Source organism: Polyangium jinanense (assembly GCF_028435265.1).
GTDB lineage: Bacteria > Myxococcota_A > Polyangia > Polyangiales > Polyangiaceae > Polyangium > Polyangium jinanense.
This window is the reverse complement of sequence record NZ_JAGTJK010000008.1, coordinates 115,343-342,774: the sequence shown is the minus strand read 5'-3', so window position 1 is coordinate 342,774 and position 227,432 is coordinate 115,343. Positions and strand designations below refer to the sequence as shown.

At 69.0% G+C, this 227,432-nt stretch carries 165 protein-coding genes, 2 tRNA genes, 1 other RNA gene and 1 riboswitch (1 of these 169 cut by a window edge); of the genes, 82 read left to right on the top strand and 86 right to left on the bottom strand.

The window, feature by feature from the left end:
- Window positions 1-764: 764 nt before the first annotated feature.
- The 7 genes from KEG38_RS19170 to KEG38_RS19140 all read right to left on the bottom strand — a co-directional run bounded on the left by KEG38_RS19170 (window position 765) and on the right by KEG38_RS19140 (window position 7,118).
- On the bottom strand, window positions 765-1,427 hold the full coding sequence (locus KEG38_RS19170; RefSeq protein WP_272421156.1) for a roadblock/LC7 domain-containing protein: 663 nt from the start codon (window positions 1,425-1,427) through the stop codon (window positions 765-767).
- Window positions 1,424-2,452, bottom strand: a complete 1,029-nt coding sequence (locus tag KEG38_RS19165; protein ID WP_272421155.1) for a peptidylprolyl isomerase — start codon at window positions 2,450-2,452, stop codon at window positions 1,424-1,426. Before KEG38_RS19165 ends, KEG38_RS19170 begins: the two co-directional genes overlap by 4 nt.
- Window positions 2,449-2,628: a hypothetical protein gene (locus KEG38_RS19160; protein ID WP_272421154.1), complete on the bottom strand. Its 180-nt coding sequence runs from the start codon at window positions 2,626-2,628 to the stop codon at window positions 2,449-2,451. Before KEG38_RS19160 ends, KEG38_RS19165 begins: the two co-directional genes overlap by 4 nt.
- A 129-nt stretch (window positions 2,629-2,757) precedes the next feature.
- A complete protein-coding gene (locus KEG38_RS19155) occupies window positions 2,758-3,576 on the bottom strand; it encodes a hypothetical protein (RefSeq protein ID WP_272421153.1) in 819 nt (272 codons plus the stop codon).
- Window positions 3,577-3,582: 6 nt separating this feature from the next.
- Window positions 3,583-4,446, bottom strand: coding sequence for a tRNA 2-thiocytidine(32) synthetase TtcA (ttcA, locus tag KEG38_RS19150; RefSeq protein WP_272421152.1), 864 nt, complete (start codon window positions 4,444-4,446; stop codon window positions 3,583-3,585).
- Between the two features lie 10 nt (window positions 4,447-4,456).
- A complete protein-coding gene (locus tag KEG38_RS19145; RefSeq protein ID WP_272421151.1) occupies window positions 4,457-5,938 on the bottom strand; it encodes a leucyl aminopeptidase in 1,482 nt (493 codons plus the stop codon).
- 244 nt (window positions 5,939-6,182) lie between these two features.
- Window positions 6,183-7,118, bottom strand: coding sequence for a class I fructose-bisphosphate aldolase (locus KEG38_RS19140; protein ID WP_272421150.1), 936 nt, complete (start codon window positions 7,116-7,118; stop codon window positions 6,183-6,185).
- Between the two features lie 151 nt (window positions 7,119-7,269).
- On the opposite strand from KEG38_RS19140, the gene fbp reads away from it, so the two are divergent.
- Both fbp and KEG38_RS19130 read left to right on the top strand, forming a co-directional pair.
- Window positions 7,270-8,328 carry a class 1 fructose-bisphosphatase gene (gene fbp, locus KEG38_RS19135; RefSeq protein WP_272421149.1) on the top strand — a complete coding sequence of 353 codons (1,059 nt, stop codon included), beginning with the start codon at window positions 7,270-7,272 and terminating at the stop codon, window positions 8,326-8,328.
- A gap of 13 nt (window positions 8,329-8,341) precedes the next feature.
- The gene (locus KEG38_RS19130) at window positions 8,342-11,869 is read left to right on the top strand and encodes a caspase family protein (RefSeq protein ID WP_272421148.1); all 3,528 of its coding nucleotides are present in this window, start codon (window positions 8,342-8,344) and stop codon (window positions 11,867-11,869) included.
- Window positions 11,870-11,886: 17 nt separating this feature from the next.
- Here the strand turns inward: KEG38_RS19130 and KEG38_RS55560 are convergent, their stop codons facing one another.
- A complete protein-coding gene (locus KEG38_RS55560; protein ID WP_272421147.1) occupies window positions 11,887-16,254 on the bottom strand; it encodes a DEAD/DEAH box helicase in 4,368 nt (1,455 codons plus the stop codon).
- A 154-nt stretch (window positions 16,255-16,408) separates the two neighbouring features.
- Here KEG38_RS55560 and KEG38_RS19120 point away from each other — a divergent pair, with 154 nt between their 5' ends.
- Genes KEG38_RS19120 through KEG38_RS19105 form a run of 4 tightly spaced genes read left to right on the top strand, consistent with a single transcriptional unit; the run spans window position 16,409 to window position 20,330 of the window.
- Window positions 16,409-17,473 (top strand): DUF4349 domain-containing protein, encoded by a 1,065-nt coding sequence (locus KEG38_RS19120; RefSeq protein ID WP_272421146.1) that lies wholly within the window; start codon window positions 16,409-16,411, stop codon window positions 17,471-17,473.
- Window positions 17,474-17,491: 18 nt separating this feature from the next.
- Window positions 17,492-17,959, top strand: coding sequence for a serine/threonine protein kinase (locus KEG38_RS19115; RefSeq protein ID WP_272421145.1), 468 nt, complete (start codon window positions 17,492-17,494; stop codon window positions 17,957-17,959).
- A gap of 35 nt (window positions 17,960-17,994) precedes the next feature.
- The gene (locus KEG38_RS19110; RefSeq protein ID WP_272421144.1) at window positions 17,995-18,753 is read left to right on the top strand and encodes a CDP-alcohol phosphatidyltransferase family protein; all 759 of its coding nucleotides are present in this window, start codon (window positions 17,995-17,997) and stop codon (window positions 18,751-18,753) included.
- Window positions 18,754-18,806: 53 nt separating this feature from the next.
- Entirely contained in the window at window positions 18,807-20,330 is a 1,524-nt protein-coding gene (locus tag KEG38_RS19105; RefSeq protein ID WP_272421143.1) for a sensor histidine kinase, read from the top strand.
- 12 nt (window positions 20,331-20,342) lie between these two features.
- Here KEG38_RS19105 and KEG38_RS19100 read toward each other — a convergent pair whose 3' ends face one another.
- Window positions 20,343-22,547: an ATP-binding protein gene (locus KEG38_RS19100; RefSeq protein WP_272421142.1), complete on the bottom strand. Its 2,205-nt coding sequence runs from the start codon at window positions 22,545-22,547 to the stop codon at window positions 20,343-20,345.
- Window positions 22,548-22,694: 147 nt separating this feature from the next.
- Between KEG38_RS19100 and KEG38_RS19095 the strand changes: the two genes are divergently transcribed.
- A complete protein-coding gene (locus tag KEG38_RS19095) occupies window positions 22,695-24,332 on the top strand; it encodes a L,D-transpeptidase (RefSeq protein WP_272421141.1) in 1,638 nt (545 codons plus the stop codon).
- A 603-nt stretch (window positions 24,333-24,935) separates the two neighbouring features.
- Here the strand turns inward: KEG38_RS19095 and KEG38_RS19090 are convergent.
- The gene (locus tag KEG38_RS19090) at window positions 24,936-25,325 is read right to left on the bottom strand and encodes an OsmC family protein (RefSeq protein ID WP_272421140.1); all 390 of its coding nucleotides are present in this window, start codon (window positions 25,323-25,325) and stop codon (window positions 24,936-24,938) included.
- A 102-nt stretch (window positions 25,326-25,427) separates the two neighbouring features.
- On the opposite strand from KEG38_RS19090, the gene KEG38_RS19085 reads away from it, so the two are divergent.
- Window positions 25,428-26,165, top strand: a complete 738-nt coding sequence (locus KEG38_RS19085) for a lysophospholipid acyltransferase family protein (protein WP_272421139.1) — start codon at window positions 25,428-25,430, stop codon at window positions 26,163-26,165.
- On the opposite strand, the gene KEG38_RS19080 is transcribed toward KEG38_RS19085, so the two are convergent.
- Window positions 26,132-26,833 carry a GNAT family N-acetyltransferase gene (locus tag KEG38_RS19080; RefSeq protein WP_272421138.1) on the bottom strand — a complete coding sequence of 234 codons (702 nt, stop codon included), beginning with the start codon at window positions 26,831-26,833 and terminating at the stop codon, window positions 26,132-26,134. The two genes, KEG38_RS19085 and KEG38_RS19080, sit on opposite strands and share 34 nt — an antisense overlap.
- Window positions 26,834-26,950: 117 nt before the next feature.
- On the opposite strand from KEG38_RS19080, the gene KEG38_RS19075 reads away from it, so the two are divergent.
- On the top strand, window positions 26,951-27,403 hold the full coding sequence (locus tag KEG38_RS19075) for a DUF4362 domain-containing protein (RefSeq protein WP_272421137.1): 453 nt from the start codon (window positions 26,951-26,953) through the stop codon (window positions 27,401-27,403).
- A 58-nt stretch (window positions 27,404-27,461) separates the two neighbouring features.
- Window positions 27,462-28,763, top strand: a complete 1,302-nt coding sequence (locus KEG38_RS19070) for a UDP-glucose dehydrogenase family protein (RefSeq protein WP_272421136.1) — start codon at window positions 27,462-27,464, stop codon at window positions 28,761-28,763.
- Between the two features lie 334 nt (window positions 28,764-29,097).
- On the opposite strand, the gene KEG38_RS19065 is transcribed toward KEG38_RS19070, so the two are convergent.
- Window positions 29,098-30,570, bottom strand: coding sequence for a DUF4178 domain-containing protein (locus tag KEG38_RS19065; protein ID WP_272421135.1), 1,473 nt, complete (start codon window positions 30,568-30,570; stop codon window positions 29,098-29,100).
- A gap of 117 nt (window positions 30,571-30,687) precedes the next feature.
- On the opposite strand from KEG38_RS19065, the gene KEG38_RS19060 reads away from it, so the two are divergent.
- The 3 genes from KEG38_RS19060 (at window position 30,688) to KEG38_RS19050 (ending at window position 34,770) form a co-directional block, all read left to right on the top strand.
- The gene (locus KEG38_RS19060) at window positions 30,688-32,223 is read left to right on the top strand and encodes a polyamine aminopropyltransferase (RefSeq protein ID WP_272421134.1); all 1,536 of its coding nucleotides are present in this window, start codon (window positions 30,688-30,690) and stop codon (window positions 32,221-32,223) included.
- A complete protein-coding gene (locus KEG38_RS19055) occupies window positions 32,202-33,818 on the top strand; it encodes an NAD(P)/FAD-dependent oxidoreductase (protein ID WP_272421133.1) in 1,617 nt (538 codons plus the stop codon). The genes KEG38_RS19060 and KEG38_RS19055 overlap by 22 nt, the downstream gene beginning before the upstream one ends.
- 178 nt (window positions 33,819-33,996) lie before the next feature.
- On the top strand, window positions 33,997-34,770 hold the full coding sequence (locus KEG38_RS19050; RefSeq protein ID WP_272421132.1) for a PP2C family protein-serine/threonine phosphatase: 774 nt from the start codon (window positions 33,997-33,999) through the stop codon (window positions 34,768-34,770).
- A gap of 115 nt (window positions 34,771-34,885) precedes the next feature.
- Here the strand turns inward: KEG38_RS19050 and KEG38_RS19045 are convergent, their stop codons facing one another.
- The 4 genes from KEG38_RS19045 to groES form a co-directional block, all read right to left on the bottom strand.
- Window positions 34,886-35,653, bottom strand: a complete 768-nt coding sequence (locus KEG38_RS19045; RefSeq protein ID WP_272421131.1) for an MBL fold metallo-hydrolase — start codon at window positions 35,651-35,653, stop codon at window positions 34,886-34,888.
- Window positions 35,654-35,658: 5 nt separating this feature from the next.
- On the bottom strand, window positions 35,659-36,306 hold the full coding sequence (locus KEG38_RS19040) for a Crp/Fnr family transcriptional regulator (RefSeq protein WP_272421130.1): 648 nt from the start codon (window positions 36,304-36,306) through the stop codon (window positions 35,659-35,661).
- 137 nt (window positions 36,307-36,443) lie between these two features.
- Entirely contained in the window at window positions 36,444-38,129 is a 1,686-nt protein-coding gene (groL, locus tag KEG38_RS19035) for a chaperonin GroEL (RefSeq protein ID WP_272421129.1), read from the bottom strand.
- Between the two features lie 68 nt (window positions 38,130-38,197).
- Window positions 38,198-38,503 (bottom strand): co-chaperone GroES, encoded by a 306-nt coding sequence (groES, locus tag KEG38_RS19030; RefSeq protein ID WP_272421128.1) that lies wholly within the window; start codon window positions 38,501-38,503, stop codon window positions 38,198-38,200.
- Between the two features lie 439 nt (window positions 38,504-38,942).
- On the opposite strand from groES, the gene KEG38_RS19025 reads away from it, so the two are divergent.
- From KEG38_RS19025 to KEG38_RS19010, 4 genes are all read left to right on the top strand, one after another.
- A tRNA-Gln gene (locus KEG38_RS19025) sits at window positions 38,943-39,013 on the top strand.
- A gap of 42 nt (window positions 39,014-39,055) precedes the next feature.
- A tRNA-Glu gene (locus KEG38_RS19020) sits at window positions 39,056-39,130 on the top strand.
- Window positions 39,131-39,247: 117 nt separating this feature from the next.
- Complete coding sequence (locus tag KEG38_RS19015) at window positions 39,248-40,939, top strand: RecQ family ATP-dependent DNA helicase (RefSeq protein WP_272421127.1); 1,692 nt, start codon at window positions 39,248-39,250, stop codon at window positions 40,937-40,939.
- 55 nt (window positions 40,940-40,994) lie between these two features.
- On the top strand, window positions 40,995-41,933 hold the full coding sequence (locus KEG38_RS19010) for an alcohol dehydrogenase catalytic domain-containing protein (RefSeq protein ID WP_272421126.1): 939 nt from the start codon (window positions 40,995-40,997) through the stop codon (window positions 41,931-41,933).
- 1 nt (window position 41,934) lies between these two features.
- On the opposite strand, the gene KEG38_RS19005 is transcribed toward KEG38_RS19010, so the two are convergent.
- A complete protein-coding gene (locus tag KEG38_RS19005) occupies window positions 41,935-43,227 on the bottom strand; it encodes a metallophosphoesterase (protein WP_272421125.1) in 1,293 nt (430 codons plus the stop codon).
- A gap of 84 nt (window positions 43,228-43,311) precedes the next feature.
- Window positions 43,312-45,123, bottom strand: coding sequence for a bifunctional serine/threonine-protein kinase/formylglycine-generating enzyme family protein (locus tag KEG38_RS19000; protein ID WP_272421124.1), 1,812 nt, complete (start codon window positions 45,121-45,123; stop codon window positions 43,312-43,314).
- 81 nt (window positions 45,124-45,204) lie between these two features.
- On the opposite strand from KEG38_RS19000, the gene KEG38_RS18995 reads away from it, so the two are divergent.
- A complete protein-coding gene (locus KEG38_RS18995) occupies window positions 45,205-46,059 on the top strand; it encodes an alpha/beta fold hydrolase (RefSeq protein ID WP_272421123.1) in 855 nt (284 codons plus the stop codon).
- Entirely contained in the window at window positions 46,056-47,651 is a 1,596-nt protein-coding gene (locus tag KEG38_RS18990) for a YiiX/YebB-like N1pC/P60 family cysteine hydrolase (protein WP_272421122.1), read from the top strand. Before KEG38_RS18995 ends, KEG38_RS18990 begins: the two co-directional genes overlap by 4 nt.
- A gap of 304 nt (window positions 47,652-47,955) precedes the next feature.
- Here KEG38_RS18990 and KEG38_RS18985 read toward each other — a convergent pair whose 3' ends face one another.
- A complete protein-coding gene (locus KEG38_RS18985) occupies window positions 47,956-49,554 on the bottom strand; it encodes a hypothetical protein (protein WP_272421121.1) in 1,599 nt (532 codons plus the stop codon).
- 505 nt (window positions 49,555-50,059) lie between these two features.
- On the opposite strand from KEG38_RS18985, the gene KEG38_RS18980 reads away from it, so the two are divergent.
- Together KEG38_RS18980 and KEG38_RS18975 are read left to right on the top strand one after the other, a co-directional pair.
- A complete protein-coding gene (locus tag KEG38_RS18980; protein WP_272421120.1) occupies window positions 50,060-50,683 on the top strand; it encodes a hypothetical protein in 624 nt (207 codons plus the stop codon).
- Entirely contained in the window at window positions 50,670-51,932 is a 1,263-nt protein-coding gene (locus tag KEG38_RS18975) for a hypothetical protein (RefSeq protein WP_272421119.1), read from the top strand. Before KEG38_RS18980 ends, KEG38_RS18975 begins: the two co-directional genes overlap by 14 nt.
- A 4-nt stretch (window positions 51,933-51,936) precedes the next feature.
- Here KEG38_RS18975 and KEG38_RS18970 read toward each other — a convergent pair whose 3' ends face one another.
- Window positions 51,937-52,365, bottom strand: a complete 429-nt coding sequence (locus tag KEG38_RS18970) for a hypothetical protein (protein ID WP_272421118.1) — start codon at window positions 52,363-52,365, stop codon at window positions 51,937-51,939.
- A gap of 158 nt (window positions 52,366-52,523) precedes the next feature.
- On the opposite strand from KEG38_RS18970, the gene KEG38_RS18965 reads away from it, so the two are divergent.
- Window positions 52,524-54,185 carry a PAS domain S-box protein gene (locus tag KEG38_RS18965; RefSeq protein ID WP_272421117.1) on the top strand — a complete coding sequence of 554 codons (1,662 nt, stop codon included), beginning with the start codon at window positions 52,524-52,526 and terminating at the stop codon, window positions 54,183-54,185.
- Here the strand turns inward: KEG38_RS18965 and KEG38_RS18960 are convergent.
- A complete protein-coding gene (locus KEG38_RS18960; RefSeq protein ID WP_272421116.1) occupies window positions 54,172-54,576 on the bottom strand; it encodes a PilZ domain-containing protein in 405 nt (134 codons plus the stop codon). The two genes, KEG38_RS18965 and KEG38_RS18960, sit on opposite strands and share 14 nt — an antisense overlap.
- Before the next feature lie 90 nt (window positions 54,577-54,666).
- On the opposite strand from KEG38_RS18960, the gene KEG38_RS18955 reads away from it, so the two are divergent.
- The gene (locus KEG38_RS18955) at window positions 54,667-55,842 is read left to right on the top strand and encodes a Kelch repeat-containing protein (protein ID WP_272421115.1); all 1,176 of its coding nucleotides are present in this window, start codon (window positions 54,667-54,669) and stop codon (window positions 55,840-55,842) included.
- Window positions 55,843-56,005: 163 nt separating this feature from the next.
- On the opposite strand, the gene KEG38_RS18950 is transcribed toward KEG38_RS18955, so the two are convergent.
- Window positions 56,006-56,836 carry a J domain-containing protein gene (locus tag KEG38_RS18950; RefSeq protein WP_272421114.1) on the bottom strand — a complete coding sequence of 277 codons (831 nt, stop codon included), beginning with the start codon at window positions 56,834-56,836 and terminating at the stop codon, window positions 56,006-56,008.
- A 56-nt stretch (window positions 56,837-56,892) separates the two neighbouring features.
- Here KEG38_RS18950 and KEG38_RS18945 point away from each other — a divergent pair, with 56 nt between their 5' ends.
- The 7 genes from KEG38_RS18945 to KEG38_RS18915 all read left to right on the top strand — a co-directional run bounded on the left by KEG38_RS18945 (window position 56,893) and on the right by KEG38_RS18915 (window position 64,058).
- Window positions 56,893-57,705 carry a hypothetical protein gene (locus KEG38_RS18945; protein WP_272421113.1) on the top strand — a complete coding sequence of 271 codons (813 nt, stop codon included), beginning with the start codon at window positions 56,893-56,895 and terminating at the stop codon, window positions 57,703-57,705.
- A complete protein-coding gene (locus KEG38_RS18940) occupies window positions 57,702-58,535 on the top strand; it encodes a S8 family serine peptidase (protein WP_272421112.1) in 834 nt (277 codons plus the stop codon). Before KEG38_RS18945 ends, KEG38_RS18940 begins: the two co-directional genes overlap by 4 nt.
- The gene (locus KEG38_RS18935) at window positions 58,532-60,274 is read left to right on the top strand and encodes a tetratricopeptide repeat protein (RefSeq protein WP_272421111.1); all 1,743 of its coding nucleotides are present in this window, start codon (window positions 58,532-58,534) and stop codon (window positions 60,272-60,274) included. The genes KEG38_RS18940 and KEG38_RS18935 overlap by 4 nt, the downstream gene beginning before the upstream one ends.
- A gap of 36 nt (window positions 60,275-60,310) precedes the next feature.
- A complete protein-coding gene (locus KEG38_RS18930) occupies window positions 60,311-61,045 on the top strand; it encodes a ferredoxin--NADP reductase (protein ID WP_272421110.1) in 735 nt (244 codons plus the stop codon).
- A gap of 72 nt (window positions 61,046-61,117) precedes the next feature.
- Window positions 61,118-62,227 carry a hypothetical protein gene (locus KEG38_RS18925; RefSeq protein ID WP_272421109.1) on the top strand — a complete coding sequence of 370 codons (1,110 nt, stop codon included), beginning with the start codon at window positions 61,118-61,120 and terminating at the stop codon, window positions 62,225-62,227.
- A 153-nt stretch (window positions 62,228-62,380) separates the two neighbouring features.
- Window positions 62,381-63,040 carry a hypothetical protein gene (locus tag KEG38_RS18920; RefSeq protein ID WP_272421108.1) on the top strand — a complete coding sequence of 220 codons (660 nt, stop codon included), beginning with the start codon at window positions 62,381-62,383 and terminating at the stop codon, window positions 63,038-63,040.
- Window positions 63,041-63,197: 157 nt separating this feature from the next.
- The gene (locus KEG38_RS18915) at window positions 63,198-64,058 is read left to right on the top strand and encodes an SIR2 family NAD-dependent protein deacylase (protein WP_272421107.1); all 861 of its coding nucleotides are present in this window, start codon (window positions 63,198-63,200) and stop codon (window positions 64,056-64,058) included.
- Window positions 64,059-64,155: 97 nt separating this feature from the next.
- Here the strand turns inward: KEG38_RS18915 and KEG38_RS18910 are convergent, their stop codons facing one another.
- The 4 genes from KEG38_RS18910 to KEG38_RS18895 form a co-directional block, all read right to left on the bottom strand.
- Complete coding sequence (locus KEG38_RS18910) at window positions 64,156-69,270, bottom strand: DUF4215 domain-containing protein (protein ID WP_272421106.1); 5,115 nt, start codon at window positions 69,268-69,270, stop codon at window positions 64,156-64,158.
- Between the two features lie 238 nt (window positions 69,271-69,508).
- Window positions 69,509-73,978, bottom strand: a complete 4,470-nt coding sequence (locus KEG38_RS18905; protein WP_272421105.1) for a VWA domain-containing protein — start codon at window positions 73,976-73,978, stop codon at window positions 69,509-69,511.
- On the bottom strand, window positions 73,975-78,612 hold the full coding sequence (locus KEG38_RS18900) for a VIT domain-containing protein (RefSeq protein WP_272421104.1): 4,638 nt from the start codon (window positions 78,610-78,612) through the stop codon (window positions 73,975-73,977). The genes KEG38_RS18905 and KEG38_RS18900 overlap by 4 nt, the downstream gene beginning before the upstream one ends.
- Before the next feature lie 185 nt (window positions 78,613-78,797).
- Window positions 78,798-80,783, bottom strand: coding sequence for an OmpA family protein (locus KEG38_RS18895; protein ID WP_272421103.1), 1,986 nt, complete (start codon window positions 80,781-80,783; stop codon window positions 78,798-78,800).
- A 457-nt stretch (window positions 80,784-81,240) separates the two neighbouring features.
- Between KEG38_RS18895 and KEG38_RS18890 the strand changes: the two genes are divergently transcribed.
- From KEG38_RS18890 to KEG38_RS18880, 3 genes are all read left to right on the top strand, one after another.
- Complete coding sequence (locus tag KEG38_RS18890; RefSeq protein WP_272421102.1) at window positions 81,241-83,391, top strand: TIGR04551 family protein; 2,151 nt, start codon at window positions 81,241-81,243, stop codon at window positions 83,389-83,391.
- A 30-nt stretch (window positions 83,392-83,421) separates the two neighbouring features.
- Entirely contained in the window at window positions 83,422-86,154 is a 2,733-nt protein-coding gene (gene alaS, locus KEG38_RS18885) for an alanine--tRNA ligase (RefSeq protein WP_272421101.1), read from the top strand.
- 113 nt (window positions 86,155-86,267) lie between these two features.
- A complete protein-coding gene (locus KEG38_RS18880; RefSeq protein WP_272421100.1) occupies window positions 86,268-87,179 on the top strand; it encodes a PAS domain S-box protein in 912 nt (303 codons plus the stop codon).
- A 9-nt stretch (window positions 87,180-87,188) separates the two neighbouring features.
- Here the strand turns inward: KEG38_RS18880 and KEG38_RS18875 are convergent, their stop codons facing one another.
- The gene (locus tag KEG38_RS18875) at window positions 87,189-87,719 is read right to left on the bottom strand and encodes a dihydrofolate reductase (RefSeq protein ID WP_272421099.1); all 531 of its coding nucleotides are present in this window, start codon (window positions 87,717-87,719) and stop codon (window positions 87,189-87,191) included.
- Window positions 87,716-89,956, bottom strand: coding sequence for a S9 family peptidase (locus KEG38_RS18870; RefSeq protein WP_272421098.1), 2,241 nt, complete (start codon window positions 89,954-89,956; stop codon window positions 87,716-87,718). Before KEG38_RS18870 ends, KEG38_RS18875 begins: the two co-directional genes overlap by 4 nt.
- Before the next feature lie 299 nt (window positions 89,957-90,255).
- On the opposite strand from KEG38_RS18870, the gene KEG38_RS18865 reads away from it, so the two are divergent.
- Window positions 90,256-91,149 (top strand): serine/threonine-protein kinase, encoded by an 894-nt coding sequence (locus tag KEG38_RS18865; protein WP_272421097.1) that lies wholly within the window; start codon window positions 90,256-90,258, stop codon window positions 91,147-91,149.
- Window positions 91,150-91,180: 31 nt separating this feature from the next.
- Window positions 91,181-92,689, top strand: coding sequence for a protein kinase domain-containing protein (locus KEG38_RS18860; RefSeq protein WP_272421096.1), 1,509 nt, complete (start codon window positions 91,181-91,183; stop codon window positions 92,687-92,689).
- A 130-nt stretch (window positions 92,690-92,819) separates the two neighbouring features.
- Here KEG38_RS18860 and KEG38_RS18855 read toward each other — a convergent pair whose 3' ends face one another.
- The 3 genes from KEG38_RS18855 to KEG38_RS18845 form a co-directional block, all read right to left on the bottom strand.
- Window positions 92,820-95,030, bottom strand: coding sequence for a cyclic nucleotide-binding domain-containing protein (locus KEG38_RS18855; protein WP_272421095.1), 2,211 nt, complete (start codon window positions 95,028-95,030; stop codon window positions 92,820-92,822).
- The gene (locus tag KEG38_RS18850; protein ID WP_272421094.1) at window positions 94,982-96,526 is read right to left on the bottom strand and encodes a flavin-containing monooxygenase; all 1,545 of its coding nucleotides are present in this window, start codon (window positions 96,524-96,526) and stop codon (window positions 94,982-94,984) included. Before KEG38_RS18850 ends, KEG38_RS18855 begins: the two co-directional genes overlap by 49 nt.
- An 81-nt stretch (window positions 96,527-96,607) precedes the next feature.
- Window positions 96,608-97,810 carry a cytochrome P450 gene (locus KEG38_RS18845; RefSeq protein ID WP_272421093.1) on the bottom strand — a complete coding sequence of 401 codons (1,203 nt, stop codon included), beginning with the start codon at window positions 97,808-97,810 and terminating at the stop codon, window positions 96,608-96,610.
- A 122-nt stretch (window positions 97,811-97,932) separates the two neighbouring features.
- Here KEG38_RS18845 and KEG38_RS18840 point away from each other — a divergent pair, with 122 nt between their 5' ends.
- Window positions 97,933-98,535, top strand: a complete 603-nt coding sequence (locus KEG38_RS18840) for a TetR/AcrR family transcriptional regulator (protein ID WP_272421092.1) — start codon at window positions 97,933-97,935, stop codon at window positions 98,533-98,535.
- Window positions 98,536-98,544: 9 nt separating this feature from the next.
- Here the strand turns inward: KEG38_RS18840 and thiC are convergent, their stop codons facing one another.
- Window positions 98,545-100,425, bottom strand: coding sequence for a phosphomethylpyrimidine synthase ThiC (gene thiC / locus KEG38_RS18835; RefSeq protein ID WP_272421091.1), 1,881 nt, complete (start codon window positions 100,423-100,425; stop codon window positions 98,545-98,547).
- Window positions 100,414-100,527: riboswitch (TPP riboswitch) on the bottom strand. (Overlaps the previous gene by 12 nt.)
- 113 nt (window positions 100,528-100,640) lie before the next feature.
- On the opposite strand from thiC, the gene KEG38_RS18830 reads away from it, so the two are divergent.
- From KEG38_RS18830 to KEG38_RS18815, 4 genes are all read left to right on the top strand, one after another.
- Entirely contained in the window at window positions 100,641-101,126 is a 486-nt protein-coding gene (locus KEG38_RS18830) for a nuclear transport factor 2 family protein (protein WP_272421090.1), read from the top strand.
- Window positions 101,127-101,263: 137 nt separating this feature from the next.
- Complete coding sequence (locus KEG38_RS18825) at window positions 101,264-103,252, top strand: lysyl oxidase family protein (protein ID WP_272421089.1); 1,989 nt, start codon at window positions 101,264-101,266, stop codon at window positions 103,250-103,252.
- Between the two features lie 5 nt (window positions 103,253-103,257).
- Entirely contained in the window at window positions 103,258-104,043 is a 786-nt protein-coding gene (locus KEG38_RS18820) for a glycerophosphodiester phosphodiesterase family protein (RefSeq protein WP_272421088.1), read from the top strand.
- Between the two features lie 89 nt (window positions 104,044-104,132).
- Window positions 104,133-104,534, top strand: a complete 402-nt coding sequence (locus KEG38_RS18815; RefSeq protein WP_272421087.1) for a hypothetical protein — start codon at window positions 104,133-104,135, stop codon at window positions 104,532-104,534.
- Window positions 104,535-104,544: 10 nt separating this feature from the next.
- On the opposite strand, the gene KEG38_RS18810 is transcribed toward KEG38_RS18815, so the two are convergent.
- Both KEG38_RS18810 and KEG38_RS18805 read right to left on the bottom strand, forming a co-directional pair.
- Entirely contained in the window at window positions 104,545-105,219 is a 675-nt protein-coding gene (locus KEG38_RS18810) for a response regulator (protein WP_272421086.1), read from the bottom strand.
- A gap of 151 nt (window positions 105,220-105,370) precedes the next feature.
- Window positions 105,371-106,867: an ATP-binding protein gene (locus KEG38_RS18805; protein ID WP_272421085.1), complete on the bottom strand. Its 1,497-nt coding sequence runs from the start codon at window positions 106,865-106,867 to the stop codon at window positions 105,371-105,373.
- A 151-nt stretch (window positions 106,868-107,018) separates the two neighbouring features.
- Here KEG38_RS18805 and KEG38_RS18800 point away from each other — a divergent pair, with 151 nt between their 5' ends.
- The 6 genes from KEG38_RS18800 (at window position 107,019) to KEG38_RS18775 (ending at window position 113,119) form a co-directional block, all read left to right on the top strand.
- Window positions 107,019-108,488 (top strand): hypothetical protein, encoded by a 1,470-nt coding sequence (locus tag KEG38_RS18800; protein ID WP_272421084.1) that lies wholly within the window; start codon window positions 107,019-107,021, stop codon window positions 108,486-108,488.
- Window positions 108,489-108,509: 21 nt separating this feature from the next.
- A complete protein-coding gene (locus tag KEG38_RS18795) occupies window positions 108,510-109,208 on the top strand; it encodes a plastocyanin/azurin family copper-binding protein (RefSeq protein ID WP_272421083.1) in 699 nt (232 codons plus the stop codon).
- A 71-nt stretch (window positions 109,209-109,279) separates the two neighbouring features.
- Window positions 109,280-110,422 carry a multiheme c-type cytochrome gene (locus KEG38_RS18790; protein WP_272421082.1) on the top strand — a complete coding sequence of 381 codons (1,143 nt, stop codon included), beginning with the start codon at window positions 109,280-109,282 and terminating at the stop codon, window positions 110,420-110,422.
- A complete protein-coding gene (locus KEG38_RS18785) occupies window positions 110,419-112,218 on the top strand; it encodes a PP2C family protein-serine/threonine phosphatase (RefSeq protein WP_272421081.1) in 1,800 nt (599 codons plus the stop codon). The genes KEG38_RS18790 and KEG38_RS18785 overlap by 4 nt, the downstream gene beginning before the upstream one ends.
- Before the next feature lie 32 nt (window positions 112,219-112,250).
- Window positions 112,251-112,742, top strand: a complete 492-nt coding sequence (locus tag KEG38_RS18780) for a hypothetical protein (RefSeq protein WP_272421080.1) — start codon at window positions 112,251-112,253, stop codon at window positions 112,740-112,742.
- The gene (locus tag KEG38_RS18775; RefSeq protein ID WP_272421079.1) at window positions 112,739-113,119 is read left to right on the top strand and encodes an STAS domain-containing protein; all 381 of its coding nucleotides are present in this window, start codon (window positions 112,739-112,741) and stop codon (window positions 113,117-113,119) included. Before KEG38_RS18780 ends, KEG38_RS18775 begins: the two co-directional genes overlap by 4 nt.
- 175 nt (window positions 113,120-113,294) lie before the next feature.
- On the opposite strand, the gene KEG38_RS18770 is transcribed toward KEG38_RS18775, so the two are convergent.
- The 7 genes from KEG38_RS18770 to KEG38_RS18740 all read right to left on the bottom strand — a co-directional run bounded on the left by KEG38_RS18770 (window position 113,295) and on the right by KEG38_RS18740 (window position 122,266).
- Window positions 113,295-114,338 (bottom strand): ABC transporter permease, encoded by a 1,044-nt coding sequence (locus tag KEG38_RS18770; protein WP_272421078.1) that lies wholly within the window; start codon window positions 114,336-114,338, stop codon window positions 113,295-113,297.
- Window positions 114,335-115,858, bottom strand: coding sequence for an ABC transporter permease subunit (locus KEG38_RS18765; protein ID WP_272421077.1), 1,524 nt, complete (start codon window positions 115,856-115,858; stop codon window positions 114,335-114,337). The genes KEG38_RS18770 and KEG38_RS18765 overlap by 4 nt, the downstream gene beginning before the upstream one ends.
- A gap of 5 nt (window positions 115,859-115,863) precedes the next feature.
- Complete coding sequence (locus KEG38_RS55555; RefSeq protein WP_272421076.1) at window positions 115,864-117,336, bottom strand: FHA domain-containing protein; 1,473 nt, start codon at window positions 117,334-117,336, stop codon at window positions 115,864-115,866.
- Window positions 117,333-118,361 (bottom strand): trypsin-like serine peptidase, encoded by a 1,029-nt coding sequence (locus KEG38_RS18755; RefSeq protein WP_272421075.1) that lies wholly within the window; start codon window positions 118,359-118,361, stop codon window positions 117,333-117,335. Before KEG38_RS18755 ends, KEG38_RS55555 begins: the two co-directional genes overlap by 4 nt.
- Window positions 118,362-118,554: 193 nt before the next feature.
- Entirely contained in the window at window positions 118,555-119,832 is a 1,278-nt protein-coding gene (locus KEG38_RS18750) for a Stp1/IreP family PP2C-type Ser/Thr phosphatase (protein ID WP_272421074.1), read from the bottom strand.
- A 7-nt stretch (window positions 119,833-119,839) separates the two neighbouring features.
- Entirely contained in the window at window positions 119,840-121,531 is a 1,692-nt protein-coding gene (locus KEG38_RS18745) for an FHA domain-containing protein (RefSeq protein ID WP_272421073.1), read from the bottom strand.
- A gap of 51 nt (window positions 121,532-121,582) precedes the next feature.
- Entirely contained in the window at window positions 121,583-122,266 is a 684-nt protein-coding gene (locus tag KEG38_RS18740) for a hypothetical protein (protein WP_272421072.1), read from the bottom strand.
- A gap of 279 nt (window positions 122,267-122,545) precedes the next feature.
- Between KEG38_RS18740 and KEG38_RS18735 the strand changes: the two genes are divergently transcribed.
- Window positions 122,546-122,935: a hypothetical protein gene (locus KEG38_RS18735; RefSeq protein ID WP_272421071.1), complete on the top strand. Its 390-nt coding sequence runs from the start codon at window positions 122,546-122,548 to the stop codon at window positions 122,933-122,935.
- A gap of 9 nt (window positions 122,936-122,944) precedes the next feature.
- On the opposite strand, the gene KEG38_RS18730 is transcribed toward KEG38_RS18735, so the two are convergent.
- The 3 genes from KEG38_RS18730 to KEG38_RS18720 all read right to left on the bottom strand — a co-directional run bounded on the left by KEG38_RS18730 (window position 122,945) and on the right by KEG38_RS18720 (window position 125,851).
- Window positions 122,945-124,066, bottom strand: a complete 1,122-nt coding sequence (locus KEG38_RS18730; RefSeq protein WP_272421070.1) for a tetratricopeptide repeat protein — start codon at window positions 124,064-124,066, stop codon at window positions 122,945-122,947.
- Entirely contained in the window at window positions 124,063-125,100 is a 1,038-nt protein-coding gene (gene ltaE / locus KEG38_RS18725; RefSeq protein ID WP_272421069.1) for a low-specificity L-threonine aldolase, read from the bottom strand. The genes KEG38_RS18730 and ltaE overlap by 4 nt, the downstream gene beginning before the upstream one ends.
- A gap of 85 nt (window positions 125,101-125,185) precedes the next feature.
- Complete coding sequence (locus KEG38_RS18720; RefSeq protein WP_272421068.1) at window positions 125,186-125,851, bottom strand: hypothetical protein; 666 nt, start codon at window positions 125,849-125,851, stop codon at window positions 125,186-125,188.
- Between the two features lie 566 nt (window positions 125,852-126,417).
- Here KEG38_RS18720 and KEG38_RS18715 point away from each other — a divergent pair.
- From KEG38_RS18715 to KEG38_RS18700, 4 genes are all read left to right on the top strand, one after another.
- Complete coding sequence (locus tag KEG38_RS18715) at window positions 126,418-127,083, top strand: hypothetical protein (protein ID WP_272421067.1); 666 nt, start codon at window positions 126,418-126,420, stop codon at window positions 127,081-127,083.
- A 106-nt stretch (window positions 127,084-127,189) separates the two neighbouring features.
- Entirely contained in the window at window positions 127,190-127,693 is a 504-nt protein-coding gene (locus KEG38_RS18710) for a hypothetical protein (RefSeq protein WP_272421066.1), read from the top strand.
- Window positions 127,694-127,810: 117 nt separating this feature from the next.
- Window positions 127,811-130,681, top strand: a complete 2,871-nt coding sequence (gene fdhF / locus KEG38_RS18705; RefSeq protein ID WP_272421065.1) for a formate dehydrogenase subunit alpha — start codon at window positions 127,811-127,813, stop codon at window positions 130,679-130,681.
- Window positions 130,682-131,197: 516 nt separating this feature from the next.
- Window positions 131,198-132,709 carry an SBBP repeat-containing protein gene (locus KEG38_RS18700; protein WP_272421064.1) on the top strand — a complete coding sequence of 504 codons (1,512 nt, stop codon included), beginning with the start codon at window positions 131,198-131,200 and terminating at the stop codon, window positions 132,707-132,709.
- Between the two features lie 50 nt (window positions 132,710-132,759).
- Here the strand turns inward: KEG38_RS18700 and KEG38_RS18695 are convergent, their stop codons facing one another.
- From KEG38_RS18695 to KEG38_RS18685, 3 genes are all read right to left on the bottom strand, one after another.
- Window positions 132,760-134,409, bottom strand: coding sequence for a hybrid sensor histidine kinase/response regulator (locus KEG38_RS18695; RefSeq protein WP_272421063.1), 1,650 nt, complete (start codon window positions 134,407-134,409; stop codon window positions 132,760-132,762).
- Between the two features lie 186 nt (window positions 134,410-134,595).
- Window positions 134,596-135,003: RNase P RNA component class A (gene rnpB / locus KEG38_RS18690), an RNA gene on the bottom strand.
- Between the two features lie 45 nt (window positions 135,004-135,048).
- Complete coding sequence (locus KEG38_RS18685; protein WP_272421062.1) at window positions 135,049-136,185, bottom strand: hypothetical protein; 1,137 nt, start codon at window positions 136,183-136,185, stop codon at window positions 135,049-135,051.
- Window positions 136,186-136,239: 54 nt separating this feature from the next.
- On the opposite strand from KEG38_RS18685, the gene KEG38_RS18680 reads away from it, so the two are divergent.
- Complete coding sequence (locus KEG38_RS18680) at window positions 136,240-138,060, top strand: hypothetical protein (protein WP_272421061.1); 1,821 nt, start codon at window positions 136,240-136,242, stop codon at window positions 138,058-138,060.
- Between the two features lie 165 nt (window positions 138,061-138,225).
- On the opposite strand, the gene KEG38_RS18675 is transcribed toward KEG38_RS18680, so the two are convergent.
- A complete protein-coding gene (locus KEG38_RS18675) occupies window positions 138,226-139,005 on the bottom strand; it encodes a hypothetical protein (protein ID WP_272421060.1) in 780 nt (259 codons plus the stop codon).
- Window positions 139,006-139,836: 831 nt separating this feature from the next.
- Here KEG38_RS18675 and KEG38_RS18670 point away from each other — a divergent pair.
- The 3 genes from KEG38_RS18670 (at window position 139,837) to KEG38_RS18660 (ending at window position 142,302) form a co-directional block, all read left to right on the top strand.
- Entirely contained in the window at window positions 139,837-141,024 is a 1,188-nt protein-coding gene (locus tag KEG38_RS18670; protein WP_272421059.1) for an HNH/ENDO VII family nuclease, read from the top strand.
- A gap of 477 nt (window positions 141,025-141,501) precedes the next feature.
- Window positions 141,502-141,711, top strand: a complete 210-nt coding sequence (locus KEG38_RS18665) for a sigma factor-like helix-turn-helix DNA-binding protein (RefSeq protein WP_272421058.1) — start codon at window positions 141,502-141,504, stop codon at window positions 141,709-141,711.
- Between the two features lie 84 nt (window positions 141,712-141,795).
- The gene (locus KEG38_RS18660; RefSeq protein ID WP_272421057.1) at window positions 141,796-142,302 is read left to right on the top strand and encodes a hypothetical protein; all 507 of its coding nucleotides are present in this window, start codon (window positions 141,796-141,798) and stop codon (window positions 142,300-142,302) included.
- Window positions 142,303-142,448: 146 nt separating this feature from the next.
- On the opposite strand, the gene KEG38_RS18655 is transcribed toward KEG38_RS18660, so the two are convergent.
- The 5 genes from KEG38_RS18655 to erpA form a co-directional block, all read right to left on the bottom strand.
- On the bottom strand, window positions 142,449-142,988 hold the full coding sequence (locus KEG38_RS18655; protein ID WP_272421056.1) for an RNA polymerase sigma factor: 540 nt from the start codon (window positions 142,986-142,988) through the stop codon (window positions 142,449-142,451).
- Window positions 142,989-143,188: 200 nt separating this feature from the next.
- The gene (locus KEG38_RS18650; RefSeq protein WP_272421055.1) at window positions 143,189-143,512 is read right to left on the bottom strand and encodes a four helix bundle protein; all 324 of its coding nucleotides are present in this window, start codon (window positions 143,510-143,512) and stop codon (window positions 143,189-143,191) included.
- Window positions 143,481-143,843: a hypothetical protein gene (locus KEG38_RS18645; protein WP_272421054.1), complete on the bottom strand. Its 363-nt coding sequence runs from the start codon at window positions 143,841-143,843 to the stop codon at window positions 143,481-143,483. Before KEG38_RS18645 ends, KEG38_RS18650 begins: the two co-directional genes overlap by 32 nt.
- Before the next feature lie 39 nt (window positions 143,844-143,882).
- Window positions 143,883-144,734: a sigma-70 family RNA polymerase sigma factor gene (locus KEG38_RS18640; RefSeq protein ID WP_136931464.1), complete on the bottom strand. Its 852-nt coding sequence runs from the start codon at window positions 144,732-144,734 to the stop codon at window positions 143,883-143,885.
- A 395-nt stretch (window positions 144,735-145,129) separates the two neighbouring features.
- The gene (gene erpA, locus KEG38_RS18635; protein WP_272421053.1) at window positions 145,130-145,456 is read right to left on the bottom strand and encodes an iron-sulfur cluster insertion protein ErpA; all 327 of its coding nucleotides are present in this window, start codon (window positions 145,454-145,456) and stop codon (window positions 145,130-145,132) included.
- Between the two features lie 152 nt (window positions 145,457-145,608).
- On the opposite strand from erpA, the gene KEG38_RS18630 reads away from it, so the two are divergent.
- From KEG38_RS18630 to KEG38_RS18620, 3 genes are all read left to right on the top strand, one after another.
- The gene (locus KEG38_RS18630; RefSeq protein WP_272421052.1) at window positions 145,609-146,316 is read left to right on the top strand and encodes a hypothetical protein; all 708 of its coding nucleotides are present in this window, start codon (window positions 145,609-145,611) and stop codon (window positions 146,314-146,316) included.
- 9 nt (window positions 146,317-146,325) lie between these two features.
- On the top strand, window positions 146,326-148,884 hold the full coding sequence (locus KEG38_RS18625; RefSeq protein WP_272421051.1) for a homocysteine S-methyltransferase family protein: 2,559 nt from the start codon (window positions 146,326-146,328) through the stop codon (window positions 148,882-148,884).
- 93 nt (window positions 148,885-148,977) lie between these two features.
- On the top strand, window positions 148,978-151,572 hold the full coding sequence (locus KEG38_RS18620) for an HD domain-containing protein (RefSeq protein ID WP_272421050.1): 2,595 nt from the start codon (window positions 148,978-148,980) through the stop codon (window positions 151,570-151,572).
- Window positions 151,573-152,038: 466 nt separating this feature from the next.
- On the opposite strand, the gene KEG38_RS18615 is transcribed toward KEG38_RS18620, so the two are convergent.
- The 3 genes from KEG38_RS18615 to KEG38_RS18605 are packed head-to-tail and all read right to left on the bottom strand — an operon-like array spanning window position 152,039 to window position 155,561.
- Window positions 152,039-152,950, bottom strand: coding sequence for an ABC transporter permease (locus KEG38_RS18615; RefSeq protein WP_272421049.1), 912 nt, complete (start codon window positions 152,948-152,950; stop codon window positions 152,039-152,041).
- Window positions 152,947-154,056 carry an ABC transporter permease gene (locus KEG38_RS18610; protein WP_272421048.1) on the bottom strand — a complete coding sequence of 370 codons (1,110 nt, stop codon included), beginning with the start codon at window positions 154,054-154,056 and terminating at the stop codon, window positions 152,947-152,949. The genes KEG38_RS18615 and KEG38_RS18610 overlap by 4 nt, the downstream gene beginning before the upstream one ends.
- Entirely contained in the window at window positions 154,053-155,561 is a 1,509-nt protein-coding gene (locus tag KEG38_RS18605; protein ID WP_272421047.1) for an ABC transporter ATP-binding protein, read from the bottom strand. Before KEG38_RS18605 ends, KEG38_RS18610 begins: the two co-directional genes overlap by 4 nt.
- A gap of 97 nt (window positions 155,562-155,658) precedes the next feature.
- Between KEG38_RS18605 and KEG38_RS18600 the strand changes: the two genes are divergently transcribed.
- Window positions 155,659-158,052, top strand: coding sequence for a fused MFS/spermidine synthase (locus tag KEG38_RS18600; protein ID WP_272421046.1), 2,394 nt, complete (start codon window positions 155,659-155,661; stop codon window positions 158,050-158,052).
- A gap of 3 nt (window positions 158,053-158,055) precedes the next feature.
- Here KEG38_RS18600 and KEG38_RS18595 read toward each other — a convergent pair whose 3' ends face one another.
- Entirely contained in the window at window positions 158,056-158,805 is a 750-nt protein-coding gene (locus KEG38_RS18595; RefSeq protein ID WP_272421045.1) for an OmpA family protein, read from the bottom strand.
- Window positions 158,806-158,922: 117 nt separating this feature from the next.
- On the opposite strand from KEG38_RS18595, the gene KEG38_RS18590 reads away from it, so the two are divergent.
- From KEG38_RS18590 to KEG38_RS18580, 3 genes are read left to right on the top strand one after another with little or no spacing between them, the layout of a single operon-like run.
- On the top strand, window positions 158,923-159,318 hold the full coding sequence (locus KEG38_RS18590) for a hypothetical protein (RefSeq protein WP_272421044.1): 396 nt from the start codon (window positions 158,923-158,925) through the stop codon (window positions 159,316-159,318).
- A 22-nt stretch (window positions 159,319-159,340) separates the two neighbouring features.
- On the top strand, window positions 159,341-160,183 hold the full coding sequence (gene larE, locus KEG38_RS18585; RefSeq protein WP_272421043.1) for an ATP-dependent sacrificial sulfur transferase LarE: 843 nt from the start codon (window positions 159,341-159,343) through the stop codon (window positions 160,181-160,183).
- Window positions 160,184-160,208: 25 nt separating this feature from the next.
- Window positions 160,209-161,132, top strand: coding sequence for an MBL fold metallo-hydrolase (locus KEG38_RS18580; protein WP_272421042.1), 924 nt, complete (start codon window positions 160,209-160,211; stop codon window positions 161,130-161,132).
- A 47-nt stretch (window positions 161,133-161,179) separates the two neighbouring features.
- Here KEG38_RS18580 and KEG38_RS18575 read toward each other — a convergent pair whose 3' ends face one another.
- The 4 genes from KEG38_RS18575 to KEG38_RS18560 all read right to left on the bottom strand — a co-directional run bounded on the left by KEG38_RS18575 (window position 161,180) and on the right by KEG38_RS18560 (window position 168,013).
- Window positions 161,180-162,316, bottom strand: a complete 1,137-nt coding sequence (locus tag KEG38_RS18575; RefSeq protein WP_272421041.1) for a M23 family metallopeptidase — start codon at window positions 162,314-162,316, stop codon at window positions 161,180-161,182.
- 527 nt (window positions 162,317-162,843) lie between these two features.
- Window positions 162,844-163,368: a Spy/CpxP family protein refolding chaperone gene (locus KEG38_RS18570; RefSeq protein ID WP_272421040.1), complete on the bottom strand. Its 525-nt coding sequence runs from the start codon at window positions 163,366-163,368 to the stop codon at window positions 162,844-162,846.
- Window positions 163,369-163,535: 167 nt separating this feature from the next.
- Window positions 163,536-164,255 carry a glycoside hydrolase family 16 protein gene (locus tag KEG38_RS18565; RefSeq protein WP_272421039.1) on the bottom strand — a complete coding sequence of 240 codons (720 nt, stop codon included), beginning with the start codon at window positions 164,253-164,255 and terminating at the stop codon, window positions 163,536-163,538.
- 155 nt (window positions 164,256-164,410) lie between these two features.
- Window positions 164,411-168,013 (bottom strand): FG-GAP repeat domain-containing protein, encoded by a 3,603-nt coding sequence (locus KEG38_RS18560; RefSeq protein WP_272421038.1) that lies wholly within the window; start codon window positions 168,011-168,013, stop codon window positions 164,411-164,413.
- 128 nt (window positions 168,014-168,141) lie between these two features.
- Between KEG38_RS18560 and KEG38_RS18555 the strand changes: the two genes are divergently transcribed.
- A complete protein-coding gene (locus KEG38_RS18555) occupies window positions 168,142-169,140 on the top strand; it encodes a DNA polymerase III subunit (RefSeq protein ID WP_272421037.1) in 999 nt (332 codons plus the stop codon).
- On the opposite strand, the gene KEG38_RS18550 is transcribed toward KEG38_RS18555, so the two are convergent.
- Together KEG38_RS18550 and KEG38_RS18545 are read right to left on the bottom strand one after the other, a co-directional pair.
- Window positions 169,141-169,767 carry a hypothetical protein gene (locus KEG38_RS18550; protein ID WP_272421036.1) on the bottom strand — a complete coding sequence of 209 codons (627 nt, stop codon included), beginning with the start codon at window positions 169,765-169,767 and terminating at the stop codon, window positions 169,141-169,143.
- Complete coding sequence (locus KEG38_RS18545) at window positions 169,764-170,450, bottom strand: thiamine phosphate synthase (RefSeq protein ID WP_272421035.1); 687 nt, start codon at window positions 170,448-170,450, stop codon at window positions 169,764-169,766. The genes KEG38_RS18550 and KEG38_RS18545 overlap by 4 nt, the downstream gene beginning before the upstream one ends.
- Window positions 170,451-170,532: 82 nt before the next feature.
- On the opposite strand from KEG38_RS18545, the gene KEG38_RS18540 reads away from it, so the two are divergent.
- Window positions 170,533-171,771, top strand: a complete 1,239-nt coding sequence (locus tag KEG38_RS18540; RefSeq protein ID WP_272421034.1) for a hypothetical protein — start codon at window positions 170,533-170,535, stop codon at window positions 171,769-171,771.
- Window positions 171,772-171,802: 31 nt separating this feature from the next.
- Here the strand turns inward: KEG38_RS18540 and KEG38_RS18535 are convergent, their stop codons facing one another.
- The 4 genes from KEG38_RS18535 to KEG38_RS18520 form a co-directional block, all read right to left on the bottom strand.
- Window positions 171,803-172,390: a Tll0287-like domain-containing protein gene (locus KEG38_RS18535; protein ID WP_272421158.1), complete on the bottom strand. Its 588-nt coding sequence runs from the start codon at window positions 172,388-172,390 to the stop codon at window positions 171,803-171,805.
- A gap of 22 nt (window positions 172,391-172,412) precedes the next feature.
- A complete protein-coding gene (locus KEG38_RS18530) occupies window positions 172,413-173,717 on the bottom strand; it encodes a cytochrome c3 family protein (RefSeq protein ID WP_272421033.1) in 1,305 nt (434 codons plus the stop codon).
- Between the two features lie 15 nt (window positions 173,718-173,732).
- On the bottom strand, window positions 173,733-177,455 hold the full coding sequence (locus KEG38_RS18525) for an FAD-dependent oxidoreductase (protein ID WP_272421032.1): 3,723 nt from the start codon (window positions 177,453-177,455) through the stop codon (window positions 173,733-173,735).
- 240 nt (window positions 177,456-177,695) lie between these two features.
- A complete protein-coding gene (locus tag KEG38_RS18520) occupies window positions 177,696-178,406 on the bottom strand; it encodes a hypothetical protein (RefSeq protein WP_272421031.1) in 711 nt (236 codons plus the stop codon).
- A gap of 75 nt (window positions 178,407-178,481) precedes the next feature.
- Between KEG38_RS18520 and KEG38_RS55550 the strand changes: the two genes are divergently transcribed.
- The 5 genes from KEG38_RS55550 (at window position 178,482) to KEG38_RS18495 (ending at window position 183,377) form a co-directional block, all read left to right on the top strand.
- Window positions 178,482-180,401, top strand: a complete 1,920-nt coding sequence (locus KEG38_RS55550; protein ID WP_272421030.1) for an ATP-binding cassette domain-containing protein — start codon at window positions 178,482-178,484, stop codon at window positions 180,399-180,401.
- Window positions 180,402-180,432: 31 nt separating this feature from the next.
- Complete coding sequence (locus KEG38_RS18510; RefSeq protein ID WP_272421029.1) at window positions 180,433-181,146, top strand: hypothetical protein; 714 nt, start codon at window positions 180,433-180,435, stop codon at window positions 181,144-181,146.
- Window positions 181,143-181,727: a hypothetical protein gene (locus KEG38_RS18505; protein ID WP_272421028.1), complete on the top strand. Its 585-nt coding sequence runs from the start codon at window positions 181,143-181,145 to the stop codon at window positions 181,725-181,727. Before KEG38_RS18510 ends, KEG38_RS18505 begins: the two co-directional genes overlap by 4 nt.
- A 161-nt stretch (window positions 181,728-181,888) precedes the next feature.
- Window positions 181,889-182,545 (top strand): hypothetical protein, encoded by a 657-nt coding sequence (locus tag KEG38_RS18500; protein WP_272421027.1) that lies wholly within the window; start codon window positions 181,889-181,891, stop codon window positions 182,543-182,545.
- A 280-nt stretch (window positions 182,546-182,825) separates the two neighbouring features.
- Window positions 182,826-183,377 carry a YtfJ family protein gene (locus tag KEG38_RS18495; protein ID WP_272421026.1) on the top strand — a complete coding sequence of 184 codons (552 nt, stop codon included), beginning with the start codon at window positions 182,826-182,828 and terminating at the stop codon, window positions 183,375-183,377.
- Between the two features lie 337 nt (window positions 183,378-183,714).
- Here KEG38_RS18495 and KEG38_RS18490 read toward each other — a convergent pair whose 3' ends face one another.
- The 3 genes from KEG38_RS18490 to KEG38_RS18480 are packed head-to-tail and all read right to left on the bottom strand — an operon-like array spanning window position 183,715 to window position 186,998.
- A complete protein-coding gene (locus KEG38_RS18490; RefSeq protein WP_272421025.1) occupies window positions 183,715-184,752 on the bottom strand; it encodes a sigma-70 family RNA polymerase sigma factor in 1,038 nt (345 codons plus the stop codon).
- Between the two features lie 11 nt (window positions 184,753-184,763).
- Complete coding sequence (locus KEG38_RS18485) at window positions 184,764-185,882, bottom strand: hypothetical protein (protein WP_272421024.1); 1,119 nt, start codon at window positions 185,880-185,882, stop codon at window positions 184,764-184,766.
- A 12-nt stretch (window positions 185,883-185,894) separates the two neighbouring features.
- Window positions 185,895-186,998, bottom strand: coding sequence for a hypothetical protein (locus KEG38_RS18480; RefSeq protein WP_272421023.1), 1,104 nt, complete (start codon window positions 186,996-186,998; stop codon window positions 185,895-185,897).
- 541 nt (window positions 186,999-187,539) lie between these two features.
- Between KEG38_RS18480 and KEG38_RS18475 the strand changes: the two genes are divergently transcribed.
- The 5 genes from KEG38_RS18475 to KEG38_RS18455 all read left to right on the top strand — a co-directional run bounded on the left by KEG38_RS18475 (window position 187,540) and on the right by KEG38_RS18455 (window position 193,650).
- Entirely contained in the window at window positions 187,540-188,532 is a 993-nt protein-coding gene (locus KEG38_RS18475; protein WP_272421022.1) for an ABC transporter substrate-binding protein, read from the top strand.
- 281 nt (window positions 188,533-188,813) lie between these two features.
- Window positions 188,814-189,518: an STAS domain-containing protein gene (locus tag KEG38_RS18470; RefSeq protein WP_272421021.1), complete on the top strand. Its 705-nt coding sequence runs from the start codon at window positions 188,814-188,816 to the stop codon at window positions 189,516-189,518.
- A gap of 23 nt (window positions 189,519-189,541) precedes the next feature.
- Window positions 189,542-189,916 carry a response regulator gene (locus tag KEG38_RS18465; protein WP_272421020.1) on the top strand — a complete coding sequence of 125 codons (375 nt, stop codon included), beginning with the start codon at window positions 189,542-189,544 and terminating at the stop codon, window positions 189,914-189,916.
- Entirely contained in the window at window positions 189,913-190,890 is a 978-nt protein-coding gene (locus KEG38_RS18460; RefSeq protein WP_272421019.1) for a response regulator, read from the top strand. The genes KEG38_RS18465 and KEG38_RS18460 overlap by 4 nt, the downstream gene beginning before the upstream one ends.
- 21 nt (window positions 190,891-190,911) lie before the next feature.
- A complete protein-coding gene (locus KEG38_RS18455) occupies window positions 190,912-193,650 on the top strand; it encodes an ATP-binding protein (protein WP_272421018.1) in 2,739 nt (912 codons plus the stop codon).
- Here KEG38_RS18455 and KEG38_RS18450 read toward each other — a convergent pair.
- Window positions 193,647-194,504, bottom strand: a complete 858-nt coding sequence (locus KEG38_RS18450; protein ID WP_272421017.1) for a class I SAM-dependent methyltransferase — start codon at window positions 194,502-194,504, stop codon at window positions 193,647-193,649. The genes KEG38_RS18455 and KEG38_RS18450 overlap by 4 nt on opposite strands.
- Before the next feature lie 74 nt (window positions 194,505-194,578).
- On the opposite strand from KEG38_RS18450, the gene KEG38_RS18445 reads away from it, so the two are divergent.
- Window positions 194,579-195,031: a helix-turn-helix domain-containing protein gene (locus tag KEG38_RS18445; RefSeq protein WP_272421016.1), complete on the top strand. Its 453-nt coding sequence runs from the start codon at window positions 194,579-194,581 to the stop codon at window positions 195,029-195,031.
- Here the strand turns inward: KEG38_RS18445 and KEG38_RS18440 are convergent.
- From KEG38_RS18440 to KEG38_RS18405, 8 genes are all read right to left on the bottom strand, one after another.
- Window positions 195,018-195,755 (bottom strand): hypothetical protein, encoded by a 738-nt coding sequence (locus KEG38_RS18440; RefSeq protein WP_272421015.1) that lies wholly within the window; start codon window positions 195,753-195,755, stop codon window positions 195,018-195,020. The genes KEG38_RS18445 and KEG38_RS18440 overlap by 14 nt on opposite strands.
- 54 nt (window positions 195,756-195,809) lie before the next feature.
- On the bottom strand, window positions 195,810-198,131 hold the full coding sequence (locus tag KEG38_RS18435) for an OPT family oligopeptide transporter (protein ID WP_272421014.1): 2,322 nt from the start codon (window positions 198,129-198,131) through the stop codon (window positions 195,810-195,812).
- A gap of 49 nt (window positions 198,132-198,180) precedes the next feature.
- Entirely contained in the window at window positions 198,181-199,086 is a 906-nt protein-coding gene (locus tag KEG38_RS18430; protein WP_272421013.1) for an NAD(P)/FAD-dependent oxidoreductase, read from the bottom strand.
- A 195-nt stretch (window positions 199,087-199,281) separates the two neighbouring features.
- The gene (locus tag KEG38_RS18425) at window positions 199,282-200,457 is read right to left on the bottom strand and encodes an NlpC/P60 family protein (RefSeq protein WP_272421012.1); all 1,176 of its coding nucleotides are present in this window, start codon (window positions 200,455-200,457) and stop codon (window positions 199,282-199,284) included.
- A 120-nt stretch (window positions 200,458-200,577) separates the two neighbouring features.
- On the bottom strand, window positions 200,578-201,645 hold the full coding sequence (locus KEG38_RS18420; RefSeq protein ID WP_272421011.1) for an NlpC/P60 family protein: 1,068 nt from the start codon (window positions 201,643-201,645) through the stop codon (window positions 200,578-200,580).
- A gap of 154 nt (window positions 201,646-201,799) precedes the next feature.
- Complete coding sequence (locus KEG38_RS18415) at window positions 201,800-202,897, bottom strand: NlpC/P60 family protein (protein WP_272421010.1); 1,098 nt, start codon at window positions 202,895-202,897, stop codon at window positions 201,800-201,802.
- 411 nt (window positions 202,898-203,308) lie between these two features.
- Window positions 203,309-204,331: a PA0069 family radical SAM protein gene (locus KEG38_RS18410; protein ID WP_272421009.1), complete on the bottom strand. Its 1,023-nt coding sequence runs from the start codon at window positions 204,329-204,331 to the stop codon at window positions 203,309-203,311.
- A 59-nt stretch (window positions 204,332-204,390) separates the two neighbouring features.
- Window positions 204,391-205,176: an alpha/beta fold hydrolase gene (locus KEG38_RS18405; protein WP_272421008.1), complete on the bottom strand. Its 786-nt coding sequence runs from the start codon at window positions 205,174-205,176 to the stop codon at window positions 204,391-204,393.
- Between the two features lie 71 nt (window positions 205,177-205,247).
- On the opposite strand from KEG38_RS18405, the gene KEG38_RS18400 reads away from it, so the two are divergent.
- Window positions 205,248-206,222 carry an NAD-dependent epimerase/dehydratase family protein gene (locus KEG38_RS18400; protein WP_272421007.1) on the top strand — a complete coding sequence of 325 codons (975 nt, stop codon included), beginning with the start codon at window positions 205,248-205,250 and terminating at the stop codon, window positions 206,220-206,222.
- A gap of 9 nt (window positions 206,223-206,231) precedes the next feature.
- Here the strand turns inward: KEG38_RS18400 and KEG38_RS18395 are convergent, their stop codons facing one another.
- Window positions 206,232-207,557, bottom strand: coding sequence for an NTP/NDP exchange transporter (locus tag KEG38_RS18395; RefSeq protein WP_272421006.1), 1,326 nt, complete (start codon window positions 207,555-207,557; stop codon window positions 206,232-206,234).
- Between the two features lie 78 nt (window positions 207,558-207,635).
- On the bottom strand, window positions 207,636-208,838 hold the full coding sequence (locus KEG38_RS18390) for a Mur ligase family protein (RefSeq protein ID WP_272421005.1): 1,203 nt from the start codon (window positions 208,836-208,838) through the stop codon (window positions 207,636-207,638).
- A gap of 139 nt (window positions 208,839-208,977) precedes the next feature.
- Here KEG38_RS18390 and KEG38_RS18385 point away from each other — a divergent pair, with 139 nt between their 5' ends.
- Together KEG38_RS18385 and KEG38_RS18380 are read left to right on the top strand one after the other, a co-directional pair.
- Window positions 208,978-214,947 carry an AAA family ATPase gene (locus KEG38_RS18385; RefSeq protein WP_272421004.1) on the top strand — a complete coding sequence of 1,990 codons (5,970 nt, stop codon included), beginning with the start codon at window positions 208,978-208,980 and terminating at the stop codon, window positions 214,945-214,947.
- Between the two features lie 96 nt (window positions 214,948-215,043).
- A complete protein-coding gene (locus KEG38_RS18380; RefSeq protein WP_272421003.1) occupies window positions 215,044-216,570 on the top strand; it encodes a DUF2330 domain-containing protein in 1,527 nt (508 codons plus the stop codon).
- Between the two features lie 7 nt (window positions 216,571-216,577).
- Here the strand turns inward: KEG38_RS18380 and KEG38_RS18375 are convergent, their stop codons facing one another.
- Both KEG38_RS18375 and KEG38_RS18370 read right to left on the bottom strand, forming a co-directional pair.
- Window positions 216,578-217,243, bottom strand: a complete 666-nt coding sequence (locus KEG38_RS18375) for a hypothetical protein (protein ID WP_272421002.1) — start codon at window positions 217,241-217,243, stop codon at window positions 216,578-216,580.
- Window positions 217,244-217,303: 60 nt separating this feature from the next.
- Window positions 217,304-219,100, bottom strand: a complete 1,797-nt coding sequence (locus KEG38_RS18370; RefSeq protein WP_272421001.1) for a phospholipase D-like domain-containing protein — start codon at window positions 219,098-219,100, stop codon at window positions 217,304-217,306.
- Between the two features lie 164 nt (window positions 219,101-219,264).
- Here KEG38_RS18370 and KEG38_RS18365 point away from each other — a divergent pair, with 164 nt between their 5' ends.
- The 4 genes from KEG38_RS18365 (at window position 219,265) to KEG38_RS18350 (ending at window position 223,778) form a co-directional block, all read left to right on the top strand.
- On the top strand, window positions 219,265-220,557 hold the full coding sequence (locus KEG38_RS18365) for an EAL domain-containing protein (protein WP_272421000.1): 1,293 nt from the start codon (window positions 219,265-219,267) through the stop codon (window positions 220,555-220,557).
- 592 nt (window positions 220,558-221,149) lie between these two features.
- The gene (locus KEG38_RS18360) at window positions 221,150-222,628 is read left to right on the top strand and encodes a hypothetical protein (protein WP_272420999.1); all 1,479 of its coding nucleotides are present in this window, start codon (window positions 221,150-221,152) and stop codon (window positions 222,626-222,628) included.
- Window positions 222,629-222,636: 8 nt separating this feature from the next.
- A complete protein-coding gene (locus tag KEG38_RS18355) occupies window positions 222,637-222,954 on the top strand; it encodes a ribonuclease E inhibitor RraB (RefSeq protein WP_272420998.1) in 318 nt (105 codons plus the stop codon).
- A 143-nt stretch (window positions 222,955-223,097) separates the two neighbouring features.
- A complete protein-coding gene (locus KEG38_RS18350) occupies window positions 223,098-223,778 on the top strand; it encodes a hypothetical protein (RefSeq protein WP_272420997.1) in 681 nt (226 codons plus the stop codon).
- Between the two features lie 78 nt (window positions 223,779-223,856).
- Here the strand turns inward: KEG38_RS18350 and KEG38_RS18345 are convergent, their stop codons facing one another.
- From KEG38_RS18345 to KEG38_RS18335, 3 genes are all read right to left on the bottom strand, one after another.
- Window positions 223,857-224,015 (bottom strand): RNA polymerase sigma factor, encoded by a 159-nt coding sequence (locus KEG38_RS18345; RefSeq protein WP_272420996.1) that lies wholly within the window; start codon window positions 224,013-224,015, stop codon window positions 223,857-223,859.
- A 231-nt stretch (window positions 224,016-224,246) separates the two neighbouring features.
- On the bottom strand, window positions 224,247-224,570 hold the full coding sequence (locus KEG38_RS18340; protein WP_272420995.1) for a four helix bundle protein: 324 nt from the start codon (window positions 224,568-224,570) through the stop codon (window positions 224,247-224,249).
- 330 nt (window positions 224,571-224,900) lie between these two features.
- Window positions 224,901-227,432, bottom strand: the 3' portion of a protein-coding gene (locus tag KEG38_RS18335; RefSeq protein WP_272420994.1) for a UvrD-helicase domain-containing protein. It continues 1,278 nt past the right edge of the window; the window shows 2,532 of its 3,810 coding nt (coding positions 1,279-3,810); its start codon lies off the right edge, out of view — the gene reads right to left on this strand; it ends in the stop codon at window positions 224,901-224,903.

Here is a 227,432-nt window from a genome sequence, read left to right as displayed (position 1 = left end):
ACGTCACCACACGTTATTGCGTGTTGCGTACAATCCAGTTTTCAAGGACCGAGCCGAAGGCTTCCGGCAGACATTCCTGCCATTCCTTCGTTCTGTCATCTCGCCGTCCGCCCGGGCCGCTTTCGCGAAACCGTTTGTCTCGGCGAGGTCGGTTGATTTAGTTGCCTCTCGGCGCCCTGTCAACCATTCATTTTCGAATCGGTCGTTTTCTTTTTCGACCGTCTCTCCCTTCGCTCGGAGCTGCTCACCGCGGCTTCCTTCGCGTCGGGGCGGCGGATTCTACTCATCGAGCTCCGCCTGTCAACCGCCTTTTCGCTTTTTTTCGTCCCGTTTCTTCTGCTTTTCCTCTCCCTCTTGCGAGGTCGAGGGAGCGAGGTAGACCTCACTCTATAGAGCTGAAGAACCGGAGCGATAGCTCTCGGCGGCCCCTCCGCGGCGGCTCGCGCCGTCGCATCGAGGGGGGCGGACTTTACTCATCGAGTTCCGCCTGTCAACTGCCTCGTCACCTTTTTTTCGTCCCGCCTCTTCCGCTTTTCCCCGCCTCTCGCGGGGCGAAGGAGAGAGCCAAACTCACTCCTTCTTGCTGAAGAACCGGGGCGATGGCCCTCGGCAGCCCCTCCGCGGCAGCAGCGCCGTCGCGTTGGGAGGGCGGACTCTACTCACCCCTCCCCTCCTGTCAACAACCCGCATGCATTTTTTCCGTCCGTCTTGTCCGGCCGCGGGTTTCTCCGCAAAAACGCCGGCCCAGACGAACGAACACGCGTCTAGATGAGCTCCTCGACGTGCTCGTCCGCAAACCAGCGGTCCCGGCACTCGCGCACGAGGAGCATCTCCGCGCCGCTCGGCAAGCGCACGCGAAAGCCCTTCTCTCGCCCGCGAAGTCCCACCATCGCCCCCATCACCTCGATCGGCTGCCAGCCGCCCGCCGCCCGGAGCCGCCGCGGGCGCGAGTGATCCGGCGGGGCCGTCTCCACGTCGACGCGGAACCACTTCGTGCTGCCCTGCGGCCGCGCCCAGCCCGCCTCTGCATAGATCTGCGCCTCGATCTCCTCGAGCGTGCGCTCGGAAGCCGCAAACGCCGCGAGCGGATGAAACACGACGACGAGGGCATACCCATCCGGGAGCTGCCGGACGATGTACCCACGGCCGCGCGCGCGAACCGTGATCTTCTTCGGCGACGCGAAGTTCGGCGTCTCGCGCAACTCGCCGAGCACGATCTGCCAGTGCGCCGCAGCTACTTTGAGGTCGAACGGATCGAGGATGCCGAAGTAGTCGACGGTCTCCCCTTCCGCGTCGACGAGCGCCGTGCCCTTCGCGCCAGGCAAGGCCCGCACGAGGCGCTCGAGGATCTTCGTGAAGGTCGACGCCTCCTGATCACGCGGCGGAGGCGCAGGACGAGGACGGCGGGATCGCGTGCGTTCGCTCATCGCTCGATCGGGACCAGGGCGAGGAGCGACTCCGCGCTCCGCTCGACGAGGACATCACGCCGGAGCCCTTCGAGGAGCTTCGACCGCGCCGCACTCGCGCGGCCCCACACGACCTCGTCACGCACGAGCCTCCGGCGCTCCTCCAAGGAAACGATCAACGCCGGCGTGCGCTCGAGCAAGACGAGCACGTGCACGCCATACGACGTGGGAACGAGGGGGCTCGTGTCGCCACGCGCCCCGAGCTCACTCGCCGCACGCGCAAACGATTCCACCAGCGTCCCGCCTTCGGGGCGGATCAAGCGGCCGTCCGCCGTGACCGGCGCGAGCGCCTCCACGACGATCTCGAAGCCGTCCTTGTCGACGCCGTCGACCGCGCTTCGGAACGAGGCGACGACCGGATCGTTCACCTCCTCGAACGGGCGCTTCGGCTGCGGGCGCGCGGTCGTGCGCGCCGACGCCGCGACCGGCAGCACCGCCTCGCGGATCGCACGCGCCACGGCCTCGGCGCGGTTCTTCGTCGCGGCATCCGCGTTCTCGGCGAACCGCACGACCGCATGCACCGTGCGAAACCCCTCCGGACGATCGAGCTCGAGCCACCGGCGCGCCATCACCCGCTCGAGCTCCCCGTCCGTCACCGGCCCCTTTCGATCCGCCTCCGCGAGGAGCTGATGCAAGAGCCGACGCGCGAGCGCCGCGCTCACACGGCCCTCGAGCTCAGGGGCGTTCGACGCACTGCGCGACCGAGCCTCGCTCGCGAAGAGCGCGTCGCGAATCGCAAGATCCCGCGCCGCCGTGACATCGATGCTCTGCGCCGCAGCGATGCGCGCCACCGTGCCTTCGTTCACCTCTTCCTGCCCGACCCGCGCGACGGTCCCCGCAGCGAGGGGGCCTCGCTCGGGCGGCGGTCCCGAAGGTCCGCCGGAGCCACCACACCCGGCCGCGGCTGCCACGAGTGATACGAGCGACACGAGCCGCGGCGCGGAAATCTCGAACCCGTCGCGCAGCACGCCCGCGCACACGCTCATCCACCCCCCCGCGGGCGCAAGAGCTCCGTCGACGCTCGCAAGGAGAGGCCACCGATCACGAGGAGGTAGACCGCCTTGAAGTCGTCGCGCTGGCCGAGCGCATGAACGCCGAATCCAAAGGCGGTAGCCGCTGCGAAGAGCAGAAGCACCGCGAAGGCGTCGATCGCGCGAGACACGATGGGAGCATACCTCGCCGCGCCCGGCCTGTGGGGCAGGACCGGCCCGGAAACGTTCTCGAACACGGGCGAATGCCGCCGAGAATGCCCCGCGGGCCCACCGAACGCCTGGATTCGTCCGCCAGGCGACTACCGGCGCATCACGACGACGGCGACCCCCGCCACCACGAAGACGACGAGCATGAGGAGCGCTTTCCCGGCCGCAGCCGTCATGCGGCGCGAGGACCTCGACGAACGTTTGCCACGATCGACGGCCACCGTCGCCGCAACGGCGCTGATGGCGACCGCACAAGCAACCGCGACGGCCTGCGCCGCGAGCGCGCGATCTCCATCACGCACGTGCCACGCGAGGACGAGGTAAATGAGGCCCGCGAGGATGCCGATGGTTGCGACGGGAATCGCGCCACCCGGCAACGTCGAGCGCGCTTGCAGGAGCGGCGCGTCGGGATCCCGCGGGGACTCGGGCTTCGACGGGCCCGTCTCCCAGCGCTCGCGCCACGAGAGCGCGAACGCGCCCCACGCGATCGCGCCGACCGACGCGCGCAAAGGATCGAGGCGCGCGGGCGCGAGCGCAGGTGATCCGAGGAGCCACGCGCCCGTCGTGAGCGTGAGGAACGCAGTGATGCCGATGTGACGCGCGAGGGCCGGGCGGCTGCTCCGAAAGAGCGGACCCGCGAGGCCAGCAAGGAGGCCGACGACCGCGACGAATGCAGCAGGGCGCGCGGCGGAGCGCGAGAGCGCGGCGGGCGCGACGGTGGTCGCCCAGGCGACGAAGGTGGCGAGTAGCGTTTGTCCGGGGGAGTCCCCGGCGCGAATCTCGGCGACGAGGCGGGCGACGGGCCCCTCGGCCTGAGGCGCGAGGGCGCGGGCCGGGGCGGCCTTCAGCGGCTCCGCGAGGGCCCCTTCGCGGTCGGTCTCGCTCGATCGCTGGTCCCGATCATCCGCCATGCGTGCTCACACGATACTCCGATCGGAGAGCCTCGAAAGCGGAACGAAGTTACCAGCGTCGTCGTCGTCCCCCGCGAGCGCGGCCGAGGCCTCGCTGCCCGTGTCTTCCCGCGCGACTTCGAGGCCGAGCTTCTGCCAGAGGCCCGCATCGAAGAGGTGGCTCGGCCGCACGTTGCCGAGCGCCGCGAGCATGTTCCGGCGCGCGCCGGGGCAACGCGCGTCGAGGTCGGCGAGCAAGCGGCTGATCGCCTTGCGCTGGAGGTTCTCCTGCGAGCCGCAGAGGTCGCACGGCAGGATCGGGAACTTCTCTTCGGCCGCGAACGCCGCGAGGTCGTCCTCGGCGCAGTAGATGAGCGGACGGATGACCACGTTCTTGCCGTCGTCCGCGACGAGCTTCGGCGGCATGGCCTTGAGCTGACCGGCGAAGACGAGGTTCAGCATCAAGGTGGTGATCGCGTCGTCGCGGTGGTGGCCGAGCGCGATCTTCGTGCAGCCCATCTCCTGCGCGATGCGATAGAGGATGCCGCGGCGCAGGCGCGAGCAGAGCGAGCAGTACGTCTTTCCCTCGGGGATCTTGTCCGTGACGATCGAGTACGTGTCCTCGTTGATCATCACGAACTCGTGCCCACGCGAGGCCATGTAGTCGCGCAGGAGGTGCCCCGGATAGCCCGGGTGCCCCTGGTCGATGTTCACCGCGACGACGCTGAAACGCACGGGGGCTCGGCGCGCGAGATCCACGAGCAGGTCGTGCATCGCGTAGCTGTCCTTGCCGCCCGAGACCGCGCAGAGGACGCGGTCGCCGTCGGAGAGCATCTTGAAATCGGCGATCGCGCGGGACATCGCCCGCGCGAGCTTGCGGCGTAGGTTCACAGCGAGGGTTTCAGGAGAGCTCTTCGATGAGCCGGAGGAACGTGAGGACCCCGTGGCCCGTACCGCCCTTGGGGTAGATGCCGTAGGGCTTGTTCGCAAGCGAGGGGCCGGCGATGTCCACGTGGATCCACGGGCGATCGCCCACGAACTCGCGCAGGAAGAGCGCGGCCGTGATCGAGCCACCCCAGCGATCCGCGGTGTGCTTGATGTCCGCCCAGTCGCTCTTCAGCCCCTCGCGCAGCTCCTCCACGAGCGGGAGCTGCCACGTCGACTCGCCCGCCGTCTTCGCCGCCTTGCGGAACTGATCGGCGAGCTCCTCGCGGTTCGCGAAGAAGCCGGAGACCGTGGGGCCGAGCGCGACGACGCACGCGCCGGTAAGCGTGGCGTTGTCGAGGATGAGGTCGGGCTCGAGCGCGCGGGCGTACGCGAGGCAGTCCGCGAGGACGAGGCGGCCCTCGGCGTCCGTGTTGATGATCTCGACGGTCTTCCCATCGAGCGAGCCGAAGACGTCGCCCGGACGGTAGGCGTTGCCATCGGGCATGTTCTCGGCGCAGCCGATGATGCCGTGCACCTCGACATTCGGCTTCGTGGCGGCGACGGCGGCCATGAGCGCGATCACGTTGGCCGCGCCGCCCATGTCGCCCTTCATCTCTTCCATGCCCTGCGCGGGCTTGATGCAGAGGCCGCCGCTGTCGAACGTGAGGCCCTTGCCGACGAAGACGAGCTTCTTCTTCGCGGGCTTCGCCGGCTTGTACGTGAGGTGCACGAGGCGCGGATCCCGCGCGCTGCCCTGGCCGACGGCCAGGATGAGCTTCATGCCGCGCTTCGTGAGCTGGGCCTTGTCGAAGATCTTGCACTCGAGGCCGTTCGCCTTGGCGACCTCCTCGGCCGCCTTCGCGAGCTTCTCCGGGTAGAGCTCGTTCGGAGGCGTATTGATGAGGTCGCGCGCGATGCACACGGACTCGCCGACCTTCTGGCCGAGCGCCGCGCCGTCACGATCGGCCTTGCTCACGCGGCCCGTCGTCGTGAGCGTGACGCGCCCGAGGTTCGTCTTCGGGATGCGATCGCCCGTCAGGAAGCTCGTGAAACGGTAGGCGCCGAGCACCGCGCCCTCGGCCGCGGCGCGCGCGGCGTGCGCGACGCCCTCGGGCAGCGCGATCGTGAGCGACTCGGCCTTGCCGCCGAGCGCGAGCCGCGCGCCCTTCGCCGCGAGGAGCCGGACCTCGACGTCGGTGATGTTCGCCTTGCCCAGACCCATCAGGAGAACGCGGTGCGCGGGGAGCGCGCCGTTCGTCTGCAAATCGAGCGTCTGGTCCTTTTTCCCCGTGAAATCCTCGCGTTTGACGAGGCGGGAGACGACCGGACCGAGCGCCTCCTCGAGCTGCGCGAGGATGCCCTCCTTCGTCGTGGCCCCCTCGGGCACGCCGATGACGGCGACGTCGGCGTCGATCCGAAGCGGGTCCTGGGAAACGACGGAAAGCTTGATGGACATGCGTTCTCCTGGACGATTGCGTGCGAGACCCCTCGGGGTCGGGGCGCGCATCTAATCACGAGACGCAGGCAACGTCGACCGGTCGTCTCGTGGGTTTCACGGGGATGGACGGCGCGCGCCACTCCTTCGACGCTTGGGGCTGCGCTCGGACAAGCCGAGCTACGCCCCAAACCCCATGTGACGCGCGCCGCATCGGGGTGCGTCGCCGCGCTGCGGCAAGGCCGGCGTGAAGACGCGTGCGCGCTCAGCGGCCTGCGGCGGACGCTTCTTTGTAGATGCGGATCACGTTCGTGAGCAGCTCGGCGCCCTCGGCGCGAGGCCGCTGGAACGCGTTGCGCCCCATGATCGAGCCGAACGAGCCGCCCGCCGCAAGCTCACGTACCTCGGCGAGCACGGCGTCGACGCCCTTGGCCTCGCCGCCCGAGAAGATGACGACGCGTCGGCCATTGAACGTCGACTGAATGACGTGGCGGATCCGTTCAGAGAGCGTCGCGATCGGGATGTTGTACTTCTCGTACATCTTGCGCGCCTCTTCCTGCTCGATGTGCGCCGTCGGAGGTTTGACCTTCACGATGTGCGCGCCGAGCTCGGCCGCGATGTGCGAGGCGTAGGCGATGACGTCGATGGCCGTCTCGCCGGTCTTCGACAGCGCGCCGCGCGCGTACGACCAGACGATGACGACGAGGCCCTTGCGCTTGGCCTCGAGCGTGATCTCCCGGAGATCCTCGTACATCTGGTTGCGAGCGCCGGAGCCCGGATAGATCGTGTAGCCGATGCCGACGCAGCCGAGGCGGAGCGCGTCCTCGACCGAGCCCGTGACGGCCGAGATCGGGTGCTCCGGTTTGCCGAGCGAGTCGCTGTTGTTGAGCTTGAGGATGAGCGGGATCTGGCCCGCGAACTTGGCGGCGCCCGCCTCGAGAAAGCCAAGCGGCGCGGCGTACGCGTTGCATCCCGTGTCGATGGCGAGCTGGTAGTGGTAGTCCGGATCGTTCGCCTCGGGGTTCGGCGCGAACGACCGCACGGGGCCGTGCTCGAAGCCCTGATCCACGGGCAGAATGACGAGCTTGCCCGTACCCGCGAGCGCGCCGTGGTTCAGGAGGCGCACGAGGTTCGTCTGGGTACCGGGATTGTCCGAGGAGTACCAAGAGAGGATCTGCTTGACGCGATCGGTGAGAGCCATGGTCGTCTCCGGTGGGTTTCGCCCGGCGCGCGGGCACGGTTCGGCAGGCTAGGCCGCGAGCGGCCCTTCCGCAACGAACACCGATGCTCCGGAATCGGACGACGTCGGGTGGGGGGCCGTGGTAGACGGCAGGCCCCAGAGGGGAAACACGATGACCACGAGTTCGGACAAGCGGCTAGAGAGCTGGGCCCCGCCGCCCGAAGGGCCTTCGCGCGTCGGCATCACGCTGGAAACGTTCATCCTCGAAGGACAGCTCGGCTTCCCGGCGGCGACCGGGACGTTCACGTCGCTCCTCAACCAGATCGGCCTCGCCGCGAAGCTCGTCACCTCGAAGGTGCGTCGCGCCGGCCTCGCGCGGCTGCTCGGGTACACGGGCCAGACGAACGTTCAGGGCGAGCTCGTGCAGAAGCTCGACGAGGAGGCGAACGAGACGCTCCTCAGCGTGCTCGGGCGCCGCAGGCATTGCGCCGCGGTCGCCAGCGAGGAGCTCGACTCGATCCGGATCACCTCGACCGATCGACGGGCGAAGTACCTCGTCGTCTTCGACCCGCTCGACGGCTCGTCGAACATCGACGTGAACATCTCCATCGGCACGATTTTCGGCGTGCTGCGCAAGGAGACCGACGGCGAGGGCGCGACGGAGCAGGATTTTTTGCGACCCGGGCGCGAGCTCGTGGCCGCCGGGTACATCCTCTACGGCTCGTCGACGATGCTCGTGATCACGACGGGGCACGGCGGCGTGCACGGGTTCACGTACGATCCGACGGTCGGTGAGTTTTTTCTCTCGCACGAGAACATTCGCGTGCCGGAGCGGGCCTCGCTCTACTCGATCAACGAGGGCAACAGCGCGTACTGGACCGATGAGGTGCGCCGCTGGAACGCGTGGCTCAAGGAAGAGGACAAGGCGACGGAGAGGCCGTACGGCGCGCGCTACGTCGGCTCGCTCGTGGCCGACGCGCATCGGACGCTGATGAAGGGCGGCATCTTCGCCTACCCGGCCGATCGCAAGAGCAAGCAGGGCAAGCTGCGGCTGCTCTACGAAGCGAACCCGTTCGCGTTCGTGTTCGAGGCGGCCGGCGGCAAGGCGTCGACGGGGACCTCGCGCATCCTCGACATCACGCCGACCGAGCTGCACCAGCGCGTGCCGCTCGTTCTCGGCTCGCCGCGGGACGTGGACATCTTCGAGTCGTTCGCGCGCGGCGACCGGTAGTACCCTCGGGCCTGTGGCCCGGCCCTCGATTCGAAACGCCTTCCGCGCGCTCGCCGCGTCCCTCGTCGTCGCTGCCGGCTGCAACACGACCGTGCAGCCCGTGCACCAGGCTCGACCTCCGGCAGAGCCCGGGCAGACGAAGGGGGCGCCTCGGATCGCGGAGGCGCAGGCGGATCCCGATGCACCGCTGCCCACGTGCCCGGAGCCCGCGCCTCCGGCCGACCGCGCGCCGAGCAAGCCGACGTTCCTCCTGCAGAATGGTCACGAGCGGCCGATCCAGCGGATCGCGGTGAGCACTGACGGCAGCAAGCTCGCGTCGGGCGCGCAGGATGGGACCGTGCGCGTGTGGGATCTGCGCACAGGCCTGCTCCTCACGAGGTTCGTGACGGCCGGATACTTCGTGCAGGACCTGTCGATCAGCGCGGATGGCAAGCGCCTCGCGTACTACGCGCCGGACGGGACGCCCGAGGGGCTCATGGTGCAGGTGGTCGACCTCGACAAGCTGAAGAGCCCGCGCACCACGGTTCCGCTCCACGGGGCCTTCCAGCTCTCGCCGGACGGCACGTGGCTCGCGATGGCCACGGACAAACTCACGCTCTTCGACGCGAAGACGGGCCGTCCGAAGAAGGAGATCGCCGTCGGCGCGAAGACCCCGAGCGCGCTCGCGCTCACGCACGACGCCGAGGGCCGGCGCGTCGCAGCGGCCTACCCCGGAGAGCTCGTCGTCGTCGACGTCACGACCGACTCGGTCACGCATCGCTTCCCGCTGGCGAGCGGGCTCGCGGATACGCCGATGCGCGTCACGCTCACGCCCGAGGTCGTCGTCCTGGTGAGCGCAGGCGGAACGATCACGTTGTTCCCGCTCGCGAAGGGCGGCGCGCCGCGCGTCCTTCCAGGTCGATACAAAGACGCGTCCGCGGCGAGCGGGCGGCTCTGGGCCCTGGATCTCATGACCGGGCGCGCTTCGGCGTTCACCCTCCCCGACGGGCAGGCCGTCTCGCTCTCCACGCCCGATCCGCCACAGGGAGATCTCGTCGCCGCGAGCCGCGACGGCTCGACGCTCGTGATGGCGCGGAGCCACCTCGGCGTGGGCACGAGCATCGAGGTGCGCGACGTGCAGACGATGCGCGCAGTGCGCACGATCGAGGGGCTGCCTCGATCCATCGAGTCGGTCGCCGCGCGGCCCGACGGGAGCGAGCTCGCAACGGGCGCATTCAACGGCGATCTCACGCGCTGGGATCTACGGACCGGCAAGCCCAGGCCCGGCATCGCCGAGAGCGAGCGGGAGCAGGGGCGGGTCATCGCGCTGTCGTACGCGCCGAACGGCGAGCAGCTCGCATCGACGACGGGCGGGTTCGAGGTACGCGTGCGCGAGACCGCGCGGGGACAAACGCTGCGCCGCTGGAGCTTGCGGTCCGGAGCGTTCGTGCGCTTCACGGAGTTCTTGCCGACGGGCGAGGAGCTGCTCACCGTGCATGTGCAGACGGATCGGAAGATCGTGAGCAAGAAGGGCCCGGGCGGAGCGCCGGTGATCGAGGAGAAACACGACGTGGCGGTGGAGCGGTGGGATCTCCGCGGGCCGCTGCCGCCGCTTCCGAAGTCTCCCTTCGGCGAGATCGCGCGGCCCCAGGGGCGCGTCGTCGCCAAGCTCGCGTCGGACCCGAGGTTCTTCGCTCTCTCGACGGACGGCCTGCACCTCGTCGTGGCCGGCGGCGACACGCTCGCGTCCCTGCGCACGGATACGGGGAAGCTCAACTGGACCCTCAAGCTTCAGACGATCCCACTCGGCATCGCGAAGCGGCCGGATGGCGGGATGGATGTCGATCGCTCCCACGCCGCTTTTTCGCCTGACGGAAAGACGGTCGTCGTGTCGACGCGGCGGCTGGAGACGAACAAGGGAGGCGTGCAGCACTTCGTGTCCGTGCTGATGGAGATCGACGCCGGCACGGGCCGCGTGCGGAACGTGCACAAGCCGGAGACGGACGGGCCCGTGCGATGGCACAAGGGCGCGATCGTCGTGGGTGGGCTCAGGCCCGTCCTGCTCGACGCGTCGAGCTTCGCCGTGCGCGCGCGCCTCGCGGTCGCGGACAACGAGATCTCCGCGATCACCGTGGCTCCGAAGCGAGACCTCTTCCTCCTCAGCGGCAACGGGGGCGCGACCTCCCTCGTTTCGGAGCGCGGCGACGTCGTCATGACGCTCGTCTCCACGCCGAACGGGGAGTGGGTGTCGGCGACGCCGTCCGGCGCCTATCGATCGAGCATCGATGGCGCGCGAAGCGTCGCGTGGATGTTCTCGGATCCCCTGGAGGGCTTCTCGTTCGAGCGCTTCGCTACCCGGTTCGAGCGGCCGGATCTCGTGGAGCGGAGCCTCGGCGGTGAGGAGACACCGGCGCCGGCCTCGCTCGCGCGGCCGCCGAGGTTGCGCGTCGAGGCGAAGGCCCCGCGAGGGATGATCGAGACGACGGACAACCGACTCACGCTCGACGTGGTCGCGACGAGCCCCTCGCGTGTCGATCGCGTGCGCGTCTTCGTCGACGGCAAACCCGCGGTCGATCGACTCGTGTGCGCCACGGAGGGGCGCGTCTCGCTCGACGTGCCGCTCCACGCGGGCAGGAACCGACTGAGCCTCGTCGCGTACGACGCCGCCGGCTACGCGAGCAACCCCGAGCAGCTCGATGTCGTGTCGACGTCCCCTCTCGCCGAGAAGCCGAGCCTGCACGTGCTCTCCATCGGCGTGAGCCGATATCCCAACATGCCACCCGAGCAGCAGCTCGATTTCGCAGACGACGACGCACGCTCGGTTGCCTCGTCGCTCGCGCGCTTCGCGGGGCCGAACCGCCCGTTCGGCCGCATCGTGGCGACGACGCTGCTCGACGACGAGGTGACGGTGGGACGCGTGGACGAGGCACTCGCGGGGCTCGCGGGCATGCGCCCGGACGACCTCGCCGTCGTGTTTTTCGCGGGCCACGGGGCGCGGCTCGACGAATCGAAGATGCTCTTCCTGACGAGCCAAGCGGCGTTCACCCGCGAGGCCGCGACCCAGCACGGGATCGGGTGGGACCGCATCGAGAAGGCGCTGCGCGGAGCGCGCGGGCGCGTGCTCATGATGCTCGACGCCTGCCACGCGGGGTATGTGTCGACGGAGGTCGTCGCGCCGAACGAGTCGCTCGCGCGGGAGCTCGCCGCGGGAGATCGCGCGGGCGTCCTCGTGTTCTCGGCAGCGCGTGGATCGCAGTTCAGTTACGAGGTGCCGCCGGACGGGGCGAGCGGGGCGAGCCGCGGGCTCGAGCTCGCATGGGAGGGCAAGCAGCCGCCGAAGCAGAAGGATCTCAAGGGCGGACACGGACTCTTCACGAGCGCGCTGCTCGAAGCGCTCGACGGCGAGGCGCCCGATCGAGATCGCAGCGGCGCCATCGAGGTGAACGAGCTCGTCGACTACGTGACCGAGCGGGTGCGCGCGGCCTCGAACGGCAAGCAGACGCCGTGGGTCGCGCGGCGCGAGATGTTCGGGGAGTTCATGGTGGCGCCGGCGGCGCGGTAGTCCGCCGGAAGGTTCGTTCAGCTTCGAACGACCTCACCCCCCTCCCCTCTCCGTCCCGGAGAGGGGTGTACGGCGCGTCTTCTCCCCTCTCCCGAAAGGGAGAGGGGTTGGGGGTGAGGGACTCGTTCGGCCTCGATGGGCTCTTCGATCGGCATGCCGTCCCGGTACGTGACGACGTGCGAAAGCGTCGAAGGCACGCGCTCGCCCGGAAGGATCGTCCCCACGAGGTTCAGCGGATCACACGCGGAGAGCCGCACGACCTCTCCACGCAGCGGCGCCTTGCGGATGGCCCGCAGCGATTCGAGGGCCTCCGGCAACGCGAACTGCTCTCCCACGAAGGACGCGACGAGCCGGCCGCCGCGGACCTCGCCCCGCATCTCCAGGCGGCGATAGACACGCACGAGGTCTCGCCATGCCGGGGCGCGCGACTCGCGGGTGACGAGCTCGCGGAAGACGATGCCCCAGCGCCGCAAGAGTTGCCGTGCGTGGGCCTCGATCGTCGCCGCCGGATCGGCGCCGTCCGCGGGAGGCGCGTCTCCGAGGACAGGCGCGCGGAAAAGCGCCCAGCGGCCCGCCGCGAGGACGGGCGCGCCGCGAGAATGCTTGGTGCTCGAACGAGCGCGGGCACGCGCCGACGGCCCGAGCAAACCGCGCAGCCCCGCGAACCCGTCCCCCGTGATCCGACCGGCGGAGACGAGCTCCCAGAGCGCCTCCTCGACCTCGGGCCGCGCGAGGCCCGTGGCCCGGACGATGTCCTCGAAGAACGACGCGCCCGCCGCGCCGAGCGTGGCGAGCACGCGGCGTGCGGGAAGCGAAAGGCCTTCGTCGCCGAGCGGCCCCTGCGCGGCGGCCTCGGACGGCTCCGCAAGCAGCCACGCGAGATCCCGCCGCAAGGCCAGCGTGATCGGCGCCGCACGCGTGGGCGCACCGCCGGCCGAGGCGCGTGGCGAGAGCCGCCCCCACGCGACTTCCCCGGACAGGCAAAGCAGATCGAGCCACGAGGGCTCGTAGGCCTCGACGCGCGCCGGGAGGATCTCGCTCTCCCACGCGCCCGCGGCGATCTCGAAGCCCTGGAGCTGCTCGACCACACGCGCGAGCCCCGCGGCGCCGTGCGCGCGTTGCCCGGGGATCACGCCCTGCCACGCGAGCAGGAAGCGCATGAGCTCGACGGGCGTCGCCGGCTCGATCGCGCGGCGCAGGCCGTCGACGGTGCGGCGATGGATGCGCGCGAGCAGGCGCCGATCACACCACTCGATCGCGCCGGGTTCGAGGTCCGGCGAGAACCTCCCGCGCAGGACCACGCCGTCCGCCTCCACACGCGCGAGGGCGATCTCGATGTCGGAGATCTCGATCGAGAGGCGCTCGGCGAGCATGGCCGCCTGGATCGGGCCGACGAGGGCGAGCCAGCCGCGTACGAGGCCCGCGATCGCGGTCTCGCGTTCCCCCTCCACAAGCTCTCCCGCGGAGACCTTCGCAGGCTGCGAAAGCGCCGGCGTGAACGCGCCCGCAGGCCAGATCGCAGCCGCCCGATCTCGCCGCTCGGCCGCGACCCACAACGCCCCCGTGATCCCCGGCCCCGAAAGCTTCGCCACGCGCCGCGCGCGCACGAGCACGTCGAGCAGCCGATCGTATCCGAGCGCGCTCGCGTCCTCCTCGGGCAACGCCGTGAGATCGAGCAAGAGATCGTGCAGCTCGTCCTCGTCGCGCACCACGGGCCGGGCCTCCGCGACGATCGCCTCGATCGCCTCGGGATCGAGCCCGCCGATCCGGTCCGCGATCTCCGCCGGCAAGCCGCGGCGCACGGCGACCGCGCGCGCCCGTCGCTCTTCGAGCGGCGCATCGTCGAGGAAGGCGTACGGATTCGCGTTCAGGATCTCGTGCGACAGCACGCTCGGCTCGGCCGTCTCGCGCGAGACGATCTGGATCTCGCCGCGCTTGATCCGTTCGAGCACCTCGGTGAGGCCCTGGGCGTCCATCACCTCCGTCAGGCAGTCGCGCATCGTCTCGCGCACGAGCGGGTGGTCCGGGATCTCGAGGATCGCCTCGCGCCCGTGGTTGTCCTGGCAGCCGAGCTGCGCCGGGAAGACGGCGGCGATGAGGTCGTCGCTCCGCATGCGCACGAGCGGCGCCGGCACCTTTCGTCCCCCGGAGAAACGCAGGATCTGGAGCGCGCGCGTCGCGTTCCACCGGAAGCGCGTGCCGAACATCGGCGCTTGCAGCGCGGCCTGTTCGAGCACGCCCACGACACCTTCGGGCCGGAGCATCTCGAAGATCACTTCCAGCGGGAAGCTGTGCTGCGCGCCGAGCGAGAGCAGCACACCGTCGTCGGTCGCCGCCGCCTGCAGCTCGAAGTCGAAGCTCCGGCAGAAGCGCTTGCGCAGCGCGAGGCCCCAGGCGCGGTTGATGCGTGCGCCGAAGGGCGCATGCAGGATGAGCTGCATGCCGCCCGCCTCGTCGAAGAACCGCTCAGCCACGACGACGTGTTGCGACGGCATCTCCCCGAGCGCGGATCGCGCGGCCGCCACGTACTCGCAGAGCAGCACCGCGCCTGCACGATCGAGCGCGCACGTCTCTTCGAGCCACTCCGCCGTCGGCCAGAGCCGCGCGGGCTCGGCCGGCTCGCGCCCGTCGAAGAGCCTCCGCGCGACCTCCTCGCGCAAGAGGCCCACCTCCGCGGAGAGCTCGCGCGTGCGCGCCGGCCCCTCGCCGAACCAGAACGGCACGGTCGGCGGCGCGCCCGGCGCGTCCTCGACCCACACCTTGCCCGCCTCGATGCGGCGGATCCGCCACGACGTGGATCCGAGGAGGAAGACGTCACCCGCCGACGAGTCGATCGCGAAGTCCTCGTCGACCGAGCCGACCTTCATCCCGTCCGCGAGCACGACGTCGTAGTTGCCGTTGTCCGGGATCGCCCCGCCCGACGTGAGCGCGGCGATCGACGCCCCGCGCCGCGCCTTGAGCCTTTGCCCCACGCCATCCCGGAAGAGCAGCGCGCCCGCGCGGCCGCGCCGCGCCGAGACGCCCTCGGCGAGCATCTGCACGACATCGTCGAACGCCGCGCGCGTGAGGTTCTCGTACGGAGCCGCCCGCCGCACGAGCTCGAAGAGCTCGTCCTCGCCCCGCTCCCCCGACGCGCACGCCGCCACGATTTGCTGCGCGAGCACGTCGAGCGGCGCGTCGCGCATCGCGATGCGATCGATCTCTCCGCGCCGCGCCGACCTGACGATCGCCGCGCACTCGACGAGCTGATCGCGCGTCAGCGGGAACATCCTCCCCTTCGGTGTCGCCGCGAGCGCGTGGCCCGAGCGGCCGATCCGCTGCAGCGCCGTGGCGATCGATCGCGGTGATCCCACGAGGCAAACGAGCTCCACGGCGCCCACGTCGATCCCGAGCTCGAGCGACGCCGTCGCCACCACGACCTTGAGCTCGCCGGCCTTGAGTCTGCGCTCCGCCGCGAGCCTCCGCGACCGCGAAAGGCTGCCGTGATGGGCGGCCACGGCTTCCTCGCCGAGCCGCTCGCCGAGGTGCAGCGCCACGCGCTCGACGAGCCGCCGCGTATTCACGAAGACGAGCGTCGACTTGTGCGCGCGGCACATGTCCGCCACGCGATCGTAAAGCTCTTCCCACTGCTCGATCGTGCAGACCGCCCCGAGCTCGTCGCGCGGCACCTCGATCGCGAGGTCGAGATCTCGGCGCACGCCCGCGTCGACGATCTCCGGCAGTGGCCTCCCCGCGCCGACGAGCATCCGCGCCGCGACCTCGATCGGCCGCATCGTCGCCGAGAGCCCCACGCGCTGCGGCCGCGGCTCCCCGCCGCTCGTCACGAGCTCTTCGAGCCGCTCGATCGAGAGCGCGAGGTGCGCGCCTCGCTTGTCGGAAGCGACCGCGTGGATCTCGTCCACGATCACGGTCCGCACGCCCCCGAGCGCGCGACGACCCGAAGCCGATCCGAGCAGGATGAAGAGCGACTCCGGCGTCGTGACCAGCACGTGCGGGGGCTTCTTGAAGAGCTTTCGCCGATCCTGCTCCGGCGTGTCGCCCGTGCGCACGGCGGTGCGGACGGAGGGGCGCGCGAGACCGAGCTCGCCCGCGAGCGCGGTGAGCTCCGCGATCGGCTCGTCGAGGTTCTTCTGCACGTCGTTCGACAGCGCCTTCAGCGGCGAGACGTAGACGACCTCGATGCGGTCCGGGAGCCGCCCCTCGTCGCTCGCGCGCACGAGGCGATCGAGGCACGCGAGGAACGCGGCGAGCGTCTTTCCCGAGCCGGTGGGGGCGGCGATGAGGCAGTTTTCACCTCGCTGGATCGTGGGCCAAGCGCGGGCCTGCACGGGCGTCGCGGCCCCGAAGCGGCGGGTGAACCAGGCGTCGACGAGGGGGTGGAACACGGCCTTACCGAAAGGCTACCGCGCCGCGCCCACCTTCGCACCGACGCGGCGACCGACCGAAGCCAGCCGTTCGCAACGGCCCTACGAGCAACTGCGAGGAGGTGTAAGCTCGAACCGGCACCTTCGTTTCTCGTCGGCTTCCGGGAGATCTCGCATGCCCTTCGTGTTCCGGACCCTCCGAGCGCGGCTCGCCGCGCTCACGTTGATCACCACGTCGCTCTTCGCGGTCGGATGTGGCTCCGCGCCCCCCGAGGCCGCCGCCTACCCCAGCGCGCCCGCGTATTACGGCGGCGGCGCCGCGCAGGCCGAAGCCGCGCCCGCGTCCGCCGGCGCCCCGATGCCGATGGACGCGCCCTCGCCCGCGCCGATGGCCGCCAGCGACAGCGAGCGTTATGAGAGCGAGGGCAGCTCCGACGACTCCGGCTTCTTCGGCGGCGGGTCCGACGAAGCCGCGAAGGCGACGGCGCTCGGCCCTCCGCCCGCACCGGCCCCCGTGGCGCCCGGCGCGCGCGCTCCGATGGCCGCGCCCGCGGCCGCGCCGAAGCAACCCACGCCGCCTCCCACGGGCGCGAAGCCCACGCCGACCGGCAAGAAGACCGAAGGCGCCTCCGAGCCGCAGCAGCCGCAGGAGAAGCCGGCCACGCCGCTGCTCATCTACACGGGCCGCGTCGGCATGGAGGTCGCGGAGCCGACGGTCGTCCCCGGGACGATCGACAAGATCATCGACATGGCCGAGTCGTTCGGCGGCTACCTCGCGTCGCGCTCGGACGCGGGTGTCGTGATCCGCGTGCCCTCGCGGCATTTCCGCGACGCGCTCACGGCGCTCGAGAAGCTCGGCGAGGTCAAGCGCCGCAGCGTGAGCGCGGAGGACGTGTCCGAGGAGTTCCACGATCTCGAGGTGCGTCTGCAAAACCTGAAGAGCGTGCAGAAGCGCCTGCAGGAGTTCTTGGCGAAGGCGGCGAACGTGAACGACGCGCTGCAGGTCGAGCGCGAGCTCGAGCGCGTCGGTCGCGAGATCGATCAGATCGAAGGCCGCATGCGTTTCCTCCGCGCTCGCGCGACCTTCTCCACGATCACCGTCGACGTCACGGCGAAGCCCAAGCAGCAGCAGGTCGTGGCGCAAGGCACGCCGCCGCCGCCCCCGCCGCCGCGCACGATCGACCTGCCCATCGACTGGCTCTCGAGGGTCGGCCTCGAGACGCTGATGACCCTTCGCTGAGGCAAGGAGGCAAGGACCATGAAACGCAACGTCTCGATGCTCCTCTTGTGCCTCGCCGCCTCCCTCCTCGGGATCGGCTGTGGCCCCGGCTTCAAGCTCAACACGCCCGACGGCTTCGTCGAGCTCGAAGACCAGGACGAGTACGCCTTCCGCGCGACCACGGCCCAAGGCGTCGTGATGAGCGTGCGCGTCGAGCCGAACCGGCCGAAGGGCAACCTCTCCTTCTGGACCGACGCGATCGACCTGAAGCTCCGCAACATCGGCTACACGGCGGAGGCCTCGCGCGAGGTCAAGACCAAGAGCGGCGCCGTGGGCAAGCAGCTCCGCTACACGCGCACGATCTACGACAGGCCCCACATCTTCTGGCTCACGGTCTTCGTCACCGACGCCGACGTGTTCGTCCTCGAGACGGGCGGCGACGCGCGCGAGTTCGACAAGGCGAAGGACGAGGTGGGCAAGGCGATCGAAGGATTCGTCCCGGGCTGAGCGCGAGGCCTGCGCTGCGCTAGTATCGGCCGGCCATGCCGGGCAGCCCCATCGAGGTCTACCGCCTCACCCGCAAGAAGCACGATCAGCTCTGGAACACCTACGTGATGCGACCGCTCGCGGCCGTGTTCGTCGCCGCGATCCATCGCACGCCCCTCACGCCGAACCAGATCACGATCCTGAGCCTCTGCATCGCGGTGACCGGCTCCGCGCTCTTCGTCGCGCTCCCGTCCTACCGCGGAGGCCTCTATGCCGTGCTCGTCCTCGAGCTCGCCTACCTCCTCGACTGCGCCGACGGCATGCTCGCGCGCTACAAGAAGCTCGCCTCCCCCACGGGCCACCTCTTCGACTTCTTCGTCGACGAGCTCAAGGCCGTCCTGCTCATCGCCGTGATCGGCGTCCACCTGCACAGGAAAGGTGGACTCGGGATCGATGGCTCCGCGTGGCCCGCGGGGGGCCCAGGGTTTCTGTACGCGGCGGTGGCCGGCGCGGTGATCGTGGCCTCGGGCATCTCACTCACGAACTTCGTCCGCAGGCCCGAGCTCACGGGCAAGGACACGCCGACCGAGGCGCACTACGAGACCGTGGGCGAGAAGAAGCCGCAGTCGATCGTGGGTCGCGTCGCGTCCCTCGTGATGACGTTCCTGCGCTTCCTCAACCACTACCCGAGCCACATCTGGATCTTCGCGCTCGCGGATCGGCTCGATCTGTTCTTCTGGATGTACCTCGCGCTGAACGCCCTCTACCTCGTCCGCGGCTGGCTCGGGCTCTTGGTCCGGTTCGGACGCACGTAGCCAAGGGGCTTCTTTTCGCCTCGCCTCTCGCGCATTATGTGCTTTCGGGGGAGATGACGTTTACCGAGAGCTCGAGCCGGGCCACCACGCCGTGCCTGCGTTCGGTCGACGTGCTCGCAAGCATGCTCGACCGGCATGGCGCGATCGCGTGGTTCGTCGACGGCAGGACACACGAGATCGTCTGGACGAGCGGGCAAGCGTCGACGCTCTTCGGCCTCCGGCCCGGCTTCTTCCCGTTCCTCGCGCCTCCGGGGGACGAGGTCCTGCGCGCCTCGCTCAGCGCGCTGATGCAGGGCGCGGGTCCGTGGACGGGTGACGCCTGGGCCGTGACCACGAACGGCAGCCGCACCTTCGTGCGGATCGCCGCGAGCCTGATCGCCGAGGATCGGTGCGCGGCGCCCTACTTGCTCGTGACGATGACCGACATCTCCGACCTCGCCGAGGCGCGCGAGGCGCTCTACGTCCTCAGCGACGTCGACAGCATCGTGTGGGAGCTCGATCTCGCCACGATGCGCTTCACGTTCGTGAGCCGCCAGGCCGAGCGCATCCTTGGCTACCCGATCGAGGCGTGGCTCACGGACCGGGAGTTCTGGCACCGGCACATGCACCCGGAGGATCGGACGTGGGCGCCGGCGTACTGCGAGAACGAGACGAAGCGCCTCAGCGCGCACGAGTTCGTCTACCGGATGATCGCGGCGGATGGCCGGACGGTGTGGCTGCGCGACATCGTGACGGTCGTGGTCGAGGGGAACGTGCCGCGGCGCCTGCGGGGCGTGATGGTCGACGTCACCGAGAGCAAGGAGGCGGAGATCGAACGTGATCGGCTTCTCACCGAGGAGAAGGCCACGCGCGCCGCGCTGGAGCACGCGCGTGAGCGCGCGGAGGAGGCGCTCCGCCGGAGGGACGAGTTCCTCTCCGCCGCCTCGCACGAGCTGCGCACGCCGCTGACGCCGCTCGCGCTGCAGATCCAGAGCCTCCTGCGCGACGTCGAGCGCGGCGAGCTCCGCCTCGGCGCGGCGCAACGCAGAAAGCTCGACATCGCGGACCGGCAGATCGAGCGCCTCTCATCGCTCGTCACGACGATGCTCGGCGTCTCGCGCGCGCTCGGCGAGAACCTCGGGCTCGCGCGGGAGCCGTGTGATCTGCGGGAGATGATCCGCGAGGTGCTCGAGGAGCTCGACGGCGAGCGGACGCGGAGCGGCGCGAGCATCACGCTGCTCTCGGACGCGCCTGCGATCGGGGTCTGGGATCGCAACGCGCTCCAGCTCGTCATCGGCCACCTCGTCCGCAACGCGATCAAGTTCGGGATGGGAAAGCCGATCACGTTGAGCCTCACGACGGCGGATGGCGTGGCGAAGCTCCAGGTCTGCGACGACGGCATGGGCATCGCGCCCGAGGATCACGCGCGCATCTTCGAACCCTACGAGCGCACCGACGCGGCCAAGGTCTACGGGGGCCTCGGCCTCGGCCTTCACACGGCGCGCCGCATCGTGGAGGCGCACGGCGGTCGCATCGAGCTCCGCAGCGCCAAAGGTCAGGGCGCCGAGTTCACCGTGACGCTGCCGATGGTGCGGTGACGAGGGTCCGCTTCAACAAGGCGGCGGCTCCACCGGCAACGTGATCACGAACTCCGCGCCGCGACCGGGTTCGCTGAACGCGCGGATCGTGCCACCGTGGGCCTCGCAGATCTGGCGCGCGATGTACAAGCCGAGCCCGAGGCCGCCATGGGCGCCCGACGTCCCGCCGCGCTCGAAGCGATCGAAGATCCGCCCGAGATCCGCGGACGAGATGCCCATGCCTTCGTCCCGCACCGAGAGCCGAGCGCCCTCGTCCCCGACCTCGACCTGCACGTGCACCTTGGCAGGGGCCGCGTAGCGCAGGGCGTTCGTGAGGAGGTTCGTCAGCACTTGCTCGAGCCGCATCGCGTCCGCGCGGATGGTGCGGGCGCAGCTCCCGCGGAAGCAGAGCTCGCTGCCCACGCGCCGCGCTTCCTCGGCGATCCGCTCCACGATCTCTCCGCAGAGCGCGCAGAGATCGACCTCCCCAAGCTCGAGGATGAGCTTCCCGGCGGCGATCCGCGAGACATCGAGCAACCCATCAACGAGGCGCTTCAAGCGCGCGAGCTGCTTCTGCGTGCCCTCCACACGCGCGATGCACGCGTCGAGGCTCCACCCGGTCTGCAAGCCGCGCGCGAGCAGGTCGACCGAGAGGCACACCGTGGTCAGCGGCGTCCGGAGCTCGTGCGAGGCGATGGAGAGAAACTCGTCGCGCGCCCGCAGCGCGGCCTGCGCCTCCTGGTAGAGCCGCGCGTTGTCGAGCGCGATGCCCACGCGGTCGGCGAGCGCGATCGCCACCGTGAGATCGTGGCTCTGGTAGCGAGGTCTGTCGCTGCCGCGCCCGAGGCTGATGCTGCCGAGGACGCGCCCGCGGGCGCGCACGGGCACGGCCATCGCTGACGCGGTCCCGATGCGGCGCGCGAGCGCCTTGTGGTCCGCGTCGACGCAGACACGATCGAGCAAGGCATCATCGACCACGGGATTGAGGACAGGTTTCAGCGTGCGCGCGGGCTCCGCGCCGGGCTGCTTCCCTCCAGGCGGGTATCGCTCCGCCGTCGCGACGATGAACGGCTCCCGCGACGGGTCCACGTGAGCGACCGAGAAACGGCGCATCTGCCCGTCTTCGAAGAGGTAGATCACGCACCAGTCGGCGAGGAACGGCAGGGCGAGGTGCGGGACGAGGCGGACGAGCTCCTCGAAGTCGAGCGAGCCCGCGAGGCGCTCGGCCGCGTCGCCGAGGAAGCGCTGCGACGCCTCCGCGCGCTCGAGCTCCCGGTAGAGGCGCGCATTGTCGAGATCGCCGGCGAGGCGCTGCGCGAACCGCTCGGCGAAGGCGCGGTCGTCCTCGTCGAAGCCGCGCTGGGTCACGTCGCGCAGGAACACGAGCGTACCGAGCCGTTGATCACGCCCGCGCAGCGAGACGAGGAGGAGCGCGTGCGTCCCGAGCGAGGCGAGCTCCTCTGCGTCCTTCTTGTTCGTCGTGAACGAGGCGAGCGTCGCGTGGTCGATCTCGTTCAGCACGAGCGGCTGCCCCGCTTCGAGCATGGCGCGGGCCGATCCCGAGAAGCGCTCGACGAGGTTCGAGCTCTCGACGAGCCGCCGCCATCGCTCTTCTCGCGTGTGATCCACGTGCGCGACGACGGCGCGGGGCGCGCCGCTCGCTGCATCGACGAGGAAGATGCAGCCGTCGCCGCCGACGGGCAGGGCAAGGCGCGCGGCCGCGGACAACGGATCTCCGCCTATCGGTGCGAGCGCCGCGCTCGTCTGCGCGAGGACACGTTGCCGCTCGTCGGCGCGACGGATCCGCTCTTCGAGACGGATTCGTTCGGTGATGTCCTCGGAGATGCCGAGCAGAAACCGTGGCTCACCCCGAGCGTCGACGATGGGGATTTTCTTCGTGTGCAAAACACGCAGGCCATGCCGCGTCTGGATGGGCTCCTCGGTGATGTCGACGAGGCCTTTGCCCGAGAGCACCTCGCGATCCTTCGCCACGAAGAACGTCGCTTGCTCCCGGGGAAACAGGTCGGCATCGTTCTTGCCGATCAGGGCGTCGCGACGCAGCCCGAGCAGGTCTTCGCCAGCTTTGTTGAAGAGGACGAAGCGGAGCTCGGCCGCGTCCTTGACGAAGATCATGTGGGGGATGTTCTCGACGATCGAGTCGAGGAACGAAGCCGTGCTCTCGAGCGGCGCGGCGCTCTCGGTGTCGCGTCGACCGGGCTCTCCGTCTGCCTTCGCCACGTCCCCTCCCGATTTTCATAAGGTGGCCTTGTGGGCGTTGCAACTCGACCAAAGGAGTAAGCCCGGAGAGTCGAGCGACGCGGGTGACGCGTGCCTCGCGGAAAACTGGACATCGGCGCCGAGGCATGCGCAAACGGGCCTCACGTCATGCGACGCCATTGCTACGCGCTGCTCGTCCTCGCGGCGGCGAGCCTCGGCGGCTGCCGTGAGAAACCAGGATCGGCTCCGGGCCTCGTCGCCGACGCCCCGGCCGAAGCCGGCGCCGCGGACACGAAGGCCGACCCGGAGGGCGCCCCTTCCGCGGAGGCGGACGCGGACGCGCCGCCACCGGAGCCGAGCGGACCGCTGCTCGTCGATCTCGGGGGCGTCGCGCACCTGCCGCCCCCGATCCCCGAGAACGCGCCGCGTCTCGCGAGCATCGCGATGCGCACCGACGTCGTGGCGAAGCCGGACCCGAAGGCGACGCGCGTCGGCTTCCTTCGCGCCGGCGCGATCGTCGAGATGGATCCCGAGATCGCGGGGACCGCGGGCTGCAAGGACGGATGGCGCAAGATCAAGCCGTACGGCTACGTCTGCGTCGGCCCCGAGGCCACGCTCGATCTGAACCACCCGATCGTGAAGGCGGCCTCGCGTCGCCCGGACATCACGCAGAAGCTGCCGTACATGTACGGCATCGTGACGCGCGGCGGTCCGGTCTACGCGCGGATCCCCACGGCCGAGGATCTGAAGACGCACGAGCCTGGGCTGAAGAAGCACCTCGCGAAGTGGGAGAAGGACAAGGAGAGCGGGGCGGCGTACGGGCTCGACGTGTGGATGAAGTGGAAGTCGCAAGCCTCGCCGTCCGCGCTCGAAGCGATGGAGCAGCGGCTCACGGACCCGGACATCCCGATCTTCCTGAAGGACGGCGGCCGCGTGCCGAACCTGTCGGGTCTTTTGAAGTCGGACGATCTCGTGAAGATCGGCCAGGTCGACCGGCGCAACGGGGTGGCCTTCGTGGAGACGTTTCTGCATGAGGGACGTCGCTACAACGTGTCGACGGATCTACGGGTGATGCCGGCCGACCGGTTCCGCCCGATCCGCGGCAGCGACTTCCACGGCTACGAGATCGGCAAGGACATCGACTTCCCGTTCGCGCTCGTGCGGAGGCCCGGTGCGAAGCGCTGGGTGTGGGACGAAGGGAAGAAGAAGCTCGTCGCGGGCGAGGAGGTCGGCTACCGCGCGGCGGTCGCGCTGACGGGCAAGCAGAAGTTCGTGGGCGGCGTCCTGCACTACGAGATGAAGGACGGCGGCTGGATCGACGACCGGCACGCGGGCCGGGTGGATCCAGCGAAGAAGATGCCGGCGTGGGGGAAGAACGGCGAGAAGTGGCTCGACATCAACATCACGAAGCAGGTGCTCGTCGCCTACGAGGGGACGAAGGCGGTGTTCGCGACGGTGATCTCGAGCGGTGAGAGCGGGCTCGAGGATCCGGAGACGAGCAAGGCGACGAAGCGAGGGATCTTCCGGATCCATACGAAGCACGTGAGCGTGACGATGGACTCGGACGCGGTGGGCGAGGAGTTCGAGCTACGCGACGTGCCGTACGTGCAGTACTTCCAGGACGGCTACGCGCTGCACGGCGCCTACTGGCACGACCGCTTCGGCCAGCCGAAGAGCCACGGCTGCGTGAACCTCGCGCCGGAGGACGCGCGAAGGCTGTTCCACTGGACGGAGCCGCAAGTGCCGTACGGGTGGCACGGAGCGGCGCGGAATCTCACGGGGACGGTGGTGTTCATTCATCCGTGAGGGGTGCGCAGGGAGGGCCGAGGGGGTTGATGCGTGGCGACACCCGCTGGTCATCGTGGACAGCGGGGGTTGATGCGTGGCGATACCCGCTGGTCATCGTGGACAGCAGGGGGTTGATGCGTGGCAATACCCGCTTGGTCATCGTAACGCGCGGGGGTTGATGCGCGTCGACACCCGCCGGTCAACGTGACGCGCGGGGGTTGATGCGCGTCGAGACACCCTCTGGTCATCGTGGACAGCGGGGGTTGATGCGTTCGAACACCCTCGGTCGTCGGTTTCCTGCGGATCGAGCGACTCAACTGCCCCGCAGTCGACGGACGTCAGCGTCGGCGAACGCCGCCAGGAGATCCACGAAGTCCGCCGGCAGGCTGGGGTTCCTCGTTCGCATACCACTCCCACGCGAGCGAAAGGATGGCCTGCAAGCGCTCACCCCCCGACGCGCGCTGCCAGAACAAAACGTCCGCGTCCTCCGCCTGGGACATCGGAACACGTCCGCCTGTCCATGTCGCCCGGCGCTGAGCAGCTCGCTCCTGGCGATCTCGGTCGGCCACGTCGAAAAGCATAGTACGAGCGTGTCCGAACGTCGCGGGGGCTGTCCGCTTCTCACCCCACGAGCGCCGTCTCGATCTCGATCTTCCCCGTCAGCATCTTGTGCACCGGGCACTTGTTCGCGATGTCGAGGAGCCGCGCGCGTTGCTCCTCCGTCAGGTCTCCCGACAGCCGGATCGACCGCCGCGCGACAAACGCGTCCGCGCGCTTCTCCCCCGAGACCGAAACCTCCACCGACGAGAGCGGCCAGCCCTTCCGGTCCGCGTAGACCTTGACCGTCATCGACGTGCACGAGCCGAGGCCGGCGAGCACGAGCTCGAACGGATCAGGGCCGCGGTCGTCGCCGCCCACCTCCGGCAGCTCGTCGCCCGTGAGCTCGTGCGGCCCCACGTGGATCGACTGACCGAACTTCCCCTCGCCCGTCTTCACCGTGACGTTTCGCATGTCCCCTCGTATCGCAGAATCCCGCCTCGGGAGAAAGCCACGTCGAGACGCCCACGCGAAGCTTTACGCGACAACGGTCCTGTCCGACGTTAGAGGCTCGTCATGGTCCCGCTCGCCCCTACAGGCTGGATGCTCGCGCAGACCGAGTCCGGTCGCCGCTTCGCGCAGAGCCTCGCCGCACAGCTCCGCGCCACGCTGCACGGCGACGAGCACGTGCCCCGCAAAGGCGGCGCGCTCCTCGTCGGCAACCACGCCTTCATGGGCATCGACGCCTTCGCGCTCGCCGCGCTCCTGCTCCACCAGACGGGCCGGCTTCCGCGCTTTCTCGCCGAGCGGAACCTCTTCCGACTCCCTGGCGTCCGCGAGCTGCTCCGCAGCATGGGCGCGATCCCGGGCACGCCCGACGACGCCGTTGATCTCCTCGAAGCCGGCGAGATCGTCGTCGTGTATCCAGGCGGCGTCGACGACTCGTTCAAGCTCTCGAGCGACGCGTACACGCTGCGCTGGCAAGGGCGCGCCGGCTTCGCGCGCGTGGCCATGCGCGCCCGCGTTCCGATCGTTCCGGTCGCCGCCACGGGCGTCGACGAGCTCTACCGTCTCGATCGACGCGAGCACTTCCTCGGTCGCTGGTTCGGCGGCTCGTCGCGCTACGACATCCCGCTGCCGAGCGGCCTGCGTCCGCGTCGCGTGCCGCTCGATTACTACCTACTCCCGCCCATCGACACCGCAGGCGATCCCCACGACGTGGAGGACGTCGAACGCATCCGGCGCGCGACGGAAGAGGCCATCCGCAGCGTGCTCGATCCCTACCGCGCGGGGCTCTCGTCCTCGCCGCGTTGATCGTCGTCCTCGCCGAGAAACACGGCACGCGTAGCCTGCGCAGCCGCGCGCAGCACCCGGAAGATCCCGAGGTCCGACCAGTGCGGCTCCGGGTCGCCGATCGGCACGTCGATCACGAGCGTGTCGCCCTCGTCGTGGTGCACGACGCCGCCAGCCTCATCGAGGATCCGTCGCATCGGCGCATTCGAGACGAGCACCGATGAGCGAAAGATCTGGATGCCACGCTCGCGCGCCGCGCGCGTGAGCGCTTCGAGCAAGACACGACCGAGGCCCTGGCCCTGGTACGCGTCGATCACCGTCACCGCCGCCTCGGCGATGTGAGGCTCGTCGGCGAGGCGCAAGAACCGCGCGACGCCGACGCCCTCTTCTTCCTTCAGATCGAGCGAGTCCGTCATCGCGACGATCGCGACGTGATCCTTGCCGTCGACCTCCGTCAGATACCGCGCCATCGACGCACTCATGAACGGCACGTCGACGAGGAAGCGTCGGTAGCGCGACTCGCGCGAGAGTTTGCCGAACGCACGGACGAGCGCGTCGCGATCCTCCGAGCGGATGCAACGCAGCCGTACGACACGGCCGTCCGCGAGCCCCCGCGTCTCGTGATACCCCCCGTCGTAGCGCACGCCCTCAGCATACAGCGCCGTCGTCCGTGCAGAACGACGCTTCATTCTTCGCGTCGCGCATGGTTGCAGGCGGCCGAGCGCGCCGTACCCTGACCGATCATGCATCGCTTCAAATCCCTTTTGAGTTCGCACGATTCCGCACGCCGTCTTGGACACCTCGTCGTGTCGCTCCTGTTCGTCGCGTCCGGGTGCTCGTCGTGCTCCTCGCGGAGGACCCCGGCCGAGGGCGATACGCGGTCGACCTCGGTCGTGGAGCCAGGCCTCATGCCTTCGGAGTCGGACGGCGCATCGTCATGCGGGCGCGAGACCAACGTGCACGGCTCGGGCTACGACGCAGCGGCGCGCTCGTGCCTCTGGGACGCATGGCGGAACGGGAGCACCGCAGGGCTCGTGATCACGATGCACACCGTCGAGGGCGATCCGATCACGTACACGCTGCGCGTGCGCCCCGGTCCCGTCGTCGACGTGACCGAAGACAGCCGCGACAGGTTCGGATCACCAGGCGTGACACGCACGAGCTGCAAGTCGCTGGAGAAGCGCTCGGGGACGGGCGACCGCTTCGGCTTCGTGCTGCGCGGATGCGAAGGGCGCGCCTCCGAGATCGTGATTCCCTGACCGCGCGTGGGGCGCGCCACGTACACACGGGCCTTCGCGAAATGATAGGGTGCGCCCCATGCAACTTGCGGTGATCGGGACGGGTTACGTCGGCCTCGTGGCCGGCGCCGGGTTCGCAGATTTCGGAAACGACGTCGCCTGTGTCGACGTCGACGAAGGCAAGATCGCGCGCCTCCTGCGTGGCGAGGTGCCCATCTACGAGCCAGGCCTCGACACGCTCATCGCAAAGAACACGAAAGCCGGGCGTCTGTCGTTCTCGACGGACGTGGCATCCGCCATCCAGAACGCCGAGGTCGTGTTCATCGCCGTCGGCACGCCCCCCGCGGCCGACGGCTCCGCGGATCTGTCAGCCGTCTACGCCGTGGCCGAGACGATCGGCAAGAACATGAACGGCTTCAAGGTCGTCGCCACGAAGAGCACGGTGCCCGTCGGCACGGCCGATCAAGTCGAAGCCATCATCGCCCGCCACACGACCCATCCCTTCGGCGTCGCGTCGAACCCCGAGTTCCTCAAGGAAGGCGACGCAATCAACGACTTCATGAAGCCCGATCGCGTGGTCATCGGCTCGAACAACCCGCGCGCACTCGAGGTGCTCCGAAGCCTCTACGATCCCTTCGTGCGCACGAGCGACCGCATCCACGCGATGGGCGCACGCTCCGCAGAGCTCACGAAGTACGCATCGAACGCACTGCTCGCGACGCGCATCTCGTTCATGAACGACCTCGCGCTGCTCGCCGAGAAGCTCGGCGCAGACATCGATCGCGTGCGCAAAGCCGTAGGCGCCGACCCGCGCATCGGACCCAAGTTCCTCTTCCCCGGCCCAGGCTTCGGCGGCTCATGCTTCCCGAAGGACATCTCCGCGCTGATCCACACAGCAAACACGATGGGCCACGACCTCGAGGTCGTGCGCGCCGTCGAGGAAGTAAACAAGCGGCAGAAGCACGTGCTCGGCTCGAAGGTGAAGCACCACTTCGACGGCTCCCTCGCAGGTCGCATCGTGGGCGTCTGGGGTCTCGCCTTCAAGCCGCAAACCGACGACATCCGCGAGTCGCCCGCACTCACGCTGATCGAGGATCTGCTCGCCGCAGGCGCAACGGTGCGCGCGCACGATCCGCAAGCCATCGAGAACGTGCGCCCCCTCTTCGGCGATCGCGTGACGTTCGTGGACACGATGTACGCCGCAGCCGAAGGCGCCGACGCACTCGCCCTCGTCACCGAATGGCACGAGTACCGAAGGCCCGACTTCCACCGCATCAAGCGGCTCATGCGCACGCCGTCCCTCTTCGACGGTCGCAACATCTGGGACCCAGAGGACCTGCGCGCGATCGGGTTCTGGTACACCGGGATCGGTCGCGGCTGAAGCGCAGCGCCGGGGTTTCACCCCGGACCCCGACCAGGGGTTGTCCACCCCTGGACCCGGACCAGCGCAAGCGCTGGACCGTTGGTCGATGAACTGCGCGATGCGCAGTTCATCGAACGGCCGAGTCAAGACTAGCCACGACCCTGCCAACCAAGACAGCCGCGCTGACCTCTCAGCCGGCAACGCTGTCCCTGGTCTTCCAACGGGCTCGTTGGAAGAACTGCGCATCGCGCAGTTCTTCCACCCCGAGTCCAGCGCTTGCGCTGGTTCGGGTCGAGGGGCGAACAGCCCCCGCGGGGTCCGGGGCAGCGCCCCGGCGCGACGCCTTGCGAGGCTACTTGCCGCCGCCGAAGCTGGGGCCGCCGATGAAGACGCCGCCGCCTCCGCCGCCTCCGCCGCAGTCGCTGAAGACGATGATCAGGACGAACAGGATGATGACGCCGATGATGATCATCGTGCCGCATCCGCTGGTTGCGCAGCCGCTGCCGCCTTCGCCTGACGCGAGCAGCGAGCCTGCTGGGGGCTTGATGCCGAAGGCTGCGCCGATGTCGCTGGCGGAGAGACGCTCGCAGAACGAGTAGTTCACCTCTTTCGCTGTCTGCTCGACGCTGACCTTGCCGCCTGAGCCTTCGTACTCCGTCGCCTGGACGGACTCGCCGATCTCGACCTTCCAGTAGAACTCGCCGACCACGTACTCGGTCTCGGCGCGGACGCTCTGCTTCCAGTTGTAGTGCTGGCCGCGCAGCATCGCGGCGCCGCCGGAGACCGACACCTCGCCGGGTGGGATGGGCGTGACGAGCCACCACGCGCCGTCCTCCTCCATCAGCCACAGGTACCCGACGCGCGGCCCTGCATAGAGCAGGTACTCGCGCCATCGATAGCGCTCACCCTCCACGGTGCAGCCGCGGATCGTGAAGCCGATGCAGATGACGCGGTTGCCACGCAGGTTGCCCTCGGCGCCGAGCGGGATGAACGGCTCGATCGGCGGCTTCGGCGCAGGGCCGAGCGCTCGCAGCGCTCCCTGGTTCAGATCGCTCGCCATGCCGCAGTAACGGCAGACGACACGCTCGGTTTGTCCCGGGGTCACGAGCGGCAAGTTGCCGCCGCAGTTCGGGCACGCGACGCTCGTCACCTCGGCCTTCGCGGCTTCGACGGGCGCGCCCGAGTCGAGCACCATCACCGCGGGATCGATCTGCCGGCCGAGGTAGAGCTTCGGCGGGATGCGGCCATCGCCGTAGTCGATCGTGCCGAATGCGCCGTTCGGCGCGGCGATGTCTGCGTAGCCCGTGGGCACGCCTGGAGATGCGACTGCGGGCATCTCGCCTTCGCCCGAGATCACGCGGCGCTGCCCGACCTCCGCGACGGTCCAGACGCCGTACGTGCCGAGGTTGATCTGCTGACCCGCGCGGAGTGCGTGGATTGGCGGCAGCTCCGGCGGAAGCGGAACCTCGTTCGTCGAGTACCAGCGACCTTGCGCGCTCGCGACCCAGCACCACTTCCCGCTCATCGGGAACGTGATGAAAAACTCCTGCCACGGCGCGCCGGGTGCGCTTGCGCGATCGAGCTGCACGCGACCGTCGACCACGAACGGCTCGCCGCCGCTCCAGCGACCTGTCCCGCCGAGCTGCAGCGGCGACGGGATGTCGACGAGGTCTGCCATCCGGCCGACGGCGACGAGGTTCCTGTCCGTGCGTGCAACGACGAAATTGCAGTGCTTGCAGACCTGCGCAGCGGCGCCGGCGAAGCGGAACGTGATGGGCGCCCCGCACGACGGACACGCCGCCTGGCGGTCGAACGGGCTAGTCACGCCTCGGATGGTAGCCCATTTTCGTCGCGGGCGTGTTCCCTCGTCGGGCCGCTTCCGACGTGGGCGTCTCGGATCGGGCTCACCGGCCACGCCGACCCGGTGCTAGGAAGGCGCGGCATGACGCAGCAGCAGCCGCGCCGCTGGGTCCACCCCGCGCTCCTCGCCATGGTGGCCGTGATCGCGACATCCGGGCTCGTCTACGAGCTCGTGACGGGCACGCTGGCGAGCTACGTGCTCGGCGACTCGGTCACCCAGTTCAGCCTGGTGATCGGCCTGTACCTCTTCGCGATGGGCATCGGCTCGTATCTGTCGAAGTTCCTCGAGGATCGACTCCTCGAACGCTTCGTCGAGATCGAGCTCTGCCTCGCGCTCGCGGGTGGCCTCTCGGCGCCGCTGCTCTTCAAGGTCTACACGGCGGCCGCGGCGTTTCGCTTCGCGCTCTACGGCATCGTGGTGCTCGTCGGCACGCTCGTGGGCCTCGAGATCCCGATCCTCATCCGACTGCTCCAGTTCTCGGTCGACCTGAAGGAGCTCGTCGCGCGTGTCCTCTCGCTCGACTATGTGGGCGCGCTGATCGCGAGCCTCCTCTTCCCGTCGCTGCTCCTGCCGAAGCTCGGCGTGCACCAGACGAGCCTCTTCTTCGGCCTCCTGAACGCGGCCGCGGCGATGCTCGCGACGTTCCTCTTCCCGCTCGATCGCGCCGTCACGATCCGCCTGCGCGCGCAGTGCGTGCTCATCTTCGGCGTGCTCGCCGCGGCCTTCGGGTTCGTCAGTCGCTTCGTCGATCGCGCCGAGACCGTCTATTTCGGCGCGCCCATCATCTACACGGCGCAGTCGCCCTACCAGCGCGTGGTGATCACGCGATCGCCGCGCACGACGCGCCTCTTCCTCAACGGCAACCTCCAGTTCTCCTCGGACGACGAGCAGCGCTACCACGAGGTCCTCGTCCACCCCGCCGTCGCCGCGCTCGGCCATGATCCCAAGAGCGTGCTCGTGCTCGGCGGCGGTGACGGTCTCGCCGCGCGCGAGCTCCTCCGGTACCCGTCGATCGAGCGCATCGTGCTCGTCGACCTCGACGCCGCGGTCACCGACGCGTTCCGCAAGCTGCCCGTCGCGCTGGAGCTGAACGGCGGCGCCCTCAACGACCCACGCGTCACCGTACGCAACGAGGACGCCTACAAGTTCCTCGAAGACTCGCGCGACTCGTTCGACCTCGCGATCGTCGACTTCCCCGATCCCTCGAACTACGCCGTCGGCAAGCTCTACACCGACGCCTTCTACCACCTGCTCCGCGAGCGCCTCTCCTTCCGCGGCGTCGCCGTCGTGCAGGCGACCTCGCCGCAGTACGCGCGCGAGTCGTTCTGGACCATCGTGCAGACGCTCGAAGGCGCTGGCTGGAAGACGGCGCCGCTCCACGTGTACGTGCCGAGCTTCGGCGACTGGGGTTTTGTGTTGGCGGGCGGCGAGCACCTCACCGCACCGGGAGCCTTGCGCATCGAGCCGACCCAACTCCGCTGGCTCGAGTCCTCGGGGTTGCCCGAGCTCTTCCGCTTCCCGCGCGACATCGGCCGCGTCGAGGCGCCCGTGAACCGACTGAACGATCAGAAGCTCGTGGCGATCTACGCACGCGAGTGGGGCGTCTTCACGCGCTGATGGACCGGCGGGCCTTCCTCACGACGGTCGCGGCGGGCTGGGTGGTCGACACGATCCTCCCGGGAAAGGCGCCGATCGCAGGTCGCATCATCGGCGCCTCGCACGGCGTGGGTCACCTCGTGCGCGACGGCGGCGTGCCCGAGCCGAGCGGACCGCCGGAGCACGCCGACGTCGTCATCGTCGGCGCGGGCATCGCCGGCCTCTCCGCCGCGTGGAGGCTCGCGCCTGCGGGGCTCGACGTGCGTGTGCTCGAGCTCGAATCTTTCCCCGGCGGCACGAGCACGTGGAGCGAAGACGGCGCCGCGCCGCACCCGTGGGGCGCGCACTACCTCGCCGCGCCGAACCCCGAGGCGCGCGCCGCGCTCCGTTTGCTCGAACAGATGGGCGTGGTGAAGGGCTGGGACGCGGCGGGCCGCCCGCGCTTCGATCCACGCGTGCTCTGCCACGCGCCGCAAGAGCGCATCTTCTACCGCGACGCGTGGCACCCGGGGCTCGTGCCGCAGGACGAGCTCGACGCGCACGATCGCGCCGAGATGGAGCGCTTCTCCCGCTTCGAAGACGAGCTCACCGAGCGCGTCGGTACCGATGGAAAACCCGTCTTCCAGATCCCGCTCGCGCTCTCGTCGCGGGATCCGGACACGCTCGCGCTCGATCGGATCAGCATGCGCGCGTGGCTCGATCGCGAGGGTTACTCCTCGCCGTTCTTGCGCTGGTACGTGCGCTACGCGTGCCTCGACGACTTCGGCGCAGAACCGGAAGAAGTCTCGGCCTGGGCGGCGCTCCACTACTTCGCGGGGCGCAAGCTGAAGACACCCGAGCTCGACGGCAGCCACTTCCTCGTGTGGCCCGAGGGCAATGGCAAGCTCGTCCAAGCACTCTCCGAGCGTGCACGCGCGACGGTCTCGCTCGGCGCGCTCGTGACGGGCCTTCGCACGATCGAAGGTGGTCGCGTCGAAGTGCGCTGGCTCGACGTGCGGTCTCGTGCTCCGCGGCGCACGCATGCGCGCGCCGTCGTCGTCGCCGCGCCCGCGTTCGTCACCGCTCGACTCTTCCCGGCGGCCGCGGCGCGTTTGCCCGTGCGCACGAGCTCGCCGTGGGTCGTTGCGAACATGCACGTCGAGCGCCCGATCGATCCCGACATGGCGTGGGACTCCGTCCTCTACGATGCCGCGGGCCTCGGCTACGTCGACGCGCGCCATCAGCTCACCGAGCTCTCGTCGCGCACCGTGCTCACGTACTACCGCGCGTACGGCGGGCCCGACGTCGTGGGCGCGCGCAAAAGCCTCGTCGTCGCGCCGTGGGAACAGATCGCGAACGACGTGCTGCGTGATCTCGCGCCTGCACATTCCGAGCTGCGCGAGCAGATCTCGCGCATGGACGTGTGCGTCTGGGGCCACGCGATGCCGCGTCCGCGTCCCGGATTTCTCGGCGAACGGCCCTTCGAACCGCTCGTCTTGCTCGACGAGCGCGTGGCCTGGGCGCACGCGGATCAGCCTGGGATGGCGCTCTTCGAGGAGTCGCAGGCGTCCGGTGTACGCGCGGCCGAGGCGGTCGCGCCTGCGCTCGGGGTCGAGCTCGGTCCGACCTGGTTGTGAAAGCCAGGAAAATGGTAGCCACAAGCACAGAACCGACACTCAGTTGCCAGGAATTCTGGGTTCTGGTGTAGTTGCTTGCCTTCCGGGGGTAGGGCTCGGGCCGGTTGGCGCGGGAAAGGTGACGGGATCTGCTCACCGACCTTGCACGGCCCCCCCCCTACGCGTCTACTGTTCGGCCATGCGAACCCGGTTCGCCGGGATGACCGATGTCGGCCTGATGCGGGAGCACAACGAGGACAACCTCCTCGTGATGCCCGAGTACCATGTCGTCGCCGTTGCCGACGGAATGGGCGGGCATCGCTCCGGCGATGTGGCAAGCCGGCTGGCCGTCTCCACCCTCTCGGACTTCTTCTCGGTCACCGTCGGTCGCGACGGTACATGGCCATTTCCTGCCGATCCGAACCTGACGGAGGAGGAGAACTACGTCGTCACGGGCCTACGGCTGGCCAACCGTCGCATCTTCGACCGTTCGCTCAAGACCATGGCGGACTTCGGGATGGGCACGACGATCGTGACGGCGATGTTCGACAAGAACGCGACGCGCGTGACCGTGGGTCACGTCGGCGACAGCCGTTGCTACCGCATCCGGGGCGACAAGATCACGCAGCTCACCCGTGATCACTCGCTCGTCAGCGACGCCTTGCACATGGCGCCGTGGATGACGGAGGAAGAGATCAAGCGGCTGCCGCCGAACGTGATCACACGCGCGCTCGGCATCCGCGAGGACGTGCTCGTCGATCTGCTCACCGAGGAGACGGCCGCAGGTGACATCTACCTGCTCTGCTCCGACGGCCTCTCGGGCCTCGTGAAGGACCCGGAGATCTGCGACATCGTCACGAAGGCCCCGTCGCTCGACGAGGCGTGCCGCGTGCTCATCGAGCGCGCGAACTTCCACGGCGGACTCGACAACATCACGGTCGTGCTCGCGCGCGTGGAACCTGATCAGGCCTGACCGACCCTCTCCCCAGTCCCGCCCCTCTCCCCAACCCCTCTCCCGCTCGCGGGAGAGGGGCTTTGCATTTCAGCGGTGCAGGCTGCGCTGCGCGGCTTCGCTGCGCGGCTTCGCCCTACAGCACGAACTGATCGCCGATCTTCATCACTTCGAGGCTCACGCCTTCGAGCGCGGCGCACTCGCGCTCCACCTCGGCCTGGAACACCGGCTTGATGTGATAGAGCAGCGTCGGCAGATCCTGCGGACGGCGTAGCTTCTTCAGATCGGCGCGCAGCGTCTGCGGCGTGTGGTGACCACTCACCGTGGCGAGCCGCTGCTCGCGGTTCGGAAAGCTCACCTCCATCAAGAGCGCGCGCAGGTTCGGCTGCTCGTCGAGCACTTCCCAGAGCCGATCCGTGGGCCCCGTGTCGCCGCTGTACGCGATGGCGCCGCCCGGCGTTTCGATCACGAACGCAGCCGACTCGATCGTGTGGCTCACCATGACCGCACGCACGTTGCAGCCCGCGAGCGGCGCGGGCTTCTCCGGCGAGAGCTCCAGGTAGCGGATCGTCGGGTTCTCCGGCGTCGGGATCGTCGCGAAGTCGGGCCAGAGCTCGTTGTTGAAGAAGTGCTCGCGCAGGATGCGGATCGTCTCGCGCGTGCCCGCGACGATGAGCGGAGGTGCGCCCATCTGACAGCGGTTGTCCGCGAGCGTCGCGAGATCACGGATGTGATCGAGGTGCGCGTGGCTGACGAGGCACCCTTCGAGCTTGAGCTGGCCCTCGACTTCGAGACCACTCGTGAGAGATCCGGCGTCGATCGCCAGACGCTCGTCGAGGATGAAGGCGCTCGTGCGGTGCTTCGGAGTCTCGCCGCCGTGACAACCGATGACGCGGAGATCCACGCCGCTCAGCCTTCCCCGCCGAACTTCTGCGGCATCTCGAGGAACTCGACGAAGTCCTGGAGCCTTCCGACGTCGGCGACGACGATGCCCCCCGAGACTTCACTGGCGAGGCGCAACCTGCGCAGCCGCAGCATCACATCGGAAGCCGCGACCGCGTCCACGCCGACATCACGCGCGAGATCTTCTGCCCGCGTACGGATCAGGATCCCCTCGGGCGTCTTCTCGCCGAACGCCTCCGCGCTCCGCGCCAGCGCGAGCATGATCCGCGCCTTCGGATCGCGGTGCATCAGCACCTCGATCAGCGCGTCGGCCGAGTCGAGCCGTTTCGCGAGCTTCTTGATCAGCCGCATCGCGATCTCGGAGTTGCCCGCGACCATCTTCTCGAGCGTCTTCGCCTCGACCAAGAGGCACCGCGTCGTCTCGACGACCGTCGCCGTCGCGCTGCGCGGCTTGCCGTTCAGGATCGCCAGCTCGCCGAGGAACTCGCCCGGGCCGAGCACCGCGATCACGCGCTCCTCGCCCGCGATCAACTTCGTGATGCGGACGGAGCCGGACTGGATCACGTACATCACATCGCCGGGATCGCCCTCGCGGCACAGTATGTCCCCGGCCGAGAACTCACGGCCAAACCGGGCGAAGAGCGGATCCGACATCGTGGGGGGAGTTTACCGCCATACGGCAGGCCGGGTCAAAAACCGGAGGTTCGGCCGCCGCGCTCTTCGAAAAACGAAAGCCCCGGACGTCGGAGACGCCCGAGGCCTTCGTCATGGCGTGAGGCTTTTCGGGGCGATCAGCCCATGTCGAAGTCGCCCATACCGCCCATGCCGCCCATGCCGCCCATTCCGCCCATGCCGCCCATGCCGCCCATGCCGCCGCCGCCGGCCGCGGCCGCCGCTTCCTTCTTGGGCTTCTCGGCGACGAGCGCCTCGGTGGTGAGCATCAGGGACGCCACGCTGGAGGCGTTGGCGAGCGCGTGGTGCACGACCTTCGCCGGGTCGATGACGCCGGCGGCGAAGAGGTCCTCGTAGGTGTCCGTCGCGGCGTTGTAGCCGAACGAGCCCTGGCTCGAGCGGACCTTCTCCACGACCACGCTCCCGTCGATGCCGGCGTTCGTGGCGATCTGCCGGATCGGCGCCTCGGCGGCCTTGCGCAGGATGCGCACGCCGACGTCGCGCTCGTCGCCGAACTTGAGCGTGTCGAGCACGGACGAGGCGCGGAGCAGCGCCACGCCGCCGCCGACCACGATGCCCTCTTCGACGGCCGCGCGCGTCGCGTGCAGCGCGTCCTCGACGCGGGCCTTCTTCTCCTTCATCTCGACCTCGGTCGCCGCGCCGACGCGCACGACGGCCACGCCGCCGGCGAGCTTCGCGAGGCGCTCCTGGAGCTTCTCGCGATCGTAGTCGCTCGACGTCTCGGCGATCTGCTTGCGGATCGACTCGATGCGGGCCTTGATCGCGGCCTTGTCGCCGGCGCCGTCGACGATGACGGTGTTGTCCTTGTCGATCTCGACGCGGCGGGCCGTGCCGAGGTCACGCAGCGTGGCGGTGTCGAGCTTCTGGCCGAGGTCCTCCATAAAGGCCGTCGCGCCCGTCAGGATCGCGATGTCCTTCAGCATCTCCTTGCGGCGATCGCCGAAGCCGGGCGCCTTCACGGCCGCGACCTTGAGCGTGCCGCGCAGCTTGTTCACGACGAGCGTCGCGAGCGCTTCGCCCTCGATGTCCTCGGCGATGATGAGGACCTCGCGGCCGTGCTTGACGACCTGCTCGAGCACGGGAAGGAGATCGGCCATCGCCGAGATCTTCTTCTCGTTCACGAGGATGAGCGGGTTCGTGAGAACCGTCTTCATTTTCTCGGCGTCGGTCACGAAGTACGGCGAGAGGTAGCCGCGGTCGAACTGCATGCCCTCGACCGCGTCGAGCTCGGTCGTCATGCGCTTGTTCTCTTCGACCGTGATCACGCCCTCCTTGCCGACCTTCTCCATGGCCTCGGCGAGGATGTTGCCGATCTCCTTGTCGCCGTTCGCGCTGATGGTGGCGACCTGCGCGATCTGGCCCTTGTCCTTGGTCGGGACGGCCTGCTTCTTCAGCGCGTCGAGGATCGCGGCGACGGAGGCGTCGATGCCGCGCTTCAGGTCCATCGGGTTGTGGCCGGCCTCGACCATGCGCAGGCCCTCGTTGTAGATGGCCTGGGCGAGGACGGTCGCGGTCGTCGTGCCGTCACCGGCCTTGTCGCTCGTCTTCGAGGCGACCTCGCGGACCATCTGGGCGCCCATGTTCTCGAGCTTCGAGTGGAGCTCGACTTCCTTGGCGACGGTCACGCCGTCCTTCGTGACGACGGGCGAACCCCAGCTCTTCTCGATGACGACGTTCCGGCCCTTCGGCCCGAGCGTCACCTTCACCGCCTCGGCGAGCGTGTTGACGCCCCGGAGGATCGCGGCGCGCGCGCCACGGCTGAAAACGATCTGCTTCGCGGACATGGATCTTCTTCCCTCGCGGCGGATGTCGCCGCGTGCTCGGTTTTTCGTGGAGGAGGATGGGCGAGCGACTAGCTCGCGGCTCCTTCGCTGCCGGTGATCGCGAGCAGGTCGTCCTCGCGCAGGAGCACGAAGTCCTCGCCGTCGATCTTCACCTCGTTGCCGGCGTACTTGCCGAAGAGGACGACGTCGCCGACCTTGATGTCGAGCGGCCGGAGCTTGCCGTCGCGGAGAAGCTTGCCGTTGCCCACGGCCACCACGCGCCCCTCGATGGGCTTCTCCTTGGCCGAATCCGGGATGATGATCCCACCCTTCGTCTTGGTCTCGCTCTCGAGACGCTTGACCACGATGCGGTCGTGCAGCGGCCTGATCTTCATGATGGCTTCCTCTGTCGTCTATTTGCTGGCACCGGCGGGCCGACACCCCCCGGCCGTGGCTGTTGGCCACGGAGGGCATCGAGCACCAACGCCGCTGGCACTCGGCTATGCCGGTGGCTAAAACCGGCCCGGAAAATAGATCCCCGCGTTGCACCGTCAAGCCCGCCCTGGTTCGGCTGGTCGTTTTTCCGGAGGCCTGCGTACGTCCGGGAAACGCCTCGAAGGCCTCGTTCGGCGATCCAGACCGGACGTCGAGAGGACGAGCCCGTCCAAGGCAGACAGAATTCCCAAGCGATTCCGAGCTGTTCCGAACATACGACAAGAAGCGCTTGACAGGACCGACGGTTCGGCTAAGTTGCGCGGCCCGTGGACGACGGAGCGACTGCTCCGGTGCTCCACCGGTCCCTTGGCCCGCAGGGTTTTGGGAACGCCCAGTCCTTGGGGGATCGTCTAATGGCAGGACGACGGTTTCTGGCACCGTCTATCAAGGTTCGAATCCTTGTCCCCCAGCCCGAAGTCGGCTAAGAAGTGTCGCCGACGGATTTGAAAACTGGTCCCATCGTCTAGCGGTTAGGACGCCGGCCTCTCACGTCGGTAACGCGGGTTCAATTCCCGCTGGGATCGCCAGGAAGTACAGAAAAGCGAAAACGGCACCTTCGGGTGCCGTTTTCGTTTTGTGCTTTTCGGTCCCGGATGGCCGTCCGCGGCCGGAATCGGCCCCAGGCTTGCATTTCGTCGTGGGCGATGGCCAAAGGTCGAATCCCCTGGGCCCGGCTGCTCGCCGAGGCACGACAAAAATTCGGCGTCGAGCGCTTCCGGCCCGGCCAACGCGAGCTCATCGAGGCCGTGCTCTCGGGCCACGACGCAATCGGCATCCTGCCCACCGGCGCGGGCAAGTCCCTCTGTTACGAGCTGCCGGCCCTCGTCCTGCCGAACCCCGTCGTGGTCGTCTCCCCGCTGATCGCGCTCATCCGCGACCAGGAGGACAAACTCGAGGACGCCGAGATCGACGCGACTCGGCTCGACTCGACCCTCACCGCGGACGAGGAGCGCCGCGCGACCGAAGATGTCCGCGAAGGCCGCCCTTCCCTCGTCTATGTGACCCCGGAGCGCCTCGAGCGAGCGGACGTCCTCGAAGATCTGCGACGCGGCGGGGTCTCGCTGCTCGTCGTGGACGAGGCCCATTGCATCTCGCAATGGGGGCACGACTTCCGGCCGGCGTATTCGTTCCTCCGCGCCGCGCGAAAAGAGCTCGGCGATCCGCCCGTCCTCGCGCTCACGGCCACCGCCACGCCCGCCGTGCTCGACGACATCCACGCGGCCCTCGGAATCGAGGCCGCGCGCGTCGTGACGAACTCCATCGAGCGGGAGAACCTCTTTTTCGAGGTATTTCGCACGGTGAACGAGGAGGCCAAGATGAAGCGCCTCCTCGTGATCGCCGACGAGGTTTCCGGGCTCGGGATCGTCTACGTGTCGACCGTGAAGAAAGCCGAGGAGCTTCACGAGGCGCTCATCGCCCGCGGGATCGCGGCCGGCCTTTATCACGGGCGGCTCACGAAATCGGCGCGGGAGGCGGCCCAGGCGCGGTTCATGGCGAACGAGTTCCGCGTGATGGTCGCGACGAAGGCGTTCGGGATGGGCATCGACAAGAGCGATATCCGCTTCGTCGTGCACTGGGAGTTCCCGGATTCGGTCGAGAGTTATTACCAGGAGGCCGGCCGCGCCGGGCGCGACACGAACGCGGCTCGCGCTGCATTGCTCTATCGAATCGAGGATCGCCGCGTGCAGGCCTATTTCCTCGGCGGCAAGCACCCGCGCCCGGAGGAAGCGGACAAGGTGCTCGCGGTCCTGCTCGCCGCGCCGGGCCGCGACCTCGAAGCGCGCGCGATCGCCGAGATGGCCGGCGTACCCGAGCGCCACGCCAAGGTGCTGCTCGCGTCGCTCGACGCAGAGGGCCTCGTCCTCCGCCGAAAAGGCTGCTTCCGCGCCACGGCCGCGCTGCGAAGGGCCGGCTCCGCGAGCGTCCTCGGTGAGATCCGCGAACGACGCAGGCATGAGGATCGGGCGCGGCTCGACGCGATCATCCGTTATGCCGAGACCACCGAATGCCGCACGCGCTACCTCCGCCGTTACTTCGGCGAGGAGGAAGGCGAGACCTGCGGACATTGCGACAATTGCCGCGATCACACGGCCGAGCGCCTCGCCGCGGCCGCCTTCGCGGCGAGAGCCGAGGAGCCCCCGCCGGTCGTCGTGCCTTCGCTCGCCGCGCCGCCGGAGCCGCCGGCCTTTGCCGTGGGCGAGCCCGTGCGCCACGAGAAATTCGGCGAGGGGGAGGTGCTCGCGGTGGACGAGAAACGCGTCAAGGTGGCCTTCCCGGGCGACGTCGGGACCCGCGTGGTCGAAGCGTCCTACCTCGAGAAAAAGAACGCCGCCTGAGCCTCGCCGCTCCGCCGCGCTTGCACGCGCCGCCCTCTTTTGAGAGAGAGGACACATGAAGGCGCTCCAGTGCACAGAAAACGGCGTCGCTCTCGCCGACGTCCCCGATCCCGAGCCCACGCCGGGCGAGGTGGTGGTCAAGGTCCGGTCGGCCGGGATCTGCAATACCGATCAGGAGCTCGCCCGCGGGTACATGGATTTCCGTGGCGTGCTCGGGCACGAGGTCATCGGCATGCACGCGGGCAAGCGCGTGGCCATGGAGATCAATTGCGCCTGCGGGAAATGCGCGACCTGCCGCGCGGGCGGGCGTAACCATTGCCCCACGCGCACCGTGCTCGGGATCCTCGGCCGAGACGGCGGGATCGCCGAATTCGTGCGGATTCCCGAGGAAAACCTGCACATTTTGCCGGACACGATCCCCGACGAGAGCGCCGCCTTCATCGAGCCGCTCGCCGCCGCGCTGCATGCCTTCGACGAGGCCGCGCCCCGGCCGGGTGATCGAGTTTGCCTGCTCGGCGACGGCAAGCTCGGCCTGCTCACGGGGCTCGCGCTCGCCGCGCGGCGCGGGGATCTCGGCCGCGCCGTCGCCGTCGGCCGGCACCGGGACAAACTCGCGCTCCTCGAAGCGGCCGGACTCGACGTCGCGCTCGAATCGGAGTTTTCCGAGGCGGGATTCGACCTCGTCGTGGAGGCGACCGGAAAACCCGCCGGGCTCGCCCGCGCGCTCGCCATCGTGAAGCCGCGCGGCACGATCATCCTGAAGAGCACGTATGCAGGCGTCGCGAACGTCGATCTCGCGCCGGCCGTGATCAACGAGAACAAGATCATCGGCTCGCGTTGCGGCGATTTTCAGCGCGCCATCGACGTGCTCGCCCGGGGCGTCGTCGATCCGCGGCCGCTCATTTCGGCGCGGTATCCGCTCGCGGACGCCGCGCGTGCGTTCCAGCGCGCCGCCGAGCCGGGCGTCTTGAAGGTCCTCGTCCTGCCTTCTTGAATCAGGCCGACACGAGCACGACGCGCGTCACCTCCGGCGGCGCGCCGACCCGCGCCGGCGGCCCCGCCGTGCCGAATCCGCGATTCACCCACAGCCGCGACCCATTCCGCTCGTAAAGCCCCGCCACGTAGCCATAAGGCAACACGAGCTTGCCCGGCTGCAAGGCCCCGAGATTGACCTGCCCGCCGTGCGTGTGCCCGGAAAGCTGCAAGGCCACCTGGCCCGCGGCGTCCGGGAAAAACACGGGGTTGTGGCAAAGCAAGACGCGCGGCAGATCCTTCGGGACGTGCGCGAGCGCGGCTTCGAGGTTCGGCCCATTCCCCGGCGAGAGGCGCCGCGCCCACACGTCCTCCACGCCGAGCAGCGCGAACCCGTCCTTGTCATCGCCGACGACGAAGCCGTCATTGCGCAGCACACGCGCCCCGGCCGCCTTCAAGGCCGAAACGACCTCGTCGATCCCCGCATACCAGTCGTGATTGCCCGGAATGGCCACGACGCCGTCCCGCGCGAGCGGCGCGATGTTTCGCACGAAGCGCCCGAGCATCTCCGCGTATTTCGCGTCGTTGTCGAGCAGATCCCCCGTGAGCACGATCCGATCGGGCCGCGCCTTGCGCACGAGCTCCTCGGCCGCGCGCATCTCGGCGTCGCCGACGAACGTGCCGAAATGAATGTCCGAGAGCTGGACCAGCGTATACCCGTCGAGGCGTTTCGAGAGCCCCGGGATCCGGACGGGCACATCCTCGATCACGTAATCGTGCCGGCCGAAGACCGCGCCATAAAATGAACTGCCCGAGCCCACGAGCAGCGCCGATCCCGTCACCGCCTGGCCGAGGAAGACGCGGCGCGTGGGCAGCGCCGGCCCCTTCTCGGGCGCAGGCTCGGTTTTCGCGGGCTCCGCGGCAGGCGCAGGCGCGGGCGCGGGCGCCGCAGGCTCGGTCGCGAGGGCGAGCACAGGCTCGGGCGCGGGCGCGGGGGCGGGCTCGGGCTTCACGCGCGACGCGAGCCACGTGAAAGGCAGGGCCCCGAGCTTCGCGAGATCGACGAGCAAGAGCAGGCCCGTGCTGATGAGCAAGGCGAGCAGGAGCGTGAACGCGACCTCGCCGAGCAGGCGCACGCCGAGGGCACGCGCGAGGATCATCGACACCATGGCCCCGAGCACCACGAAGAGGCCGGTTCGCTCGGCCCGCACGGAGAGCTCGAACGACTGCTTGACCCGACGGCCGAGGTAGAAGCTCGCAGCGAAAAGGACGAGCGAGACGACCACGAAAAAGATCACGAACCGCGGAATTCCCATGGGATGCCGTGCCCTCGGTCGCGGAGCGTAGCGCACGCCCGGGCCGCGCGGCAGGGGGCCGCCCGAAGAGATCCGGCTCGCCGCTCAGCGCGCCGATCGCACGCAACGAAAGCCGCCGCCCGCGAAGCGATAATGCGGCTCGAACCGGGTGCGCGAATAGGTCTTCAGCGATTGCGCGCCGAAGAGCCAGGACCCGCCGCGCATGACGTAGAGCGGATGCCGCGGCTTCGCAGTGTTCTTCGGGTTGCGCGAGGGGCCGTCCATGTAAAACGCCGGATCGTCGACGTCCTCGCACCACTCCCAGACGTTACCGGCCATGTCGAGGACGCCGTACGGCGACTGGCCCTCGGGATACGAGCCGACGGGCGCCGTGCCACGATGTTTTCCACCGTAATGGGCCCGCGTGGGCGTCGGCTCGGCCTTGCCCCAGGGATATCGCCGGCCGTCCGTCCCACGCGCGGCTTTTTCCCATTCGGCCTCCGTGGGCAAACGCTTGCCGGCCCACGAGGCAAACGCGCACGCGTCGTCCCACGAGACGTTCACCACCGGATGATCCTCGAGCCCCCGCGGCACGGCGCCACGCGCCCAGTGCGCGAGGAAACGACCGCCGCTCTCGTCAGCCGGCTTGTATCCGGTGACCTGCACGAAGAGCGCGAATTGCCGGTTCGTGACCGGCGCGCGATCGATGTAATACGCATCGAGGAAAACCTCGCGCCGATCCGGGCCCATGAGAAACGACCCCGCCGGCACGAGCACGGACTCGGCGCCGTCGGTGTCGCGCAGGACCGTCGCGAGCGGCGGAATGGACGTGCTGCTCGGGCGCAGGACGACGGGCCCCGGCGCGGGCTCGTCGATGGCGGCGAGGAGGCGCTCGCGGAACTCCGCGCACGTCTGCGGCCGCTGCGAGGGGTTTTTCGCGAGCGCGGAGAGGATGAGCTCCTCGAGCGGGGCCGGGATCTCGGCGCGGTGTTGCAAGGGCGGCGGGGGCTCGGCCTGGACGTGCGCCATCATCAGCGCGAAATGGTTGTCCTCGGGGAAAGGCGGCCGGCCCGCCGCGAGCTCGTAGAGCGAGACGCCAAGCGAGTAGACGTCCGAGCGATGATCGGCCGTCTTGTCGCCCCTCACCTGCTCGGGCGACATGTACCGGCAGGTGCCGAGCAGCGCGCCGCTCACGGTGTACGTCGTGCCTTCGAGGATCCGCGCGATGCCGAAATCGACGACCTTGGGGACGAGCTCGCCCGAAGGCCCGCGCATGACGAGCACGTTGTCGGGCTTGAGGTCGCGATGCACGATGCCCTGCCGGTGCGCCGCGTCCATCGCGTCGAGCACGGCCGCGAAGATCTCGCGGATCTCGACGAACGGCATGCGGCCGCGCCATTTCACGAGGTGATGCGCGAGCGTCTGCCCCTCGACGTGCTCCATCACGATGCCGAGCAGGTGCTCGTGCTCGATGAGGTCGAAGACGGAGACGACGTGCGGGTGTGAGAACGTGCGCAGGACGCGGGCCTCGCGGATGAAGCGGCGCCGGATCTCGGCGTCGCCCGCGAGGTTCGAGTGCAGGCACTTGATGGCGACCGTGCGGCCGAGCGCGCTGTCGTGCGCGCGGTAGACGACGCCCATGCCGCCCTCGCCGAGCACGCTCTGCACGGCGTACACGCCCGAGAGCACGGTGCCCGCGGGGATGCGCATGGGCGGAAGGCGGCTCGGCGTGGGCCCGGACGCGGGCGTGGGTTCGCGTTCGACCGGCGTCGTCGGCGCGAGCGCGCTCGGCACCTTCGCGAAGAGAACCGTGGGATCGGCCGCGGCCACAACGGGGGCGCCGCAATCGGCGCAAAACCGCGCCTTCTCGCCGATCACGGCGCCGCAACGCCGGCAGGAGGGCTCGCCCGAGGCCATGGGGGCGGCAGAGCTTCGCAGATCGCCGGGGTACCAGGCAAGACATCGTCGCGCCCGAACCCTGCGTGGTAAAAAGTGACCATGGTACTTCTGTCCGTCCTCGACCACGTGACGCGTGCGATGCTCGTGCGCCGCGGCGTCGAGAGCCGCTTCGTCGAAACGCCCGTCGGACGCGTGCACGTCTACGACGCGCGTGGCGAGGGAGCGGCCCCGCCGGTCGTGTTCCTGCATGGGATCGCCGCGTCCTCCGCGGTGTTCGCGCCGACCCTCGCCAGGCTCCGGAAAAAGAGCCGTCGCGTGCTCGCCGTCGACGCGCCGGGCCACGGCCTGTCGAGCCCGCCGTGGATGACGCTGGGGCCCGAGCGTCTGTTCGAATCCCTGGCCTACGTGCTCGATCACGAGCTCGACGCGAAGGCGCTCGTCGTGGGCAACTCGCTCGGCGGCGCGATGGCGCTCAGGTACGCGCAACGAAGGCCCGAGCGCGTCGCGGGCCTCGCGCTCACCTCACCAGGCGGCGCGCCGGTCGAGGATCCCGAGGAGCGCGAGCGTTTCCTGCGCGGCTTCGTCATCGAGAGCGTGCGCGACGCCCGCGACTTCCTCGGGCGCTTGAACCACGCCGTGCCGTGGTACGGGCCGCTCGTCGCGCCGGACATCGTGCGTATCTTCAAGAACCCATCCGTGCGTTCGATCCTCGACGGGCTCGAACCGCAACACTTCTTCGCCCCGGGCGAGCTCGCCTCGCTCGCCATGCCGATCCACGTGATCTGGGGCAAGTCGGACCGCGTGATCCCGCCGTGTTGCCTCGGGTTTTTCAAGAAAAACCTGCCTCCGCACACGGTCTTCCTGGAGCCCGAGGGCATCGGGCACTCGCCGCACACCGAGGACCCGAAGGCGTTCGCGGACTTCGTGCTCGGCGCGCTCGAACGGGCCTCGTGAGCCGCCGCCGCGCGCTGCGTCTCGCCGCGCTGTTCGTCGTGGTCGCCGTGGCGTTCGCGCTCTGGCGACGCGATCACGAGGAGGCCGGGTATCCCTTCACGCCGGATTTCCCCGGCGCGGCGGGCGTGCTCGCGCGGCTCGCGCCGCCGGTCCTCGATCGCGCCGAGGCGAACGACCTCGCGGAGCTCGACCGCGTGATCGGCCGGCTCGACGCCGCGCTCCGCAACGCCGAGGCCAAGAAGACGCTGCTCGGAGCCGAGCGCATCGACGCTCTTCGGGCGGAGGATCGCGGCGCGATCCGCGACGTCTGGTCCGACGCACTCGAGCCGCTGCTCGCGCTCGACGCGCTGAAGCACCGCTACCAGGGCTTCTGGAGCATCGACTACAAGGCGCACCCGCGCCTGCACGCCCGCGCGTATGCGCTCGCGTTCGCGGCGCTCTGCGCGGAGGTCGAGGCCGGGCATCGGCTGATCGAGCTCGTGGGCGGGCGCGACGTCGCGCCGAAGCTCTTCGACGAGGCGCGCGAGGACCTCGGTTTGCCCCCGGGCACGTTCGGCGCGCTGCGCAAGCACCTCGCGCGCTCACGTGACCTCGCGATCGTGCCGGCAGGCGAGGCTTGGTTCTCGACGTGGATCGAGCGGCACCTCGACGACGAGGGCGGCGCGAAGCTCGCGGGCCTCACGCGGGCGCGCACGGCGCGGGCGAAGGCGCGGCTCGGCGTCGAGGCGACGGCGAACGTGGCGCGGAACAAGGCCGAGGTGCTGCGCGGCGAGGCCTTCGAGCGCTGGTTCCCCGTGCAGAAAAACGTGGCCGAGTGGTTCGGCGACACGCGCGTCGTGGCCGAGGATCGACGGCTCATCTCGGATGCGCAGATCACGGAGCTCGGGCGCGCGCTCCGGCCCGGCGACATCATCGTCGAGCGGCGCAACTGGTACCTCTCGAACGTGGGTTTGCCCGGGTTCTGGCCGCATGCGGCGCTCTACGTGGGCACGCCGGAGGACATCCAGAAGACGTTCGACGCGGATCCCGAGACGCGGGCGCGCTTCGGCGTGTTCAGCGAGCACCTCGCGCGCGAGCGTGCCCGGGGCTGGAAAGAGCTCAGCGAGAAGGACGCTTCCGAGCACCCGCACACGGTGATCGAGGCCGTGAGCGAAGGCGTCGTGGCCGCGTCGCTCGAGCACTCGTGCGGCGCCGATTACGTGGGGGCACTCCGGCCGCGGCTCTCGCTCGTGGAGATCGCGGCGGCGATCGATCGCGCGCTCGGTTTCGTGGGCCGGCCCTACGATTTCAACTTCGATTTCGGGACGGATGACGAGCTCGTCTGCTCGGAGCTCGTCCTCAAGGCGTACGAGCCGAAGAACGACGGCGCGCCGGGGCTCCGGATCCCGTTCGTCAGCATCGCCGGCCGCCGCGCGGTGCCGCCGACGGAGATCGTGCGCCTGTTCGCGGCGGAGCAGTCCCGCGAGGATCGCCAGCTCGATTTCGTGTATTTCCTCGACGGGCGCGAGCGCAAGGAGCGCGCGATCGTGGCGAACGCGGACGCTCTCGCCCAGAGCGCGCGCCGGGCGAAATGGGACATCGTGCAGCCCTGACGGCGCAGCGCCGGGGTTTCACCCCGGACCCGAGCAGGGGCTGTCCGCCCCTGCACCCGGACCAGGCACGGCCTGGACCGAAGGCGGAGAAACCGCGCGATGCGCGTTTTCTCCGACGGGCCCGTGACAAGACCACGAACCATGTTGCCAGCCGAGACGGCAGCGCTGCCCTGCCGGGTGGCGACGTTGTTCCTGTCGACAGCGCGCATCGCGCGCTGTCGCCCCGCGTCCAGGGCTTGCCCTGGTCCGGGGTGCAGGGGGCGGACAGCCCCCTGCTGGGGTGCGGGGCAACGCCCCGCGCATCTCACGGCGCGCCGGGATCGATCTTCACCTCGTCGCGTGGCCGGGCGCGGTAAAACAGGCTGCGTTTCGGCGCCTCGGCCATGATGCCCTCCCAGGTGCGGCGGCGCGGGCGCTTCATCTGATCGGCGAGACCAAATGGAAACCCCGTCACGGGGTCGGCGCGCTCGACGAAGATCGCGTGCTGGTGGATGTGCTTGTCGCGCTTCTCGCCCTGGATGGAGACGATGTCGCCCGGACGAACCTCGTCCGCGAAATCGCGTAGCTCCGCGAAGAACCGCGAGCGCTCGCCGAAGGGGATACGCTCCTCGCCGCGGAAGCGGCGGACCTCGAAGAGCTCGGGCTTCGCCTCGGCGAACTCGCCGAACGAGATGACGCCGCGCCGGTTCTTGATGCCGGATTCGTCGAAATCGAGACGGCCCACGGCGCGGCCGGGTTTGTCGCCGCGGGCGCGGTACCAGGTGCCCGCAGCGCGCTCGTAGGTATCGAGGACGAAATCGACGCAGACCTCGGGCGGGCGCGGGCGGCCGGTGGCGTCGAAGACCGCGTAGCGTTTGTCCTCGAAAGAGAAACTGTCGCGGCCTTGGAGATAGGCCGTCATCCATTGTGGCCTGAGGATGCCGTCGCGAAAATGGTCGGGCTCGGCCTCGGGGCGATCGAACGGGAGCGCCTCGTCGACGGCGCGGCTCACGGCCTCGCGGATCGCCTGCATCGCGCGGCGTTTTTGCGCGGTCTTGTCCTGGAAGGCGCGGACGGCGTCGCGGATGGGGCGCTCCTCGGCGATGCATTCGAGCGAGAGGCGCGCGCCATCTCCGCGGAGGAGCGCCGCGGCCCAGGTCTCGCCGAAGCGGAGATCGGCGACGATCGCGGATTCGGTCGTGTGGCGGAGGCGCGCGCGCTCGAAGCCGATTTCGTCGGCGAGCGCGGCGAGGTCGCGGTGGAGCGGACGTTCGAGCTCGGCCTCCGTCACGGCGACCCGATCGCCGAAAAGCAGATCGGCGGGTTTGCCCGCGGCGTCTTGATAGCGGATTTCGCGGCGGACCTCGACGCGATCGAGGGCGCGGATCTCGTGGCCGCGCAGGAGATGGATGCGGGGCTCGTCGAAGAGGTCCGGCAGCGTGATTTGTGTGACGAGGGCGAGGGCGTCCGCGGGGTCGGACGTATAAGCGTAGCCCTCGCGGAGGACGAGGGCGCGGAGGGCGCGGGGATCGCCGCGGTGCCGCTTCCGTAGCCCGCCGACGCGGCCGCCCGGGCGCTCCTTGGCGAACAGGCGGGCCGAGGGGACGAGGCGCGCGTCGAGGTTCTCCTCGGGCACCGGCGCGGGCTCACGGACGAAGACGACAGGCTCGCCGCGGGCGCGGCCAAGGATCTCGATCCGGGCGGCGTCGAAGGCGGGCGCCCCGGGGGATGCGGGCGAGGCGAGGATGTCCGCGACGCGGCGCCGGCAGGCAATGGCCTCGTCCTCGACGTTCGGGGCGGCCGGCGCGGGGGCGGAGGCGGTGGGCGCTGCCGTGCTGGCGAGCGCGGGCACGGGGAGCGGGCCGCGGTCACAGGCGAGGCCGAGGAGCGGAAGGACGACGGTCGGGAGGAGTGCCCAGCGCATGGGGGGACCGATGGACGAACGAGGGGGCCCGGGGAATTCCCACGATCGAGGCGCGGCGTCCATCCGCCGGCGCATCCAACGCGACCGGGCGAGCGTCGTTGCCTCGGATCGGACGAGTAATGTCCGATGTCCCGTGAATACGACGACGCACTGCGCCGTGGGCCGCGGCAAGGGGACATGGACATTGTCAGTCCCATCGCCGGACATTCTCCTCGACAATCACGAACGCGCCGGATCTCCTTTGAAACAAGGGCTTCCGGCTTTTTTCCAGGAATTCGGTTCGCGGACGGAGAATGTCCGATCGCGGGATCGATTCCATTGCGGCGAACCCGGAGATTGCGTATGCATGGGCTCACGGCTCGCGGGACATGAGCCGGCGCTCGGGGAGGCCGATCGCGCGAGAAGCGCGGCGTGGGCCGTCTTTTGTGCGGAGTGCGGCCGAACGTGGGCGCGCCCCCATTTCGAGCGAACGACGAACGACTCGAACCATTCCTCGGACCTGGCCATGCAAGGAATCGACGTCTTCTTGAATACTTACGTGCGGATCGACGAGGGAACGGCCGTGCTCCTCTGCTCGCATCGCTCCTCGGTGCGTACGGCGGCGTGGATCTACGCGGCGCTCTTCACGCGCGGCACGGGCCCCGAGATGTATTGCTTCGAAGAAGACGACGAGGTCGGCGACGAGGCGGTGACGGCAGCGATCCAGGCGCTCCGCGCGCGTCCGGGCGTGCGGCGCGTGGCCGTGATCGTATGCGAGCCGGGCGGACCGTCTCTGCAAAACGCGCTCTCGGCGGCCCAGGGTGACAAGCCCGAGCGGACGCCGATCTTCCGCATCTCCGGGCGCGGGATGGGGATCTTCGAGACGGGATTCGCCGCGGCCGAGGACGACCTCGAAAACGAGGGCCTCGGGCTCACGCCGAGCGACATCGACGATCTGCTCACGCAATGCGACACCGAAATGGGCGATCTCGACGATCGCGATATCGAGGAGGTCGCCGCGATGGCCCTGGAAGAGGATATCGACGCGCTGAGCGACGAGGAGCTCGCCGCGCTCGCCGAGCTCGAGGACAGCGAGCTTCTGGAGCTCGCGACGGCCTGGGGCGAGGAGGGTTTCCGTGTACTTGCTTGAAGAGGTGCCCGTGCGACGAAATGCATTGCAGCAACCTTCGAGCGGCCCCGCGTCGCGGCGGCGCGTGGACGGGCGGTTCCTCACGGACGAGCCGCTCGCGCCCTACGACCGCCACGTGCGGCGGGAGCTCGCAAGCTGGTCGGCCGAGGCGCTGCGAAGGCTCGACGAAGCGCCCGAGGACCCGACGGAGCGCGCCGCGGCGCTCGCCCGCGCGCATCAGGACGCGGCCCTCATCGCGAGTTACCTGGACCGCCCGAACGAGGCGCGGCTCGTCTGTCACGCGGGGCTCGATTGCGTGGCGGAGCACGCGGAGACGTCGGGCGACGAGGCCATCTTGCTCCTCGGCTTCGGTCCGCTCGTGGAGCTGTCGCGGCTCGACGCGCGGCTCGGCCGGACCGACGAGGCGCTCTGCGTGCTGGAACGGCTCGCGGGGCTCCTGCGCGGTCAGGGGCTCGCATTCGGGGCGCTTTCGATCTCGGCCGCGACCTGGGCCCGCATCGGGCCGGGGGAAGGCGGCGCCGAGGGCGCGCTCGCGTCGATGGTGGCGATCGAGACGGAGCGGACGCTGCTCGGATCGGGGCGTCACGAGGCCGCGCTGGAGATCGCGCGGGGTCAGGCGCCGTCGCCGCACGATCCGGTGCTCGAAGCGATGCGGCGTGAGGCCTACCTGGTCTCGCTCTGCAGGCTCGGTCGTGGTGAGGAGGCGCTGCTCGTGGCCGCGCTCTGGGCCGCGGAGGCGCACCCGATCCGGCGGCCGATCTTCGAGATCCGCCACGCCGAGGCGCTCGCCGCGTTCGGCGATCCGGTGCGGGCGCACGCGATCGCCGAGGAGTGCGTGCGGCGCGTGGAGTCGCGCCTCGCGGCCGGGCCCGCGACGCTGTTCGATCTGACGATCGCGGCGCGCGTGTCGCGGCTGCTCGCGACGCTCGGAGATCCCCTCGCCGGCGAGCTCTGCCGGACGGCGCTGCCGGCGGCGACGTCGCTCGGAGACGTGCCGCTCACGGCGGAGCTCGCGTTGCGGATCCTCGCGACGGACAAACGCACGGAGGTGCGCGCCGAAGCGCTCGAAGCGCTGCGCGCGATCGCGACGGGCAGCGGCTATCGGATCCCGGCGGTGGAGCGCGCGGTCGAGGCTGAGGACGGGCCGCTGCTCACGCGCTCGTTGAAGGAACGCGCGCCGAGTTATCCGCGGCTCTTCGAACGCCTGCTCGGCTTCCCGCCCGATGCGCTCGATCGTTCGTCGAAGTGACGAGCTAGTAGGAAGACACGCGCCCCTCCGCGATCCTGGCGAGTTTTTCGCGTGCGCCGGCGAGCCATGCGCGCGCCTCGACCTCGTCCTTGCCGTGGAAGAGGAGCCGCTTGTGGTTGCCGAGCAGCACGGTGGCTCGCATGGCCATGTCGAGCGCGATGCGCGTCGCGAAGCCTCCACCGTACGTGGCGATGGCGCGCGGCGGCATGCGCGGATCGGGGGCACGCACGAGTTTCCACCCCGCGGTCGACAGATGGCCCGAGCGCCCCAGCGGGACGAGCACGAGGACGTAAGGCTTCGAAAGCGTCCACGTCACGACGTCTCGAATCATCGGGCTGATCTCGTCCCCGATGTCGCCGTGTAGGTCGATGAACACGAGATCCGGATCCTCGAACACGAGGCGGTGCGTACCGAAGACGACCTCTTGACTCACCCATCCTCCTTCCCAACCGTCCGATGTAGCAGAAACACGCGCTCGCAACGCCGTCGCGGCGCCTTCAACGCCGTCGACGGACGCGCGTGCATCGTGCGAGGATGCGCCCCCAAACAGGCGCAATCCGCGCGCTGGCTCATCAAGGACACGAAGGGGTGATGGAGCATCGGGACGAGGTGGAGGCGCTGCGCGCCGAGGTGAGCGCGCTCCGAGCAGAGCTCGCAGAGGCCCGCACAGCGCGTGACCGGGAGAGGCATCTCGCATCGGGCTACCGCGAGCTCTTCCACGGCGTCCCCACTGCCATGGTCCTGACCGACGGCCTCGGGCGCTTCGTGGACATGAACGAGGCCTTCGTCGCGCTGCTCGGCTACACCCTCGACGATCTGCGGGGCCGTTCTTCCGACGAAATTTCACATCCGGATGATCTGCCGGTCGAACGGCCGCTCGTCGCCGCGCTCACGCGCGGCGCGCGGTCGTTCGTGGAGTTCGAGAAGCGCTACCGCCGCAAGGACGGGACCTGGATGTGGGCGCGCCTGTACACGGGCGTCGTGCGGAACGAGCAGGGCGAGATCGTCGCGTCGTACGGGGCGCTGAAGGACGCGGAGGAGGAGCTCAGCACCACGGTGACGTCGGTGCGCGCGGTCGAGGCGCGCAACCGCGCCCTGCTCGACGCGGTGCCCGATCTGCTCTTCGTGATGAGCCGCGACGCGCGGTTCCTCGACTGCAAGCCCGCGCGCGACGTGCCGTTGCTCGTCGCGCCGGCGCAGTTCCTCGGCCGGCGGCTCGTCGACGTGTTCGACACCGACTGGGCGCGAAGGCAAGCCGATGTCATTCGCGACGTGGCCGAGGACGGCGAGCCGAGGATGGACGGCTATTCCGTCGACACGCCCGACGGCTCCATGCATTTCGAGGCCCTGTACTCGCGAGCGAGCACGGGCGAGGTGGTCGTCGCGATCCGGGACATCACGAAGCGCGTGCAGGCGGAAGTCGAGCGGGATCGTCTGGCGCGCGAGGTGAGCGCGCAAGTGAACGAGCTGCGGCTGTGGAAGGCGCTCGCCGACCGCGCACCCGACGGGATCTCGATCGTCGGCCTCGACGGCAAACTCACGTACGCGAACGCGGCGTTCGAGGACATGATCGGTCGAGGCCCGCTCGTCGGGACCAACGTGGCGCGCCTGCTCGCGACGGCCGAGGAGGCGCGGACCATCGACACGACGCTCCGGTCCGAGGGCCAGTACCGCGGGGAGCTCGTGCTCCTGCGCGGCGATCGGTCGCAGCTCTCCACGCATGGCGTGCTGTTCGTCATGACGAACGAGGACGGGACGCCCGCGTCGTTCGGTACGATCATGCGGGATCGGACCGAGGAGCGGCGCGCGGAGGAGGAGCGGCTGCTCCTGCGCGAGAAGCTCATCGAGGCGCAGCAGAAGCTCATCGAGGAGCTCGAGACGCCGATCCTGCCCGTGGCGCCCGGCGTCCTCGTGATGCCGCTCGTGGGGCGGGTGGATTCGGCCCGCGCCGAACGGCTGCTCGGATCGCTGCTCGAGGGGACCACGGCGCACGGGGCGCGCGTGGTGATCCTCGACATCACGGGCGTGCCCGTGGTGGATGCAGACGTGGCCGAAGGCCTCGTGCGGGCCGCGCGCGCGGTGCGGCTGCTCGGCGCCGAGACGATGCTCACGGGCATCGGCCCCCTCGTAGCGCGGCAGCTCGTCGCACATGCCGAGGAGGTCTCGGTGCTCCGGCCGTGCAGCACGCTCGAACGTGCGGTCGCGATCGCGTTCGGGATGTCGCGGCGCGGCAGCAGGCCTAAAGCAAGCTGATCATGTCGACCGTCCCGGCGTAATCGACGCGCGGCTCGCGCGACGATGTGACCGTGGGATACGCGCAGAGCGCCTGTTCGAGGGCGTGGCGCGATCCATCCCGTGGGAGCTCGAACGAAATGCCGACGCCGTGGCGGCCCTCGAGCTCGCCGGCGATCCGCGCGACCTTGCCGCGCGCATCGATCCATTGCTCGCGCCCGGGGATGCGGAGCGTGATCAGGACGTCGTCGCCCACGGCGGCGGGCCCGTCCGAGACGAGGAGCATTCCGCAGGTGGACAGGTCGACGCCCCGAGCGCCGAGCAGGGTGAAGTCGTCCTCGCGCACGACCTGACACTCGACAGTCACGGCATGGCGCGGGGCGCGCCGCTCGTTGGCTAGCAACATCTCCATCAGTGGCCTCCTCGCGCGGAGCCTACCGAGCCCCCTCGACACGGCCAAGAAAGCGCCTTTCCCACACCGCGTTGGGATACGCTCGGAACCATGCTCTCGCGTACCTTTCTCCTCGCGCTCCTGCCTCTCGCCTGCCTCGCCTGCAGCGATCCGGACTCGAACGAGCCGCCGCCGATCCAAGGCGGGCCGCCGAAGGAGATCGTCTGGAGCGCCCTGCCCACGGACGGCGCGCCTGCGCCACGGTACGCGCATTCGGCCGTGTGGACGGGCTCGAGGATGATCGTGTGGGGCGGCGATCTCGGGGGAAACCCGGCCGCGACGAATACGGGCGGCAGCTACGATCCGGCCACGCGCACGTGGACGAGCACGAGCACGACGGGCGCGCCGGCCGCGCGGTTCTCGCACACCGCATTGTGGACGGGCTCGAAGATGATCGTGTGGGGCGGCTTCGGCGCGACGGATCTCGAAGCGGCGGGCGGGATCTACGATCCGGAGACGGACACGTGGGCGCCGATGAGCACGATGGGACAACCGCCGCCGCGCTTCGCGCACACCGCGGTGTGGACCGGTTCGAAGATGATCGTGTGGGGCGGCGCGAGCGGGGCGAACGTGCTCAATTCGGGCGGGATCTACGATCCGGCGACCGACACGTGGACGAGCACGAACGGCGCGGGGAGCCCGCCGGCGCGCCGCTACCATGGGGCCGCGTGGAACGGGAAGCAGATGCTGGTCTGGGGCGGGACCGACGCGTTCGATTGGCGGAACGACGGCATGATGTTCGATCCCACGGGGACGCCGCAGGGCGTGTGGATCCAATCGACGAGCACGAGCGGCGCGCCGGAGGGTCGCGAGCGCATGACCGTGGTCGCCACGGGTCCGTCGTTCCTCGTGTGGGGCGGATGGAATGGCGGCGTCAACTTGAACACGGGCGGCCAGCTCGACGCGGAGTCGATCGAATGGACGCCGATGACGATCAACGGCGCCCCGGGCGCGCGCGCCGACCACGCGAGCGTATGGGCCAGCAATCACCTCGTCGTGTGGGGAGGTTGTCAGGAAACACCGTGCATGCCGGACAGGATCGAGGGCGACGGGGGGCAATACGTGCCGAGCAGGAGCGGCGGCACGTGGTACCCGATCACGGCGCAGGCGAGCCTCTCGCCGCGGTATGGGGCGACACTCGTGTACACGAAGAGCTCGGTGATCGCGTGGGGCGGGCGAACAGATCCGTCGACGCGGACGAATACGGGCGCTGAAGCGCCGCTTTGAGCTAGAGCGCCGAACAGTTCGGCGCTCTGCGAGATCGCGACGCGGTTTTCGCCTCGGGGGGTGAATCGGCCGGGCTTTGCCCGGACGAGAGGGGGACGCGAGGCGTCCCCCTCGGGACGAAAGAAGCCTAGAACATCGAGCGGTTGTCAAACCGATCGATGTTCTAGGCGACGAGCACGTGATACGCCGCGCTGACTTCGGCGAACCGGGCGGCGTTGCGATCCCGCGTCGCCGCGGGGGCGGTGACGTGGCGATCGGGATGGAGCTCGATCGCGAGCTTGCGGAAGGCGCGCCTCACGTCGTCCTGGCCGGCCGTCTCGGGGAGGCCGAGCTTCTGCAGCGCGCGCCGCTTCGCCTCGGGGATCGGATGTCCAAACCGCGAGGACGACCCGCGCGGCGGCTCGGTGCGTCGCCCTTCGTCGGCCTTCGGCGCGCCGGGGTAAAACCTCTGCGCGCGCGCCGGCGCGCGGCGGTAGCGAACCTCGGACGCGGGGACGAGATCACGAAGACGCGGGCGGCCCACCAGGAAATCACACGGTTCGAGCGGGTGAACACGGCGCGCTGCGGCCTTCGTGGGCCTGGCCGTATGGAACGCGACAGCCGCGTCCTCTAGCTCGAACAGCGCGTCGAGCTTCATGCGGAGCTGCACGCGCAGCGCGGCCTCGACCGTCGCCGGATCCGCGAGGCGCTCCGCGACGAGGATCTCCCCGCTCGGCCGCGGATCACCATCGCCGAGCCGACGCAGGAGCGCGCGAAACGCAGGATCGGCGAGGAAACCTTCGCGCCGAAGAAGCTCACCGAGCGGCGGCGCAGGCAAGCTCGTTTCCACGCCGGCGACGAGGCCCGAGGCCAGGTGGATCTTGTGTCGCGACGTCGCCGCGCCCGGAGGCGCCCAGAGATCGGTGAGCTCGAGCGTGCCCGTCGTCCGCTGGCGATACAGCCTCCCGAGCAGATCCCCGAGCGTCGTCGCCGAGAGCCGGCTGGGCAGGATCATGGGCGTCGGTTACCCAAAGCCTCCGATCGTGGCCAAGTTTTTGTAGGATGCGGGCCATGACGCTTCCCGCGCCCGCCGCCGACGTCGCCCGAGCCTCGTTGCTCGGCTTCTCGAGCCGGCTGCGAGATCTGCTCGCCACGCTGGAGTCCGCCGCCCTCGTGGGTCAATCGGAGGTGCGCATGCGCGGCCTCGGCGAACACCTGCGCTTCGCGTGCCTCGCCCTCCCCTGCGCCGAGGCGCTCGTCGCGCTCGAAGTGGAGACGCTCGGCCGGCTCAGCGTCCCCGTCGTGGCCAACACGCAAGGTTATCGCCGCACCACGCTGGAGTTTCTGCCGAGCGGGACGCCTTTCGCCTACTTGCTCGGCGGCGGCGGCGCGCACGCGGCGGAGCTCGGCCCCGACGATCCGATGATCGCCGCGCTGCGCCCCGCCCTCGCGACGAAGCCCACGGCCGGCATCTTCGTCCCGATCCGCATCGGCGAGTCCACGATCGGGGGCGCGGCGCTGCTCGCGGAGGACGCGCCGCTCGGCGATCACCACCTCGAGATGGCCGAGCGCCTCGCCGAAGTGCTCGCGTTGACGGTGGAGTCGTTCCGCACCGAGCAGATGATCTTCTCGCTCTTCGCGCGGGCGCTGCCGGACCTGCTCGGCGCGGACGCGCCCACGTCGCTGCGCGAGTCGCTCGCGCAGTACATCCACGCGCTCCGGCTCGGGCCGACGTACAAGGAGCGGCTCGAGCTCGCGCTCGCCGTGGGCAAGCTCTGCGATCGCGGGCCGGCCGAGGCCATGCTCTGCGCCGAAGTGCTCGCGCGCATCGACGCCTACGCGGCCTCGATGGGCGGCGTCGCTTCCTACGACGGGACGCCATGACGGAGACGAACCCCGAAGCGGCGGAAGAGCCCCGGCGCGTGCGTGTCGCCCTCGTGGACTCGGGCGTGGACACGTCGCACCCGTGGCTCGTGAACGCAGAGCTCCGCTCGCTGCGCGTCGAGCGAAAAGGCGAAGGGTACGCGGTTTGTCCCGACGATCCGGTCGATCGATCGGGTCACGGGACAGCGTGCGCGGGCATCATCCACAGGCTCGCGCCGTTCGCCGAGATCACGAGCGTCTGCGTGCTCTCGCCCGAGGGCCGATGCTCGCGCGACGGGCTGCTCGCGGCGGTGCGCTTCTGCGTGCGCGAGGGCTTCGACGTGGTGAACCTGAGCCTCGGCATCGACGTGCCCAAGGGCGCGCCGCTCCGGCCGACCGACTACAAGTCGATCGTCGAGCTCTACGAGATCGCGGACATCGCCTACACGGCCGGCGTCGTGCTCGTCGCCTCGGGGCCGAACGCGTCGGCGTTCCGGACCTATCCGGGCCGCTTCAAATCCCTGATCGGCGTGGGGCGCGCGTCGTCCGACGATCCGGAGTTCTTGCGGACCGAAATCACGGTCGACTGGGAGATCCTCGCGCCGGGCAACGACGTGCTCGCGCCCGCGCTCGGCGGCGGTGAGCGGCGGTGGACGGGCACCTCGTTCGCCGCGCCCCACGTGGCGGCGCACGTCGCGCGGCTCCGGCGCGACCGATCCGATCTCTCGATCCAGGACATCAAGGCCGCGCTGCACGCGCTCGCGGCCCGGCGGCTCGAACGCGAAGCAGGCCTTCCGCGTGTCTCGATGCCCCCCGCGCAGATCGATCACGGAGGCGCGCTCTCATCATGATCCGTCCCTTGGACCCCCTGAACGAGGTCTCTTCGATCGCGCGGCTCCTGAAGAGCGCGCCCGCGGAGGAGGCGCACGCCGAGATGGCGCGCCTCGAAACCCAAGGCCTCGACCCCTTGCGCGCCGCCGCGCGAAACTTCGCGAAAGGCGCTCTCGGACAGCGCGAAGGCGCGCTCGACGTGGCCCGCGAGAGCCTGTCCGCGGCGGCCGCGGCGTTCGCGGATCTCGGCGAAACACGCGCGAGCAAGATCGCGCGGTGCGAGGCGCTCCTCGCGGCCGTGCGGCGGGGCCCGCGCCCGGTGTATCGCGAGTCGATCGCGACGCTCGAGGCGATCACACGGGAGGCGGACGGCGACGCGCTCGTCGAGGTCGTCGCGACGCACTACCGCGGCACGGCGGAGCGGCTGCTCGGCGACGCGGCCGCGACGCAGCGGAGCCTGCTCTGGGCGCTCGAACGATCGCAGCCGTTCCTCGACGAACGCGCGAAGATCCTGAACTCGCTCGGCACGCTCTACGTGGTCATGGGCGCGCACGGCGCGGCGCGGGAGCTGCTCGAGCACGCGGCCGAGCTGCACCACCAGCACGGCGACGTCATTGGCGAGGCGATCTCCTTCGGTCAGCTCGGCTCGGCCGCGCTCGCGCTCGGCAACCTCGAACGCGCGCGGCATTTCTTGCAGCGGCAAGAGTGGCTCTGCTCGCGCGTCGGCGACGTCTTCGGCCAGGCCCGCGCGCTGAACTTCCTCGCGGACGTGGCGAGCGCGCGTGGCCGCCCCGACGACGCCCTCGCCCTCGCGACCCGCGCCCGCGAGATCGCTGCCGCCGCGCGCCCGCCGCTCCGCCTGTGGATCGCCTACGCCACGCGCGCGATCGGCCGCGCTCGGATGGACCTCGGCGATACGAACGCGCGTGAAGAACTCGAAGCGGCCGCGACGCTGTTCGGCGAGGTCGGCAATCCCCTCGGCGCCGCGCTGACGAGCTGGGATCGCGCGCGGATCGAGGCACGCGCGAACGCCGCCGCGCCCGAGCCGCGGGCGCACGCGAGCTTCTTCGGCCCCGCCTCGCAGCTCGCCGCGCTCGGCCTCTCGGGCCGCGTCGCCGAGGTGCTACGGGACGATCGCACGTTCTCCCGGTCCGACGCGCGCGCCTCCGAGAAGGCCATCGCGGCCGCGTCGCAGGGCTTGCCGCACCTCTCCGTGGCGCAGGAGGTGGAGCTCCTCCACGGCTCGCCGGACGAGCTCGCGCGCCTGGCCGAGGCGAAGACCACCGCACAACGCAACCTCGCCCGCCTCTCCTCGTTTTGCCTCGCTCCCCCGGGCCTCCTCGTGGCGGCCGTGGCGAGCCCGAGCGCGGGCACAGGAAGGCCCTCGCTGCCTTCCGAGCGCAGCGCGGCCGCGGCGATCGCGGACATGCCCGGCCTCGTCGTGTGGGCCTGGGTCGCGAGCGCGCCGGTCGACGAGGTGGCTCGAGATCTCGCCTCGCTGAAGGTCGCGCTCGGCGGCGATGCGCGGGCGAGGCTCTCACGCGTGGCGGACGCGCGGGTACTCTCGGCGCCACTCGCGGGCGAAGTCGGGCCCCTCGTCGAGGCGCTGGATCTCGGCCCGATCGTGGCTGCGGCGCTCTCCTTGCCGCCGGGGACGCTCGAGGTCGGCGCGGGCATCACGTGGGATGCCGAGGCCGAGGGGCGCGCGGTGATGGCGGGCTTTGGGGTGCGCAGGGATCCTACGGACGGGCCCGCTTGACGTAACGTCACCTCCCCCTATGTTCCGCGTCGCCGGATGAAAAAACCCGAGACGTTCGAGGTGCGGCTCGCGTCGGCGACGATGATCGCGCCGATGGTGCGGCAGCTCGTGTTCGAACGGGTCGACGGTCGGCCTCTCGATCACGACCCGGGTCAGTGGATCAACCTCGCCTTGCCGCTTCCCGAAGGCGAACGGCGACGCGCGTATTCGATCGCGTCGGCGCCCGACGGATCGAACCGCTTCGAGCTCGCCGTCACGCGTGTCCCCTGCGGCTCGGGCTCGATGTTCCTCCACGATCTCCCCGAGGGCTCCGTCCTCTCGGCGATCGGCCCGCATGGCCTGTTCACGCGCGCGTCCGAGGACCCGAGCCCTTCGCTCTTCGTCGGCACGGGAACGGGCGTGACGCCGCTCCGCGCGATGATGCAGGCCGCGCTCGCGACCCGTTCGAGGGCGCCGCTCTGGCTCCTCTTCGGCGCGCGCTTCGAGGAGGACATCCTCTACCGCGCCGAGATGGAAGCCTTTACCCGCGCGCATCCGCACGTGCGGTACACGATCACGCTCTCGCGCCCTGGTGAGTCATGGACGGGCAAGAGCGGTTATGTCCAGACGCACGTCCCTGCCCTGCTCCGCGATCTCCAAGCGGCGAGCGCGCCAGCTCTGCCACACGTCTACGTTTGTGGCCTCGAACGAATGGTGAAGGCCGTGCGCGAGCTCTGTCGCCACGAGCTCGGCGTCGACCGCAAGCACGTGCACACCGAGCGGTACGACTGACGACGCCATTCGCCCGAGGGCAAGCAATACTCGGGGAAGCCGCGCGCGCGGCCTCTCGCCAGGAGTCTCCGCATGCCCTCGCTTCGCCCTCGTTTCGTGCTCTTCGCGTCGTCCTTGCTCGCCACCTTCGCGACCGGCTGCGGCGACGGCGGCGGTGGTGCCGGCGGCTCCGGCGGCTCTGGCGGATCGGGCGGGAGCGGCGGATCGCATGCAGTCGCGTGTGACGAAGCGCCGACCACGCTCGATCTCTCGGGCACCTGGGCCGCCTACGCCCGGCTCGCCGTGACGCTCGAAGGGACGCCCGGCGGCGCGATCACCATCTGCCCCGCCGATCAGATCGGCGAGTCGACGATGCTCCTCTTCGTCACGATGAGCGCGGACATCATGTTTCCGACGCAGCTCTTCGTGAGGTCCACGCTCTGCTCGATCGAGCTGCCCATCGTGACGGCGCTCGTCGGCACGTGCGACCCGAACGCGGAGACGCTCGTGTCGACGCAGATCATTGCACCTCAAACGTTGATCGACGCGCTCCCCGGCGTGCCCGCCGCGCCCGTCGCGGGCTCGCTCGACGGTCTCTCGCCCGGCGCCGAGCTCGCGGTCGAGCGCTTCTTCGTGACCGTCGGCTCGAACGAGACGGGTCTCTCGATGCCCGCGTGGAACGACGCCGCCGCGGGGTGTGGCGGGACGAACCTCGGCCGCACGGACCTCTGCGAGCCCACGTGCGTGACCGACTGCATGGGTCTGCGCGACGACGACGGGGATGGTTATCCGGGCGTCACGGTCGAGGTCTGCGGAAAAACCTCGGACGACGTGAATTCGGGCGTCGCCTGCAACGCGGCGGAGCCCAATGTCCCGGGGACGACGCTCCAGGGCCGCGCCTTCATCGACATGGAGATCAATCCGCTGTTCACGGGCCAGGCGAAGAGCTCGTGCGAACTTTCGGGGACCGTCGACTCCGAGGTGCTCTACAACCTCGTCGGCGCGGACATCTACCTCGCGGGCACGCCGATCGGGGTCACGAGCGCGATCAAGTCGCTCCCCACGTTCCAGGTCGAGCCTCTGGACAGCCGTTTCCGCATGGTGCGCATCGACGGCAAATTCGGCGCGCCCGACTGGAACGTCGACCCCCAGAACGCTGCCGCGGCCTGCGCAACGCTCCTCGCGCGCCAAAACGAGCTCTGAGCAACCCGCCGTAGGGACGGGCGACCCATCGCGTCGACGAGCGCCAAAATCCCGGCACGTTCGGTGGACGACGGCTGGCGCCGAAGCTATAAATTTTCCATGTTACGTCGAATGTCTGCTCTTGGAGAAGCTTCTTCTATGCGAGGAGGGGTCATGCGTTTCGTCTTACTGGCTCAGGTTGCTGGGGCCGCGCTGTTTTTGGCAGGATGCCCGGGAGATCAGCAGGTCGAGCCCAGCGGCGGCAACGGCTGCCCGGCCGGTCAGGTCTGTCCCCCCGGAGCGGGCGGCGGAGGCAACGGCGGAAACGGCGGCGACGGCGCCGGCGGCGCGGGCAACGGCACCGCGCAAGGCGGCAGCGGGCAAGGCGGCGCAGGCAATGGCGGCGCGGGCGGCGCGGGCAACAATGGCGGCTCGGGCGGCGCGGGCAACAATGGCGCGGGCGGCAATGGCTCCGGCGGCGCGGGCAACAATGGCGCGGGCGGCGGCACCGGCGGCACCGGCGGAAACGCGGCGGTCTGCGAGCCGCTCGAGGCCGACGTCAATCTCAAGCTCGTCCCGGCGACGAAGTGTTACCCGCAGCAGCCCGAGATCCCGCAGTGCCAGGAGATCATCGACGGCCCCTGCTGCCCGATCAGCGTGGTCGCCCAGGATCTGCCCGAGGTCATCGCTTACAAAGAGGCGCTCCAGAAGTTCAAGAACGAGAGCTGCGAGCCGGCGGAATGCCCCCTTCCCTGCCCGGCGATGCCCCAGTTCAAGTGCACGGCGGACCAGGGCGATCCGACCACGGGCACCTGCACGCCGGTCACGCCCTGACGCACCGGGAAACCCCCTCCACGCTCCCCTGCCCCTTCGTCTTCGCCCCCGCGGCGCGGAGAGAAGGGGCAGTCGTTTTTTTGGCGCCTCTGCGCGCCGACCGATGATTCGATACCGATCGCCCCTCGCGACCGAGGCGGAAGATAGAGGAGCTCCCATGACCCCGCATGAATCCCTGTTCGAGCAAGCCGCCCGCGCCCTCGAAAACGCGCGTGCACTCGTCATCACGGCGGGCGCGGGCATGGGCGTCGACTCGGGGCTGCCCGATTTCCGCGGCAACGATGGGTTCTGGCGCGCCTACCCGCCGTACAAGGAGCTCGGCCTCGGCTTCTCGTCGCTCGCGAATCCACGCTGGTTCGCAAGCGATCCCACCCTCGCGTGGGGTTTTTATGGTCATCGCCTGGAGCTCTACCGGACGACCGTGCCGCACGCGGGCTTCGAGATCCTCGCGCGGTTCGCGCGGCGCATGGCAGAGGGGTATTTCGTGTTCACCTCGAACGTCGACGGTCAGTTCCAGCGCGCAGGCTTCGACCCGGAGCGCATCGTCGAGTGCCACGGCGCCATCGACTTCCTGCAATGCACGGGCGTCTGCGGCGCCGGCATCTTCCCCGCGGACCCGTACCACGTGAAGGTCGATCGCACGTCGTTTCGTGCCGCGGAGCCGCTCCCGAAGTGCCCACGCTGCGGCGCGATGGCCCGCCCGAACGTGCTCATGTTCGGCGACGGACACTGGGATGGAAGCCGCTCGTACGCGCAGGAAGAGCGGCTCGGCGCGTGGTTTTCGGGGCTTTCGCGCGAGGCGCGCGGACGCGTCGTCGTCATCGAATGCGGCGCCGGGACGGCCATCCCCACGGTCCGATCCTTCAGCGAGCGCGCCGCGAAGAGCCTCGGCGGCCTGCTCGTTCGCATCAACGTGCGCGAGCCCGAGGTCCCGTCGGGCCATGTGGGTCTGCCGCTCGGGGCGCGCGCCGCGCTCTCGGAGATCCAGCTCCGGTTCGCGCGCGGCGCCCAGGTTTGACGCCGCGCCCCGCACGGGCGCCAAGACTGGGACGCCAAAAAAAGAAGCGGCGGCATCCCGGAGGACGCCGCCGCTCTTTTTTCGTTACTCGGACGAACTACGCCGCCTTGCGCCGCCGACGCGCCGCCACGAGCGCGCCCGCGAGCACGAGGACGACCGCGCTGCCCGCGTCGCGGGTCTCGCCGACGGTCCGGCAGCCGCAGCTCTCGTCACTGCCCGGGTCACGCCCGCCGGTACCCGCGCCGCCTTCGCCGCCGGCGCCGCCGGCGCCGCCCATGCCGCCGTCGCCGCCCATGCCGCCGTCGCCGCCGCCGCCGCCGGCGCCGCCCTGACCTTCGAGCTTGCAGTCGAAGGTGCAGCCATCGCCGGAGACGCCGTTCGCGTCGTCGCACTCCTCGGTGCCACCCCAGACGAACCCGTCGCCGCAGCTCGCCTTGAGGCAGCCGCTCAGGCAGGCGTCGAAGTTCGACGCATTGCCGTCGTCGCAAGCCTCACCCGGCTGCACCACGCCATCGCCGCACGTCGCGCTCGTGCACAGGTTCGAGCACGCGTCGTCGTTGTTCTGGTTGCCGTCGTCGCAGGTCTCGACGCCGAGCTCGACGTAGCCGTCGCCGCAGGCCGCGGCCTTGCAGTCCTGCACGCAAGCGTCGGAGTTCGAGCTGTTCTCGTCGTCGCACTCCTCGACGCCATCGAGGACGAACCCGTCGCCGCACGTCGCGTCCTTGCACGTCGTCGGGCACTCGTCGGTGTCGTCGGTGTTGCCGTCGTCGCACGCCTCCACGCCCGCGCGGACGAACCCGTCGCCGCACGTCGCGTTCTTGCACGTCACGAGGCACGCATCCGTGTTCGACACGTTGCCGTCGTCGCACTCCTCGTTCGGGCCCACGATGCCGTCGCCGCACCCCGGCAGGCTGCAGTTGTTCTTGCAGCCGTCGGTGTCGTTCTGGTTGCCGTCGTCGCAGGCCTCGACGCCGCCTTGCACGTAGCCGTCGCCGCACGACGCGCTCTTGCAATTGAGGACGCAGGCGTCCGTGTTCGATGCGTTGCCGTCGTCGCACGCCTCGACGCCCTGCTGGACGACGCCGTCGCCGCACGTCGCGTTCTTGCAGGCGTTGAGGCACGCGTCGCCGTTCGTCAGGTTGCCGTCGTCGCACTCCTCGACGCCCGCCTGCACGTGGCCGTCGCCGCACACCGCATTCTTGCACGTCGACGGGCACTGGTCGCTGTTCACCATGTTGCCGTCGTCGCACTCCTCGACGCCCGCTTGCACGAAGCCGTCGCCGCACGAGGCCGGCTTGCAGCTCGCGAGGCAGCCGTCGCCGTTCGACATGTTCCCGTCGTCGCACTGCTCGACGCCCGCTTGCACGAAGCCGTCGCCGCACGAGGCCGGCTTGCAGCTCGCGAGGCAGCCGTCGGTGTCCGACATGTTCCCGTCGTCGCACTGCTCGACGCCGGCCTGCACGTGGCCGTCGCCGCACGACGCGGGCTGGCACGAGGCGAGGCACGCGTCGCTGTTCGACGTGTTCCCGTCGTCGCAGGTCTCGACGCCTATCTGCACGTGGCCGTCGCCGCACGACGCGGTCTTGCAGCCCGCGACGCAGCCGTCGGTGCTCGACATGTTCCCGTCGTCGCACTGCTCGACGCCGACGTTCACGTAGCCGTCGCCGCACGAGGCCGGGACGCACATCGCGAGGCATGCGTCGCCGTTCGACGTGTTGCCGTCATCGCACTGCTCGACACCCGCCTGCACGAACCCGTCGCCGCACGAGGCCGTGACGCACGTGGTCAAGCAGGCGTCCGTGTTCGATGCGTTCGCATCGTCGCACTGCTCGGGGCCGTTGACCATGCCGTCACCGCAACGCGGGCCGGGCCCGGAGCAATCGGCCTTGCAGTAGCCGTACTGGCCGTTCTGCACGCCGTCGTCGCAGATCTCGCCGCTGTTCGTCACGCCGTCGCCGCAGAAGAAGGCCGGCGCGTACTCGTAGGCGCCCATGTCGTACGCGGCGCCGTTGATCCCGTCGCCGTCGATCGGGCGGATCTTGCCTTCGATGTCCGAGTTCGGCGCGCCCATCGGCGTGCCCGCGTCGATGCACACGCTCCCGGACGCGAGCTTGAGGTCCGTCGGCGCGTTGACGAAGTTCGGGTTCTGCGAGATGCAGCCCGTACCCGCGGCGGCGCTGGAATAGTTGCTGCTCGTGTTGCCCCAGACGTTGGAGTACGTGATGTTCGCCGCCGTCGTGCCGTTGGCGGTCACGCGGTAGACGCCGTACTGCTGCGGGCTCGACGCCAGACTCGTGATGATGGCGTTCTTGATGTTGACGGACATGGAGCCGCCGGTCGCCGCGAAGACGTACACGCCGTAGGTGCCGTTGCCGTGGATCGTCGCGTTCGTCAGGTTGAGCGTGCCGGCCGCGCCGCTCGACGCGCCCGTGCGCACGCCGTACGTGCCGCTCGAGCGAATGAGGGCGTTCTCGACCGTCGTGATCGAATTGCCGCTATTCGGCACGAAATACAGGCCCAAGGTCGAGTTCCCTTTGAGGGTCAACCCCTGCACCGTGGGCGCGGCGGTGCCCGTCACGTACATGCCGTACGAGCCGTTGTTCGCCGTGACGTTCTTCAGCGTCGGCGTGCCGGCTTCGAGGTAGACGCCGTACGTCGACGCGTCGCTCGCCACGTTCGTGAGCGAGAGGAGCGAGCCGTTGGCCGCCGAGCGCACCGCGTACGATGCGTACAACAGGTTCACGTTCGTCAGCGTCGCGCCCTTCGACGTCGACGGGACCACGACGCCGTACCAGTTGCCCGTGCCCACCGTCGTCGCGCGCAGCGTGATCGGCGAAGCACTCGTGCCGAGCGCGTCCAGCGTGCCGTTCACCCGGATCTCGCCGCGCGCCGTGTCGTCGCCCGACCCCATGAGGTCGCCGTTCGAGAAGTTCACCACCACGCCAGGCTCGATCGTGAGCTTCGCGCTCGGTCCCACCGTCATGTCGCCCGCGATCGTGTAGGGCGAACCCGCCAGCGTGAGCGTCGTGTTGACCCACAACGTCCCGTGGTAGCCGGGCGTCGCGTCGTTCGTGTAGTCGAGCGGCCCGAGATCACCGCCCGCGTCACCCGCGAAGCGCGACGGCGAGTTCGACGTCAGCCGCATGTTCGTCGGGACCGACACGTACAGCGGGTTTGCCGAAAAACACCCCGTACCCGCCGCCGCGCTGCTGTAGTCGGCGCTCGAACTGCCCCACACGTTCGAGTACGTCGTCGTCACCGCCGTCGTGCCGTTGGCCGTCACACGGTAGATGCCGTACTGCTGCGGGCTCGACGCCAGGCCCGTCACGTTGGAACTCTTCACGTTCACCGTCGTCGAGCCGCCCGTCGCCGCGAACACGTACACGCCGTACGTGCCGTTGCCGTGGAGCGTGCTGTCCGTGATGTTCACCGTCGACGTCGCACCGGAGCTCGCGCCCGTGCGCACGCCGTACGTGCCGCTCCCCTGCACCAGGCAGCCCGTGAAGCTGTTCGTCGTGATCCCGCTCGACGGCACCACGTAGATGCCCGCGCTCGTGTTGTTCTTCGACGTGCAACCCGAGACGGTCGCGGACGTCGCGCCCGTGACGTAGAAGCCGTACGAGCCGTTGTTCGCGGTGACGTTGGTGAGCGTCGGCGTGCCGGCTTCGAGGTAGACGCCGTACGTCGACGAGTCGCTCGCCACGTTCGTGAGCGAAAGAAGCGAGCCGTTGGCCGCGGAGCGCACCGCGTACGAGCCGTACTGCAGGTTCACGTTCGTCAGCGTCGCGCCCTTCGACGTCGACGGGACCACGACGCCGTACCAGTTGCCCGTGCCCACCGTCGTCGCGCGCAGCGTGATCGGCGAAGCACTCGTGCCGAGCGCGTCCAGCGTGCCGTTCACCCGGATCTCGCCGCGCGCCGTGTCGTCGCCCGACCCCATGAGGTCGCCGTTCGAGAAGTTCACCACCACGCCAGGCTCGATCGTGAGCTTCGCGCTCGGTCCCACCGTCATGTCGCCCGCGAGCGTGTACGGCGACCCCGCGAGGGTCAGCGTCGTGTTGACCCACAACGTCCCGTGGTAGCCGGGCGTCGCGTCGTTCGTGTAGTCGAGCGGCCCGAGATCACCGCCCGCGTCACCCGCGAAGCGTGACGGCGAGTTCGACGTCAGCCGCATGTTCGTCGGGACCGACACGTACAGCGGGTTTGCCGAAAAACACCCCGTACCCGCCGCCGCGCTGCTGTAGTCGGCGCTCGAGCTGCCCCACACGTTCGAGTACGTCGTCGTCACTGCCGTCGTGCCGTTGGCCGTCACACGGTAGATGCCGTACTGCTGCGGGCTCGACGCCAGGCCCGTCACGTTGGAGCTCTTCACGTTCACCGTCGTCGAGCCGCCCGTCGCCGCGAACACGTACACGCCGTACGTGCCGTTGCCGTGGAGCGTGCTGTCCGTGACGTTCACCGTCGACGTCGCACCGGAGCTCGCGCCCGTGCGCACACCGTACGTGCCGCTCCCCTGCACCAGGCAGCCCGCGAAGCTGTTCGTCGTCGTCCCGCTCGACGGCACCACGTAGATGCCCGCGCTCGAGTTGTTCTTCGCCGCGCAACCCGAGACGGTCGCGGACGTCGCGCCCGTGACGTAGAAGCCGTACGAGCCGCCGTTCGCCTCGACATTCGTGAGCGTCGGCGTCCCGGCTTCGAGGTAGGCGCCGTACGTCGAGCTGTTGATGACCGTGTTCGAGACCGCGAGGCCCATGGCCGTCGCGCTCGATCGAATCGCGTAACTCGCGTTCGTCATCGTCGCGTTGGCGATCGTCGCGACGCCCGTCGACTCGACGACGATGCCGTACCAGATGCCCGCGCCCGAGCCGCTCTGCGCCGCGAAGGTCACGGGGCTCGCCGCCGTGCCGTTCACGTTGAGCTGGCCCTTGGCGGTGATCTCGGTGCGCGCCGAGTCGAGGCCCGCGGCCTGGGCGTCGCCGTTCGCGAACTGCACGACGGTGCCGGCCTGGATGGTCAAGAACGCGCCTTCAGGCACGGTGACGTCGCCCGAGACGATGTACGGGCTGCCTGCAGGGGTCCACGTCTGGTTGATGACGTTGCCGCCCGTGACATTCGTCGCCGCGCGCGCGGCGCGTGGCACGAGGGCCACGAGGGCGAGCGCGAGCGCGAGCACCACGAGGTGCGCGGCACGCGCGATCGATCGATTCGACATACGAGAAGCCTCCGGGGACGAACCCCGCCTTCGAGACTGTTGGGGCACAAATCATCCGGCGTACGCCGCCGCCCCGGCGCCACGGAGGCCCCGGCCGGGCAGGGTGAATTCACCGAAATGATTTGGGTTTTTGAGGAGATACGTTCGCTTCGGAACGTCCAGGTGGAAAAGTACAACCGATCCGAGGCAGCGACGTCAAGCGGCGGACCCCAGGATCCGCCGCCGTTCGACGCATCGATCAGCCAGACGTGAACGCGCTGCCCGTCCAGCGGAGTGTCACGGGCTTGCCGGTCGGCGGGAGCTCGACGTCGATTGAAACGAGCTTCGGCGGCTTGCCGTCGCCGTCGGGCACGAGCGCATCGACGCGAACCTTCGTGGCGCGCGCGGGCGCGAGCTCTTCGGGGCGCGCGAGCTGCAAGGAGATCGGCGATTTCTCCGCGAGGCCAAAACGGAGCGCGTAGAGGCCCACGCCCGCCGCGACGACGTCGGGGCCGAGGGGGTCGGCGGCCTTGTCGCGCAGGAGCTTCACGTCGAGGGCGAGGGCGCCCGCAGGCGCGCGGACGAGCGCGACCACGGCCGCGTTCGGATACGGGAGCTCGAGCGAGGCCCGCGCGAGGCGATCCGTGTCCGACTCCGCGAGCCCTTGGCGACCACGGCCCTCGGCGAGCAGGACGTGCGCGAGGTAGCCCGCGAGCCTGCCGAGCGTCTCGTCACCCGCGCGACCGCCCGTCTGCGTGACACGCGCGAGCATGCGGTGCGCGATGTCGAGCCGGCCCGCGCCCGCATGCGCGAGCGCAAAACGAATGACGGCCGCGGGCTCCTCGGGGACGAGCTCTTCGAGCACGGCGTAGGCGAGCGACGCGTCGTCGAAAAAACCCTCGTTGCGCAGGCGATCGCCGAGGAAGGCGCGTGCCCACGGGTCCCGCGGGGCGCGCTCGGAGAGCTCGCCGAACGTCCGGCGCGCCTCCGCCTCGTCGCCGATGCGCAGGAGCGCGGACGCCGCGTCCGCGAGCAGGCCCGCATCCGCGAAGGGATCGCGGCGGGCGCGGCGGATCTCCTCGGAGAGCTCGGCCTTCATGTCGAGCGCTTCGAGCAGCGCGAAGAGCCGGCGCCGAAGCCGCGCATCGTGCGGCGCGATCCCGAGGAAACGGCGCACGACCGCGAGCCGCCCCTTGTCATCGTTCGCCGCGCGGTACTGCTTGCGGAACGTGCCCACGGGGTAGCGCTCACTGCCCACGAGCTCGCGCTTGATGGCAAAGAGCTCCTCGGGGCTCTGCGCGCGACGGATCGCTTCGCGCCGCAGCAGCGCGGCCGCGTCACTCTCGCCGAGCAGCTCGAGCTTCCCGGCGACGCCCACGCGCGCAAGGCCGTTCGGCTCATTCACGAGGATGAGCTCGAGCAGCGCACGACGATCGGTCCACGTGGGCAGCTCGCACGACTGCTTCGCTTCGACGTACACCACGTCGGCCTGGCCGCGGTCGAGCCGCTCGCGCCACACGCCGCGGCGGAGCGGCAGCGGCAGGAACGAGGTCGGCGAGCACTTGCGGCCCCGCAGCGTCGCGCGCGGCGGCGGCAAGCCGAGCGTGCGCGTCACGTCGATCGACACGGTGAGCCCGCTCGCAGGGAAGATCATCCCACGCACCACGACCTCGACGCAGCGGTCGAGCGCGTCGTCGTCCGCGCCTGACACGCCCTTCACGCGGACCTTCTCGGCGCGGCCGTCGCCGTCGATCGAGAAGTTCACTTCGAGCTTGCCCGAGAGCTCGGGCCGGAGCGCCGCGCGCGAGTCGCGGCACGCCCGCACCGAGGGGCCGGCCTCGTCGAGCAGCCTCGCTGCGGCCTCGGCCACCGCGGCCTTGTAGGCGGCCTCGTCGTCCTTGTCCTCGGCCGACTCGGTCTCCTGCGGGACGTTCATCAGCGTCCCGGCCGCCGCGCGCGGCGTGGCGAACGCCGCGGAGAAGCCGGACTCGGGCCCGGCCGAGAGATCGAGGATGCGCGTCTGCAAGAGCGTCGGCGTGTAGACGCGCGGGCCGCCGATCACGAAGCCGGTCCACGGCGTGAGCAGGCCGGCGCGCAAGGCCACGTCGGTCGCGGCCTCCCGCCCCTTGCCCTTCAGCGCGATCTCCTCGACACGCGCCGCGGCCCAGCGCCGGGCCACGTCCTGCTCGCGGAACGCGCGCTCCACGACGACGGGCCGCTTCTCCTCGTGCACGCCGCGCGCGTCGCGGTAGCGCAGCGTGATCGAGCGAGGCGGATCGCCCCGCACGCGGCCCACCGCGAAGACCGTCTCGCCGGCCGTGATCGCCCGCGCCGAGCGCGGGTAGATGCGATCGACCTCGGTCCCGAACACGATCTCGACGCCCGCCACCGCGGGCTGCAGCGCCTCGGCGATGAGCTCGGTCGCGACACGCGCGGCGTCCGTCGTGTCCGCGATCTCGAGCAGCGGCCCCGAGCCGCGCACCAGGCTCGCGAGGGCGAAACGGTTCACGAGCGGCCCGACGCCCACAGCGCCGAGGCGCGGCGCCCCACCCTGTCGGCGCGCGAGCCGCGCCTGGATTCGATCGACCGTTGGATCTCCAACGGTCGGCCAGCCGTCGCCCACGTAGATCACCATGCCGGCGGGCGCGTCGACCGGCAGCGCGTCCGCGCCGACTTCGAGGGCACGGCCGAGATCCGTCGCACCGCCCGTCGAGATCTGCCCGAGCGCCTCGCGGATCGCCTTGCGGCGCGCCTCGTCCACCGGCCCGATCGTGGGCGGTCCGATCGGACGCACCGTTTGATCGGCGGCCAGCACGACCACCTTGTCCCGCGCTCCCAGGCCCGAGAGCACCGCGTCGACGAGCGCGCGCTCCGCGTCGAGCAGCGCCGGCTCCACGCTCGACGAGACGTCGAGCACGAGCGCGAGCGTCACCCCGTCCTCGGCGCGCGCCTCGGGCACCTCGGTGCGCACGAGGATCGTCGAAGCCGGATCATCGTCGTCGCCCTCGAACGGCGGCGCCACGAAGAGCCGCGCGGGCGACGACGAAGGCTCGATCGCCACGTCCACCACGAGGTCCGCGGTCGGCCGATAATCGGGCCGCCGCAGCTCGACGGTGCTGCCCGTCACGCGCGCGCCGAGTCCCGCGCCGATCGACTTCGGGCTCGACTGCGTCGCGTCGATCTTCGCGGAGAACTCGCCGATGAGCGGGGGCGCGGCATCCGAGACCATCGGATAGCGGTACTGCACGACCCAGGTCCCATCGCCCTTCGGCCGCGGCGAGAGCCACTCGACGTACCGGACGATCACCTGCACCGTCGCGCCGGGCGAGATGCTCGGAATCGTCGCGCGGACCCAGCCTTCGCCGGCCCACTCGAGCACCTCGCCGCTCGAGCTTCCGCTCCCGGGGCCGCGTAGATCACGCGTGGCGAGCGCGATGTGTCCCTCGTTCGGGTTGCCAATGCGGACCGAGGCGAACCGCGCCACGATCGCGCCCGGCGGGATCGCCAGGCGATAGTCGCCGGTCACGTACGTGCTGCCGGCGTTGAAGAACGTCGTCCGCACCTCGGTCTCGGCGAGCTCGCGCGCGACCGTCGCCTCGACGTCGTGCGCGCGGATCGTGAGCGGCGAGCCGGCGTCGCCGGGGTTGTCCTGCCGACCCTCCGGCCGACCCCAGAGCTCACCGACGGCCCTGCGCGGCGCGCCCTTCGCGCCCCACGGCGCGGCCATGCCGCCCGTCCAGTCGTCGTAGCCGCGCTCGGGCGCGACCTCGACCTTGCTGCCGTCCACCGTGGCCGTCTCGCCCGCGCGCACCGTCTTCTCGGCGCCGCCCGCGCGCACCGTGATCTCCTCGGTCGCCGCGTAGAGCTTCGCGCTCGAGGGGCGCTCGCGCGAGCGCTCGATGCCGGTGTTCGCGCCGCTCACGATGCCCGTGGCCTCGCCGAGCTCGATCTCGGTCCGCGCGCCGAGCGCACCCTGCACGAAGATGCGCCCGTGCTCGAGCGCCACGCCCTTCTGCGTGATGCGCAGGCTCGTCGATCGATCCAGCACGAGGCCCGTGCCGTCGTCGAGGCGCAGGCGCGCCCGACCGTCGGCGTCGGTCTTGACGACATCCCCCTCGGAAAGCCGCCGCGTCTTGTGCACGGGCACGCCCGCGGCGGTTACCGACGCGTGCACCGCCTGCAGATCGGCCACGGTCGGCACGAGCGGCTGGCTCGGCTTCCGTTCGCCTTGCCCGCGCAGGAGCATGACGGTCACGAGGATGACCACGATCGAGCTCACGATCGCGAAGAGCGCGGGCGGGATGGTCCCGCCTTCGGGCGGCAGGGGCGTCGATGGCGTCCGCCGGATCTGCTCCTGCGCGCGCGGATCACTCACGGGTAGCCATTCGGCCGTGTCGAGTTTGTCGCCACGCGTGACCACGACGATACGGCGCTCGTTCACGCGCGGAGGCTCGGGCACGGCGGCCGCCGGCTCGTCGTCGCCATCGTCGTCATCATCGTCGTCGTCGCTTCCGCCGTCGCTCCCGCCTCCGCCACCGCTGTCGCTACCGCCTCCGCTTCCGCTGCCGCCTGCGCTCGCGCTTTCGTCTCCGCTTTCGCTCGCGCTCGCGTTTTCCTCCGCGCTGGTCGTGGGTTCTTCGGGACGAACGGATGCCTCTCCGGCCGCCAGGGTCGCTTCCTCGGAGGGCGTGCCCTTCACGTCTTGCTCTTCTCGTCGCTCGTCGCTCACGGCTCGACCTCCCGGGCCTCACCCTTCGAGATGGCGAACGCCCGCACCGGCTTGCCGCCGCGCGCGAAGCGGATCGTTTGCTTCACGATGGTCTCGCCGTCCTCCCCCTCGTCGAACACGATCGTCAGGATCGCTTCCGCGCCGAGGCGCGCGGCATGCTCCACGTCCTCGCCTTCGAGCCGCACCTCCACGCGTGCGTCCGGACGCATCGGGAGGAGCGCCTGCGCGATCCCCAGCGTCACGTCGCCCTCGGGTGCCGGCATCTGCGTGCCGAGCCCGTTCGTCCAGAGCGACGGATGGAACTCGGGGTGCGACCACGTCAGCAACACGCGCGCCCCGCGCGGCGCCTTGCCGGCCGCGCGTTCGGTCGAGATCACCCGCAGGAGCCGCGCGCGCAGCGTCTGTTCCTCGTCCTTCTTGCCGTTCTTCTGCGCGAGGAGACGGCCCCACGCGAGGTACGTCGCGGCGAACGCGCGCGCCGTCACGGCCGGGCTCTGCTCCGCGTCGGGCGCGCCCGCTGCGCCGCCCTTCTCGGTCCACTTGATGGCCTCTTCGAGCTTGCCCATGCCCTCGGCGGCCGCCGCGAGCAGCAGCGAGACGCTCGTGTCGTCGGGCGCGAGCCGCGCCAGCGTCTCGTACTGCCGCGCCGCGTCCGCGTACCAACCGTGGGCCCTCAAAAGATCGCCGAGCCTGCGCCGCGCGACCGGATCGTCGGGGGCAAACTCCACGATCTCGCCGAACGACCTTCGCGCCTCGGCCTCGTACGCGGCCTTCTTGCCCGCGTCGGTCTCCTTCGCTGCGCGGCGCAAGTACAGCTCGCCGACCGCGGTCCGCACCCGCGCGTCCGCGTCGGGCCTCGACCTGAGCGTCCGGCCGAGCTCACGCGCGCCCGCGTCGTCCGACGCGTCCTCCAGCATGTCGAGCAGCCGCAGCGCGAGCGCGAAATCGTCCGGCCACTGCGCCACGAGCTCCCGCAGCTTCTTCACCCGCTCGTCGGGCGACTTCGTGTCCTTGATGAGCTTCTCGAGCAGGCCCGGATCCATCGACTTCAGGCCGAGCGCGGCGTGAAGCTCGCGCATCTCCTGCGCGGTGCGCACGCGCGCGAGGATCCCGCGGTAGAGCGCGTCGGCCACGCCGAGGTCCGTGAACATCACGCGCCAGAGCGTCACCTTCGCGGCGATCGACGGCATCGCGTCGAGCATGAGCGACACGAGCTTCGACCTCTCGCGCCACGTCGGCGCCTCGCACGCGGAGAGCGCGGCGCGATAAACCGAGCGCACGCCCTGCGCGTTCCCCGCGACGCGACCGAACCGCTCGCGCCACAGGCCCACGCGCTCCTCGAACGGCACGAGCGCGGCGCCGCTGCACGGCGACGCCTGATGCGGCACGTCGCCCACGTGCACCACGATCGTCGTGCCCGTCGATCCGGCGACGCGCTTGGCTTTGTCCGTGGGCTTCTGGGCCTCGTCGGGCTTGTCCTCGCCTGCGGACGCCTTGCCACTCAGGTCCCCGCCCGCGAGCGGATCCCCCGGAGCGTTCGACTGCTTCGTGAACCCCTGCGGCAGCGACGGCGCGGCCTGCGGTGGACGCGGAGGCGCCGCCGGCGAGGCCGTCGCCGCGGCGCTCGGCATCGCGATCGGGGCCTCCATGATCTTCGGCGGCGCGCTCTTGTGCGTGCCGCCGAGCCGCCCGTGCCCCGAGCCGAACCCTTGCCCCGTGCCCGTGCCCGCGCCTTGCCCGATCGTCCCGATGGAACCGAGCCCGATGCCTTCGCCTCGTCCGCCGCCGCCTTCAGCAAGGCCCGAGAGCCCGAGGCCGCCGGCGCCGTACGCGTCGCCGATCGTGCTGCCCCACTGGTTGCCATTCGCGGCGAGACCATCACTCCCGAGCGAATCGTCGCGGCCCCACGGCGCCGTGGGCGCGTTCGGATCGCCGCCCGCGCCCGTATTCAGCATGCCGATCATCCCGAACTCGGCCGCGTCGCGCAGCGCTTGTTGCCGCGCGATGTGCGGATCGGCGTTGTCCGCGGGCCCTTGCACGCCGTAGCGGTTGCCCGACGAGCGAACCGGGCCGCTGCCCATGGAGCCTTCTTCGCCCTTCGCCCGCGTGCCCGTACCACCTTCCTTGTTGTCGCCGTTCGGCGCGGCAGCGACCTCCGCGGCCGCGACTCCGTTCGCCTCTTCTTCTTCGTCGTCGACGTCCGCCTTGATGATCGGCGTCCACATCATCCGGCGCTTCGTCTCCACGAGGCTCCGCGCCATGCCCTTCTTGCGCTCGAGCTCGGCGCGCTCCTCCGGCGTCATCTCGTTCTTCGTCGGCACGTAGAGCGACGTGACCGGCGTGATGATCGCGTGACGCGATCCGAGATCGACCATCGCCGCGCGCCCCGTCGCCTCGACCATCATCTGCAGGAGGCGCCCTTCCGCCCAGCGACGCCGCAGATCCCCCTCGTCCTCGATCCGCGTCACCTGAAGGTTTGTCCGGACCGTACCTGCAGGCCCCGTCAGCGCCACCGACGTCGGCAAACCCGCAGCCGTCACGCGGCCGATCACCGCGATGCTCTCGTCCGCCACGAGCGCGCCGAGATCTCGCGGGAAAATCCGCTCCACCGTGGGCCCGAGATCCACCTGCGCGCCCAGCCAAACCGGCCGCTCGGCATGCTCGAGCAAGCGAAGCGCCACGCGCGCCGCGGCGTTCGCGTCGGCCACGCGCTCGGCGAAACCGCCCCGCGCGAGACCTTCGAGAAGCGCCATGTCCGCGTCGTCGCCCACGCCCACGCCGAACATCCGCACCGGCCGCGGCAGCTTCGCCATCCGATCCCGCAGTTCCTGCAGCCGGAGCTCGCCGACCGTGGGCGCGCCGTCGCCGACGTACACCACCGCGCCACGCCGCGAAGGATCGAGCAGCGCCGCGGCCTGGCTCAACATCGCCCCGAGATCCGTCGCGCCGCCTCGCTCGATCCGCGACATCCGCGCGAGCACCTCGCGCCGCCCCGCCTCGTCGATCGGCGCGAGCCCGTCCTTGCCCGGCACGACCGGCACGAGCGACGTATCCCCGCCGAATACGCCCACCCGATCGTCCTTGCCGAGGTGCGCGAGCAAGGCCGCCGTCGTCGCCCGCGCGATCGCGAGCGAGGGCGCGTCCGTCGCGGCCGACGTGTCGATCACGATCGCCAGATCGAGCCCGCCCTTCGCGATCGGAACGTCGGCGGATCGCACCGGCACGATCACGTAGTCGGCCTCCGTCTTCGCGCGTTCCATCGCGTGCGCGCGCTCCGAAGGCTGCACTGTCTCGAGATCCATCGTGTGCGGCGCCGTGTAGCCGCGCGGCGCGACGAGGCCGTCGTCGAAGAGCTCGATCGCGAGATCGGCCCTCGGCACGAAGTCCTGCGCGCGCACCCTGATCGTCCCGCCCTCGCGCACGCCGCTCATGCCCGTGCGCACCTCGCGCGCGCCGGCCCGCGCGAGATCGATCGTCGCCGTCAGCTCCTCGATGTGCGGCAAGGACCCCTCGGCGCCCTCGGCCGCCATCGGGTACACGTAGAGCCGTCGCTCTCCGCGCGCCCCCGTGCGCCCGAGCCACTCGGCGTACCGCACCACGACGCGCCGCGATTGTCCGGGCAAAATCGGGTAGAGCCGCGCCTTGTACACGCCCGGCGCCTCCCACTCGAGCAGCGCCGGATCTTCCTTGCTGCCCTCGTAGACGTTCGCCTGGTACTGCGCCGCGGCGGCCTGCTTCTCCTTGACGTACCCCCAGAACACCACGCCGTCGCGATCCACGCCGAACTTGTGCAGCGTCGCGCCCGCGGGCGTGCGGAAGCGGTACACACCTTCGACCGTCGCCGAGCTCGGGTTGAAGAAAAGCTCGTCGACCTCGGTGATCGCGAAGTCGTCCTGGATCGACACGCGCACGTCGAGCCTCTGGATCGCGAGCGGGAAGCGCGGCGCGCCTTGCTCACCCGGCCGACGCGCGCCCACCGTGCCCACGCCGTACGGCGAAGGTTCGGCCGAACGATCCGTTGTCGCGAGGCCGCCCGTCCAGTCCTCCCACGTCAGCACCGGCGACGTCTTCGCCGTGGGCTCACCCTTGTGCGGCTCGAGCGTGAGCCGCTCGCCGGCCGTCGCGCGCGCCGAACCGTCCGTGCGCACCTCGCCGGCGAGCACATACACGTCCGACGCGCCGTCCTTCTGGGCCACATCGATGCTCGCGCGCACGTGCGCGAGGTGCAGCGGCCCGGTCGGCGTCTTGAGCTCGGTCGTGATCGTCGCAGGCGTATCCACGAAGACGCGCCCGTGCTTGATGTCGATCACATCGGCGTGGACGACGAGCTCAGCGGGCCCGCGGACGAGCAGCGTCGCGCCTCCGTCCCGCCGGAGCCACGCGAGCCCGTTTTGCTGCACCCGCACCACCTCGCCGTCCACGAGCCGTTCTCGTGGGTACGGTGGGCGTTCCGGCTCACCGGGCGGCGCGACGAGCACGTCGCGACGGACCGTCCTGAGCTCGGCCCAGGTCTGGGATCGTGGCAGGAGCGGGCGCTCCGGTTCACGACATGCGGTGAGCAGCCCCGGACAAACCAGGGCGAAAAACGCCAGCACCACGAGGGCGAGGCGCGGACGAACGCGGTTCGAGGACATCCTGGGGTGCCTCCACATCGAAAAGGAATGCGGAGACACAGGCGCGCCCCCGATCCTGTCGAGAAGACTCTACCAGGACACCCGACCCGGGATTTGGTTCCTTTTGGAGATTGGATCGCGAGGGAGGAGGGAGGGGCGAGGAGCGAGGCGAAGACGTCGTCGCCCCGCTCCTCCATCGAGCCGGCTCAGGGCGGGGGGGCCGCCTGTGCCTTCTTCGCCGACTTCAGGATGTTGAACTCGACGCGGCGGTTCTTCTGGCGGCCAGCGGCCTGCTTGTTGTCGGCGATCGGCTTATCCGGGCCGTAGCCCTTCGCCTGGAGCCGCGCCTTGTCGACGCCCTTGTCGATCAGGTACTTGACCACGGCCTCCGCGCGCTTCTGCGACAGCGCCCGGTTCTCCTCCGTCTTGCCGACGTTGTCCGTGTGACCCGCGACCTCCACGAGGAAGATCTCCTTGTGGATCTCGAGCACGCTCGAGACCGCGTTGAGCACGGCGAAGCTCGTCGCGCCCTGGATCTTGTCGCTGTTCGTCGCGAACTCGACGCGCTGGAGGATCTTGATGTCGTCCTCCGTGATCGTGACGAGCGCCGGGCCCTTGTCCGGGCAGCCGTCCGTGTCCTCGAAGCCGTTCAGGTTCTCGGGCTGCTTCGGGCACTTGTCCTTGTCGTCCGGGATGCCGTCCTTGTCCGAGTCCGGCGACTCGTCGGGGCAGCCGTCCTCGTCCTTGAAGCCGTTGTAGACCTCGGGCGTGTCGATGCACTCGTCGAGATCGTCGTTGATCTTGTCGCCGTCGTTGTCCGGATCCGGGCAGCCGTCGGTGTCGGAGAAGCCGTCCGTGTCTTCCGGCTGATCGGGGCAACCGTCGGCCTTGTCGGCGACGCCGTCCTGATCCTTGTCCGGGCAGCCGTAGAACTCCTTCACGCGCATCTTGCCGAAGTCGTCCGGGCACTTGTCGTCCGCGTCCCCGATGCCGTCCTTGTCCTTGTCGGGCAGCTCGTCGGGGCAGCCGTCGTCGTCCTTCAGGCCGTTGATCGTCTCCGGCTTGAGCGGGCACTTGTCGTTGACGTCGATGACCTTGTCCTGGTCGTTGTCGTCTTCCAGGCAGCCGTCGTCGTCCTCGAATTCGTCCTTGTCCTCGGCGATCGACGGACACTTGTCGTCCTTGTCGTTGATGCCGTCGCCATCCTCGTCGCCGACCTCGGCGACGAACGCGATGCCGCCGAGCGCGCGGAAGAGCGGCACGCCCACGCCTTGCAGCACGCCGCCGCCGCCGCCGAGCGTGAAGGCGAGCGGGACGCTGAGCGGCGTGATCTGGAGGGCGCCGTCGACCTCGAGCGAGTTCGTCCCGTTCTGCGAGCTGAACTTCGTGCCGCCGAAGCCCTCGGCGAACACGCGGACCGTCGGGCTCACGCGATAGCCGAGCGCGGCGCCGTAGCGGAACTCGAAGGGACCCACCGTCGTCGAGCCGAGGCGCGCCTCGGGGCGGTAGACGCCGCGCAGGTTCAGGCCGAACGAGACCCCGCCGAACGAGCCGTCGAAGATCAGCCGGCCGCCCGCGGTGATCGGCGTGCTGTTGCCGATGTACTTGTCCTTCGCGGTGATCGTGCCGAGTGGCGCCGACACGTCGACGGCGCCGCCGAGCACCACGGCGCTCGTCTTCGGATCACCGAAGAAGCGGAACTTGCCTTCGAGCGTCGCGTCACCCACGCCAAACGCCTTGAGGCCGTTCGGATCGGGCCCGCCCGTGTCGAGGTTGATGCCCGAGCCGCTCACGTACATCACGGGCAGGCGCAGGCCGATCTGCACGACCGGCACCGGCGTCAGCGACGCGAGCACATCGGCGGTGAACATGTCGCTGATGACCGCGACATCCTGCGTCGCGGCGTTCGGCGCGCTGCAGTCGGCCTGCGCCCTACAGCTCTTCACCACGAACGGCTTGTTCGCGTAGTTCACCATCAGGCCCGCGGTGAAGCCCATCGCGGCGTCCATGCGAGCCCCCGCGACCGTGAGGTAGTTCTTCGACCCCGGCACGGGTTCGAACCGCTGGACGGAGAACTCTCCCTCCTTCGCGCCGCTCGCGGCGCTCTCCTGGGACAGCGCAGCAGTCGGGACGAGCGAGACGGAGAGAAGTCCCAGAAGAGTCAGCAGCCTTGGCGATAGTCGCGTTCTCATCAACCCTCTTGGCGCGGACGGCAAACCGGCACGTTGGGAACGGCGGTACACGAGAATTGCAGGAATAGAAGACCGTCCCGAGCGCCGCAACGGGGATCCTGGATTCGGGTGAAATTTCGGGCCGTTCTGGCCGTACTGGACGCGATTCGCCGGCCGGCTGACGCTCGGCCGGCCGCTCCGGCCCCGCGAAAAGCACGTTCGCGGCGGGGCCGTCCGCGGCCCGAGGGGCCGGGCCGGGTTTTCCCCGAGGGACCTCGGAACCTGTCCCTTGGCCACGCGGCCAACATCGATCCACGTTGACCACACCCGCTCGGCGTGAGACATCGCCCCTGCCCGAGCGCCCGGACGAGCCGTGCGCGGGCACGGCGAGACGAACCTCGTTACGACACCCAAAGCGCGCGGCACGCGGATTCCAAGGCGGGGCCCCGTCCGGCGCGACACACGCAGCAAACGCGCCATGCGAATTTCGTCGCGGTACCTAGGCTCCTCGTACGGATCGGGAACGAGAACGGCAGCATCCCTCGCGGCGCTCGCCTTCGGCCTCACGGCGGCAGGGTCCGCCCTCGCCCAGCCCGCGGCGCCGCCTCCGCCAAAGCCCGCAGAAACCACGCCTGCGCCTGCGCCTGCGCCCGCGCCCGCGCCCGCGCCCGCAGACGAGCCGCTCGTGCCTCCGAACGGCACGGGCGCAGGCACGTCGACGCAAGCCGCGCCGGAAGCCGCGTCGCAGACCTCCACCCCGCCTGCGCCGAAGCCTGCCGCGCCCGTCGCTGCCACGCCGGATCCGGATCGCGACGCGCGCGCGCTCACGCGCCAGGGCGCCGATCGTCCTCCGCCGACGGGCGATGTCGGCGTGCGACCGAGCGACGTCTTCGCCGAGGACTGGTGGTCACAGGCGCGACCAAGCCTGGAGATTCACGGCCTCTTCCGCGTGCGCGCCGAGCTCTTCCATCACTTCGCGCTCGGCCGTCGCGAGCTGCCCGATCGCGCGCTCTGGCCGCAGCCGCCCGACAACGCCTACTACCCCACGTCGGGCGCGGTCCAGACCGTCCCCCTCTGCGGCGACGATCCCACGGCGACCTCGGCTTGCGAGAACAACACGCAGGCCGGCGCGAACATGCGCTTCCGCCTCACGCCGGAGCTGCACATCAGCGACAACCTCCGGGTCCTCTCGCAGATCGACATCCTCGACAACTTCGTCCTCGGCTCCACCCCCGAGGGCTACTGGAACACGCCCGCGGTCGGCGGCAACTACACCGTGGGCGAGCGCGGCGGCTACGCGCCGCTCGGCGTGCTCGCGACCACCTCGTGGGCGCCCGTCGCGGGACAAACCAGCACCGTCGACAGCATCATCGTCAAGCGCGCCTGGGGCGAGTACGTCACGCCCGTCGGCCTCCTCCGCTTCGGCCGCATGCCGAACCAGTGGGGCCTCGGCATCCTCAACAACGAGGGCAACGGCTACGACTCGGACTACCAGAGCACGGTCGACCGGATCATGTTCGTGACCGGCATCAAGAAGTACGACCTCTACTTCGCCGGCGCGTGGGACTTCATCAGCGAGGGGCCGACAAGCGCGGCGCTCCGCGAGCAGCAGGGCCAGCCCTACGATCTCGGCCAGCTCGACGACGTGAGCCAGTACGTGTTCATGGCCGCGCGCAAGCGTGATCCCGAGCTCGCGCGGCTCGACCTCGCCAAGGGGCTGCCGGTCATCAACGGCGGCATCTACTTCGCGTACCGCAACCAGGTCCTCGCGAACGACACCACCGATGCCGCGACGAGCGCCACGTTCGGCCAGTCGGCAACCGGCATCCGCGCCGGCTATGCACGCCGCGGCGCGCAGTTCTTCACGCCAGACCTCTGGTTCCAGTTCCTCTACAAGAAGTTCCGCTTCGAGGCCGAGGCCTCGATGACCTACGGCACGATCGACAACCTCCAGCCCGCGGGCAGCACCACCGTCGAGCGCAACCCGCTCGACGCCGAGGACACCGGCTGGACCGTGCGGAGCTTCATCGTCGCGTCGCAGAGCGAGATCCGCCTCCTCGACGACAAGCTCCGCATCGACCTCGGCTTCGGCTGGGCTTCGGGTGATCCCGACGTCGAGGGTCTCGCGCCGCCATCGGGCCGGATCGATCGGCAGCTCACGGCCGATCGGACGTTCTCGACGGGCCGGTTCCACCCGGACTACCGCGTCGATCTCATCCTCTGGCGCAACATCATGAGCCGCGTGCAGGGCGCGTATTACTTCCGCCCCTCCGTGCAGTACGACTTCGCGCGCGACCCGAACGGACAGCGCCTCGGCGGCAGCGCGGCGCTCATCTGGAGCCGCGCGAGCGAGTTCATTCAGACGCCGGGCAACAAGCGCGACCTCGGCGTCGAGCTCGACTTCTCGCTGTATTTCCAGGCGAAGGACGGCACGCTGAACGACAAGCCCGATCAGATGGGCGGCTTCTACACGATGCTCCAGTACGGCGTGCTCTTCCCGCTCGGCGGCTTCGACTACCTGCCCGGCGAGATCGGCCGCTACGAGAGCGCGCCGGAGAACCGCAATGCGCCCACGCTCGAGACCGAGACGGCGCAGACGCTCCGCTGGTACCTCGGGATCATGTTCTGAGGCGCGAAACATGGTAGATGGGCGGGCGCCATGTCCGCCTCGAGCCATCAGATTCGCCGCACCTTCCTCGATTTCTTCGCCTCCCGCGGCCACGAGGTCGTCCCGAGCGCGCCGATCGTCCCGCAGAACGATCCCACGTTGATGTTCGTCAACGCCGGGATGGTGCCGTTCAAGGACGTCTTCACGGGCAAGGATCGCCGCCCGTACACGCGCGCCGCGAGCAGCCAAAAGTGCATCCGCATCAGCGGCAAGCACAACGACCTCGAGAACGTCGGCGTCACCGCGCGCCACCACACGTTCTTCGAGATGCTCGGCAACTTCAGCTTCGGCGACTACTTCAAGGAAGAGGCCATCACGAGCGCCTGGGAGCTGCTCACGAAGGTCTACGGCGTCCCGAAGGAGCGGCTCGTCGTCACCGTGTTCAAGGGCGAAAACAACTTCCCCGCGGACGAGGAGGCGGCCGAGATCTGGCGCAAGGTCACGGGCTTCGGCGACGATCGCATCCTCCGGCTCGGCATGGCGGACAACTTCTGGACCATGGGCGACACCGGCCCGTGTGGCCCCTGCTCGGAGATCCACTTCTTCACGGGCGACGAGGTCGACCTCTCGCGGTTCGGCGAGGAGCCCCGGCTCGACGGCTCGGGCTGGACCGAGATCTGGAACCTCGTCTTCATGCAGTACGACCGCGCGGAGAAGGACGCGCCGGTCACGCCGCTGCCTGCGCCGAGCATCGACACGGGCATGGGCCTCGAGCGCATCTCGTTCGTGCTCCAAGGGGTCACGTCGAACTACGACACCGACCTGCTCCGCCCGCTCGTCGAGCGCGCGGCCGAGATCGCGGGCAAGACGTACGGGGCGAGCCTCGCGCCGGACGACATCTCGCTGCGCGTCATCGCCGACCACGCCCGCACCACGGCCTTCCTCATGGCCGAGGGCGTGATGCCCGAGAAGCAGCGGCGCGAGTACGTGCTCCGTCGCGTCATGCGCCGCGCGATCCGGCACGGCTACCGGCTCGGGATCGAAAAGCCGTTCCTCCACGAGGTCGCGCTGCTCGTCGTGGATCGCATGGGCGACGTCTACCCCGAGCTCCGCGACCGGCGTGAGCTCATCGCGCGTGTCACCGAGGACGAGGAGGTCCGCTTCCGCGCCACGTTGAAGCGCGGCATGAAGATCCTCGACGAGCACTTCGATACGATGCGCGAGAAGGGCGACAAGACCCTCGCGGCGCCCGCGGCCGCGGATCTTTTCACCACGTACGGCTTCCCCCTGGATCTCACGCAGGTCATCTGCGGCGAGCAGGGCTACGGCGTGGATGTCGAGGGCGCCAACAAGATCATCAAGGGCGCGGACGAGGCCGACGGACCGATCGATCCGACGGCCGCCCTCGACCCCGCGTACCGGCAGGCGCGGGAAAAACTCGGTTCGCCCGTGGCCTTCACCGGCTACGAGCGCGAGGCGGGCGAGAGCGAGGTCGTCGCGATCCTCGCGGTCGAAAAGAAAGACGGCCAAGGCAAACCCACCCGCGCGCTCGTCGACCGGGCGAACGCGGGCGCGCACGTCGAGGTCGTGGTGAAGGAGACGCCGTTCTACGCCGAGAGCGGCGGCCAGGTCGGCGACATCGGCGTGATCACGGCCGGCGACCTCCGCATCCGCGTCACGGACACGCAGCGCCCGCTCACGGGGCTCGTGGTGCACGAGGGCGTGATCGAGACGGGCGAGGTCAGCGTGGGCCAGAAGGTCACGCTCACCGTCGATCCCGCGGCGCGCTCGGCCACGCGGCGCAACCACTCCGCGACGCACCTGCTCCACTGGGCCCTGCGCACGGTGCTCGGCGAGCACGCGCAGCAGAAGGGCTCGCGTGTCGCGCCGGACATGCTCCGGTTCGACTTCGCGCACAACAAGCCCCTCACGCGCGACGAGATCGAGCGCATCGAGGACCTCGTGAACGGCAAGGTCCTGGAGAACGCGCCGGTGCTCACGGAGGTCCTGCCCGTCGACGAGGCCCGCAAGCGCGGCGCCGTCGCCATCTTCGAGGAGAAGTACGGCGACGTCGTCCGCATGCTGACGATGACCCAGGACTCGATCGAGCTCTGCGGCGGCACGCACGCGCGGGCGCTCGGCGACATCGGCCTGTTCAAGATCACGGGCGAGGGCGGCGTCGCGGCCGGCGTGCGGCGCGTCTTCGCGGCGACGGGCAAGAACGCGCTCGGCTACGTGCGGAGCCTCGAAGACGACATCCAGAAGGCGCGCCAGGTCGCGAAGGCGCAGGGCGGCGATCTCTCGGACAAGATCGGCAAGATCGTGGCGCACGAGCGCGAGCTCGAGAAGAAGGTCGCCGAGCTCGAGCGCAGGCTCATCGAGGGCGGCGGTCCCGGCGGCGGCGGGGGCGGCGGGATCGACGCGATGCTCGCGGAGGCCCGCGATATCTCGGGCATCAAGGTCCTCGCGCGTCGCATGCCCGATGGCACGCAGGCGGCGGCGCTGCGCGAGATCGCGGAAAAGCTCCGGGACAAACTCGGCGAGTCGAGCCTCGTGCTCGTGGGCGCGGTGGACGCGGGCAAGGCGCAGCTCGCGGTGATGGTCTCGAAGGCCGCGACGAGCCGCGTGAAGGCCGGCGACGTGATCAAGAACGTGGCCGCGATCGTGGGCGGGCGCGGCGGCGGCCGGCCCGACATGGCGCAGGCCGGCGGCCCCGAGGCCGGCAAGATCGACGAGGCCATCGCGGCGACGTATGGCGAGGTCGAGCGTCTCGTGACGGCGTAATTCGGGCGTCCCCCTACACGTCTCCCCTACCTCTTTCAGGATCTTCCTCACGCCGCGCTTGCCTCGGCGCGGCGTATTGCCCTACCGTCGACCGGTTCCACGGGTCGATGGGGATGAGCCAGGACACGGATTCGCTCGAAGCGCAGGTGGCGGAGCTCCAGCGCCGCAACGCGGAGCTCCAGCGGGAGCTGTGGTTGAAGACGCAGATGTACGCGACGCTGGTGGAGGACCAGCGTGAGCTCATCTGCAGGTTCAGCATGGATGGCACGCTCTCCTTCGTGAACGACGCGTATTGCCGCTACTTCAGCAAGACGCGCGAAGAGCTCATCGGCCACCGTTTCGCGCCCCTCGTCCCGGAGGAGGATCAGGTCCTCATCGCCGACGTGCTCGCCCGACTCGGGCCGAACGAGCCAGTCATCGAACTCGAGCACCGGGTGCTGCCGCCTGGGGGCGAGGTGCGATGGCTCAACTGGATCGATCGCGCGATCCTCGACGAAGCGGGCAACGTCGCGGCGTTTCAGGCCGTCGGGATCGACGTCACGGATCGGCGGCGCGCGGAGGAGCACGCAACGCGGAACGAGCAACTGCGCGCGGAGCTCATCGACGCGCAGGAGCAGGCGCTCCGGGAGCTCTCGGCGCCGCTCATTCCCATTGCCGACGACGTGCTCGCAATGCCGCTCGTCGGGCGTATCGACGAGAAGCGCGCGCAGGTCGTGCTGGAGACGCTGCTCGAAGGTGTGGTGAACATGGCGGCCGAGACGGTGCTGCTCGACGTGACGGGCATCACGACGATCGACACCCAGGTCGCCGAGGCGCTCGTGCGCACGGCGCACGCCGTGAAGCTCATCGGCGCCAAGGCCGTCTTCACCGGGATCCAGCCCCACGTGGCGCAGACGCTGATCACCATGGGCGTCGAGGTGCACGGCGTGATCACGGTGCGCAGCCTGAAAGACGGGATCGCGTGGGCGATCCAGGAGCGCGGCAAGGCCCGCAAGGCAGCGCGGCCCCGGCCCCGCCAAGCCTGAACCGCTAGGTCAGGAGGCCGGACGATTCCGGTCCAGCACCAGGATGCTGTACGCGGGGGACGTGGTCCCCTGCTCCGGTTCGTCGCGGCGCGTGATCTCCCGCCATTCTGCCCGGTCGAATGCGGGAAAAAAGGCGTCGCCCGCGGGCCGGGCGTGGACCTCCGTCAGATACAGCCGATCCGCCTGCGCGAGCGCCTCCGCAAACAAGGCCTCCCCGCCAATGACCACGATCTCGCCGGCGCCGACCTCCGCCGCAAAGAGGCGCGCCCGTCCGATGGCCTCGGCAAAGGAGTGGCAGACCACCGCTCCCGGCGCGCGATAATCGTCCTTCCGCGTGACGACCAGGTTCTTGCGGCCAGGCAGGGGTTTTGCCCCGATGCTCTCCCAGGTCTTGCGGCCCATGACAATGGGCTTGCCCATGGTCGTGGCCTTGAAGTGGGCGAGGTCGCCCGGAAGCCGCCAGGGCAGGCGGTTGTCGACGCCGATGACGCCATTCTCCGCGACGGCGGCGATCAGGGCGAGGCGGGGCTCGGTCGTCATTTCCCGTCCTTCACCTCGAGCCTATCGAGCAGCCACGCGTACTTGAACGCCATCTCCTGCATTCGCTCGTAACGCCCTGATTTGCCCCCGTGCCCGGCCGGATCGAGGTGAATGCGCAGGAGGAGCTGGTTCTGGTCCGTTTTGATTTCACGGAGCTTCGCCACCCATTTCGCGGGCTCCCAGTACATCACCTGGCTGTCGTTGTACGACGTGTTCACGAGGATCGACGGATACGCCTTCTTCCCGACGTTCTCGTAGGGGCTGTAGCGGGCGATGTATTCGAATTCGTCCTTCTTCTTGGGATTGCCCCACTCCTCGAATTCCTCGACGGTGAGCGGGAGGGATTCGTCGAGCATCGTGTTGATCACGTCGACGAAAGGCACGTCGGCGATCGCCGCGCGATACAGATCCGGGCGCATGTTCAGGACCGCGCCCATGAGCAGACCGCCCGCGCTCGCGCCCTGGATCGCGATGCGATCCTTCGCGGCCCAGCCCATTTGCACGAGGCCCTCGGTCGCGTCCACGAAATCGGTGAACGTGTTCATCTTCGTCTTCATGCGCCCGGCGTCGTGCCAGATCTCGCCGAGCTCGCCGCCGCCGCGAATATGGGCGATCGCGCAGACCACGCCGCGATCCACGAGCGAGAACGCCTGCGCCGAGAACATCGGGAAGATGGGGAAGCCGTACGAGCCGTATGCATATAGGAAGAGCGGGTTCTTCCCGTCCGGGTTCGTCCCTTTTTTGTAGAGCAGCGAAACCGGGATCTTCGTGCCGTCCTTGGCCGTCGCGTGCACCCGCTTCGACTCGTACCGGCCGGGATCGTAGTTCGGGACCTCCACGCGCTTCTTCTGCACGAGCGCGCGCTTCTTCGGTTCGTAATCGTACACCGTGGGAGGCGTCGTCGGTGATTCGAACCGGAATCGATAGAACGTCGCGTCGAACTCGCGGTTGTCCCCCTGCCGCAGCGTGAAGATCGGCTCGGGCAGCGTGACCCGGTGCGAGCCGTCGAGGGAGAGCTTTTTCGGGTCGAGCACCCGGATCTGGCGCAGGCCGTCCTCGCGCTCGAAGGCCACGGCAAACGTCGAGAAGAGCTCGACGAATTCGATCATCACGTTCTTGCGGTGCGCAATCGTCTCCTTCCACGACGCACGCCCCGGGGATGAGACCTTGGCCACGACGAGCCGGTAGTTCGTCGATTTCGGATCGCCCGGCTTCGCGGGGCTGTTCGTGCGGATCACGAGTTCGTCGCCGCGATGATCCACGTCGTACTCGTGGTCCTGCTCCCGCGGCTCGACGAGCGTGAGCGACGCGCTGGGTTTGTCCGCGGGCAGGAAACGGACCTCGCTCGTCGTGTGGCTGTTCGACTGGACGAAGATGAGCTTCTTGCTGCTCGAACGAGCCGAATGCAGGCGGAACCGCTCGTCCTTCTCCTCGTAGAGCAGCGCATCCTTGGCCGCGTCGTCGCCGAGGTTGTGCCGGAAAAACTTGTGCGAGCGCTTCGTGACGGGATCCTCGACCGTATAAAAGAGCGTCTTGCCATCCTTGGCGAACACGACCGACGTGACGCGCTCGGCCCGATCCGCGAGATCCTTGCCCGTCTTGAGGTCCCGCACGTGAAGCACGAATTGCCGGAAGCCGGTGGTGTCGAGGCCATACGCGAGGAGATTGCCGTCCTCGGAGAACGCGAGCGGGCCGAGGCCCACGTATTTCTCGGTCTTCGCGATCTCGTTCGGATCGATCACGATCTCCTCGGGCGCCTTGTCCCCGCCCTTCACGGCCTTGCGGCAGTAAATGGGGTATTGTTTCCCTTTTTCGGTGCGCGTGTAATAGAGATACGCGCCCTCCCGGGAGGGGACCTCCACGTCGGTCTCCTGCAGGCGGCCGAGGATTTCGCCATAGATGCGGTCCTTCACCGGCGTGAGCGCGGCGGTCATGGCCTCGCTGTACGCGTTCTCCGCGCGCAGGTGCTCGAGCACCTCGGGCGCGTCCTTCTTGCTCAGCCACGCATAGTCGTCGACGAGCTTCACGCCGTGGAGCTCGGTGACGCGCGGCTCCTTCTTGGCAATCGGCGCGACCGGGCCCTTCGGTGCCGGTTTTTCCGCGGCGGCGGCGCTCGTCGCGGCGGACGGCGACGCGGCCGGCAGGCTCGTGGTCGGCGCGGGCGCCGGAGGCAGGCCCTCGCCCGAACAGCCGAGGACGAGGAGGAGCGGAAGGACGAACGGGGTGCGTCGGATCATCGCGGCGAAGGATAGCCCAGGTTCGCCCTCGGGCATGGCCTACGGAACGCGCCTCCAGGAGCGGAACCGCCGAGCCGGCGCGTTCCGCGCCGCGCCCTGGCCCGGACATCGCATCGCCCCTACCGTCGCCGACGAGGACAGGCAACCCGAAACGTTTTTCAAATCTGCAACGTGCGGCGCGCGCGGGTGCTTCTCTCGCGTTCCGCCACGAGGTCCGGCTGCCCGTTGCGGCCCTCGGGGCGCCTTCGGTATCGTACGAGCCTGCCGCGGCGGAAAGACGCGGCCAGACGAGGAGCGCCATGTCGTATCGAGCGGGTGATGTCATCGACGGTCGGTACAAGCTCCTCGATCTCATCGGCAGCGGCGGCCACGGCTACGTGTTCCGCGCCGAGGACATGGACCTCAGCGCGCCCGTCGCCGTGAAGTGCCTCCTGCCGAACATCACGAGCGAGCCCGTGTTCACGACGCGCATCGCCCGCGAGGCGCGCGCCATGGGCCTGCTCAGCGGCACGGCGGCGACGCAGATCCTCGCCTTCAACCGCTCGGACAACGGCACGCTCTACATCGTGATGGAGCTGCTCGAGGGCAAGGATCTCGAGGCCTACGTGCGCGGCGTCGAGGCGAAAGGTGGGCCCATGCCCATCGATCGCGCGCTCGAGATCATGCGCCCCGTCGCCGAGACGCTCTCCGCCGCGCACGCGCGCGGCATCGTGCACCGCGACGTCAAACCCGCGAACATCTTCGTCCTGCGCACGCGCGCGCGGGGCCGCGTGCGGCTGCTCGACTTCGGCCTCGCCAAGGAGGTCGGAGGTTTCACGGTCACGCGCGACGGCACCATCGCCGGATCCCCGACGTACATGGCGCCCGAGATCTGGGCGGGCAAACCCAAGGACCTCGATCACCGCGCCGACGTCTACTCGTTCGGCGCCGTCGTCTTCCGCATGATCGGCAGCAGGCTCCCGTTCCCCGCACGCAAGATGGTGGAACTTTTGCGCGCTGTCTCGACCGACCCGCGCCCGAGCCTGCGCGCGCTCCGGCCCGATCTGCCGGAGGCCGTGGATCCGTGGGTCGCGCGGGTGCTCGCGAGCCAGCCTTCGCACCGCTTCACGTCGATGCAGGAGGCGTGGACCGAGCTCTGCAAGGCGCTCGGTCGCACCACGGAGCTCGAGGACGACGATCTCGGCTTGCCTTGAATCGGCGTTTGTCTGCCCGTACGCTCGGCACATGTCGGACCCCGGCGCGGACACGGTGCCGATCTTTCTGCTCGCCCCCGCGCAGCTCTTTCATGAGCGATACCGCATCGTGCGCACGATCCGCACGGGCGGGATGGGCGCCGTCTACGAGGCCACGGACGAACGCACCGCCGGCCGCCGCGCCCTGAAGATCATCCACCCGAACCTGCTCGCCGAGCACGCAGACTTCAAGGCGCGCTTCGAACGCGAGGCGCGGATCCTCGGGGAGCTCGAGAGTGATCACATCGTCCGCGTGATCGACGCCGGCGTGGACGTGCCCTCGGGTTTGCCCTTCCTCGCGATGGAGCTCCTGCGCGGGCGCGACCTCGGCATGGTCGTCACCGAGCGCGGCGCCCTGCCCCCCGGCGAGGTGCGCACCTACCTCGCGCAGGCCGCGTTCGCGCTCGACAAGACCCACGCGGCAGGCGTCGTGCATCGCGACATCAAGCCCGACAACCTCTTTCTGACGTACCGCGACGACGGCTCGCCGTGCCTCAAGCTGCTCGACTTCGGCATCGCCAAGGCCGACGGCCACCTCGGCATCGGGATGCAGACGAAGACCATCCTCGGCAGCCCCTACTTCATGGCGCCCGAGCAGATCTTCATGGACCAGCCCATCGGCCCCGCCGTCGACGTCTACGCGCTCGGGCACACGGCGTTCATGCTGCTCGTCGGCGCGCCGTACTGGGCCGAGGAGTTCGAGAAGGCACCCTCGATCATCACGCTCGCGCGTTGCCTCGACAACCCGCTGCCCGAGCCCCCCGCGACGCGGGCGCGGCGGCGCCACGCCGTGGAGCTGCCCGCGGCAGTCGACGCCTGGTTTTCACGGTGTGTCGCGCGAAACCCGGGCGATCGATTCCCGAGCGCCTCCGCCGCACTCGTCGCGCTCTCCGAGGCCCTCTTCCCCGCGGACCATGTGGACCCGAGCCACTCGACGCCGCCTCCGCCGCGGGAGCCCTACATTTCGGTCACGTACGAATCGACGCCGCCCCCTCCGGCGCGCGGCTCCCGCCCCTCGATCCCGCCGCCGAGCGAGGAAACGAAGCACCCGACGCCGTCACGGACGAGCCGGCACTCGACGCCGCCGTCCTCGCTGGAGCGGGTGAAGTCGTCCGTGTCGCGGGCCCGGAGCGGATACACGATCCGCGTGGAGCGGGAGCGTAGGCTCGTGCGGCTTTCGGTATGGGGCTTCTGGACGGTCGATCAGGCGCGGGCCTACTACGAGGAGTTCGCGCGCGTGACGCAGCCGCTCTGGGGCAAGCGCTGGCGCGTCCTCGCGGACACCGCGGACTTCGCAGCCCAGAAGCCCGACGTGAGCGCGTTCGTGGAGCGGACGATGGAGGTCGCCCAGAAAAACGGCTGCGTGCGAGCCGCAAATATCGTGTCGAGTACGCTGACGAAGATGCAGCTCGCGCGCATGTCCATCGAGCAAGGCTTGCCCTCGTTCGCGTTCTTCCAGGACGAGGCCGAGGCCATGATCTGGCTGCTCGATGGCACGTAAGAGGGGTTTTCACAGCGTAGCGCCGGGGTTTCACCCCGGACCCGACGAGGGGTTGTCCACCCCTCGACCCGGACCAGGGCAAGCCCTGGACGTTGGATGCAAAGGCCGCGATGCGGCCTTTGCACGCGATTCAACCGAGCAAGAACTTCCGGATCCGACCCGCGAGCCCGTCCGGGCTCGCTTGCCGCATGCGGCCCTCCCGATCGAGCTGCCGCGCGGCGATCAGCAGGCCGAGCTCGACCACGAGCTGCGGGCGTGACTCGATGATCGGCGCGAGCGCCTGCTTGCTGATCTCGTAGAGCGTCGACTCGCAGGTCGTGCGCACGGTAGCAGTGCGCTCGCAGCCCGTGAGCAACGCGACCTCCCCGAAGACCGCGCCGCGCTCCAGCGTGGCCACGGCGACGTCCTGGCCGCCCTGCTGGCGCACGAGGACCTCGACCGTGCCCGCGGCGAGGATGAAGAGTGAGGAGCCCCGGTCGCCCTCGCGCACCACACGATCGTGCGGGCCGTAGACGACGGGGCGTGTCTTCTGCGCGAGCCTTTCGACCTCGCGATCCGTGAGCGGCTTGAAGACCGGCACGCGGCGAAGGAGCGCCGCGATGTCGGCATGCGTGGGCTCGGGCCCGAGGGAGAGCGGCTCGGCCGCGTCGAGCCCGCCGCCGTAGCCGTCACGCCGCTGCAGGGCGTCGACGAGGGAGCTGTCGCCGCGCATGTACGCCTCGAAGAGGCTCGCGGTGCGCGGGATGCACTCGTCGCCCGTGTGATCCATGAGTCCACGCTCACGGGCGAAACGCGCGACCTCGTTCATCGACTGGCGGTACTGCCGACACGCCGAGGGGAAGAGGCCGTCCTGATCGCCGAAGGCCCCGGTCAACGACTCGGGAAGCGCGTAGCTGCCGAAGACGCCGCGCTGGTGCCACATGGCGAAGTCACGCGTGCGTTGGTCGAGCCAACCGAGCTCGGGGAACGCGGCGAGGCCGTTCTTGAGGACCGCGCGCTCGGCGTCGCGGAAGACGCGGTGCCAGGTCTCCTGCGCGTTCTCGACGTTCGGGCCGGCGAGCGCGATGGCGTGCTTCAGGTCCTCGTGATGCGCGTGCAGGAACGCGAGCGTCGCCTTCTGCTTGCGCAGGAGGTTCGCGAAGCTCACGGGCCCGGCCGCGAGCAGATCCGACGAGCGCGGGACGATCTCGCGCATGGCCCAGACCCGCCTCCACGCCGCGACGTCGATCCGCTCGCGGATCCGCGCGAAGACCGGGCTTTTCTCGAACACCTGGCGCTCGGCCGGCGAGAGCAGATCGGGGTGCTCGGCCCGCACGGCCCCGAAGATGCCGAGGCACGTGAGCAGCTCCAGGTAGAGGCCGACGCGCAGGAGCCACGCGGGATCGGGGAGGTTTCGCCGCTGCTCGCCGAGGTCCTGCCGGATGGCGTGCAGGTAGAGCATCGCCTTGTCGGTGCCAATCGTGAGGACCGGGAACCACGGGTGGTATCCGACGTGCAGATCCGGGATGTCCAGCACGTCGGCCTGCAGCTTCGTGTCGGCCGGGATGAGCCGCTCGCAGAGCCGCGCGTAGAGCGATCCGAAGCGGCCCGTGTCGTAGATCTCGGCCTCGATCGTGTCTTCGGCCATGTACTTGCTGCCCTCCGTGTGAAGGGCGAGCGTGATGCGCAGCTTCTGGTGGAAGAGGTGCGCGAACGTGAACGGATCGGCACCGTCGGGCGTGCGCGCGCGCAGGGAGGGTGCGACCTCGGACCAGTCGTACCCGCGCCCCTCGGGGCTGCCTTTGCGGCGCGGCAGGAGGCCCTCTGGATTCAACGTCGCCGCGTAGACGGTCTTGTAGAACTCGTTCCACGACGCCTCCTCGATCGCGGGGAACGGGTACGCGGCGGCCGAGACGACCTGTGGCTTGAGCACGATGCCCGAAAGCCCCGGGACGGGGCAAGGCTCGCCGTCGCCCTCGACGTGCGGCAGGAACTCGACCGACATGCGGACCTCGAACGAGCGCTGGAACGGCGCGACGTACGCGTAGAGGTCCTTCACCTGGTAGAGCAGGCAGAGGTCGTCTGTGTGCGCGTCCTTTGCCGCGGTCGACACGAGGCCCGCGTGCTCGCTCGCGCCGAGCCCGGGGCCGAGCGCCTCGTCCATGGGCCTTCGGCCGGCCTCGAACGGGACGATCTCGATCGCCGGCTCGAGCTCGGCGGACTCCTCCATCGGGTCCTTGCGCGACTCGAGCTCGCGCATGTACGCGCGCACGAACGCGAGCTTGTCCTCCCAGGACATGCCCGCGACGGGGCTCAGGAGAAGGCGTTTGAAGAGCTTCTTGAAGTCTCGGGGGTTCTGCATGCTTCGTCGCGATCACGCGCCTCGCGGGCGCGCGCATCGAGCTCCTCCTCGAGGTCCGCGTAGAGCGAAGGATCCACCGGAAGGAGGAACTCGCGGAAGGGATTTTGCGGCAGCCTGCGCACCCGCGCCCCCATGTCCCGGCAAAGGTCGTCGATGTAGTGGAAGTTCCACGGGACGATGCAAGCTCCGCCCGTGAACGCGTCCGGCCGCTCGCGCTTGCGGAAGGCGAGGTGCTCGTCGATGCGGGCGATCACCTCCTCGCGCGGCGGCAGCTTCATCCGGCCCCGGAAGAGCTCGCAGAGCCACCGCGCGCCGACCTCCGAGGTGAGCTGGCTGTAGAGGCTGTTGATGAAGCCGCAGAAACCGAGGCCCGGGACGTCGGGGTGGTAGAGGCCGCGATAGAGCCGGAATGTGCCCTCCTCGTCCTGCACGATGCGCTGGAGCGAGGGTTCGAGGAACGGGAACTCCTGGCGAAAACCCGTCCCGAAGATCACAACGTCGGCCGGGATGCGCTTGCCGTCCGAGGTCTCGACGGCGCCTTCGTGGAACCGCGCGATCTCGCCCCGGTGGAGCTTCAGCGCCCCGCGCTGCGCGGCCTCGTAGAAGCCCACGGGCGCCATGTTGAGCGAGCAACCGACGTCGCTCAGAGGCGCCTCGGGCCGGAGGCCGGTCTTGGTGAGCCCGAGGTCCATGTCGAGGGCGCCCATGACCTGGTTCCAGTACCAGGCGACAAACCCGAAAGCCTTTTCGTGCATCGCGCGCTCGAAGCCCTCCGCGCGCGGGTGCAGGAAAAACATCTCGGAGAAGCGGTTCAGGAGCAGGAACTTCGTGGGCACGACCCCGAACAGGAACCGCGGCGCCTTCCACGCGATGCTCCGGTGGACGAGCGTCACCTCGCGCGCGGGCTCCACCGCGACGGACGCCACGTCGCACGCCGACTTCGAGAAGCCCACGACGACCACGCGTTTGCCCCGCACGACGCTCGTGTCGTGGAACGCCGTCGTGTGCAGCACGCGGCCCCCGTTCGCCTCGAACGCCTCGCGGCCGGGGATCGCGGGGATGTGCGGCAGGCTGAAGAGGCCGCTGGAGATGATCACCTGGTCGAAGGCGTGGGTGTTCCGCTCGGATGCGGGGGCGCCCACGGGGCGCGTGTCCACGACAAACCCGCCTCCGTCGCGGCGGCGGATCTCGCCCACCTGGGTGCGGAGACGGACGCGTGGCGTGACGCCGAAATGGTCGGCGTAGCTCGCGAGATAGGCCTGGACCTGGGCGCCCTCGGGCCACTCGGGGTAGTGGCTGGGCATGGGGAAATCGGAGAATGCGTAGGTGTCGCGGGCGTTTTGCGTCTGGAGGCCGGGGTAGCGGCGCGAGCGTGCCCAGACGCCGCCGACCTCGTCTTCCTTCTCGAACACCGTGACCTCGAAGCCGCCCCGCAGGAACGTCTTCGCGGCCACGAGCCCACTCAATCCACCCCCGATGATGCCCACCGATGCCATGCGCCCTCCGTGGTTCAAGAAAGAACCCGGATGCTACGGCAAAGGCCGGCCGAGGACCAGAGAGGCCGCCCGCAGCCCGGTTCACCAGGTGACGGGGAACTCGTTCATGCCGTAGACGGTGGAGCTGTCCTTGAACGAGAGCTCCTCGAAAGGCACGGCCGGCCTGAGCTCGGGGATGCGGCGGAACAGCGTGTCGATGACGATCTGGAGCTCCAGCCGGGCGAGGTTCTGCCCGAGGCATTGGTGCGGGCCGAAGCCGAACGCGAGGTGGTTGCGCGAGCCTCGCTCGAGGTCGAGCTCGTCGGCGTTCTCGAAGACCTCCGGATCGCGGTTCGCCGTGTTGGCCAGGGCGAACACGCCTTCGCCGGCCTTGATGACCACGCCGCCGATTTCCACGTCCGCCGTGGCGACCCGACCGAGCGCGGACTCCGCAATGGTGAAGTACCGCAAAAGCTCCTCGACGGCCCCGATGGTCTTCGACGGGTCCTGCTTGATGGCGGCGAGCTTCTCCGGGTGCTGCAGCAGCACCAGCGTGCTCAGCGAGATCATGTTCGCGGTGGTCTCGTGCCCGGCGATGAGGAGCAGGAACGCCATGCTGACCATGCCCTCGAAATCGACGGCGCCGGTCTCGGCCAGCTGCTTCTGGATCTGGCGGCTCAGCAGATCCTCGGTGGGGTTCTGCGCCTTCGCGCCCACGAGTTTTCCGAGATACGTCATGAGCTCGACGACCGATCCCATGATCACGTCGGCCGGCAGCTTCTGGCTCACGATGACCGAAGAGTGCTTCTGGAAGAACTCGTGATCGGCGTAGGGCACGCCGAGCAGCTCGCAAATGACGAGCGAGGGCACCGGCAGGGAGAGCGCCTGCACCAGGTCGACCGGGCGCGGCCCGGCGAGCATCGCGTCGATGTGCTCGTCCACGATCTGCTGGATGCGCGGCCCGAGCGCGTTGATCCGCTGCAACGTGAACTCACCGAGCACGGCGCGGCGCGCGGGCCCGTGCTCGGGCGGGTCGAGCTCGAGCAGCATCGGCTTGAGGTTGCTCGAGGCCGGGCGCTCGTACGCCAGCGAGGGGAAATTGGGATCGCGCCGGTTGCTGCTGAACCGCGGATCGGACAGGATCGCCCGAATGTCCTTGTGGCTCGTGGCGACCCACACGATCCTCCCATTGGGCAGTTTTACCTTGGCGATCGGCGTCTCCACGCGGAGCTTGCGATGCTCCGCGGGCGGCGCATACGGGCAGGTTCGGCTGATATGAAGCGTCGGAACGGCATCGGCTGACATGGTTCCACCTCGATTCGGGCGAGCAGCCTAGCCGATCGGCAAGCACAGCTCAAGCCGAGCGGCAAGTACGTGACCTGTGTCCAGCAGCCGGGGTACTGTCTGGCGTTCCGCGAGGAGAGCGCATGACCGCCGGCACCGCCGCCACCGACACCCGATCCAGACTGCTCGACACCGCGCTGAAGCTGTTCAGCGAACACGGGGTGGAGGGCACGTCCCTGCAGATGATCGCCGACGAGCTCGGCGTCACGAAGGCCGCCGTCTACTACCACTTCAAGACGAAGGACGAGATCACGGAGGCCGTCGCCGCGCCCGGGGTCCAGGAGCTCGACCAGATCATCGAAGAAGCGCGCGCGCTACGGAGCCGGGGCGCGCAGATCGATCACGCGCTCTCGGGATTCGTCGAGCTCATCGTCCGCCAGCGCTCGCTGCTCAGCCTGTACAACAGCGACCCCGGCATCCAGCGGGTCATCAACCGGGCGTTCCGGACGCCGCGCGGCGAGGACGTCAAAACCAGAATGAAAGCGGTGCTCGCCGGGGAAAACCCGAGCCTCGCCGACGCGATCGCGGTGCACGTCGTGTTCACGGGGCTCGCGATGGTCGGCGGCGCACCCGAATACGCGGGCATCGACGACGACACCCTGCGCGAGCACCTGCTCGAAGCGGGGCGGCGCCTGCTCGGCCGCCCCCGCCGCAAGCGCCCGGACAACCACCTGCCCGGGCGCTGAGGCCCCGCGTCAAACCTTCCGGTAGATCTCGCTCCCGCCCTCGACGAACTCGGCGCTCTTCTCCTTCATGCCACGCACGAGCGCCTTCTCCGGCAGGACCTCGCCCTTCTCGGCGGCGTATTTGCGCACGTCCTCGGTGATCTTCATCGAGCAGAAATGGGGGCCGCACATCGAGCAGAAATGGGCGACCTTGGCATTCTCGCTCGGGAGCGTCTCGTCGTGGAACGCGCGGGCCCGCTCGGGATCGAGGCCCAGGTTGAACTGGTCCTCCCAGCGGAACTCGAAGCGCGCCTTGCTCATCGCGTCGTCGCGCGCCTGCGCGCCCGGGTGACCCTTCGCGAGATCGGCCGCGTGCGCCGCGATCTTGTAGGTGATCACGCCCTCCTTCACGTCGTCGCGATTCGGCAGCCCGAGGTGCTCCTTCGGCGTGACGTAACAGAGCATCGCCGTGCCGAACCAGCCGATCATGGCGGCGCCGATGCCGCTCGTGAAATGGTCGTAGCCGGGGGCGATGTCGGTCGTGAGCGGCCCGAGCGTATAAAACGGCGCCTCGTGACAGATGCGGAGCTGCTCGGTCATGTTGTGCTCGATCATGTGCATCGGCACGTGGCCGGGGCCTTCGATCATGACCTGCACGTCGTGCTTCCAGGCGATCTGCGTGAGCTCGCCGAGCGTCGCGAGCTCGCCCATCTGCGCGTCGTCGTTCGCGTCCGCGATGCTGCCGGGCCGGAGGCCATCGCCGAGCGAGAAGCTCACGTCGTAGGCCCGCATGATCTCGCAGATCTCCTCGAAATGCGTGTAGAGGAAGTTCTCCTCGTGGTGCGCGAGACACCATTTCGCGAGAATGGATCCGCCGCGCGAGACGATACCCGTCAATCGATTCGCCGTGAGCGGGACGTACCGGAGCAAAACGCCCGCGTGAATCGTGAAGTAATCGACGCCCTGCTCGGCCTGCTCGATCAGCGTGTCGCGATAGATCTCCCAGGTGAGGTCCTCGGCCTTGCCGCCGACCTTTTCGAGCGCCTGGTAAATCGGCACCGTGCCGATCGGGACGGGGGCATTGCGGAGAATCCACTCGCGCGTCTCGTGGATGTTCCGGCCCGTGGAAAGATCCATCACGGTATCGGCGCCCCAGCGGATGGACCAGACCATCTTCTCGACCTCCTCCTCGATCGAGGAGGTGACCGCGCTGTTGCCGATGTTCGCGTTGATCTTCACGAGGAAGTTGCGGCCGATGATCATCGGCTCGAGCTCGGGGTGATTGACGTTCGCCGGGATGATGGCCCTGCCGCGGGCGACCTCGTCGCGGACGAACTCCGGCGTGATCTTCTCGGGGATCGCCGCGCCGAACGAGCGCCCCGGGTGCTGCTTGCGGATGCGCTCCGCGGCCCGCTGCTGCTCGCGAATCGCGACGAACTCCATCTCGGGCGTGATGATCCCGCGCCGCGCATAATGCATCTGCGTGACGTTTTTCCCGGCCGCGGCGCGCAGCGGCCGGCGGGGCGCATGAAACCGCAATGCGTCGAGCGAGCGATCGTCGAGGCGCTTCTGCCCATACTCCGAGCTCACGCGCGGGAGTTCGACGACGTCCTCGCGCGAGCGAATCCACGCGGCGCGCAGCGGCGCGAGGCCCTTCCTGACGTCGATCTCGGCCTCGGGATCGGTGTACGGGCCGCTCGTGTCGTAGACGCAGACGGGCGGGTTCGGCACGAGACGCACCGCGTCGCCGTAGCCTTCCCGCGTCGGTGTTTGCGAGATTTCGCGCAGCGGGACGCGCAGGTCCGGGTGGAGGACGCCCGTCTGGTACGACTTCTTCGATCCGGGCAGCGGCCCGCGCGTGATGGTCTGGAGGCGGGCCTCGTCGACCCGCTGCTGTTTCACGGTGCTCATGACACTTCCCTCCGCCGGTACGAACCGGTTCAGGTTCCAAGGGTTCGACCCGCCACAAAAAGCGGCAGACCGTCTCAGCCAGAGGCTCCCCTAGGTCGAGCCGTGGGTCTGGTCGAAGCTCGGCCCGGCGTCAACGCCCGAACGACACACATGGGTTCTCCGCGGCCCTTCGGCTTGACGTCCTCACCGGCCCGTGGTCCGCTCGCTCGCCTGCCATGCACCCCAATCAAGCCTTGATCGAGCAATTTTATCGGGCGTTTCAGAAGCGCGACGCCGAGGGAATGATCGCCTGTTATCACCGAGACGTCACGTTCTCGGACTCGGTTTTCGTGGGCCTCGACGCGGCCGGAGCGCGCGGGATGTGGCGCATGCTCTGCGAGCGAGGGAAAGACCTCACGCTCGAATTCAGCGACGTGCGCGCCGATGATTCCACGGGAAGCGCGCACTGGGAGGCCCACTATTCGTTTTCGGCCACAGGGAGACACGTGCACAACGTGGTCGACGCCTCGTTCGAGTTCCGCGACGGAAAGATCGCCCGCCACACGGACCGATTCGACCTCTGGCGCTGGACACGGATGGCGCTCGGGCCCGCGGGGATCCTGCTCGGATGGACGCCCTTCTTGCAGGGCAAGGTCCGCGCAATGGCGACGAAGGGGCTCGCCGAGTACATGGCAAAGAACCCCGAACGCGCGGGCGCCTGAAGCCGCGGCGCTCGTCGCCGGGGACGGCCCGGCTGCCCCCACATTTCGCGCGTGGATCGCGCCGCGAGTCCGCTTATCATGCGAGATCCGAGGGCCGCGCTCCCGGCCCCTTCCGCACTCCAAAGGCGAGGCTTCGCATGCGATATCGACGGCTCATCCCGCTCTGCTTCCTCCCGGCCCTCCACGTGCTCGTTCCCGGCTGCTCGGACGACGTCTCCGAGTTCGCGATCGCAGACGCGGTCGTCACGATCGACGCGCGCGCCAAGCCCGGCGGCACGGTCAACGTCAAGGTCGACGCACGAAACAGCGGGCAAGCGACGTGGGTGCCCGGCGAGGTCACGCTCACGCTCCCGGAGGGGCAGGGCTTCGCGAGCGCATCGCTCGCGCTCTCCGGCGAGGTGGATCCGGACGGCCGCGGCACGTTTACGGGCACGCTGACGGCGCCCGTGCGCACGGGCCTCTTCAAGCTGAACTTCAACGCGCAATACGAGGGCGCGAGATTCGGCGAGCCGATCACCTCGCCCGCGACGGAGCTCACGTGCAGCGACGGCGTCTACTGCAACGGCGCGGAGCGGCTCGTCGCGGGCCAGTGTGTAAACGGGAAAGACCCGTGTGACGACGGCGCCGAATGCACGGCGGACTCTTGCGACGAGGCCACGGACACCTGCAAGCACGAGCTCGGGCCGGGGTGTGCGTCGTGCACGTCGGATTGCACGCCCGACTGTACGGGCAAGGTCTGCGGCGACGACGGCTGCGGCGGGAGCTGCGGGAGCTGTCCCGCGGGTGAGGCGTGCGCGAACGCGACGAACGAGTGCAAACCCGCGAACCAGCCGGGCTCCTGCGCGGCGCCGCTCGAGCTGCTCCCGGCGGGCACGGAATTCCTCGGGGTCCACCAGATCACGGGGGACACGACGAACGGCCTGCACGAGGTCGTGCCGACGTGCAACTCGACGAGCACGGCGGTGGAGACGGTCTACACGTTCACGCTGACGGAGAAGATGGGCATCGAGGCGCGCGTCTCCGGCTACGATACGGTGCTTCACATCCGGACGAATTGCCTCGACAACAAACCCGCGGCGACCGTGGGCTGCAGCGACGACGCCTCGCCGCCCGGCGATTACGGCTCGCGCGTGGATGCGGCGCTCGATCCGGGGACGTATTACCTCATCGTCGACGGGTTCGACGCGTCCCAGTACGGCGCGTTCGACCTGCAGGTGAAGTTCACGGCGAACGGCTGCGTGCCGCATTGCGACGGTCTCTATTGCGGCACGGACGACGGCTGCGGCGGCGACTGCGGGACGTGCGATACGGGCTTCGCCTGCTCGGCCGAGGGCAAATGCCGTCCCGACCCGTGCACGCCGGATTGCCAGGACAAACAATGCGGCGACGACGGCTGCGGCGGGACGTGCGGGACGTGCGCCGAGGGCTCGCTCTGCGTGCCGGCGACGTCGAAATGCCAGGTGTTCGCGGACTGCAACAACGAGGCGCCCGTGTGTGATCCGCCCTGCGGCGCGGGCGAGTTCTGCGGGACGGACTGCGGCTGCCACGCGGCGAACGAGCCGATGGCGGACCTCGTAATCGACGAGAAGCGGCTCGCCGAGGAGATCCTCTTCGACAAGCTCGACGTGAGCCCGAACTCGTGCGCGTTCATCGAGGAGTGCGTGGGCGGGACGGGCGAACGAAAGCTCCTGCGCTTCAGCGTGGAGGCGAAGAACCAGGGCATGGCGACGCTGACGGTGCCACCGCCGTCGGAGCGGCCGGACCTGTTCCTGTTCTCGCCCTGCCACGGCCATTACCACTTCAACGGGTTCGCGACGTACGCGCTGCTCGACAAGAACGGCAAGGAGGTCGTGACCGGGCGCAAGCAGGCGTATTGCATGGAGGACACGCAGCAGATCGCCTTCGGCCCGAACGTGGGCTGCAACAAGATCTACACGTGCGAGGATCAGGGCATCCAGCGCGGCTGGTCGGATCTTTACGGCAACACGCTCGATTGCCAGTGGCTCGACATCACGGACGTGCCGGCGGGTGAGTACTTCATCCAGGTGAAGCTCAACCCGAGCCGGGAGTTCGAGGAGGTGAGCCTCGACAACAACACGGCCACGGTGCCCGTGACGATCCCCTGATCACCATGCATTACAAGGACGGCCCCCGCCCCCGCCTGTTCGCGCACCGCGGCGCCTCCGGTACGGCGCCCGAGAACACGTTGCCCGCCTTCGCCGCCGCGCTCGCGGCGGGGGCGGACCGCCTCGAGCTCGACGTGCACCTCACGGCCGACGAGGAAGTGATCGTGCTGCACGACGAGGACGTGGCGCGCACGACGGACGGCGCGGGGCCGGCCTCGAAAAAACGTTTTTCCGAGACTCGTGAGCTCGACGCGGGATACGGGTTCCAGGATCCGGACGGCGCCTACCCATTCCGGGGCCGCGGCATCCGGATCCCGACGCTCGCCGAGGTGCTGACGTCCTTCCCTGGCGTGCCGCTCAACATCGAGCTCAAGGACGACGCGGAGTCGCTGGTCTCCGCGGTGCAATGGGTGCTCCATCGGCACGAAGGGCGAGAGCGGGTGCTCTTGACGGCGGAGCCCGGGTCCTTGATGGAGAAGATCCGGCGGCGGATCCCGGGGGTCTTGACCGGGATGTGCCTGCCCGAGTCGCTGGAATTCCTCTGCAATGGGGGAAACCCGGGCTACGTGGCGCGGGGGTTTGCCTTGCAGGTGCCGACGAGCCTCGCGGGGATCCCGATCGTGACGCCGTATTTCGTGGAGGTCGCGCACGCGTGTGGGCTCGAGGTGCACGCGTGGGTGATCAACGAGGAAGCCGAGATGCGCGCGCTCGTCGCGATGGGCGTGGACGGGATCATGACGGACTTTCCGGAGCTCGGCGCGCGGGTGCTCGGGCGACAGCCGGGCGATTGACGCCGGACGGACGGGCTCCATGTCCCGCATGAGACGGTCTGCCTGCTCGGCCAGGGGGGTCGGGCGGCATTCCCTCGGGGGGAGTCACCATGAAGAGCTACTGGGCCGGCGCCGCATTGCTGATCGCGGGCCTCTTCACGAGCGCGGCCGCCGATGCGGCTTGCACCCGGAATCCTTTTCAAATGGGCTGGGACGCCGCGAATCAGGCGTGTCAGGACATCGCGCAAGGGTATACGCCCATGCCCTGGGGCCACAGGCGGCTCGCGAGCGGGGACTTCGTCCCGCTGCCGGAGCCGGAGCGGACGTGCACGTGGCAGGACGTCGTCGAATGCAAAAACGCGGCGGCCCAGTATCTCCGGCGATTCCACAACCAAGGCTGCGCCCGGCTCATCCGGCGCAACGTCCGGCTGACGAGCGCGATCGGCAGGCCCATCGGATCAGCCCAGCAGGTCTGGCGGACCTACGTCAACACGACCTGCAACCTGCCGTAACGTAGCGATTTCAGAATTTCCCGCGCACCCAGCCCGTGGACGACGTGATCGTCCGCTGCGAGTGGGGCGCCGCGTCGGGCGAGCGTTGCGAGAGAGGCGCCGCGTCGAAGCTGCGCTGCGACAAAGGCGCGGCGTCCGCGTTGCGCGACGAGAGCGCGGCGGCGGACAAGGGCGGGAGCGATTGGGACGTGGAGCCGGAGAGGGGCGGGACCTCCGAGGGGCGCGTCATGCGCGGCGGGACGTCGGTGCGCGGGCCCGGCGGCGCCGTGCTCGGCCGGATGCTCTCCGGGGCGCGGTCCCGCTTCTGCCACGTGCCATTCAGATACTCTTCGATGCGCGAGGCGAGCTCGTCACCGTCGTTCGTCTTCGAGATGAAGCCCGAGGCGCCCGTGCTCAAAACGAGGCTCTGGAGCTCCCGCGCCGGCCGGTCGGAGTGAAAAACGATGGGGCACGAGAGGATGCCCTTCTGGAGCGCCACCTCGACCAGCTTGCCCCCGTGCAACGCCGGCATGTTGACGTCCACGAGCACGAGATCCGGCTGCTCACGCGCCACAGCCGCGCCGAAGCCGAACGGCGAGTCGAGCGTGATCACCTCGAAGCCGCGAGATTGCAGGAGCAGCTTGACCAGCTCACGGCAAATCTCGCTGTCGTCGACCACGAGAATCCGTCGCTTCGTCGCGCTCATGGCTGCCTCTCGCCGGACGAGGGGGGTTCTGCCCGAGCGTCATGCTGGGGCCATTGACGGCATGGTATCGAGGAGCCGTTGCTACGGCAAGAAGGACGTAAACGTAGGGCACGATTCACGCGCGTGGCGGAAAAACCGGGTATGGACGGAGTCAGAATACCTCGGGCCGCACGAGCAGGACCTCGGCCCCATCGACGGTCACGATCTCGGCTGGGCAATCGTCGGCCGTCGGACAAAGGCGCGTGGCCACGGCCGCGTAAGGCGCTCCGCCGGCCCGCAACGTGAAGCGAGCTTCCCCGCGCCGGACCTCGATCCGAACCCCCTCGCCGCTCCGCGCACCACCCGGTGGCGCCATATCAAAGTATTCCACCGGATCGAGGGCCGGCATGCCCCCTTCGGCGGGCACGACGCGGACGCCGGGGCCGGCCGCCACGGCGAGGACGAGATCGGCGCCCCGCGCAGGAAAACACACGACGGGGAGCAGGTGGCTCGCCTGGGGGACGCGGAGCACGAGGAGCGTGCCCTGGCCGCGGCGCGTGGTGATGGAGATACAGCCGCCGACGCGCTGGATGGCCGCGCGCGCCGCATCGAGGCCGATGCCGCGGCCCGAGACGTCCGTGACCTTGGTGCGCGTGGACAGGCCCGGGCGAAAGAGCAGCTCCGTGAGCTCGTCGTCCTGCGCGCGCAGGGCGAGCTCCGGCGTGGAGAGGCCGAGGTCGATCGCGCGCCTCCGCACCGCCTCGAGGTTCACGCCCGCGCCGTCGTCCTCGACCGTGATCTCGATCTCGCCGCCCTTCTGCCGCGCCGAGACGCGGATCGAGGCCATGGACGCCTTGCCCGCGGCGCGGCGCGCCTCGGGCCGCTCGATGCCGTGATCCACCGCGTTGCGGAGGGCGTGGAGCAGGACGACCTCGACGGACTCGGCGACCTCGGCGCGGACGCGCACGTCACCCACGTCGAAGGCCACGCGGACCTCCTTGCCGAGGCTCTCCGCGAGGCCACGCGCTCCCGCTTCGTGGGGCGCGAGCCGCGGCGCGAGGGAGACGGCCGAGAGCGAGGTGACCTCCTCGGAGAGCGCGTGGACCACGTCGCCGAGCCGCCCGCGCGCGCGCCCGGCCGCGACATGCTCCAGAAAGACCCGCACCGCGAGGGCGGCGAGGCGCTGCTGCGTGGCCATCGACACGCGATCGCGCAGGTCGACCGGGGCGCTGCGGGACCCGGGGACGGGCGCCGGGGTTTCGGGCTCGTCGGCCGCGACCTCGGCGACGATCTCCTCGATCTGCTGCACGAACCCGTCGACGTCCATCCCCGCGCTCGAGGCTGCGTCCTTCTTGCGAAGCATCACGACCATGAACCGGATGGCCATGGTCACGACGAGATCGACCTCTTCGGGCACGCGCCGACTGCGCCTCGCCACGGCCGCGACGAGACCTTCGAGCGCGTGGCAGAGGGTGGCGAGCCCGCCGAAGTGCATCATCCGGGCTTCGCCCTTCAGCGTGTGCAGCTCTTGCTGCATCACGGCGGCGACCTCGGGCCGGCCCCCGCCGTGCATGAAGTTGCCCCAATCGCTCTCGACGCGGTCGAGCCGTTCGAGCGCCACGCCGCGGAAACGCGCGAGGAGCTCGCTGGGAAGCGCGGTCGGGCTCAAGTCGCCCCTTTCCGCACGGCAGGATCGCTCACGGGTTCGGACAACAATGGCGCCCCCTGGACGGCAGGCATCATACCGAAGCAAAGAGAGAAGCGGGAGCGCAATCAACGCTCGACGGGGCCGTTCGGTCCCTGTAGGGTCGCATCGGGACATGAGGAAGCGGCTTGCGATCGTGCTCTTCCTGTCCGTCGTCGGAATCGTGCCTCGTGTTGCGCGGGCCACGGACGGGGATGGGAACGCCGCGACGAACGGGCGTGAACCTTCGGCCTCGGAGCGGGTCGAAGCGCGGCTTCGGGCGCTCGAAGAGGAGAACCGCCGCATGCGCGAGCGCGTGGCGGAGCTCGAGCGCGCGGCAAAACAGAACGAGGCCGTACGCGAGAAAGTCGCGAAGCTCGAGGACGACGCGAGCTACGTCGACCAGCAGATCACGAGGCTTCTGCCGATCGTGAGCAAGCTCGGCGGCTACCTCGACTTCGGGTTTTTCCGGGCCACGGGCAACGGTTCGGGGATACGGAGTGACCGCGGGTACCGGTATTTCCCGGAGTACGAGGGCGACATCCCCGCGTCGTGGGTCTTTTATGGGGACCCGCTCTCGACGATGGTGAACGCGCGCGGCGAGCCGGCCGACACCGGCGAATCACGGGCGCTCACGTTCGACGCGATCGATAGCGGCGGAAAATCGTCGTTCGCCGTGAACGCGCTCAACATGCAGCTCTTCGCGGCACCGCGGGAGGACCTCACGCTGACGGCGTCGATCGACTTCGCGCCGCGGACGCGGGACGTCTCGGCGCCCGGGGATCGGGCGCTCGGCGATTTCATCGACGTCAAGCTTGCGTACGCCGAGTACCTCGTCCCGATCGAGCGCTTCGAGCTCAGCCTCTATGCCGGGAAGTTCGATTCGGTGCTCGGCTGGGAGTACCGGAGCCGCGAGGCGCCCGACAGGCTCACGGTGACGCCGTCTTTGCTCTGTCGATACACCTGCGGATCTCCGCTCGGGCTGAAGGCGCGCGGGAAATTCTGGGACGGCGCGATGATCTTGAACGTGGCCGTGACGAACGGCAGCCACGGGAGCGAGTCGTTCCCATTTCACGGCGAGATCGATCGAAACGACTGGAAGACCGTGGCGGGCCGGATCGCCTCGCGCGCGCCGCTCGGGGCCGGGCTCGAGGTGGGGCTCTCGGGCTCGATCGGCGCGCAGGACCTGCAAAGCGCCGAGGACGCGCTGCACACGCACGTCGGCGTGGACCTACACCTCGATTGGCGCGATCTGGAGGTGACGGCCGAGGTCATGCAGGGCGTCATCGATGGGAAGAGCGCCGCGGGGGACACGAAATGTGGCCTCGCCCCCTGCCTCCGGTACCGCGGTGGTTATGCGCTCGTGGGATATCGGGTGCTGAACTGGCTCACGCCGTATGCTCGGGTCGACGCGCGTGATGCAGTACATCGGAGCGGCGTGAGCTTCGTCTACCAGTCCCAGGTCCTGCGCGCGACGGCCGGGGTGCGGATGGAGCTCGGGACCCATCTCATCCTCAAGGCCGAGTACAATCTGAACCGCGAGCTGGGCCGCGCCCCCCAGTTTCCCAACGACGTGTTCACGAGCTCGATGCTCCTGAAATACTGACGCTCCCGAGGAGAATGGCGCATGCGTCTCTGGTCTCGCCTCCTAGGCCTCCTGATCCCCCTCGGCGTGGTGACGATCCCGCTCACCGTCTCCTTCTCCCCGCGCGTAAGCCGCGCCGAGGCGCCAGCCGCGGGCAACGTCTCGGGCGTGGTGACGGTCCTCGTGGACGACGCGCCGAAGGCCGATCGATCGGGCATCGTGGTCTACCTCGAGAACGCGCCCGGCTCGCCGGCGCCGGCCGGCAAGCGCGAGATTCGACAGAAGAACCTCACGTTCACGCCGGGGCTGATGGTCATCGTGAAGGGGACGACCGTGGAGTTCCCGAACGACGACAAGGTCTTCCACAACGTGTTTTCGGTCTCGAAGGCCGCGCGCTTCGATCTCGGGCTCTACAAGAGCGGCGAGAGCAAGTCTGTCACGTTCCGCGAGGCCGGCGTGGTGGACGTCTACTGCAACATCCACCCGCACATGGTCACGAAGATCAAGGTGCTCGACAACGGCTTCTACGCCGTGACGGGCGCGGATGGATCGTTCCAGATCAAGAACGTGCCCGCAGGGACCTACCCGGTCGTGGCGTGGCAAGTGCACGGGCCCGAGGTGCGAGGCGAGGTGACGGTGGCCGCGGGCGGGACGGCGTCGTTCAAGCCGACGCTCGCGGAAGGCGCGTCGCCGAAGCGGCACCTGAGAAAGGACGGGACGCCATACGGCCGCTACAAGTAACGGCGCTCCTCGCGTTCACGTTCGGCTGCGATCCCAGAACGCCGCCGGAAGGATCGCCGCGCGCGGCGGCGATGCAAGAAGCGTCCGCGTCCCCGTCCGCATCCCCGCCCCCGGACAAACCCTCGCTCGAAAAGCCGCGCGCCCGCGCGTTCCCCGCCGATCGATGCGGCGACTGCCACAGCATGCTCCACGCGGAGTGGAAGACGTCGGCGCATGCGCGCGCGCGGCACGCGCCGCTCTACGTCGCGATGCGGGATCAGTCGAAGAATCCCGTGTGCGAGGTGTGTCACGCGCCGCTTGCGGGGCTCACGGCTCCGGCGGAGCGGGCGGTCGACGAGGGCGTGACGTGCGAGGCGTGCCACGCGATCCGCGACGTCGGAGAGGACGCGGCCGAGCCGCGGTATACGTTTGATCTCGAAGGAAATCGGAAGTTCGGGCCGTACTGCGACGCGAAGGACAACTACTTCCACAAGGTGGGCTGCGCGCCCGCGTTCCGCGACGCGCGCGTCTGCGGAGGCTGTCACGCATTCTCGATGCCGCTCGCGGACGGCAAGAGCTTGCCGATCATCACCGAGTTCACCGAGTGGCGCGCGTCGAGCTTCGCGGTCTCGGGCACGGCCTGCCAGGAGTGCCACATGCCGGCGGAGATGACCTACGCGGCGACGGGCACGGAGCGAAAGGTGCGCGTGGCGCATCACGGGTTCATGGGCGAGAAGGGCGAGCTCGTGCGCAAGGCGCTCGGGATCGTCGCGTCGGCGACCGACCACGCAGGTAAGATCGCGCTGTCCGTGGTGCTGAAGAACGAAGGCGCAGGGCACGCGGTGCCGTCGGGGGTGGCCGGGCGGCAGGTCGTCGTGCGCGTGCAGGCGCTCGACGAGAAGGGGCAAATGCAGGCGCGCGAGGAGCGCATGCTCGGGCGGGTGCTCGTGGACGAGGCGGGGCGTGAAGTGCCGTTTTACCTCGCGCGGGCAGAGAAGAGCGACAACCGGATCGCGCCGGGCGAGGCGCGCACGCTCGCGTTCGAGCTCGACGCGCCGCAACCGGGATCGCTCGTGATCGAGGTGGCCTGGCGCTCGGCGTCGCCGGCGATTTCGGAGGCGCTCGGCGTGCCCGCGGAGGAGCGTTCGATGGGGAAGATCGAGATCCCGTTCGGCGGAAAGCGAAGCGGCAAGGGGCGCGAGCACCTGCCGAAGACGGTGGTGGTGCGGCCATGAAGTTTCGCAGCACGTTGCTCCTCTGGATCGTGCTGCTCATCGCGGCGATCACGGTGGCCACGGCGGGAAGCGCGGCGATCGTGCTGGAGCGGCGCGCGCGGGTGGAGCTCGGCGAGGCGCTCGAACGGAGCGCGCGGGTCTTCGAGGCGCACCGCACCGAGCGGCTGCGCGCGCATGCAGCGAAGGCGCACGTGGTGGCGGAAGAGCCGCGGGTCAAAGCCGTGGTGGCGACGGAAGACGTGTCGCCGGAGACGGTCCACGGCGTGGCCGACGAGCTGCACAAAGCTGTGAAGAGCGAGCTGTTCCTGATGACGGACGGAACGGGGCTCTTGCTCGCGGACGTGGCCGATCCGAAGGCGTCGGGCTTCGACATGTCGAAGGATCCGATCATCGCGGGCGCGCTGCGCGGCGGCGAGAAGTCCGGGCTCTGGACGAACGAGGGGAAGCTCTACGAGGTGGTCGCGCGGCGGCTCGCGTTCGGCACCGAGACGGTCGGCGTGCTGGTGCTCGGCTTCAAACTCGACCATGCGCTCGTCGAGGAGGTGCGTCTCCAGACGGGGAGCCTCGTGGTGGTGACGGATGGAGCCACGGTGGTGGCGCATTCGAAGCTCGAAGATGGGACGGAGGCGCCGAGCGAGGTGCTCCGGATGGTCACGGCGTCGTCCGCGTCCGAGGGTGGGCCGTATCTATCGACGTCGCGGACGCTGGATACGGCCGCGGGCGGGGCGCGCACCGTTCACCTCGCGCGCTCGCTCGATCGCGCGCTCGCGCCGTCCCGCGAGCTCGAGGCGCGCGTGGCGCTCATCGCGCTCGTCGCGCTCGCGGCGGCGGCGGCGCTCGCGATCGTGCTCTCGCGCAGGCTCTCGCGTCCGCTCGACGGGCTCATGGCGTTCGTGGGTGACGTGTCGCGCGGGAAGCTCGACGCGCAGGCGACCGTGACAGGCCCGATGGAGCTCCGCGCGCTCGGCGACGCGATGAACCGGATGGCGCGCGAGCTCGCGGAATCACGCGAGCAGATGGCGGCGAAGGAGCGACTCGAAAAAGAGCTCGAGATCAGCGCGCGGATCCAGACGTCGATCCTGCCGCGGCGCCTCGACGTGCCGGGGCTCGAAGTGGCGGCGCGGATGATCCCGGCGAGCGAGGTCGGCGGCGACTACTACGACGTCTTCCCCGTGGAGGGCGGCGGGATCCTCGCGATCGGCGACGTGGCGGGGCACGGGCTGCAATCGGGGCTCGTGATGCTGATGGTGCAGAGCGCGATCGCGGCGCTCGGCCGGGAGGATCCGTCAGCGCGACCGAAGGACCTCGTGCGCGTGCTGAACCTCGTGCTCTACGACAACATCCGCAACCGCCTGCGCAACGATGAGCACGTGACGCTCACAGTGATGCGCTACCACCGGAGCGGACGCGTGGTGTTCGCCGGCGCGCACGAGGACATCCTCGTCCTGCGCGCGAGCACCGGGAAGATTGAAGCGATCCCCACGCTCGGCCCGTGGGTCGGCGCGATGCGCGACGTCGCGCGCACGGTGCAGGACGACGAGCTCGTCCTCGAAGACGGCGACGTGATGGTGCTCTACACGGACGGGGTGACGGAGGCGCGAACCGCGTCGGGCGAAATGTACGGAATGGCGCGACTCACGGCGCAGATCGAGGCGCTCGCGGGCGAGCCCGTGGAGCGGATTCGCGATGTTATCCTCGACGACGTGGCCCGCTTCTCCCACGGCAAGGGGCAAGAGGATGACGTGACGCTCGTCGTCGTGCGGTTCCGCGCGAGCGAGACGCGCGCCGAAGGCTGAGATAGATTGGACCTCCGATCCGCAGAGGAATGATGACCGAGACCCCGACCGCTTTCGAGCTGACGTTCCGGCCCAACGTCGAGCTCATCTCCGTCGTTCGGAGGTTCCTGACCGATTTTTACGAGCGGATGATCGAGGACCACGACACCGTGTCGCGGATCGCGCTCGCGACCCACGAGCTTCTGGAGAACGCCGTCAAGTACGGGAGCGACGGCGTGACGTTTCTGTCCATCACGTTCGAGCCCGGAGACACGTCGAGCACGGTCTCCATCCGGCTCGCGAACCGGGCGAACGCCGAGCACATCGCCGCGCTCGCCACTATCTTCGAGGAGATGAGCCGACACGACGATCCCTTCGACCACTACCAGATCGCGATGGCGCGCAGCGCCAAGCGAAAGGTTGGTTCTGGGCTCGGCATCGTGCGCGTGCGGGCCGAAGGAGAGATGACGATGAGCCACACCATCGAGGACGACAGGGTCACGATCCTGGCGCAAACGACCGTTGCCGCGCGGAGGAACGCGTGAGCGCGACCTCGGATCTCTCGGTCTCGCTCCGCGACTTCTCGGCAAGCGTGCGCGCGGAAGGTCGCTCGCTCGTCGTCTGCCTCTCGGGCAACGCGGACATGGCGGCGAAGGACAGCTTGGATTCGCTCCTGCCACGCGTGCACGCCGAGGCTCTGCGGATGAGTGCCACCGAGGTGCAGGTGGATTTCCGCCAGCTCGAGTTCATGAACTCGTCCTGCTTCAAGAGCTTCGTGTCCTGGATCAGCGAGCTCGGCGAACTCGAAAGGAGTCAGGAGTACAAGATCCGGCTCCTGTCGAACCCCGAGATGCACTGGCAGCGCCGCAGCCTGCACGCGCTCCGGTGCTTTGCCGTGGATCTGATCACCGTCGAGTCATGACGCCGCCCGGCGCGCTCGCTCCCCGGTGAGATCCTTGGTCCCCAAATGAAAAGAGGCCCGGCGAGGTTGGTCAGCACGCCGGGCCGAGCCCAAGCCTTCCAAGGAGACCGGGCTTTTTCCAACGTACGTCGGGTGCGCGACGCGTTGCAAGCCCATCACGAGTGGTGACGTATCGTCATCGGGATGCGTGCGGCTCGTCCGTGGAAGGCCCGAACGAACCGTACGTTTCGTCCCGTCGCTTTCGCGCGGCTCGCGGATCCATCGCGTCGCGCAGCGCATCCGCGACGAGGTACGAGCCGCCCACGGTCACGAGGAGCAAGAAGACCGGCAAGACGAGCAAGCGCAGCGCCGCGGGGTTTCGCGCGCCCTGCGCGAGCGTCTCGCCCCAGGACGCCGCCGACGTCGGCGCGCCCATCTCGAGGAACGAGATCGCCGTTTCGAGGAGCACGACGGACGCGACACCGAACACCGAGCTCACAGTGACGGGGCCAAGCGCGTTCGGGAGCACGTGGCGCATGAAGATGCGCGCACGCGAGGCGCCGAGGGCACGCGCGGCGAGAGCATAATCTTCCGAGGCGCCGCGCAAGGTCTCGGCATGTACGAGGCGCGCGACCTCGGCCCAGCGCACGAAGGCCACCGCGAGCACGAGCGAGAGCGCGGAGGGCTCGTGCTCGATGGCACGCACGAGCGCGACGACGAGGATGGCGGGGAAGGTGTCGACGGTCTCGACGAGGCGCACGAGAGCGTCACGCGAGGTGCCGCCGCGGATGCCCGAGAGGCCGCCGAGGAGGACGCCGAGGAGCGCGCTCAGGAGGACGGCAACGAGCGAGAGACCGAGCGCGGTGCGCGCGCCGTAGACGAGGCGCGCGAAGAGGTCGCGGCCCTTCTCGTCGGTGCCGAGCGGGTGCACGCGGGACGAGGGCGCGAAGGGGCCCGCGGCACTCGACGCCTTGGGGCCGGATCGCACGAGGGGCCAGACGGCGAAGCTGTCCGCGTACGAGCGCGCGATTTCGTCCTGGGAGAGGTGCTCGTACCGCTCGGCGTGCACGATCGCCGGAAGGAGCTCGACGCCGCGCGGTCCTACGGCGAGGAGCGGCGCGGGCGCGGCGAGGATCTCGGCGAAGACGCCGACGAGCACGAGCAAGCCAAGCAGCGCAGCGCCGAGGCCCGCGCGGCGGCTGTGCGCGACGCGCCGGAGCACGATCCCGCGATGGCTCATGTGCGTGGCCTCTGGCGCAGGATGCTCTGCGCGAGCCGAGGATCGAGCGCGGTGTACACGAGGTCCGTCATGATGACCCCGAGCGTCGCGGTCGCGGCCGTGAAGATCGAGACGGCCATGAGCCAGCTCGTGTCGCGCGACTGCACGGCGACGATCGTGGCAGCGCCGAGGCCTTCGAGGCCGAAGACACGCTCGACGACGAACGCGCCGCCGAGGGCCATCGGGGCTTCGAGCGTGGCGAGCGTGACGACCGGGAGCAGCGCGCCCGGGAGCGCGTGGACCATGAGCGCACGCGCGCGGCTCGCCCCCCGCGCGAGCGAAGCCCGCACGTGATCTTGCGCGAACGCCGACGCGAGCCCCGCGCGCGCTTGACGTGCCGGCGCGGCCACGAGGCCGAGCGCGAGCACGACCGTGGGCAACAAGAGCCCGTGCCCGTCATAACCGCGCGCCGCGAGGATCGCGAAGAACGCCGTGGGGATCGCGTACAGCACGAGCACGATGGCCGCCGTGATCCCGTCGCGACGCCGCCCGCGCGACGCCGCCCCGACGAGACCGATCGGTACGGCCGCCGCGTATGCGAGCAGGATCGAGCCGAAAACAAGGGTCAGCGTGACGGGTGCGCGTCGGAAAATGCCGTCGAGCACGGGCACGCCGTCGATGCCCACGCCGAGCCGCCGCGTGATGGCGCCGAGCGCCCACTTGCCGTAGCGTGTTTCCAGCACGATGGCCGCGATCCGCGAGGGACCGTCGAGCGTGACGAAGTCGTTCTTGTAGACCATCCAGAACGAGCCCCACCGCTCGACGCAGGCGCGGGCCGTTTCGTGGTCGTCGCCGGGCGAGATGCGATCGTCGCGGCCCGTGACGTGCGCGGCGATGTCGACGAGGGCCCGGGCCCGCTCGAACGAGGCCGCGTCGGTCGGATGTTCGAGCGCGCCGAGCACGTCCTCCAGCACGAACGTGTCGAGCTCGCGCAACTCGGCCGCGCGCGAGGTGCTGCCGTAACGCGAGAGCCTGCGGACCGCGCTGCGCACGGAGGCGCGGCGGAACTCGATGCCGCGGTCGTCCCAGAACCGCGTCCAGAACGCGACCGCGCGCGCCGGATCCGCGAGCCGCTCCCCCGAAAAACCCATCCGCTCGCCCACGGGCGCGAGCGCGAGCGCGACCTCGGCGCGTGGCCCGGGCGCGAGCGAGTCGAGCGCGGGCAGCACATGCGGTAGTGCCGCGCCGCCGAGCCGCGCGAGCTCTTCCTGCCCACGCGCTTTCTTCGCGGCGTCGCCGTCGACGATCGCGCGCATCGCCTCGGCGGACTGCGTGCGGACGTCACGCGTTCCGAGGTTCACGAAGCGCGGCAGGTCGAGGAACCGCTCCCGGCGCAGGCGCGCCCGCTCGGAGGGCGACACGGCGAGCGCCGGATCGTCCGTCGGATCGGGGACGTACGAGAGAAACAGGAACGTGACGACCGAGACCGCGATCAGCGTCGGAAGAATGAACAGCAGCCTGCGGATCGCCAGCCTGAGCATCGTGACTACTTGAGGAGCGCCTCGACGAGATCGATCCGCATGCCGAACTTGTACGGTGAGGCCTTCACGACCTCCGTCTTCCGACCTGCGATCTTCTCCTCGCCCTCTTCGAGGTAGCCGCCCGAGTTCACCGCGATCACCTTGCCCTGGCCGCTCCAGATGGGGCTGCCGTTCGAGCCGCGTGTCGTCGCGGCGTCGTGCTGCACGAGCCAGGCGTCCTGGTATGCCGCGGGCCGGCCGGATGCGCCCGTGACGCGGCCGATGTGCGCGGCGAGGAAGGTCGCGGCGGGGTTCGTCGCGTCCATCAAGCGGCCGGGAAAGCCGATGAGGTACACGTCGTCGCCCGCGCCCGTCGCCGAAAGCTCTTGCTTCGTCGCGATCTCCAGCACGACGGCCGAGCGGCCGCGGATGGTCACGACACCGACGTCGGGTGTGATGCTCTCCTGATCGGTCGGGCGATAGCCGGGATGCGTGCGCATCTCGATCACGTCGAAGCGCGCCTGCCCGCGCCCCTCGTTCTCCAGCGCGACCACCGAGCCCTTCGCCTTCGCCTCCTGGATGCAGTGCGCGCTCGTCGCAAGCATCGAGGGCCTCACGGCGAACGCCGTGCAGAAGCCCTCGCCCTTCGAAGCGAGCATGAAGATGCCCTTCTTCGAGCGGTCGTAGAGGTTTCGGCCGAAGCTTGCGTTCGACGGGTGCAGGTTGCCGAGCCGCCCCTCGATCTCCTTGCGGCGCGGATCCTCGGGCGGCATCTGCGCGAGCTCCTCGCGCAGGCGCTGGATCTCGTCCTGCGAGCGCGTGCTCCAGAAGATGAGCCCGCCGAGCGCGAGCAGCGCGACGACGAGGAGCCCGCCGAGCGCGTACGCCGTTCTCCGCTGCGACGCCGTCGCCGCCGTGACCTTCTCCTCGACGATCGCGTTGAGCTCCGCCGTCCGCCCGAACTTCTGGCGCCCGCTCGCCGCGGCGACGGCCTGCGAGATCATCATCGCGATCGTCCGTTGCCCGACGCGCGCGCCCGCGGGCGGCGCCGGCTGCACGGCCTGCGCGATCTGCACGCGCGGCGCCGCGGCGACGTGCGCCATCTCCGGCATCGGCTGCGGCATCGGCTGCGGCATCGGCTGCGGCATCGGCATGGCCGGCATCGGCGGCATCGGCGGCGGCGCAGCGGCGGGCACGAGCTCGATCCGGATCCGCGGCCCCTTCGCGCCGAAGCTCACCTCCGTCCCCGGCGCGAGCGGGTACCGCTGCTGGATCCGCTGCCCGTTGGCGTACGTTCCGTTGCGGCTGCCGAGATCCACGACGTACCAGGCGCCGCCCTCGCGACGCAGCTCCGCGTGATGCCCGCTCGCCTCGCGGTCGTGGTTCGCGTCGAAGACGACGTCGTTGTCCGGCGAGCGACCGAGCCGCACGACGTCGCGTTCGAAGATCTGGAACGTCCCGGCTCTTTGCCCTGCGGTGTGCACGATCCGGAGGTTCACGGCGTGGGTACCCCGCGGACGAGATCGATCCGCATGCCGATGCGGTACGGAGAGGCTTGCACGATCGTCGTCTTCTGCCCGTCGATGGAGATGTTTTCCTCGTCGTCCACATGGGCCGCGTGAACGCCGATGACGTGGCCGTACTGGTTGAAGATGGGGCTACCGCTGTTGCCGCCGCGCGTGACCGCGTCGTGCAGGATCACCGTGGCCTTGTCACCCGATGTGGCCTGCTCGTCGAAGCCCATCAGCCGGCCGAGGTGCCCACTCAGGAACGTCGCCGACGGGCTCACCGGATCCATCACGCGCCCCGGAAATCCGAGCACGTACACGTCGTCGCCGGGCCCGAGCGCGCGGAGCTCCGTGTCGCTCGCCAGCGTGACGGCCACGGGCAGCGTCCCCTTCACGCGGAGCAGCGCCACGTCGGGCGTGTCCGCGCGCTTCGAGTTTGCGTTGTAGGTCGGGTGCGCGCGCTGCGCGACGACCTCGAGCTCGACCTTCCCGGCCGATTCGTTCTGCACGACGACGGGCTTTCCGCCGCGCGCTCCGCACGACGTGACGCAGTGGGCGTTCGTCACGAGCTGGGTCTTGTTGATCGCGAACGCGCTGCAGCACCCGCTGATGCGGCGGTTCTGCGTGTACGCGAGCACGTAGAGCGCGCCCTTGTTCTGCTCGTAGATCTCTCGCCCCGTGAGCACCTTCGTCGGCAACGTGCCCACGGGCGCGGTCGCTGGACGCGCGTCGAGCCCCGCCTCGGCCGTCAGGATCGCCGCCGCGCGCTGCGATCGGTACACGACGAAGGCCGCCACCACGAGGGCGACCAGCGTCACGGCCACGCCGAATGCGAGCAGCGCGTTCAGCCGCGCGCCTCGCCGCGTCGCCTCGGCGACCTTCGCCTCGATGATGCTTGTGCTCTTGTCGGGCCCGCTCGTGGCGCGCGCGACAGCGTTCTCGACGATGCGCTGCGCGGTCGCGACGTCCACACGACCGTCCGCGTCCATCGCCTCGCGCGGCACCTCGCTCGGCATCCCGCGAGTATATTTTTGGTGGCCGGGCTTCGCCAGCCGAACGCTAGAACATCGAGCGGTTGTAAACCGCTCGCTGTTCTAGCTCTTTTGTCCCGAGGGGGACGCCTCGCGTCCCCCTCTCGTCCGGGCAAAGCCCGGACGATTCACCCCCCGAGGGAAGCTCGCTTCGCGCGCTTCCGAGCACGTCGATGCTCTAGGGCTTGAGCAGGTAGTACCCGGCGATCGTGATACACGCGAGCGCACTCGCGATCATCATCACGATGAGCCACTGCGGCGCGCCGTCGGTCGGGATGTGGATGGGATCGTCCGAGCCGTGGGAACGCGGCCCGTACGAAGATGGACCCTCTCCGTCCTTCGAGGGCTCTTCCCGCCGCTCCGAGTCGCTCTCCCGGCGGTGCCCCTCGGACGAGGACGACGAGGGCAGCGGCGTGAGCGGCACCGAGATCTTCGGCTGATCGAGCTCCTTGACACGGCGGCTCGGATCGGGGGCGTTGAGCGAGCTCGGCGGCATCGGCTCGGGGAGCTGGTACTTGCGGTAGCGCAGCCCCGAGATGTCCTCCTCCGTCGGCTCGGGCAGCGCCTCGCCCTCGAACTTCGACACGACGACGGTGATGTTGTCGTGACCGCCCGCTTGATTCGCGCGATCGGTCAGGGTCTTACAGACCTCGAGCGGATCATCGATCGTGCGCAGGACCTCGCGGATCTCCTCGTTGCGCACCATGCCCGAGAGACCGTCGGAGCAGAGCAGCAGCGTGTCGCCGCGCTTGAGCTCGACGAACGTGAGGTCCACCTGCACGCTGTCCGAGGTGCCGAGCGCCTGCAGGATGATGTTGTTGTGCTCGAAGGTTTCGGCCTCCTCCTCGGTGAGCTGACCGGCCTCGATGAGCTGGTTGACGAGCGACTGATCCCGCGTGACCTGCACGAGCCTGTCGCCGCGAAGGATGTACGCGCGGCTGTCGCCGACCTGGCCGATGAAGAGGTGATCGTCGACGAGCGCCGCCACGGTGGACGTCGTGCCCATGCCGCGCCGGGTGCGATCGAGCTTCGCCTCGCTGAAGATGCGCAGGCCCGCGGACTCGATCGAGTGCACGAGCCTCGCCGCGATCTCGTCGTGATCCTTCGGCGGCTCGCCCGAGATCATCTTTTGGAAGATGATGTCGACCGCGAGCTGACTCGCGACCTCGCCGGCGGCCGCGCCGCCCATGCCGTCGCAGACGCCGAGGAGCACGCCGCGCTCGCCGACGATCTGGTTCCGGTCGGTCTCCATCAAGCCGCGGCTCGCCTTCGTCAGGTCCGCGACGATGAAGTTGTCCTCGTTGTGCTCGCGTACCTGGCCCACGTCCGTGCGGCCGAACAAGCGAAGCTTGATCGGAGCGGACTTCTTCAGCTTCCGCTCGCCGGGTAGACCTTCGGCGCTGTCCGCGGGGCGGTTCGAGTCGGGCTGCGTCTCTCGGGAGGCTTGTTCGCTCATGGGCTCACTACGAGAGGTCCACCCGGAACAGGTGCTGGCCGATGCGTAGGTAGTCGCCGTTGTCGAGGGTGACGTCCGAGCGGATCGCGACGTAGGTGCCGTTCGAAGAGTCCAGATCCGTGATCGTGAACTCGCCGCTCATCGAGCTCCTACGAAGGACGGCGTGCCGTCTCGACAGGAACGGATCTGCCGTAAAAACGATGTCTCCCACCTCTCGCCCGATCACCGTTTCGTCCCGGAACAGATGGTACACGTCGCGGGTCACCCCCTCGACCGTCCGCTGACAGAGCCGTGCGCGTCGCGGGGTCGAGGGAGACCCGAACAACAGGGTCCCATGCTGGGTTGCATGCCCGAGCCCTCGCTCCGCGTCGTTCACGGTTTCGAACTGTAACACTTCGAGGCCCAGGAGGAGCAAGTCGCCGTCTTTCAGCGCGTGCGGTTCCCGGATGCGCCGGTAGACCCCGTTCGTGGAATGAAGATTCCGGAGGATCCAGTGACCACCCTGGGGCAGGAGGCGCGCATGCCGCGGGGAGACGTACAGATCGTCCGGCAGAAGGATGTCTCCCTCGGTCCGGCCCACGTCGACCTGGCGGTCCACGAGCGGAAACGACTTGCCTTCGCTGCCATCCTCCACGATCACGACGAGCCGGCCGGTCTGGACGCGACCACTCGGCGTCACCGAAGGCGAGGCCGGCGCGGGCGCCACGAAGGTGGACACGAGCCGCTCGTCCCTGCGGCCCGCGGTCACGGGCTCGGTGAACGTGGGCTCGGCCTCCGCACGGGCGGCCTTCTCCCCCTCGTCGAGCGGCGCGCCGCAATACTTGCAGAAGCGCATGCCCTCCGCGGAATGACCGTGGCAGCGAGCACAACGGACGAGCCGCGGAGGGCCGGTCCGGGTCGTCGCAATGCCCACGACGGGCGCGCCGATGATCTTGTCGCCCGCATCGTCGGGGCTCGTGGCCGGCGCGCTCTCCGCGCTCGGCGCGACGACCGAACGGGGAAGCGTAGGCCGGGCCGCGGGGGCCTCCGTGATCGGCGTGGGCGCGGGAGGCTGCGTGGGAGCAGCCGCGGGCAGCGACGGAGACGGCTCCGGCGGCGCGGCCACGGGCGCGGCGAAAAACTCGGGCTCGGGCTCGGACTCCGGCGCGCGACGTACGACGGCTGCTTCGCTCGAAGCGGTCGAGGCGGGACGCCCGAGCGACGCGCCGCACGTCACGCAGAAGCGATAGCCGGGCGGATTCGACGAGCGACAGCTCGGGCACGTCGTGATCGCCTCGGCGCCGAACGAGACGGTGAACTGAAGCGCGGGCGCTTCGGGCCTGGAGCGCGGCGCCGAGGGCTTCGGAGACGAAGCCGAGCCGCCGGACGTCGGGCTACCGGACGTCGGGCTGCCGGACGTCGGGCTGCCGGACGTCGGACTGCCGGATGTCGGACTGCCGGATGTCGGGTTCGCTGAGGGAGCGGGGTTCGAGGCGATCGCGGGGGCGGAGTTCGGCGTGTCGTCCGTGCTGCGGACCTCGGCGACGGCAGCGCGCTCGACGCGCTCGATGCCGTGGGGCGGCGTGGGCGGGACGCCGCGCCCCTGGGTCCGGAGGCGCCTGCCGCAATCCAGGCAAAACGTCAGGTTGCCCTCGTTATCACGACCGCAGACGTCGCAGATCACAGCCGCGAGAGGACCGCGGAGGCGCTTTCGAGTCAAGTGCCCGAGCGCAAGCTCGACACGAAAACCGCGCCCCGCGGCCCGCTCGAGCTACCTGCGCCCGATCTCGCTGCGGAGCTCGAACTGGAATTCGGCCCCCAGAAAGTGCGCCACGCCCGTGGCACGGACTGCTCCCGCCGTATCGGTCCATCCAGCGATGAGCATCGGTCGATAGACCAGACCGAAGCCGAGGATCGCCACCCGGGAAAGCTCGATTTCGACGCCGAGGCCCCCGAAGAGCAGCCCGCCGCCCGTCTCGACGCCCCACTCGTTCCCGTATGCGAGCGCCCCGATCCCCCAGGAAGCGTAGGGCGCGGCGCGCGTCCCCAAGTCCGGCAGGTAGCGCATCTCGAAGCGGAGCTGCTGGAAGATCCCGAGCCGATAGAGATTGCTCGAGTCCATCTTCGCGAACTGGTAGGCGCCGCCGATGTACCAGGGCCCGGCGGATCGATATCCGCCGCGGATCGCGAGCCCCCCGGCTCCGCCCAGGATACACGGCGCGGCCTTTCCACCTTCGGGTGCGCAGACCGCGCCGGCGTCGAGGTTCGTCTCGGCCACGATCGCCACGCCGTACTGGAAGTACTCGACGTGGAGCGGCGGTGGACGGACGCCCCCGAGGACGCGCAAAGGCTCGTTTGCCGGAGGCAGCGAGGCGCTCGGCTCACCACGCGCCGTTCCGGAGGCGGCGAGCAGAGAGGCGCAGAGGAGCAGACCGAAGGGCCGTTGCGCGCTCACCGGCGCTCACGCTACGCGCGTGCGCGGGAGCCCGCAACCCGCCGCGCGCGCCGGGGCGCCCGGCGGGGGCGGGACCTCTCGACCCCTACCCTTTCCGCTCCGGGCAAGGCCGAGGAAGGCGCGACCCGACGCGACGGGCGGGGGGCACCTGGTCATGCCGGACTCCGGGACTCTCGCCTTGACGCGGCGCGCGCCTGCGCCAACGTCTCGGAAACCTTTTCGCCGATCATCGGCGCGCTTGACGTCGCCATGGTTGGTCGCCTAAACGGAGCCACGCTCATGGAGATCCACCTCGACAAGCGTGCGGTTAAGCAGATCCGCCTCTCCGCTGCGGACGCGATCGACGAAGGCGATACGGAGGCCCTGCGCGAGGACGTCCTCGAGGCGTTCAGCGAGGAGCAGGTCGAAGAGATCGAGCGTCGGCTCGACAGCGGTGATTTCTTCGAATTCTTGACCGACGTCCTCGACGAGTGGAGCGGCGACGACGTCGACGAGCTCTTCGAGCTCCTCGAAACGCAGCTCGGCGAGATGGGCATCGATCTCAAGTACGAGCAGCGTGAAGAAGAGGACGAGGAGGAGGTCGAGGACGACGACGTCGACGACGACGACGACGACCTCGACGACGACGAAGACGAGGAGCTCGAGGAAGAGGACGACGAGGAGGACTGACGCTCGCCGTCAGTTTTCCCCGGGATCCGCCGGCGCCTCGTCCTTCTGTCCGCTCGCCTCTCGCTCGATGTAGCCCGCGCACGGCTTTTCGTTCGGCGCGGGCCTGATCTCGTCGCAGACGAGGTGCGCGCAGCGCGCGTATCGCGAGTCGGAAAAGTCCTTGCGCAAGCGTTCGGCGAGGTCGCAAGCCTCGCCTGCGTCGCCGTCCTCGCGCGCGAGGCGTGCCTCGGCCCAGAGCGCGTCGTCGCGCAGGACGGACGTCGGATGATCGGCGTAGACCTTGTGCAGCTCGCGGCGCGCGGCGCGATGATCGTGCAGTCGATCGCGGTAGAGCTCCGCCACGCGCATCTGCGCCGGTGAATACCGCGGACGTTCGTAGCTGCCCGTGAGGTGCGAGGACTCGCGCACCGCGAGCAGCGTGCGCAGATGATCGATCGCCGCCTCGTAGCGCCCGAGCTTCTCTTCGATCAGCGACGCGTGCCAGAGCGCGTCGTCCGTCAGCGTCCCGAACGGGTACGGATGCGCTTGCGAGAGCGCGACGAGCGTATCGCGGGCCTCCGCGAGGCGCCCGAGCCGTTCGAGCGCGAGCGCCGTTTCGTAGTCGACGTTCTCTTCGAGGTCCGTGTTCCGGAGGATCCGCGCCGGGCCTTTTGCCCACGCGAGCACCGCCTCGTCGCCGCCGCGCTCGCGCTCGTGCTCCACGAGTCGCTTCACCGCTCTCCGTGCGAGGCCGTTCTTCGTGTGCTTCGCCGTCGCGTCGAAGAGCATCGCGTATCCGCGCTCCGCGTCGCCGTGCTCGATCTCGAGATCGGCGAGCTCGAAGGCGGCGCGGCCTGCGCGTGGCCCATCCGGTGAAGTCTCGGCGAGCTTCTGGAGCGCGACCTTCGCCTCGGCGTGCGCGCCGCGCCGCTCGTGCATGCGCGCCACGAGGAAGAGAGCCTCGTCGCGATCCTTCACGCGCTCGGCGACACGCGCGGCTTCCTCGTAGCTCTTCGCGGCGTCCTCGTAGCGCCCCGCGTGATGCGCCCTCTGCCCTGCGGCGAACGAGCGCTCGTACGCGTCGCCGAGGCTCGGCCCGCACCCCACGAGCCACCACGCGAGGACAAACCCGAAGGCGCGCCGCGCGCTCACGTCGGCGTCGCCTTTCGCGTGACGACCTCGCGCGTTGCATCCGCGAGCGCAGCGGCGGCCTCGGAGACACGCGCGGCCGGCAGATCGAGGTGCGTCACCACGCGCACGCGCCGCGCGCCCGATGCGCCGACGAGCACACCACGCGCGCGCGCAGCCGCCACGAGCTCGTCGGCCGCCACGGGCAGATCGATCTGCACGATGTTCGTCTCCACCTCGCGCACGGACGCCCCGGACACCTCGCGGATCGCAGCGCCGATCACGCGTGCAGCGGCATGATCCTCCGCGAGCCGCGCGCGGTGATGTTCGAGCGCGTAAAGCGCGCCCGCGGCGAGCACACCGGCCTGCCGCATGCCGCCGCCGAGCATCTTCCGGAACCTACGCGCGCGTACGATCGTCTGCGCGTCGCCGCAGAGCGCCGATCCCACCGGCGCGCCGAGACCTTTTGAGAAGCAAACACTCACCGTGTCGAACGGTGCACACAGCTCCGCGACCGAGAGCCCCGACGTGACCGACGCGTTCCACACGCGCGCCCCGTCGAGGTGCATCGCGAGCCCGTGTGCCCGCGCGACCTCCGCGATCGCGAGCACGTCGTGTTGCGGAAACACCCGACCGCCTGCTCGGTTGTGCGTGTTCTCCAGCGCGACCACGCGCGGCCGCGGGTGGTAGTCGTACGGCGGCTTGATGACCTCTTTCAGCTCGTCCGGCTTGAACAGACCGCCGCGCCCGGCGATCTCGAACTGCACACCGGACCAAGCCGCGCCTGCACCCGACTCGTAGAACGCGCAGTGCGCGCCTTCGCCGATGATCACCTCGTCGCCGCGCTGCGTGTGGCAGAGCAGGGCGATCTGATTGCTCATCGTCCCGCTCGGCACGAACAGCGCCGCCGCCTTGCCGGTGATCTCGGCCGTGTACGTCTCGAGGCGCGCGATCGTCGGGTCTTCCCCGTACACGTCGTCGCCCACCTCGGCCCGGGCCATGGCCTCCCGCATCGCGGCCGTGGGCCGCGTCACGGTATCCGAGCGCAGATCGATCATGCCCCTACTTCACCCGGAATAGCGCGCATGGCAACGCCTTGTTCGTGGGCGGCAGCGCGTTACGGGCAGACGCCGCGCAAGCGAACTAGCAGAAGAAGCACTTGTCGCGCTGAGGCGGCTCGGGGTCGAAACGCACGCGGCCGCAGGTGTCGCAAATGCACAGGTTTTGCGCGTAAAACTCCCGCTGGCCCAGAATGTCGGAGACGAACAGGCTCATCACGATGTCGCTCAGGATGTCGTGGCTGCGCGGGCGCGGCACCCATTGCATCGAATCGCCCACGACGACCCGACGGACCCGACCCGCGAAGATCGCGGCCGAAAGGAAGCGGTCGTCGACCGGCGACTGGAGCAGCCCGCGCAGGTACCCGACCACGCGCGCGCGCGTGCGGACCAGGATCGCGGCCGTCTCGTCCGTCGGCGGGATCTCGGGCAGGAACGCGCTGCAGTGCTTGTCGGCGGGCAAGGCGCCGAAAAGCGGCTCCTGGATGCGCCAGGGACGGGCCATGTAACCCGTGTGCACGAGGTTCCGGTCGATCCACGAGCGCAGCTCTTCCCGGCACATCCGTCGCGAGGCGACGCCCTCGAGGAACGACAGCGCCGCGGCGAGCCCTTCGCTCGGCGGCGGCAACGGCTCGGGGAGGACCACGCGACGGATGCCGCTGCCCCGGTTCGACGAGACGGGCGCCGCGTCGTTCGTGCCTTCGCTCTTCGTGGCGAGAACGTTCCTGCTGGGCGAGGACCGCGTCGACATGTTCAGGATTCGGAGCAATCGCCGGACCAGACGCCGGGGCTCCGCCATGTACGCCTGACGCTCGACCCGGACGAATGACGACAGTCTGGACGGTCGGGAATCGGCACCGGGCGAGCAGCTCTTGCCATGCGACCGTCGCCGATTGCATTTCCCGGATCGCGCAGGTCGGATCGGTGTGCGGCGCGGATACGGTAGAGCCAGTGAGCAGTCGCAGTTCCCGTCGCGGAAAGAGCCACCCTCTGGCCGACTCCATTCTTTTCAGATTCTACCGGCTGCACCTGATTCGCATTACGATACCGCAGAGAATCGACGCGCCTCCGGTGTCAACCTTATGCCGCTGCGATGAGCAGGAAATCGGGGCCCCCGGAGACCGTGAGCAAAATCACTGCCACTCGAAATTCGCGCGCGGATCGCGGACATCGAGACATGGAACCGCCGCGTCCCGCTGCGCGTATGCGAGGGACTCCGACCTCCTTTCGCCATGGACGTGCTCCGCTTGCGAGCGAATTTCGCACGGAGGACGCCCCAGGCTCGACGTTCTGGTCGGAACGGAGAGAGTGCTTTACATGACCAAACATGGCCTTGTTTTCCTGGGTGCTTTGCTGGCCTCCACCTCGCTCATCGCGGCCACGGGTTGCGGCGATGAGAACAGCGGCGGCTCCGGCGGTACGGGCGGCTCCGGTGCGGCCGGCGGTACGGGCGGCGCGGGCGGTACGGGCGGCGCGGGCGGCGCGGGTGGCGGCGCGAGCGCGGTCGACTGCGACAAATATTGCACGGACATCGCGACGAACTGCGCGGGCGAATACCAGCAGTATGCCGACAAGGCGAGCTGCATGGGCAGCTGCGCGGGCTTCCCGGCCGACGGCAAGGACAACGACGCGGCCGGCAACACGATGCAGTGTCGCGTTTATCACACGAGCGCGGCGACGGGTGATCCGGCGAAGCACTGCCCGCACGGCGGCCCGAGCGGCGGCGCGATGTGCGGCTCGCTTTGCGAGGCGTTCTGCTCGCTCGCCGTGAAGACCTGCCCGACCGAGTGGCCGCAGGAGGGCGAATGCATGACGTCGTGCATGGCGTGGACGGCCGCGGGCATGCCGTACAACGCGGCGAACTTCACGGGCGGCAATACGACCGAGTGCCGCCTCTATCACCTCTCGGTGGCGGCGACCGACGCGGATGCGGCGGATGAGCATTGCAAGCACACGATCGCGATGTCCGAGCCCTGCAAGTGAGCAAGTGAGATAGACGGCCCTCGCACCCGGGCGAGCGGGGTGCGTGGCGTGTTTCCCCCGAGAAAGCCACCCCCCGACGCCCGCCCGGTTGCGCTATTCTCCCGCAATGCCTCTTCTTTCTCGTCGACTCGCGCCGCTCGCCTTGCTCTCGTTCCTCGCCGCCCTCGGCCCCGCGTGCACCGCGGAGCTCGAAGAAGGCTGTCTCGGCGGGCAATGTGTCCCGCCTGGCAGCCCTCCGATCCCTCCCCTCCCGACGAGCGACGGGGGCGGCGGCGCGGGCGGCGGCGGGGGCGGCGACGCCGGCCCGACCTGCGAGGACACGCCGGCCACCGGCGATTTCCCCTGCGACGTCTTCACTGTCCTCCAAACGCACTGCCACGGCTGCCACCAATCGCCGCCGCTCAACAACGCGCCTTACTCGCTGCTCACGTACGAGGACACCCGCCTGCCCCATGGCATGACCACGAAGCCCCGCTTCGTGCGTATGGCCGAGGTCGTTGAGAGCGGCTTCATGCCCCTCATGGCCACGCTCCCCGAAGCGGACAAACAAATCCTGCTCGACTGGCTCTCCACCTGCGGCCTGCCCGCCGAGGGAATGGGCTGCGAATGACGGCGGCCGCCGTCCGTCCGCTCGGCACTGCTTGACGCAGCTCGCGCGCCTTTGACGCGGCGAGCCGATGCATTTCCCCGACTTCTGTCCGGGCCTCCTCGTGCCACAATCCGCCGCATGCAAGCGCCCGCGGCACCGGATACGGCCACGTCCCCGCGCACCGTCACGCTCACGATCGACGGACAGAGCGTCACCGTCCCCGAGGGCACCACGATCTGGGAAGCGGCGAAGGCCCTCGGCATCGACATCCCGGTCCTCTGCCACGACGAGCGCCTCCGCCCCGTCGGCGTCTGTCGTCTTTGCGTCGTCGACGTCGGCGGCCGGACGCTCGCGGCTTCGTGCGTACGGCCTTGCGAGCCGAACATGAAAGTCGCGACGGCGTCACCGCGCGTCGAACGCCAGCGCAAGGTCCTCGTCGAGCTGCTCATGAGCGACCAGCCCGAGGTTTGCCCCAAGGAGAGCACCACCGGGGGAAATGAGCTTTACGCGCTCGCCCGCCGCTACGGCGTGGATGGCAGCCGCTTGCCCCACGGCCATGCCCGCGGCGAGGACAAATCCTCGAAGGTCATTTCCGTCCACCACGACGCCTGCATCCTCTGCGATCGATGCGTCCGCGGCTGCGACGAGATCCAGCACAACGACGTCATCGGCCGGACGGGCAAGGGGTATGGTGCGCGGATCGGTTTCGACCTCGATCGCCCGATGGGCGAGAGCACGTGCGTCTCGTGCGGGGAATGTATGGCGGTGTGTCCCACGGGCGCGCTCGTCAACAAGCCCGTGAGCGCCCCGCTCGCGCCGCGCGTGCATTTGAAGCAGGTCGACAGCGTTTGTCCCTATTGCGGCGTGGGCTGCGCGCTCACGTACAACGTCGACGAGGAGGCGAACCGCATCGTGTACGTCGACGGCCGCGACGGCGAGGCGAACCACGAGCGGCTCTGCGTGAAGGGTCGGTATGGCTACGATTACGCCATGCACCCGCAGCGGCTCCAGAAGCCGCTCATCCGCGTGCGGTATCCGAAAGGCTCGCTCTCGGATGCGTCGCCCAACGCACAGGAAGCGCGCGGCGGGCGCCGAAAAGGGCACCTCGTGCGGTACGAGGACGTCCTGCCTGCCTTCCGCGAGGCGAGCTGGGACGAAGCGCTCGACCTCGTGGCGACCCGCCTCCGCGAGGCGCGGGATACGCATGGCCCCGCGGCGATGGCCGGCTTCGGCTCGGCGAAATGCTCGATCGAGGAGGCGTACGTCTTCCAGAAGCTCGTGCGCGCCGTCTTCGGCACGAACAACGTCGACCATTGCACCCGCCTCTGCCATGCGTCGAGCGTGGCCGCGTTGCTCGAGACGATCGGCTCGGGCGCCGTCACGAACACGTTCGCCGGCATCGCCGAGGCCGACGTCGCGCTGCTCGCGGGCACGAACACCACGGCGAACCACCCGGTCGCCTCGTCCTTCTTCAAGCAGGCCGCGGCCCGCGGCACGAAGCTCATCGTCGTCGACCCGCGCCGCCCCGACGTCGCGCAATACGCCTGGCGTTACGCCCGCATTCGCAACGGCACCGACGTCGCATTCTACAATGGCCTCCTCCACGTCCTCCTCGCCGAAGGCCTGTACCGCGCCGATTACGTCGAAAACCACACGACCGGCTTCGAGGCCCTGAAGGAAACCGTGGCGCGTTACAGCCCCGAGGTCGCGAGCGAGATCTGCGGCGTCGCGCCGGATCTCATCCGCGAGATCGCGCGGGCGTACGGCTCTGCGCGGGCGGCGATTACGTTCTGGGGCATGGGCATCTCGCAGCACACGCACGGCACGGACAACGCGCGTTGCCTCATCTCGCTTTGCCTCGTCACGGGCAACGTCGGCCGGCCCGGCACGGGCCTGCACCCCTTGCGCGGGCAAAACAACGTCCAGGGCGCGAGCGACGCCGGCCTCATCCCCATGATGTACCCCGATTACCAGCGCGTCGCCGACCCGGCCATCCGCGCCAAATTCGAAAGCGCCTGGGGCGTCCCGCTCGATCCGAAACCGGGCCTCACGGTCACCGAAATCACGACCGCCGCGCTCGAAGACAAGCTCAAGGCCCTCTATTGCATGGGCGAAAACCCGTTCCTCTCGGATCCCAACGTCAACAAGGTCAAAAAAGCCCTCGCGAAGCTCGATTTCCTCGTCGTGCAGGACATCTTCCTCACCGAGACGGCCGAGTTCGCCGACGTGATCCTCCCGGCCACGAGTTACCTCGAAAAACTCGGGACGTACACGAACACCGATCGCCGCGTCCAGATCGGCCGCCCCGCCCTGAAACCGCCGGGCGACGCGCGGCTCGATTGGCAGATCGTCTGCGAGATCTCGAACCGCATGGGTTATCCCATGCCCTATACGAAGGCCTCCGACATCTTCGACGAGTTCACCTCGCTCACGGACGCCTACCAGAACCTCGATTACGACATCCTCGGCAAGGCCGGCCGCCTCTGGCCCGCACCGGATCGTGCGGCCAAGGACGGCGTCCAGATCCTCTTCGACGACGGCTTCCCAACCCCCGACGGCCGCGGAAAGCTCGTGCCCTGCGAATACACGCCGGCCCGCGAGACGCCCGACGCCGAGTATCCGTTCGTCCTCAACACGGGCCGCCTGCTCGAACACTGGCACACGGGCACCATGACCCGGCGCTCCTACGCCCTCGACGCCATCGCCCCCGAAGCCTTCGTCGAGGTGCACCCCGAGGACCTCGCCCGCCTCGGGGTTCGTCCGGGCGAACGCGTCCGTGTCACCTCGCGCCGCGGCTCGATCGAACTCGTCGCGCGATCGAGCACGAAGGTCGGCGTCGGCAGCGTCTTCATCGCGTTCCATTTCCGCGAGGCCGCCGCCAACGTGCTCACGATCGACGCGATCGATCCGTTCGGAAAGATCCCCGAATTCAAGTTCTGCGCGGTCCGCCTCTCGCGCCCCTCCGGCGACGCGGCGGAGGCCTTGCCACCCACGGGGCTGCCTGCCTGAGCATTGGTCTCTTCTTGGGCTGGGGCCGCCGCGCCGGGGCGCTGCCCCGGACCCCGCGGGGGCTGTTCGCCCCTCGACCCGAACCAGGGCAAGCCCTGGACTCGGGTTGGAAGAACCGCGCGATGCGCGGTTCTTCCACAGGCCGGTGGCAAGACTGTCGAGGTGCGTCTCACGCACGGACCGTGATGCCAGCGTCGCTGTCTTGGTCTTGCCTTGGCCTGTTCGATGAACTGCGCATCGCGCAGTTCATCGACCCCGGGTCCAGCGCTTGCGCAGGCCCCGGGTCCAGGGGCGGATAGCCCCTGGTGGGGCCTGGGGCAACGCCCCAGCGAAGCGGCTTTGAGATGAGACCACATGAGCTGACGCGTCAGCGGTCCCGTTGACGTCACCCGCGCGGGATTGACGCGTCAGCCGCCCTCCACGGCCAAACCCGCTCGAGCTTTTACCCCCTATTTCCGCTTCCCGAGCGTTGGCCCGGTTCCTGCCAATGCTGCCTCCGACAACGGGAGGCACACGATGAATCCTGCGCATACCTTGGGCAAAGCGATGATGACGACGGGCCGATGGACGGCTGCGGGGCTCTGTTTGGCCTGCCTCGCGCCGGCGATGGGTTGCGCGCCCGTGGACGAGATGGTCGTCGAAGAGTGGGAGGAGGTCGAGGTGAGCGGCGGCTCCGACGTGGTGGGCGAAGAGGAGAACGTCGCCGAGGCGACGGAGGCGCTCACCTCGCTGGGTTTCTCGACGTTCGTCGGAGGAACGGGAGAAGACTGGCGCACCAAGCCGGCGGTTGACCCGGCGGGGAACGTGTACGTGGCGGGTCAGAATAACCAGGATATCTTCGTAGCCAAATACAGCGCCAGCGGCGTGCCCTTGTGGACGGCGACCTTCGGCGGCGAGGGCTGGGAGGATGTCCGGGATGTCGCGGTGGACAAAGCGGGATGCGTGTACGTGCTCGCGAAGACCGATTCGTACGGCCCGACGCAGACGATCCTCGTCGCGAAGCTCAATGCCGCGGGCAATGCGCTCGCCTACTACAGCCGGTTCGGCGGTAGCGGTGATGACCAGCCGAACGGAATCGCCGTGGATTCCGCGGGAAATGCTTACGTGACGGGCGAGACGCGTTCGGTCGATTTCCCCGTGACGCCAGGGGCAATGCAGCAAGCACACCACGGGGACTCGGATGCATTCGTCACGAAGCTGAATGCGTCGGGCTCGAGCCTCGTGTACTCGACGTACCTCGGAGGGAGCGGCTCCGACGCCGCCATGGACATCGCCGTCGATGCGGCCGGTTATGCCTACGTCGTCGGGAGCACGACCCCTCTACCGAACGTCGCCGGCCTCCCCTTCCCGACGACGCCCGGCGCATATCAGAGGAACCCCGGTGACCCCTGGTGGGGTTATGATGTTTTCGTCACCGAGCTGATCCCGAACGGGTCGGCGCCTTATTATTCGACCCTGATCGGAGGCAGCTACGGCGACTCCGGGGTCGGAATCGCGGTGGACAGCGCTTACAATGCGTACGTGGTTGGAACGTCGTGGTCCACCAACTTCCCCACGACGCCGGGCGCGTTCCGCAGCGCCAAGAGCGGACCTGCCCATGAAATAGACGTATTCGTGACGAAGGTCAACGAGCCTGGCAGCGCCCTTTTGTACTCCACCTGGGTGGGGAGCGGCGAGACCGGGTACGACTTCCCCAGCATCGCCGTGAGCAGCAGCGGAAAGGCGTACGTCACGGGGGTGGCGGAATCGACCAGCTTCCCAGTGACGGCGAATGCGCTTCAGACGTCTCACCACGGCACCTTCGACGGATTCTTGATGGAGCTGAATACTTCGGGATCGGCGGCGGCGTACGCGACGTATCTGGGCGGGAGCGGCATCGATTATCTGTTCGGCATCGCCGTCGATGGTCATGGAAACGCCTTCGTGGCTGGTCACACGACCTCCACGGATTTCCCCGTCTATAACGCCGCGCAGCCGAGCTACTCCGGCTACGGGTACGGCGTTCTCACGAAGTTCCTGGGCCCCTGACGCTCCAACGATGTAGCAGACGCGCCTGGAGCATCGAACCGGTCGATGCTCTACGCCGCGGAGACACGCTCGGGGGGCCGGGCGGGACCACAGAGCTCCGCGAGGAGCCGATCCAGCGTTTTGAGGTCCAGCGGCTTCGCGAGATGCCGATCGAAGCCCGCCGCGCGCGAGCGCTTCCGATCCTCGGGCGAGGCGTACCCCGTGAGCGCGATGAGGATCCTGTCCCGGTGCGCAGAATCCGCCCGGAGCGCCCGCGCGACCTCGTAGCCATTCATCCCGGGCAAACCGAGATCACACAAAATCACCTCGGGATCGAAAATCCGCGCCTTCGCGATTCCCTCGGAGCCGGAGTGGGCGACCTCCACCCGCACGTTGCGCTGCCCGAGCGCGAGCGCCTCGGCCAGGCTCGCGGCGGCGTCGTGGTTGTCCTCGATGACCAGGATGCGGCTGCAGCGGTGCGGCTCGCGGCTCACGCTCGCCGCGCCGTTCGAGGCCACAGGCTCCCCCACGGGCAGCTCGATCGTGAACGTGGCGCCCCGGCCCGGGCCGTCGCTCTCGGCGCGCACGTCACCGCCGTGCAGCTCCACCAGGCCCTTGACCAGCGAGAGGCCGAGGCCGAGCCCCCCGCGGCTCCGCGTGATCGTCCGGTCGGCCTGCGTGAACGCATCGAACAGCTTCGGCAACATCTCCGCCGCAATGCCGGCGCCGTTGTCGCTCACGGAAATGCACGCCCGCGCCGGCTCCGCGCGCGAGACCGTGACGTGCACCCGCCCGCCGCGATCCGTGAACTTGGCCGCATTGTGCAGCAAATTGCCGACGACCTGCGCGAGCCGCGTCCCGTCGCCGTTCACCCAGACGGGCCGGACCGGCACTTCCACGCCGAGCGTCACCCCGCCCTGTTCGAAGACCGAGCGGTGATCCTCGGCGGCGCGATAGACGAGCTCGCAGAGCTCGATCGGCCCGTGCTGGAGGAGGATTTTACCGCGTGAGATCCGCGTCACGTCGAGCAGATCGTCGATGAGCCGCGTCATGTGGACGATCTGCCGCTCGATCACGCGCTCGGCGCGCTTCGCCTGCTCGCTCCCCGGCGCCGCGCGGCCGAGCACGTAGAGGCTGTTGCGGACCGGAGCCAATGGGTTTCTGAGCTCGTGGGAAAGCATGGCCAGAAACTCGTCTTTGCGACGATCGGCCTCCCGCAGCGCCTCGGCGAGAGCGCGATGGCGCTCCTCGCTCTCGTGGAGCGCCGCGAGCGACGCCCGAGCCGCCGCGGCGGCCCGCTCGGCCTCCAGCCTGGAGCGCTCGGCGAGCAGACGCTCGGCCTGCGCACGTTGCCGCAACCTGCGCTCCGAGCCCATGACGAGAATCACGACCACGCCGGTCACGAAAAACACGACGAGCCTGGATAGGTATGTGAATACGAAATCCGAATGGGCGTTCCCCGACGCCATCGCGAACGAGAGGAATCCGAAGCCGACCGCGGAGACGGCGAGCGAAACGAGGCTCGGAAGAAACCCCACGACGAGCGCGAGCAGCGCGAGGATCCCGATCGGCCCGAAGAGGAACAGGCCGCCGAGCGGCCGGATCAGCATTGCGCTGATCGCGACCGAGACCATGGCTGTGGAGACCGCGAGCAACCACGGCCAGATCACGGCGAACGTGGATCGCGCGGGGGGCGCTTCGGGGGTGATGATTTCCTGCATTGAGCGAATGGATAACGATTGGGGTGCTGCAACGTAACATACGAGCGAGGCCACGCCAGGCGAGGACGTCCCTGTCATGCCCTGAAAAACCATGGACGGATGAGCCCGCTCGCGGCGGCTGATATCGCTCGCTTCGTGCGGGGCGACAAAAAGCAAGAGGCCCCGATCGTTCGATCGGAGCCCCTCGGTCGCAGCGGCTCATAAGCCGAGTTCTGTCTCGCTCCGGGGTCACCCCCGAGAGCGTCGGCGATCATTCCTCTAGGGCACGCATTGCTACGTGCCTCCAGCAGCCAACCCGGAGGCATCGGACGGGCCGTCCTCTCGGGACCTTGCGGTCCCATCGCCTCCCTACACGGCCTTGCACCGGGTGGGGTTTGCCTAGCCACCTCCGTTACCGGAGGTGCGGTGGGCTCTTACCCCACCGTTTCACCCTTACCGACTGGACGAGCACCACGAGGGCACCTTCGAGCCGGCGGTTTCTCTCTGTTGCACTCTCCTCGAGGTCACCCTCACCGGGCGTTACCCGGCACCCTGCCCTGCGGAGCTCGGACTTTCCTCCCGCGGAAACCCGCCGGCGATCACCTGCTCCGCTGCGACACGGCGAAGATAACGCCCCCCGATCCGGAAGTCGAGATGTCGTCAGAGCGTCACGTACGGCCGCAGCGCGTCGCACGTCGCCGTGGCGGGCGGCGCAGGCCAGCGCTCCCGCAGCGCTTTACAGAAGCGGGACGCGAGCTCGGTCTCCTGCACGGCGCCCGCGTGCAGGTTGTCCCAGAACTCTTGAAACTCGGAGGTCGCGCCCTCGTCGGGGCTCTGCAGCAGCGTCGCGATCCACCGCAGCTCGCTCACACTCTCGTCCGCGATGCGCTCGCCCAGGGCGCGCTCCTCGGCGCTCGGCTCCTTGTGACGGCTGAAGGGGCTGCGCACGCCCTCCACGTAGAGCTCCCTCCACGGGATCGAGCGCGACAGCGCGAGCAGCGCCTCCGCCAGCTCGGCCCGCGCGCTCGTCGCGGCCAGCGCGTCCACCATGGGCGTCGGGCACCTGCACCGCGACCACAGGTAGCGCCGCTCGGCCTCGGTCACCGCGGGGATCTCCGGGATGCTCGGCGCGAGCAGCACGATCGTCGGCCCGTCCCAGTCCCCGTGCAACCACACATCGCCGAGCGCGTACCCGCGCGCCGCGAGCTCTTCCGCCGGGTCGAGCGGGCACGCCGGGAGCTTCACGCTGCTCGCGGCCTGCATATTCCTCCGCAAGACGCCCGCGAGCTCCCGGTGCTGCGCGCGCAGCGCCTCGAACGTCGCGGGGCGCGGCGGCGGCGCGTTGTCCCGCGCGGGCGCGTCGGGCGCGTGAAGGAACAGCGCCCTGGCGAGCGCCTCGAACCAGCCCCCCTCGATCTCGCCGGCGTCCTCGAGCGACCCCTCGGGCGCCACCTGCCACACCAGCGTCCACGGCTCGCGCACGCCCTCCTCCACCCAGCGCGGCCAGCGCACGGCGACCTCCTGCGCGAGCGCCTCGGCCGTGGCGAACCCCTGCGACGAGGCCGCGAGCGACAGGCACGCGTGCAGGGTCTGAGGCACCTCGTCGAGCGCAGGCGACTCGCAGTACTCGCTGATCGTGCGCCGCCACGCGGGCGTAAACATCCGCCGCGCGACCCACGCGGGCTTCGGGCCCAAAAGCCCCGCCTCCGTGAGGCGCGACCACGCCTCGCGCGGCGAGCCCACGCCCTCCACCACCTCCAGCGCGCGCAGCAATGTCGAACGGTCCGGCTCGGTCATCACGTCCCGCGCAGTTTGCCACCCGCGAGCCCCTCCTGTACACGAAAACGCCCCATGCTCACCGCTGCAGAAATCGCCGCGATCCGTGCCGACGACACCAGCGACACCACGCGCCTCGCGCACGCCGCGCGGCTTCGGTCGGAAGGAGATCCGCGAGGAGAGTTCATCGAAGTGCAATGCGCGCTCGCGCGCCTCGATCCCTGGTCGTCGCATCCCGAACGCGCGCGCTGGGAGCGGCGTGAGCGCGAGCTACTCGCGGCGCACGGCGGCACCTTTCGTGCGCCGCTCGGACTGCGCAGGTCCGAGTGCGTATTTCGACGGGGCTTCGTCGATCTGGTGGCGCTGACTGCGGAGCGGGTGCTCGAGGTGGCGGACGCGTGGGAGCGCGGCGCGCCGATCCAAGACCTGATGCTGCTGGGTCAGGACCCCGCGAGCCTCGCCGACGCGCTGTCGCATCCCGCGATGCGACATCTTCGCTCGCTCACGATCCACGGCGGCGGCCACGACTTGTCGCGCGACGTCAGCGAGATGCTGCTAGAGCACGCGAGCTCGCTGGTCCGACTCCGGAGCCTCTCGCTGACGCAGATGGACCTGCGCAGCGACTGGGTGAAGCGCCTGGCAGCAGGCGGCCCCTTCACGGCGCTCGAGCGCCTGACCCTCGATCGATGCGATCTCGCCGCGGAGGACGTGCAGGCGCTGGTGTCGTCTCCGATGGGCGCGCGGCTTCGGTCCCTCACGCTCGACAACAATCCCTTCGGCGACGACGGCGTGCGCGCCATCGCAGCCGCAGACGGTCTGACGCAGCTCGAAGCGCTGTCTCTGACCGACGTGAAGATGACGAGCGAGGGCGTGCGTGCGCTCGCGGCGTCCCCGGGTCTCGCGTCGCTGCGGCATCTGGATCTATCGCTGAACAAGTTCGGACCGGAAGGCGCGCAGGCGCTCGCGCAGGCCACGCCGCGGAGCCGCCTCGAAGAACTGAAGCTCTGGTACTGCGGCATCCGCTCGGAAGGGCTGCGCGCGCTGGCGAGCGCACCGCAGTTCGCGTCGCTTCGACGCCTCGACCTCGGCAACAACGCCATCGACGCCGAGGGCGTTCGCGCAGTCGCCGCGGAGCGGTCCTTTGCGCAGCTCCGTCACCTCGGGCTCAACGGCAATTCGCTGGGGAGCGCTGGCGGCAAGGCGCTCGCGGAAGCCACGCAGCTCGAACACCTGCGGGTGCTCGAGCTCGGCGGCACGCAGCTGGGCTCCGAGGGTACGCGCGCGATCGTCTCCGCGCCGACCTTTGCCGCGCTGACCCGACTCAATCTCGCGTGCAACGCGGTGGGACCCGATGGTGTGCGTGCCCTCGCGCGCGCGAGCCACCTGGCGCGATTGGAGCAGCTCATCCTGCGCCTCAACGCCCTTGGGCCCGAAGGCGCGCAGGCCCTCGCCGGGGCGCGACACCTCGCGCGGCTCACGGAGCTCGATCTCACAGACAACGAGCTCCACGACGAGGGCGCGCGAGCGCTCCTCGCTGCGACGCAGCTCGCTTCGCTACAGAAGCTCGGTCTGCAGCACAACCAGCTCAGCGAGGAGAGCGCGCAGGCGCTCGCGTCGGCGACGCACCTGACCGAGCTCTCGACGCTCGAGCTCGCGCAGAACGACTTGGGCGACGAGGGGGTCCGTCTCCTCGCCGAGGCGCCACATCTCGCGGGCCTCGTGGTTCTCGACCTGTCGCGCACCCGGTTCGGGGACGACGGCGTCCGCGCCCTCGCGGCGGCCTCCCACCTCACCCACCTCGCGTTGTTGTCGCTCGCGGAGAACGGGCTGGACCGCGCGCAATACGACGCGCTCGCGTCCGCGTCGCAGTTCGCCGACACGACGATCCTCGAATAGGGCTGGTGTCCTGGGACCGAAGTTCGTCGAAGAACGATTCCCTCACCCCCATCGCCTCTCCCTCCGGGAGAGGGGAGAAACGCCGTCTGTCACCCCTCTCCCGGAGGGAGAGGGGCCGGGGGTGAGGCGCGTCCGCCTTTTGCAGCGGACTTCCGCTCCAGGACACTAGCTGCCCTGCGGTCCACCACCGTTCGGCTCGTCCGCCTTCTTCTTGCCGCGCCGTTTGTACAACGCCGAGAGCTCGAACGCCGTGGCGATGGCGGGCTCGCCGAGCTCCCGCGCCGCCGCCTCGGCCGCCTCGCGCGCCGTCCGCGCGAGGCTCACGATGAGCCCGTCGATGAGATCCAGCGTCTCGGTCTCGACAGGGGTCCCCTTCGGCTCTGCCTTGGCCTTGGCCGCGACACGGAGCGCCGTCGCCTTCACTTCGAGATCGAGGGCCGCTTGCGCGCCGCCGCGCTTCTGGGCGGCCTCCGCGACCGCAGGCTCCTTCAGGACGGCGCACAGGGCATCGAGCTGCTTGGCCAGCCCTTCGGCGTCCTCGGCGGCCGCGGACTCGCGTTCGAGCAGAACCTCGATTCTCTGGACGGCTTCGGTATGACCGGCGACCAAGAGCACGCGTTTCGCCCCGGCGAGCACCGACCGTGCGCGCAATCGCACGCCCTGCCCGTCCCGCATGGCCGTCGCGTGCGCGGCGGTGTCGAGCATCTTGTTCGTCCGCTTGACCTCGCGCCCCACGCCCGCCTGGATGAGCAAGTCCCGCGCGTCCGAGAGCTCGGCGGCGTCATCCGGCGCGAAGCCGGACGCGGCGAGCTTCGGCCCGTGGGTCTTGTAGGCATTCAACGTCTGATTGGCCTGTTCGAGCGTGTCCTCGGAGCTCCACCGCTCGCCGTCCTTGATGAATACCGCGCGCGCTTCGGGAGAAATCGTCGTCAAGTCGAGCGCCATGGGATGTTCTCCTGTTGGATGGGGCACGCTACAGGAGCGTTCGCGTGCGTGTCCAGCGTCACAGCGCGTGGAGTTGGCCACGGAGCGCGTGCGGTTGACCTGGGGACGCCATGGAGGTCACGCGGCGGCGCGTGAGGTTCGCGAGGGAGCGTGTGGGGTTCGGTCGGGATTGGCTGAGGTTCACGACCCGGTCACGTGGACCTCGGGTCCGACCGGCTTTCGCCCCACGCTGGCACGCCTGAGGTTCACGAGGGAGCGCCTGCGGCTCTCGAAGGGACGCGTGTGTTTCGTGAACCGGTCGCCTGAATCCGAAGAACACCCGCGTGAAGTCGACGAGCCGGCGCGTGGACCTGGGAGACGGCATGGCTCGACCGCGCGCGGCATTGCGCGCGGTTCGCAGAGGCAGCTCTGGACCTGCGTGGGTATGCCACAGGGGACGTGGAATACCCGCTGAGGCGCTGCGGCGCCTGACGGCGCAACCTGCTGGGCGCCCGTGGCTGGCCGTGCTCGTCGTGCCCCTGTTGGCCAACCATACTCCCTGACAGGGTATGTCCCACCTACCTGCGAATCTCGTTGCGCAGGTCAGCACTCGCCGTGCACAAGGATCGTCAGGAACAACGCGGGCCCGCGCATAAAGCCACGGGGGTGGATTGGTGTGGCCTGCGGGAACGGAAGGGTCCTTCCATGGCCTGGCTTCCCTCGGCTCGTCCGATCGGCCGGACGTGTAATGCGTCACGTCGTCATCGCCATTCTTTGGCCGTTGGGTTCATCGCCGCGCTCGTTGCGCTGTCGCTCGTTCTGTCCGGGTGCGCCTCTGCGCGCGATCCCACGATGGCCCGGATCTTCGAGGCGCCGAACGTCGTCCACGTCTGCGTACGTCCGCCGAACGTACCGAAAGACAAGCGAATCTGGGGGCTCACCCCCGACGGCACGCCCTTCTTCGGGGTCCGGGAGGTGGACCGCGCGAGAGGCAATGGCAGCCCCACCTATGTTTTCGACCTGGACGCGCCTGCCGCGAGCGCGAGGCTTTTACCGATTCCGTACAACACGCTCGAATGCCCGGCGAGGACCCCGCCAAAGCCTCGCGTCGCCGCGGCGACGGAGAAGGCCAAAGAAGCCGAAGAGAAGAAGGACGAGGGCAAGAAGGCGGAGCGGCCGAAGCCGCTGTCGCGACCGATCGCGAGGACGCCAGGGCAAGAGCGGTGCACGGCGTATCGGGAGCCGGGTCAGACGCGGAGACGGAGCGGGACGGGCGCAGGTGCTTGCACGAGGGTGCTCGTCAAGTGGCGCTGCGCGGAGCAGGCTGTCGCGGACAAACGGCCGCCCGCGGCCGAGCCTTGCCCCGGCCAGGGGCCCGAGCCGGCCAAGCCGAGGGAGTTGCCGGCGAGCGCGGCGCAGGCGTATGAGGACTGGGGACTCAGCCGGGTGGAGGCCTCCGCGCTCGCGGAAGACCGAGCCAGGGAGTGCCTCCAGGGGCTTTGCCATGCCCGCCATCCGAACTTCGTTCCGAAGTCCAAAAAGAAGCCCGCCGAGACGAACAACGGGCAGTCGTTGTCAACGGGGAGTGGCAGCGGTGGGGGAGCGAGTTCGCCGCAGCCGGCGCCGAAGACGACGACGGTCAAGACGACGACGAAGCCGGTCTCGAAGCCGAACGGCGCGGCGGCGGGGCAGGCGGGGTCGAGCGGAGGGAAGACGGCGGGAAGTGGAGGCGGTACGGTTGTTCCGGAGGGCAGGAGAATTCCTAACGATGAGCTCAAAACGCCGCCGGCAAAACGTGGAAAGGCACCAACAGGAAGCGATGGGCATCCGGTTGAGTTGCATCACCGCGGGCAGAAACCGGATAGCCCTCTGGACGAAATGACTCGCACCGAGCACCGTGGCAAAGGGAACTTCTCGGAAAATCACTCGAATACCGGGCAAGAGCCCAGCAAAATTGATAGAAAGGCCTGGAAAGAGCAGCAGCGGCGGTACTGGACGAAGGAGCACGACCGTGGGCGATTCGACGGCAAAAAGCAATGAGGTTCTCTTGCGGTTCGATCATCCGGATGGAAGCCTTGCAGTCGTCTTGGATGATGACAATCGAGTGGCGTACGCATACCTCCTTGAAGACGAGGAGGTCGTGGGCGATGTATGGCTTTACAATGTCATGGATCCACCTGACACGGTGAATTGGGAGGACCCCAGTCCGATGCCCTTCCTCAATCCGAGGGACTACTGCAAATCCGAGAAGGTGCGTCGGTTGACCCCGCAGTCTGCTGTCCAGTGTGCATGGTTCGACGCGGGGGTTGAAGTAAGTATCGATGGCATACTATGGGCTCGAATCGAGCGCGGTTCGAAGCCGGGTTGGTCGCGTCTCGCAGCGCAACCCGGGCCGCTCGCCATCCCGTTGGAAGAACGTATGCCTAGCCGATAAGCCGCCACGGCATCGTTTCCCGCCGGAGGACGAAAATCGACGCGAGCCGGTCGATTCCTTCGATCCAAACATCTCGCCCGATCATGCTGAAGACGCTTTCGCCGGAGCAGCTCGCCGTGCTCGTCCTCGTCGACCTCGCCGAGTGCTCGTGCTCGGAGGCGGCCGAGTTGCTCGGGATCCCGCTCGGCACCGTAAAATCGAGGCTCCTCGCGGCGCGCACGAACATGCAGCGCGCCCGTCGAGTACCACCAAGTCGGGAAACAAAGGAAGGACGGGCAGCCCGTGGCGCGTGAACGGAAGGCGCTCGACGACGTGGAGCGCGCGAAGGGTGAGCGGCCGACGTTCCATCCCTACAACAAGGAGAAGTGAGGAGATCCATGGGACATCAGTCATCCTTCTACCTCACGCCAAAGGACAAGGCGGACCTCGAGCGGCGGCTTCGGGAGAAGACGGACTTCATCATCCTTCTCGATGACTCACCCACGGCGTCGCCACGCGTCGTGGACTCGCTGAACTTCTCCGAGGACGACAACCCGTGGTACGGCAAGTACCTCGCGCGGCCCGAGGACCTCGACAAGATCGTAATGCGCCACGTGAAAACGCAGGGGTATTGGACTGTGGAGGATCTTTTTTCGCCCGTGCTCGAGTTCACCGGCTGCTTCTTCGACGGGAAGATCCTGCGGCGGGGGCGCGTGTACTACGTCGAGGGGTTTTATGGTCCGGATGGCGGGTGGGAGGAGAAGAGCGAGGCGTTCCGGAAGTGGGCCAAGATGGTGCATACGACCATCAAGAAGTCGTTGAAGCGGCGTGACTCGAAGTATGTCGAGTACATCGGCGCGGATGCCCAGGCGTGGGTCGACGCCGGAGGACAGCTCGTCGACTGAAGTGGGCAGCCCGTGACCTGGTAGCGGACCGTCTGTCGACGGAGCCCAGGCCCTCCTCGTGTCGAGCGTCGTGCCGGTCGTCCGCCGCGCCAAACGCAGGGGCGACCGGCACGACCACGACCGTCAGAGGCGCGTAGGCGGGCGGGTCAGGCGAGCGCGAGCCTTTTCAGGTGCTCCCGGGCGAGGTGCAGGCGGGCGAAGGCGGTCTTCGTCTTGATGCCGAGCGCTTCGGCGATCTCCCGGATGGAACGACCCTCCAGGTAAGGCACCACCACGGCCCGGATGCGCGGCCCGATTCTCAAGAGGAACCGCTTGAGCCGGAACATCCCGTACGTCGCCTGCAAAAGCATTTCCATCGGCGCAGCGACTTCCTGCTCGGGAAGGTCATCCGCGAGCCCTGCCAGGACCTCCCGCTCGCAACGCGCCAGATTTCGATGATTGCGGGCATGGTTCAGCCCGATCACCAGGAGCCACGGGCGAGCCTGCTCGGGCGTGACAAGACATTCGAGGCGTCGCCAGGCCGTGAGGAAGACCTCTTGCACCACATCCTCGACGTCGCTGGAAGGGATGGCCTGGACCAGAAGAAGGCGGCGCAGGAAATCGCGATGTTCGAGGTAAAGCCGCCCAAGGAGGGCGTGTGCCGCCGTAAAGTTTGCCGGCGGCGGATGGAACGGTATCGTTGCCATACTCATGACTCCGGGTATCGCGGGGTTGTGGGGAGACGCCGGTCGGTGATGTCAGCACCGGCTGGCGTCGCTTGCTTTGTCTCACGAGTTATCGGAGAAGGCAACGAAAAAACGGCAATGGTTCGTCTTGAAAGAACCGCTGCCGCTGCTGCTGCTGCTGGAAGGCGTGCCGCCCAACGGAGGGCGGCACGCCGGGGCCATTAACGCCGGGTCAGGCGATGCAGGGTGCCGATGACATGGTCCAGCTTGCTGCGTAGTTCTTCGTTCAGAGTGTTCACGTATCCGAGTGCTTCCGCCACGTCCAGGCACGCGCGGACCTCCGCCGCCGAACCCATGGCCGTATGCCACCGGGCCCGTTCGTTCCTTCCCTGTGAATACGCGCCCTCGCTCAGGTTCAGCGGCACACTCGCCGCCGCCCGCCGCAACTGGTCCCCGAGATTCGGATCCTTCGTCCCGATCCTCTGAATCACCGGCCGCAACAGCCTGAGCATTTCAATCGCCACGCCATAAATCCTGAGCGCCATCGTTTCCTCCGTATCCCCGACCGGGGACCCCGAACCCCGGCCCGCGCGCGGAGGAAGGCGAAAGGCTGCGAGGCGAAGCCTCGCACCGCGCGCAGCCGCGCGGAGCCGCGCGCAGCGAAGCGAGCACGGCGAGCACGGCGAGCACGGCTCGGCCTTTCGCCTTCCGAGCACGCGGGCACAATCGACCTCCCCGGACGAGAAGAAAGGACGAGCGTTCCGGAGGCAGCAGCAGCAGCGGCAGCAGCAGCAGCAGCAGCGGCAGCGGCAGCGGCAGCGGCAGCGGCAGCAGCAGCAGCAGCAGCAGCAGCAGCAGCAGCAGCAGCAGCAGCACGCCAGGGGGACGCTGTGCGTCCCCCTCGGCCAAAGAGAATCAAGCCGCCAGCGGGTGCAGCCGGTCGCGCAGCTTCCGCTTGGCGCGGGCCTCGAGCTGGCGCGCGCGCTCGCGCGACACGCCGAGGCGCCTGCCAATCTCGGCGAGCGACAGCTCCTCCTCCGGATCGGCCATCATGCGCGTCTCTACGATGTATCGCTCCCGCGGATCGAGATTCTGCACCGCCTGCTCGAGCCGCTCGCGCAGGAGCGCTCCCTCCTCGGCGCGTGAGAATCGCTCCTCTTGATCCTGGTCCTCGGCGACGAGCGTATCGACGAGCGAGCGCGCGCCGTCCTCGAACACCTTCGTATCGAGCGAGACGTCTCGGGCTTCGAGCCGCCGGGCCATCTCGACGACCTTCTCCGCGGGGGCGCCGAACTTCTCGGCGAGGAGCTTGTCCCCCGCTTCGCCCTCGCCCACGAGCCCTGCGATACGCGCGCGCTCGCGGCGGAGACGGAAAAACATCTTCGACCGGAGCGGGCCGGATCCGACGCCGACGAGGCTCCACGAATGAATCACGTGGTTCAGGATGTACGCACGGATCCAGTATGCCGCATACGTGACGAACCGATTGCCGCGATCCGGGTCGTACTTGCGGATCGCGTGTACGATCCCGAAGTTCCCCTCGGCGATGAGATCGGCGAGAGGAATGCCATAACGCCGGTAGCTGATCGCGATGGACACGACATGCCGCAGGTTGGCGAGCGCCAGCCGTGCGGCCGCGCGCTCGTCTCCCCGATCCCGGAAAGCACGGGCGAGCTCGACCTCCTCCTCGCGCGAGAGCTCCGGAATTTGCCGAACGTGCGCGATATACCGAGAAACCGCGCTGCTTTGGTCTCGAGAGGTCTGCACGTCTTCCCTCATTCTCATGAAAGGTGCGATTTCCAGTGAGGCGCACCGTCGTCGCTCGGGCCTACCCGCCGTGGACGCCGTTTGAGGGGCCTTCGAGGACGTCGGCCCCGACGGACCGACTCCCTGCATGACTCACGCCGCCCGCGATTCGTTTGAAGGTGGCCAACGTGTGGCACGCCCCTGGCTCACGGGGTGACATGGCCCCAGAGAGAAAGGACCATGGGTGCGGCGTGGCTGCACGCTGTGCGACCGGAACGGGCGCAACGGGGGCGATCTCCGAGGGACCGGAGAACGCAGAAAACCGGAAATCGAAGGGATTTTCGTGTCTTTTGCCGTCCGCGGGAGAGCGGACGGCGAGGCGCGTGGGAGCGCCTCGGGCGGGCTCAGGGAGCGTGCTAGGCGTTGAACGAAGAGCCGCAGCCGCAGGTGCTCTTCACGTTCGGGTTCGAGAATTTGAAACCCGAGCCGTGGAGGCCTTCCACGTAATCGATCTCCGTACCGTCGAGGTACTGATAGCTCAGGGGGTCGACGTAGAGCTTGATGCCCTTGTCCTCGAAGGTCTCGTCGAGGTCGGTCGGCTTGTCCTCGAAGTAGAGATCGTAGGAGAAGCCGGCGCAACCACCGCCGATGACACGCAGACGCAGGCCCTGCCCGATGAGGTCCTCGGCCGTCGCAATCTCGACGACCTTCTCGGCCGCTTTAGGCGTGATGCTGATAGACATAGTCCTCCTCGTAGCCTCGTCCGGAGGAGCCATGGACGCCGGTTGTTGCGTCACAGAGGCCGCGCAGAGGCCGGCGGCTCCCAGACGCTCCCTAAGATAGGCAACCTCCCGCGCACTTGCCAGTGGTAGATGACGCTACGGAACAAAACGCCATGCGGCTGCTACGTCACGGCGTGATCACGATGCGGAGCGGGCTCGAGGCGCCGGACGAGCGCGAGGTGCTGCGCGCCCTCCGCGTGCCGCACGCGACGCGGATCACCGACATCGAGGAGCGCGGGGTGCAGGAGGCAATTCGGCTCGCGTACGGCCGCGCGCTCGCGATGGCCTCGTTCGAAGGGGTGTTTCGAACGGCGGAAGTCGAGGAGATCCGCGAGGACGAGGTCGTGACGTGCGGGGCGCCGCCGGGGCTTCTGCGTTCGTCCGTGCTCGCGAGGCGGTTTGCGGGCGCGCGTGAGGTCGGGTTCCTGGCGGTCACGCTCGGGGAGCGATGGGACGAGGCGCTGGATGAGCTCGCACGGCGCGGCGAGCCGGCCGAGGCGTGGTTCCTCGACGCGCTGGGGACGTTCCTCGTGGACCGTGCGTCGCGGGCCGTGGAGGCGCGGATCGCATCGGATCTCGCGCGGGCCGGGCTCGCGCGGCTTTCGCGGTATCGGCCGGGGTATGAAGGCTATCCGATCGAGGCACAAGGCGCGCTTTGCCAGTTCGTGGAGGCTTCGCGGATCGGCGTGACGGCAAACGAGGCGATGAGCCTCTGGCCCCGGAAATCCGTGACGACGGTGGTGGCGTTCGTACCGCGGGAGGACGGGGGAGCGCTGGAAAACGAGGGGGATCCGGTCGTCACCGGCTCGAAATCGAGCTAAGGAGACCGCGTGAATCGTCAGGAATTCGCGAGGCGGCTGCGCAGCGAGGTGCTGATCCTCGATGGCTCGATGGGCGCGTTCTTGCAGGCGCGCGGGCTTCCCGACGGATACGCGCCGGACCTCTGGAACGTGGAGGAGCCCGACGCGATCGTCGCCGTGCACCGCGAGTACGTGAACGCCGGCGCGGACATCCTCCTGACGAACACGTTCGGGGCCTCGCGGCTCCGGCTCGGCGAGTACGGCGCGTCGGACCGCGTGCGCGAGATCAACGCGGCGGCCGTGCAGAACGCGCGGCGCGCGATCGGGGATAAGCGCGCGCTCGTCGCGGGCGACATCGGCCCGAGCGGGACGACGCTGCAACCGGGCGGAGAGCTGCCGTTCGAAGAGGCCGTCGAGATCTTCGCGGAGCAAGCACGCGCGCTCGTGGACGCGGGCGTCGACGTGATCGCGATCGAGACGATGTTCGACCTCGTCGAGATGAAGGCGGCGCTCATCGGCGTGCGCGACGTCTCGCGGACGGTCCCCGTGATCGCGCACATGACGTACACGGTGCGCGGATTGACGGACACGGGCACGGATCCAGAGACGGCGGCGATCGTGCTCGAAGCCTGCGGCGCCGACGTGATCGGCGTGAACTGCTCGGTCGGGCCGGAGGACATGCTGGAGGTCGTGGGGCGCATGGCGCGCGCGACGTCACTGCCGCTTTCGGTGCAGCCGAACGCGGGCCTGCCGGTGATGCGGCACGGCCGCACGGTCTTCCCGCAGACGGCCGATCAGATGGCGCCGTTCGCGAAGCAGTTCGTGGATCGCGGCGCGGCGATCGTGGGCGGCTGCTGCGGCACGACGCCCGAGTACATCCGCATGATCGCCACGGAGGTCGGGCACAAGCCGCACGCGGCGACGAGCCGCTTGCCGGGGACGTGGATCACGTCGCGGAGCCGGAGCCTGCGGATCGGGAAGGGCGCGCCGTTCGTGACGATCGGCGAGCGGATCAACCCGACGGGGCGGAAGGTGTTCTCGCAGGCGATCCGCGAGGGCCGGACGGACCTCATCGTGCAAGACGCGCGGGCGCAGGCCGAAGGCGGAGCTCTGGCGCTCGACGTGAACGTCGGCGTGCCGCTCGTGGACGAAGCGGCGATGCTGGAGAAGGCCGTGCTCGCGGTGCAGAACGTGACGGATCTGCCGCTCGTCGTGGACTCGGCGAACGTGCACGCGCTCGAGCGTGGCATCCGGGCGTTCCCGGGCCGGCCGCTCGTGAACAGCGTCGATCCGGTGCGCGAGAAGGCGGACTTCTTACTTCCGATCATCAAGCGTTATGGCTGCGCCGTGATCGGTATGTGCGCCGAGAGCGAGATCCCCGAGCGCGCGATCGATCGCGTGCGCAACGCCGAGAAGATCCTGCGGATGTGCGAGGAGCACGGGATCCCCAAGGAATGGGTGGTCTTCGACTGCATCTCGATCCCGGTGAGCGCGGCGCCCGCGGCCGCGGCGCAGACGCTCGAGACGATCCGCATCATCTCGACCGAGCTCGGATGCGCGACGACGCTGGGTTTGTCCAACGTCTCGTTCGGCATCCCGCTCCGGAAGACCGTGCACAACACGTTCCTCGCGCAGGCGATCGCGGCGGGGCTCGACAGCGCGATCTGCAACGCGGTCGACCCGCTGCTCCAGGAGACCGTGGCCGCGGCGAGCCTGTTCGCAGGAAGGGACACGGGCTGCCGGCGCTACATCGACATGGCCGTGCCGCTCGAAGCGCAGAGGAAGCGTGATCAGGCGATGCTTGAGGCGGCGAAGGCGGGGCAGCTCCTCAACGTGGCGACGCCGGGCGGCGACGAGCCGAAGGCCGAAGCGGGCGCGGGCAAGGCGAAGGGGACGCGCGATCTCCTGTGGGCCGCGGTCGTCGAGGGCGACAAGGACGGCGTGCCCGGGCTCGTGAAGCGCGGGCTCGCGGAGGGGATGGATCCCTTCGACATCTTCCTGAACGTGCTCACGCCGGCGATCCGGCACCTCGGCGATCTGTTCGGCTCGGGCAAGAAGTTCATTCCGCACCTCATCGCCAGCGCCGACGCGATGAAGGCCGGCGTCGCCGTGCTGATGCCGCTGCTCGAAGCGTCGGGCAACGTCGAGAAGAAGGGCACGGTCATCCTCGCCACGGTGAAGGGCGACATCCACGACATCGGCAAGAACATCGTGGGGCTGATGCTCCGGAACTTCGGCTTCGACGTGCACGATCTCGGCCGCAACGTGCCGCTCGAGGACATCCTCGCCGCCGCGCGCGAGCACAAGGCGCAGATCATCGGCCTGTCCGCGCTGATGACGACGACGATGATGCGCATGAAGGACGTCATCGACGCCGTGCGAGGCCAGGGGCTGCCGCACGTGGTGATGATCGGCGGCGCCGTGACGACGCCCTCGTTCGCCGAGGAGATCCGCGCCGATGGATACGGCAAGGACGTAGGCGACGTGGTCGCGATCGCCGAACGGATGCTCGCGACGCACAAGGAGCGGTTCCCGCGGGATGCGTCGGACAAGCCCGCCACGCAGGAGCCGCGCTCGCCCGCGCCGTAACGCATTGCGCTCGGCAGACGAGCACGTCTCCTCCCTTTCCCGCGCCCCCTTCCCCCTCCCCCTCACGGGCAGAGTCAGAATACGCTCGTCTCGATGGCGCACCTCGAGACGACCACGCTCTGGGAAAGCACGCTCGCGCCCCGCGAGGCCGACGACGCCGCGAGTCCACGCGGGACCTTGCGCGACGCGCTGATGCGCATCCGCGGGCGCGCCACGGCCATCGCGAACGAGATGGTCGCGGCGCGCACCGACGAGCCGAGCCTCGCGGACCTTTTGCACACCGACGATCTGTGGATCAGCGCGGACACGGTGGCGGGGCCGAATTTCCCGCTCACGCCACCCGAGGCGTTCGTGCTCGCGTCGTCGCTCGTGGTGCACGATCTCGCGCTCGCGCTGGCGACGATGCACGAAGGCACGGACGCGCTGAAGGGCGAGCGCACATGGCTCGACGCGGTCGTGGGCATGCTGGTGCGCAAGCTCGGGCGCGCGCCGACGACGGCGGAGCTCGAGCAGCCGCCGGCCGACATCGAGCAAGAGGCGATCGCGGAGACGTTGCGCACGCTCTACGCGCGGCACGCCGAGCGGCTCGCGCTCGCGCCGTACGGGGACGCGCGCGGGCAGGAGCACCACCTGGTCGAGCCGGCAGAGCTCAGGCACGCGTACGGGTCGACGATCGGGCGTATCGCGCGGAGCCACCTGTGGCTCGCGACGGAGCTGCCGGAGCACTTCCACGAGACGATCGCGCCGCTGCCCGGGATGCCCTCGAGCTGGACGGTGGACGCGTTCAAGCTCGCGTGCCTTCTGCGTATCGCGGACGTGTCGCGGATCGATTTTTCGCGCGCGCCGCACTTCTGGCGCGCGGCGCGCAGGCCCGCGGGGGCGCGGCGGGAGCACTGGGTTCTCCAAGAAAAACTGCGCGAGCCGTACGTCGCGAACAGCCGGTTGATCTTCCTTGCGGATAGCCCCTTCACCGTGGAGGAAGCGCCCGCGTTCTGGCTCGGGATGGACACGCTGGTCGCGGTGGATCGCGAGCTCCGGATCGTGGACACGCTGCTCGCGGAGGCAGGTCGTCCGAGGCTCGTGGCGCGGGGCGTGGCGGGCGTGGAGGATCCGAGCCGGCTCGCGGATTTCCTTCCCGTCGAAGGATGGACGCCGGTGGACACGCGGGTGCACGTGACGGACATCCCGTCGCTCGTGGAGCGGCTCGGCGCGACGCGGCTCGACGAGAGCGACGCGTCGATACCGCTGCGCGAGCTCGTGCAAAACGCGGCGAGCGCGGTGCGCGCGCGGCGCATGCTGGAGGAGTGGCCGAGCGACTGGGGCACGATCACGGTGCGGCTCGGCGAGGACGAGGAAGGGCACTGGCTCGAGATCGAGGACACGGGTACGGGGATGTCCGCGGCGGCGCTCTCGGCGCCGCTGCGCGACACGGCGAGCGAGTACTGGTCGTCGCTGCTCCTGCGCCGTGATCCGCCGGGGCTTCTGGCGAAGGGTTTCCGCCGCGGAGGCGGCGGGCTCGGGCCGTTCGCCGTGTTCCTTTGGGGTCAAAGGGCCCGGATCACGACACGCACGTCGGAGCGGGGGCGCAAGGAGACGAGCGTGCTCGAGCTCTACGCGGGCGGGACGACGCGCCCGATCTTGCGCGCGGCCGGCGAAGGCGAGGTGATGAGCGACGCGGGGACGCGCGTGCGGGTGTGGCTGCGCGCGCCGCCGGACGCGCCGGACGGGATCTTCTATCGGCGCGGGCACGATCGCTGCTGGACGCTGGAGGAGCTCTGCGCGTGGCTGTGCCCGGCGCTCGACGTGCACCTCGACATGGAGGACGCGCACGGCAAGCGCACGCGCGTGGTGCCCGCGTCGGACTGGATGACGATCGACGGCTACGAGCTGCTCGGTCGGACATGGAGCCCGGAGCCCGAGCCGTTCGAGAGGCTCTGGCCACGCGAGATCCCGGAGATGGCGCAGAACCTGCGACCGCTCGCGACCTCGTCGGGCGACATGGTGGGCCGCGCGTGCATCCACCCGACCTACGCGGGCGTGGTGGCCGTGGGCGGGCTGCGCGCGTGTTCGATGCGCGGGATCTCGGGCGTGCTCGTGGGTCGGCCCGGGGCGACACGGCAGGCGACGGTGGTGCCGGTGGTGGAGCGGCAGGAGCTCGCGCGGTGGGCGTCGGAGCAAGCCGCGCTCTTGCCGGCGCTCGTGAAGGAGCCGGCGGAGCAGATGGCGTGCGCGCAGGTCGTGCGTGCGTGCGGCGGTCGGCTCGGGGCGCTGCCGATCGCGGAGGGCGCCACGGGATGGCTGTCGGAGCAAGCGATCGCGGCGTGGGACGCGGTGCCGGACGAGGTGCTGCTCGTGCGGGATCACCAGAGCGGGCGCGGTCCGTGGTGGCGTTCGAAGATCAAGCTCGCGCCGAACGTGCTCGTGGTGCGGATGCACCTGCCGGCGATCCTCGAAGACACGCGTGATCCGACGCTGTGGCCAAGCGAGGAAGCGCCGAGGAGCGAGCCATGGCGCGCGGTGTTGCAGACGCTGGCAGGCGCGGTGCTAGAGGCGCTGGCGCGCGCGTGGGGCGTGCCGCTCGACGAGGTGGTGCGAGCGACGGGGCCGTCGCGGGAGACACGGGTGATCGGGGTGGCGGATGGGCGGACGGTGGAGAGTTTTGTGGATGTGGTGAAGCGGCCGGGTTGAGAGGGTGTTCCACAGGCACCCGACCTCACCCACCCCAACCCTCCCTCTCCACTGTGTGGAGAGGGAGGGTTGGGGGGTGAGGTCAAAGCTCCTGCATGGGAGCAAAGAGTCTCCTCGCGTTGCGGGGCGTGTGTTGCACGCGCGCAAATGGATCCATCACCCGTCGCCGAAGGCGCTTGCACACGCGCAAGCAGGTCCGCGCCATCTGCTCGGGGTGGCTTGCACCCGCGCAAGGCGCATCGCGCACATGGCGCGGGGGCGCTCGCACCGGCGCGAGCGAGGAGATTGGGTGTGCGGGCTCGCGCTTGCGTCGGTGCAAGCGGAGGGATCCACGGTCGTTGGTTGCGCTCGCCCGGGTGCAAGGAGCTCCGTGCACGTGGATCGAGGCGAGTTGCACGCGCGCAAGGACAGTCACGGCACGCGGTGGGGAGCTTTTGCGTCGATCGAGGTGCGGCCGGGATGCCGCCTAGTCGGCAGCGTGCTTGCCGAGCCCCTCCGGCGCGCCCGCGCGGCGCGGGGCGAGCGCGAGCACGAGCAGCGTCGCGACGTAGGGCAAGGTCTGGATCAGGTCGCCGATGGCCGTCTTGCGCACGTCACCCTGAAGCATGATCTGCAAGGCTTCGAGCACGCCGAACGCGAGGCACGCGAGCGCTGCACGGCCCGCGCGCCATCCCGAGACGACGACGGCCGCGAGCGCGATGAAGCCACGCCCCGCGGACATGCCGGACTCGAAACGTTGCTGGTCGTACGCGAGGTGCGCGCCGCCGAGCGCGCAGATCGCGCCGGAGACGGCGAGCGCGGCGAGGCGGACGCGCGTGACGGAGATGCCCACGCTCGCGGCCGCGACAGGGTTTTCCCCCGCAGCGCGAACACGCAGGCCGAAGCGGGTGTGTTGCAGGACGAAGGGGGTCGCGGCGACGGCCGCGAGCGCGCAGAAGAAGACGGGATCGGCGAGGACGCGCAGGAGCATCGCGCCGCCCGTGGCGCCCGTGGGGCCGAAGCGGAACGCCTCGATGCCGGGGGAGTTCGAGGCGCTGTCGTAAAGAGCGCGCAGGCCCATGCGCGTCGCGGCGAGCGCGAGCAGGTTCAAGGCGATGCCGCTGATGACGGCGTGCACGCGGGCGCGCTCGGTGAGCTGGCCGTGGCCGAGCGAAAGCGCGACGCCCGCGCCGATCGCCGCGACGAGGCCGAGCGTGGGGCTGTTCGTCGCGTGCGTGACGGCGACCGCGGTGAACGCGCCCGTGAGCAGGATGCCTTCGAGGCCGATCTGGATGACGCCCGCGCGCTCGGCCCACACGCCGCCGATCGCCGCGCACGCGTAAGGCACGGCGATGCGGATCGACTCGGCGAGCATGGTGAGGGAGAAGATCGAGCTCACGAGCGGACCTCCTCGGAGGCAGGCGTGGCGGCGGGTTTGTCGCGGGGAGGTTCAGGCTCGGGATCGGCGGTCTGCACGACGCCCGTGCGCTTGGTCGCGACACGGCTCGCCACGGCGACGAGGACGATGAGCGTGGCTTCGAGGACGTCCATCGCCTCCTTCGGGACACGCGCGTTCACCGCGAGGCCGGCTTGCTCCAGCGTGCCGAGGAAAATCGCGGCGAGCACGATGCCGATCGCCTTGCCGCGTCCGAGCATCGCAACCGCGATGCCGCTCCACCCCGCGCCCGCGCCGAGGCCAAGCTCGTAGTAGCCCTTGTACCCGAGCGCGGTGGAGGAGACGGCGAGCGCGGCGAGCGCGCCGGAGAGGAGCATCGCGAAGAGCATGCGCCGCTCGACGTCGATGCCCTCGGCGCGGCAAGCCTCGGGGCGAAGGCCGACCCAGCGGATCTCGCGGCCAGGCCGGGTGCGGTCGAGCAGCGACATCGCGACGAAGACGGTCACGACGGCGAACGGGAACGCAAAACTCGCGGCGCTGCCCGCGAACGAGGGAACGACACGATCGAGGCGCGGGAGCGCAGCGCCGGGCGCGATGTCCGCGGTGCGGAGCGACGTGGAGCCAAGCACCGTGGAGAACGTCCACGGGAGGATCGCGTCCACGATGCGGTTCACCATGATCGCCGTGATGATCTCGTGCACGCCGCGACGCGCGCGCAGGATCGCCGGGACGAACGCGACGAGGGCGCCAACCGCGGCGGCCGAGGCGAGCACGATCGGCAGGGCGATCGGCATGGGCAGCGAGGCGGGCAGCTTCGCGGCGACGAGCGCGCCCACGAGGCTCGCGAGCGCGAGTTGTCCCTCGGCGCCGATGTTGAAGAGGCCTGCGCGGAGCGCGACCTCGAACGCGAGGCCCGTGAAGAGCAGCGGCGTGGCCTTGAAGAGGACCTGCCCGAAACCGTAGGGCGTTCCCCACGTGCCCTCGAACGCGAGGCGCAGCGCCGAGGCCGGCGCCTCTCCGAACGCGAACGCGATCAGGTTGAAGAGCAGGATGCCGCCCGCGATCGCGAGGACGATCGGGAGCAGGGCGCGGGCGCGTTTGTCGTTCACGCGTCCTCCATGCCGAGCATGGCCCGGCCGATGACGTCGTCCGAGGTCGTGGGCGGGAGCTCGGCCACGATGCGGCCGCGGTGGAGGACGAGGATGCGATGCGAGAGGCGCCGGAGCTCGCCGAGGTCCGCGCTCACGACGAGCACGGCGAGGCCTTTTTCCGCGGCCTTGACGATCGCGCCGTGGATCGTCGACGCCGCGCCGACGTCGACGCCGCGGGTCGGTTGTCCGAGGACGACGAGCGCGCGCTCGGGGCTCGCCTCGATGCGATCGAGCGCGCGCCCCACCACGACCTTCTGCTGGTTGCCGCCGGAGAGCTCCCCCGCGCGCCGCGCCGGTTCGGGCGGATTCACGCCGAACCGCTCGATCCGCCGCGAGATCAACGCAGCTTCCGCGCCCGGTCCGTCGATCTCGCCGAGCTCGCCGAGCACGAGGTTGTCGCCCACGGACGCGTCGAGCATGAGCCCGTCCGCGTGGCGATCCTCGTGGACCACGGCGATCGCGCGGCGCCGTTTGCGAAGATCCTCCGTGGATCGAACGGCGGGCAGGCGCGCCCCGCCGAGGACGATCGAGCCGGCCACGCCGGGTTCGAGCCCCGCCACGGCGCGCACGAGCTCGCGCTGCCCGTTGCCCTCGATGCCCGCGATCCCCACGATCTCGCCCTTCTTCACGGTGAGGCTGAGGCCGTCGAGCACACGTTTGCCCCCGGCGTCGACGAGCACGAGGTCTTCGATCGAGAGCGCGATCTTCGCATCGTCCGCGAGCGCGGGCGGGCTCGCCTCGGGCGGCGGCTCTCCGCCCATGATCGCTCGCGTGAGCTGGTCCTCCAGCCGCTTCGGATCGCTGCGCTCCTCCGCGGCGATCGGCCGCGAGAGCACGGTCCTGCCGCGCCGCATGATCGTCACGTGGCCGGCGAAGCGGATGACCTCGTCCATGCGGTGCGTGACCACGGCGATCGTCGCGCCGCCTTCTGCGAGCGCGCCGAGTGTCGTGTAGAGCTCCTCCGCTTCGAGCGGCGAGAGCACCGCGGTCGGCTCGTCGAGCAGGATCGCGCGGGCGCCGCGGTAGAGCACGCGCAGGATCTCCAGCCGCTGCCGCTCGCCTACCGCGAGATCCGAGGTGCGCGCGTCGAGGTTCACCCGGAGCCCCGTCTTTTCCATGAGCGCCTCGGCCTCACGCCGCGCCTTCGCGAGATCGAGTCGGCCAAACGAGCGCGTGGGCTCGTTCCCGAGGACGAGGTTCTCCAGCGCCGTGAACGCGGAGACGAGCATGAAGTGCTGGTGCACCATTCCAATGGCGCCCGCACCGCCCTCGATCCGCACCGTGCCGGCCACGCGCGGGGCGACCCCCACCGCCGCCTTGAGCAGCGTCGACTTGCCCGCCCCGTTTTCCCCGAGGATCGCGTGGATCACGCCGGGTTCGAGGGTGATCGTGGCCGATCGGATGGACCAGCAATCACCGTAACGAACGGCGATGTCCTCGATCTTCATCACAGGGCCACGCATCGCGCCCCGAGGATACCGCGGGCCACGCGCGCCGGGATCAACGCGATGGCCTTTTTCGCGCCGTGCGATCTCGGCCCCTTCGACTATCGTCCGCGGCGTGCGACCTCGGTTTTCCCTCGTCGTGACGCTCTTCCTCGTCTCCGGTTCGACCGGGCTCCTCTACGAGGTCGCGTTCGGCAAGCTGCTCGGCTACGTCTTCGGCGCGACCGCGTACGCCGTGAGCACGGTGCTCGCCGCGTTCATGGGAGGCATGGCGCTCGGCGCGCACCTCGGCGGCAAGCGCGCCGCGCGCATCGCCCGCCCGCTCGTGGCCTACGGGGTGCTGGAGATCATCGTCGGCCTCGTCGTCGCCGCCTCGCCCGCCGCGCTCGAAGCCCTGACCGCGGCGTACGTCCACGTCGCGCAAAAGGCCCCGGGTTCGCTCGCGATCCTCACGGCGGCGCGCGGCGCGCTGACGGCGCTCGTGGTCATCGTTCCGACGGTGGCGATGGGCGCGACGCTGCCGATCCTGTCGCGCGTGGTCGCCGGCGAGGTCGGCGAGCACAGCCGGCGCAGGCTGTCGCTGCTGTACGCCATCAACACGGCCGGTGGCGCGATCGGCGCGCTGACGAGCGCGTACCTCGTCCTGCCCGCGCTCGGCGTGCGCGGGACGATCTGGGCCGCGGCCCTGGCGAACGTGACGATCGGCGTGACCGCGATCGTCGCGGGCAGACGCGCGCCCGCGGAGACCCCGGCGCGTTCCATCTTGAATGCGAAGGAGACGAACGAGCCGGACGATGCGGGCCGGAAAGCCACGGCGCCCGCCGCGCAGGATCACGGTCCTTACCGCGAGGAAATGGCGCTCGCGTTCGCGTTCGCCTCGGGGTTCATCGTGTTCGCGGCCGAGGTCGTCGAGACGCACCTGCTCGCGCTGCTCATCGGCAACAGCGCGTACGCGTTCGGCCTGATGCTCGCCGTCTTCCTCGTGTGCCTGGCCATCGGCGCGGCGCGCTCCCCTGCCCTCGCCGAGAAACGCGGCGATCGCGCGCTCGCGCTCGGCCTCGGCGCCGCCGCGATCTCGCTCGCGGTCACGATGCCGCTCTGGGCCGAGCTCCCGCGCCTCTTCCTCTTCGCGGGCAAGCACGTGCACTCCTGGGCCGGCCGCGAGCTCGTGCGTGCTCTCGCCGCGCTCCTGATCCTTGCGGTCCCAACGGTCTTCCTGGGCACGACGTTTCCGCTCCTCCTCCACCGCGTCGCCTCGATGCCCGACGTCGGCGCGCGGGTCGGACGGCTGACCGTGGTGAACACGGTCGGCACGATCTTCGGCTCGATCATCACGGGTTACTTCATCCTCCCGGCGCTCGGGTCGCAGGGCACGCTCCTCGGCGTGGTCGCGGCGCTCGCGATCGCCTCGGTGCTCGCGTCACGCGTGGCGGCCGGGGACAAGGGCTCGGCGGTGTCGCGTTTCGCGCTGCCCGCGGCCGCGATCGTCGTCGCGCTCGTACTCCCGCGCTGGGACATGGCGCGCATGACGAACGGCGCGAACGTCTACTTCTCCGCGGGCCCGCCGCCCGATCGTATCGAGATGGTGCGCGAGGACGTGCACGGCGGCGTGACCACGGTGGCGCGGCGCGCCGAGGTGCTCACGCTCTACACGAACGGCAAATTCCAGGGCGACAACGGCCCCGAGATGGCCGCGCAGCGCAGGTTCGCGCACTTCCCCTCGATGTTCCTCCGCGGAAGCGAAAAGCGCGTGCTCGTCATCGGCCTCGGCACGGGCACGACGCTCGGCACGATCGCCACCTATCCGTGGGAGCGCATCGAGGTCGCCGAGATCTCGCCCGCGATCGTGGACGCGTCGCGGAAATATTTCTCGGGCCCGGCGCGAAACTCGCTCGACGATCCGCGCACGGTGCTCTCGCTCGAGGACGGTCGAAACCACCTGCTCGTCTCGCCGGGCGGATACGACCTCGTCACGATGGAGCTCACGAGCGTGTGGTTCGCGGGCGCCGCGAGCCTCTACAGCCGCGAATTCTACGAGCTCGTACGAGCGCGCCTCGCCGAGGGCGGCATCCTCCAGCAGTGGGTGCAGCTCCACCACATCCGCAGGCGCGAGCTCGCCGCCATCGTGCGCACGCTGCGCGTCGTCTTCCCGCACGTCGCGCTCTTCGTCGGCGGATCGCAGGGCATCCTTGTGGCGAGCGCGCGGCCCCTCGTCGCCTCGCGCGCCGAGCTCGATCGCCTCGCCACCGTGCCCGCAATCCGCGAGACGCTCGGCGCCGGCACGCTCCCGGGCCTGCTCGACGAGCTCGTGGCGTCGGGCGAGGAGCTCGATCGGTTCGTCGCGGAGACGCCCGGGGAGCCGATCGTCTCCACCGACGACAACCTCTTCCTCGAATACGCGACGCCCAAGGGCAACGTGCTCGATTACTGGCAGTCGCTCCGCGAGACGCTCGCGATGCTCGATCGGTACCGCACGCCGAACCCCGCCGCGCGGCACCTCGGACCGTAGCCGCTACTTCTTCTGCTCGGGCTTCTTCTGCGTCGGGTCGAGCGAGATCTGCTTGTCCTGGACCTTCTTCACTTCGTTGCCCGTGGGCTTGAAGTTCAAGGTCGGCACGACCGCGATCACCGGCTTCTTGCGCGCTTCTTCCTCGGCCTTGCGCTCTTCGAGGCTCGGCACGTCGAGCACCATGCCGCCGGCGGTCGGGTCCTTGCCGAGGAACGCCTTGCCGTCGACCTCGGCGACGTGGAACTCGGTACGGCGGTTCTCGGCGCGGCCCATTTCGAGCTCGTTCGGCGCGAGCGGCTTCGTCTCGCCGAAGCCCACGGCGAGCAGGCGCAGGTGGCTCACGCCGTTGTCGACGAGCCAGTTGCACACGCTGAGCGCGCGCCTCGCGCTGAGGTCCTGGTTCTTGTCCTCGGCTCCGGCGTCGTCCGTATGCCCCTCGATGCGCAGGCGCGTGACCTCGGGGTGCTCGTTGATGAACGCGAGCAGCGTCTTCAGGACCTTCTCGGTCTCGCCGAACTTGTGGATCGTGGCGCTGCCGGTCTGGAAGACGATCTTGCCCTCGATGTAGATCTGGCTCTGGCCTTCCTTCGCGGTCCAGGCCTTCTCGGGGTACCAGCGCGGCAGTTGGCTCTTCTGCTCCGCCTTCGGCACGGGCACGGGCGGGAGGCGGTTGTCCGAGCAGCCGACGAGCGCGGCGAAAGCCCCCAGCGTGGCGGCGAGCGCGACGGACCTTCCAAGCGAGGTGCGGTTCATGAGAGGCCCCAAGCGTCACCCATTCCGGCCTTCTCCCGCAAGTAACTCGGTGCGAGGCGGGCTCGACTTGTGTTCCGGCTCCGATTTAGGCACCGTCCCGAGGACGTGGAGGCCCGCATGGCGCTCGTCGGCAAGCTCGAAGTCACCATCAAAATCAACCGACTCCCCACCGAGGTCACCACGGACAAGAACGGCTGGAAGGAATTCCACGTCGACTTCGGCAAGCGAGGCGCGCGCGTGAGCCTGCGCCCGCGCATGTGGAACCGTCTCGAACAGGCCGCGAACACGCACCCGCACTGGATCGCCGTGATCACCGGCCAGATGGGCGACGACGTGCAAAAGGGCATCTTCAAGCTGCTCGAACCGAACCTGCAGGTGTTCGAGTACACACCGAAGGCGCCCTCGACCGAAGCCAAACCCGAGGATACGAAGGCGCCCGATGGAAAGGCCGCGCCCGTGGCCGCTCCGGAGAACGCCGACGAAAAGCGGGCCGCCTCCCCTCCCGGGGACTGACCGCGTGTTACATCCTCAGCCCATGGCCGAAGCACCTGCCATCGAGGACAAGCTCGCTCGGCTTCGCGAGAGGCTCGTCGAGCTCGGCTCGGTCCTCGTCTGTTACTCCGGCGGCGTCGACAGCGCGTTCGTGCTCGCGGCCGCCCACGCGGCCCTCGGTCCTCGCGCCATCGGCATGACGGCCGTTTCGCCGAGCCTCGCGCCGGGCGAACACGAGGATGCCATCGAGGTCGCCCGCTCGATCGGCGCCGATCATCGGCTGGTCGCGTCGAACGAGATCGAGGATCCCGGCTACGTCGCGAACAACCCCGACCGCTGCTTCCACTGCAAGAGCGAGCTCTACCGGATCGCCGCGCAGAAGCGGGCCGAGTGGGGGCTTTCGGCGATCCTGAACGGGACGAACATCGACGATCTCGGCGATTACCGGCCGGGGCTCGAAGCGGCGCGGCTCGCCGGCGTGCTGAGCCCGCTCGTCGAGCTCGGCTTCACGAAGGCCGACGTCCGAGCGGGCGCGTCGGCGATGGGACTGCCCATCTGGGACAAACCCGCGGCCGCCTGCCTGTCGAGCCGCATCCCGTACGGTACGAGCGTCACGCGGGAACGGCTTTCGCAGATCGGCGGCTTCGAGGCCGCGCTGAAGCGGCTCGGCTTCCGGCAGGTGCGCGTGCGTTACCACGGCGAGCTCGCTCGGATCGAGCTCGCGCTCGCCGAGCTCACGCGCGCGGCCGAGCCGGAGATCCGCGACGCGATCGTCGCGGCGGGCAAGCAGAACGGATTCAAGTACGTCACGCTCGACCTCGCCGGCTACCGCGTGGGCAGCCACAACGAGGTCCTCGTCGGCAAGAGCCTGCGTATCGTGAGCTAGCGCGTTCCGAAAAGGAGGAGGTCTCGTGGGTCGATTCGATCACCTCGCCACCCAGCCTCGCCGCGGCCCGGCCGACCTCTTCCGCTGGCGGGTCCTCGATCCGCTGAAAGGCAAGAAGATCAAGGATCCGGGCGGGTTCATCACGCCGAGCCGCCCGCACGACGCGGACCTCGTGAAGAGCCCCGAGCCGAGCCTTTCCTGGATCGGGCACGCGAGTTTTCTGCTCACGCTCGGCAAGAAGAACATTCTCTTCGATCCGGTCCTCGGCGAGCGGATCGGCCCGATCAAGCGGCTCGTCGCGCCGGGGATCACGTGGCAGGACTTGCCGCCGATCGACATCGTCGTGATCACGCACAACCACCGGGATCACCTCGACGCGTGGAGCATCGAGCGGCTCGGCGATCGGCCGACGTACGTGGCGCCGCTCGGCAATGCGCGGTTTTTGAAGGCGGCCGGGGCGTCGGCGAAGATCGTGGAGCTCGACTGGTGGGAGACGACGGGCATCGATTCGCTGGAAATCACGCTCGTGCCGGCGCGGCACTGGTCGATGTATCTTCCTTGGGATCGCAATGACGCGCTCTGGGGCGGATACGTGATCCGCGGGCCCGAGGGCACGGCGTATCACTCCGGGGATACCGCGTACTGGGATACGTTCGAAGAGATTGGCCGCCGGGCGGGGCCGATCGACTGGGCGATGCTGCCCATTGGCGCGTACGAGCCGCGCTGGTTCATGGAGCCGCAACACATGGGGCCCGAGGAGGCGGCGTCGGCCGCGAAGATGCTACGCGCGAAGCATTTCGTGGCCATGCATTGGGGGACGTTCAAGCTGACGGACGAGCCGATCGGCGAGCCGCCCGAGCGGGCGCGCGCGGCGTGGCAGGCCGAGGGCGGCGCCGAGGACAACCTCTGGATCCTCGACGTGGGCGAGACGCGATATCTCGGGCGTTAGCCGCGTACCCGGAAAGCTTTACCGGGAAACGATCTGGCGCTCAGCGCTCATGGGCACGGGGAACTCGGCCCCGTACCGGAGCCGTCGGTGCTGTTCGTCACGCAGGGCGGATTGGCGGACGTATACCATACGTTGCCGGGGAGGTTCCGGATCGAGGCGGCAACACTGTTCACGCGCACCTCGAAATGGACGTGGGTGCCGCTGCAGTTGCCCGTGCAGCCAGCGTACGCGACCGTGCAGCCGGTGCTCCTCGCTTGACCATTCCACATCGTGCCGGCCCAGCCATTGAGATGCGCGTAGAAGGACTCCTCGCTGTTCTGATGGTTGATCTTGAGCAGGTTACCAAAACCTTCATTGTTCCACCCAAAGAATGAGACCCATCCGCTGTAAGCCGCACGGACCGGGAAGTTGTCGCTCAGCATGTAGTCGATGGCCTCGTAATGGCTTCCCTGGTGCGTCGCGCTGCACCCCGGGCCCGTGCTGATGGCCGAGGTTCCGACGAACGGGAGCCGGTACGTCCCCACGAGGTTGGTCGCCGAGGTCGGCGCCTTGATGGCGAGAACGCCGGACGAATCGTATGCGTCGAGATCGAGCGCGCGGAAGTCCGGGCCATAGACCTCGGCGAGCGTCCGAGGGCTCGTCTCGTCGAAGGTGAATGACGCAACGGCGCGGTCGAAGAGGGCCGCGTCGCTTTCGGGGAGGTTCGACCAGACGAACCATATGGCGTCACCACGACGGATGTTCACCATTCGGTACGAGATCTCGGGCGTCGTGCCCGTCATGAGCAACGCATCCTCGCCGGACACCCGAAAGCCCGTCTCGAGGGTCGTGGACGTTTCCCCGGGCCCGTAGACGGCAGAAGCCTTCTCGTACTTCCGAGTCCAGCTCGCCAGCGTATCGTTTGGCTTGAACGATGCCGTGTGGACGCCGATCTCGATTTTCGCGGTGGAGTTCGGATCGCGGAAGGAGACCGTCGTGCCGATGCCCATGGGCTGCTCGTCGGGGAGCTTCCAGCCCGCGGGGACCTGAAGCGAGAAGCCGAGCTCGCTGTCGTGGTAGGAGTGGACGTCCTCAGCGGGTACGCTCTCGTCGATCTGGCTGCATGCGCCGCTGCCAGCGACGGCGAGGGTGGCAAACAGGACGGCGAAAAGGCGGTTGATGATTCGGAAATCGTCGCGGGGCATAACTCTCCAACACCGCGTCTCGAGACACACGAAAACTCTGGTGTTGGAGCGGCAAGGTAGTCGCCCTACAATGGGTGGCCAACTTTACAGGCGCGCCCGCCGCAATGATCGACGAGGCAGGCGAGAGCGGACTCCCGAAACGTGCGCGGGGGGGGCTGAGCATTGGTCTCATCTGGGAGCCGCTTCGCTGGGGCGTTGCCCCAGGCCCCACCGGGGCTATCCGCCCCTGGACCCGGACCAGCGCAAGCGCTGGACCCGGGGTCGATGAACTGCGCGATGCGCAGTTCATCGAACAGGCCGAGGAACGACCCCTGCCAACCAAGACAGCCGCGCTGCCATTTCTATTGGCAACGCTGTCCCTGGTCTTGCCACCGGCCCGTGGAAGAACTGCGCATCGCGCAGTTCTTCCCTGAAGGTCCAGGGCTTGCCCTGGTTCGGGTCGAGGGGCGAACAGCCCCCGCGGGGTCCGGGGCAGCGCCCCGGCGCGACGCCTCGCGATGAGACCAATGCTCAGCCGTTGGGGAAGATCAGATGGCGAGCGCGCCCGTTCGCAGGAGATACGCGAGCTTCTTTCGCTGCTCGGCCGACAGAATCGCGTGAATGCGCCCGATCGAGCGCACCACCGATGCTTGCAGCCGTTCGGCGCTCTTCACCCGATCCGCGCGGATCTGATCGAGCCGCGTATCGTCGATCTTTTCGCCGAGCACCGCGTCGGCGAACGCGCTCGTCGAGCGCCGATGATCCACCGCGGCTTGCGCCCGCTCGATTTTCAGCTCGTCCAGGATCGTCGCGAGCTCCGCGATTTGCCCGTCGTCGAGCTCCAGCCGATGGGCCAAGAATCGCAGCGGCCGGCGCACGCCGAAGTTGCCGCCGCCCGCTCCGTCGAAGTCGGAGCCGCCGGGCAGATCGTCGCCGCCCCCGTGCCCATGGCCGCCGCCTCTCCCGGGGCCGCAACCGCCTCCGAACCACGCACGACGACCGCCGGACCAACCCTCGGGGCCACACGAGCCGCCTCGGCCCGCGTGCCACCACGCCACGAATGCAGGATGCATTTTCACTCCTCCTCGCCGGGGCTCGTCGCGCCCGGCGGGTGTTTCGAGCGCGGGCCTCATGCCTCGCGCCGTGGGAGGAGCTTGCGGCTCGCCGCGCCAGCTGTCAACACGCGCCTCCCGGGTACGCATTTCTTTACAATCGTCCCGGCCGAGCTCGACGGAGCCGATCAGAAGAAGTCGACCCTCTCGATGATGACCTCGAGCTGGGTCTGTATCCCGGAGGGCCGCCGACCGTCGCGCAACCAGAAGTTGATGCGGGGGAACGTCGTGTTCGCCGGCGTCGGCACCCCCGTGGTGAAGACCGTGGTCACCCTGCTCCCGCCGAATCCGAGGGGAACACTCGAAAAGTCCACGCGACCGGGCGACCAGACGAACGTGTGTTCGCTCCGGGCCCAGGCGCCGCCACCCACGCTGTACCCCCGGGAGCTCGGCTGCAACGAGTGAAACAGGTTCTGGCCCGTGTTTCCGAATCGCGCGATCTCGACATCCATCTCGTTGTTGGCCGGCACGTCCGTGTTGTCCCACGTGAAAAAGCCGAGCACCGATTGCTGGTGAAAGTTATCGATCGGTGTCGCGAGGACCATCCTGTACGTGCCGTATCCAATGGACTCCCGCATGATCAGCTCGGAGGACGTCCAGATGCCATTGATACGGCGAATCAGCATGTGAAGGCGCCCTTGCGGGTCGACGAACACGTTGCTCGCGCTGAACACGTTGGGGCCGGGCCCGACCAGCGCGCCTCCGCTGTCCTTGAGATCCCACTCGAAACCGGAGAACGTGAGGGCGCGCGCGTCGGGCGAGATCGTGAGCGCGCAAAGCAGGAGAGCCGAGGAAAAACCAGTCGACACCGCTTTCTCGATGACCAGCATGCCCTCGCTCGGTGCCATCGCCGTGCCACGCGGCGGCAAAGGCCGACGCGGGAGTGTCGTGGAATGGGCGGGGAAAGATTGTCCCCGCCTCCCTCTCGACTCTCGCTGTTCCACGAATTCGGATGGGAAGCGCCTGCGCAGCGGCGGGGCGCACGGACGCGCGGATGGGCCCGCTACCTGCGCTTGGTCGAGGCGCGCCGCGCGCGACGGAACAGACCGCCGAGGCCGAGCCCGAGCGCCACCACGAGGGCGGACGCGCCGGGCGTTCGGCCCGAAGCGCCGCAGCCGCCGAACGTGGTGGGCTCGGGCGTCGGGGTCTCGATCGGCTGATCCGGATCGAGGATCACGGGCGGATCGACTTGCGTGAAGTGGCCTTTGTCATCAACGGAAGCGTTGATTGCGGTCAGCGCCTCGTTGCCCCCGGAGTCGAGCACGGAGACGAACACCGTGACCTTCTTGCCGAAAAGCGTGGACGGCGGCGTGATCGCGAGCTCGGCCTTGCCCGCGCGACCCTCGAAAAGCCCTTCCCCGGCGAAGATCTCCTCCGCGGAGTCGACCGCGGGCTCGATCATCTTGACGAGCCAGTGGTCGAGGGCGAGGTCGTCCGAGGCATCGAGGGCGACGTGCAGGGTCGTGCCGTCGGCCGTCGCCGCGACCTCGAGCGTGGGGTCATTCCCGTCCTCGACGACGACGGGCCTCGAAAAGACGTCCGGGCTCGCGCCGTTCGGGCCGATCGCGCGCACGGCCACGCGGTACGGGCGATCGGCGAGCACGCCCTCGAGGTCGAGCGGAATCTCGGTCCCCGCGGCGGTCTTGTAGGCCGGGGACCAGAGGGCCTGGTCGTCCGGGCCGACGAGCGCGTATTCGTAGCTCTTCGCCTCGGCGACCGGCGCGAACGCGACCGTGACCGCCTCGCCAGGCTTGACGACGTGCGGCGCATCATCCGGCGGGCCGTCGTCTGTCGCGCCAAACGAGATGAAGCCCGGCGTGAGGCAGCCGGGGACGTCGATGTGGTGAATGTAGCCGTCCGCAACGCCCACCATGATCTCGTCCGCGCCGTCGCCGTCGGTGTCACCCACGACGGGCTCGGCGACCGAGCCGCCGAGGAACTTCGACCAGCGGAGATCGAGCGTGCAGGCGTCGAGGGCATACAGGTGTCCGTCCGTCGAGCCCGTGAGAATGGCGGGGCCGCCCGGGCCGAGCGAGGCCACGGAGGTCACGTTCGAGAGCACGCCGGGGCGCTTGCCCGCGGCGATTGCCGCGTCCACGGTGGGGAACGCGCTGCCGCCGGCGAGCGTGCGGGCGCCGAGGAGCGCGCCGGTCGCGCCGTCGAAGGCGCGCAGCGTGGGGGAGAGAACGGCCGGCGTGACGAACCGCGGGGCATTGTCGCAGACGACGCGCGCGCCGGCCATTCCATTGACCTGCTCGGGGCTCTCCGCTTGCCACGCAGTGCCGAGGTCCGCGTGGAGGAGCCGCGGCGAGGAGGCGCCCGCCTGGAGCAGGAGCTCGGGCCCGGGCCCGCCCTGGAACGAGGCGAGCATGGGGAGCGAATACCACATGTAATTGCCCGGCGTCGTGGTGACGACGCCCGTCGCGGCGTCGCGCGCGTTCAGGCCGTCGTTCATCGAATACCACGCATCCGTGCCGTCGCCGTCGAGGTCGCCGACGCCCGAGCCGAAGAAGCCGCCGAAGGGCAAGGGTGCGCCCTGCCAAACGAGGCTCTTGGAGGCGAAATCGACCGCGGATTGGACGATCTGCACGCCCTCGATGCGCCAGTCGAGGCCGACACGCGGGACGCTTTGGCCCTGCACGCGGAGCGGCAAGGGCGTGCCGTGGGGCGCGCCGGGGCCGAGGTCGACGGCGCCGAGGGAGGTGCCGTCCTGCGAGCGCCGCGCCACGAGGGCGCTGCCTTCCACGCCGACGACGGCCATCCCGAGCGAATCGAGGTCCACGATGCTCGCCGCCTGCATGCCGGGCTGAATGAAGCGCGGCAGCGGGGGGACGATGAGCGAGGCGAAGCGCGCGTCGCCGACGTAGAGGCCGAGCGGCGAGCCCGGCAGGACCACGAAGGGCCCGAGGTCGTCGCTCCCGACGAGCGGCCCGCCCACGGCGCCCCCGCTCGGCTGCATCCCGCCGCCGACGAGCGAGCCCGTCGCCTTGCCGCCCCAGAAGACGATGCCGTTCGTCCCTTGCAGCGCTTGTCCGAGCACGACGATCGTGCCCGCAGTCGTGCCGACGGCGACCTGCGGATACGGCCGGGTAGAGAAATCGGCCCCGAAGACGCCGGTCACGTCGCCGACGAGCGGGACGTGCTCGCCGATCTTCGTCGCGCCCGAGGCGCCAAGCGCGAACCCCTGGATGTCCCGGAAGGTCTGCGGTTTCTCCTGTGCAGCGTAGGGCAGATCGGATTTGGGCCTGCCGACGAGGAGCACCGAAGTTTGTCCGGGCCGCGGGAGCACGGCGAGGCGGTGGTCGAGCGGGCCTCTTTGCCAGCGCTCGAGGTCGGGCATCGAATGGGCGCGCACCCCGGGGATCGGGCCGGCCAGGGACGTGAGGGCATTGCCGTCGAAATGGTGGACCGAGAGGCCCGCCGCGGTCGCGGTGACGAGCTCCGCGCCAGCCGTCGTGTCGAGGTCGGCCGCGCCTTCGAAGCGCGCGCCGGGGAGGACGGCGACGGTCGTGCCCGCCGCGCCCTTCAAGATCTCGGTGGTGAACGGGGACGCGGCGGTCGCGCGGTGCGAGAAGACGAGCTCGTCGATTCCGTCGCCGTCGAGGTCCTTGGCGACGTCGGCGAGCGCGACCATTTCGGCCTCGTATCCAGCGCTCTTTCGCTGGAAGAGTAGCGTCCCGGCCTTCGTCTGCGGATCGAGCTTGAACACCGTGATCCCCGGCGGGCCGACCTTCGCCGCGACCTGGCCGTGCGGCTGCACAACGATGAGCTCCTTGCCCGGCAAACCGTCGATCTCGGCCGCGAGCGCATACGCCTGCGAGAAAGGTTTGTCCTCGATGCCGGGCAGCCCGACCGTGGTCACGGTCTGGCCGTCCTTGCCGCTCACGATCACGATCTCGGACGGCGAGGTGAGCACGATCTCGGGCAAACCGTCGTCATCGAGGTCGAGGATCGTATCCGTGCCGGTGTGCGAGGGCGGCGGCGACGCATTCGCCGGTCGCATCCAGAGCGCGCTGCCCGCGCCAAACCCGGCGGCGAACGAGAAGGCGCCCGCCGTCATGGTGCCAGGCGTCGCGCAAGCCGTGCATTCATCGATGTAGACGTCGGACAAACCATCGCCGTCGAGATCGGTCACGCGGACGGACGCGGGCGCGCGGAACTCGCCGAGCGGCGAGCTCCAGAGGAGTTTCCCCGTCAGGCCGTCGAGGACGTGCGTGCGCGTCTCGGTGCGGACCACGACCTCGTTTCTGCCATCGCCGTCGAGATCGGCGAACGCCTCGACCGCGCCCACGCCGAGGATGTCGCTCTTCCAGAGCGTCGCCCCCGAGACGCCGTGCTTGGCGACGAAACGACCGCCGACGGCCACGACGAACCGCGAGACATGGTCGAGGCCGAAGCGCGCGACGCGGCCCGTGGGGCGGCCGCCCATGTACGCGCGCCAGGTGACGACGGGCTCGACCACCGGCACGTTCCCCGCCGATGCGCCCGTGCGCGCGGCGTCATGGCGCGAGACGGGCCAGGTGTCGGCTTCGGCGCGGCCAGGCGAAATTCCTCCCGCGAGAACGACGAGCGCGCCGAGCAAGGCAGCACGAGACGAGCAGCGCATGACTCCTCCCTTCAAATGGGTGGATCTTGGTTGTTTGGTGGACCTTCCACATTCAAGCGCACCGCGCAGGGTTCGGGGGGTGCGGAGCGCACTTCAACGCGGCAGGGCGCCGTGCTAGGCACTCGCGCGTGCCGTTTTCGCGCATCCTCGGCCAGGACGAGGCCATCCGGACCCTCGTGCGGGCCCTCGAGAGCGGGCGCGTCCACCACGCCTACCGCTTCGAAGGGCCCGACGGCGTGGGCAAGGAGATGGCCGCCTTCGCGCTGGCGCAAGCGCTCGTGTGCACCGGCGGCGACAAGCTCGGCTGCGGGCGATGCGACGCGTGCCAGCGCGCCGTGACGCTCGGGGCCGACCGCCCCGAGGTGCCGAAGCACCCGGACGTGATCCTCGTCGAGCGCGGGCTCTACCCGCCGGCGACGCTCGGCAAGAGCTCCGAGGAGGTGCAAGGGATCTCGGTGGAGCAGGTGCGCCGCATCGTGCTGCCCCACGCCTCCTACCCGCCGCACGAGGGCCGCGCGCGGATCTTCATCATCCGAAGGGCCGAGGAGATCACGGTGCAAGCCGCGAACGCGCTCCTCAAGACGCTGGAAGAGCCGCGGCAAGGGACACACTTCGTGCTGCTCACGTCGCGGCCGGATCGCATGCTCGACACGATCCGATCCCGCACGCTGAAGATCCGCTTCGGGCCGCTCTCGGACGCGGTGCTGCACAAGATCCTGGAGGCGGGAGGGATGCCCGCGGGCCAGCAGGACCTCGCGATCGAGCTCGCCGCAGGCAGCGCGGCCGCGGCGCTCGATCTCGCCGATGCCGAGCGTACCGCGGCGCGCGATGAGTTCGTCACGTCGATGCTCTCGGCCGTGGCGGCGCCGGATCTCGGGCCGGCGGTGGCGCTCGCGGAAGCGCTCGACACGAAGGACAAGGAACGGCTGCGCGACGACCTGCGCGCTCTCGGCGCGGCGCTCGCCCGTTCTGCGCGTGGTCGCGCGGCGAGTGATCCGCGCGCGTCCGTGATCGACGCCCGGCGCTACGAGTTCGTGCTCCGCACGATCGGATACCTCGAGCGCAACGCGTCGCCGAACCTGTCGATCATCCAGCTCGTGTCGGAGCTGCGCGACGCGATGCCTTGATCAGCCCTCGTCGTCGCCGCGGCCCATGCGGTCGTACTCGCCTTCGTCGAGGCGGCGACCGGCCCACGCGAGCGCCTTGCCTTCACTCGTGACGACGATCGCGACCTCGCGGCCGCCGGCCTCGTACATGGCGAGGATGCCCGACGGGCCGACCGTCGGCGCGCCCTGGCCAAGCCGCTCGAACGTCACGGGCAAGCGGCTCCGGCGTTGCATCGCCATGCCTCGAATTTCGAGCGTCCCCGGCGGCTCGGGCGGCGTGTCCACGGCCTCTGGGCTGAGCCAGAGGGCCACGCGCGCATCCGCCGGGAAAAGCGCCACGGCGTGGTGCGCGAGGCCCTCGGGCGCCACGAAGATCACCGCGGCGAGCGCCTGCTCTCGCGCCACGATCGCGCCCGCGAGCCAGCGCTCGTCGCCCTCCGCGGAGACGACGTCGCCGAGCGCGAACGCGAGCCCCGCGAGCGGATCGGCGGGCGCGGGCGCCTTCAGCGCGCGAGGCTTCTTCTTGTCATCGAGCGCCTTGGTCTCGTCCGGCCCCGGGGCCTCACGCGTGCTCTCGCGGCGCCGGCTCGCGAGGTAGCCGAGGGACGCGGCCACGGCGGCCGTGACGGCGATGGCGACGAGGCTCATGTGTTCTCCGTTCGGGGCATCGTGCCGAGGATCGCCTCGTGCAGCGTCCGCGCGCGCCCCGTCGCCTCGGCGAGCCCCGCGTCCCCGCTCGCGATCGGCAAGAGCGCGCCGATGACCGCCGCGGCGTCGACGACCTCGCCGACCGCGGCCGCGTTCTCCATCGTGATCCCGCCGATCGCCACGAGCGGACGCGTATACCCGAGCGAGCGCGCGTGCTCTGCGAGCGCCGCGAGGCGCGGAAGGCCGATCGGAGGCTCGGCGTCGTCTTTGTTTTGTGTCCCAAAGACCGGACCGATCCCGAGGTAGTCCGCGCCCTCGGCGACGCCGGCGTCGATTTGAGCCTCGTCGTACGTCGACAGTCCCACGGTGAACGACGCGCCCGTCCGCGCCGCGAGCGCGCGCACGAGTGGTACGGGCAGATCCGTTTGACCTACATGGATCCCCGGGCAGCCCGTGAGCAGCGCGAGGTCGGGCCGATCGTTCGCGTAGAGCGGGACGGAGGCGCGCGCGGCGAGCTTCGTGAGCTCGGCGAGGAGCGTGAGCGTGCGCCGCACGCCCGAGGTTTTGTCGCGGAGTTGGATCGCGGCGGGGCGGGCGGCGAGCACCGCCTCGGCGAAGGCGACGACGTCGATTCCGCGCCGGTCGAGCGCGGCGGTGTCCACGATGGCGTACAGACCTCGCATGCGGGCGCTCATTTGTACGCTAAGGTTGACGCCCTCGGAAGGAAAGCGGAAAGCCGCCTCTCGACCGACGCCGGAGCTCCCGTTGATACGACCCTCGCGCGCTTCCCTCCTCGCCTCGCTGTTCTGCCTCTCGAGCCTCGTCTTGCCGAGCGCCCACGCGGCGCCGCCCGCGAAGCCCGCGAAGGCCCAGAAAGCGCCCGAGCCGCCGCCGCTCCCGCCCGCGCAAGCGCGCCTCTGGATCGTCGCGCCGACGATGACGGGGCCGTGGACGATGCGGATCGACAACGAGGGCACGGTCCCCTTGCGCGTGCCCGCCGACCCGCGGCTGCTCCGGTTCGAGATCGAGATCGAAGGCGAGAAGAAGCCCACGACGTGCGAGCTGCCGAAGGCGCTCAAGCCGTCGAGCTTCCCCGAGAGCCGCGCGCTCCTGCTCGGCCCGGGGCAGTCGTACGTCGAGCCTTTTGATCCGCGGCTCTTCTGCTTCGGCAAGGCCGCGGACGCGCTCCGGCCGGGCGTCACGTTGCACGCGCGCCTCGGCTGGGATCCGCCGAAGAAGACCTCGAAGAAGCCGCCCGAGCCGCCCTTCGCCGCCGAGAGCACCGAGCGCGAGCCGTCGGTCGCCCCGCAGCCGCAGATCCTCGCGCCCGCGATCGTGCTCGGCGAGAGCCCGCCGCCTCCACCTCCACCGCCGCAGGCCGCGAACGGCAGCACGAACGGAACGAAGCCGGCGGACGGCAAGCCGCCCCCGCCCGCGCCGATCGTCGACGAGCGCGCCGGGAGGCTCGAAGTCACGGCCGATGCGTGGAAGGACGTGGCCGCGCCGAACGGGGTCTCGCTGACGGTGACCGCGAAAAACGCGGGGCTCCGGCCGATCTTCGTGGCGCTCCGGCCGTGGATGTTCTCGTTCCGCGTCGACGGGCCTTACGGGCACACGAAGAGTTGTCTCGGCGATCCGCCGCGCGGGCTGCCGCGCGACGCGTTCCGGACCTTGAAGCCCGGCGCCTCCACCTCGTTCACCATCCTGCTCCACGAGGTCTGCCCGCGCGGCACGTTCCCGCGCCCGGGCCTCTACCGCGTGACCACCACGCTGAACGCCGGCGAGACCGTCGAGGGCGCCGAGGCCTACACGGCCGAGCTCTTCACGAAGACGCCCACGCTCCTCCGGCTCGCGTCCGCGCCCGAGCCCTTCTTCGCCGAGCCGCCCAAGGCCCTGCCCCCGCCTCCGCCGCCGCCCGCGGATACCTCCGCGTCCCCCGACGCGCCGCAATCGCCCGAGGCGACGCCTGCCGCGCCTTCGGCTCCGGCTCCGACCGACAAGTAAAACCCCCCGCTCGGCCCCCCCGGCCGAGGCGTTACCTGTTCACGGGAATGCGGATCACGAGGCCACCCATCATATCGCCTTCCTTGAAGTCCTTGCGCGGGCTGTCGGCGTGCTCGTTGTGGCAATTCGCGCACGCGGCGGCGACGGCCTTGTCCGGATAAACCGCGGTGAAATAGGTCTTGTCCGCGATTTTCTCCTCCGTGTAGTAGTTCTTGCCCGGGTTCTCCGCGACGAACTTGAGGCCCGCCTTCTCGGCGTCCGTCTTGGCCTTGTTCTGCTGGTTGATCGGCCACTGCGAGAGGAGCGCGTACGAGAAGCTCGAGTTCGTCTTCTGCGCGTGCTCGGCTCCCATGCGCAGCATCTGCGCCGGCAGCGGGAGCGTCTTCTCTTCCTTGAACCGCTCGGTCGCCTTGATCGCGTTCTCCTTCACGAGGCGATCGACGACCTGGCCCGCGTAGGTCGCGCGATCGGCCGCAATGACGGCGTAGAGCGCGTCCGCCATCTGCTGCGGCTGGATGCCCCCGCCCGCGCCTCCACCCTGGCTGCCGCAGCCGAACGCCGTCACGCCGGCGAGGGCCACGGCGCCACACAGCATCGCGCCCGCCTTCGAGTGTCCCATCTTCACGTCGTCTTCTCCTTGCTCAGCGCTTCCCCTGCGCTGCGCGCTTCTCGACCATGTCCACGCTCGCCACGTGTTTCTTCGGGCGACCGGCGAAGTTGTGCCGGACGAGCTCCGGGTCCGCGACCGCGTCGAGCGAGAAGCCCACGCCGTGGCAGCTCGCGCAGACGTTGCGGACCATGTTCTCGCTCGGCCTCAAGTTGTCGTTCTGGTTGTGCTGCACCACGACAGCTCCACTCGACGACTTCTCGCGGGGCATGTGGCACGTTGCACACGATACACCCGTCCCGGGCGGAGCCGTGCGGTTTATCTCGGCCTCCCACAACTTGAAGTGCGGCGACCGCTGGTAGGACCGGCTGTGTTCGTCGTCGTGGCATCCGAGGCACGAGTCCACGGCTGCTTTGCGGGCATTCACGGAGTGCCCGCCGTGACAACTGTCGCAACCGACCTCGAGCTCCTTGGCCTCGGCCCGCATGGGCAAACGCGCGCGTCCCGGGCTCATCGGGCCGAGGCCCGCGGCGACGCTCATTCCGTGCTTCCCCAGGCCAAACCCCTTGTTTTGTTCGCCATGGCAGCCCGCGCAGATCGTCAGCGGGGGTTTGTTCACCCAGGCGAGCCCCTGCGTTCCGCCGTGACAACCGGAGCAGTTGATGCCCGCGCGCGCGTGCGCCGACTCCTCCCACTCCGAGACGAGCGCCGCCGAGAACGCCACCGTGCGCGGCGCGTCCTGCTCCTTCGCGGCGAGCGACTTCGGCCCCTTCGCGACCATCGCGACCCCGCGCGGCAAGACCTTCGCCGACGCGAGCACGAACGGCTCGCCGATGTGCTTCTTCAGGTAATCTTCCCAGAGCGCGCGGTTGTCGTGGTAGTTGTGGCAGCCCGCGTCGCTGCAGGTGGTAAACGACATCCCCGCGTGGCTCGGCCGCTCGGTGCCGACGTCGGCGTGGCACGTGACGCAGAAATCCACAGGGAGCGTGTAGCCCTCGCGGTGCGTCCCCTCGGGCCAGTGCTCGACGTGGCACGTGACGCAGCGACGCGCGTCGATCTTTTCGAGGTTGCCGGCGTTGCGCGGGTCGTTGAACTTCGAGGCCGGGTGCGAGTCGGCCGCGGTGCGCTGTTCGCCGTGGCAATTCGTGCAAGCGTCGTCCTTCACGCCGCCGAACGGGGTATGGCAGGACGCGCACGCCATTTCGATTTGATGATGCCCGTGGGACGTCTGGTCGGGCAAATAGAGCGTCTGGTCCCGCGAGGTGAACCGGAAGGCCCCGAAGCCGCCCACGAGCCCCGTGAGCAGGAGCCAGGCCAAGATCGAGGTACGCGTGCTCATCAAAAGGCCCGCCTCTCAGTAGTAGTACACGGCAAGCACATGGAGGGCGATCAGGATCGGCAGCGGCCAGGTCAGGAGGAGGTGAACGTAGGAAGCCCGCAAACGACGGTCCCGCGCAGCGAGGGGGCTCCACCGGGAGCTCACCGCGAACACGCCCCCCGCGAGCGCCCCGAGGATCACCACGGCGAGGAAGTCGATCGTCAGGACGAGGTTGATCCGGGTCCCCGCAGAGAGGCCCGTGTGCAGGAAAAACAAGAGCAAGGTCGCCGCGCCGAGGACGGCGTGGACCGTGCGCCAGACGGGCACGTCCGCGGACCGGAAGCGCTTCCAGCGCTTGCGCAGCGAGACCCCGAGGCTCGCCATCGCGAGCCCGACGAGGGCGTAGCCGCTCACCTGCCTCCCGATCCCCGGGCGCAGGAGCGCGTCCAGGAAGACGCCCGTCTGGATGGAGCGCGAAGGGGTGAGCGAGGGGGCGAGGACCAGCACCAGGACCCAGGATAAAGCGACCACCGACGCAACGAGGAGAATCTTGCGACCGCGCTCCGGCGGAGCCTGGATCGAAGGCGCGATCGAGGGGCGCGCCGGCGGCACCGAGGGGGTCTGGAGCGCGCCCGGCGGTATGCTGAGGCGCTTCGGAGGCACCCAGCTCCGCCGGGACATCGGGGCCCGGTCCACGACGGCGAGGCCCGGCGTGACGCTCGGCGTGAGCCCGTCGCGCGAGGCAGCGAGGACGTCGGCGATCTCGCCCTCGTCGACGCTCGCGAGGAGGGAGATGCGCGAGTAGCGGGTCGAGGAGCTCTCCTTGCGCTCGTCGATGTCGATGAGGCCCTCCATCGCGGAGAGGCGGCGCGCCGAGGAGGGCGGCACGTCCGAGGAGGCCGCGAAGAGGGGCAACTCGATGACGGGCAAGGGGGCGAGCCTGGGCAGGGGCTCGTCGACCGAGATGATGGCCACGTCCGAGGGCGGGAGGATGACGCCGCTGGAGATCGGGCGCGACGAGGTCGGCGGCACGGACGAGGGTGGGATCGCGACGGACGAAGAGGGCGGCGGCAAGATGGACGCGACGCGCACCGAGCCGGCCGGCGGGGTCGACCTGCGGATCGGGCCCTCGGCGGTGGCGCGCGCGGCGAGGCCGAGGACGAGGCCGGTCGCGGGCGTCTGGGGGAGCGAAGACGGGGGCGCCTCGCCGCCGAGCCCGATGAGCGCGATTCCGGCCGGCGGGGTCGAGGTGCGACGCGGGGTGCGCGGCGTGATCGCGATGCCCGAGGGCGGCGTGAGCGAAGACGCGCGGACCGAGGGAGGCGCTTGGACCTCCAAGGAACGCGGCGAGCGCGGCACGACGGCAATGCCCGTCGGCGGCGTCGGGGCGGCGTCGTCCCGGGGGACCGGATCGAGCGAGAGGCGCGGCGAGCGCAGCGCGATCTCGGTGCCGGCCGGCGGCGTTTCCGACGCGAGCGCGACGCCACGGCGCGCGACGGGCGCTTCCTCCGGCGCTTCGGGCGCCTCGAAGGAAGCGGCGACGAAGTTTGCCGCTTGGATCAGCTCGTCCGACGAAGGCGGCGGGAGGGACGAGCGGAGCGTGCTCGGCGGCGGTAGGTCCACGGCGACCCCCGCGGAGAGCGTCGCGCTGCGCATCGACACGGGGCCCGCGTCGCCTTCGTCCTCGGCCGGCGCGTGGATCATGCGGCCCCGAACGGACATCGGCGCCGGCTCGATGTCCTCGTCGTCCTCGACCACCACGGGCGCGAGGGGCGTCAAGCTCGGAAGGCCGAGGCCCTGCGCGCTCGTGAGCGCCGGCGGCCGATCCGTGATGGTGATCGAGAAGCGGCGCGAGGTCGGCGCGATGTCGAGGACCGCGGGCGGCCCGAGCTCGAGCCCCGCGAGGGCCTCGAGCGACGACGGAATGCCGTCGCGGCGCGAGCGCGGCGCGTCGCTGTCGAGGGACGACGACGACACGGTGGCGAGGGACGAGGGCGGCAGGACGCTCGTGCGTCTCGACGATTCGAGCCGCGACGAGGGCGAGAGCTCGCCGCCGCGACGGCTCCGCGGCCCCTCCCCGCGCCGCGACCGGGGCCCGCCGTCGCCGCGACGGCTCCGCGGAGCCTCGCGCCACGACGCGGGCATCGGTTCGAAGACGCTCACGGGTCCGTCCTGGCCGAGGAGCTCCGCGAGCAGCGGCTTGCACGAGCCGCAGAGCGTGCCCGCGCCCGTCTTCGTCCCGAGCGCCTCGACGGACTGACACCCGCCCTCGATCGCCAGCGCGAGCGCGCCGCGCGTCACCCGCACGCAGCCGCAGACGATCGCCTCGGCCGGCCACTCCGTGACGGGCGAGGACTCGGACTTCGGCCACAGGTTGCCCGTGCCGCGGAACCTGCGCATGTCCCAGAACGAGAGCGGCAGCGGCGCCTTGAGCAGCTCTCGGATGCGGTCGAGGTTCTCCCACTCGCCCACGGTCACCGCGCCGATGAGCCGTCCGTCGCGGATCACGAGCTTGCGGTAGACGCCGCCGCCGCTGAACACGAGCGCGTTGCCGCCGAGCCGCTGATCGCCGTCGTGCTCGCCGAGCGCCGCGACGGTCACGCCCATCAGCTTGAGCTTCGCCGAGGTGTCGGCGCCCTCGAACTTGCGCTCGGCGCCGAGCAGGTTCGCCGCGAGCACGTCGACCATCTGGTAGCCCGGCAAGACGAGGCCGTACGTCGTGCCCTGGTGCGACGCGCACTCGCCGACGGCGAAGATTTGCTCGTCGGGCTCGCGCGTCTTCCGGTCGATGGCCTGCAGCCGATCGTCGACCACGATCCCGCCGTTGCCGGCCATCTGCAGGCCCGCTGCTTTCGCGAGCTCGCCGCGTGGGCGCACGCCGGCCGCGAAGATCACCATGCCGACGATGAGCGTCTCGCCGTCGTCGAAGTGCAGGCGCAGCGCCATCGCAGGCGCGTCGACGTCGTCCTCGCCCTCGGCCTCGTCCGGCTCGCGCGGGGCAAGGGTCCGGTAGGCGCCGCCGTTGCCGTACGCTCCGCCGGGCGGATCGAGCGAGACTTGCTCGATCCGGAGGAGCTTCTTCCCGCACCGGACCTTCACGCCCATCCGCTCGACGTGGTCGCGCAGCGCCGCGCCGCCGTCGGCGTCGAGCTGCCGCGGCATCAGGTACGGCGAGACCTCGACGACGTGCACATCAAGCTCGAGGTCGTAGACCGCCTTCGCCGCCTCCAGCCCGAGCAGTCCTCCGCCGATCACGGCGGCGCTCTTCGTCGGCGCGAAATCGCAGGCGTACTCCTCGATGTCGGCGACGTCGTCGAGCGTGCGGTAGACGAAGACGCCCGGCAGATCGGCGCCTTCGATCGGCGGGACGAACGGGCGCGACCCCGTGGCGAAGACGAGGCGGTTGTACTCGACGCGCAGGCCCGAGCGCGAGCGCACCACGCTCTGCTCGCGATCGACCTCGACGATCGGATCGCCGAGGAAGAGCTCGATCCCGTGTTGCTGGTACCAGCTCTCGGGCGAGAGCGAGAACGTCGAGAGCGGGCGCCCGGCGAAGTACTCCGTGAGGTGCACGCGGTCGTAGGCCGGATGTGCTTCCTCGCCGAACACGAGGATGCGGATCTCGTCGTTCGCGCCGTACTCCACCATTCGCTGGCAGAGCTTCCAGCCGACCATCCCGTTGCCGATGATCACCAGGGTCTGGGACTGGTCGCTCAGGTCCACCGTCGGTCTCCGCTCACCCGTCTTACCCTCGGTCATCGCGGCGGCGCTCGGCCCTTATACTCCATCCCCGTATTTCCCGGACGGAAGCAAAGGCTCGAAAAGACCACGCAAGCCGAATGACCAAGCAACGCGGCCCACGAAAATGGCCCGCATTCCGCGCTCCCCTCCCTTGCCCGCGCCGCGAGGCATCGAGCCAGGCTGGGCTCGCCGCGCCGGTCATGCAAGCCGAACCGCAAGCGCCCCGACGTGGAGCAAGTTCCGGCGTCAAAGCGTCAATCAATCAACGGACGGAACCGTGGCGTTCACCCAGGTGGCGACACCTCGCGCGGCCGCGGGCGCCCGGAACGCCGCGGCCGAGAGCTCGCGTTGCATGCAGTTTGCCGCGGCCTCGTAGCGCGCCTCGGTGCCGCTCGCGCTGATCGACGAGGGCACGATGTACCCGTCCACGTCGATTTTGAAGCGAAGCACGATCGTGTCGGGCGGTAGGATCTTGCCATCATCGCCGCGGCAACGCGTGACGAGCGGGTAATAGAGCTGCGCGCGTGCTGCGCGTTCGACGGCCGGCGACGGGATCCCCTCGTGCACGTCGGGGCTCCCCTCCTGGATCTGGATTCGTTTGGCCATGCGCGGCGCGGAGGCTTCGAGGCCGACGCGTGGGCCTTCGGGCGCACCTTCCGTCTCGTCGCGGACACCCGTCTCCGTACCGACGCGTGTCCCTCCGTCCGGCCCCGTCGGCGTAGCGGACGACTTCGGCGCGGCGGCGAGGATCTCCTCGAGCACGCCCCGCACGGGCGCCTTCGCGACGGGCGCGCCGCCCTCCTCGGGCTCGGCAAGCGGCAGACGCGCGGCGACCTCGGGCGAGAACACGGACGAGGCTGCACGTGGCGGAGGCGCGGGCGCGGGCGCCGGCTCGCTCGTGCACGCGACGAGCGAGGCGCACAGCAGGGCCGTGAGCACGAAGCCTCCGTTCTGCTCTCTTCGCACCACGCGTAGGGTCTACCGAAAGCGCGCGGCTTGCAACGGCGCCCTTGCTCGCTCGTCTTCGGGTAGCATCCGCGGCCCGTGCGCGATCTCTGGAGGATCCTCCGCGTCGTTCGTCGCTCCTTGCGCGGCGGCCCGCTCTTCGGCTTCGTCCTCGCGGCGGGCCTCGCGTCGCTCGCGGGCGTGATGGCCGGCGTCCTGCCGGGCCTCATCGGCGTCGCGATCGGCGCGATCCAGGGGCGTCCCGCGTCGCCGAGCCCTGGCCTCGCGGGCCTGTTCGCGCGCCTCGTGTCGGGACAGAGCCCGTGGCTCGTGATCGTCGCGACGCTCGTGGCCGTGACGATCAGCGTGGGCGTCACGATGGCGCAGAGCCGCAAAGGCTCCGAGCTCTCGGCCGAGCTCACGGCGGCGCTCCGCGTGGAGCTCGTGCGCGCGGCGCTCTGGGCCTCTCCGCGCGAGGTCGACGCGGCCGGCGCGCGCGCCCTCGCGCCGAAGGGCGGTCCTCCCGCGCCGCCCGGCGTGAAGGCGCCGGCCGTGCGTGGCTTCGAGGCCGTGAAGCTCGTCATCGCGCGCGACGCGGCGGCCGTCTCGGATTTTGCCGTCGCGGTCATCACGGGCTTGCCGCAGGCGATCGTCACGCTCCTCGTCCTCGCGTTCGAGCTCGCGACGGGCGGCGCGTGGCCCGTGCTCGTGGGCACGGCGCTGCTCTTCGTGCTCTCGCGCGTGCTCTCCGATCGCGCCTCGCGCCGCGTGGGCGAGCGCATGCAGGCGATGCAGCGATCGGACACGGCGGTCTTCGGCGCGCTCGGCGAGATGCTCGCGGGCACCGAGGAGCTGCGCTTGCTCGGCGCGCGGCAAACGGCGCTCACCGAGGTTCAGGACGCGGCACATCGTGCGGCCGACGCGCGCCGGAGTTTTGCCGCTGCGCTCGCAGCGTCGGGGCAGATCAAGAGCGTGCTCACGGCGATGTCGCCGCTCGTCATCCTCGTTGCGCTCCGCCTCTCGGGCCGCGTGTACGAGGCCGGCGACGTCGCGAAACTCCTGCTCGTCACGCCGCTCTTGCTCGCGCGCTTCGAGGCGCTCGACGGACTCCGCTCGGGCCTGCTCGAACGCGCGCCGCTGCTCACCTCGCTCCGCGATCTGCTCTCCTTGCCCCCGCACCCGCCCGAGCCCGAGAGCCCGCTCTCGCTCGCGGCGATCGCGAGTGACGAGGTCGTCCTCGATCACGTCGGCTACCGGCCCGAGGGCGCGAAGGACGACGTGCTCTGCGACCTCTCGCTCCGCATCCCCGCGGGCGCGGTGGTCGCGATCTGCGGCGCGTCGGGCTCGGGCAAGTCCACGCTCGTGCGCCTGCTCTTGCGGCTCGACGATCCGACGCGTGGCAGGATCGAGGTCGGCGGCGTCGATCTCACGCGCCTCTCCCCGCGCGACCTCGCGCGCCTCTTTGCGGTGCTCGGCCAGGCGTCGGTGCTCTTCGAGCGCAGCGTCGCGCAGAACCTCGCGCTTGGCCTTGCCGATCCACCGGACGAGGCGGCGATGCGGCGCATCCTCGCGCGCGTGCGGCTCGACGATCTGGCCGAGGACAAGGGCGGCCGGGGGCTCGAGGCGGTCGTGCGCAAGGTGCCGCCGAACTTCTCGGGTGGCGAGCAGCGACGGATCATGCTGGCGCGAATGCTCCTCCGCGACGCGCGGCTGCTCGTGCTCGACGAACCGGAAGCGGGGCTGCCGGCGGCCACGGCGGAGGAGCTGCTCGGCAGCGTGGTCGAGCTCTCGGCCGGGCGGACGACAATCATTGTCACGCATGCGCCGCACCTCGTGAAATCAACGTTCAATGTGGTGCTCGATAAAGGCCGCATTGCGGCGATGGGCACGCACGAGGAGCTCGTTCGGACCTCGGAGACCTATCGGGCGCTGCTTTCGGAGGGACAACGAAAACAAGCGGCGCCGCCGGGCCCCGGCCCGGGGCCGATGCCGGCCGCGCCTCCTCGCCCGCCGCATTGACGTAAGCCTTTGCGGCGTGGTCCGCTTGAGTATGAGCTTTTCGCGGGTACGACCCCTCCTCTCCCTCGGGCTCCTCGGTTGCGCGACGACTGCGCTCGTGCCGCTCGGCTGCGGGGCCAAGATCAGATACCCGGAAGCGAGCGAGGGCCCGCGCGTGCCGGACGCCACCGCGGAGCGCCTGCGAGAGTGCGTCGATGAGTTCGGTGGCGACCTTCCCCGGGGGTACTACGTGTTCGACGTCGCGGTGAAGGTCGACGAAGAGGGCCGCGTGGTCGATGTGGAGTCGAAGGGCGTGCCCCACGCGGATCTCGCGGGGTGCATGCGGATCGCGCTGCGCGCCATGACGGTCCCGGAGGATCTGCTCCGGCTGCGCAAGCTGCGCCTGTCCGAGTCGCACGCGCCTGCGAATGGGCAGACGGCGGCCGAGCGCGGGCTCGTCGGGCACCCCGGGGTGCTCGTGGTCGTGGCGGTCGCGCTCGCCGACCTCGTCATCGAAGTAGGCCCCGCCGTCATCATCGTGTGTGCCGCTTCGCTGGAGCTCAGCAAGGCGGATATTGTGGAGACGGTTCGGAAGAAGAAGGACCCGTGTCAAGAGCCCCTAAACGACTGCCTCGACTCGGCGCGACAGAGCAAAGAGGGGAGTGTATGGAGACATTCGATATGCATGGCTTGCCATCAACGGTGTCGTGGGGAGGGCCAATGGCCCGACAAGATCAAGCTGTCCAGATGGGAGACGTGTAAATGAGCGACGAGCTCGAATCGGGCCGAGAGATGGAGGGGGAGGAGCTGGCTTTCTGCAACGCCAGCGGCCGCCTCATGGTCAAGTCTCTGGACATGGAGCGCAGCTTCGCCGAGGCCGTGGATGACTTCCGCCGGCTCGAGGCGGAGTTCGTGGTGCGTGGATGCGACACTGACTTCCACGTGCTCGAGACGAGGCGACGCATCGCCGAGATGATCCTCACGCTCGCGGAAGTAAAGCACCCCCCCCTCGAAGTCTGCCGCGAAGCCTGGAAGGACATGGTTCGCCTCGGCTTCTCGAACAGGGAACGAGAATACACGATGACCTGGTTCTATGCGGAGTGCTGTCGGTACGACGAGACCCCCGAGGAGGGGCTCGCCTTGCTAGAGCCGCTCGTCGCCGAGCTCGAGCGGGGGCTCGAAGAAGCAAGGGCGACGCAGAGCGACACGGATTTTTTCGAATACCACCTCGAACCTCTGCGGAAGCTGCGTGACGAGCTCCTGGCCCAACAAAGGGGCGAACAAATCCCGGGGAAGACGACGCGGCGGATCGACGAGGCGCGCCGCAGCACCCCGGACGATGACTGAACCCGTGAGCTCCGCGGCGAGCTCGAAGCCCAGCAAAAGGGCCCGTGACCACGCCCCGCGCGGGCCCTCCCTCCACGGTTCACCGTCAGCCTCTTGACACCCTGCCCCATGCCCCCGTAGCCTCCGCCACGACTCGATAACGAAAAGGAGCCCTCATCCCCATGCGCCCCCCCGACGAAGACGCCGCTTTCAGCCACAACGTCCATTACGGCCGTTACGTCACGAGGCGCCTCCGCCGGGCCCAGCGCGCCTCACTCGCGGCCGACGTCGAGGCGGCGACGCTCCTCGTCCTCCAGCGCGGCCGAGAATGGGAAGACGCGAAGGGCCCCGTTCAAGACGCGCGCGCCGATCGCGACGCGGCCGACGACGAGCTCGATTCCGTCGCGCAAGACGCGCGCGCGAACCTCGCCGGGCGGAGCGCCGACGCCGTCAAAAAGGCGCCCTATACGCTCATCTTCCCCGATGGAATCGGATATTATACCGCCGCCCCCATCGACGAGGAAAAGAAGCGGTACGACGAGCTCCAGAAACGATTGACCGAGCACCTCCCCGCGAATGACGAGGTCCGAAAGGACGCCGTCCCGAAGATCGCCGCCGGCCTCGACGCCTTCGACGACGCCGAGAGAGCCCTCGCCGCGTCCCTGACCGCGGAGTCGCTCGCCTCGACCCGGCTCGACGCCGCCGAGGAAGCTTTTCGGCGGCTCATGACCAAGGTGTATGGTCTGCTCGTCAGCGAGCTCGGAAAACCCGCCGCGGAGAAGTTCTTCCCCAAGCCGAGCGGCGCGAGGCGGAAGAAGGGCGGCGGCTCGGAGGACTGAAAAACGAGCGTCCGGACGCGTCGGGATGGCGCGCAAGAGCTCCAGAGGACGATCCCGACGCGTCGGGATGGCGCGCAAGAGCTCCGGAGGACGATTCGGACGCGTCAGGATGGCGCGTAAGAGCTCCGGAGGACGATCTGGAAGCGTCGGAATCGGGCGGGGGACCTCGGGAGATGCGTCCCCCCGATTCCGAAAGGTACCGCCCTGCCTCGGCATGCCTCCCGTACCCCTTGGTGCTACGCCCCGCGTCCCCCAGAGATCGAGGCGAGGAGGCCAGTTCATGCAACAGACGTTGGTCCGCAAGCTCCGGTTCTTCCTGATGATTTTCTCCCTGGTCCTCCTGCTCCCCGCGGGCGCGGCGCTGGCGCTGCCGAGCGTGGGGCAATCGGCGCGGCGGGTCGTGGTCGAGGATCCGGACGGGCGCGTCATGGATCTCGGGTTTCCCCGGGAAAAGCCGACGCTCATTCTTTACGAGGATCGCAAGTCAGCGGCGCAAAACCGGGCACTCAAGGACGAGCTCACCAAGCTCGCGGACACGAAATCCGAGGCGAAGCAGATCCAGTTCGTGGCCATTGCCGACACGAGCGATTACCGCTCCTGGCCGCTGCGCGGCTTCGCCGAGCGCTCGGTGCGCAAGAAGTCCGCCGAGGTCGGGCAGACGATCTATTGCGACTGGGAGGGCCAATTCCGCAAGGCATACGGCCTGCGGCGCGGCGTGAGCAGCGTGCTGCTCGTCGGCAAAAACGGGCGGGTCGAATACGCGGCGGAAGGCAAGCTCGACGCCCCGGCGCGGAGCAAGCTGTTCGCGCTCCTCTGGGCGCAGGTGCGCTAGCAGCGCTCGCGTAAAAAAACCTCTCCCCTCCCGGCTCGAGCACGATGCCTTGACGCACGGCTTGGCCAGACCCAGACGAAGCCGCTCGAACCGGGAGGGGGAGGCGGGGGCGCTGCCCAGACTCGACGCCCCCAGCGAACCCACGTGCACGAGGTGCGCGTGTAGGGGTTTCCTTCGCGCACGTGGGTTCGCTGCGAGCGTCGCGCTGGCAGTTGGCCATCCAGCGGAGCCGCGTTGCGCAGCTCGATCGGTACTGCACCCGAGACGCGCGAATCCGTCGCGCATCGTGACGAGGGACGTCGTTTTTTCTGACGGACGCCCGCGGTGCGTGCGGGCTCTACGGGTGGAGGCTCTGGAGCTCTCGGCAGAAGACGTTGCCCGGGCCCGCCAAGCGGCACGCCTCCGCGGCGCTCTTCGTATCGCCCCGGTCGAGAGCCGTCGCGGCGGCGCGGCCAAGCGAGCGTGGCCCTGCGTTCTTGTGCGTGTCGTCCGCCGGGCAAGGGAGCGTGCGCGGCGGCGGCTGGGATGGCGGGCAGATAGGCGGCGGCTCGACGGTCGGGTGTGGCTGCAGAGGGTCGGTCACGAGCGGCACCACGCCTGCACCGGGCCGGAGGTCGGGCACCACGAGCGCGAGGTGATTCGCCCAGGGGGCGTCTTTCTGCGCGAGCAGATAGAGGACAGGGAGCACGACACCGGCCGCGACCGCAAAGCGGCGGGCCCATGGCTCCCATGCTGCCATGGTGGGCCCCACGGACGGGAGGGCGGGAGGGATGGACGTCGAAACAGGCGTCGGCCGCGCGCCTTGTGCATCGTCCTCGGTCTCCGCGCCGCCGAGTCCCTCGACGAGGAATGGCAGCACCGCGCCCCGCCGCGCGTCCTCGACGCCGACGCGCTGGAGCGCTTCGCGCATCTTCTTATTGACGCGCCGCAAGGCCGCGTCGACGGCGTCTTCCGTGCGGCCGAACGAGGCTGCGACCTCGCGAATCGAGAGCTCGTCGAAGAACCGCGCCGCGACCATCTCGCGCTCCTGCACGGGAAGGGAATCGAGGATGCGGAGGAGGAGCGAATCCGTTTCGTGCATCGAGACGTCGCGCTCCGGGGTGGACGGGGCGACATCGTCCTCGTGGAGCAGCGGCGCGGCCCGCTCGCGCACGCGGGCACGCTTGTGAGAAGCGTAAGCGACGGTGCGCATCCGGTAATGCACCCAGCCGCCGATCTCCTGGGTCGGGTCGTACTCCTCGCGGTTTTTCCAGCACTGGAGGAGCGTCTCTTGTACGAGGTCCGGCACGTCGCTCGCCAGGAACCGGCGGGAGAGCCAGGCTTGCAGCTTGGCTCTTTGCGACTCCAGGGCTCTTGCGAAATCGCGGTCGTCCATGGGGGCCTCCGTCAAGCCACGCAGCAAAGGGTGCGGGGACCTGCGAGCGCGACGTCGCCTTCGACTTCACCACCCGCGGGAGCGCAGGATCCGCGCTGATACACGGGCGGAGCGGCCGTCTTCGCGCCGAGCGCGCGGCCCTTGGAGGCGACGTCGTGGCAGGTCGTGCCTTCGGACCACGCGCTTACGATCAGCGGGGACACCGTGCAGGCGGCGTCGGCGAAAATGGAGATGTCCGCATGACAGGAGGTGCCCTCGGGGGCGCCGCAGGTGCACGCCGTGCAGGTGCGTTTGTCCGCGAAACCTTCGTAGACGACGAATGCCTCCGTGTATTTGTCGGGTGGGCACGCGTGCACCCCGCTCAGGTACACGCACTGCCGAAAGTCGGCGGGCGGCTTGGGAGCGCAATGCTCGTCTGGCTCGCACTTCCCGAAGGCGCTGCCTTCGCAGACGCGCGCCACACGGCCCCACGAAGGAGAAGGCGGCGCGGCCGTGGTCGCGCCCGTCGCGTCGATCACGGTGCAGCCGATGTCCTGTTTTGCGAGCGGTCCGACGGTGACGGATTGCACGCAGGGAGTTTCCGGGCCGCACGACAGTCCCGCCGCGATTGTATTGTCCGCGGCGCAGGTGCCGTCCCAGGCGTCCGGTGGATTGGTTGCTGTCGCGGCCGTGTCCTCGGGTGGTGTGCAAGGTGCGGCGTGGGCGGTTATCGTCTCCGGAAGAGAGCAGGTACCGTCCGAGGGGCCGCAGGAGCACGGGCCGCATTTCTTCGGGGGGATGACGAGATCCGTGAACCAGACGAATTGCTCGACGGGCGCGTTGTTCGGGCAAGGCGGCCCGCTGCCGTCGTTGGGGCCGATCCAGACGAGGACCGGGTACGAGCTGTCGCCGGGGTGGAGCGGTACGCATTCGCCGTCGCAGCTGAAGTCGCAGTTGCTGCTACTTGGGCCTGCGTCCTCTTCCTCGCCGCCGTCGGTGCCGGCGTCACCGCCGCCTTCACCGCCCCCGCCTTCGGGGGGAACGATGACCTCGATCACCCCTTCCCCTTGCCCACAAGCACTCGCCACCATGCCGGCGGCAAGAACGAGGAACGCCATCAGCTTGCCCAGCACACGCCAATTCTTGTGCATCTCCGATACTCCTCATTCCATAAGAGAAACAGCAACGCCGAGCCCCAGCGCGACGCGCAGGTATGGCGATCGCCAGTGGGTCACGATGTTCGTGGAGTCGCCGTCGAGCGGGCCCCTGATCGTGATGGCTCTAAGCTGCCCGCTGACGTCCCCGTAGCCGAACAGAATGAAACGCGACGAGAGCGGGTACCTGCCCACGAGCCGCCCGCCAAACCCCATCGAGAAACCGTCCGATGCGCTGACCACGATGGGCGGCGGCGCATCGAGGCCGATGATCGTGGCGTTGATTGCGCCGCAGATGTCGACGAAGCGGACGCCCACGCAAGGGAGAAAGCCTACCGTGAAGAGCGACGCACGGGCGTCCTTCAGCTCCGGCTCCCCGACACCGGCGACGGGGGTGATCACACCCCGAATGTCCATGCCAAACGCGAAGCTTTTCCACCGAACGCCCAGCATTCCCCCCCCTCCGACGGCGACCCGCGGCATCCCGTAGGGCATGACCGTGGCGCCCAGGGCCACCTCGGCTTGGAATGGCGGCTTTTCAGGCTCCTGGGCCGGCGCCGGCTGCGCCCACAGCGGCGCCGTGCCCTCCCACGGCGACAGCGGCGCCGACGACGGCTCCCCCCCCGCCATCGACTCCATGAACGCCGCCGGCACCACCATCCGCAGCTCGGGGCTTTCCACCTCGAACCTCGGCGGCGCGAGCAGCCACGGCGGCGGCTCCTCCCCCTGCCACCCGCCCGGGCCAAACCGGATCCGAATCAGCGTCGCCGCATCATAAAGGAGCTCCCGACAGTCCCCGCTCGTGATCACCCGCCGCCACTCCCCCTCCCCGGTCGGGTTTGGCGCGGAAAGCTCGGCCTCGATCCCCTTGCCGTTCGTCCGCGTCTCGATGCGCAGCGTCGCCGCCGCGTCATCACGAACGAGCAGATATCCAAACTCACCCGCGAGGATCAGGCCAAACTCGTCCGCGTTCGGACATCCGCGCCCGGGGAGGTGGAGGTTGGCCTGGTAATTCAGGCGGAACGCAATCTGCGGGGGGACTTCGGCGGCGGCACTTCCGGAGAGTGCCAAGGCGACGCATCCAGCGGCGGCGGCAACGACATGTTTCAACATGACGAACCCTAGGTTGCCGGAGTTTGGCCGGGACCGCAAGGGGGGTTCGTCCAGGAACCCGACGCGGAGCCGTGCCGCCCGTCTGGGCTCGAACGACAACGGCCCCGCGCCGGCTTCCGAGCATCCTCTCACCGTGGACAAACGTGTCCGTCAAGCACCGGGACAAACATTTGTGCAGGTCCGGAAGGAAAACCGGCGCGGGGCCCTGCCGCCTGGCCAACCACGAACACGACCCCGCGCCGGCCGTTGGGCTTTACCGCGGACAAACGGGACGGTCAAGCCCGGGGACAAACATTTCGTCCCGTCCGCGCGACGGGCGGGGTAGGGTTCGGCTGATGAGCAGAGGAGGGGACGTCGTCTGCCGGCCGAGTCCACGCCACCCGGGGGCGCCCTCGTGCGCTTCCTGTTCCAGCCTCTCGCGCCGCGGATCACGACCCCCCGAGGGACCCAAGGCGCGCTTCCCCCTGCGTTCACCGACCCTCTCGGCCTCCAAGCGGGCAGATCTTGCAGCGCATTCGCCGCCGTGGGATCAATGCCAAGCATGAAAACGGCGTCCCTCTCCCGCTTTCCCCGCCGCGCCTGGCTCTTCCTCTCACTCGGGCTCCTCGCGACCGCCGCGGGGTGCAAGGGGTCCGCGGAGGGCGGGGGTGCGGCGGCGGGCAACAAGGTCAAGCTCACGCTCAACTGGGTAGCCGAGCCCGAATTCGGAGGGTTTTACGCGGCCCGTGAGGGAGGCGCGTACAAGCGCGCCGGGCTCGACGTGGACATCATGCCCGGCGGCGCGGGCGTGCCCGTCATGCAGATGGTCGCGAACGGCCAGAGCGATTTCGGCGTCGTCGGCGCAGACGACGTCATCATCGCCCGCGCCCGCGGCGCCGACGTGATCCCGGTCTTCGCCACGTACCAGACGTTTCCGCAAGGAATCATGGTCCACGCGTCGCGCGGCGCGAAGACCATGGCCGACGTCTTCCAATCCGGCACCCTCGCCATCGAGCCCGGCACCGCGTACGCCGCGTATCTCAAGAAGAAATACGGATTCGACAAGGTGAAGATCGTCCCTTATGACGGCGGCGTCGCCCGGTTCGTCGTGGACAAGGAATACGCCCAGCAATGCTTCATCACGTCGGAGCCGATCGCAGCGCGGAAAAAGGGCGCGGAGCCGAAGGTCTTTCTCGTCGCCGACGAGGGCTTCGACCCGTACGGCGCGGTCATCATCACGCGCAAGGCGCTCTGGAAGGAGAATCCGGACAGGGTCCGCGCGTTCGTGCGCGCCTCGCGGGAAGGCTGGCGCTCCTACCTCGACGACCCGGCCCCCGCGAATGCGGTGATGCAAAAGCTCAATCCGACCATGGACGCCGAGACGTTCACCGCGGCGGCCGCGGCGCAAAAGCCGCTCGTCGAGAACCCGCAGACGAAAAAACTCGGGATGATGACGCGCGAGCGCTGGGACACGCTCGGCAAGCAGCTCAAAGACCTCGGCATCATCGACAACGTGCCGCCGCTCGACGAATACCTCGTCGCGATCGACGAGTGATCCAAAGGACGCCGGTCCCTGGGGAAGGACGTTGCTCCCCCAGGCAGAGCGCATTCCGTCCGAAACGAACGTTCCGCCGCCCCGGTGCTCCATGACGCATTCGCGTGGACCCATCCGCGACGACGTGCGCTGGATTGGTTGTGCGGGGCGACAACGCGGATCACATACCCAAAATCCGCGAAAATCGACCGTGGAAATGACGCACTGTCCAGGCTTGGTCGCTCGCTGAACCTCTGGTAGTGTCGGCGCCGGTATACGGGGTGGAGCAGGAGCGGGGGGCGATGCCCGAATTGTCTGCGCAAGATTTCTTCCGAGCGGCCGAGATTCCCGAAGGCGCTGTCCTCTCCGGCAAGGAGCTGGAGTCGGCGTTCTGGCAGATCAAAAAAATCCAGCGAGAGTCACAGCAGCAGCAAGCGTTCTGGAAATCGGTGAACGACTCGCTCTCGGACGCATACAAGAAGCTCGCGTCATTCCAGAAGGAGCTCGAGTCGTCCCGGGAAGCGCTGCGTCAGGCCAACGAGCAGCTCGAAGAAAAGGTGCGGGAGCGGACGCTGGAGCTCACCGACAAGCTCGCCAAGATCGAGGAGCAACAAGCGACCATCCGCGCGCTCTTCACGCCCGTCATCCAGGTCTGGGACCACATCCTCGTATTGCCCATCGTGGGCGGGCTCGACGCACGTCGGGCCTCCGACATGATGGGCAGCTTGCTCGAAGCGGTCGTCGACACGCAAAGCACGTTCGTCGTTCTCGACCTCACCGGCGTCGACGATGTGGATGCCGAGACCGCCGATCACCTCGTCAAAATGAGCCGCGCCGCCAGCCTGCTCGGCACCTCGTGCCTGCTCTCGGGGCTCTCGCCGCGCGTCGCGAGCGCCCTCGTCGGGCTCGACGTCGGGCTCGGCGAGCTCCTCTCGTTCGGCAAACTCCAGGCCGCGCTGCAATTCGCACTTCGACGCCTTTCCAAACCCACCGGCCAGAGCGTCTAGCGCTCCGAAGGGAGGCCAAGGCCATGCCCGACATCGTGCTCGTCGAGGACAACGAAATGAATCGCGACATGCTCGCGCGCCGCCTCGTGCGCCGGGGGTTTTTCGTGCGGATCGCCGCGGATGGGGGAACCGGCATCCGCATGGTCGAGGAGGCGCTCCCGGACCTCGTCCTGATGGATATGACCTTGCCGGACATCGACGGCCTGGAGGTCACGCGCAAGCTCAAGGCGAACGCAAGGACACGCGATGTGCCGATCCTCGTGCTCACCGCGCGCGCAATGGCCGAGGACCGCGAGCGCGCCTTCGCGGCCGGCGCGGACGATTACGATGTAAAACCCGTGGACATCGATCGTCTGCTCGGAAAAATGCGGGCGCTCCTCGAAAGGAAGGCGTCATGAGCCTGCCCGATCGCCCCGACGCATGGCCCCCGAGCCGCCCCGCGCCGGGCGAGGAGGAGCTGCGGCGCCTCGTCGCGCATTTGCGTCACGAATTGCGCACCTCGCTCACGGCCGTGATCGGATACAGCGAGGACCTCCTGGAGACGCTGGAGGGCCCCGAGGAGATCCGGGCCGAGCTCAAAGCCTTGCGCAGCGCGGGCGCGGCTGTCCTTTCGCTCGTGAACGAGCGCCTTGGCGCGGAGTCATTGCGAGATCTGTCGGCCTCCACGTTGCCGCGCCTCGTGCGCGACCTCGGCGACGCCTGCGCCGAGCCCGCCTCGGCCATCGCGCCCCTCTGCGCGCGCCTCGTCGCCGCGGCCGAGGGCGCCGGGCATTACGCCCTCATCCCCACGCTCTGCCGCATTCAGGCAGCGGGGGTCATGCTGAACGACCTCCTCGCCGGATACGCGCTCGATCTTTTGCCCCATGCGCCCAAGCTCGGCGGAATGCCGAAGGCCGCGGACCCGGCGAGCGAGGCGCGCCTCGCCGAGGCGCCGTCCGCCGAGCGGGGCCATCTCTTGCTCGTCGACGACAACTCCGTCACGCGGGACGTCCTGCGCCAATGGCTCGTCCGCCAGGGGCACGACGTCGAGGAGGCGAACGGCGGCGATCCGGCGCTCGAGCTCCTCCGGATGCGCGAATTCGATCTCGTTTTGCTCGACCTCGTCATGCCGGATCGCAGCGGCCTCGAGGTGCTCGACGTCCTCCGGGCGGAGGGCCGCCTCGGGAGCGCGTCGATCATCGTGATCTCCGCGCTCGACGAGTTCGACGGCGTGGTCTCGGCGCTCGAGCGCGGCGCAGACGATTACGTGACGAAGCCTTTCCACATGGTGCTGCTCCGAGCGCGAATCCGCATGGCCCTCGAGCTCCGGCGGCACCGCGAGCGCGAGCGCGCCTACCAAGGAATGCTGGCGGAAATCCGCGTCGTGCGCTGAGGCCACCCTGTCGGAAACACCATGCAGCTCGTCAGGCAAATCGTCCGGGAGCGACGCGAATACAACGGCTGGGTCGCGAACGAGACGATGGAGGATTACTCGCTGCGGTACGCGCCGAGGTCCTTCCGCAAATGGTCGCCGCTCCAGCTGGCCAACACCGCGCTCGGGGGCATCTCGTTCCTCGCGCTGGAGGCGATTGGCGGCTCGCTCGTCGTCCATTACGGCTTCCAGAACTCCTTCTGGGCGATCCTCGCCTGCAGCGCGATCATCTTCCTGACCGGCGTTCCGATCACGTATTACGCCGCGAAATACAACCTCGACATGGACCTCCTGACCCGCGGCGCCGGGTTCGGGTACATCGGCTCGACGGTCACCTCGCTCATCTACGCCTCGTTCACGTTCATCTTTTTCGCGCTGGAGGCCTCGATCATGGCCCAGGCGCTGGAGCTCTGGCTGGGGATGCCGCTCGTGGCCGGCTACCTCGTGAGTTCGCTCTGCATCATTCCGCTCGTCCTCTTCGGCGTCACGCTGATCAACCGCTTCCAGCTCTGGACCCAGCCGTTATGGCTGGTCCTCATGATCCTGCCGTTCGTCTACGTCTTCAAAAAAGACCCTTCCGCGCTCGCCGGCTGGACGAGCTTCGCCGGCGACTCCCCGAGCGGCCGCCATTTCGATCCGATCCTGTTCGGGCTCGCCGCGAACGTGTCGTTCTCGCTCATCGTCCAGATCGGCGAGCAGGTTGATTACCTCCGGTTCATGCCGGACCAAACGAAATCGAACCGCAAGGTCTGGTGGTTCGCCCTGCTCGCCGCCGGCCCGGGCTGGATCGTGCTCGGGGGCGCCAAGCAGCTCGCGGGCGCGTTTCTCGCCACGCTCGCGATCCGGCACGGCACGAGCGTGGAAAAGGCGCTCCAGCCGATCTGGATGTACGTGGCCGGCTACGAATACGTCTTTTCGAGCCGGAACATGATGATCGGAGCGGGCATCGTGCTCGTGCTCGTCTCGCAGCTCAAGATCAACGTGACGAACGCCTACGCGGGCTCGCTCGCGTGGTCGAACTTCTTCTCGCGCCTCTCGCACAGCCACCCCGGCCGCGTGGTCTGGCTCGTGTTCAACGTGGCGATCGCGCTGCTCCTCATGATGTTCGGGGTCTTCCACACCCTCGACAAGGTGCTCGCGCTGTATTCGAACGTGGCCATCGCTTGGATCGGGGCCATCGTCGCCGATCTCGTGGTGAACAAGCCGATCGGTTTGTCGCCAAAGTACATCGAGTTCAAGCGGGCGCACCTGTACAACATCAACCCGGTCGGCTTCGGGTCGATGGCCGCGGCCTCGGTCGTGTCGATGCTCTGCTACGCCGGCTTCTTCGGCCCGGCGCTCAAGGCGTATTCGTCGTTCCTCGCCCTCGGCCTCGCGTTCGTGCTCTCGCCGCTCATCGCCGTGGCGACGAAGGGCAAATATTACATCGCCCGCACGAACGACCATTTCCCGAACGACAAGGCCCACGGCAGCGAGCCATGCTGCATCTGCGAGCACTCGTACGAGCCGCAGGACATGGCCCATTGCCCCGTCTACCAGGGCTCGATCTGCTCGCTCTGCTGCACGCTCGACGGGCGCTGCCACGACGCCTGCAAATCGAAGACGGATAGCCGCCGGCGCATCTCGACGTTCCTCGAAGGAAAACTCGCGCCGCGCCTCGCCTCGCGCCTTTTGCGATTCGCCGCCGTTTATGCGGGCATGGCCTTCGCGGTGGCGCTCGTGTTTTTCCTGTTCCACCAGGCCTCGGCCGTGACCGGCGAGAGCCGCGCCGCGCTCGGACGGACGTTCACCGAGCTGTATGCGACGGTCGTCGTACTCGTCGGCGTGGGCGCGTGGTGGCTCGTGCTCTCGTGGGAGAGCCGCGAGCTCGTCGAGGAGGAGCTCGATCGGCAAAACGTCGAACTCGAACAGGAAATCAAGGAGCACGAAAAGACGGAAAGCGCGCTCCGGCAAGCACGCGCCGAGGCCGAAACCCTCGCGAGCGCGGCGGAGGCGGCAAACCAGGCGAAGAGCCAGTTCCTCGCGAACATGAGCCACGAGCTGCGCACGCCGCTAAATGCGATCATCGGCTACAGCGAGATGCTCGAAGAGGAGGCCGACGAGGGCGGTTACAAGGCGATCGTCCCGGATCTCGGCAAGATCCGGCAGGCGGGCAAACAGCTCTTGATGCTCGTCGACGACGTGCTCGATCTGTCGAAGATCGAGGCAAACCGGATGGTCCTCGATCCCACGCGGTTCGACCTCGCCGCGCTCCTCGAAGAGGTGCGCGGGACGGTGCAGCCGATGGTCGATCGCAATGGCAGCGAGCTTTTCGTCGAGGGCGCCGCCGCGCCGATCGAAATGGTCGCGGACAGGAAGCGCGTGATGCAGACGCTGAACAACCTGCTCAGCAACGCGGCCAAGTTCACGAAGGGCGGGCGTATCGTGCTCTCTGCGTCGCTCCACGAGGCGGAGGGCCGGCCCTGCGTGCGGCTCGTCGTGAAGGACGAGGGGATCGGGATGTCGCCCGAGCAGCAACGCCGGCTCTTCCAGCCTTTCACGCAGGCCGACCTCTCGACGAGCCGCAAATACGGGGGAACCGGGCTTGGTCTCTCCATTACGAAGCGGCTCGTGGAGATGATGGACGGGACGATCGAAATGAAGAGCGCGCTCGGCAAGGGGACGACGTTCACGGTGACCCTGCCGCGCACACCGGCGCCGCGCGAGGCGGAGGATATTTAGGCGGACGCAGATGGCGCTCGGGCGTCGACCCGAAAGCAGGCAGCCGTATAGCGGACTTCGGCTCCGTGCACGTAGGGCTCAAAGGCGGCGCGGACCGTTTCGATGACCTGCGTGCGCGTCCGGTCGTCCGCCTGTTGAAGGAGCAGGCCGACGGGACCAAGTTGGCTCAGGTAACGGACGAGATCCTTTTCGGGCAGGGTGCAGGTGACATCGATCGGCCGGATATCGATCTCGGCCCAGCCGCTCTCTTCGAGAAGGGTGTGCACCCGGCGCTGGTCCGCAAATGCGAACTGCCCCGGCGCATCCGGTCGGCGGGCGGGGAGGTTCGGCAGGAGCGGCGCCGCGGCGCGCTCGGCTGTCGTCATGAATGGGTTTTCCATGGCGCTCCGCCAAGCGACGAACCGGAGCTCGGCGCCGTCCCTCGCGGCACGCCGCAGGTTCGCAAAGGCCCGGACAGAATCGTCGAAAAACATGACGCCGAAACGCGAGATGATCGTATCGAAGCTCGCAGGCTCGAATGCGTGGCGCTGCGCGTCGGCGCAGAGGAAACTCGGCGGCGCGCTTTCCCGTTCGGCGCGGCCCCGGGCGGCGGTGATCATCGGCTCCGAGATGTCGATGCCGACGCAGCGGCCCTTCGCTCCGAGCTTCCGCGCGACGGCGAGCGTCGTGCTGCCCGTGCCGCAGCCGACGTCGAGCACACGGCCTCCGGATTCGGCGGAAACCGCTTCGACGAGCAGGTCCTCGAACGGTTTGAACATCGGGTCGAGGAGCTCCTGCGCCTCGACCCAGGCGCGTCCGGCGAGGCCGTTCCAAAGCTTCGCCTGCTCGTTGTCTGTACGTTGCGTCGCATCCATGGTCATCTCCTTTTCCTTGCCTTCAGGAAGCGGGAGCTACACGATGCCAGTTCAAGTCGACTTGAGGTCAAGGGGTGAGAAACCTGGACATCGCCGAGGTAGCGCAGCGGTCCGGCGTTCCCGCCTCGGCGCTGCGGTTCTATGAGGAAAAGGGGCTCATCGCCTCGATCGGCAGGCGGGGCCTGCGCCGTCTGTTCGATCCCGGCGTGCTGGAGCGGCTGGCGCTGATCGCGCTGGGGCGCGCCGCCGGTTTTTCGCTCGACGAGATCGCGCTCATGTTCGCGCCGGATGGGCGGCCGCGCATCGACCGGCAGATGCTCGTGGCCAAAGCGGAGGAGCTCGACAAGACGATCCGTGAACTGAGTGCCATGCGCGACGGCCTCCGGCACGCCGCTGCCTGCCGCGCGCCGAGCCACATGGAATGCCCCACCTTCCGCCGCCTGCTTGGGGCCACCGCATCTGGAACTCTCGGAGCGCGAAAGAAGAGGGCTCCGCAGCCACCACGAAACAAGACTAATCGCGGGTGAAGACCTCGGTGTGCTCGAGCTTCAGGTCACATCCATTCGAGTGCATGGGCGCCCTCGTGTCGTTGAAGATCTGGCTGCGCCGCACGACGAGCCGCGTCCCCGGGCCCTCGCAGCGCAGGCCGGTGCGATACGAATAGCGGCCGATCTCGAGCCCATCGAGCACGACGTTCGCACCGCCCCGCACGCTCAATCCGCCCACGTCCTCCTCGGTGACCTGCGCGATCCCGCCCTCGCCAGCCGGGCCGTAGACGGTGAGCGCCTCGCCCGCGCTGACGTGGAATGGCAAATAGAACCCCGGCGCGACGCGGATCACCTTTTTCCCGCTGCCCAGCGTCGGAATGGCGTCCCGGATCTGGCAGAAGGGATCGTTCCTCACGCCCGTGGCGCGTTCGCATTCTTCGTAGTCGACGACGACCTTGCGGCCCACGTAAAGGACCTCGTTTTCGGGGATGCACCGGCCGCCTTGGTAAAGGTCGCACACGTCGCTCGCGCAGTGTGCGTGACGATTGCACGGCGAGCAGACACCCTGGACGCAGCCGAGCCCCGCGGCGCAATCGGAGCCGACTTCGCAGCGTCGCGCGATCGCGGACACGTCCTCGGCGAGGGATTCGGATTCTTCGGCGAGGAATTCGGGATCTTCGGTGAAGGATTCGGGCTCTTCGCCCGAGCAGGCGGGGAAAAACAGGATGACGAGGAGGTATTTCAGTACGTTTCGAGGAGACATCGGGGGGGCGGCTGGCAAGGTCCGCGCCGCGCCCCCCGGCCCTTCCGCAGGCTGCTAGCCCTCGTTCTTGCCGACGGCCGACTTCCCCCGAACGGCGGCCCAGTAAAGCGCAGCCGCGATGGCGCCGAACGCGAGCACGCCCGAGAGGTTCGACGTCGAAAACCGCGTGAACACGGTGGAGAGGTCGAACTTGTGCTCCATGCCGAGCCCCGCGACGAGCGCCGCGACAAGGCCCGCGATGGCGCCGCCCGCAATGTATCCCGAGCTGAGCAGCGTGCCCGGGCTGAACTCCTCGTCGCCGCCCGCCTGCCCGCGCTTCCTGTCGACCAGCCACCGCACGAGGCCACCGACGAAAATGGGCACGCTCGTCGAGATCGGCAGGTACACGCCGACCGCAAACGGCAGCGCCGAAACGCCGCAGAGCTCCATCACGATCGCCAGCATCACGCCGATGAGCACGAGGCTCCAGGGCAGCTTGCGCGTGAGAATGCCGTCGATGATCAGCGCGAACAGGCTCGCCTTCGGAGCGTCAAGCTTCTTCACCTCGCGCAGCTCGTAAACGAGCTTCCCGTCCTCGCCGAGGTACCGCCCGGCGTGCATGGCCCCGTCCTCGGCCACCTCGAAGACCGTGTACGATTTGCGATCCGGGCCGAGCATCGTGCCCTTGCTCGTCGCGTTCTTGGGCACCACGACGTCGCCTTCGAGCTTTTTCGGCTCGTGCGGCACGCGGCCGCCGATGCCGGGGTCGATCACGAACGCCACCTTCCCCGACTCCTCGACCAGGTATTTTCCTTGCGGAATGGCCGCGCCCGAGTTCGGCTGGTAAGCGATTCGATAGTCCTTCCCGTCCGGGCCCTTCTCCACCTGCGCGGTGATCGACTCGACCGGAATGGGCACGTCGTACGTCTCCGCGGCCCGCGTCGTGTAGGACGCATTGAGGAAGAGCAGCGTGTAGCCAATGACGAGCGCGCTCGTCACGACCCCGACGAGCAGGCCAATCTGCTGCCTTCGCGGCGTCGCGCCCACGAGATAGCCCGTCTTCAGGTCCTGGCTCGTCGCCCCGCCGTTCGAGGCCGCGATGCACACAATCGCCGCCGTCGAGAGCGCCATCGCCCGGTGCTCCACGCCGACCCAGCCCATCGCCAGGAAGAGCAGGCACGTGATGAGCAGCGTCGCCACCGTCATGCCCGAGATCGGATTCGACGACGAGCCGATCTCCCCGCAGATCCGCGAGGAGACGGTCACGAACACGAAGCCGAAGAGCATGATCAGAAGGGCCGTGGGCAGCGTGATCCCGAGCATGGGCGCGAGCCATATCGCGAGCAGGAGCGCGATGAGGCCATACACGACCACCGAAAACGGCAGATCCTTCTCCGTGCGCGGCACCTCCTTCGCCGCCTTGCCCGCGCGGAAGCTCTTGATGCCGCTCCGGAACGCCTTGACGATCGTGGGCAGCGCGCGGCCGAGGCTGATGAAGCCGCCCGTCGCCACCGCGCCCGCGCCGATGTAAAGCACGTACCGGCTGCGGATGTCGTTCGGCGACATGTCGCGAATGAGCGTCGTCGCCGGGAAAATCGGGCTATCGATCTTGTCGCCGAAGAACGCGATGAGCGGGATGAGCACGAGATACGCGAGGACGCCGCCCGCCATCGTGGTGCTCGCCGTTTTCGGGCCGATGATATAGCCGACACCGAGCATCTCCGGCGTGAGCTCCCCCGCGATGCTCGCGCCCTTCCAGCTCGTGAACCGATAGGCGGGGTTCATGTTGAAGAGCTTCAGCGGGTCGCCGAGGAGCTTGTACAAAAACCCGAGCCCGAAGCCCGCGAACACGGTCTTCGCGTTCGTGCCGCCCGTCTCGCCCACGACGAGCACGTCGGCGCAGGCCGTGCCCTCGGGGTATGTCAGTTTTCCGTGCTCCTCCACGATGAGCCCGTGCCGGAGCGGGATCATCATCAGCACGCCGAGCAAGCCGCCGAGCACGGAGAGCAGGAGCACCCGGCCCGCCGCAAGGTCGTACCCCATGAGCAGGAGCGAGGGCAGCGTGAATGCCACGCCCGCCGCGATCGACTCGCCCGCGGAGCCCGTCGTCTGGACGATGTTGTTCTCCAGGATCGTCGCGCGTCCGAAGAAGCGGAAGATCGTGATCGACATGACGGCGATCGGAATGGACGCCGAGACGGTCAAGCCGACCTTGAGGGCGAGGTAGACCGAGGAGGCGGCAAAGACGATACCGAGCAGCGCGCCGAGCGCCACGGCGCGCACGGTGAGCTCGCGTGGGCTCTCGCGCGCGGAAACGTAAGGCTCGTGGGACGCGTGCGGGGCCGATGCGTCGGGGGCAGCGGCCTCGGCTTCGGGGACGGGGGAGGACGCGGACATTGGCGCACCCTATCAAATGGACAGGGGGATGTCTTCCACTCTCACACGCTCAACGCGATGCGAGGTCCTCGTCCTGCAAGATCGCATTGATGCGGACGGCGGCGGCCGCCCCTTCGGCCTGCGCCACGCTGACGAGCTGGACCCGAGGCGAAGCGTCACCCACCACGAAGACGCCCTCGGATTCCGTGCTCCCGTGGAACTCCGCCTCCGTCGTCCCGTCGCCGTTGATCTTGCAGCCGAGCTTCGTGGGCAGATCCGATCGAGGCACCTCGCCCGTCTTCAGGAAGATTGCCCGCCGCGGCACGACCTCGCAGTCCTCGAGCACGACATGCGAAAGCTCCTCGCCGTCGCCTTCGAGCCGCGTGATGGGCGCCTCCCGCAATCCGATTCGATGTTTTTCGAGCAGGCGCCTGTCGTCGTCCGTGAGCGCGGCAGGACCGTGCGTGAAGATGACGACGTCGTCGCTCCAGCGGAGGAGCTGCAACGCAGCGCGGATCGCGCGGTGCGCGGGGCCGATGACGCCAATCGGCTGGTCGCGGCATTCCCAGCCGTCACAGATCGGGCAATGGTACACGCCGCGCCCGTAATACTTGATCATGCCCTCGATCGAGGGAATGACGTCGAGCATTCCCGTCGCGAGCACGACCTTGCGCGCCTCGACCCGGCCGCCATCCGCGAGATCGGCCTCGAATCCTTGCCCGCTCCGGCGGACGTCGCAGACCTCGACGTCACGAATCGTGACGCCGTATCGCCGGACCTCCTCGCGCCCACGGCGCAAGAGCTCCGCCGGGGGCAAACCATCGTGCCCGAGGAGCCCGTGAATGCCTCGCGCAGGCGCATTGCGAGGGGCCCCGGCGTCGCAGACCAGCACCTTGCGACGGCAGCGCCCCAGAATCAGCGCCGCACCGAGCCCGGCCGGACCTCCGCCGACGATGAGCACGTCGAAGCGTTCCACCCCCTCGCCTCCCCTCGTTCAGCCGCCCCGAGGGAAACCTGGCACCAGGAGCGGCCCGCGGGAAGCCCAGCCAGGCCACCAGACGCAGGAATCAGGATCCGGGATCCTGGTGCATCCGTGATCCAGGCGGATAAGTGGAGATCCAGGTTTGTCGTACGTACCTGAGGCGCCAAAGCCTCACCCCCCGGGCTCGGTTTAGAGCCGGCGGGCAGCGCGGAAGCGCTGCGGGTACGAGCCCGTACCGTCGACGCCGGCATTGAAGATCGACCAGCCGCCCGTATTGCCCACCGTCGGGCCGTTGGCGGTCGTGCGGCTCGAAATGAAGCGGTAGTTCCCGCCGCTGTCGCGTCCCACGAACATGCCGACGTGGCTGATCGCGCTCGGATTCTTGCTGCAGAGGATGGCCGTGGCGATCGCGTAGCTGCACGTCGTGTCGAAGAAGACGAGGTCGCCCGGCTCGAGCGAGGCGAGCTCGGTCGTGGTGGGCGCGCCCTGGAAGGAGGGCGCGCCGGCGGGCTGCGTGCGGAAGGGGATGAGGATCTTGCCCGTGCCGGCCCGGTACATGTCCTCGCTCGTGCGCGGCAGGTGACCGGTGAGCGACTTCAGGGAGAGCGGGATGCTCGCGTCCTTGCCGTCGAACGTGAAGTTCGTGCGGCTGCCCCAGACGAGGCGCATGTAGCCCGAACAGTCGAGCGCGCCTTCGAGCCCGAGGTCCGGGAGGATCTTCAACGCGTCGATGGGATCCCAGTCGAGGCCGAGGAAGTCGTGGAAATCGGCGCCGAGCGCGTACCGCGCGTCCTCGGAACCCCCCTCCACGTAATCATAGGAGATGGCGAGCACATCCTGCGTGCCGGCGTCGCAGTTGACCCCGCGGGCCGCATTGAGCCACGCCGAGAGCATCGTCTCCGAGGTCTTCTCGATGTCGAACGGCTCGCTCAGCGTCCGCACCCACGACGTCGTCGTGACCGTGGCGACCGATTTATCCGCCGCGCCGAACGTGCGCGATGCCCCGATCATCCGCACGGAATACCCGCCGTGCGTGAACCACGCGACCGGCTCACCGTCGATCGACGCAATCTTCGTATCGCCCGACTTCGTGAAGGTGAACGTCTCGACCTTCGCGCACGGCCCCGCGGCTTGCTCCTCTTCCCCGACCTCCACGACCGGCTCGTCGCCGGGCGGCGGCGTCATCGGCTCGTCACCGCCCGTCTCGTCGGGCTCGTTACCGTCCGTGATTTCCACGTCCTGGCCCGCAGGGGGGGCCGCATCTTTTCCACCCCCGCCGAAGCAACCGGTGAGGGTCGCGGCGAGCGTGATTCCGGGGACGAGGACGCTGGCAAAAGACCGAAGTGCAGCGAGCATCGTGGCCATGGGGGGAACCTCCGAGGGTCGGGGTTACGCGGCGCCGGGGCTTCCGGGCCTGCCGCCGGGGGGAGGCGGCGTGGTTCGGCTACGATAAGCTGCAAGCGGTGTGCCGGACGAATTTGCGGATCAGAACCGGCGCGCGGCTCGGAACCAGGCGGGGTACGCGTGGGGCACGCCGGGCGTCGCGTTGAAGATCGAAAAGCCGCCCGTGTTCGCGATCGTCGGACCATCCGCCACGATGCGGCTCGAGATGAACCTGCGATCGCCGTCGGCGTCCTCTCCGACATAAAGCCCGACGTGGCTGATCGTGGTCCAGTCCGTGCCGCAGGAGGGGGTCTCGACGTCGTATTGGCAATCGGTGTCGAAAAAGACGAGGTCGCCAATCTCGATGGCGGCGAGCTCCTCCGCCGTGGGTTCGCCGTGAAAAGGCGCGGCGCCCGGAGGCTCGGTGCGGAAGGGGACGAGGATCTTGCCCGGACCCGATCGATATTGCTCCCTGCTCGTCCGGGGAATCGCGCCGCCGGTTTCGTGGAGCGAAAGGGGTATTCTCGCGCGCACCCCGTCGTGGACGAAGTTCGTGCGCTCGCCGAAGACGAGGCGCATGTAGCCCGAGCAATCGAGCTTGCCGAGCTGCGCGGGATTGGCGGCGCGGGGGTCCGCGTCCGGCGGATCCCAGTCGATGCCGAGGTAATCGTGGAAGTCCGCGCCGAACTCGTAGCCCGCGTCCTTCGTGGTGCCCTCGGTGTATTCGAAGGCGATGGCCAGGATGTCGGGCGTCCCGGTCGCGCAGTTCGCGGCGCGCGCGGCGTTGAGCCACGCGCGGAGGTCCTGGCTCGACGTCGCGGCGGCGTCGAACGGCGTGTCCAGGGTGCGAATCCACGTCGTCGTCGTGATGCGTGGAACGGCCTCGCCCGCGTCGAATGTCCGCGGAGGCCCGGTCATCCGGACCGTATAGGCGCCTTGCGTGAACCACGCGACGTCGTCGCCCCCGATGTGGGCGGTCGTGATGTCGCCGGACGTCGAGAACTTGAATGTCGAGGACGCCCCGCACGCCGACATGGCCTGCGATATCGAGTCGATAGCCTCGTCCTCGGGCGGCTCGGGCGCGCCCTTCGCGTCGAGGATGCAGCCGGGGAGCGCAAAAGAAAAAAGGATCGCGGCGACCGATCGAAGGTCGGTAACACGATTTGCCATCTGGAGTTACCTCCAATGCAAGTATGTTCACGCGCGCCGATCGGCCTTTACGAAAGCGACGACGCGCCAAGAAGTGCGCAGCATAGCGTGTCTGCTCCGTGTCGCTTTCTCTTTCTTTTCGGGCGGAAGCAATGTAACTCGGCCCACGCACCATTCAGAACCGGCGCGCGGCCCGGAAGCGCTTCGGGTAGGTCCCGGAGATGCCGGCGGCGTCGTTGAAGACCGACCAGCCGCCCGTGTTCGCCACCGTGGGCCCGTCCGCCGTCGAGCGAGACGAGAGGAAGCGGGCGTTGTTCGAGGAATCCCGGCCGACGTAAATCCCGGTGTGGCCGATCGTGGTCCAGTCCGTGCCGCAGGAGGGGGAGGACACCGAGTAATCACAGCCCGAGTCGAAAAATACGATATCGCCGACCTGGATGGCCGAGAGCTCCGCCGCCGTGGGCGTTCCGTTGAAAGCGACGGCGCCCGTCGGCTGGGTGCGGAAGGGCACGATGATCTTGCCCGGACCCGATTGATATTGATCCTTGCTCGCGCGGGTGAGCGTGCCCGTCACGTACCACGACATCGGGATCTTCGCCTCCACGCCACCATAAAGAAAATTCGCGCGGAAGCCGAAGATGAGCCGCAAGAAGCCCGAGCAATCGACCTTGCCGATCTGGGTGGAGTCCGGCGCGACGATGTTTCCGTCGGCGGGATCCCACGAAAGGCCGAGATAATCGTGGAAGTCCGCGCCGCTCGCGTAGCCGGCGTGATTCGAGCCGCCCTCGATGTATTCATAAGCGACAGCGAGGATGTCCGAGGTCCCCGTCACGCAATTGACGGCGCGCGCGGCGTTGAGCCAGGCGCTACGAACCGTAGTCCCCATCGTGACGGGGTCGAAGGGCGTGGCGAGCGTGCGAATCCACATCGTCGTGGTGACGGAGGGCACGCCGGTCACCCCGGCGGAGAAGGTTCGCGAGGGGCCGGTCATTCGGACCGTATAGGCGCCCTTCGTGAACCAGGCGACGACGGTGCTGTTGATCGAGGCGGTCGTGACGTCCCCCGACGTCGCATATTTGAACGTGGCCACCGTGGTACACGCCGCGCCCGCCTGGGGACTCGGGTTACCATGGCTCTTCTTTTTTTCGGCATCGACGTCGTCTGGCGCGACGTCCTCTTCCTCGAACGCGGCCTGCTTGGATTCGTCGTCGCCCTCGTCCTGGCGATCGAGGCCGAACTGCGCGATATCGTGCAGCTCTTCCGCATCGAACATGCAGCCGGAAAGGCTCGCGAAGGCCGTCACACAGGGGAGAAGGGCGGCAGAAGAACGGAACAGGGACAGGCTTTTGGCCATGACACACCTCACCTCCGACACGGCGGGGACGTGCACGCCGAGCGGGGGGCGGCGCCGAACGTCGTTACGCAGTGACCATCTCCAGCGTAACCCGTCCGCCGTCGCGTTCCTTCATTTTTCGCGTCGAATCAGGCGCAGGCGCACAATCCGTGATCTTGATCTCACTTCATGACCGAATTCGTAGGGCAGCGCAGATTTCCATGGTCGCCCGTCCGCCGGCGATGGTAACCTGGCGGGTTTTCCATTCGCCCATTTCGGAGCCCGCGGCGGCGCGGGAGGGAAAACGGCGCGCCGCGGCCCCGAGCCATGGTACCGTGGTCGGTTTTGTTATCACTCGTCGAAGAGCGAGAGCTGCCGCTTCGGTCGCTGGAACGTGGTCTTTGCCTCGCGGGTGATCCGCTCCCGGTTCAGGCCGAGCCGCGCGCAATGGGCCTCGAACATCCGCTCGATCATGGCCCACCGGGGCCCGAGCCCCGAGAAGCGCGCCCCGAACGCACTCTCGTTCATCTTCCCGCCGCGCATCTCCTGGATCGCATTGCGGACTTTCTGCACCCGGAGCGGGTACGCCTCGGCGAGTCGCTCCTCGAAGACGGGCAGGACCTCGGCCGAGAGCCGGAGCGGTTGCAGGAACGCCGCTTCCGCCCCCGCCTCCCGCGCGCGCTCGAGGAGCTCGGCGATGTCGGAATCGTTGAGCCCCGGGATGACCGGCGCAATGGCGATCCCGACCGGGACGCCCGCGTCGGCGAGGGCGCGCATGGCGCCGAAGCGCAGGCTCGTCTTGCTCGCCCAGGGCTCGATCTTGCGCCCATCCTCGTCCTCTGCGAACGGAATGCTGAGGAACACGTGCGCCCGCGCCCGCCGCGCGAGCTCCGCCAAGAGGCCCGCGTCCCGCGCCACGAGGCGGCTCTTCGTGATGATCGAAACCGGATTCGTGAACGCGAGGCAAACCTCCAGGCATTGCCGTGTGAGCTCGTAGCTCGCCTCGAGCGGCTGATAACAATCCGTATTTCCGGACAGGACGATCCCGTCGCCGCGCCAGCTCGGCTTCTCGAAGGCCTCGCGGAGGAGGCGCGGCGCGTTCGTCTTGACCACGATCTTGCGATCGAAATCGGTGCCCGCGCCGAAGCCGAGGTACTGGTGGCTCGGGCGGGCATAACAGTAGGCGCAGGCGTGGATGCAGCCGCGGTAGGGGTTCAGGCTGAAGCGGAAGGGCAGATCCGGGCTCTCGTTCTCGGAGAGGATCGAGCGCGCCTCCTCCTCGAAGACCTGGAGCGTCGCGTTCGGCGGCTCGTCGAGCCACTCGACCTCGGTCTTCGCCCAGGGGTTCGGCGGGTTCTGCACGGGGCGCGGCATGCCGCGCATCCTAGCGCGAGGGCCCCGGTTTGTCTGCTCGGATGTTCAGCCCGTCCGGCTCACGCGTGCGCGCGGAGGAACGCGAGGAGCGGCGGGTTCACCTGATCGGCATGGGTGAGGTTTGACGCGTGTGCGGCGCCCTTCACCGGGACGAAAGCCTTGCAACCCGGGAGTTTGTCCGCGAGGAGGCGGCCACGCTCGAGCGAAATCGCGGCGTCCGCGTCGCCGTGGAAGACGATCGCGGGCTGCTTGATCTCGCCGAGGCGATCGGTGATGTCCTCGCGCTCGATGAGGGCGAGCGTGGGCGCCACGAGGGTCTCGACCGGGGTCTTCCGCCACGTCGAGATCCAGGGCTCCCAGTGCTCGGGCGCGCCGAGGATGAGGCCGGCGATCGTGTGGATGATCGGATCGATCGGGCCTTGTTGCCGCCAGGTCTCCAGCATGCCCCGGTTCCCGGCGAGGGTCTCGGCGTCGTCGACGCCGCCCTGCGAGCTGATGAGGACGAGGGCCTTCACGCGATCGGGCCACTTCAGGGCGGCGCGCAGCGCGAGGAAGCCGCCCTGGGACATGCCGCCGACGACGGCGCGCTCGATGCCGAGGTGATCGAGGAGCCGCATGCAGTCCTCGGCCGAGTCCCAGTAGGTGAAGCGATTGCCGTCGCTCTGCGTGCGGCCGAAGCCGCGGGCGTCGAAGCGGATCACGCGGAACTCGGGCGCGAGGACCGAGACCTGCGGATCGAACATCGAGAGATCCATCAAGAAGCCATGCGCAAGGACGACGGGCGGTCCGTCGCCGCCCGTGTCCTCGTAGAAAATCTTTTGGCCATTCAGATCGACGTGGGGCATGGCGTGAAAGGAAACCGAAAGGGGCCTTGTGGTCAAGGTGCGCCTTTCGGAGAGGAGGAGCGGGGAGACGCATGAGCGGATCGGTCGTGGCCATCACGGGCGCGTCGGGCTTCCTCGGCCGGGCGCTCGCCACGCGCGCGCTCGCGGCCGGCAGGGGTGTGCGAGGGCTGGATCTCGCGCCGGATCGGGAGGGCGGCCCTTCGATCGAGCTCGTCCGCGGCGACGTCTCGGATCCGGCGGCGTGCGCGGCGCTCTGCGCGGGCGCGGAGATCGTCTACCACACGGCCGCGGTCGTGCGGGAATCGGGCCCGATGGCGCTTTTCGAGCGGGTGAACGTGGGCGGCACGGGCGCGATGCTGGTCGCGGCGCGGCGCGCGGGGGTGCGCCATTTCGTGATGATCTCGTCGGTCATGGTGCACGGCTTCGATTTCCCCGACGGCGTGCCCGAGGACGGACCCGTGGGCGGCCTCGACAATCCCTATTGCGCGACGAAGATTCGGAGCGAGGCGCTCGCGCTCGCGGCGCACGAGCCGGGCGTGTTCGACGTCTACGTGGTGCGGCCCGGCGACGTCTATGGCCCGGGCTCGATCCCCTGGACGGAGCGGCCCACACGCATGATGGCGGCGCGGTCCTGGATCTACGTCGATAGCAAGGTTTGTCACGTGAACCACGTCTACGTGGACAACCTCCTCGACGCGATCGACCTCGTCCTCGACGCGAAAAAGAGCGGCCTGCCTTTCACGGTCACCGACGAAAGGCGCACGACGGCGCGCGAGTTTTTCAGCCACTACCAGCGATTCCTGGGTCTGCGCGGGATCCCCGATCTCCCCGCGCCGCTCGTGCTCCGCGCGGCCTCGACGCTCGATCGCGCGGCCTCGGCGCTCGGGCGGGAGCTCGAGATGAACCGCGAGGCCGTGCGATACGTGCTTCGCCGCGGGCAATACGGGATCGAACGGATCAAATCGATCGGCTACCGGCCGCGGATCGGGCTCGACGAGGGAATGGCGAGGAGCTTCGCCTGGCTGCGCGCCAAGGGCCACGGCTGACGCTCTGCGTCATCCCTGGGAAATCCCCGGTTCCTCCGCCGGTCTCGGCGCCGCGCGCGGCTCGGAAAGCTCCGCGGCCATGATCTTCTCGCGGCGGGCAAGGAACAGCGCCACGCCGAGCCAGAGGCCCGCGAGCGGGACCGCGACGAGCGAGATACCCGAGGAGGACAAACCGAGCGAAAGCAGGCCCGCGTGGGCCCACGCGCTCGAGGCGTCGCCGCCGCGGAACACCACGGTATCGATGAAGCTCTTCGCCTTGTATTTCGCTTCCCGGGGCAGGACGGTATAAAGCACCTCGCGCGCCGGGCGCTCGATCGCGTATTGCGACGCGCGGCGGAGGCCCTCGACGACGGCGACGACGGCGAGCGACGGATAGACGGCGAGCGCCGAGAATCCGAGGCCGGAGAGGACGGGAAGCACCACGAGCGCCGCGGCGAGGCCGAGCCGGGTCATCAATCGGCCCGTGAGGAAGAGCGAGAGCGCGGCGGACAGGACGTTCACGGCCGTATCGTTCCAGGCGAAGAGGGCCGTATGCGCGGCCGCTCCCTGCGCCGCGCGGCGGACGAGGTCCGTCTTCTGGAGGTAGAGGAACGTGTTCATCGTCGTCAGGAGGAGCATCGCGAGCGCGATGCCCGCGAGGTACGGCGACGCGACGATGAGGCGAACGCCGGCGAAGAGCGACCCGCCGACGGGTTTGTCCGATGAGGCGCGCGCCTCCGATTCGTTCCGGGCGCCCGCGTGGTGCTCGGCGCGCCGCGCGCAGTAAACGCAGGCTTCCAAGGTCACGGCCGAGAGGACGAGGAGCCAGAAGAGGTGGGTTTGTCCGAGCCGCTCACTCACGGCGGCGGTCACGAGCGGGCCCACGATCGCGCCCGCGCTGCCGCCCGCGGCGATGACGCCGAAGAGGCGCTTGCCTTGCTCGCTCGTGAAGACGTCGACGAGGAAGCTCCAGAGGACGGAGACGACGAACAGGTTGTAGACGCTGGTCCAGACGAAGAAGACGCGACCGATCATCGGGCGCGGGACGCCGAGGGAGGCGAGCGCGAAGAAGAGGAGGAGGTTTGCCGCGAAGAACCGGTGGACGACGGGGACGAGGCGGCGGCGCGAGAGGCGCGTGACGAGGGCGCCGTAGAGCGGGACCGCGCAGAGCATCACCACGAACGTCGCGGAGAAGAGCCACGGCAGGGCCTTCTCGCCGCCGGCGATGCCCATGGCGTCCCGGAGCGGGCGAATGAGGTAATACCCCGAGAGGAGCAGGAAGAAGTAGACGAACGCCCACACGACGGCGCCGATCTCCTCGGGGCGCACGGCGACGACGCGTTGAACCAAGCGCAAGACGAACCCTCGCTGCATCGCGGGCATCATGCCCGAACGGCGCGCGGCGGGTACGGGGAATGCCGGTTTTTTTTTGCTTCACGCCTTCGCGAGCGCCGCGGCCGCGACCTCCGCGTCCACGAGCCTGCGTTTTCCCGAGGCGAAGATCTGCTCGGTCTCGGGGCCGCGGCCCGCGATCACGACGACGTCCGAAGGGCCCGCGTCCGCGATCGCCCCGCGGATGGCCTCGGCGCGGTCGACGACGACGCGGACGCCCGGATGATCGCCGAGCCCCGCGCGGATTTGTTCGGCGATCGCCGCGGGATCCTCGCTCCGGGGGTTGTCGCTCGTGAGCACGACCCGATCGGCGCGGCGCGCGGCTTCGCCCATGAAAGCGCGTTTGCCGCGGTCGCGATCGCCGCCGGCGCCGAAGACCACGACGAGGCGGCCCGCGGTGAGGCTACGCGCGGTGACGAGCGTGCGGACGAGCGCGTCGGGGGAATGCGCGTAATCGACGACGGCGCGTGGCCCCTCGCCGAGGACCTGGAATCGGCCGGGCGGCGCGGGCACGCGAGCGATGGCGTCCGCCGCGTCGGCCGGAGGGACGCCCGCCTCGATCGCGGCCGCGAGCGCGGCGAGCGCATTCTCCAGGAACGGCTCGCCGATCGCGCAAATGCGTATTTCCTGCGGCATGTCGCGATACCGTGACGAGGGCGCGAGCCTGCCGCGCGTGCCGTCCCAGCCGACGGAGATGGCTTCGGCCACGAGATCGGGCCGGAGCGCCGGCCTTCCCGGCGTGCGGGACGGGAGGCCGTACGTGACGGTCCGCGCGCCTTTCGCGACGACCTCCGCGAGGAGCTCCGAGGCGGGATCCCAGGCATTGAGGATCGCCGCGCCGCCCGCGGGCAGGTGCACGAAGAGCTGCGCTTTGCTCGCGAGGTAATGCTCGGGCGAGCCGTGCGCGTCGAGGTGATCCCGCGTGAGGTTCGTGAAGACGGCGAGAGAAATGGGCCAGGCCTTGGCAAACCCGAGCGCGAGCGCCTCGCTCGTGGCCTCGACGGCGGCATATCGCGCGCCCTTTTCGTAGCCGTGGCGCATCGCTTCGAGGAAGTCGTCGTGCGTCGCCGGGAACGGGAGCTTCGCGTCGTCGAGGAAGGCGCCGAGCGTGGTGACGCGCAGGACGGGCCGCGCGAGGCAGGCGAGCGCGGCCGCGAGGAAGGTCGTGGTCGTGGTTTTTCCGTTCGTGCCGGTGACGCCCGCGGTGGTCATGCGGCGCGAAAAACGGGGCGGCGGCGGGAACATGGGCGCCGAGCCTAGTACATCCAGCCGAAGGAATCGACGAAGAGGTCGAGCAAGGGCTCCCGTGCGTGGCCTGCGCGATGCGCAAGTGGCTCGATAGCTCTATGAACCGGAGGCACGCCGATCGCCTCCAAAGGCTCACATGACCCGTGATTCGCGTTATGTCGGACTCGAAATCCTCCACGAAGGGGCAGACACCCTCGTCTTCCGAGCGCGCCGCAAAGAAGACGACCGGCCGGTGGTGCTCAAGGTCCTGCGAGCCGACCACGCCGGCCCCCGCGCCCTCGGGCGGCTGTATCACGAGTACGAAATCGCCGGGGCGATGGACGCTTCGGCCGTCGTCAAGCCGTACGCAATCGATGCGCTCGACGGCCAGCCGGCCCTGGTCCTGGAGGACTTCGGGGGCCATTCGCTCGATCAGCTGCTCGACGGTCCCATGCCGCTCGAGCGCTTCTTCCCGCTCGCCCTCCGAATGACCTCAGCGCTCGCCGAGCTGCATCGGCATCACGTCATCCACAAGGACATCAAGCCTCAAAACCTGCTCTACAACCCCGATACCGGCGAGGTCAAAATCACGGATCTCGGGATCGCCTCCCGGGCGCCACGCGAATCCCAGAACCTCACCCACGCCGTTCTCATCGAGGGGACGCTCGCTTATATGGCCCCGGAACAGACGGGCCGGATGAACCGCTGGATCGACGAGCGGACCGACCTGTATTCCCTCGGCGTCACGTTCTACGTGATGCTGACGGGCACCCTGCCCTTCCAGGCCAGCGACCCCGTGGAATGGGTGTATTGCCACATCGCCCAGACACCCCTCCCGCCCCACGCGATCGTCCCGTCCGTTCCCCCGCTTTTGTCCGCAGTCGTGCTCAAGCTTTTGGCCAAGGCCGCCGAGGATCGTTATCAGAGCGCGCTCGGGCTGCGGCACGACCTGACCGAGTGCTTCGCCCGGTGGCGGACGAGCGGCATCATTCAACCGTTTGCGCTCGGGCAGCGTGACCTCTCCGACCGCTTCCAGATCCCGCAGCGACTCTATGGGCGCGAGCGCGAAGTCGAGGCGCTGCGCGCCGCATTCGAGCGGGTGGTCGCAGAGGGCCGGCCGGAGCTCGTGCTCGTGTCGGGCTACTCGGGCATCGGCAAATCGTCACTCGTGGCCGAGCTTCACAACCCCGTGGTGCGGGAACGGGGGTTTTTCGTCTCTGGCAAGTGCGACCCCTACAATCGAGACATCCCCTACCTTCCTTTCCTCCAGGCGTTCCGCGGCCTTTTGCAGGAGATCCTGAGCGCGAGCGAGGCCGAGGTCGAACGCTTCCGGGAGCGCCTGCGAGAGGCCCTCGGCCCGAACGGTCGGCTGCTCGCCGACGTGCTCCCCGACATCGAGCAGGTCGTGGGCCCGCAAGCGCCCATGCCCGAGCTCCCCGCGGTCGAGGCCCAGAGCCGGCTGCACGCGACGCTCCAGCGCTTCGTCGCCGTGATTGCCAGGAAAGAGCATCCGTTGGTGCTGTTTCTCGACGATCTGCAATGGGCCGACGCGGCCAGCTTGAAGCTCCTCGAGCAGCTCGTGACGTATACCGAGGCGGCGCACTTGCTCGTGCTCGGCGCCTACCGCGACAACGAGGTCGGCCCCGCGCACCTGCTCTCGCTCACGCTGGCGGACGTGAAAAAGCGCGGCGCCGCGGTCGCCGACATCGTCCTCGCCCCGCTCTCGGCCGCGCATGTCGGAGCGCTCGTGGCCGAGGCGGTCCACGAAAGCGCGGAGCGGGCCGAGCCGCTCGCACGCCTGGTGTATGAGAAGACCGGCGGCAATCCGTTTTTCGTGCTCCAGTTTTTGATCGCGCTGCATCAAGAGGGGCTCATTGCCCTCGATGCGGAGGCGGGCGCGTGGAGATGGGACATCACCGCGATCCACGAAAAAGGCTTCACCGACAACGTCGTCGAGCTGATGGCAGGAAAACTTTCGCGGCTCTCGGTCCCGGCGCAGGACGCGCTCAAGCTCGCCGCGTGCATCGGCAATCGCATCGACGTCGATACCCTCGCGGTGGTCGCCAAGCGTCCGGCCGCAGAGCTCCGCGAGGCGCTCGAAGAGGCCGCGCGGGAGGGGCTGATCCTTTCCCAGGGCGGGACCTATCGATTCCTCCACGACCGGGTGCAGCAAGCCGCCTACGCGCTGATTCCGACAGGGCAGCTCCCTGAGGTGCACCTCGGGATTGGCCGGGTGCTCCTCCAGCGTCAACGCGCCGAAAAGCGTGAGGAGACCATCTTCGACATCGTCGGTCACCTGAACCGCGGCGCGGCGCTCCTCCATTCGCAGGCGGAGAGGGACGAGCTGGCCGCGTTGAACCTGCGCGCCGGCAGAAAGGCCAAGGCCGCGGCGGCCTTCCACTCGGCGGCTGCGCTCTTCGCCGCCGGCGTGGCATTGCTCGCGCCTGACCGCTGGGAGGCGCAGTACGAGCTGACGTACAGCCTGACCTTCGAGCGCGCGCACGCAGCGTATGCCACGAGCAGCTTCGCTGACATCGAACAGCTCTTCCAAGAGCTGATGGCGCGAGCGCGGACCACGATCGAGAGGGCCGCGGTCGTCGAGCTCGTGGTGGCCTTCCATGCGACCCGCGGGCAAAGCGCCCGCGCGGTGGAGATCGGGCTTCCGTGCCTCCGCGCCTTCGGTATCGAGATATCACCGCACCCCACCGACACCGAGATCGAAAAAGAAACCGAACGTATCTGGCGATTGCTGGGCGACCGGCCTATCGAGGATCTCCTGCATCTGCCCCCCATGACGCACCCGGAGATCAAGGTGGTGATGGGCGTCTTGCGAGGCATGGGGGTCGCCGCTTATCTGGTAGACCCGAACCTGGTGTATCTCCTTGCCACGCGCAGAATCGAGCTCAGCCTGCGTCACGGCAACGCCGAGAGCTCCGCCCACGCGTACATCGATTTCGCAATGGAGATCAGCTGGAGGTTCGAAAGATACAAGGAGGCTTACCGGTTCGGCAAAGTCGCCTGCGACCTGGCGGACAGGAGCAGCTTCATCACCACGAAGTCCTTCGCATTCACGATATTCGGACACCACATTGCTTTCTGGATGCGTGGCTATCGAGAGAGTGGTCTCGCCGGGCGCATTGGCTTCAATGCCGCGATCGAGTCGGGTGATCTGATCATCGCATGTCTCAATAGTGGTCATGCCCCGTTGTTCCCGCTCGCCTGCGGAGAGCGCCTGGAGGACGTCATTCATGCAGTCGAAGATCGACTCGCCTTCGTGCGCAGGGCCGGTTACCCGTTCGCTCATGATACCCTCCTCAGCGCCCATGGCCTGATCCAGACGCTGCGAGGGAGAGCCGTCCACTTCCCGATGCTGGATGGATCGGTGCTGGATCAAGAGGCCTTCGAGGCGCGGCTGGATCCGAAGGACATGGAGGGAGCCCATGGCTATTACTACATCCTGAGAGCACAGGCGCTCTTCGTGCTTGGCTGTCCCCGAGAGGCTGCCGCGGCGACGACCCTGGCGAGCGCCGAGAACCCTGCAAAGATCAGGACGAGTCCGTTGTTCGTCGATCACGTCTTCTATCGCGCGCTCGCGCTCGCCGCCCTCTGCGACGAGGCGTCGCCCTCGGAGCCGCGGGACCTCCCCGAGGGCCTCCTTTCGGGCGAGAGGCAGCTCGGCGTGTGGGCCTCGAACTGCCCCGAAAACTTCCTCCACAAGCACGCCCTCCTCCGCGCCGAAATCGCCCGGCTCCGGGGGCAAGAGGCGGAGGCCATCCGGCTCTACGAGCAGGCCATTTCGTCGGCGCGGGAGCACGGCTTCGTCCAGTACGAGGCCATCGCCTGCGAGCTCGCGGCGGGGTTTTACCGCGCGCGCGGCCTTTCCATCGCCGCCGACGCCTACCTGCAAAAGGCCCGCGCCGGCTACTTCCGCTGGGGCGCCCATGCCAAGGTGGAGCAGCTCGACCAGCGCTACCCCCACCTCGTGGAGCGCAAGCCCATCGCCCCCACCGTCACCTTCGCCGTGCGGGCCGAGCAATTCGACGTCTTATCGGTGGTCAAGGCCTCGCAAAGCATCTCCGGGGAGCTCAAGCTGCCGCGATTGCTCGAGACATTGCTGCGCGTCGTGATCGAGCACGCGGGCGCGGACGGAGGGCACGTGCTCCTCGTCCGGGACGAGCGCCTGTCTATTGCGGCCGCGATCGAGGCGCGCGGAGGGACGGTGCAATTGCTCGATACGACCGAGAGGTCGACGGCGACGCTTCCGCAATCCATTCTGAACTACGTTCGCCGGACCCGCGAGCGCGTGCTGCTCGACGACGCCACCGCCCGGCACCCGTTCCTCGAGGACGACTACTTCACGCGCAAGCGGCCGAGGTCATTGCTCTGCCTGCCGATCGTGCGCCAGACGCGTCTGCTCGGGATGCTCTACCTGGAGAACAACCTCGTCACCGGGGCGTTCACCGCCGGGCGGCTCAGCGTGCTCGAACTGCTCGCCTCGCAATCGGCCATCTCGGTGGAAAATGCCGTGCTCTATTCTGACCTCGAAGAGGAGAACACCGAGCGGAGGCGGGCGGAGCAGGCCCTCAAGGCCATCATCGACAATTCGGCGGCGGCCATCTACCTCAAGGACCGCGAAGGCCGCTTCCTGCTCACCAATCGGCACGTGGGCCACCTGCTCCGCGTGCCGAACGAGCATCTCCTCGGAAAAACCGACGCGGACCTCTTCCCCGCTCCGGTCGCAGAGATGATTCGTGACCACGATCGGAAGGTGCTCGAGGCAGGCGCGCCGATGGAGTGGGAGGAGGAGGTTCCGCTCGCCGATGGATTGCATACCTTCCTGTCGGTCAAGTTCCCGCTCGGCGAAGGCACCGCATCGCGCACGCTCTGCGGGATGTCGACCGACATCACCGAGCGCAAGCAGGCCGAGCGAGCCCAGCGCTTTCTGGCCGAGGCGAGCCGTACCCTGATGGTGCTCGGGTATGAAGCGACGCTCGATAGCGTGGCCGCGCTCGCGGTGCCCGAGCTCTCCGACCAGTGCGTCGTCACCGTCCCCTCCGAGAACGACACGCGTTTCCATACCGCTGCCCGAGGCGTGCCCCCCGGAGAGCTCGATATGCTGCGCGAGGCGCTGAGCGGGCTCGTGGTATCGATGCCGACCGAGCCCGAAATCGGAGACGCCCGCGCCGCGCCCCTTTTGCAAGACCGGAACGTCCACGCCTACCTCCGGGTCCCGCTCCTCGCGCGTGATCGATGCCTCGGGGTCATGTTCCTCTTGGCAACCGCGCCTCATCGTCGTTATGGCGCGGCCGACCTGGCACTCGCCGAAGAGCTGGGGCGCCGCGCAGCGCTCGCGCTCGACAATGCCCGGCTGTACGCCAAAGCCCAGGAGGCGATCGGACTCCGGGACGAATTCCTCATGGTCGCCTCCCACGAGCTCAAGACCCCGCTCGCGTCGCTGCAATTGCAGATTCAGCTGGTCGAGCGGCTCATGCGCCGCGACCCGTCCGTGCCTCTCACCCCGGCACGGATCGAGACGATGCTCCAGGTCCTCCATCGGCAGGTCGCGCGGCTCGGGCACCTGGTGGACGAGCTGCTCGATGTTGCGAGGCTGCACAGCGGACGGCTGACGCTCACCTTCGAGCCGGTCGAGCTCTCCGCCCTGACCCGCGAGGTCGCCCGGCGAATGGCCCCGCAGCTCGCATCGGCGGGCTGCCGGATGGAGCTCGAGATGGACGCGCCCGTGGTGGGGTCCTGGGACAAGTCCCGCCTGGAGCAGGTCGTGGTGAACCTCCTGTCGAACGCGATGAAATACGGCAAGCATCAGCCCATTCACGTGACCGTGCGCAGGCAGGCCGCCTCGGCGTTGCTCGTCGTCCGGGACCATGGAATCGGAATTGCGGAGAAAGATCAGGCCAAGATCTTCAATCGCTTCGAGCGCGCGGTGCCGGCGCAGAATTTCGGGGGCCTCGGCCTCGGGCTGTACCTGGTGCACTGGATCGTGACCTCGCATGGCGGGTCCGTCCGCGTGGAAAGCCAGCCAAACGCCGGAGCGACGTTCCTCGTGGAGCTCCCCTTCCTTCCCCCGGGGGTGGGAAACCAAGGCGAAATACCTCCGCCCCGGGACTGAGCGACAGGTCGGAGGGCGAAAGCCCGATCGACGGGGGCGATTTGCTCTACGATGGCCCCGCGCCGCGCCTCATTCCCGGCGCGATGGGAGACCTTCATGAAGACATCCTTGCTTGCGACCCTCCTCGTCTCCGCCCCTCTCGCCGCGTTGCTCGCGCCGAGCGACGCCCACGCGTGCGGCGGCTGCGTGGTCCCGCCCATGGTGAACACCATCGTGAACGCGCACCGGATGGCGCTCTCGGTCTCACCGAAGCAGACGGTGCTCTGGGATCAGATCCGATACGACGGCGACCCCGAGAGCTGGGGCTGGCTTTTGCCGGTGAAGCCGGGCGCGGTCATCGAGATCTCCACCGACGCCTGGTTCGAGACGCTGGACGCGGCGACGTCGACCACGGTGTTCGCGCCGCCGATCAGCTGCAACAATGGCCCCGATTTCGATTGCGGGTGCGCGCAGGCCGATTTCGCGGGGGTCGGAGGCGAGTTCGCGCCGAACGGCGGAGGCGTGACCGTGGTGCACCGCGGCACGGTGGGGCCGTTCGAGACCGTGACGCTGAGCACCGAGACGCCGGGCGTGCTCGACGATTGGCTGACGACCGCCGGATACACGATTCCCCCGGAGACGGCGCCGGTGATCGACGCGTACATCGACGAGGGGTTCGATTTCATCGCGCTCCGGCTGCAGCCGGGCAAAGGCGTGAACGAAATGAAGCCGGTCCGCGTATGGCAACCCGGCATCAGCCCGACCTTGCCGCTGCGCATGGTCGCGGTCGGCACGGGGGCGAACGTGGACATCACGCTGTTTTTGATCACCGAGGGGCGATGGGGCGCGAAGAATTTCGCGAATGCGCTCGTCCCGGCGGATCTCGTGTCGTGGGATTTCTCGACGAACGCCTCGAACTACGCCACGCTGCGGGAAAAGATGCTCGCGGCGAACGACGGCGCCACGTGGGTCACGACGTTCGCGAAACCGCAGGCGCTGCTCGCGCCGATCGAAGGCGCGGTGCGGGGGAATGTGCAGCTCACGCTGGAGGTCGACGAATTCGGCTTCCCCTCGCGCACCGCGCGCACGATCGCGGAGGGGTACGTCGGCCAGGGCGTGATCAACAAGGAGACGACCGACGAGTCGTGCGTGTCGACCTTCAACACGTTCGCGAAGGACAACCGGATGGTCGTGGATCCGTGTCCGGCAGGCGTTCCGTCGAATGATCCGTCCTGCGGCGAGGTGGCCGCGGGGGAGATCGACGCGCGGCTCTTCGAATGCGGCGAGAACGACCAGCTCGTGGATTCGACGCTGGACGACGTGGCGACGGCGCTGAATGGCCTGCACCCGAGTGACGTGTGGCTGACGCGGCTCGAAGCGAGGCTGCCGCGCGCGGCGCTGGTGAAGGATCTGGAGGTCGAGCCTGCGGAGAACCAGGTCGAGGTGGAGCACGAAATCCGGGCGCGGTCGTCGACGAACGTGGAGACGATCTGCCCGTCCGGCGTGGCGCTCCTGCCCGAGAACGGCAATGGCTCGAACAAGGATCGCGGGACGTTCGTCGTGATCCTCTCGACACTCGGCGCGGGCATGCTCGCCCTCGCGCGGCGGCGCCTGCGTGGCGCGCGTTCTCCCCTGCCCGCTTGATCCCCCGCTATTCCACCGAATACATACAATAATCGATCGAGCAACCCTCGGTCACGCAGGCGAGCATGTTCTCGCGGTTCTTGCGGTTCACGGACGAGAGGAGCGCCTGGCAATCCTTCATCGCGAGCCGGCCGCCGCAGCTCTTCACGGCGGGGGCGCACGCCGATTGCGTGGAGGGCTCGATGCACGACGCCTTGCGCACGGCCGACATCCCGCACTGGTTCGCGATGTCGAAGGTGCAGAGCGACTGCTTGCCGCTCTTCGCGAGCAGGCAATCGACGACCTTCTCCGCCACGCGGGGCTTGAGCCCGTGCGCGAGCTTGCCGCACATGTCGCGGGTATCGATGAAGCTCTCGCATTGAGGCCCCGGCGCGCGCAGGGTGTCACACCCCTTCGGCGCCGGACCGCCGTCGTCGCACACGGAAGGCTCGTCGCCGGACGAGGAGCCGGCCCCTTCGAGCGTCGCGCGGACCTCCTCGCTCGGCTCGCCCACGCCCGGCTGGCCCGGCGAGCCTGCGGTCGTGCGGGATTCGGCGGGTTTGTCCTCCTCGGGCAACGTGACGACCGGCGCCGCGACGACGGGATCACCGGCCCCGGGTTGCGCGGCGCCGCCGCACGCGCCGGAGGCCATGGTCGCGGTGAGGAGGAGAAATCGGGAGCGGTCGATCTGCATGGCAGCGAGAGAACATCGGAGCGAGGCGCGTCCGTCAAGGGGGGAGGCGCGCGGGGAGCGTCAGAAGACGCTGCGGCCGAAGATCTGCGAGCGGCGGGGGCGCGGGGCGAACGGGACGACGTACGGGTGTGGATCGCCGTCGGGCGGGCGCTCGGCATGACGCGCGGCGTGCTCGCGGAAGATCGCGACGTCGCGCTCGATGTCCTTTCCGAGGCGTGGATCGCCGCCGAGGTAATCGCGGAAGAGGCCGAGGCGGAACGTGGCGGCGAAGGCCGGATCGACGATGGCCACGTTGCACTCGCCCTCGTATTCGAAGCCGCGGTCGTTCACGTTGCAGCTCCCCACCATGACGAACACGTCGTCGACGAGGAGCAACTTGCCGTGATGGTCGACCTCCTGGACGCGGCGCTTGCCGCGCCCATCGCGGCCGGCGCAGCGCAGCGAGTAGAGCTCGAAATCGGGGATGGCCTCGCGGATGCGCTCGAAGCAGGCGTGGCTCCACGCGCCGGTGAGCGGGTGGTTCGCTTGCGCCTCGCTCGTGATGACGAGGACCGCGAGGCGCGGGTTTTTCCGGGCTGCTTCGACGATCGCCTCGCTGACGTAGGTGGACCGGAAATACTGGTCCTCGACGTAAATGAGGCGGCGGGCGGCGGCGACGGCGCGGAGGTAGACGTCGAGAATGCCGCGCTCGGTGTGGGGCGCGGGCATGGTGCGGACGACCTGCACGACAGCACGCCCGGGCGCCTCGGGGAGCACGGCGGGCTCGGGCGGGGGGACGGGCGTGGAGCGCTCGGCGTTCGGTGCGCCGCGCTCGAGGAGGCGATTCCACCGCTCCCGGAAGTTCTCTTCGAGGTGGGCGACGCTCGGGCCCTCGATACGGGCCACGAAATCGTGGCGGGGCGGGTGGTCTGCGGCGCAGAGGCCTTCCTTGACGCGGGCGCGGAACGAGCCCGGCCGCGAGAAGCGGCACCGGCCCGGCTCGAAGAGACGGTGATGCCGGGTGTCCCAGTCGTTCTGGCGCATGTTCATGCCGCCGCAAAACCCGATGCGACCGTCGACGACCACGGTTTTCTGGTGAAACGAGCCGATCTGGACGTCGCCGAAAAGGAAGTTTCCCAGCGAATGACGTTCGTCGAAGATCGGGCGCTCGGTCGGGTTTTTCTCGGTGAGGACCTCGAATCCGTCTCCCTCGGTGAGCGCGACGCGCCGCGCCTCGCCGGGAATGGGCAAGAGGGGCGGATCCCAGAGAAGGAGTTGCACGGTGACGGACGCCTGGGCCCGGGATTCGAGGATGCGCTGGATGGTATAGGCCTCGCGATCGGCAGGCTCGGCGAGTGGATCGGGGCGCAAGAGCTCGAGCTCCGGCTCGTAGACCCACGTGGTGACGCGAATCGTGCGGCGCGCCTCCAGGAGCGCCTCGGCCACCGCGCGCCAGCCGTCCTCTCCGTCGACGAGGATGTCCACCCGATTGCCGAGCGTCGGCGGATACCCCATGTGGGAAAACCATACGTAATCGAGGACGACGTGGACCGTGATGCGACCTTCCGCGCATTCGATACGTTCGACGCGGGAGCGCACGCCATCGAGGCCGCTCATCGCGGCGAGGGAGCTCCCGCATTTGCCGGGTGTCAGGAAAAGCGTGGTGCGGAGCGGCTTGAGCTCGAACGGCGAGGCCCCGGGCTCCACGATGAGCTCGTAATCGCCGCGCCGCGGCAAGACGACGCGGCTCCGGCCGGGCGTGAACTCCTCCGCTACCAGGGCCCCCCGCGGGCCGAGGAGACGCACGGATGCACCCTGGACAGGCGCGCCGTGAGGCGTCGTGACCAGGACATCGAACGTGGCCCGTTCCCTCGGCATACGTCCTCCTCTAAGGAAAGCCCTAGAGCCGAGCGGGCAGACTCGAAAGCGTGCATACGCGAGCAAAACCACGAACGGCTGCGTACGTACGTTCGCAAGAAACGGGAATGCTACCGTCCCGAAAAAAACCGGTAGTATGAGGAGACCGGAGGATTGACCTACCGATGAAGGCCGGTGAGCAGCGCGCAGAAGCGGCGGCGAGGGAGGATACCCTCGGGACGATCCCGCCAGGATCGGGCGCGGTGTCGACCGCCGCGACCTGGCTCGACGATCTGCTCGTGAGTGAACACCTGCACGTGGCTTTCCAGCCGATCGTGGATCTCGGCACGGGCGAGGTGATGGGGCGCGAGGTGCTCGGACGCCTCGGTCCTGGTGCGTCCGAGGCGCACGCGCGTGGTGTGTCGGGGCCGCAGGCGCTGCTCGAGATGGCGCACTCGCACGGAAGACTCGTGGCCGTCGACCGGCGCTTCCGCGAGATCGGGATCGAGACGCTCGCGCGCGGCGGATCCGAGGGCGTGTTTTTCCTGAACGTCGATCCACGGGTGATCGACGACCCGGCGTTCAGCGCGGGGTTCACGCGACGGCTGCTGGAGGAGCATGGGGTCGCGCCGACGCGCATCGTCCTCGAGTTGACGGAGTCGGGCGCGGTGCTCGACAGCGATCGTCTGGAACGGATCGTCCGGCACTACGCGAGCCAAGGGTTTCGGATCGCGCTCGACGACGTGGGTGCGGGGTACGCGTCGCTGACGGCGCTCGTGCGCGTGCGGCCGCATTTTTTGAAGCTCGACAAGGCGATCGTGCGGCACCTTTCGGGGGATCCGCTGCGCGCGCACCTCGTGCGGTCGCTGGCGGATTTTGGTCGGCGCGCGGGGATTCAGGTGATCGCGGAGGGCATCGAGGACGAACACGATCTGCACGCGCTGCTCGCGTGCGGCGTGGAGCTTGGTCAGGGCTACCTGCTCGCGAGGCCTGCGCCGGAGCTTTCGCCTTTGACGACGAGCGTGAAGGATCTCGTGCGGCGCGCGGCGCGGCAAACGGAGCGGGATGGGCGGTCGATCCCACCGCCGCGCACGATCAGCGCGCTGCGCGGATCCCATGCGTCCGTGCTGCCAGGAACGCCCGCGGGAGAGGTCGCGGAGGCGCTGCGGCGATCGACCACGTACGCGGCGCTGCCGGTGGTGGACTGTGAGGGACACGTGCTGGGGCTCGCGACGCGGGAGCGGCTTCTGGACGAGCTCTCGCATACGCGCCGCGGTGGTTCTCCGATCGCTACGCTGATGGATCCGCATCCGTTGCGGGTGGACGAGGCGACGCCGCTGCCGGTCGCGCTGCGGCTCGCGACGTCGCGGGACGAGCCACGCACGTACGATCCGGTGATCGTGGAGCACCACGGTCGGTACCTGGGGATCGTGACGATGCAGGTGCTGATGCGAGCGATCGCGGACGGGGAGTTCTAGCTTCCCCCCCGCCCGAAAGGGCTAGCAGCGCACCGGACCCCGCGTGCACGCGTTGCAAACGCTGATCACAGCGTACCAGACCCCGCGTGCACGCGTTGCAAACGGGTTTCGAACGTACGTTGCGCCGTCTGCACGCGTTGCAAACGGGTTTCCGACGTACGTTGTGCCCTCTGCACGCGTTGCAAACGGCTTTTCGAACGTACGTTGTGCCCTCTGCACGCGTTGCAACCGGGTTTCCGACGTACGTTGTGCCCTCTGCACGCGTTGCAAACACCACTCGGAGCGCGCCGATCTCGGTTTGCACGCGAACCTCACCCCCCTACCCCCTCTCTGCGCGGCGGAGAGGGGGTGAAAGGCGTAAAAACAGCCGCCTGGAGTTGACGAGGCAGCGCGTGGACCTGGGAGACGGCATGGCGGGACCGCTCGCGGCATCCCCCGTGGTTCGCGGAGGCGGCCCTGGGGCTGATCTCGGAGGGGATGTCAACGGTTTTGTCGGTAATGGAGCGCACGCCTGCATCCTTGTGGGCTTGAACGCCATCTTCTAGCCTGGGGTCGCCACTGGACTCTTGCTGCCTGCCAGGGAGGGGTCTCCATGACTTCGCGCCGCGCGCTCGCATCGTCGTTGCATCCGCGTCTGTGGATCATCGGTGCTCTGCGCTTCTTTCGATTCGGGCTGCCGGTGCTCTTCGCTTTTGGCGTCGCGGCATGGCTCCTCGGGTGCGGCGCGGCGGGCGTGCATACCGAGGGGTGGGCGCAGGAGCTGCACGGAAAGAGCGTGTTTCGCGTCTGCCGGCGGCATCCCCGCGTCGGCCCGAATGCGCGTTACTGGTACGAACTCGGGGACGGCGTACATCGACCGGCGTTCGAACCGCTCGAAAAGCTCCTGGAAAACCCTTCGGTCAAGGCCGTCTTCGTTCATGACCCCCTCGCGCCGTCCGAGAGCCGGAGGCTCCTGGGGCTCGCGTATCAGGATCTGCCCTGCGATAAACCGCCGCCGCCGCCGGAGAAGATTGCGGCGAAAGAGCCGGAAGCCGGGCCGGCCAAGGGCACGACCGTCCGAACCGTGACGCGGACGTCGGCGATAAAGCCCTGCGACAGGCCGCGAAACAGGCCACCCGATCAGCGTTTCATCGGGCAAATGGCTCCCACGCCCGCCCCCACGCCTGGGACGAACGTGCCGTGTCCGCCGCCTCCTCCCGGGAAAACGTATGAAGAGCAGAAAGCCAACCTGGCGCGGAGGGACGCCGAGGAGGAGGCGAGGCGTACCGGTGAGCGGATCGGGCGTCTATGGGGCGAGACGCTCGGCAGGGCGGAGGAAACGAGGGACACCATCCAGAGAGGACAGGCGCGGATCTTCGATCTAGGGGTTTGGAGGGGGGCCAGATTCGTGGAGGACATCCAGACCGGTCTGGCCAAACAGCTGAATGCAATCCCGGACCTGCCGACGTACGACGACGAGGGGCTCGCCAAGATCGCCTGGGAGGCATTTCTCAAGGGGTATGGCAAAGGCTGGGCGGATGCCGAGCTGAAATTCGCGATCCTGAACGCCCTGGCGGACGCCTTGTTGATGGTCGGCACCGGGGGAGCGTCGGCCCTGGAGACCGCGGGGGCGAGGGCGCTGCGAGCGGCCCAGCAGAGGCTGCGAAGCATGCCGGTCTTCCTGCCGAGCGCGGCGGGCGGGCCGGGTGGGTTCTTGCGGCAGCCGAAGCTGCCGAGTGCTCCGGTCGCGAGCACGCCGAAGGCAGTGGCGCCGCCCAACGAGACGACCGTCACGACGACGACGCGGCCCGTGTCGGGGAGTAGCCGCAGCGGCGAAACAGGATCATATACGAACACGCACGCCAGTGGAAAAACGTACGATGGGAAAGGTAGTCGAGAGCGCTCCCAGGTATCCGGTCGTCGCATCGAGCGGAAAACCGGAGACCAGCATGTAGCAACGGACTGGAGGCCCGCGCCGAACGGGGAAGAAGCCTTCAAGGAAGAAGCGCGTCGACTACAGGAACACGGTGGCCCGGCTCGCCCTGATAACTATAACAAGATCGAATCTCCCGGGAAAAAGCTACTCGAATAGGAGAAATGATGGATTACCCCGACGATGCCGATGGCGCTGCCCTGCGTCGCATAGCGACACGATGCGACATGTCGAAGCCGATGGATATCGACTTCGTTGTATCTGTCCCGGATCAAGCTGCGGGTGCGGAATTGGCGCGTTTGGCGGCGAAGCGAGGCTATACTCCGTCGCTCGAATTCGACGATGAAGCTGAGGAATGGATCTGCTACTGCGCCAAACGGATGGTTCCCACATACGAGGCGGTCGTTGCTGCGCAGCGGGAGCTCGATGAACTGGGCGCAGAGGTGGGGGGGTACTCCGATGGATGGGGGACATTCGGAGGCTGAGTGCGGACGAGAATGGGCAAGCACTCTCCTCCGACAACTGCGCCCGCTGACGCCCAAGGAGCTTGCCATGATCGAGGCGGGAGCGGCGAACGCGGAGGTTGTTGACCCCGACAAACCCATCGAGTAGGGTGCGGGGCTGAGACATGGACGACAAACTCGACCTCGGTCAGGCGTACGCGCCGCCTGTCGCGTCGCCGCCCGCCACGGCGCTCCCCGACGTGGTCTCGCCTTACGACAAGGTGGTGAGGCTCTCTTTCCCAATCGGCGCCGTGGTCGGGCTGGTTGGAGGCTGTCTGGTGAGTTTCGAGTACGCCTACGCGCTGAGCTACTTTCATGCAGAGAAAATTGCCCCGTCGATCACGTGTTTTATCGTGCTCCGCTCCGTGGGCCCCTCCTGCGCCGTGCTCGCCGCAGCACTCACGGCGGTCGTCCTCCTCCATCGCGCGGGGCGCAGGGCGAGCGGACCCGTGACGATCGATCACACGCGCGCGTACCTCGTCATGGCGAGTTTCCCACTCCTCTTCGTCGTCACGGCGCCGTTCTGCCTCCTTGGCGCCCTGCTGATGTGGCTGGCAGCATTCTCGGGAACGACGAGCCAATTCGTTACATCCCTGCCCCAAAGCGTGAAAGGGATCGATTTCGTGTGCGGCCTGGCCGTAGCCGCAGGCTGCGGGCTTTGGCTCACGGGCCTGCTCCGCATTGGGGCAAACTGGCTCACCACGAAGAAGCACGGCCTCGCCCTGAAGCTCTTCGTCGCGTACGCCGCGCTCGCCATACCCAATGCTGGTCTACGGGCTGTCCTTTCGCTCGTGGATCCGGATTGAGTCGGCTCCTTCGATGGAAAGACGCGGCGGGAGGGAGCAGCGGAGCGGGGAGAGCGGGCCGGCGAACTCGCCGGCGCGTCAAGCGAGCGCGAGCGTCTTCAGGTGCTCCCGAGCGAGATGCAGGCGGCCATGGACGGTCTTCGTCGGGAGCCCGAGCGATCCGGCGATCTCCCGGATCGAACGGCCCTCCAGATACGGCAGCACCACGGCCCCGGATGCGTGGCCGGAGCTTCCCAAGGAATCGCTTGAGCCGAAACATCCCATACATCGCCTGCAGGAGCATCCCGCTGCCGCTGCCGCTGCCGCTGCCGCTGCCGCTGCCGCTGCCGCTGCTGCTGCCGCTGCCGCTTCCGCCTCCGCTTCCGCTTCCGCTTCCGCTTCCGCCTCCGCTTCCGCTTCCGCTTCCGCTTCCGCTTCCGCTGCCGTTGGAAGGCGTGCCGCCCTGCGGGGAGCGTCACGCCCGGGTCATTACCGACGTGTGAGGCGATGCAGGGTGGCTACGATACGGTCGAGCGTGTCGAGCAGGTTCTCGTCCGCTTTCTCGATGTACCCGAGCGCTTCTGCTACCTCCAGGCACGCGCGAACCTCCGCCGCCGAACCCATTGCCGTATACCACCGGGCCCGTTCGTTCCTTCCCTGCGAATACGCGCCCTCGCTCAGGTTCAGCGCAATACTCGTTGCCGCCCGCCGTAGCTGATCCCCGAGATTCGGATCCTTGGTCCCGACTCGTTCGATCACCGGTCGCAATGTCCTGAGCATCTCGATCGCCACGCTATAAATCCTGAGCGCCATTGTTTCCTCCGTATCCCCGACCGGGGACCCCGGACCCCGGCCCGCGCGCGGAGGAAGGCGAAAGGCTGCGAGGCGAAGCCTCGCACCGCGCGCAGCCGCGCGCAGCGAAGCGAGCACGGCGAGCCCGGCGAGCACGGCTCGGCCTTTCGCCTTCCGAGCACGCGGGCACAATCGACCTCCCCGGACGAAAACAAAGAACAACCGTCCCGAAAGCCCCGGAAGCGGAAGCGGAAGCGGAAGCGGAAGCGGAAGCGGAAGCGGCAGCGGAAGCGGAAGCGGCAGCGGAAGCGGCAGCGGAAGCGGAAGCGGCAGCGGCAGCGGCAGCGGCAGCTACAACGTACTCTCGGGCCCGTAACAGGCCCCGACGAAGCCGCAGTGCAGCTTGCGACATCGATCCAGAGGAACGGGGTCGAAACGGTCGGCCCAGCGTGCCTCGGCGAAACGCTCGCCGAGCGTCCTCAGCTCGTTTGCGAAATGGTCGTGCTCTGCGTTCGTGATGGTGCCGTCTTCGCCCTCCGCAGCGAGGAAGATCGGCTCGGGCGACGAGCCTGCGAGGAAAACGACGCCTGCGCGGATGCGCCGCTCCGGCTCGCGACGGTGCATGCTGAGCGCGTATGCGTGCAACTGGAACGCGTAGACCGAGAGGTCCGAGCGCGGACGCGAGAGCTTGTAGTCGATGACGTCGACGGTCCCGTCCGGACGAAAGACCACGAAGTCGACGGCGCCGCGTAGACCGAGGGCGCGTGGTGAACCGTCGGGGGCTGCGGAGAGACCGATCGTCAGCACGAACGGTTCTTCGCGCAGCATACGCAGGCCTTGATCACGGATGGCGCGGGTGTAGGGGCCGTCGAGGAAACGCGCGATGCCTTCGGCGATGCGTGAGGCCTCGGGCATCTCGGGGCGCAGGCCGGCGAGGGCGAGACGGCGCCGGACGTCGGCGACGTCGACGGGGCGACCGAAGGCCTCGCGGGGCCAGCGTTCGAGGACGCCGTGGGCTGCGAGGCCGCGGATGCGCGGATCGAGGTCGGCTTCGGTGTCGACCTCGAGCGGCTCGGCGGCGGGATCGCCGGGGAGCTCCACGTAGCCGGTGCTGATGGGCTCGTCGAAGCCCATGAGCTGACGCAGACGGAAGCGGCGCGGGCAGCCCTGGAAGAGCGAGAGCGGGGTCGTGGCGATGGAGATCGTGCGGGTGGGCGGGCGCTCGGGCCACGGCGGCGCAGGGCCGGTCGGGGAGACGGCGCCGTGCCGTGCTTCGCGAGGCTGCGCGTGGGGATCGGCGAGCAGGGCCGAGGCTTGCTCGCGGCGGGTGATTGCGTCCTTCAGGGCGGGCTTCGTGAGGCCGTCTTTGAGGGACTCGAATGCGGAGCCGCCCTTCGCGCGCTTGCGGGCGCCTTCGGGCGGATCGGGGACGCCGATCATGACGAGGGCGCGCTTTGGCCGCGTGATGGCGACGTACGTGAGGCGTTGCCGTTCGGCGAGCTCGCGCGCGCGGGCGAGCTCGTCTGCTTTCGCCTGCGCTTCGGTGCGGAGCGAATCGAGCACGGGCCGCTCGCCTCGTTCGAGCCGCGCGAGCATCGTGTCGGAGAGCGGATCGGGCCTCGATGCGTGATGCCGCAGGATCAGCGTGGGCTTGGGGCCGCCGAGGGAGGCGATCTGGAGGCCCGAGGGCCGCGGTGAGACGCCCGCGTCGAGGTCGAGGACGATCACCACGGGGAAGTCGAGGCCCTTGCTCGCGTGGATCGTCATGAGGCGGATGGCGTCTTCCTCCTCGGCGAAGGTGGCCTCGTCGCGCTCGTCGGAGTCGTCGCGCATGCGGCGATCGAGCCAGCGAACGAAGCCTGGGAGCGAGCCGCCGCGACGCCGCGCGACGCCGAGGAGGCGATCGACGTGGCCGATGCGCATCTCGGGACGAGGCATCGAGGCGAAGACGCGATCGAGATCGAAGGCCGCGACGGCCGCGCGGATCGCTTCGCCTGGATGAAGGCGGAGGGCCGCGCGGCGCAGCTCGACGAAGCGGCGGACGAAGTCTTCGAGGCGCGTGCGATCCGCGGGACCGAGCTTTTCCCAGGCGGGCAAGGTCGGGAGCAGTCGCGGGGCGTCCGATCGTTCGAGTGGCAATGACAACCCCGTTTTGGGCGCGCCGAGCCACGCGAGCGCGGCGTCGGACAAACCGACGGCGGGGCCGCGGAGGACGGTCGCGAGCGCGAGGCGGTCGCGGCGATCGACGAGGAGGCGAAGGACCGCGGCGACGTCGCGGACCTCGGAGGTGTCGAAGAGCGCGCGGCCCGCGACGACATGCGGGACGTCGATGCGGGCGAGCGCGAGCTCCAGGAGCGGGAGGGTCTTCCGGCGACGTGCGAGGATGGCGATGTCGCGGAAGGAGCCCTCACCGCTCCGGACGAAGCGCGCGGCGAAGGCCGCGGCGACGAAGGCTTCACGCATGGAGCGCGTGGCGCCGCGGACGACGGGCTCGGCGTCGGGTGGTGAGGCGCCGTCGTCGTCGACGAGCACGACTTCGCCTGCGCCCTGCGCTTCCGTGACCGGGACGAGGTGATCGGCGGGGCCGTAGACGACCTCGAAGTCGCGCGGATGCGCATCCCCCGGCGCGTGGAAATCGTGGGCGGAGAAGGCGTTGACGAAGTCGAGGATCTTGCCGCCGCTGCGGCGGCTCTCGCGGAGGGCGACGAGGTCGGCGCGGGCCTCGGGGGCGCAGATCTCGGGCGCGAGGGCGAGGGCTTCGCGAGCGAGCGGGCCGCAGAGCTCGCCCGTGATGCGCGAGAAGACGGCGACGTCGGCGCCGCGGAAGCCGTAGATGGATTGCTTGCGGTCGCCGACGAGGAAGAGGCCGTGCGCGACGAGGTT

Bases quoted from the DNA above. Each gene is read 5' to 3' on its own strand.
- KEG38_RS19170 (WP_272421156.1), bottom strand. From the start codon at position 1,427: ATGAGCGAACGCACGCGATCCCGCCGTCCTCGTCCTGCGCCTCCGCCG.
- KEG38_RS19165 (WP_272421155.1), bottom strand. From the start codon at position 2,452: ATGAGCGTGTGCGCGGGCGTGCTGCGCGACGGGTTCGAGATTTCCGCG.
- KEG38_RS19155 (WP_272421153.1), bottom strand. From the start codon at position 3,576: ATGGCGGATGATCGGGACCAGCGATCGAGCGAGACCGACCGCGAAGGG.
- KEG38_RS19145 (WP_272421151.1), bottom strand. From the start codon at position 5,938: ATGTCCATCAAGCTTTCCGTCGTTTCCCAGGACCCGCTTCGGATCGAC.
- KEG38_RS19140 (WP_272421150.1), bottom strand. From the start codon at position 7,118: ATGGCTCTCACCGATCGCGTCAAGCAGATCCTCTCTTGGTACTCCTCG.
- fbp (WP_272421149.1), top strand. From the start codon at position 7,270: ATGACCACGAGTTCGGACAAGCGGCTAGAGAGCTGGGCCCCGCCGCCC.
- KEG38_RS19120 (WP_272421146.1), top strand. From the start codon at position 16,409: ATGCCCTTCGTGTTCCGGACCCTCCGAGCGCGGCTCGCCGCGCTCACG.
- KEG38_RS19115 (WP_272421145.1), top strand. From the start codon at position 17,492: ATGAAACGCAACGTCTCGATGCTCCTCTTGTGCCTCGCCGCCTCCCTC.
- KEG38_RS19110 (WP_272421144.1), top strand. From the start codon at position 17,995: ATGCCGGGCAGCCCCATCGAGGTCTACCGCCTCACCCGCAAGAAGCAC.
- KEG38_RS19105 (WP_272421143.1), top strand. From the start codon at position 18,807: ATGACGTTTACCGAGAGCTCGAGCCGGGCCACCACGCCGTGCCTGCGT.
- KEG38_RS19095 (WP_272421141.1), top strand. From the start codon at position 22,695: ATGCGACGCCATTGCTACGCGCTGCTCGTCCTCGCGGCGGCGAGCCTC.
- KEG38_RS19090 (WP_272421140.1), bottom strand. From the start codon at position 25,325: ATGCGAAACGTCACGGTGAAGACGGGCGAGGGGAAGTTCGGTCAGTCG.
- KEG38_RS19085 (WP_272421139.1), top strand. From the start codon at position 25,428: ATGGTCCCGCTCGCCCCTACAGGCTGGATGCTCGCGCAGACCGAGTCC.
- KEG38_RS19080 (WP_272421138.1), bottom strand. From the start codon at position 26,833: ATGAAGCGTCGTTCTGCACGGACGACGGCGCTGTATGCTGAGGGCGTG.
- KEG38_RS19070 (WP_272421136.1), top strand. From the start codon at position 27,462: ATGCAACTTGCGGTGATCGGGACGGGTTACGTCGGCCTCGTGGCCGGC.
- KEG38_RS19060 (WP_272421134.1), top strand. From the start codon at position 30,688: ATGACGCAGCAGCAGCCGCGCCGCTGGGTCCACCCCGCGCTCCTCGCC.
- KEG38_RS19050 (WP_272421132.1), top strand. From the start codon at position 33,997: ATGCGAACCCGGTTCGCCGGGATGACCGATGTCGGCCTGATGCGGGAG.
- KEG38_RS19040 (WP_272421130.1), bottom strand. From the start codon at position 36,306: ATGTCGGATCCGCTCTTCGCCCGGTTTGGCCGTGAGTTCTCGGCCGGG.
- groL (WP_272421129.1), bottom strand. From the start codon at position 38,129: ATGTCCGCGAAGCAGATCGTTTTCAGCCGTGGCGCGCGCGCCGCGATC.
- groES (WP_272421128.1), bottom strand. From the start codon at position 38,503: ATGAAGATCAGGCCGCTGCACGACCGCATCGTGGTCAAGCGTCTCGAG.
- KEG38_RS19015 (WP_272421127.1), top strand. From the start codon at position 39,248: ATGGCCAAAGGTCGAATCCCCTGGGCCCGGCTGCTCGCCGAGGCACGA.
- KEG38_RS19010 (WP_272421126.1), top strand. From the start codon at position 40,995: ATGAAGGCGCTCCAGTGCACAGAAAACGGCGTCGCTCTCGCCGACGTC.
- KEG38_RS19005 (WP_272421125.1), bottom strand. From the start codon at position 43,227: ATGGGAATTCCGCGGTTCGTGATCTTTTTCGTGGTCGTCTCGCTCGTC.
- KEG38_RS19000 (WP_272421124.1), bottom strand. From the start codon at position 45,123: ATGGCCTCGGGCGAGCCCTCCTGCCGGCGTTGCGGCGCCGTGATCGGC.
- KEG38_RS18995 (WP_272421123.1), top strand. From the start codon at position 45,205: ATGGTACTTCTGTCCGTCCTCGACCACGTGACGCGTGCGATGCTCGTG.
- KEG38_RS18985 (WP_272421121.1), bottom strand. From the start codon at position 49,554: ATGCGCTGGGCACTCCTCCCGACCGTCGTCCTTCCGCTCCTCGGCCTC.
- KEG38_RS18980 (WP_272421120.1), top strand. From the start codon at position 50,060: ATGCAAGGAATCGACGTCTTCTTGAATACTTACGTGCGGATCGACGAG.
- KEG38_RS18965 (WP_272421117.1), top strand. From the start codon at position 52,524: ATGGAGCATCGGGACGAGGTGGAGGCGCTGCGCGCCGAGGTGAGCGCG.
- KEG38_RS18960 (WP_272421116.1), bottom strand. From the start codon at position 54,576: ATGGAGATGTTGCTAGCCAACGAGCGGCGCGCCCCGCGCCATGCCGTG.
- KEG38_RS18955 (WP_272421115.1), top strand. From the start codon at position 54,667: ATGCTCTCGCGTACCTTTCTCCTCGCGCTCCTGCCTCTCGCCTGCCTC.
- KEG38_RS18950 (WP_272421114.1), bottom strand. From the start codon at position 56,836: ATGATCCTGCCCAGCCGGCTCTCGGCGACGACGCTCGGGGATCTGCTC.
- KEG38_RS18945 (WP_272421113.1), top strand. From the start codon at position 56,893: ATGACGCTTCCCGCGCCCGCCGCCGACGTCGCCCGAGCCTCGTTGCTC.
- KEG38_RS18940 (WP_272421112.1), top strand. From the start codon at position 57,702: ATGACGGAGACGAACCCCGAAGCGGCGGAAGAGCCCCGGCGCGTGCGT.
- KEG38_RS18935 (WP_272421111.1), top strand. From the start codon at position 58,532: ATGATCCGTCCCTTGGACCCCCTGAACGAGGTCTCTTCGATCGCGCGG.
- KEG38_RS18930 (WP_272421110.1), top strand. From the start codon at position 60,311: ATGAAAAAACCCGAGACGTTCGAGGTGCGGCTCGCGTCGGCGACGATG.
- KEG38_RS18925 (WP_272421109.1), top strand. From the start codon at position 61,118: ATGCCCTCGCTTCGCCCTCGTTTCGTGCTCTTCGCGTCGTCCTTGCTC.
- KEG38_RS18920 (WP_272421108.1), top strand. From the start codon at position 62,381: ATGCGTTTCGTCTTACTGGCTCAGGTTGCTGGGGCCGCGCTGTTTTTG.
- KEG38_RS18915 (WP_272421107.1), top strand. From the start codon at position 63,198: ATGACCCCGCATGAATCCCTGTTCGAGCAAGCCGCCCGCGCCCTCGAA.
- KEG38_RS18910 (WP_272421106.1), bottom strand. From the start codon at position 69,270: ATGTCGAATCGATCGATCGCGCGTGCCGCGCACCTCGTGGTGCTCGCG.
- KEG38_RS18900 (WP_272421104.1), bottom strand. From the start codon at position 78,612: ATGTCCTCGAACCGCGTTCGTCCGCGCCTCGCCCTCGTGGTGCTGGCG.
- KEG38_RS18895 (WP_272421103.1), bottom strand. From the start codon at position 80,783: ATGAGAACGCGACTATCGCCAAGGCTGCTGACTCTTCTGGGACTTCTC.
- KEG38_RS18890 (WP_272421102.1), top strand. From the start codon at position 81,241: ATGCGAATTTCGTCGCGGTACCTAGGCTCCTCGTACGGATCGGGAACG.
- alaS (WP_272421101.1), top strand. From the start codon at position 83,422: ATGTCCGCCTCGAGCCATCAGATTCGCCGCACCTTCCTCGATTTCTTC.
- KEG38_RS18880 (WP_272421100.1), top strand. From the start codon at position 86,268: ATGAGCCAGGACACGGATTCGCTCGAAGCGCAGGTGGCGGAGCTCCAG.
- KEG38_RS18875 (WP_272421099.1), bottom strand. From the start codon at position 87,719: ATGACGACCGAGCCCCGCCTCGCCCTGATCGCCGCCGTCGCGGAGAAT.
- KEG38_RS18870 (WP_272421098.1), bottom strand. From the start codon at position 89,956: ATGATCCGACGCACCCCGTTCGTCCTTCCGCTCCTCCTCGTCCTCGGC.
- KEG38_RS18865 (WP_272421097.1), top strand. From the start codon at position 90,256: ATGTCGTATCGAGCGGGTGATGTCATCGACGGTCGGTACAAGCTCCTC.
- KEG38_RS18860 (WP_272421096.1), top strand. From the start codon at position 91,181: ATGTCGGACCCCGGCGCGGACACGGTGCCGATCTTTCTGCTCGCCCCC.
- KEG38_RS18855 (WP_272421095.1), bottom strand. From the start codon at position 95,030: ATGCAGAACCCCCGAGACTTCAAGAAGCTCTTCAAACGCCTTCTCCTG.
- KEG38_RS18850 (WP_272421094.1), bottom strand. From the start codon at position 96,526: ATGGCATCGGTGGGCATCATCGGGGGTGGATTGAGTGGGCTCGTGGCC.
- KEG38_RS18845 (WP_272421093.1), bottom strand. From the start codon at position 97,810: ATGTCAGCCGATGCCGTTCCGACGCTTCATATCAGCCGAACCTGCCCG.
- KEG38_RS18840 (WP_272421092.1), top strand. From the start codon at position 97,933: ATGACCGCCGGCACCGCCGCCACCGACACCCGATCCAGACTGCTCGAC.
- thiC (WP_272421091.1), bottom strand. From the start codon at position 100,425: ATGAGCACCGTGAAACAGCAGCGGGTCGACGAGGCCCGCCTCCAGACC.
- KEG38_RS18830 (WP_272421090.1), top strand. From the start codon at position 100,641: ATGCACCCCAATCAAGCCTTGATCGAGCAATTTTATCGGGCGTTTCAG.
- KEG38_RS18825 (WP_272421089.1), top strand. From the start codon at position 101,264: ATGCGATATCGACGGCTCATCCCGCTCTGCTTCCTCCCGGCCCTCCAC.
- KEG38_RS18820 (WP_272421088.1), top strand. From the start codon at position 103,258: ATGCATTACAAGGACGGCCCCCGCCCCCGCCTGTTCGCGCACCGCGGC.
- KEG38_RS18815 (WP_272421087.1), top strand. From the start codon at position 104,133: ATGAAGAGCTACTGGGCCGGCGCCGCATTGCTGATCGCGGGCCTCTTC.
- KEG38_RS18810 (WP_272421086.1), bottom strand. From the start codon at position 105,219: ATGAGCGCGACGAAGCGACGGATTCTCGTGGTCGACGACAGCGAGATT.
- KEG38_RS18800 (WP_272421084.1), top strand. From the start codon at position 107,019: ATGAGGAAGCGGCTTGCGATCGTGCTCTTCCTGTCCGTCGTCGGAATC.
- KEG38_RS18795 (WP_272421083.1), top strand. From the start codon at position 108,510: ATGCGTCTCTGGTCTCGCCTCCTAGGCCTCCTGATCCCCCTCGGCGTG.
- KEG38_RS18790 (WP_272421082.1), top strand. From the start codon at position 109,280: ATGCAAGAAGCGTCCGCGTCCCCGTCCGCATCCCCGCCCCCGGACAAA.
- KEG38_RS18785 (WP_272421081.1), top strand. From the start codon at position 110,419: ATGAAGTTTCGCAGCACGTTGCTCCTCTGGATCGTGCTGCTCATCGCG.
- KEG38_RS18780 (WP_272421080.1), top strand. From the start codon at position 112,251: ATGACCGAGACCCCGACCGCTTTCGAGCTGACGTTCCGGCCCAACGTC.
- KEG38_RS18770 (WP_272421078.1), bottom strand. From the start codon at position 114,338: ATGAGCCATCGCGGGATCGTGCTCCGGCGCGTCGCGCACAGCCGCCGC.
- KEG38_RS18765 (WP_272421077.1), bottom strand. From the start codon at position 115,858: ATGCTCAGGCTGGCGATCCGCAGGCTGCTGTTCATTCTTCCGACGCTG.
- KEG38_RS18755 (WP_272421075.1), bottom strand. From the start codon at position 118,361: ATGCCGAGCGAGGTGCCGCGCGAGGCGATGGACGCGGACGGTCGTGTG.
- KEG38_RS18750 (WP_272421074.1), bottom strand. From the start codon at position 119,832: ATGAGCGAACAAGCCTCCCGAGAGACGCAGCCCGACTCGAACCGCCCC.
- KEG38_RS18735 (WP_272421071.1), top strand. From the start codon at position 122,546: ATGGAGATCCACCTCGACAAGCGTGCGGTTAAGCAGATCCGCCTCTCC.
- ltaE (WP_272421069.1), bottom strand. From the start codon at position 125,100: ATGATCGATCTGCGCTCGGATACCGTGACGCGGCCCACGGCCGCGATG.
- KEG38_RS18720 (WP_272421068.1), bottom strand. From the start codon at position 125,851: ATGTCGACGCGGTCCTCGCCCAGCAGGAACGTTCTCGCCACGAAGAGC.
- KEG38_RS18715 (WP_272421067.1), top strand. From the start codon at position 126,418: ATGACCAAACATGGCCTTGTTTTCCTGGGTGCTTTGCTGGCCTCCACC.
- KEG38_RS18710 (WP_272421066.1), top strand. From the start codon at position 127,190: ATGCCTCTTCTTTCTCGTCGACTCGCGCCGCTCGCCTTGCTCTCGTTC.
- fdhF (WP_272421065.1), top strand. From the start codon at position 127,811: ATGCAAGCGCCCGCGGCACCGGATACGGCCACGTCCCCGCGCACCGTC.
- KEG38_RS18700 (WP_272421064.1), top strand. From the start codon at position 131,198: ATGAATCCTGCGCATACCTTGGGCAAAGCGATGATGACGACGGGCCGA.
- KEG38_RS18695 (WP_272421063.1), bottom strand. From the start codon at position 134,409: ATGCAGGAAATCATCACCCCCGAAGCGCCCCCCGCGCGATCCACGTTC.
- KEG38_RS18685 (WP_272421062.1), bottom strand. From the start codon at position 136,185: ATGACCGAGCCGGACCGTTCGACATTGCTGCGCGCGCTGGAGGTGGTG.
- KEG38_RS18680 (WP_272421061.1), top strand. From the start codon at position 136,240: ATGCTCACCGCTGCAGAAATCGCCGCGATCCGTGCCGACGACACCAGC.
- KEG38_RS18675 (WP_272421060.1), bottom strand. From the start codon at position 139,005: ATGGCGCTCGACTTGACGACGATTTCTCCCGAAGCGCGCGCGGTATTC.
- KEG38_RS18670 (WP_272421059.1), top strand. From the start codon at position 139,837: ATGGCCCGGATCTTCGAGGCGCCGAACGTCGTCCACGTCTGCGTACGT.
- KEG38_RS18665 (WP_272421058.1), top strand. From the start codon at position 141,502: ATGCTGAAGACGCTTTCGCCGGAGCAGCTCGCCGTGCTCGTCCTCGTC.
- KEG38_RS18660 (WP_272421057.1), top strand. From the start codon at position 141,796: ATGGGACATCAGTCATCCTTCTACCTCACGCCAAAGGACAAGGCGGAC.
- KEG38_RS18655 (WP_272421056.1), bottom strand. From the start codon at position 142,988: ATGGCAACGATACCGTTCCATCCGCCGCCGGCAAACTTTACGGCGGCA.
- KEG38_RS18650 (WP_272421055.1), bottom strand. From the start codon at position 143,512: ATGGCGCTCAGGATTTATGGCGTGGCGATTGAAATGCTCAGGCTGTTG.
- erpA (WP_272421053.1), bottom strand. From the start codon at position 145,456: ATGTCTATCAGCATCACGCCTAAAGCGGCCGAGAAGGTCGTCGAGATT.
- KEG38_RS18630 (WP_272421052.1), top strand. From the start codon at position 145,609: ATGCGGCTGCTACGTCACGGCGTGATCACGATGCGGAGCGGGCTCGAG.
- KEG38_RS18620 (WP_272421050.1), top strand. From the start codon at position 148,978: ATGGCGCACCTCGAGACGACCACGCTCTGGGAAAGCACGCTCGCGCCC.
- KEG38_RS18605 (WP_272421047.1), bottom strand. From the start codon at position 155,561: ATGCGTGGCCCTGTGATGAAGATCGAGGACATCGCCGTTCGTTACGGT.
- KEG38_RS18595 (WP_272421045.1), bottom strand. From the start codon at position 158,805: ATGAACCGCACCTCGCTTGGAAGGTCCGTCGCGCTCGCCGCCACGCTG.
- KEG38_RS18590 (WP_272421044.1), top strand. From the start codon at position 158,923: ATGGCGCTCGTCGGCAAGCTCGAAGTCACCATCAAAATCAACCGACTC.
- larE (WP_272421043.1), top strand. From the start codon at position 159,341: ATGGCCGAAGCACCTGCCATCGAGGACAAGCTCGCTCGGCTTCGCGAG.
- KEG38_RS18575 (WP_272421041.1), bottom strand. From the start codon at position 162,316: ATGCCCCGCGACGATTTCCGAATCATCAACCGCCTTTTCGCCGTCCTG.
- KEG38_RS18570 (WP_272421040.1), bottom strand. From the start codon at position 163,368: ATGCATCCTGCATTCGTGGCGTGGTGGCACGCGGGCCGAGGCGGCTCG.
- KEG38_RS18565 (WP_272421039.1), bottom strand. From the start codon at position 164,255: ATGGCACCGAGCGAGGGCATGCTGGTCATCGAGAAAGCGGTGTCGACT.
- KEG38_RS18560 (WP_272421038.1), bottom strand. From the start codon at position 168,013: ATGCGCTGCTCGTCTCGTGCTGCCTTGCTCGGCGCGCTCGTCGTTCTC.
- KEG38_RS18550 (WP_272421036.1), bottom strand. From the start codon at position 169,767: ATGAGCCTCGTCGCCATCGCCGTCACGGCCGCCGTGGCCGCGTCCCTC.
- KEG38_RS18545 (WP_272421035.1), bottom strand. From the start codon at position 170,450: ATGCGAGGTCTGTACGCCATCGTGGACACCGCCGCGCTCGACCGGCGC.
- KEG38_RS18535 (WP_272421158.1), bottom strand. From the start codon at position 172,390: ATGGGACACTCGAAGGCGGGCGCGATGCTGTGTGGCGCCGTGGCCCTC.
- KEG38_RS18530 (WP_272421033.1), bottom strand. From the start codon at position 173,717: ATGAGCACGCGTACCTCGATCTTGGCCTGGCTCCTGCTCACGGGGCTC.
- KEG38_RS18525 (WP_272421032.1), bottom strand. From the start codon at position 177,455: ATGACCGAGGGTAAGACGGGTGAGCGGAGACCGACGGTGGACCTGAGC.
- KEG38_RS18510 (WP_272421029.1), top strand. From the start codon at position 180,433: ATGAGCTTTTCGCGGGTACGACCCCTCCTCTCCCTCGGGCTCCTCGGT.
- KEG38_RS18505 (WP_272421028.1), top strand. From the start codon at position 181,143: ATGAGCGACGAGCTCGAATCGGGCCGAGAGATGGAGGGGGAGGAGCTG.
- KEG38_RS18500 (WP_272421027.1), top strand. From the start codon at position 181,889: ATGCGCCCCCCCGACGAAGACGCCGCTTTCAGCCACAACGTCCATTAC.
- KEG38_RS18495 (WP_272421026.1), top strand. From the start codon at position 182,826: ATGCAACAGACGTTGGTCCGCAAGCTCCGGTTCTTCCTGATGATTTTC.
- KEG38_RS18490 (WP_272421025.1), bottom strand. From the start codon at position 184,752: ATGGACGACCGCGATTTCGCAAGAGCCCTGGAGTCGCAAAGAGCCAAG.
- KEG38_RS18485 (WP_272421024.1), bottom strand. From the start codon at position 185,882: ATGCACAAGAATTGGCGTGTGCTGGGCAAGCTGATGGCGTTCCTCGTT.
- KEG38_RS18480 (WP_272421023.1), bottom strand. From the start codon at position 186,998: ATGTTGAAACATGTCGTTGCCGCCGCCGCTGGATGCGTCGCCTTGGCA.
- KEG38_RS18475 (WP_272421022.1), top strand. From the start codon at position 187,540: ATGAAAACGGCGTCCCTCTCCCGCTTTCCCCGCCGCGCCTGGCTCTTC.
- KEG38_RS18470 (WP_272421021.1), top strand. From the start codon at position 188,814: ATGCCCGAATTGTCTGCGCAAGATTTCTTCCGAGCGGCCGAGATTCCC.
- KEG38_RS18465 (WP_272421020.1), top strand. From the start codon at position 189,542: ATGCCCGACATCGTGCTCGTCGAGGACAACGAAATGAATCGCGACATG.
- KEG38_RS18460 (WP_272421019.1), top strand. From the start codon at position 189,913: ATGAGCCTGCCCGATCGCCCCGACGCATGGCCCCCGAGCCGCCCCGCG.
- KEG38_RS18455 (WP_272421018.1), top strand. From the start codon at position 190,912: ATGCAGCTCGTCAGGCAAATCGTCCGGGAGCGACGCGAATACAACGGC.
- KEG38_RS18450 (WP_272421017.1), bottom strand. From the start codon at position 194,504: ATGGATGCGACGCAACGTACAGACAACGAGCAGGCGAAGCTTTGGAAC.
- KEG38_RS18440 (WP_272421015.1), bottom strand. From the start codon at position 195,755: ATGTCTCCTCGAAACGTACTGAAATACCTCCTCGTCATCCTGTTTTTC.
- KEG38_RS18435 (WP_272421014.1), bottom strand. From the start codon at position 198,131: ATGTCCGCGTCCTCCCCCGTCCCCGAAGCCGAGGCCGCTGCCCCCGAC.
- KEG38_RS18425 (WP_272421012.1), bottom strand. From the start codon at position 200,457: ATGGCCACGATGCTCGCTGCACTTCGGTCTTTTGCCAGCGTCCTCGTC.
- KEG38_RS18420 (WP_272421011.1), bottom strand. From the start codon at position 201,645: ATGGCAAATCGTGTTACCGACCTTCGATCGGTCGCCGCGATCCTTTTT.
- KEG38_RS18415 (WP_272421010.1), bottom strand. From the start codon at position 202,897: ATGTTCGATGCGGAAGAGCTGCACGATATCGCGCAGTTCGGCCTCGAT.
- KEG38_RS18410 (WP_272421009.1), bottom strand. From the start codon at position 204,331: ATGCCGCGCCCCGTGCAGAACCCGCCGAACCCCTGGGCGAAGACCGAG.
- KEG38_RS18405 (WP_272421008.1), bottom strand. From the start codon at position 205,176: ATGCCCCACGTCGATCTGAATGGCCAAAAGATTTTCTACGAGGACACG.
- KEG38_RS18400 (WP_272421007.1), top strand. From the start codon at position 205,248: ATGAGCGGATCGGTCGTGGCCATCACGGGCGCGTCGGGCTTCCTCGGC.
- KEG38_RS18390 (WP_272421005.1), bottom strand. From the start codon at position 208,838: ATGTTCCCGCCGCCGCCCCGTTTTTCGCGCCGCATGACCACCGCGGGC.
- KEG38_RS18385 (WP_272421004.1), top strand. From the start codon at position 208,978: ATGACCCGTGATTCGCGTTATGTCGGACTCGAAATCCTCCACGAAGGG.
- KEG38_RS18380 (WP_272421003.1), top strand. From the start codon at position 215,044: ATGAAGACATCCTTGCTTGCGACCCTCCTCGTCTCCGCCCCTCTCGCC.
- KEG38_RS18375 (WP_272421002.1), bottom strand. From the start codon at position 217,243: ATGCAGATCGACCGCTCCCGATTTCTCCTCCTCACCGCGACCATGGCC.
- KEG38_RS18370 (WP_272421001.1), bottom strand. From the start codon at position 219,100: ATGCCGAGGGAACGGGCCACGTTCGATGTCCTGGTCACGACGCCTCAC.
- KEG38_RS18365 (WP_272421000.1), top strand. From the start codon at position 219,265: ATGAAGGCCGGTGAGCAGCGCGCAGAAGCGGCGGCGAGGGAGGATACC.
- KEG38_RS18360 (WP_272420999.1), top strand. From the start codon at position 221,150: ATGACTTCGCGCCGCGCGCTCGCATCGTCGTTGCATCCGCGTCTGTGG.
- KEG38_RS18355 (WP_272420998.1), top strand. From the start codon at position 222,637: ATGGATTACCCCGACGATGCCGATGGCGCTGCCCTGCGTCGCATAGCG.
- KEG38_RS18350 (WP_272420997.1), top strand. From the start codon at position 223,098: ATGGACGACAAACTCGACCTCGGTCAGGCGTACGCGCCGCCTGTCGCG.
- KEG38_RS18340 (WP_272420995.1), bottom strand. From the start codon at position 224,570: ATGGCGCTCAGGATTTATAGCGTGGCGATCGAGATGCTCAGGACATTG.